Below are 230686 nucleotides of genomic sequence, written 5' to 3'. Positions count from 1 at the left end.
TAGAGATAATTTTTAAATGATTGATATTTATGAACTACGACTTTTCTTGTTGTCCACTTGTTCAACATTACCCTTCTCAAGTTTACTATCTACTTCTTTTGTGTGTTCATCATCTATACTAGTTTCATCTTTTATCTTACTAGGGTAATCTTCCTGCGATTTTTTATATGCTTCCATGTTGTCATATATAGGGTTACTGATGATTTCTATTTTTTCAGGTGTGAAAATCCTTGCTAAAAATCTCCTTATTATTGGTATTGACCTTAAGAGATCTCTTAGCTTTGAAGATTCTTGTCTTTTGTTTAGAGACTGTTGGTCTATTTTAGAGGTTTTTACACCATACTTTTTATCATCAAAATTTATTGTAGGCTTTCTTTTATTCGAAAGAACACTTTGGGCCTTTGATCCATTGGTTCCTTCAGGCCCTTGAGGTGTAGACATTGCAGGTTTAACCTTAGTTTCATCGTATTCCTTACTCATCTTTCATTTCATTATGTAATATTACTAATATTGCATAATAATAGCTAAATTACAATTAATTGCAAGGTAAAAATATTAAAACAATTGTAAATTTTGTCAGTAAAAATATAATAGAACTTTAAAATTAGAGGTTCATCTATATGAGATACAAAATTGCTGTTATTGGAGCAACCGGAAGAGTAGGGCGTGAGGTATTAAGCACGCTTGCTGAATTTCAAGATGAGGCGATAGATTGCGTTATTGCACTTGCATCGAAAAAATCAGAAGGGAAGAAGGTGAGCTTTGGTGACAAAGAGTTAACAGTTTTATGCCTTGAGGATTATGACTTCGTTGGAACTAATGTAGCCATTTTCTGTGCTGGATCTCATGTTTCTGAAGAGTATGTACCAATTGCAACACAGGCTGGATGCATCGTGATAGATAACAGTTCCCATTTTAGAATGAAAGAGGGTGTGCCACTCATTATTCCAGAGATTAATAAAGAAAAAATTATGGAATATAAAAACCACAACATAATATCCAATCCAAACTGTACTACAATACAGATGCTGCTAGTACTACATCTATTACACCAAAAAGCAAAAATAAAGAGAATCGTTGCTTCAACTTATCAATCAACTTCTGGTGCAGGCAAAGCAGCAATGGATGAGCTCTATGACCAGACAAAAAAAATCTTTATGAACGAAGCTAAAAAACCCAAGATATTCTCTAAGCAAATAGCATTCAATTGCATTCCCCATGTAGGAGAATTCATGGAAAATGGCTCTACAGAAGAGGAATGGAAAATGCAAGAGGAGACAAAAAAAATTTTAGAGGAAGATATAAAAGTTACTGCAACTTGTGTAAGGGTACCCGTCTTTATCGGTCACGCTATGGCAGTAAATGTGGAATTTGATCAACATATCACTGAAGAACAAGCTCGTGAAGTGCTAAGTGAAGCCGAAGATAGTGGAGTTTTAGTGTACAACAGGCGTGAAGATAGTGAATACATAACTCAAATTGATGTTGTACAGGAGAATGCTGTATATGTATCGCGTATTAGAAGAGACAATACTGTTGAGCACGGATTAAATATGTGGATAGTGGCTGACAACCTGCGCAAAGGCGCAGCATTAAATATAGTGCAGATTCTTGAGATTTTGATAAGAGAGCATTTGTCAATCAAGTGCATATAGAGCGCACGTACGTTGTAATTCGAAGGAAATTGTATATCACATGGCAGCGCGTGACGCTGGAATGGCTTTGTTGCATCGCTACTTATGAAAGGCTAACTATAGTATTTTCTAAAATGAATGATAAATTTCCATTATGGTATTACCAACCAAAAGTTGTAAGTCTGTATATTTATGCATTAAAGGTCTGAGGCGGCTTTTGATGGTATTCCAACAATGCTCTATAGGGTTCAAATCTGGTGAATATGTTGGTAGATAGAGCAAACGGCATCTAGCATTATCTATTAACTCCTTTGTTTTGGGAGTTTTATGGAATGTGGCATTGTCCATAACTATTGTAGTACCATGTGGCAATTTAGGTAATAACATCTTCTCTAACCATGTATTGAATACCTCTTTGTCACACCCACCTTTGAAAGTCATTGGTGCAATAAATCTCTTTCCAATCCACCCGCCTATTATACTGATTCTCTCTCGTTTTCTTCCTGGAATATCTGCATAAATTTTCTTTCCTATTGGAGCACGTCCATACTCTCGGTATAACCTATTATCAACTCCTGCTTCATCTATATATAAGATGCTGGAATGGTCTATTTTTGAGATTTTATCGGTAAATCGCTGCCTATCTTCTTGATTGCGCTCTTGATATAGTGTAACTTTTTTTTAAAGTAATTCTTAGCTGTTTCAGCCTATACCAAATTGAATTTATTCCAAATCCAAGATTTTGTTTCATCTCTGCCAGCGTATGATCTGGATTCTTTTTAACATATTCTTCGAGTATTTTTGGGTCTATTTTTCGAATAAAGCTGCCGTTTTTCGATGGCCTTAGGCTTTCACCAGCGGCTTTCTTTCTTAACCAGCGGTACAGAGTTGCTATTCCTATCTCCAAAAGCTCTGCCACCTCAACCTTTGACTTCCCTTTTTCTATCATCGATACTGCCCTTTCCCTTAAATCCACACTATACGCCATTATAACTCAAATAGCTTATTATACCTTTATCATTTACTTTGGGAAGTACTATATGAGGTTGTCCGGAAACTAGTAAATTCAAGCATATTCCCTCTTTAACATAACCCTACTCATAGCTAGGTATATGAAATTCTCAGTGGATGTTGTGAGTAAATCATACTCCTTCGATAGCCTTCTATTCCTATTAACCCAAGCAAAAGTCCTTTCTACAACCCATCTTCTTGGCTGTACTTTAAACCCTTGTTCTCTTGTTGGTAGTAGCTCAGGTGGCGTATCTTTGTGCACCCAAAATCTACATGGAGGCCTTTTAACAATTTCAATATCTATGTCATATTCTTCCTTTATGTGATTCTTTAAATTTCTTCCTTGGTATCCCATGTCAGCCCACATTTTTTTAACTTTAGTATATTTTGTTCTCATATTGTTTAATGCTATTTTAATACCATCTCTATCATTTTCGTTAGCAGCGCCTACGTAACAACCTAGTATAAAACCCTGAGTGTCTGTAATTATATGCCTTTTTCTACCCTTTACTTTTTTACTTCCATCATAGCCTTTGATCCCCCCTTTTCTGTAGTCTTTACAGATTGACTATCTACTATACAGGCACTCGGCTGCTCATTCCTTCCTATTTTTCTTCTACTATATTTTGTAATTTCATAATTCATTTTCTCAAAAATTCCCTGCTTCTTCCATTGCCTGAACTGCTCATACACAGTCTTCCATAGCGGAAAATCATTTGGTAAATACCGCCATTGACACCCTGTACGCAATACATAGAAAATTGCTTCTAATATTTCTTTTTTGCTATACTTTGGCGGCCTTCCTCCTTTCTTGTATGATACTCTGAAGTGTTTTTCTATTCTTGCCCATTCCCTTTCGCTTAGATCTGTTGGATACTTTTTTCTCATCTTTACCCCGTACTAAAATTTCAGATATTATAGCCTTTTACTTGTTTCCGGACAACCTCTATAATTAGGATTATAAGCAACTTATTGAAAATCTTGTTTTTTTTGCAATCAATCTGATCAAATTTAAGAATAGTAACTTGTTATTTATATTAATAAATTTAATTCTATTGAAAATAGCTAAAGCATTGAAATTCTTGAATTTTAGCCGGATTAGTGAGTGGTAGTGAAATTTCTTTTACTCAAATTTAGGTATTCACTGACCGTTCTTGTTATAAATACCAGAATAATAAGCTACTGATATTCTCCACCTTTTTTATCTTTAATCCATCATAGCTAGCGATGCAACAAAGCCGGCTGGATTCCAGTGTCAAGCACTGGAATGACACCATTTGCTGTGCAGTTTACCTTCAAAAATGAATGTTCGTACAGCTATGGAATAAATCGCGGTATGACGGTTCGCAGCGGTATAGTAACTCGTCACCCCGCTACTTGTTAGCGGCTGAGATACCGCGGCGGTATGACGTAGAAGCTATACTTTTATACTCACCAACTCAGTATCCAATCTGGATCCAAGTAGTCAAGCTATTCGGATGACACCCTCATAAAGTGAAATGAGATCCCGCTAACACGTAGCGGGATGACGGGAAAAGAGGTACTGGGAGACATCCTTCCTGGTAGACCCAAATCACAATGTTCGCACAGTTGTGCGTCACGCGCTGCCGAACACTGTATGGTTATACAAGAAAAATTAAGGCTTAAAAGGAAACTTAAGCAGCTAATAGGGCCTAAGCCTTCTTAATAAAACATAAAAAGCCCCTTTACCACCATGTTTTTTCGTAGCTTGTTGGTAGTATAGAACCATATGCTGGATTTTAGTGTCATTTAACCATTTATTTAAGTTACTCTTTATAGTGTCTGTTTTATTTGTTGCACTGCCGTATCCCGTAATTACCAATAAACATCTATTTCCTGCTCGATAATTTTTGATAATAAAATCTATCAATTTACAGTAAGCATCCTCTATACTATAGCCGTGCAAATCGAGCTTATCGCTTATAAAATATTTACCCCTATCAACTTTTGATTTTGTGTTTTTGTCAAGACAAAATGATGAGTTACCATTATTGGTATTAAGAAAATTCCTTTGTAAGTCGGAGGTACCTTTATCAACCATAGACTTTATATTTACTTTATGATCAACTTTCAAAGTAACTTTTCCACATTCTATTGGCTTAACATTTTTTTGCCAATCCAACTCATCGTCCGACATAAACGCATTAATCGAATTGTATAATTTTACAACAATATCCAAACATAGTAAAATGTTGCTTATTCTATAAAAACCCGATTTTCGATAATACGATGAAATCGTCAAAAACTAATGAGAATTTTTGGCTGTATGGAAAGCACACCTGCATGTCAGCACTGAAGAATAAAAATAGGCAGTGTATAGAACTGTTAGTAACAGAAAATTTCTATAGAGAACATGAAAAAGAAATTAGGCAATGTGTAAATAGTAAGGACATTAAAGTTCGATTAGTAGAAAACAAAATACTTAATGACGTTTTATCTAAAGGTGCTAACCATCAAGGAATTGCTTTAAATGTTGCCCCTATTCTTTATAACTTAAGCATCGAAGAAGTAGCTGAAAGCTCAAACGACAGCTCTACTATAGTCATTTTAGATCAAGTCACTGACACGCACAATATTGGGTCGATTTTAAGAACTTCAGCTTGTTTTAATGTCAACGCATTGGTTTTACCACATAACCATTCACCGAGTGAAAATGCATCTATTGCAAAAGCAGCAAGTGGGGCTTTAGATATTGTTCCGCTAATATACGTTACAAATATAGTAAAAACTATGCAGTATTTAAAAAAGGTCGGCTACTGGTGTTACGGGTTTGATTGCAATGCTAAAGAAAATATAGATGAAATAAAGAGTCTTGAGAAAAAAAGAGTAATTATTTTTGGTTCTGAAGAGAAAGGAATGCGGAGGTTAGTTAAAGAAAATTGTGATTATCTTTTAAAGATCCCAATATCAAACGTAATTGACAGCTTAAATGTTTCAAATGCAGCAGCAATAGGCCTATATTCTATTTATATTAAAACAAATGCCAGCGCATAGCTGTTTATAATAAAAACACTTGATAAAAATGTGGTTTTATATTATAATGTGTTAAATAATGGACAAAAGGAGTTATATTATGTCTTATATGAGAAATGAACAGGATATTCGCTCTCAAGGCGTTTACTATAGCGCTGGGCTTAGAAGTTACCTAACTAAAGTATACAATTACATGGCTTTAGCTTTGGGCGTCACAGGGCTTGTTGCATTTTTAACAGTATTTTCTGGTCTTTTTCAAGTAATTTATTCTAATCCCGTTCTATCGCTTGTGGTAATGTTATCTCCGGTTGCATTGGTGTTCTACATGTCTTATAGAATTCAACACCTAAGTGCTCAGTCTGCCGTTACTATATTTTTCTCGTTCTCAGTGTTAATGGGGCTTTCCTTATCTTATGTTTTTATAGTTTATACTGCAGAAAATATAGCAAGGGCGTTTTTCATTACATCAATCATGTTTGGCTCTATGGCTTTATATGGCAATACTACAAAAAGAGATCTTACAAGTATGGGCTCTTTCTTGATTATGGGAGTTTGGGGGTTAATCATTGCGTCTATAGTAAATTTATTTCTTGGAAGTAGTCCTCTCCACTTTGCAATATCGTTCATATCAGTAATAGTCTTTACCTTAATGACTGCGTATGATGCTCAAAGAATCAAGGACGTTTATTATAAACATAATGACGGATCAGAAGTTGCTACTACTAAATTGGCAATACTCGGTGCAACTAATCTTTATTTTGACTTTATTAATATGTTTCTCAATCTACTCAGGTTACTTAACTTGTTCAACAATAGGGATTAGATGTTTTCCTTTTTAAGGAAAGGCAGTAAGAATTCTATAGTTTTCTTTTTAGTATCTTTAGTTGTGTCGATGATATGTCTTGCATATGCATCGGTACCTCTATATAGCATTTTCTGTAAAGCTACTGGGTATGGTGGCACAATAAGAAAAGTAACTAACACAACAACAAATATAACTAACCAAAAGATCAGGGTCCATTTCAATGCTGATATAATGTCCGATCTACCTTGGGAGTTTAAATCAGAAACTAACTACGTTGACGTAAACATAGGAGAACAAAGTTTAGCGTTTTATTACGCAAAAAATCTATCTGATCAGCCTTCATTTGGAATGGCGGTGTATAACGTTACGCCTTTCAAAGCAGGTAAGTATTTCAATAAAATTGCATGCTTTTGTTTTGAAGAACAAATGTTGCTACCAAAACAAAAAGCAGCTATGCCCGTATCTTTTTATATAGATCCTGAGATAATGCTTGATAACAATACAAAAGATTTGAGCGAAATAACACTGTCATACACGTTTTTTAAGCTTAAGTAACAGAATGTTTGCAAACCATGTCATTTCAGTAATCAATAGGGTGTCATCCAAGTAGCTGACACTGGAATGACAGGAGGTAACGCAAGAAGTCTATTGATTGTGAAAACAATAACTTTGCAAAATATTAATTGTTAGATAACATAATCAAAGTTTTTGTCTTAATATTCATCATGGTTAGAGCTATACAAATTAAAAAAACTGGGGGACCAGAAGTATTAGAATTTGTAGATAAGAGCATAGGTGAGCCAAAAGGCGAGGAAGTCTTAGTGCGTCACACAACTATCGGCTTAAATCGTTATGATTTAGAGCACAGAAAAGGTACACGCAAAATTAAAAATTTACCATCAGTGCTTGGAGTGGAAGCAGTTGGGGTTATTGAAAAACTTGATAAAAAAATCAGTGATGGATTCAAAGTTGGAGACAGAGTTGGATATTGCACAGCTCCTCCAGGGGCATATTGTGAAAAGCGCATTATACACCAGAAATATCTGATAAAAATTCCAGATGACATATCTGATGAAGTTGCTGCTGCAGTGCTGTTTAAAGGTATGACAGCTCACTATTTAGTTAATCAATCTTATAAAATCAGGCCTGGTGCTTTCGTGCTAGTTTATGGAGCTAATGGTGGCTTAGGGCAAATAATATGTCAATGGGCAAAGGATAAAAAAGGTGTAGTGATAGGTTCTGTAAGCTCTGATGAAAAAATGAAGATAGCTTTACAAAGTGGCTGCACATACGCAATAAACTACAATGATAAAGACTTCGTTTCTAAAATTATGGAGATTACGCAAAACAGAGGAGTAGGTGCAGTGTATGACCCCATAGGTTACGCTACAAGTAAGCTCTCTTTTGAATCTTTAGGCAGGTTCGGCATATACGTTTCCTATGGGCAGATATCAGGTAACGCTCCTATTAGTTTTTCTTTACTTAGTTCACGTTCGTTATTTGCAACTGGAACCTCAATATACCATTATAAGCATGATAGATTCACATTAGTGCTTACCACAATGGAAATCTTCGAGATGATAAGAAAAAAACTTTTAACTGTACGGATCAATAAAAAATATAAATTTGATGAAATAATTCAAGCACATCGTGATATGGAAAATAGAAAAGCGAGTGGGCTAAATATCATCAAAGTCTCTTAAATAAATTAGTAATTTAAACTAACCATTCATTAAATTATATCAACTAGAATTTCACATATTTCATTCTCCTTTTGGGGGAATTAAAAGCATATAGCTAAACTGACTTAGATTTACCGACAACCGTCATCCCGCTACGTGTTAGCGGAATCTATACCGCGAATAGACTTCTTGCATAACCCAAACTAAGTAGAAAGAAGGTATCATCCGAGTAGCTGACACTGGTTCCTTTATGACGGTAGTAGCCCCCCTTCTCCTGTCATTCCAGTGCTCTCTTCTTGTCATCCCAGTGCCCAAACACTGGGATCCAGTTTCACCTTATGATGGTGTCATGAAAGTAGCTGACACTGGTTTCCATCCAAGACGGTGTCATTCCTTACTATTACCCACAAATATAAATGGACTAAAAAGTAAAATATTACAATATTAAAGTTTGCAAATATTGAGGGTGTAAAATGGCAAGTAAAAGTAGTGAATGGGCTAAAAATGAATTTGGAGATAAAAGGTTAACTGAGCGATTAGTAAAGATTGCTGATATGTTTGACAAAATTACCTGAAAGTTAGATTAATCAAGCATGTGAAAGTTGGTCAGAAGCAAAAACAGCATAACGTTTTTTTCAAAATGAGAATGTAAAAGAAAGTGATATTTTAGCTACACATATTAATAAGACGGTTGAGAGAACAAAAGCTCACAAGAGGGTTCTTGTCATTCAAGATACCAGTTACATTGTATATAATAACCATAAAAAAACAAGCGGATTAGCAAATTTGTCCAGTTATGATACTGCAAAAGGTATTATAATGCATACAGCTCTTGCCGTTAGTATAGAAGGTTTGGTACTAGGGATACTAGATCAAAAAGTTTATTCAAGACCTGAAGAAACTGAGAACCTTAAAAAAAAGAGCGATCGCATTGAAGATAAAGAAAGCGTAAAGTGGTTGGAAACTTTAAGAAAAACAAATAATATTATTGATCCAACTCAAACTGAGACTATAACTGTATGCGATAGAGAAGCAGATATATATGACTTTTTTGAGCTTGCACATAGTCTTAATTCGGCAGTGCTAGTTAGAGCATGCAGAGATAGAGCAGTAAATAGAAAATCTCGATATCCTGAAAAAGGTGAGCAGAAGTTATGGGCATTTATTAAATCCTCTCATTGTGCAGGTACGGTAGAAGTTGAAGTTCCTGTAAAAGATAATAAGCCAAAAAGAACAGCACGTTTGGAAGTTAGATTTGGAAAGTTTATGATGAATCCATCTAAGAATAATATTAGGCATAAGACGGAAGAACTACCTAAATTACCACTTTATGCAGTTTATGTTGTTGAGAAAACTCCCCTTCCCTTAAAAAAAAACCGCTAGAATGGATGCTATTAACGAATCTTTCAGTTAATACTTTCGATGAAGCTGTTGAAAAAATTAGTTGGTATCAACTATGTTTTTTAAAAATTTTTTTATTTGTGTAATTTTGCAAATTATATGGGCAATAAAAACCCGTTTGTCATAGAAATAGAATTTTATATCAAACAGCTACCACAGCAATTTCTGCTTAAGCTAATGAATATGTGCTTTAAGTCTGTGTGGACGCACATATTCATTAGCCAATTTCAGTTACCGTTGTGAAGATTTTTAAGTATGCAAATTAATTGCTTCTTTAAGTCTTGTATTAGCAATTACTATAATTTTACGCATTAGGGCTGTTATAGCCACCATCTTCTTCTTACCACTTTCAACAAGCTTAGAATAAAAGGCGCCAAGTATAGATTTTGACCTTGTAGCAGCCATAGCGGCTGTAAAGAGCTTTGAACGAACGTTACTTCTACCACCTGTAATCCTTCGGTAACCAACAGCTTTACCACTTTCTTTTGGATGCGGTGCAACTCCGGCAAGACTTGCTACTTCTTTTCTATTTAAGTAACCAAGCTCTGGCATTAAACACAAAAAATCTTGTGATAACTTTTTACCTATTCCAGGAACTGTTTTAAGAATTTTTTGGCGTTGTTGTAATTCGCGGCTTTCATCAATAATCTTTTGTATAGTATCATTGAGTTCGTTTATTTGACTATCGAAAAACTCAATGGTCTTTTGACAGCTTTCTTTTATATGATCATTTTCCGGTGCTTCAAGTCTGCATTTTTCTTGAGTTCTCATTTGCGTAATATCATCACGACGTTGACAAAGTGCAGCCAAAGTTGATTGTTCTGTAGAGGTAGGTACAAATAGAGAGATAGTTCTATGGCGTTCAAATCCATATTGAGCAAGAGCTCTTGCATCTAGACTTTGCTAAAGTTCCGTGAGATAAAATAAAGCTTTTTACTTTACGAGTATTAGCTCGATGCACGGCAATATTTTTGTCGGTAAGAAAATGTGATAAGCCAAGCTCATATTTCCCTGTATTTTCTAAAGTCACTAAAGCATTAGGTAGAATATCTGAAAACTCTTGAAATAATTGTTGCCAACCAGAAGCATTATTATCAAATTCGACAGCATTCTTCTGTTTGTGAATTGCAACGACATTTTTAAATTTTCCGATGTCAATGCCAATAAAATTTTGATAAGATGTAACCATAATAAACCTCGATAGTTTTAGTTAATTTAAGATTGTAAACGGGTGCATATATATGTCCCAAGCAACTATTCAAACGTATCGAGAGATAGGGCTAGCGTACCTTGATACCAACGGTTGTAATACCAATTTCCTTTCGGTCGCGCACGCCCGCTATTCCTAGTGAGCAGGGTTATCTTTCTCTCTTATCTCTTTTATATCACGTTTTTAACTTACAATTGCCTTAGATGGAAAATAGAGATATTACATAAAATTTTAAATCCGGTCTCAAAGTTGAAGAATGTAGGCTTGGAATAGCAGAAAGACTAATGAGATATCTAACAGTTATGAGTATTATTGCTTGGAGGATCTTCTTTATTACATCAATTGCAAGAGCTAACCCAACATTACCATGTACTACCTTATTAGCTGAAGAAGAATGGAAAGTTTTATACGTTAAAATACACAGAAAACCATGTCCAAGTGTAGTTCCCAACATAAAAGAAGCTGTTTCATGAACTTGGAGGCCATTTAGCAAGAAAAAATGACCCAAAACCAGGACCAATTACTCTTTGGAAAGGATATAAACGTCTCTTTGATTTAGCAGAAGGATGGCGACTTGCTCACGAACTTTATATTTGTGGGTAATAGTAAGTTGTTAGGGGGATCTGGAGATACCGCGGCGGTATGACGTAGGGAAATCTTACTTATTATAGCTATAGTTCTACATGAATTACAAAAGTAATATTTACTAGATCTTAATATTTTAGATCTATATTTTAATAAATAATGAGCTGTAATTAGTATGAATAATCCATTTAAAAGTGAGAACTATAAAAAAAATCTCGATTCTCTGATCAAAGCTGTAAAGCTAGGAAATGCAGAGAAACAATATAACAAAACGTTAAGGGATTTATCTCATGCATTAGAAGGTTTTACAGGTGAGGCAAAAGGTATAGCTGAGTTTGTTATATATACTGACTTGAACAATTATGTAGAACAGCCATTAGGTCTTTTTAAAACATTAATGAATAGAATTTTGGGAAAAAATTTTCCAACCAAGAACAGTAGTATAAGTAATTTTGTAAATGATGAGTTGTCAAGTTTCACTTTAGAAACAGCAGCTAAGTATACAAGAATTTTAAAAAAAATTGATCTCTTGGAACAATTAGAAAAAGATTTCAGAAAAAATAATATTTTAAAAGATTCTTTAAATTTAGAACAAAGTGAAAAGAGTCAAGGAAAAGATAGATCACACGAAGTGAGTTTGGAAGGTAGAAAGCAAAAGGAAGGTACTTTTGAGCTGCGAAAAGAAGAACAGCCGAAAGAAAAATTAGGTGGTAATCGCATGAGGCAAATAAAGCGACCAACAACAGCACCTCCGGCTGCTCCAGATTCGAGGAAGGTACGCTTTAAATCAGAAATATCCTCAGATGGAGAAAGCAAGGCAAAGTCTACATCTTCTTTACTAAAAGGAGCTAATAGTTTTAGTATGCCTGATGCTAAGGAAAATCCTTCTGAGGATTCAGGCTATGAAAGTTCATTAGATCAGGGGTCTGAATATGAAGACATATCAAATTATCAAGAGAAAAAGCAAAAGGAAAATCCTTTATATGAGCAGAGAGAAGATTCAGGCTATGGAAGTTCATTAAATGAAGAGTCTGTATACAAAGAGATATCAAATTATCAAGAGAAGAAGAGTAAAATTTTAATAGAAAATTCGCAGAGTTCAAAATCGCCCAAAGAAGAGCCAATTTATGCAACAGTTCCTAAAGAACATATAGAAGCAAAAAGAGAACGTAAGCAGAAACAACAACCTCAATCCCTCGTACCACCAAAACCACCGCAAGTGCCAAAAAAAATGTTTACTACTGGTCAAGAAGTTAGACAAGAATCGAAAGTGGTAATCAAAGATAAACCTGCAGTACCGCCAAAGCCTAAAAATCTAAGCCGTGCTAATCAAAAAGTAAGCACAGAGCCAAAAGTAGTAGGAGTAATTCTTAAAAAATCAGCTGAAAGAGTACCACTAAAATCTGAAAATCAAGACAATAGGAAATCAGCACAAAAAGCTGCTGGTAAGGCGATACCAAAAGTAGCAGCAGCTACTATGAAAGGAGGAGCTAATCGCGAGATGGGCAGTAAAGTAAAGGCATTAAAAGAAAAATTTGAGCAAAATCAAGCAAAAGGAAATGCTAATGTACAGCTTGCTGAAAGCAAAACCACTCCAGCAGCACAAGCGGATATCGGTGTGAAGAAAAAACAATCTCATTCATTTCTAACAGAGAATAAAAGATCTGCAACGAAACACGTAACAGCAAAATCTGATCCAAAATCTCATGTCAGCAAAAATTCCCTTCTCACGCATGCAAATGTAAAGGAAATGGTTGCACAAATTGAGAAAGGAAAAGGAGGAAGATAGTAACATTTGGGAAAAAAACATATGTGTCAAGTCAAGAGATTGTGAGCAAATTTAGGAAATTATAGCTAAACTGACTTAGATTTACCGACAATTTGAAAAACCGTCATTCCGCTAACTATAGTATTTTCAAAAGCGAATGATAAAGGTATAATATGTTTTTTTAAAGTAGGGAAAGCGATGGTATATAGTGTAGATTTAAGGGAAAAAGCAGTGTCTTTGGTAGAAAAAGGAAAGTCAAAGGTTGAAGTTGCAGAGGTTTTTGAGATAGGGATAGCAACACTATATAGATGGCTAAAAAAGAAAGCTACTGGCCAAGGTCTCAAAGCGGTAAAAAGTACTGGTTTTATTCGAAAAATAGATCCAGAAATACTCAAAGAATATGTCAAAAAACACCCAGATCACACACTAGCAGAAATGAAACAAAACCTTGGCTTTGGGATAAGTGCAATTTGGTATAGATTAAGACAGCTAAAAATAACCTTTAAAAAAAGTCACATTCTATCAAGAGCGCAATCAAGAAGATAGGCAGCAATTTATCGATAAAGTCTCAAAAATAGACCACTGTAGCATTTTATATATAGATGAAGCAGGAGTTGATAATAGACTATACCGAGAATATGCACGAGCTCCAAGAGGAGAAAAAATATATGCTGATGTTCCAGGAAAAAAGCGGGAAAGAGTGAGTATAATAGGTGGATGAGAAGTTTATTGCACCAATGACCTTCACAGGAGGGTGTAATAAAGATATATTTAATGTATGGTTAGAGCGAAGATTACTTCCACAATTACAGCGTGATACAACCATAGTTATGGATAATGCTACATTCCATAAAACTCCCAAAACAAAGTCATTAATAGAGTCTTTTGGCTGTCATTTGCTTTATCTTCCAACATATTCACCTGATCTAAATCCGATAGAGCATTGTTGGCACACCATCAAAAGTTGCCTCAGACCTCTAATGCATCAATGTACAGACTTACACCTTTTAGTTGGTAATACCATTTTAGACGTTTATCATTCGTTTTAGAAAATACTATAGTTGAAATAGCGCAGTTACTCACCCCATAAATTTGGTGCTCTCTTTCAATCAAAGGTGTCTTGCTGCTTGAAATGTTTTCTTTGTAAAAATTTGGCTTATCTTTATATCATCTCATTCAAACAGCATTAACATAACTTATGCCTTTTTTGGATGTAGAAATTTTCTAGGAATTGTCTTTTTGAATTCTATGGTATTTTGTTTAACATTGAAACAAGAGGCCAGTGTCACGCACTGGCATGACACCCATTTGTTCCTATAGTTGTCTTTTCTCGTCTACCTTATTTTGCCACTCTGCTGAACAGATACATAAAGAAAGTGGAAAATTGGACATTCTCAACTCGGCTCCTGCAGATTAAAAATTAAGTTGAATAAAAATTGGATTTGACGCAGTTTTTTCCCATAGTTTAAGAAATTAAAAGTTTAACGATTAGAATTATAATTACAAACCACAATAAAAAATAGACTTTTCCATTTGATTTATTTTTAATTTGGATGTTTTCTAATTTTTTATCAGCTATTAGGTTTAATTTTTCTATAAGGCTAAATATCCCTTGGATTGTTTTTACAGGATAAGAACTTCTAATTTTTTCCCTATACCCTATTTTATTTTCATGTTGACTGCTTATCCACGCTTCAACTACTTTCCACATATTGATTTCTGAGTAGATCTTTCTACATGTCCCTTCCAGTAAAATCATAGTTTTCTGCAGCAATAACAATTGTGTTTGAACTTTCATATCAAAATCACCAGTTATTTTTAATAGCTGAGCAAGTAAACTAGCAAATGAAATCTTCTGTATAGGCTGCCCAATAATGGGTTCACCTATTGCCCTGCAAGCTGTGACAAAATTTCTATGCTGTGATGAAACATAACCAGCCCTAAAGTGCATTTTTGCAACGTGATCATAATCCCGATTTAAAAAGCCTTTGAGTATCTCTATAACGTAATAGCATGTCTCACGATCTATTCTACCCATGATTCCACAATCCAGGGCAATAATATTGTTATTACTATCAACCATTAGATTTCCAGGATGCATATCAGCATGAAAAAAACAATCCCTGTATACTTGATTGCAAAACGATTCTATAAGATTGATAGCTATTTGCTTACGATTATTCAGTTTTTCAACTTCGTATATTGGCGTTGCTTCTATCCATTCTAATGTTAAAACCTTTTTCGAAGTTCTATTCCAATCTATTTCAGGTACGTAAAAACCTCTGTCATTTTTTGTGTTTTCCTTTAGTTCCGAAGAGTGAGCAGCTTCAAAACGTAGATCTAACTCTAATCGGCAAATTTCAGCAAAAGTTTTGACTAATTCAATTGGCCTCAGCCTTTTTGATTGTTCGCTAAATTTTTCTGCAATTTCTGCAAGCCAAGAAAGCATTTTTATATCCCTTGAGAATGTTTTCTCAATATTTGGCCTTAAAACCTTCACAGCAACTTCCTTACCCTCAGTTGTAACCGCTCTATGCACCTGAGAAATCGATGCTGCTGCAATTGGCTTTTCAGAAAAGCTTGAAAAAATGTCGCTCAATTTACAATTAAACTCACTTTCTATAGTTTTAACTGCTATTTTATGTGAAAATGATGGCAATCTATCACATATCAATAACAAGTTATTTGTTATATCCTCATTTAAAACATCAGTACGTGATGAGATAGACTGCCCAAACTTAATGAACACCGGACCTAATTTTTCAAGAGCACACTTTAGCTTGTGGCCTTGTATTTTATTTATTGATTTTTTTGATGGTGGAAGTAAATAAGGTAATATATTGTAACGCGTCAGCACCGTAGTTATGTGCAGAAGACGCAAAATATTTTGAATCATTTCGCTGCGTAACTGCTAAATATTTCATTTAGGGTTCTATTTTTCATAATCTCATCAGGCTTGCCTTGGCAATAGATAGTATTATTTATACAAATTATGTAATCTGAGGATGGTAGAGCAGAGTTAAGATCATGAGAAGTCATAAGAATCGATACCAATCGTTTTTTTGCTATTTTATTTATAATATCATAAAATTTAGCCCGCGCGTTAATATCCATTGCACTAACTGGTTCATCTAGAATGATCAAGTCAGGCTCTGCAATTAAACAACGTGCAAGCAGTAATAATTGTGTTTGCCCTGCAGAAATTTCTAACACTTGATTTTTCAAAATGTTACCGATACCAGCCAACTCTATCGTTTTTGTAATAATGGATTGATTTTTCTTTAGTCTTTTCAAGGAGCTATTTAAAAGAAAATATTCAACTGTTATTGGCATCAAATTACTAATACTAAAATTTTGCGGCATGTAGCTAATTTTTGTGTTCTCAGCTAACACAATATTTCCAGTATAATTTTTATTTATACCAGCAATTGCTTTCACTAAAGAGGTTTTACCTCCACCATTTGGACCAAGTATTGTAATTATGTCTCCTCTTTCCATGAACATATTGATATTGTCAAGGATTCTTTTACCATCATATGCGAGAGCAAGATTTTCTATTTTTAGAACACGATTATTGACATTATTCAATTTATTGACAAAATTTAACTTCTTCTCAACGTTTATATGAGACATTTACTGGTTTTTTTTCTATTACTTTCACTTACACTATACTATAATATTGCCTTTTCATCCAATTTAAAAGTTGTAGCTACAATCAAACCTATCCACTCACTTGTAGCTTCTGTTACAGAAGGGATTTTAGAACCGGAATTGCTTGGCTATGCAACATCTGCACATAATTATATATTAAAGCCATCTGATGCGAGTAATTTAGAATCAAGTGACGTTATATTTTATGTTGACGATAACTTAGAGACGTTTGTTCAAACTTTCGCCAAAAATAATAAAGAACTAGTGCAATTGTCAAAGGCAATCAACCTACTTCCTACTCGGCCACATTCATTTTCTAGAAAAATCACTCACATTCAAGATGAAAAAGATTTACACATGTGGCTGAGTCCCGAAAATGCAAAGAGCATGATACTTTCTATAAGTGCAACATTGTCTGACATAGATAAAGGAAATTCCCATCGATACAGTTCTAATGCAACAAAAGCTATAAAAAAAATAGACCAAGAAGTAAAAGAAATCATGAAAGAACTGAATGATTTTAAAAATCAAAAATACATCGTTACTCATGATGCTTATCAATATTTTGAAAAATATTTCGGTCTAAATCATCCAAGCGCTATTCTTTCCATAGAAGAGGATTCTTACATAGGTATGAAGAGTTTAATGAAGCTAAAAAAGATAATGAAGGAAGAAAACGTTAAATGTATATTTGCTCATTCACAGGAAGATAGCATAAAGCCTAACGCCCTTTCTAATGACGCAAAAATGGTAGTTCTTGATCCTATTGGATCAGACATAGAGCCTGGAAAAGATGCATATCTAGCTATAATCAATAGCATTGCACAAAATTTTAAGTCTTGTTTTGTTGAGTAATAAGTTCCCTTTTAGCTTACTGTTTTATTGTTCTACAAATCAAGAAGAAGTGAGTTTACAACAAATGGTGTCATTCCAGTCTGGAATCCAGCTTTTTCATAATCATCAAAACGTTGTATTTTAACATAAAATGGCTGCTTTTATGCTTACTAACTTAATAAAATTCCTGGATCCCAGTGGGCTTTGTTGCATCACACTTTATGAGATGGTGATTTATGGTAAATTCATGTAACTATCTCAAATTTAGCCATACCAATATCAGTGAATTTATTAAGCAAATAGCATTTAGTTCTTTTTCTCGATTTATCTCAGATTTATTCCTAAAACTAAATCCGAATATTTGCTTTAATCTTGAGAAAAACCCTTCAATATAAGATCTTTTCCCATAATTTACTTCTTTTTTCCATTCTTTCATGCCATCTTCACCGTATAATTTTATTAACCTAATAGCAGCATTCCTGTCAGACATATAATCTATTTCTGGATGTTCTGCCGCATTGTTTATTGGTGGAATTTTTGTCTTTATATCATATTCGTTACACAACTTATAAAACTTGTGCCTATCACATGCTCTATCTGCATATAGTGCTTTTATGGCATGCTGAAAATCAACTTCTTTTAGCAAATCACAAGCTCCATAGTGATCAGCCGTTACTGTATTTTACAGCTATGGCTTTTTTGTTGTTTATATTCAACATTACGTGCAATTTTCTCGTTTGCTGAGAGCCTGTCTTGAAAAGAAATGAGAAAGAGGATATGATGAGATAAGTAAAAAATAGTAGGTAAAAATGTATCCAAGTGATATAAGTGACAAAGAATGGGAAATTTTGGAGCCAAGTGTTGCACAAGGTGCAATAGGACGGCCAAGAAAGCACAATATTAGAACAATTATTAATGCAATAAGATACATAATGAAAGGTGGTTGCCAGTGGAGAATGCTGCCAAAAGATTTTCCGCCATGGAAAACGGTGTATGATTATTTTCTCAGGTGGCGTAATAGTGGCAAATTGGAAGAAATACACGATATGTTAGTAAAAAAGGTAAGAAAAATGGTTGGCAAAAATGAAATACCTTCGGTAGGAATAATTGATAGTCAATCAGTGAAAACCACTCAAAAAGGGGATCCAGAGGATATGATGCTGGCAAGAAAATAAAGGGTAGAAAACGTCACATCATTGTGGATACAATAGGCCTAATTATTACAGCTGATGTTCATAGTGCAGGCATTCAAGATCGTGATGGTGCTCTAAATCTTTTTACTCAAGCTAAACGAAAAGCTCCAACGCTACAAAGGTTTCTCGCTGATCAGGGATATATTGGTAAATTGCAAAATTACTGTTTATTGAAAACAGGATGTTTATTGACGATTACTAAAAAAGCAGCTGATGCTGTAGGATTTCAAGTTATTCCTAAACGGTGGATTGTTGAAAGAACTTTTGCTTGGCTTTCCAATTTTAGACGTATGAGCAAGGATTATGAGCATTCTCCTCTTACTTCAAAAACTAATATCTCCTTTAATATGATTACTATTATGCTTGCTAAATTAGCTGCTTAGTTCCTTTCAAGACAGGTTCTCATAGCCACGATATTTTCTGTCAGTGCTATTTTCCTTGCTGTGACCAGGAGTGTTGTTGTATATACTAATTCCTGTACTGTCTATAGCAATTTCGATATCTTCCATATTATTTTTATCAATTCTGCAATCATTTATCTTAATATTAAGTTTCTTAAACCTTCTTGATGCTTGTGAATAGCTGATAACTGCCAAATCTCTTCCTATTTGTTGCAAATACCCTTTTATAAACCCGACTGTTTGTCTTAAACCAATTCTAAAGAAACTGACGATTATATGCACCAAAATCACAACTTTATCACTATAAATATAGTTGCCGCCCTGCATTTTTGGACAATTCTCGTACCAATTTTCTATGGCGTCATTGATATAACAAAAAATGCTTCCTCTTTCTTGGAGAAATTTGTTATATTCATGGCAGTTACTGACTCTCATTTTTTGTGGCATATTTTTTCTTCAACAGTTAAATGGCTATTTATAATGAATTTTGTCAGTAACTGCCAGTTCTTTTCACTTGAGCGATGCAACAAAGCCATCCCAGTGTCAAGCACTGGGATGACATCGTAGGGGTGCTGGCCTGATAACCGTCATCCCGCTACTTGTTAGCGGGATCTAGAGATACCGCGAATGAATCGCGGTATGACGGTTCGCGGCGGCATGACGATAAGGTTTATACCTTGTCATCCCAGTGCTTGACACCGAGATTGATTTATCTTGTCTACCTTATTTTGCCACTCCGCTGAACGGATACCATATTATGCAGGTTTAGAATTATGCTTTATTCTTACGTTTATGTCTTGGCCCAATACAATCAATAAGTTAAGCAAGTATTCTAAGGAGAACCCTTCGATTTTTGACCTATTGATTTGAGATACTTTAGGTTGATCAATCTTTAGAGCGTTTGCTGCTTTTTTCTGTGTTGTGTACTTCTTACTTATTAATTGTGCAATGACCTTTATTAATTTCAGTTTTGTATCTTTCACATCCCCCAACTCTACTATTATAGGATAACTTAATTGTAAATTTTGCATAATAATAAAATTCCTTATAAAAAAATTACTTTAGTTTTTCTTCTTTAAATAACACATGCCTTCTGACTACTGGGTCATACTTCCTAAACTCCAGTTTTTTGGTGAGCTTTTTTGGATTACGCTTTTTTACATAAAAATAGCCAGTTGATTTTTCTTCACCAGTTTTTGTTATCTTGATTGCAGTGCTGACTAACTTAACGAGCAAAGAAGCATTTTTTTTCGCCATACTTATAATGATATAATAAATTCTATGCGAGTTTATTACGCAAAATACTAAAAGTCAATCGAATAATGCAGATTGCAAAATCCTTGACAATCAACAGTGCATTAAGTAGCATAAAGTTAACTTCAGAATAAAAAGCAAACGGTAAATAAGTGACAAATAGTGGTAAAAGGGTATTATTGATAGAAAATTCTATCTGTTCTAATGAGGTAAGAGTTGCCTTGTCAATTAATAACAAGGTTGTAGAATTTGAACAAGAATTCAAGGAAAAAAAACAATTAAGAGGTAATATATACGTTGCTTATATAAAGCGTATAGAGCCTTCTTTGCAAGCCGTATTTATTGAATATGGGAAAAATAAGCAAGGTTTTTTGTCTTTTTCCGAGATATCTCTAGATTACTTCAACATTCCAGAAAAAGAAAAGGAAACTATCTTTGAGGGCTACTCAAATGACGATTGTATAGAAGAAGCCTCAGCAAATGTTTCTTCAGATTCTGCAGCTAGTAAGAATGTCAACGGATCAGGTAGTGGTTTTGTAAGAGAGGTACCTTTATATAAAAAATACAAATTACAAGATGTTATTTCAGTAAATCAAAAAGTATTGGTCCAGCTAACTAAAGAGGAACGAGGCAATAAAGGAGCTTCATTTACAACATACATAACTTTAGTGGGTAGATACTGTGTTTTCATGCCAAATTCCATGAGCAAAGGTGGAGTGTCCCGCAGAATTGAAGATGCTAATGTCAGAAAGCAGTTAAAGGAGATACTGAGTTCAATAAACTTGCCAAAAAGATCAGGTTTAATAGTAAGAACTGTTGGTTCAGGAAAAAATAAGAAAGAAATTGAGCAGGATTACAATTACTTATCCTCATTATGGCAGAGCATTCAAAAAAATGCCTTCTCTGTAAACGTTCCATCATTAATTTACAATGAAGCAGATGTAATTATGAGATCTGTTCGTGATTTTTGTAGCGATGGTATAGAAGTTATAGTGTCTGGAAAGGAAGCTTTTGAGGCAGTTAGGCAATATGCTAACAATGCACTAAAAGGTAGTAAGTTGCGCTATAGATTGTATAGAGGTTATGCTCCGATCTTTACTTACTACGGAATCGAAGATCAAATTTCTGAGTTATATAGCAATAGAGTAGAATTGCCATCTGGTGGGTCTTTGATAATAACTTTAACTGAGGCGTTTGTTTCAATAGACGTAAATTCAGGAAAGATGACAGGAGAAGATAGCATAGAAGAAACAGCTTATAGAACCAACATGGAAGCAGTACCTGAAATATCAAGACAGGTGAATCTTAGGGGCCTATCAGGATTAATAGTAGTCGATTTTATTGATATGTTGAAATATCAGTATTGCAGAGCTGTTGAGTCTGCTATAAAGCAAGCGTTTAAAGATGATAAAGCTAAAGTTCAATTTAGCTACATAAATGACTTTGGTTTAATGGTATTTTCAAGACAAAGAATTAAACCAAACATACAAGAAATTAATACTACAGAGTGTTTACACTGCAAAGGTACTGGAAGAGTAAAATCAAACGAAGTAATTGTTTCATCAATACTAAGGGATTTACAACATATTGCTAACAAGAATCGAAATAAGTCTTTTGATTTAGTAGCACACAGTGCAGTTATAGCGCACATTTTTAATAACAAACGCAATACAGTTTCTACAATCGAAAAAGAGTTTAATATTACATTGAACGTTAGTATTGATAACAGTTTAGATGTAAATACATTTGTTTTAAAACAAGGAGATGATGTTAATTTAAACGGTTATAAGCCATTACAGAACTCTGGATACCAAATTGGGGATAGCAGCAATGAAGAAGCTGATAATTCAAATAAACTACGAGGCAATTTTTGGCTGACTAAGTGGCTTTCGCGCCTTTTAAGTTCTAATAACTAATTAGAAACCTAAATTGGGCTTGTAATTAATGAGCCCTATACTTATATATTCTTATATCAGATAATATTTACAATGGGGTACTCATTATGGGAAGAGCAATAGGCATAGATCTCGGAACAACAAATTCTTGTGTTGCAATAATGCAGGGCAAGGATACAAAGGTAATAGAAAATAAAGAAGGGGCAAGAACTACTCCATCTATAGTTGCATTGACTTCTTCAGGAGAAAGGTTGATTGGTGCTCCAGCAAAAAGGCAAGCAACCACCAATGCAAGTAATACCTTTTTTGCTACTAAGAGATTAATAGGCCGTCAATATAGTGATCCTGAGATGAAAAATCTAAGTGTACCATACAAAGTATTTGCAGCAAAAAGTGGTGATGCATGGGTTAAAACAACTGATAATAAAGAATATTCTCCTAGTCAAATTGGTGCATTTATACTACAAAACATGAAAGAGGCAGCAGAAGCTTATCTTGGAGAGGAAGTAAAAGATGCTGTGATAACAGTGCCAGCATACTTCAACGACTCTCAACGTCAAGCAACAAAAGATGCAGGAAAAATTGCCGGATTAAATGTACTCAGAATAGTAAATGAACCGACTGCTGCAGCACTTGCTTATGGTCTTGATAAGAAACATGGGCACACAATAGTAGTATATGACCTTGGTGGTGGTACATTTGACGTTTCAATACTTGAAATAGGTGATGGAGTTTTCGAAGTGAAAGCAACAAACGGTGATACCCATCTTGGAGGTGAAGACTTTGATAATGGAGTAGTGAGTTATTTACTAGATGAATTCAAGAAAAGTAATGGCATTGATTTGAAAAATGATCCAATGGCTATGCAAAGAATCAAAGAAGCTGCTGAAAAAGCGAAAATTGAATTATCAAGTGCAATGGAAACGGAAATAAATCTACCGTTTATTACAGCTGATGCAAGTGGTCCAAAACACTTAAATATGAAATTAACGAGAGCAAAACTTGAAAGCTTAGTGAATGATTTAATCGAAAGAACTATGGCTCCTTGTAAAAAAGCTCTTGAGGATGCTGGTTTATCTGCTAGTCAAATTGGCGAAGTGGTTCTTGTTGGTGGCATGACTCGTATGCCAAAAGTCATAGAGAAAGTTAAAGAATTCTTTGGCAAAGATCCACATAGAGGAGTTAACCCTGATGAAGTTGTAGCAATTGGAGCTGCAATACAGGCGGGGATCATTCAAGGTGATGTAAGAGATGTGTTACTACTTGATGTGACCCCACTTTCTCTTGGTATTGAAACTCTAGGAGGAGTATTCACTCCACTTATTGAGCGTAATACTACAATTCCTACTAAAAAATCTCAGGTGTTTTCAACTGCAGAAGATAACCAAACAGCTGTTACAATTAAGGTGCATCAGGGTGAAAGAAAACTGGCAGTTGATAATAAGCTACTCGGTCAGTTTAGTTTGGAAGGGATACCTCCTGCTCCGCGCGGAAGGCCACAAATTGAAGTGACATTTGATATAGATGCAAATGGAATAGCACACGTTTCTGCAAAAGATAAAGCTACTGGAAAAGAGCAAAAAATACGCATTCAATCTTCAGGTGGTTTATCTGATGATGAAATAAATCGCATGGTAAAAGAAGCTGAAGAAAAAGCGCAAGAAGATGAAAAGCGCAAAAAGTTTATTGAAGTGAAGAATCAAGCGGATAGCTTAGTCCATTCTACAGAAAAGTCTCTGACAGAGTATGGTGATAAAGTTTCACCAGAAGATAGATCTGCTATTGAAAATGCAGTTAACGAATTAAAAGAAGTTAGTAAATCTGATAACATTGATGACGCTGATTCAATACAGCAGAAAGTCACTAATCTTTCTCAATTATCTATGAAACTTGGAGAAGCTATGTATCAAGCATCTCAACAAAATAGTGCTGAAAATGGCTTTTCATCAGAAGGAAATCCAAATGATAAAGAGGAAAAAGTAGTAGATTCTGATTATCAAGACATAGATAATAAAGAAGAGAATAAGTAATTGCGATTGTCATCCAAGTAGCTGATACTGGGATGACAAGAGGAGCATATTGTTGCTTAAAGAAACCATTATGGATATTATTAAAACAATAGAAGAAAAGATACGCGATTCGATAGATGTAATTGATATCAACATTATCGATGAATCAGCAAAGCATGCTGATCATTATTTTGCTTCATCTTCAACATTACCTTCGCACATTAAATTAATATTAATATCTGACGGCTTTATTGGAATGAGCGTTCTAAAAAGACACAAGTTGATTTATGAGTTATTGAAGGGTGAGATAGAGCTAATACATGCAATTTCTCTTCACTTGTATACGCAAGATGAGTACAATTTAAAAAATAAATAATAAAAATGTGAAGGAAGAGTCTATATTAGTTAAAGCAGGAAGAAAATTTAATGACTATAAAGGTTCCATGAACCCGCCAGTTTATCATTCTTCTACCATATTATTCCCTACTTACAAGGACTACTTAAATGCAGCAAATGGAGAAAGTATATACGATGTAATCAATGATGGTGTTGCAAGGGATTATAGCTACAGTAATGTTGGTACTCCTACTGTTCATTATCTTTCAAATGCACTGGCTGAAATTGAAGGGAGTGGACAAGCGCTTATTTATCCTTCCGGACTATTTGCACTTACTTTTGCTATTCTAACTTTCGCTAAAGCAGGCTCGCACGTTTTAATTCAAGATAATAGTTATTATAGGCTTAGGAGGTTTGCAGAAAATGAGCTACCAAAAAGAGGAACAGAAGTAACTTTTTATGATCCAACACAGGATATAACTGATTTAATTCAGAGTAATACTTCATTGATAATGATCGAGACTCCTGGTTCTGTAACGTTTGAGATTTCAAATATAGAGCATATAGTAAAAGTTGCTAAGGAACATAAAATTGTGACCGTTTGTGACAATTCATGGGCCACTCCTTTGTTATTTAAGCCGCTTGATTATGGAGTTGATGTTGCACTATATGCGGTGACAAAGTATCTAGCCGGTCACTCAGATTTAGTGATGGGAGCTATGGTTGCTGAAGGTGAAACTTTTAAATTGCTTTATGAGAGCTATAAAAATTATGGAGTAACCATTCAATCGCACGACTGCTACCTTGCACATAGGGGACTAAGAACACTGCACACACGTATAAAAAGGCACCAAAATACAGCAATGGAAGTGGCAAAGTGGCTAGAAAAACATTTAAAAATCAAAAAAGTTTTGTACCCAGCACTTCCCTCCCATCCTCAACACGAATTATGGAAAAGTTACTTCAAAGGAGCAAGTAGCGTATTCAGTATAATACTGGATAGAGAATATTCATGTGAAGAACTAAGCTGCATGGTTGATCATATGAAAATTTTTAGTATTGGTGCTTCTTGGGGAGGGTGCGACAGTTTGATATTACCAATAGATCGTAGATCTATGTCAAGATCTGTAATGAATTCAGATTATGGTGGAAGTTTCATGCGGATATTTTGTGGACTAGAAGATTCTGAGGATTTGATCTCTGATTTAAATGCTGCACTAGCAAGACTGCCATGTTTGAATATCAAAGCTGGCAGATGAAACTGAGAGAATTACTGCATAACATTATTGATGTTAACTTTGATATTGAAATCAAGGGCGTTACATGTAATCCCAAGAGAGTCAAGGAAGGTTATCTTTTTGTTTGTGTGTCAGAAAGGAGTAAAGAATACGCAACATGCGATACTGGAATCCATATCCTTCCTACTGAATCACAGTGTTACGTACACAACTGTGTAGACGTTGTGATACAAGGGGCCAAGAAAGATGTCATCCCAGTGCTTGACTACTTGGATCCAGAAAATTTAATTGCAAATGAGCACACTAGGCAATTGTATAATAAAAACTGGATTCCAGTGTCACGCACTGGAATGACAGATACTTCGAGCTTTGCAGTGCTTGAACACCCAAACCCTCAAGAAATATACAGCGAAATAGTCAGCAGGTTTTATCAATTCAAACAGCCCAAATATGTTGCTGCTGTAACTGGTACAAATGGTAAAACTTCAGTAGTAGAATTTTGCCGCCAGATCTGGCAAAACTCTGGCTATAATGCTGCGTCTATTGGAACACTTGGAACATGCATCAATAATGGCAGAAAAGGTAATAGCAACAGCCTTACCACTCCAGGTGCAGAAGACCTTTACGCAACATTGCGTGGTATAAGTGTAGAACACTTAGTGTTGGAATCATCAAGTCATGGGATTGATCAATACAGAATCCATGGATTAAAGTTGAGTGCTGCAGCTTTTACTAATTTCTCGCAAGATCATTTAGATTACCATAAAAGTCTTGGTGGATATTTAGAAACTAAAAAAAGGTTATTTTACGAAGTATTACCAGAAGGAAAAACAGCGATTTTAAATGCGGATATAGATGAATACGGCGCATTGCTTAAAATAGCTGAAAAACGCAGTAATAAAGTTGTGACTTATGGAAAAAAAGGCTCTGATATTACTTTATTAGAGCAAACATCAACCCCTAATGGTCAACATCTTACAGTAAAAATTGATAACCAAATTTACAATACATTTTTCCCAGTTTTAGGAAAATTTCAAGCATATAATCTGCTATGTGCAATTGGTATATCTGGATTAAATTACAGAGAAATATGCGTAGAAAAACTCGTTTCTCCACCAGGAAGAATGGAAAAAGTGAAACCTTTTGCATTCGTGGATTACGCTCATACTCCAAGTGCGCTTAAACAAGCCCTATTGTCTTTAAAATGGCATATCAACAAAAAAATAATTCTAGTTTTTGGATGCGGTGGAAATCGCGATCAGACGAAACGTTCAGAAATGGGCAAAATAGCACAAATGTATGCAGATAAAGTAATAATTACAGATGATAATTCGCGTGATGAAGATCCGGCAAAAATTCGCCACGATATTTTGCTACATTGCCCTGATGCACTGGAGATAGGAGGTAGGAGAGAAGCTATAGAGAAAGGCGTAGATATTGCCTATAACGAGGGTATGATTCTGCTAGTTGCAGGAAAGGGAAATGAGAAATTTCAAATTATAGGCAACCAAACTTTTGAATTTAGCGATGTTGAGGTTATTAAAAATCATGCCTTAACATACTGATTTTCGCAATGGGCTTACCTCCGCTAATGTGCGAATATTGAAGCAAAAGTGATGTCATCCCAGTGCTTGACACTGGGATGGCTTTGTTGCATAGCAACTGAAAAAATCTGGTGGCTACTGACAAAATTCATTATAAAATAGCCATTTAACCTTGAAAGAAAAAATATGCCACAAAAAATGAGGGTCAGTAACCATAGCGAATATAACAAATTTCTAGAAAAAAGAGGAAATATTTTTCATTATATCAACGAAGCCATAGAAAAGTGGTACGAGAATGGTCCAAAAATACCAGGTGGCAACAATATTTATAGCGATAAAGTTGTAATTTTGGTGCACATAATAACTTGTTTATTTAGAATAGGCCTGAGGCAAACAGTTGGGTTTATAGCAGGATACCTTGAGCAAATTGGGAAAAATTTGCAAGTTATCAGCTATTCACAATCATCAAGAAGGTTTAAGAAACTCAATATTAAGATCAATGATTGCAGAAAATAATATGGAAGATATCGAAATTGCTATAGACAGTACAGGAATTAGTATATACAACAACACTCCTGGTCATAGCAAAGAAAATAGCGAAGATAGAAAGTATCGCAGCTATGAACAGACAAGAAAATTGCATGTAATGTTGAATACAAACAGCAAAAAAGCCATAGCTGTAAAATACAGTAACGGCTGATCACTATGGAGCTTGTGATTTGCTAAAAGAAGTCGATTTTCAGTATGTCATAAAAGTACTATATGCAGATAGGGCATATGACAGAGAAAAGCTCTATAAGCTGTGTAATCAATATGGTATAAAAACGAAAATTCCTCCGAAAAACAACGCAGCAGAGCATCCAAAGTTAGACTATATGGCTGAGAGAAATTCTGCAGTCAAGCTCATAAAGTCATATGATGAAGATAGTATAAAGAAGTGGAAAAAAGAGATGAGTTATGGAAAAAGATCTTATATAGAAAGTTTTTTCTCGCGACTGAAACAAACATTCGGGTTTAGTTTTAGGAATAAATCTGAGACAAATAGAGAGAAGGAACTACTTGTTAAATGCTATTTGCTCAATAAGTTCACTGATATTGGTATGGCTAAATTTGAGATAGCTTCATAAATTTATTGTGCGTTACCTACTATCCGAAGAGCGATGCAACAAAGCCATCCCAGTGTCAAGCACTGGGATGACACCCTCCTTGGCAAACAATGTTCGTACAGCTATGTGCGTGACGCTGGCGCTGGAATCTAGAAAAAAATAGATCCAAGTAGTCAAGCTACTTGGATGATACTGACTGCTAATTTTTTATGCAAGAGGTCCAATCATTCACCGTTCTTGCAAGTGATAGCACTCTCACTTCTTTTGCACCGGAGTTTAAAATTTCCTGAGAGCAAGATCTTACAGTTGCTCCGGTTGTTACCACATCATCAACTAATATCACGATTTTATTTTCGATAATTTTCTTGTTGCTTGTTTTAAAAGCCTTCTTTAAATTTTTTTCACGCTGTTTAAGTGAAAGACCAGCTTGAGGCGCAGTATGGCGAAGGCGTTTTATTGCAAATGGCGTATAGGATAAATTGGACAACTTACTCAATTCTTTTGCAAGCAGTGCTGCTTGATTATATTTACGTTTAAACAAGCGCATTTTATGTAACGGTATAGGGATTATGATCTCTGCGTTCTGAAATGTATCCTGATTAGCTTGGTGTATCCACTTTGCATAGATTTTTACGTAATTCAAATTATCAAAAAATTTGAAATTTATAATCATGTTTCTACTATGTTGATCATAAGCAAAAACTGATCTTAATACTTTAAACGGTGGAGGATTGATGATGCACTTACCACACGTATAAATATTGTCTAAGATTACTACGCCACAAACATTGCAGTAATGCTTAGTTAGAAAATTGATTTTTTTGTTACATTCACTACACAGATTAAGATTTTCATCAATGATACACTCGCAACTTACGCATACGTTTGGAAATATGAGATTTGTAGCTTTGTTTAGTAAGAGAAGGTTCACAATTCATTAAATATATTATAAAATTTATATAGTATAGCTAAAGTAACTTGTGCTTACACTCTTTCACTTTTTATTTCATCTCAATATAGTTCAAACTAAGCCACTGCTGAAAAAGCAGAACTTATAACTCAGTAGATAAACGCTGATATTTTTCTGGTTCCTGTATTTCACTCAACTTACTTTGCACTTTGTCACAAGCCCACACAAGTGGCGTTATGATTGACGCGGCAGCCCAAACGATAGCAGCACAAGCATAACTTACAATCTTGTTAAATACTCTAGCTACTGCATTAGCACAATCTTGCCCAGCACTTAAAAATGCATTTGAATGATCAACTAATGACTTTGTACTTGCTTTTAAACAATAGTCCCCTGTTATTTTTGACAATCACTTGACTGGAAAGTATGACAAACATGCCACTATCAAAAATAAAGGTTGCAATATTATGTTGGCTGCTAAAACAGCACCCAGTGTACACAATGAATACACTCCCTCTGCTCTGTGGCCCACGTATTCACATTTATCATTATCTTGATAATACTTGTTATAATTGTCTTTACTCTCAACTCCACAAATTACGTCTTTCACAGGTCCTAGCACATTATCAACGTAACGTACAGATTTATAGAAACTATTTTCTGGAACTAGTGTGTTATCTTCTGCTTTCTTAGCAGGTACAACTCCATATTCAACGTACCTTCTAAAGTATCGATATACTGACATTCTTATCTCCAAATCATAAATATGCAACCTAGCCTAATATAATTAAGAAATAGTTTATAATAAATACGTTTTAAGATACCTGCCTGTAACACTTTCTGGAATTTTTACCACTTCTTCTGGAGTTCCAGTAGCAATCACTTCTCCGCCTTTTATTCCTCCCTCTGGTCCGATGTCTATTATATAATCTGCAGTTTTTATAACGTGCAAATTGTGCTCGATAACTATAACAGTGTTTCCCAGATTGACTAATCTATGGAGTATTTTTAGTAAGTTATTTATATCTTCAAAGTGTAATCCAGTTGTTGGCTCATCAAGAATATACAATGTTCTTCCGGTAAATCGTTTTGATAGCTCTTTGGACAGCTTTATTCGTTGTGCTTCACCCCCAGACAACGTTGTTGACGACTGTCCGAGTTTTATATAGCCAAGCCCCACTTCCTGCAAAGAAATCAACTTTTCTTTTACCATTGGAAGGTTTTCAAAAAAATCACAAGCTTGATCTATCGTCATATCAAGGACATCAGAGATTGATTTTTCTTTATAAGTAACTTCCAATGTTTCCCGATTATACCTTCGCCCTTTACATTGCTCACACTTCACATAAACGTCCGGTAGAAAATGCATCTCTATCTTTAAGTGCCCATCACCTTTACAAGCCTCACACCTTCCCCCTCTGGTATTAAATGAAAACCGGCCTATATTATATCCCCTTGCTTTTGACTCCGAAAGACCTGCAAACCAATTTCTTATATGAGTGAACATACCAACATATGTTGCTGGATTTGACGCAGGAGTTCTACCAATTGGCGACTGATCAACTTCTATAACTTTATCTATATATTCAAGGCCTTCTATTCTATCACACTGACCATACCTTGCAGACGAATGATGTATCTTATGTGCTGAATATTTATATAACGTTTCTATGACTAAACTTGATTTTCCCCCTCCTGATATTCCAGTAACACAAATAAGATTCCCTATAGGAAATTTAACGTTCACATTTTTTAAGTTATTTTCACATGCATTTATTACTTTTATGAACTGAGTTGCTTGCTTTCTTCTCCTTGGAATTAAAATTTTTTTCTCTCCACTCAAATATTGCCCTGTTATGCTCCCCGAATTTCTTTGCACCTGGTCTGGTGTTCCTTCTGCAACAACTTTTCCACCATTTACGCCAGCTCCAGGACCAATATCAATCGCATAATCAGCAGCCATTATTGTATCTTCATCATGCTCAACAACGATTACAGTGTTACCCATGTCTCTTAAGTTTTTTAGTGTGGCAATTAACCGATCATTATCACATTGATGAAGGCCAATCGAGGGTTCATCAAGAACATATAAAACCCCCGTTAATCCTGAGCCAATTTGCGAAGCAAGTCTGATCCTCTGACTCTCGCCGCCAGAGAGAGTGCTAGATTCTCGATCAAGCGTTAGGTAATTCAACCCTACATTCTTTAAAAATGTTAGCCTCTTGATTATTTCACTTAGTATTTTATTTGAGATTTGCTTCTGTTGTTCTGTGAGCTTGTCTGGCAAATTTTCAAACCACTTAAGGGATTCATCGATACTAAGCCCTGATATTTCACCTATATGTTTGCTATCAATTTTTACTGTAAGCGCTTCTTTTCTCAATCTATAGCCAGTGCATTCTCTGCAGTGAGTAACAGAGCAATATCGCTCAACAAGCGTTTCATCATAATCCATCTGGTTTTCTAAGATACTGACCAAACCTTGAAATTTACCGAAGCCAAAGAGTATCATATCTTTTACTTCTTGATCTATGTTCTTCCACGGAACATCAAGGCTAAATTTACAATTTTCAGCCAGTGATAGAATTGCACTTTTTAAAAATCCATAACCTGTGTGCACTTGACGGAACATTGATCCCACTGGCTTTAAAGCGCCTTCAGATATTGAAAGAGTTTCATCTGGCACTATCAGCTTCACATCAATAGCCAGCTTTTTACCAAGCCCATTACACGAACCACATGCACCGTAAGGGCTGTTAAAAGAAAATAATCTTGGTTCTATTTCCTCAAGAGTGAAACCAGACTCGGGGCATGCAAAATTCTCTGAAAAAGTCAGAATTTGACCATTTTTATACTCGGAATTATGGTTGTCAGGTAGGTTTACTATTTCTACATACATTAGACCATTACCAAGTTTTAGTGCGGATTCTATACTACTTGGCAGTCGATTTCCTATATCGCCCAATATTGATATTCTATCTGCAACCACAAAAATGTCGTGTTTCTTGTTCTTATCGAGTTTAGGCAAGTCATCTACATTGTACACTTCACCATCTATTTTGAACCTTACGTAACCTTGTCTTTTAATTTCCAATATCTCTTTAAGATGTTCTCCCTTTCTACCACGCACAACAGGGGCAAGTATATATATCTTAGTTTCTAAAGGTAACGCAATTATAGTATCTACAATTTGAGACACCGTTTGTTTTGTTATTGGTAATCCAGTTGCAGGTGAATAAGGAACTCCTATTCGTGCATATACTAAGCGCAAGTAATCGTAAATTTCGGTAACAGTTCCAACTGTTGACCTTGGATTTTTTGAGATCGATTTCTGGTTGATAGATATTGCAGGAGAGAGACCTGTAATCGACTCAACATCTGGTTTATCCTGAATGTTGAGAAATTGACGCGCGTAAGCTGACAGGCTTTCAACGTACCGGCGTTGGCCTTCTGCATAAATCGTATCAAATGCAAGGCTAGACTTGCCAGAACCACTTAGCCCAGTTATAACAACTAGCTTATTTTTCGGTATATTGACGTCTACACCTTGCAGATTATGTTCCCTTGCGCCCTTAACTCTGATAAAATCGTCCATATTATACCATATAGCGTATTAACCATTATAGCCTCAAAATACGTGAATTTATAGTGATATATTGATTTTCTATTGATTTTTTCAACTGTTACGGAAAATTAAGCAGCGTTTGATAAATCGTCATTCCGCTACTTGTTAGCGGCTGAGATACCGCGACGGTATGACGGTTAAGTAGGCCAGTGCCCCTATGATGTCATCCCAGTGTCAAGCACATAGCTGTACGAACGTTGTAGTTTAGGAGCAATTCCCACCAGTGGGCCAGTGCCCAGACACTGGTTCTATGCAACTTAATTAAAAACGTTTGTTTTAGCGTAAGACAACTACCTTTAGCTCATCAGCTCAGTTATAAGCAAAATTTCTGGATTCCAGACTGGAATGACACCATTTGCTGTGCAATTTACCTTCAAAAATGAATGTTCGTACAGCTATGTGTCAAGCACTGGGATGACACCATTCTTTTTTCTGGATTCCAGTGTCTGGGCACTGGAATGACACCCCCCTGATAGGCTAAAATCATAGTGTTTGTACAGTTGTGGGTTTAGGCTACCTATAAATTCTAAACTGTTGTTACGTATTAGGACCACCAAATACACCCCCAGGACCCAAAGTCAGTTTAGCTATATCAGAAAACAGGTTATGTGGAAATCTTAAAATACTTCTTGTTCGCCAAGCAAAATAAATACATTCCTACAAACAAGCAGATGCTCAATACTGACACATAAGAAAACTTAAAAATTAAATCTCTAATGTATATTGATAAGCATTTACCTGCAGAAAATTTGTATAGTAATCCAACACATACAACGGCACTATCAACCACTGATGCTATAATTAAAGTAATGAAATTTGCCATATGAAAATTCAACTTGGACTTCAATTTTTCAAAAATAATTATGCTTGAGAGAAGAGATACTAAAATTGCAGTATATGAAATCAATATCATCAAATTAAAACTTTGCCATTTAAAAACACAACATAGCGCTGTACACACTATTAAGTTGTACGTAGCTTTGCTTCTGCCATAAAATTCAACCATTGAATTTACAACTAAAGCAGCTCCCACAAATAAGGCAGCACATATCATCAATTTATTTGAAGTGTTGAGTAAAGAAAGACTGATAAACAGGAGTATCGATAAAATAGACATAATTACCTACCCAAAATTAATAACATACATTCATTCTAAATAAACATTACATATAGTAAAAGAGTTATTTAGCATAATAAGAAAAATATTTTACATTAGCATGCCACATCTTTCAGATCTACTTTTAAAACATCCTTTATGTTTAGCACCTTTTTCTCTGTTACTTTGCCAATACATGAATAAACTGCACCTTCAAACAATTCTTCAAACCTCTTCTGATTTTGTGGTGCAATAGTAACCAAAATTCTACTTTGCGATTCAGAAAACATTATTATCTTGTTTATTATGTCTGTATTTTGTATTTTTCCTATTGGCACTAGTGAAAGATCGATTTCAGCACCAAGGTCTCCTGCAATTAGCGATTTTGCCAGAGCAATAACTAATCCGCCTAAGTTTGGTGCAATTGCAGAGGCAATTATGCCATCTTTTATTGCCTGGTTGTAACGCTCATACAACTTCCTAGCGCTCTTTGCATCAACTTTTGGTACGTTGTTATTACCTATTCCACTATATAACTGATATTCAGATCTACCAAGTTCATCAAGTGTTTCTCCAAGCACATATATCAAGTCCCCTGGCATTTTTACATCAAGCGATACCGCATTTTCAATATTTTCTATAATTCCAATTGCTGAGATGAGTAATGAAGGTGGTGCAGAGATTATCACTTTCTCGCCATTTTCATCATATCCCTTGAAGTCATTGAACATACTGTCTTTTCCGGATATGAATGGTGTTTTAAATGCAGTTGCGAAGTCGTAACAAGCCTCTGCAGCTTTCTTTAGTTGCCACAACCTTTCTGGATTATAAGCATCACACCAGCAAAAATTGTCGAGCAACGCTAGATGATTTATATTTCCTCCTGCGGCTACATAGTTGCGTATCGCGGTGTCAATTGCACATGCTGCCATGTGGTAGGTGTCAATTTCTCCATAACTTGAGCCAAATCCTTGCGATTTTACAACACCTTTATTTGAAGAAAGAACAGGCCTTGAGACAATAGCTTCGCTGCACATTCTTCCCTTGCCTTGCAGTGGTTTTAACACTGACGATCCTTGAACCTCATGATCATATTGCACCACTATGAACTCTTTACTGCAAATGTTTGGTCTGCTTAACATTTCTTTTAATTCAATTTCTAAAGAAGGCGAACTTGTTGTCATTCCAGCGCGTGGCGCTGGAAGCCCCTTAGACCACGGCTTTGTCTGTAAATGCATTTTAGGATTACCATCATGCAGAAATTCAGTTCCGATATCCATTATTACTGTCCCTTTAGGACATTTAACAACGGCTTTACCACTCTCATTAAACTCTCCAATCACACAAACCTCCACATCATGTTTTTTCATGATTTGCTTAAACATAGGGAGATTTTCTTCTGGCACTGCTAAGGTCATTCTCTCTTGTGATTCTGATATCCATATTTCCCACGGAGCCATACCATCGTTTTTAAGGAGAACCTTGCTCAAATCAACTTCAAATCCGTCTTTTCCCATTTCACCAATAGACGACGACAGCCCACCTGCTCCATTGTCCGTTATTGCATTATAAAGACCAAGATCTCTTGCTTTTATGACGGCATTGGATAGTTTTTTTTGTGTTATAGGGTCACCAATTTGCACAATCGTTGAAGGGCTGTTTCCCGACAAAGCCTCTGAAGAAAACGTTGCACCGTGAATTCCGTCTCTTCCAACTCTTCCGCCAATAATTACGATTTTATCGCTGTTTTTAGGCCCTTTGATGTGTGAAGGTGCGTTATTTATGTTGCGCGGAATAATTCCGACACTGCCAACAAAAACTAACGGCTTGCCACAAAATCTATCGTCGAAATATACCGATCCAAGTTGTGTTGGAATACCAGAGCAATTACCAGCAACATTAACACCGTGAATCACTTCTTTCATTATATATTTTGGCGGTAAGATCTCATCAGTGCGCTCTTTATCCCTATAAAATTTGCCTTTTGCTTCTTTGGCAAAGCAAAAGTAATAGGTATTCATTATAGGCTCTGCGCCTTTCCCGAAACCCACTATATCGCGATTAACTCCAAGCACTCCGGTCATTGCTCCACCAAATGGATCAAGAGCTGAAGGGCTATTGTGAGTTTCAACTTTATCTACAATCAAGTAATCGTCATCAAAAATTATTCCTCCTGCGTTGTCGGAGAAAACTGACACGCATATGTCAGAATTTATCTCACGCGTTGCACGCTTAATATAATGAGCATATAGACCGTCTTTTATTTCATCAATAGGGGAGCAAAAAATATTGTGTTTACAATGTTCAGACCAAGTCTGTGCCAGAGACTCAAGTTCAATATCATATGGATTTCTACCAAGTTTTTTAAAGTAATCCTTTATAGCTTTCATTGCTGCCAGCGAGAGCCCTAAAGTGCCATTACCATCGATTCCATCTCTGCTGATTTTCTCAAGTTCTTGGTCACTTACATTTAAATCAACAGATTTAGCCCCATTACTACTTGATATCACTCCAGTGCTCTCTTTTGTCATCCCAGCCTTTTTTTCTGTCATCCCAGTGCTTGACACTGGGATCCATTCTTTTTTTTCCTGGTCACGTGCTGGAATGACACCGGAGTGGGTATTTAATGACTTATATTTACCATAATATTTCCAGCTATAGTTATTATTTTCTTTACAGATAAGTGTGCAATACTCAGTGATGGGGTTGAACTCTTGTTTTATATCATCTTCGGTTGGTAAATCTCCTTGACTTAGAATCAATTTTGAACTTCTTGCTTTGATCTCAATTGGTGTCATTCCAGCGCGTGACGCTGGAATCTGCGTTTTCTCTTTCTGGATCCCAGTGTCAAGCACTGGGATGACAAAAGAAGGGGCTGGGATGACAGGCTGGTCGATATAGCCTTTGCTTATTAAATACTCTCTAACAATTTGTTTCACTGTGTTGCCTACATTATCGGTCATGCCAGGTAGGAAGCTTATTTCCAAGCCCCACTTTGCTTGTGGTTCTATGAAATCATACGGAACTTCTTCAAGGTTTTCATTGTAGGAATAATAACGGCAGTCTTGTATGACTTTATTATAAAATAGCCCGCAAATTTCTTCATATAATTTGGATGGTAATCCTTTGCGTATGTAAATCGAGTAAACGTTGACTAACCATCTGCGGCCAATTTGCTCGCATTTATTTAAAACTTCTATTCTAATGTTTGCCATGTAATGTTATAAAAAATTTTAATATATAATAGCATACAAGCACGTTTATATTTTGAATAATTTCTATACAATAAAATATTGTATTAATTGTTACTGTTAGTGGGAAGAGTTTTTACCGTTAATGTGGATGAATCTCTTTTTGATGTGCTGGTTCAGCACATATTTTCTGAATATGAAAGAGAAAAAATTCCTGAAGTAAAAATCATACTTCCTTGCAAGAGGGATGTGATAGCGCTGCTGAGTGCATTCAAGAATCATAACGCTAAAAAATGCATAATTTTGCCAGAGATAGTTTCGCTAGAGAATATTGATGAGGAAGATTTAATATTAAATCTTGATAGGGTTAAAGTTATCAAGCCAACAAAAAGGACACTGCTACTCATTCAATTCATATTGGAGTGGAATAGAAAAAATAATGATAATTTTCCAATTGATTTAGCTTATAGCCTGCCATCACTGCTTGATAAAATTCAATCTACCCAAACAACGGATTGTTATCAATTTGATGAACATTCAAAAAAAATAGAGAATTTCATAAGCTTACTCACTGAGACTTGGAGTAAAACTTTAAAAGATTTAGAAGTAGTAGATATATTAAAACATAAGAGTGATTACATAAACAATATGATAATCTCTTTACAAAAAGACCAATATATAATCTTTGTTGGAATTGGAAAGGATAAGTCGTTAATTAGGGCTATATATGATCTGCCATTTGGAAAAATAATTTTGCCTAACTTGAATTTGAAAATTAAAGAGAAAGACTGGAAATCGCTTGATAAAAAACATTATCAATATTGCCTGAAAGATCTGCTCGATTATTTAAAAGTGGATAGAAGGGATGTTAGTTTTCTGCCAGAAGCGTGTTCTCCAGTGCCCAGACACTGGGATCCAGAAAACTTAACTTTAAATGAGCGCACCAGGTGGCTGTATAATGAAAACTGGATCCCAGTGTCAGCTACTTGGATGACAGAAGAAAGGGCTGGGATAACAGGAAGTCCTGAGGAATATCTAGATTACGTCTTTGATACAACTGCCGATCTAAGCAAAGTTAGTAGTGGACATGTTGGCAATATTGAAGTCATCACTTGTGATTCCAGAGAGGAAGAAGCACAAGTGACATCATTAATTATAGAAAATGAAGGTTATGAAAACATTTCTTTGGTCGTCTTTGATAAATTACTTGCAGCTCGTATAGCATGTTTATCAAGGCAACACAGTGCCATACCGGAAAATTACCCTTATATAACGCTTCTGCTTTATAGTATCGAAGTTTTGACCTCAAATTGGAGCAGTGTGTCATTACTTTCGCTCCTTAAACATAGGCTAGTGACTTTTGGTTACACTCAAGAAGAGTACACTCGGATTTTATCTGAATTTGAAATAGAGATATTACGCAACTTTAGTACAAATGGTCTGAGCGATATTATAAATGCTATCAATGCCCATAAAAAGCTAAAATACAAAGAAGATATATTACTTATTATCAGTAAGTTAGAGGTTATATTTAATCCTTTACTTCGTTCTATAAATTGCTCTATTTTCGATGTGGTAGCAACTCATTTGCAGTGTATTAATATATTATCTGGTATAAATTTTTCAGAGCTAAATAGTGAAATAGGTAATTTTACCTGTAATTTCTCAAATGCATGTGAGGGTGTAGGAATTAAATGCTCCTTAGAGTTATATAGCCAAATTCTGACCTTATTTTTAGAGAAAGAGTTTTTCTTTGTAGCAAGTGACTTGAATAAATTCAGCTTATATCACAACAAAGTTGTAATACTTGCTGGATTTAATGAAGCGCCAAGCTTTCAAAGTCCGCTTTTGAATGCACTTACGAGAGAAAAATTTAATCTTCCTTCTGCGCAAGAAGAGCAGGGGTATTTTTTTTATACTTTACACAATTTGTTTTGTGCAAGTAAGGTTTATATTACAAGATCGCTAAGCCATAGAAAGCCAATTCTATTGCAGCGTTTGGAAATTCTACTCAAGGAGGGGAAGCAGCCGTATCGTGATTGGCTAAGGATATTAAATACGCCTGAATGTACTGTTCCATGTACTCAGCCTATGCCAAAACCTCAAACCGAAGTTAGAAAAGAAAAAATGCAGGTGATGTCTTGCAGTGCAATAGAAAAGCTAATTCGTAATCCTTATTCATTTTACGTTGAATATATACTGGGTCTTAAACAATTAAGAGACTTGAATTTCAAGCCATCGATATTGGAATTTGGCACTATGGTACACAACATTCTTGCAAGATATTTACGCAACAAAAAATCGCCAATGAGCATTGCACGAAAAGCATTCTCGACTAGTCAGTTTAATTTTTCAAATATGTGGTGGGTAAGACTGCAAAGGATAATTCAATCTTTTGTCGAATTTGATGAAACTCGAAGCAATTATGTTGAGTTGGAAAAGAACTTTTCCTGTCCGATATTTCATATTCCAGCGCGTGACACTGGTTCTTGTGATCAGTATGAAACTGCTTGGATGACAAATAAGCCACAAGAAATTTCACTGATAGCAAGATGTGATAGAGTTGAGTATCTACCAAGTGGGCAAGTGGCAATTATAGACTATAAGCTTGGTACACCACCTTCCAATGAAGAAGTAATGTCGGGATTTTTTCCGCAATTAATTTTACAAGCCTTAGCGGTAGAACATATAACAAAAAGAGAAGTCTCAGAACTTGCTTATTGGAAACTTGATTATGATAAAATAAAAGTTATTTCTATACAAAATTATAGATACAAAATGCAAGAATTAAAAAATGATCTGCCTGGTTTTTTATCTAACTATTTAAGTAATTCCACACCCTTTATTGCCTCTCCATATTTTGATAAATTCCTGAGATTTAACAGCTATAAACAGCTAGAAAGGGTAGGAGAGTGGTTGTAAATGGTGTCATCCGAGTACCTGACACTGGTTTCCATCCAAAAGGGTGTCATCCCAGTGCCCAGACACTGGGATGGCTTTGTTGCATCACACTTTATGAGATGGTGATTTATGGTAAATTCATGTAACTATCTCAAATTTAGCCATACCAATATCAGTGAATTTATTAAGCAAATAGCATTTAGTTCTTTTTCTCGATTTATCTCAGATTTATTCCTAAAACTAAATCTGAATATTTGCTTTAATCTTGAGAAAAACCCTTCAATATAAGATCTTTTCCCATAATTTACTTCTTTTTTCCATTCTTTCATGCCATCTTCACCGTATAATTTTATTAACCTAATAGCAGCATTCCTGTCAGACATATAATCTATTTCTGGATGTTCTGCCGCATTGTTTATTGGTGGAATTTTTGTCTTTATATCATATTCGTTACACAACTTATAAAACTTGTGCCTATCACATGCTCTATCTGCATATAGTGCTTTTATGGCATGCTGAAAATCAACTTCTTTTAGCAAATCACAAGCTCCATAGTGATCAGCCGTTACTGTATTTTACAGCTATGGCTTTTTTGTTGTTTATATTCAACATTACGTGCAATTTTCTCGTTTGCTCATAGCCACGATATTTTCTGTCAGTGCTATTTTCCTTGCTGTGACCAGGAGTGTTGTTGTATATACTAATTCCTGTACTGTCTATAGCAATTTCGATATCTTCCATATTAGAGGTTGTCCGGAAACAAGTAAAAGGCTATAAGAGGTTGTCCGGAAACAAGTAAAAGGCTATAATATCTGAAATTTTAGTACGGGGTAAAGATGAGAAAAAAGTATCCAACAGATCTAAGCGAAAGGGAATGGGCAAGAATAGAAAAACACTTCAGAGTATCATACAAGAAAGGAGGAAGGCCGCCAAAGTATAGCAAAAAAGAAATATTAGAAGCAATTTTCTATGTATTGCGTACAGGGTGTCAATGGCGGTATTTACCAAATGATTTTCCGCTATGGAAGACTGTGTATGAGCAGTTCAGGCAATGGAAGAAGCAGGGAATTTTTGAGAAAATGAATTATGAAATTACAAAATATAGTAGAAGAAAAATAGGAAGGAATGAGCAGCCGAGTGCCTGTATAGTAGATAGTCAATCTGTAAAGACTACAGAAAAGGGGGGATCAAAGGCTATGATGGAAGTAAAAAAGTAAAGGGTAGAAAAAGGCATATAATTACAGACACTCAGGGTTTTATACTAGGTTGTTACGTAGGCGCTGCTAACGAAAATGATAGAGATGGTATTAAAATAGCATTAAACAATATGAGAACAAAATATACTAAAGTTAAAAAAATGTGGGCTGACATGGGATACCAAGGAAGAAATTTAAAGAATCACATAAAGGAAGAATATGACATAGATATTGAAATTGTTAAAAGGCCTCCATGTAGATTTTGGGTGCACAAAGATACGCCACCTGAGCTACTACCAACAAGAGAACAAGGGTTTAAAGTACAGCCAAGAAGATGGGTTGTAGAAAGGACTTTTGCTTGGGTTAATAGGAATAGAAGGCTATCGAAGGAGTATGATTTACTCACAACATCCACTGAGAATTTCATATACCTAGCTATGAGTAGGGTTATGTTAAAGAGGGAATATGCTTGAATTTACTAGTTTCCGGACAACCTCTAATTCAGCGTTCTCTATCTTTAAAGCTTTATTTTCTGCTTTTAAGTTTTCTATCTCTGCTTCCAGTTTTTCTATTTTTTGCTGTAAATTTTTGCAAAGTTCTAAAAGGTTTACCACATTACCTCACTTTTGCTCTATGATTATCTTTATTATCTTGCTTTGTCTACCTTATTCTACCACTCCGCTGAACGGATACCTTGGGTTAGCTATAGCTAACACCACAATTGTACTAACATTGTGATTTGAGAACAACCTTCACCAGAAAGGGTGTCATTCCAGTGTCAAGCACTGGAATGACGAGAGGTAACGCAAGAAGTTTACTCTTAATAAAAACCTGATGATGAATCATTATTACCAAATTTCGGCCTATTTCTGTTGCTGAAACCAGAACGAGGACGAGGAGGCCTCTTATGGTGACTTCCTCCAGGTTTTCTACTAAATGAATTATTGTAATAATTATCCCTGTCATTTGGACCATCTTTCCTTTCCTCGTTGTAAAGCTCACCTTCAAAAAACTCTCCCGTCTCTTGATCAACCCGACGTCTTGACAACTTTGGACACCCACCTTTTTCGAAATCAATTACTAGTGCTTTGAAAGTATCATCTTGTTTAAGTACGCTCTCTATAGAATCTATATGTTCATTAGCTACTTCACTTATGTGCATTTTTCCTTTTCTGCCATTAAGAAATTCAAGCTCTACAATAGACTTCTCTATTCTTACAACCTTGACATCAACTATAGAACCTTGTTCTAGTTCTGTTATTGAATCAATCATCATACTCTTTGCAATTTCAGCTTCAGTGCCACTCGTAGCAAAAACAGAAACTTTACCATCATCTCCTATTTCAATTTTTGCATTACTTCTTTCACACACACTGCGTATATTTTTCCCCTTAGAACCTATAGCAGCAGAAATTTTGTCTTTATCTATGTAAAATGATAACATCCTTGGTGCATGGTCTTTGACATCATCACTGTGTTCTGAAATCACTGCATTCATTTTTTCTAAAATATGTAATCTTCCAGCTTTTGCCTGTTCTAAAGATTTTTCAACAATTTCAAAGCTTATACCAGAAATTTTCATGTCCATTTGTAGCGCCGTAACCCCTTCACTAGTTCCTGCTACTTTAAAGTCCATATCACCAAGATAATCTTCATCACCAAGTATATCGGAAAGTATTACATACTCGTCTTTATCTTTGATGAGACCCATAGCAATTCCAGCAACAGGGGCCTTTATTGGCACACCCGTATCCATTAAAGCAAGAGAAGTCCCACAAACTGTTGCCATAGAAGAAGAACCATCAGACTCCAAAATTTCGGACACTACTCTTATTGTATAAGGAAATTCAGACTTATCGGGTAAAACAGGATGAATTGCTTTCCAAGCAAGTTTGCCATGACCGATTTCTCTTCTTCCTGGTGCACGCGCAGCAGAAGTTTCTCCAACAGCAAATGAGGGAAAGTTATAATGCAACATGAAATGCTCACGTCTATCCCCTTCAATATCATCCACAATTTGCTCATCTTGAGTGGTGCCAAGAGCAGTAACAACCAGTGCCTGAGTATTGCCTCTTGTAAATAGTGCAGAACCGTGAGTTTTGGACAGAATATCAACTTCAACTTCTATCTGACGTATCTCATCATGCTTACGACCGTCTATCCTTACACTTTTCTTCCTAATTATTTCACGTACTAAAGATCTTTCAAAGTTTTTTACTGCATACGTAATTAACTTTTCGTCTTTTCCAGTTTCTTTAAGAGTATTCAATATATTCTCTCTGATCGCTTCTAGAGCTTGAACTCGCTCTTGTTTTACTGTTTGCGAATATGCTTTTTCAAAATCTTTACCGTATTTTTCGAGCTCTTGTGTTATATCTGATGCATCAATAGGGGCAAAGCTCTCAGGTTTATTGCCAATTGTATCAGCAAACTCTTTTATGAGCTTAATGACAGGCTTAAGGTGTTCATGGCCAAATTTTATTGCATTAAAAACATTTTCTTCAGAGAGCTCTTTCACTTCTGATTCAACCATTAAAATTGAATTTTCATCACCAGACAAAAACAGATCCAAGCTGCTTGCTTTCATCTCTTGAACAGAAGGGTTGAGTATATAGTTATTATTTTCATCACAACCAACCATCACTCCAGCTATAGTAAAGTGAAAGGGAACACCAGAAATTGCAAGAGCTGCAACAGCACCAATCAATGCTGGCACTTCAGGAGGATTGACTGTATCATAAGTTAATAGATTGCACACCACACTAATTTCATCATGAAATCCTTCTGGGAATAGTGGTCTTATACTTCTATCTATTACTCTTGAGATTAAAGTTTCTCTATCAGATGGCTTGCCTTCTCTTTTAAAAAACCCGCCAGGGATCTTACCCATGGCATAGCTTTTTGCGATAAACTGCACATTTAAAGGTAGGAAATCAACGCTTTCTTCCTTCTTTTTACGTACAACAGTTACTAAAACAGAAGTATCACCGTAATTTACAACTACTGAACCATGAGCTTGGCGTGCTATTTTTCCTGTTTCTAAAGATAAGGCACGACCACCCCACTCTATAGATTTTTTTATAATTTTAAACATATTAAATTCCTCGATTATTTTCTAATGCCTAACTTCTCTATTAATTCCTGATAGGCTTCATTACCAAATTTACGCTTTATATAATTTAAGTGCTTGCGTCTTCTACCTATCAATATAAGTAAACCACGCTTAGAGTGATGGTCATGCTTGTGCACTTTAAAATGCTCAGTTAAGTTACTGATCCTCTCGGTCAAAATTGCACATTGTACAAAAGATGAGCCTGTATCATCTTCTTTAATTGCATATATATTTATCAAACTCTTTTTCTTTTCGGATGTTATCGACATCTAAACCTCATTTTAAATATTAAAAACACGAATAGGTTTCACACAACCATAAATAAAACTGCAGATTGCAATAGGTACACTACCCACCACCGTACAACAAATATCATGATTCTTTAAATTACGCAAGTTATTTAATACAACTTCCTGACCTTTTCTGATTTTCCCCGCATCTTCTAGGGAAATTTCAACTTTGAACATCGATTTTAAAGCCGATTCAATGGGGATGACGAAACTTTTTGTATTACTCCCTGTCACTCCATCATCTTCTGTCATCCCACCCCCCTCTGTCATCCAAGTAGCTGACACTGGGATGGCTTTGTTGCATCGCTCTTCGGATAGTAGGTAACGCACAATAAATTTATGAAGCTATCTCAAATTTAGCCATACCAATATCAGTGAACTTATTGAGCAAATAGCATTTAACAAGTAGTTCCTTCTCTCTATTTGTCTCAGATTTATTCCTAAAACTAAACCCGAATGTTTGTTTCAGTTGCGAGAAAAAACTTTCTATATAAGATCTTTTTCCATAACTCATCTCTTTTTTCCACTTCTTTATACCATCTTCATCATATGACTTTATGAGCTTGACTGCAGAATTTCTCTCAGCCATATAGTCTAACTTTGGATGCTCTGCTGCGTTGTTTTTCGGAGGAATTTTCGTTTTTATACCATATTGATTACACAGCTTATAGAGCTTTTCTCTGTCATATGCCCTATCTGCATATAGTGCTTTTATGGCATGCTGAAAATCAACTTCTTTTAGCAAATCACAAGCTCCATAGTGATCAGCCGTTACTGTATTTTACAGCTATGGCTTTTTTGTTGTTTATATTCAACATTACGTGCAATTTTCTCGTTTGCTCATAGCCACGATATTTTCTGTCAGTGCTATTTTCCTTGCTGTGACCAGGAGTGTTGTTGTATATACTAATTCCTGTACTGTCTATAGCAATTTCGATATCTTCCATATTATTTTTATCAATTCTGCAATCATTTATCTTAATATTAAGTTTCTTAAACCTTCTTGATGCTTGTGAATAGCTGATAACTGCCAAATCTCTTCCTATTTGTTGCAAATACCCTTTTATAAACCCGACTGTTTGTCTTAAACCAATTCTAAAGAAACTGACGATTATATGCACCAAAATCACAACTTTATCACTATAAATATAGTTGCCGCCCTGCATTTTTGGACAATTCTCGTACCAATTTTCTATGGCGTCATTGATATAACAAAAAATGCTTCCTCTTTCTTGGAGAAATTTGTTATATTCATGGCAGTTACTGACTCTCATTTTTTGTGGCATATTTTTTCTTCAACAGTTAAATGGCTATTTATAATGAATTTTGTCAGTAACTGCCAGTTCTTTTCACTTGAGCGATGCAACAAAGCCCACTGGGATCCAGTTTCACCTTATGATGGTGTCATGAAAGTAGCTGACACTGGTTTCCATCCAAGACGGTGTCATTCCTTACTATTACCCACAAATATAAATGGACTAAAAAGTAAAATATTACAATATTAAAGTTTGCAAATATTGAGGGTGTAAAATGGCAAGTAAAAGTAGTGAATGGGCTAAAAATGAATTTGGAGATAAAAGGTTAACTGAGCGATTAGTAAAGATTGCTGATATGTTTGACAAAATTACCTGAAAGTTAGATTAATCAAGCATGTGAAAGTTGGTCAGAAGCAAAAACAGCATAACGTTTTTTTCAAAATGAGAATGTAAAAGAAAGTGATATTTTAGCTACACATATTAATAAGACGGTTGAGAGAACAAAAGCTCACAAGAGGGTTCTTGTCATTCAAGATACCAGTTACATTGTATATAATAACCATAAAAAAACAAGCGGATTAGCAAATTTGTCCAGTTATGATACTGCAAAAGGTATTATAATGCATACAGCTCTTGCCGTTAGTATAGAAGGTTTGGTACTAGGGATACTAGATCAAAAAGTTTATTCAAGACCTGAAGAAACTGAGAACCTTAAAAAAAAGAGCGATCGCATTGAAGATAAAGAAAGCGTAAAGTGGTTGGAAACTTTAAGAAAAACAAATAATATTATTGATCCAACTCAAACTGAGACTATAACTGTATGCGATAGAGAAGCAGATATATATGACTTTTTTGAGCTTGCACATAGTCTTAATTCGGCAGTGCTAGTTAGAGCATGCAGAGATAGAGCAGTAAATAGAAAATCTCGATATCCTGAAAAAGGTGAGCAGAAGTTATGGGCATTTATTAAATCCTCTCATTGTGCAGGTACGGTAGAAGTTGAAGTTCCTGTAAAAGATAATAAGCCAAAAAGAACAGCACGTTTGGAAGTTAGATTTGGAAAGTTTATGATGAATCCATCTAAGAATAATATTAGGCATAAGACGGAAGAACTACCTAAATTACCACTTTATGCAGTTTATGTTGTTGAGAAAACTCCCCTTCCCTTAAAAAAAAACCGCTAGAATGGATGCTATTAACGAATCTTTCAGTTAATACTTTCGATGAAGCTGTTGAAAAAATTAGTTGGTATCAACTATGTTTTTTAAAAATTTTTTTATTTGTGTAATTTTGCAAATTATATGGGCAATAAAAACCCGTTTGTCATAGAAATAGAATTTTATATCAAACAGCTACCACAGCAATTTCTGCTTAAGCTAATGAATATGTGCTTTAAGTCTGTGTGGACGCACATATTCATTAGCCAATTTCAGTTACCGTTGTGAAGATTTTTAAGTATGCAAATTAATTGCTTCTTTAAGTCTTGTATTAGCAATTACTATAATTTTACGCATTAGGGCTGTTATAGCCACCATCTTCTTCTTACCACTTTCAACAAGCTTAGAATAAAAGGCGCCAAGTATAGATTTTGACCTTGTAGCAGCCATAGCGGCTGTAAAGAGCTTTGAACGAACGTTACTTCTACCACCTGTAATCCTTCGGTAACCAACAGCTTTACCACTTTCTTTTGGATGCGGTGCAACTCCGGCAAGACTTGCTACTTCTTTTCTATTTAAGTAACCAAGCTCTGGCATTAAACACAAAAAATCTTGTGATAACTTTTTACCTATTCCAGGAACTGTTTTAAGAATTTTTTGGCGTTGTTGTAATTCGCGGCTTTCATCAATAATCTTTTGTATAGTATCATTGAGTTCGTTTATTTGACTATCGAAAAACTCAATGGTCTTTTGACAGCTTTCTTTTATATGATCATTTTCCGGTGCTTCAAGTCTGCATTTTTCTTGAGTTCTCATTTGCGTAATATCATCACGACGTTGACAAAGTGCAGCCAAAGTTGATTGTTCTGTAGAGGTAGGTACAAATAGAGAGATAGTTCTATGGCGTTCAAATCCATATTGAGCAAGAGCTCTTGCATCTAGACTTTGCTAAAGTTCCGTGAGATAAAATAAAGCTTTTTACTTTACGAGTATTAGCTCGATGCACGGCAATATTTTTGTCGGTAAGAAAATGTGATAAGCCAAGCTCATATTTCCCTGTATTTTCTAAAGTCACTAAAGCATTAGGTAGAATATCTGAAAACTCTTGAAATAATTGTTGCCAACCAGAAGCATTATTATCAAATTCGACAGCATTCTTCTGTTTGTGAATTGCAACGACATTTTTAAATTTTCCGATGTCAATGCCAATAAAATTTTGATAAGATGTAACCATAATAAACCTCGATAGTTTTAGTTAATTTAAGATTGTAAACGGGTGCATATATATGTCCCAAGCAACTATTCAAACGTATCGAGAGATAGGGCTAGCGTACCTTGATACCAACGGTTGTAATACCAATTTCCTTTCGGTCGCGCACGCCCGCTATTCCTAGTGAGCAGGGTTATCTTTCTCTCTTATCTCTTTTATATCACGTTTTTAACTTACAATTGCCTTAGATGGAAAATAGAGATATTACATAAAATTTTAAATCCGGTCTCAAAGTTGAAGAATGTAGGCTTGGAATAGCAGAAAGACTAATGAGATATCTAACAGTTATGAGTATTATTGCTTGGAGGATCTTCTTTATTACATCAATTGCAAGAGCTAACCCAACATTACCATGTACTACCTTATTAGCTGAAGAAGAATGGAAAGTTTTATACGTTAAAATACACAGAAAACCATGTCCAAGTGTAGTTCCCAACATAAAAGAAGCTGTTTCATGAACTTGGAGGCCATTTAGCAAGAAAAAATGACCCAAAACCAGGACCAATTACTCTTTGGAAAGGATATAAACGTCTCTTTGATTTAGCAGAAGGATGGCGACTTGCTCACGAACCTCATATTTGTGGGTAATAGTAAGATTTGATATGCTGCCAACACTTATGTTCAAATTAAAAATGTCATTTATGATACTAGCCACTTCACGCTTTGAGTTTTTGTAAAATCCGCTGAGTGCTGCAATTATAGACTTAACCCTTGGACCAAATGTATCTGGCGTAACACCTTCTGGTAACTTGCTACTTTTTCTTTTTCTGCATCTCCAACAACGACCATGTTCCAATTACTACATAAGGCCTAATTTCCGGAAGATCAACTTTTTGGTGAACATAAGGTTTTTCGCATATTACAAGCTCTCCTCCGCATTCGCAAATATTAGGCAACTCTATTTTTACTACTTTATCCGCTTCCATTGTGGCATGAAAATTTCCTTTATGCCCAACCTGATCGCCAACATTCCTTTCGCTTTTTGGCTTGTCCTTTTTTGTTTTGTACAATTCTTTAGAGCTCGGTAGAGATGAATTTTTCGAGTTTAAACCAAGCCTTTCCTTTAATTCAGCGTTCTCTATCTTTAAAGCTTTATTTTCTGCTTTTAAGTTTTCTATCTCTGCTTTCAGTTTTTCTATTTTTTGCTGTAAATTTTTGCAAAGTTCTAAAAGGTTTACCACATTACCTCACTTTTGCTCTATGATTATCTTTATTATCTTGCTTTGTCTACCTTATTTTGCCGCTCCCCTGAACGGACAATGGCGTCAACTTAAGAGCCTCCATTAGCAAACTCTCCTAAAGACATGATGGCGTTTGGGCTTATCTACCTTATCGCGGCTATACAATCGTCCTGGTCGGATTTTAACTTTAGCGCGTATACTTAAAAAGGGCTTGAAAGTTTTTTGGCGCAATAAGTACCTGATAGAGTTTCTGCCTCATTACACCAAATAAAACTGAAAAATTTAAACGATACTCAGCAATTTGATCTGGATTCCAAGGCCCTTGTGCATCACACATATGAAGCGACAATATATTACACATGACTAAGTTTGCCCAAAATTCTTGTAATACAGCCTCTAAATTTACGCCAGAAAAATTCTCTAATTCTGCACCTATTTTGAGTCGTTTATAGCACTCCTCTATATGCCACCTTAACACATAAGCTTTGCTGATATCTTCCAAAGTAAATTTTACTCGGTCAAAAAGTGAAGTAATCAATACCTCTGTTTCTCCGTTGGCTAATGTCAGCACTATAACTCTTACTTTCTGTCCTTTCATTTTATTTTTTAGCTTTTCATTTTCTAATATAAAATCGAAATCTAATTCGCCAGATGCAATTCGTTCCCATAGCTTGCTATAATTTCTTTTTTGCAAGCGAAAAATAAAATCTACTTCCAAATCATAATGCTGCTGAATGAATTTTACTGAAGGATAACCACGATCATAGATAAATAATTTGATTTAATGAACGCATTTGAGTGATAACTTCGGGTAATTGCTCTTCCGCCAACGTTTGTTCACCTATATTCCAAGCCGCAAGACGAGCACTACAAATCAGCGAAGTACACAAATCAACAAACAAATTGCCAATGGTGGCATTGTGCCTGTTGTTCCATTTGGTTTAAAGCGGCCAAACTCGGATACAATTTCCTCAGAGCTGGGTAATCTCATACCAGAACCATCTGCTGCAATAAGTCTATAGCCTCTCCAAGTTCCATACTCAGGTTCATCCTGATAGGCTGTTTGGATGCTTAAATTCTTGAAAGCCTGTATGGCAAATCTTATACCTTGCTTTAGAAAAAGCTTGCTTTGAGGGTGGAGTTTTACATGTCAATGGCTCCATAAGTTCACATTCTATTCCCAAACTTTTTTTAACTAACTTTACAATCATAGAAAATACTGTCGAAAAAGGAAGTTTTCTTGTTCGTGTAAAACTGTTTTTTCCAACACAATGGATTCTCTGAAAAGCTTTCGAGTATATTATATTTTTAATTTGTAGAATAAAATTTTTTCCTTTTTGCATGTTTCACCTAAAAAGGACACATTTTAAACTTCTTTGTTGAAATAAAATAGAAACAAAAGTGCTGTTTCCTGCGGCTTCTGGATAATTTAATGGTAAAAGTTTTAGAGAGAAATTTTATACACTATCGCTGATATTTTTCCTTAAGTTGACGCCATTGGCTGAACGGATACAATTTACTAAACAGAAAAAAAGGCAAAAGAAACCCTAGGGTAGCTAGTTATTCACTATCCATTTTTTAAGTTAGCGTTTTTTAATGTTTTAAATAGCGCATTTCAGCTTATATTAGGTAAAAACCTAGAAATTTTATAAAGACATAAGGTGCACATAGTGCAAAAAATTAAGCATGATTTACGCCAAATACATTAAGTTTTTTGTCATTAATCCACTGCAGAGATTGCGAAGATAAATAAATAGCTTCAGTGTTATAATAAGGGGGCTGGCGAAGCTTGTCAAGGAAGTTTTTATGATTTATCTAACGAACTTTACACTTGCTAAAGTTGTACCATCTTGGTAACTTTAACTGAAAGAAGTTATTTTTTATCCAATATGAAAAAAGCCTTTATATTCACATCCTTAATAGCAATTATATTGATAGTTATTACTTATTTATACAGAAACGACGGAACTAATGACTCACAAGTGGTAAATGTTTATTCATCGCGCAAAGAAGAATTAGTACGTACTTTGTTTGATGAATTCACGAAAAATACAGGTATTAAAGTACGTTACATCATTGATGATTATTCTCAGCTACTTTCACGAATGGAAAACGGTGGTGAAGCTGACTTATTTTTGACTGCTGATGCAATCAACTTAATTCTAGCAAAAAAAAGAGGACTTTTATCTCAAGTAGATTCAGAGGTTTTAAAAAGTGTTATACCTGCAAGATTTAGAGACAGTGAAGATTATTGGTTTGGTCTTACAAAAAGAGCTAGGATATTGGTTTACAATAAAGAGTCAGTAGACCCTAAGGACTTAAGTACTTATGAAGATTTAGCAAATGAAAAATGGAAAGGAAAAATATTAGTGCGTTCTTCTACAAGTCCATATAACAGATCGTTAATTGCTTTTATGATTGCAAATAATGGTTTTGAAAAGACGAAAGAATGGGTAAGCGGAATTGTGAGCAATATGGCAAGAAAACCAAGTGGTGGTGATACTGATCAAATTTACGCCGTAGCAGCGGGTGAGGGAGATGTTGCAATAGTAAACAGCTACTACTTTGCGAGAATTCTTTCATCAGAAAATAAAAAGAATGTTGCAGACAAGCTAGGGGCTTTTTTTCCTAATCGCAACGATCACGGTGTAATGGTAAACATCAGTGGTGCAGCAGTAACAAAAAACGCAAAAAACAGGGAAAATGCTATAGTCTTATTGGAATTTTTAGTAAGCAAGCAGGCTCAAGAGTTATACGCTAAAAAAAACCAAGAATATCCTATTATTGAAGGCGTTGAAACTTCCGATATACTAAAATCTTGGGGAAATTATTCACAAAGTGATTTGCCTCTAAGTGAACTTGAGAAGCATCTTTTTGAGGCTGTTATGATAGCGGATGAGTGTAAGTGGAAGTAATCCCCAGCGCCACTAAACATTGGGATGAAAGATTTATGCTAATATACCTTACTCTTGACTCGCTGAACTTTTTCTTCCTTCTAACTTAATTTTGACTTTACTATCTTTTTCCGTTCTTTCACCAAAACAATTGCTGCACAAGAAGTCTATTGAAAAAAGGTAATAAGAAAGTAGAATAGGTTCAAGTAGTTGAAAAGGAAACTATGAACAAGAGAAGGAATTTGTTAAACATCTCAGACCTTACAGTCGATGATGTAGAAAATATAACTAAGTTGGCCAACCAGTACCTTAAAAAAGAAGTTGCAAATAGTCATATCTTGGAAAATAAGACAGTAATAAATTTATTCTTTGAAGATTCAACGCGTACACTTGCGTCTTTTGAAATAGCAGCAAAAAGCCTTGGAGCAAATGTTGTAACTTTGCCAATAAGATCTTCTTCTATTAACAAGGGAGAAGATCTAAAAGACATGATCAAAACATTAAATGCAATGAATCCTGATTACATAATAATCAGGCATAAAAGTAGTGGTATCATTAATACACTGGCAAAGTATGTTAACTGCTCGCTAATCAATGCAGGCGATGGAAGTAGTGAACATCCAACTCAAGCTCTTGCAGACTATTTTGTAATCAGCAATCACAAAAAGCAAATAAAGGACCTCAAAGTTGTGATATGTGGAGATATTCTGCACAGTAGAGTTGCAAGATCAAATATAAGATTGCTAAAAATGTTTGGAGCAGAGATAAACTTGGTCGCACCACCAACTTTGATTTGTAAGCATTTTCCTGAAGTAGATTCAGTCCATTATTCATTAATTGAAGGTATAAAGGATGCTGACGTAATTATGCTTTTGAGATTGCAGAAAGAGCGCATGAATAATAGTTCTTCAGAGAAAGAATATTTTTATTTGTATGGACTTGATTCACAAAAGCTATCATACGCAAAACCAGATGCGATTGTTATGCACCCAGGGCCAATAAACAGAGGGATTGAGATTAGCAGCGATGTAGCAGATTGTGTTATTTTACAGCAAGTAGAATTTGGATTGGCAATACGTAAGGCAGTGTTGCACTATTATAGGCCTTGCTAATATTAAAAGATGCTACACAACTAATGCAAAAAGGGGGGGCATGAAATGACAAGGCTTGTAAATGGTTTGAGAATGGCCATTAAGATGTTAAGGCCGAGGATATGGTGTGGAAGTTTTTACGAAAGCCTGAAGTCAATCAACAACCTTGCAGAACGGCAAATTAGACGGCTATCGTAAAAACAGCTTTTTCACCTGGTCGGAACATGGAGAAAGATTTGTGGAAAGAATAGACCTCTTTCGAAACTCATATAGACAGCTCAAAATTGTGAATTCCTGCTATTAAATTGAATCTCAAGCCAAAACGTTTTCTCCGATTGCGGTATCTGTCTGCAATAATTTTGAATCTTTTTAACAGACCAATTACATTAGACCTCTTTCGAAACTCATATAGACAGCTCAAAATTGTGAATTCCTGCTATTAAATTGAATCTCAAGCCAAAACGTTTTCTCCGATTGCGGTATCTGTCTGCAATAATTTTGAATCTTTTTAACAGACCAATTACATTCTCAACTACTACTCTTTTGCTTGCTAGCTCCCGATTTTCTACCTTTTTTTCCTTAATTAAGGGACTCTTTTTCATCCTTCTGTGTGGCAACTCGACATTTTTGTGAATTTTCTGAAAACCTCTATAGCCAGCATCGGCTAAAACTTTTATACCTTCTGATACATGCACTTTTGACTCCTTGAAAAGCCGAAAGTCATGCTTTCTCCCGTTTGAAAATGACGTACAAATAATTTTCTTGCTCTTCTTTTCTGCAATTATTTGTGTTTTTAGCGTATGTTTTTTCTTCTTTCCTGAATAAAATCTTTTCTGCTTTTTTTTGGTCTCTCTACAGGTGTTTCCGTTGCATCAATCACCAAAATCTCATATTTCACGTCGCTTTTTAGGAGTTCTTTTCGTCCTGGCAATGCGAAATCTTGGTGTTGTATTAGAGTATCCTCTACCCATTTTACAGTTTTATATGCCGTACTTTCACTTACTCCATAACTTTGACTTATGTGAAAATATGTACGGTATTCTCGTAAGTATTCTAATACCATGAGCAGCATATTCTCCTCGTTTAGCTTATTTTTCCTTCCTCCTTTGGCTTTCTTTTTTTTATTTTCTTCACATAAAATCCCTACCATTTTGTTAAATGTTGATCTCTTTACTCCTGTTAGTCGACGAAACTCCCCTTTATCGAGCTCTTTCACTATTTCATACTTCATTTCTCCTTACCTCAAAATTACTATTTTTACTGCTTTATCCTAGTTTCGAAAGAAGTCTAATGTTGTCGATATTTTTGACATCACGTCTCAATGGCCAAAATCCCTTCCAAAAGTTACGACTGCTTAGTTCTTTATTCATTCTCACAATCCGTGAACGGTTACAACCTGGATTCCAGTGGGCTTTGTTGCATCGCTAGCTATGATGGATTAAAGATAAAAAAGATAGGGAATATCAGTAGCTTATTATTCTGGTATTTATAACAAGAACGGTCAATGAATACCTAAATTTGAGTAAAAGAAATTTCACTACCATTTACCAATCCGGCTAAAATTCAAGAATTTCAATGCTTTAGCTATTTTCAATAGAATTAAATTTATTAATATAAATAACAAATTACTATTCTTAAATTTGATCAGATTGATTGCAAAAAAACAAGATTTTCAATAGGTTGCTTATAATCCTAACTATAGTTAGCCTTTCATAAGTAGCGATGCAACAAAGCCATTCCAGTGTCAGCTACTTTCATAACACCATATTACCTTAACAAAAGCAAATGTTCGTACAGATGTGCATCAGCTACTTTCATCTGCCACCTGCAAATTGCAATGTTCGTACAGTTATGTGTCAGCTACTTGGATGACACCGTTGAAAGAAATGAACCGCCTTTTCAAAATCGTTTTGAATAGAGGAATAACATTCACAAGTAAAATTTCATATTACCATTTTTTAATTTATGTATTATAATAAGCTTAATTTATAAGAAAAACAAAGTTGGAAGAACTAAGCAAAAACTGGGTGGTAAGAACGGGAAGATTTTTATCTTCATTGTTTTTTTTACTGTTGATTGCGCTGTCAATACGTAGTTTTTTATTCGAGCCATTTCATATACCTTCTGGTTCAATGAAAAGCACCCTACTTGAAGGGGATTACATTTTTACTAGTAAATATTCATACGGTTACAGTAAACACTCATTTCCATTTTCTCCAAACATTTTTAGCGGCAGGATTTTTTATACCCCTCCAAAGCGTGGCGACATAGTAGTTTTCAAACCCACAAGAAATGACAGCATCAGGTTTGTTAAGCGAGTAATAGGAACACCAGGTGACAAAGTGCAAATGATAGAGGGAGAATTATACCTAAATGATCAGAAAGTAGAGCGAAGGCAAATTGAAAGTTTTTTTGATTATGAGTCAAATCGTAACATACCAAGATATATAGAAACGCTTTTAAGTGGCAAGGAACATGAGATTTTGGTAGATGACATTTCTAATAAGCTATCATATAACACTCCGGTTTATTATGTACCTAACGATCAATTTTTCGTTATGGGAGACAATAGAAATAATTCTTTAGATAGTAGGTTTCCTGAAGTTGGTTTTGTACCAATGGAAAATATCATTGGGCGTGTAAGCATAGTTGGTTTATCATTTAAATTAGGAAAGGTCGATTGGTTACCATTTAATTTCAGGTTACCTGTTGCTTTGAGATTAAATAGGGTATTGCACAAGGTTGTGTAAGCTTTTTCTACCTATTTGTTAATTCACACAACTCTAAAGAAGAATTTTCTAACTCGGCGATAGTGTTGTTAATTTCATTCAAGTCATTGCCTTGTAAAGCGTTTTTTGCATTTTGTAATAGGTTTTTCAACTTTTGATCAGTGGAAAGGTTATTATTGTTTTCAACCAAGTGTATGAGTTTATTTCCATTAATTTTAGCACCTGCAAGGGAACGAGCCTTCATATCTTCGTCAAAACTGTTTATTGACTGGTTAACCATATTTTGAACATCAGCTTCACTCAAGCCAAAACTTGAATTTACTTTAACTGTCTGCTCAATTCCAGTAGTTTTTTCTCTTGCAGTAACAGTCAAGATTCCGTCAACGTTAACTGTAAATTCTATTTCAACTCTTGCAGAACCTGCAGGCAGTGGCGGTATACCTTTTAGTTCAAACTGCGCTAGAGATTTGTTATCCTCTATCATTTCACGTTCTCCCTGACAAACATGAATTTTCATTGCTGTTTGCCCATCAATATAAGTTGTAAACTCTTTTATCTCTGAAACTGGTAGTGGTGTATTTCTTGGTATGATTTTTTCAACTATGCCTCCCATAGTTTCTATGCCAAGTGATAAAGGTAGAACATCCAGGAGAATATTCCTATCTTTTGAGCTCGAAGTTAAATCATGAGCCTGCAGAGCTGCCCCAATGGCAACTGCTTTATCTGGATCCACGTCATTTAGTACTTTATTTCCAAAGAGTTTGACTAGTGAATTTTGAACCAATGGTGTTCTAGTTGCACCACCAACTAAAATTACTCCTTTTATATTATCAATTTTAAGATCTATGTTGCTTATAGTACGAGTGACTATATTGATAGTCTTATTGACCAAAGAACTGATTGCCTGCTCGAATTCTTCTCTGGTAATTTCGCACTCAAATGGCTTGCCGTTAACATTAAATTCAAAGATACCTATAGTGTGATTGCTTAGGTACTCTTTCACAGAGCGTGATTCGATAAGTAAGGAATTTAGTTGCTTAGCCGTCTTTTCTCTATACTTATCAATCACAATTGAACTCAGCAAATGATCAAAATCATCACCGCCGAGTTTGGTGTCACCACCAACCGCAAGGACTTGAAACACTCCTTGGTGCAATTTCAATATCGAAATATCGAACGTTCCGCCACCAAGGTCATAAACTGCATATATTCCACTGCTATTGTTCTTTTCAATGGAGTAAGAAAGCGCTGCAGCGGTTGGCTCGTTAACGAGGCGAAGAACTTCTATTCCAGCTAATTTTGCCGCATATTTGGTTGCGTTACGTGCTGAATCGTCAAAGTAAGCTGGCACAGTAATCACTGCTTTTTTTACTTCCAGCCCCTTAGACTTTTTTACCCTCTCACATAAAGCTTTTAATATCTCAGCAGAAATCTCAATAGGAGTAAGATACTTTTCCTCTGCGCATTTTATTCTAATAACTTTTTCGCTTTCATGATCTATTTCAAAATTAACGCCTTCTTTATTTAATTCTTCAACACTTTTACCCATTAAACGCTTTATTGAGTAGATTGCATTTTGACCGACATCGTAGCCAGTTTTCAATGTATTATTTTCATATGAAAGAGCAGAAGGCAGCAGTTCTCTTCCTTGTTCATCTTTAAATATCTCCACGTTGCCAGCTTTATTTACCATAGCAATCAAAGAATTGGTGGTGCCAAGGTCTATACCAAAAACTACTTCATTTGAATTTGGTTCAGAAATTTGAATTGGTTGCATTCTTTTTCACCTCCTCAAATGACTTATATAAATATTTCAATCTTAAGACTTGTGTAGCAGCTCCATCAAAATTCTTTACAGCAAAAGTGTTAATTAGGTTTTTAATGCAACCTTTTATTTTTTCATCAATCATCCTGCTTGCAAATTGTAGATCGTCGCAGTCCAGCAAATACTCTCTTATTTCCATTGATTCACTTAATATTTCAGAATTTAAGTGGTCCTTTTGGCTTTTCACATCAAAAAAATCCAGCAAATGCTCAGCACGCTTTAGCGGTGACTTTAGTATCTGATAAGCTCTGTTAATATTTTCCATGTTTTGGGACTGTCTTTCATTTATATCAGTCCTGCTTAGCTCGATATATTTTTTCTCTAACTCATCAAAGCTGATATTGAAAGCTGGTTCAATTTCAAACAATGCAAAATAGTTGCTAGACATGAAAACTCTCTCCACAACCACATTTTCCTTTCTCATTAGGATTTTTGAAAACAAAACCCGATGAAAATTTTTCTTCTACATAATCCATTTCAGAGCCAAGAATAAACATGACGGATTTTGGGTCGATCAACACTTTAACTTTTTGGCCATCACTACAGTTTTCTTCAATTACCGACTCTAAAGGACGAGTATCATATGCATATTCAATATCATATTTTAAACCAGAACATCCTTTTTGCTTAATTAGCACTCTTATTCCTATTGCTTCTTCCGGTTTCTCAAGGTTAGTATGCTTCTTTTGGTCCAATAAATACCTTATCCTTTCTACTGCTTCCGCAGTTATAGTGATAAGTTTTTTATTCTTTTTTACAGTTTCACCTCCGCCTACTTCTTGATATTCACCCATGTTCGTAGCTTCTTAATTCTTTTGTTTACTTTGATAGTCATGAATAGCAGCCTTTATAGCATCTTCAGCAAGTACCGAACAGTGTATCTTCACTGGAGGTAAAGACAACTCTTCCACTATTTGAGTATTCTTTATCTGTGTAACGTCACTGATGGTTCTTCCCTTTATCATCTCTGTTAACAAGGAACTTGAAGCAATGGCAGAACCACAACCAAAAGTTTTAAATTTTGCATCTTCAATAACACCTTTGTCATTGACCTTTATCTGCAATTTCATTACATCACCGCACGATGGTGCACCAACTAGGCCAGTACCAACATTTGGATCATTTTTATCCAGAGAGCCAACATTCCTTGGATTTTCGTAATGATCTAAAATTTTCTCATTATAACTCATAAAATTACCTGTGAACCGCTATTCTACATTATAACATATTTAGGTTAAAAACTAAAGTAAAATACACTCAAAAAGTGTAATTTTTGTAAGGTAAAATTGTAGTTTTTGAGTGCATTTTACTTTACAAATTCACGTAGTGCATGTCATTCTTTATATTGTAATTAAGTTTATAATTTAAAAAGGAGTATCCCTTGAGTTTGTTTAGTAACCTTTATCAGGGCCTGTTAAAAACTTCTTCTCGCTTTAGCGACGGGGTGAAAAGTATTTTTTCTGGCAAAAAAAAATTAGATCAGTCGCTTTTAGATGAATTAGAAGAATTGCTAATTAGCATGGATATTGGTCATAAAACTTCCAAGTTGATTATCGATAGGCTCACAAGCATCAAATTTGACAAGGAAGTTGAGTATAATACCATCACACAGCAGCTAATGAGCGAAATAGAATCGATATTGAACCCTGCTGTGCAACCGCTAATTTTAAACAAAAAACCACATATAATAATGGTATGCGGAGTAAACGGTAACGGTAAAACCACAACTATAGGTAAGCTTGCATATAAATATAAGGAAATGGGAAAATCCGTTATGCTTGTTGCATGCGATACATTTAGAGCGGCTGCTAGTGAGCAATTAAACATTTGGGCAGAACGTTCTGATTGCTTAATTGTTACTGGAGAGTACGGTAGCGACTCTGCAAGTGTGGCATACAGAGCTGTAAGTCAAGCTATAAAAGATAACGTTGATGTTGTTCTAATTGACACAGCAGGAAGGCTGCAAAATAATGTGAACCTTATGGAGGAGTTATCAAAAATATATAGAACGATAAAGAAATTGGATGACACTGCCCCTCATGATGTTATTTTAGTTCTTGATGCAACTACCGGCCAAAATGCTTATAGCCAATTAGAAGCATTTAGCAAAATGGTTAATGTTACCGGGCTAATCGTAACAAAGCTAGATGGCACTGCTAAGGGTGGAGTGGTAATTGGACTTGCAGAAGCTTATAAGATAAAGTTACATGCTATAGGAATTGGCGAAAATATAGAGGACTTAAGGGAGTTTACTAGCAAAGAATTTGCTGAAGCGTTATTTAATTGTAATTAAAAATTTCTCTTAATTCCCTTACGTGACCAAGCTTAATTATCTCAATATCGTGAGAAGAGTAATTACCATTTTTAGGCATAATTGCTTTTTTGAATCCTAACTTTTGTGCTTCTTTTAGTCTGAGATCAGCATGCGAGACATTCCTAATTTCTCCTGAAAGTGCAACTTCACCGCAGATTATTGAAGAAGTTGGCAGCGGTAAATTTACTACACTTGAAATAAGGGAAGCAGCAACAGCAAGATCAGCCGATGGTTCCTGTATTTTGAGTCCCCCTGCAATGTTTAGGTATACCTCTTTATCATGCAAAAACATTTTGCAACGAGCATTTAGCACTGCGATGATCATAGCCAATCTATTAATATCCCACCCAACTACTGCCCTTCTTGGGGTTGCCATATTAGTTCCTGCTATTAATGCTTGCACTTCCATTAAAATTGGTCTTGAACCTTCAATTCCTGCAAATACGGCGCTGCCAACTACTTCTCTGTCATGGGCCATCAGAAACAATGATGATGGGTTATCAACAGGCACAAGTCCTGCTTCAGACATCTCAAAAACACCAATTTCATTTGCAGGGCCAAATCTATTTTTAATAGTGCGTAAAATGCGGTATTGATTGCTATTTTCACCTTCAAAATATAATACCGTATCCACCATATGCTCCAAAGTTTTAGGTCCAGCTATTTGTCCATCCTTAGTTATATGGCCAACTATTAAGAGGGAAATACCATATTGTTTCGCAAGAATGGTTAATTCATGTGCGCAAGTGCGGACCTGAGTTACAGTTCCTGGTGCTGATGTAATTCTGCTATCATACATTGTTTGTATAGAGTCAATTACTAAGAATTTAATACTTTTATTTTCCTTTATTGTTGCTACTACATCAGTTAAAGACACTGTAGATAAAAGCTTAATTTTAGGTTCATTTATCTTAAGACGCTTTGCTCTGAGACTCACTTGCTCTAAAGATTCCTCGCCAGATACATAAAGACATTCAAAAGAGGAAAGTTGCACAACATTAGCTGCAATTCTAAGCAAAAGGGTGGATTTCCCAATTCCAGGTTCGCCACCAATTAAAATGCTAGCACCTTGAACGATACCCCCACCAAAAACTCTATCTAATTCTTCTATTCCTGTTAAAAAACGACTTGGAGTGATAATTTCGCTACCCGATAACGTCTTTATTAAAATTGGTGCAGATATACTTCTTTTGCTCGTTTTTACTGCTATTTCCTCAACAACTGTATCCCAATTGTCACATGCAATACACTTCCCTACCCACCTGCCAGTGCTATGACCACAGGATTGACATACATATACAGTTTTCATCAAAGCCAAAATTATTTTGTTGTAATTGTAATAAAAATTAGCTGAATATGCGAAGTAAATCTATAGCTAACCCAAGAAAGGGTTCCCTATGTCATACCGCGATTCATTCGCGGTATCTCTAGATCCCGCTAACAAGTAGCGGGATGACGAGCTTATCGTCACGCCGCCGCGAACCTTCATACCGCGATTCATTCGCGGTATCTCAAAGCATAGATCCCGCTAACACGTAGCGGGATGACGAGGTCATGCCACCGCGCGAACCGTCATACCGTCACGGTATCTCTAGATCCCGCTAACACGTAGGGGAATGACGAGGTCATGCCGCCGCAAACCGTCATACCGCCGCGGTATCTCTTAGCCGCTAACACGTAGCGGGATGACGGTTGTCGTTTAGCTACAAACGTTAAGAAATTTACCAAATGAAAAAAAAGGCAAAAGAAGCCCTGGGGTTATTATCCGCTTTAAAATATTGGCGTTTTTTATGTTTTAAACGCTTGACAAGCAAGATTAAGCTGCTTTTAATTGCAACTAACTTACGCTGCAAATGTTTAAGAAGTTTACTAAGCAGAAAAAAAGACAAAGAATCCCCGAGTTAGCTAGTCTTTTACTATCTCTGTCGAGTATTGGCATTTTTTGATGTCTTGTAACGCTTTATAAGCGCGTTCAGCTTATTTAGATAAAAATCTAGATGTAGATGAAGTTTTGTAAAGACATACAGTATCTATGTACTGCAAAAAATTAAACATAAGACGCCGATACATTAAGTAATCCTTACCTTTTAATCTGCAGATTGGCGAAAGCAAATACAATAGCTTCAGTTTTATGATAAGGGGGCTGGCGAAGGGTGTCAAGCAAGTTTTTTGTTTCTATTCCCAATGTTATATGGTTATGCAAGAAGTCTAATAGCAAATTTTTAAGTTTCTCTTTAACCAGCGGGCTCGCATGAGGAGAGGAGAGTAAAGGTCCTCTTCCATAGATATCTTCACACTTTTTTCTTCTTCTGTAGTTGGCGGACGAGTAAGAAAGTGAATCTTTGGTGCGCCACTAATTATTGCCATTGGTGTTTGCTCCGCCCCTTCTCCCATAACTAAAACAGCAGACGTTGCCAACGCATCAAGAAGATTGACTTGTGTTACTTGCAGTGGTTGATCATAAAGATCTGGCTTGCCTATATAGGAATAAAATGGTTCAAATCCACACCAACCAAGAGCAACGCCCGTAACCCCAAGGCGCATAGGTGTTATGTTACTATCTGTAATCAAAATACCAAGATGTTTTATGCAGTGTTTTGTCTTGAGATAGTTCCATATTGATAGAGCTGTTTTCTGAACATCCTTTGGGTATAAAATATACATTTCATTACCATTTGATTCATCAATACCAGCAGATGGAATTAAGATATTGTCTTTGATTGTTAAATAGATGCCGTAAGAATTATGGTCTACATCAACAATTGCATCAGCTTCTCTTTTGATTAGCTCTTCTTTAGAACAAGCAGTTTTGCAAACCACTTGTTTTTGACAAATAGAAATGATTTTTGATGTGATAGCAAGAACAACTTCCTCTCCTAGCAACTCTGAAACATAGCGATCAAGAACCTGCTCTAATACTTCCCCACATTCAATGCGGTGGGTATAAATTGCTTTAACATGCATATTAACGTATTAGCCTACATATAGTATAATCTTTCGTTTTGGTGAGAATAGTTTTATGCCATCCATCAAGAAGTGTTAAGTTGAAATATACATCACCTTTATAGGGTTTGTGAATTTCTGTTATGATAAATTCTGAGATTAGATCATACTCCAAAAAAAGATGCGCTATTTGTGCTCCACCAATCATGAAGACTTTAGAATTACTTTGGATTGACAAAAACTCTTGCATAGAAGAAATAATAGTGCATTTTACTCCTCTGTTAAAACAAGAATTTAATTTGTTACGAGAAAAAACAACAGGGATACGATCCTTCAATATGTTTTGAGGCATAGTTTCAAATGTTTTTCTTCCCATAACAATAACTTGTTTGTCAGTCACCTGACGAAAATGATCTAACTCACTTGGATAATGCCAGGGCAATCCATTATTTATTCCAATTACCCCCTTGGGATCAACAGCCATAATTCCGATAACTATCATCCCTGTAAAGCAGCTTGAGCTACAAAGAATCGCATGTGATCACGCACATTATGCACTCGAAGGAAATCAACCTTGTTGTGCAATGCAGATGATAAAGCAATTGTTTCTAAATCTCGGTTAAAGACAGGTTCTGTAGAAAAAGAAGAAATAAATGACTTTCTAGAATGACCAACCAGAACTTTGCAGCCAAAATTTTGTAACGTTTCTATACTGCGTAAAATCTGGATATTCTGGTACATAGATTTGCCAAAACCAATACCAGGATCAATAATGATCGAGCTTTGATCAAAACCTAGGGCAAGTAACCTGTTAATGCTCTTTTCTGCCCAATTATTTATGGTATCAATTGGATCAATGTCACTTGGGATAATGTTGTCACTATGTGGTGGTATGGAGAGTGAATGCATAATAACGATACTACATCCACTGCTAGCAATCGCTTTTAAGGTATTATCATCTAGATCTCCCTTCTGATCGTTTACCCAGGCAATGTTGTAGTGTTCCAAAACATTTAAAATAACGTCTGACCAGAAGCTATCAATGCTGACTTTAATGTCACCAACTTTCATATATTGATTAAGGTCATCAAGCACTGGTTTTAAGCGTGCATATTCTGCTTTTGGAGTTTGTATTGAGGAGCCAGGTCTTGTTGATTGAGCACCAAGTTCAACTATGCTTGCACCATCTGATAACAGCCGCAGTGCCTGCTTGGTTGCTTGATCTGCATCATAATAAAGACCACCATCTGAAAATGAATCAGGAGTAATATTAACAATACCTACAAGCTCTGGTGAAAGCGTAAAACTCCTTAAAAAGCAATCCTTAATGTTAGGGTTAATAGTACCAAACGTTTTGTTAACTACTGCCATGGGACTCAGCATTGCCATCAAGTGAAGCAAAAATGGTCTGTTTATCAATTCTGGGTGAGGAATCTTAAGGTAGGGTGTATCAAGTGTCAGGTCATCCCATAACAAAATATCCAAATCAATAACGCGAGGTGCCCATTTTTCATAGACCTGCGGGCGGCCAATGTCACACTCAATTTGTTTAAGGCCCTTTAACAGCTCTTCAGGAGAAGAAGAACAACTTCCATACACAACCATATTTAGAAATGGCTTATTCCACTGAGGTGGAGCATCATTTGGTAAAATAGCCTTAGTTTCCAGAATAATTGAAGATTTTAAATTTTTAAAATAGCGTTCCTGCAGTAACTGAGCAGCCTTTTGTAAATGGGAAAAGCGATTCCCCATATTTGAGCCAATAGAAATGTAAATCATTCTTGCAACGCATTACGATAAGTAAAGAAAACACCTCCATGCACACTGGGGACAGGTGGTGCAACTTTGTGAATAGTTACGCCTATAGAAGAAATAATAAGCTTTTTTTGCATCACAAGGTTATTAATGGTCCTGTATATATCATGAGTTAAATGCTCGATTAAGTTGAATTGCTTGCTTTGAACGAGAGATTGAATACTCTGAACTACCTCCAAGTAGCATATAGTATCCTCAAGCCGGTCAGTTGTAAGTCCTAAAGGGGGGGATTTAAAGGTAAAATCAATATTAACACTAACTAATTGAGAATGATACTTCTCTTCTGCACTATAGCCTAAATGAACCCAAAGCCGTAAGTCAGATATAAGAAGATTACATGCAGACATTGCATTCCAACATCACTGAGTTTAAGCTACTTACAACTACTAACACACGCTAGCATTCATCATTCCATCAAGAAAACCCCACAAGAGCCTTGCTCCCTTTTGAGCACCCTGCATAACTTTATCTTGCTCTTTTTCATCTAGATCTTCAATAAGATTTGCACATTCCTCAGAATGCCATTCATCAGCATGCATATGGACCGTAAAAAATTGAAGAGAACGCTCATCACTTATTGAATAGTGTTTTTTTAAACCTTCAATTTTAGACTTGGAAACCTCTGGAGTTTGACGTTCGTAAGCGTACAAGGCTCCAAGACCTGCTGCAAAACCTGATCTTACAATGTCAAAGTAACCATCAATTAATTCTTGTGTCTCCTTAATCTGTGCACTTTCACGAAGATCAGATCGCGCAACGCCAAGCCCTTCAGCAAAACGTTTCCATAACTCTGGATGATTTTCATCACCTTGTTCCTCTTCTATTAAATTACCAAGTAAAACCTGTCGCATTTTTAGATCTGGGCACAGAAAATGTATACCACTGATGTAACGAGGAAACGCAGCAACGTGGTGATAATATTCTTTAGCATAGGTTTGTAAAGCTTGCAAGCTTAAGCTTCCTGTATTCCATGACTGGTAAAATGGATGATTTAGTAAGTGCAATTCATCTAACTTGTTATTTAGAGACTTAGTAAATTCCATCATTTCCCCCATTACATTAATATATAGTTCATATACTATAGTTTTCTCATTGTTACGATCATGCTAACAATGGTGGGATTGGTAGGACTCGAACCTACGGCCAATTCGTTATGAGCGAACTGCTCTAACCGACTGAGCTACAATCCCTTTTATCAATATTTATAATACACACAAAAGCAAATTTGTCTATTAGCTTATTTCACTATCAACCCAACTTAGCAGATCATTTGTTGCACCAATTTTGCGTGCAATTTCCTTACCATCTTGAAATATAATCAAAGTAGGTATAGATTGAACCCCATACTTACTTGGCACTTCAGTCCCTTCATCTATGTCGAATTTGCAGATCTTAATCTTGCCTTTTCTGTCTTTAGCCAATTGTTCGATACGTGGCATTAGACTTTTACATGGCCCACACCATTCTGCCCAAAAGTCTATCAGAACAAACCCTTTATAGTCAGTGACTTCAGATTTGAAATTTTGATCATTTACCGATGTAATATCATCACTCATAAAATACCTAAATTTTTGTAAAATATAGCGTATCTATTAGCAGTTAATCAACTAAATTCTTACCGCAGAGCTTGAAAAATTGCCCTAAAGTGTTTTGCACAAACAAAAAACTTCTATTACATCTGGTGGTTAAAGATATCCACGTTTTCCCAACCCATTAAGTCTAACTCAATACGAGTAGGAAGAAATTCAAAGCACTTTTGGGCCAATTCTTTTCTATTTTCACGTTCCAGCATTAAGTCTAGCTTTTCCTTTATCCTGTGGAGATACAAAACATCAGATGCAGCATAACTTTTTTGTTTGTCTGTTAAATTTTCATTTCCCCAATCAGAAGATTGCTGCTGCTTATTTAGTTTGGTATCAAGCAGCTCTAAGCACAACTCTTTTAAGCTATGATTATCTGTGTAAGTGCGAACTAAACGTGAAGCTATCTTTGTGCAATAGCACGGAAGTGCCCAAGTTTCCAAGTAATAACGTATTATGCTCACATCAAATCGCGCGAAGTGAAATATTTTAGTTATATTTTTATCCTCTAATATTTTTCTCAAATTTGGCGCTGTATAATCGTTCTTGAGTTGAACTAAGTGAGCGTTGCCATCATTAAAAGAGAGCTGCACAAGGCATAATCTATCTCTGCTATGAAGTAGCCCCATTGCCTCGGTATCAACAGCTATAGACCTTATATCATCTGGTATTGAACTAGCTGGCAAGTCGTCTTTATATAAAAATATTCCCATAAAATTAATACATTTTTTGGCACAATTGAAAACCTATGATAATCAAAAATGAGTCTTAAGTATACGAAAAGATCATAGAAGGAACCACGCAAATTTATGGGCTCTCACATTTTTCGTGTACACGGGGTTTACAAATCGCTGTATATGCCTATAATTAAGTAAATTTAGGTTAATTTAATTGCGGGAGTAGCTCAGTTGGTAGAGCGCAACCTTGCCAAGGTTGAGGTCGAGGGTTCGAACCCCTTCTCCCGCTCTTTGCTTTCAAAATCATTTCGTCAAAAATCCCTTGACAAACTCCGCCAGCCCCCTTATCATGAAACTGAAGCTATTTATTTATCTTCTCTGTACAGATTAAATGACAAAAAAACTCACGTATCTGGCGTCCCATGTTTAATTTTTTGCACTATGTGCACCTTATGTCTTTATAAAATTTCTAGGTTTTTACCTAATATAAGCAGAAATGCGCTTATAAAGCATTTAAAACATCAAAAAACGCCATACTTGAAAGTATAATGTAAGTAATTAGCCAACCACGGGGCTTCTTTTGCCTTTTTTTTCGTTTGGTAAATTCCTTAATATTTATAGCTAAGAGAGCCCAAGAGAGGTGTCATTCCAGCGCGTGACGCTGGAATCCCAAAAAAAGGATGATGTCATCCCAGTGCTTGACACTGGGATGGCTTTGTTGCATCGCTCAAGTGAAAAGAACTGGCAGTTACTGACAAAATTCATTATAAATAGCCATTTAACTGTTGAAGAAAAAATATGCCACAAAAAATGAGAGTCAGTAACTGCCATGAATATAACAAATTTCTCCAAGAAAGAGGAAGCATTTTTTGTTATATCAATGACGCCATAGAAAATTGGTACGAGAATTGTCCAAAAATGCAGGGCGGCAACTATATTTATAGTGATAAAGTTGTGATTTTGGTGCATATAATCGTCAGTTTCTTTAGAATTGGTTTAAGACAAACAGTCGGGTTTATAAAAGGGTATTTGCAACAAATAGGAAGAGATTTGGCAGTTATCAGCTATTCACAAGCATCAAGAAGGTTTAAGAAACTTAATATTAAGATAAATGATTGCAGAATTGATAAAAATATAGCTCTTTCCATAAAAGTCCGGATGTGATAGGATAAGGGTAGATGATGATAAGGAGGTTGAATGCCAGCAGCATATAGTTATGATTTAAGAAAAAAAGCAATGGAAGCGCTAGACGAAGGAGAAAGCAGAGAAACAGTGGCAGCAAGATTTAAGATTGGACGAACTACTTTATGGGAGTGGCAGCAAAGAAGAAAAGAAACAGGAGACTTTCAATCAAAAAAACTTGGAAATGGGGGTTACAATCACAAAATTACCGACTGGGATACCTTTGCCAAATTTGCCAGAGAACACGGAGGAAAGACTCTATCGGAAATGGCTAAACTTTGGAACAACGTTAGTATCCAAACGATCTATCGAGCCCTTAAAAAAATTGGATTTACGCGCAAAAAAAGACATATGGATACAAGGAAAGAAACGAAGAAAAACGTGCTGAATTTTTGAAAATTATAGCGACAAAAGAACCTAAAAACTTAGTGTATATAGATGAGTCTGGCATTGATAACACCGAACTACGGATATTGCCAGAAAGGACAGCGGTTTTATGCCTTAAAATCTGGAAAGAAAACTCAACGAATCAGTATGGTTGCAGCCTTAAGTGGAAGAAAGATAGTTGTTCCGTTAACCTTTGAAGGCCACTGTAATATGGATGTTTTTAATGGATGGTTTGAGCAATTTTTGACACCGATCTTGGAACCTGGACAGACTGACCTTACCCAGAAAAAGTGGAGAGAAAGAAAGGAGTTTTTTCGGGTAAAATAAAATTTTGGAGGATTAGAAATGGCAAGAGAATACACGGCAGAATTCAAATTGGAAGCTGTTAAGCTGGCAAATGAACAAAGAAAGGTAGGTCAACCAGTTGCAAAAGTAGCAAGAGATCTAGGAATAAGGGATAGTGTATTAGGAAAATGGATGAAGAAATATAACGAAAAAAAGTCAGCGGCAAATGCATTTCCAGATGTAGCACCTTATGACAAAGAGAGATTTGATTTACAGAAAGAGTTAGCAAAAGTAACAAGAGAAAGAGACATTTTAAAAAAAGCCCTGGCCAGTCAAAAAGAGTAAAATATTTTTTTATAAAAGAGCATAGTAACTGCTATAAAGTACAGGAATTATGTAGGATTTTCTGCTAGTGGCTACTATAAGTGGACCACAAGAAAAATAAGCAGTAGAGAATCAGCAAATAAAGAGTTATTAGCAGATATTCAAAAAATATATCAAGCTTCTAAATGTAGATATGGAGCTCCTAAAATTCATGCTGAATTAAAGGCTTTGGGTAAAAGTTGCAACTTAAAAACAGTGCAAAGTATTATGCAGGAAAATGGTATTCAGGCTATATTGAGAAGAAAATTTAAAATTAAGAAACAACAAACGGACAGTAGCTCCCAATATATTAGACCAAAACTTTATTGTCGATCAACCAAATAAAGTATGGGATTACTTATATAAAAACCAAAGAAGGATGGCTATATTTGGCAACAATAATCGATCTATATTCACGCATGGTAGTTAATGAGCAGTTCAATAAATAAACAATTGGTTATGGACTCTTTATTAATGGCCGTTAACAAGCGTAAACCTGCCAAAAATCTACTATTAAATAGTGATCAAGGTTCACAATATACTTCGCAAGGTTATCAATATCTCTTATCCATAAAAAACATAGATGAGTCATAAAGGTTGTTGTTACGACAATTCTGTTGTGGAAAGCTTCTTCAGTTCTCTAAAAAGGGAGTTACCAATAGACACCTCTCGGCACTCTAAACAGCATATCAAAACTGCTATATTTGAATATATAGAAATTTTTTATAACAAACAACGTCACTATTAACTATTGCATTTCTGAGCATTTTGATTCATCATTCTCTTTGTGAAAAACATTCCAAACTTTCTCTCCACTTTTTCTGGGTAAGGTCAGTCAGCTACTTGGATGACAGGGGAGGGAGGTGCTACCCTGACAATCGTCATCCCGCTACGTGTTAGCGGGATCTAGAGATACCGCGAATGAATCGCGGTATGACGGTCTGCGGCGGTATGACGTAGGGCTGCACTAGCTATATCATGCATTTTATTAACCGACACTATAAACAACATCCTTACAATTATGAGATTGAACCACAACTTGCTCAAGCGTTAAGCTGCTGCGTTTAGCGTCTTTACCGTGGTTTTCCCCAAGAACATTTGTTCTTTCGTGTTTTATTTCTTCAATGAATTTCTTGTTAACGCTTTCAGGGTCAATCTTTTCCTGCGAATATATAAGATTAGTGCAATTTGTTTTTCTATAATAATGTATGCCAAAACCCACAATGAGTAATGCAAGTATACCAGAACCTATAAGTAATGATAATCCTATGTTATTAGTCAAAGGGTTTTGGTAAAATTTTTGTACACCATTAACACCATGTGTTGCAAGTAGCCCTAGAGGAAACGCTATATTTGCAGCAACTACACCAGTAAATAATGCAGTAAATATTGGTCTGTCGTTAATTACTGATTTTATTTTATTAGTTCTAGTAATTACTTTTTCGTCAATGTTAGTGAAGCCTTGTTTAGCTTCCCAAGCATTAAGTACAAAATTTGAATGAGTGCCATTGCTATATTCCAGTCTTACAGATTTTATAGCTTTATCTTTTGGCTGGTGCTCCAACACCTCAGCTAAAATTTTATCCGCATCTTTTTTTTGAATGGAATGTTCTTCAGTATCTATAAATTGCCTTGTTGCAAAAAATATTGGACCAATTGCAAGCAATGCAGCAAGTGCGATAACTGGTATAGTGATATATTTTGGGCTGTTTGTAAAAAATGCAATAAATTTTGCTTTATCTTGTAAATATAATAAAGCTGCAGATATACTGAGTATAATAGCACTTGCAGTAAAAATTATAAAGCCCTTCTGCTGCATGGAATACTTTGCTCTTGGCAAGAATCTGTTTGTTTTTTTATTTGTTGTGCCACCTACATCAGAATTTAGTGACAAAGACTCTTCAGAGTCATCTGTCTTATATGATGGTGGAGAAGTTGAAGGTACATTGCTAAGTTTGTTACTTGATTCTCTGCTTAACCGTGTTAATGTTTTATCAAGATCATCAGGATCATCAAATACTGTCTCTTGAGAAGGGGATCTGCTTAGAGTTGAATTTTGTGGCACGTCAACATGAGTTTCTTCACCTTTTGTTTCTTCTAGGGAAGGAGGTGATACTTGAGTCTCAAGAGTTAACGGATCTCTTGAATTAGCATTGCTGTTTTTTTTCTCTTTAAATTCTTCCTCTAACAAAGCTTTTAAAGCTGTATTTTCATCATTTTTTTTCGGAGTACTTGTCCTAAGTGCTGGTATTGGTAAAATTCCTGGTGTTATCTCGCCATCTTCACTTATTGATGTGGAAGAAATTAATGTTACTGTTTGTTCTTCATTTACTGGTCCAGGCATATTCACTCCAAAATTAATTACTATGCTGCATTGATTACGCTATAGTTATTAAGATATAGTAAATACCAATTTACGGATAATTATTAGTATAGAAATTGTCTATCAAAGATTCTTTCATTCAGAGGGTAATCTTTGTCAAAAAGCAAAGTTATTGTGTTTTCGTGGTCTTTTTGTATTTTTATCTGTGATATATTATGAAACTCCTTGTAATCTGATACTACAAGTGCTGGACGGTTTTTTGTGTCGTTAATGTCAATTTGTACGATTGTATCGTTTGATATTAACGCTCCATTCCAATGCCTTGGGTAATAGCTATTGATAGAAGTGAGTGCAAGTAAATTTGAATTTAGCGGCAAGATTGGGCCACCGGCAGAGAAGTTGTATGCAGTGCTGCCTGTGGGGGTAGATAATATTACTCCGTCCCCTCTAAATTTTTCTACTTTTAGCTTATCATTAATAGTAATATTCATCTCTACTATTTGGTTCGCTTTTCTAAAAACGTATACTTCGTTTACTGCTATGTAATGATATCTCTTGCCACTTGTGTCTGTTGCTTCCATTTTTAGCAAAGTTAACTGAGTTGAAGTTGCATGCTCTATATGATCAATTAAATCTTCACTGCAGCTAAAGCATTTATTCATCAAAAACCCAACATTGCCAGTGTTTATCCCATACACATGCATGTTTTTATTTTCTATGACGTAATTGTGCAAAGTGCGTAGCATAAAGCCATCACCGCCAACAACTATCAATAGATCGATTTCGGACTTATTTTCTTCTGTTATATTGATAAAATTAAGTTTCTTTAATAGTTTAGATACTTCCTGCGATTTTGGTGATGGAGAAGCAACATAGCCTATATTTTTGTATTTATGCATGCTTCAGTAAACTCTCTAAAACTTAAAGAGGAGGAGAATTAGAAAATGCTTCCATATTTATCGTTAAACTTAGCTAATTTGCTAGTTTTACTTGCTAACCCGCTTGTCAAACTTCCAGTCCATGCAGGGTGAGTAAGAGGATCTCTATCAAGTTTTACCCTATCTCCCTCCTTTCCATAAGTGGAACGAGTTTCAAACTCTTGACCGTCTGTCATAACTATAATAATTTTATGATAATTCATTGTTGTTTATAAACTTTTAGTCAGTTAATATTCTAGTGAACTTAATTCACTAAGTCAATCATTATTCTAAAATATTGACAAAAAATAAATAAAGTAGTATATTTAATAAGGAATAAATAATAACTATCATGATTTTTGCTTTCCCCGGTCAGGGCTCTCAGTTTGTAGGAATGGGAAAGAGCTTATATAGTGAGTTTTCTGTTGCAAGACAAGTATTTAATGAAGTAGATAGCATATTGGATGGAAAGCTGTCTCATTTAATCTTCAACGGTCCTATTGAAGAATTAACCATTACAGAAAACGCTCAGCCAGCTATAATGGCAGTATCAATTGCAATGCTACGTGTTATGGAGCATGTGTTTGGCAAATCTCTTTTCACTGATCACAATGTTAAATATGTTTGTGGGCATTCAGTTGGCGAATATACAGCGCTGTGTGCTGCAGGAGCGTTAACGCTTGAGTCTGCAATCAAGCTGCTGAAAGTTCGCAGCGAAGCAATGCATGAAGCTTCACTGAAATGTAAAGGCGGAATGGTTGCGTTGCTTGGAGCAGAGATAAATGAAGTGGAAGATATATTGAAATCAGTTCAAATTGACGGAATTTGTGAAATTGCAAACGATAACGGTGGCGGACAAGTGGTTATAAGTGGCACTAGAGAAGCTCTTGAAATGTTACCCGATTTATTCAAAAACTCGAGTGTGAGGAAACTAATTAAATTACAGGTTAGTGGGCCTTTTCATTCATCTCTTATGAAACCTGCTGATGAAAAAGTTTTGGAGTTTTTGAAGGGTATTAAAATAACCCGTCCTATAGTTCCTTTGATATCAAATGTTACAGCTAAAGAGGAGAGTGATCCCAAAGTTATAAAAACTTTACTCGCCAAGCAAGTTGTAAGCAGAGTGAAATGGAGAGAAATGGTTTTGTATATGTCAAGCCGTGGCATTAACAAATTTGTTGAAATTGGCCCTAATAAAGTTTTATCTAATTTGGTCAAAAGAATTGACCAATCTATCAGTACAAAAAATATAGATAGTATTGGTGATATTGACAGCTTCTTTAATGAATCATTAGTACTAACAGCGAAAAATTTAAAAGTTGGATTAAGTTAAAACACATCTATTTGATGTCATTCCGGTGCATAACGCTGCCTAGCTGGAATGACAGAGGGTAATGCAAGAAATCAACGAACTGCCTGTCATTTCGTTTGGTTTTTTAATTCCAAGTAGCTGTAAAATAGTAGGGGCAATGTCAGATAACCTTCCGTCTCTTAGTTTTAGATTATCGCAAGACACAATAAATGGCACTTTATTTAGAGTGTGTGCTGTATGAGGTGTATTATTTTCTTCATCGAACATACATTCCACGTTACCATGGTCTGCAGTAACAATTAATGCGGTGTTGCTTGACTTTTTAACAGCATTCAGCACTTTCGCAAGACAATCATCTACAGCTAGCACAGCTTTCTCGGCTGCTTTTATATTACCTGTATGCCCTACCATATCAGGATTAGCGTAATTTACAACTATCAGTGCGAATTCTTGGGAGTGAATTTTTTCTACAAGCTTTTCTGTGAGCTCGAAGGCTGACATTTCGGGCTGCAAATCGTAAGTTTGAACTTTTGGTGAGGGAATGAGTATTCTTTCTTCACCAGAGAAAGGTTCTTCTTTTCCACAATTGAAAAAGAAAGTCACATGAGCGTATTTCTCGGTTTCGGCGATACGTAATTGTCGTAATTTATTGTCTTCTATTGTTTGTCCTAGAGTATCAGCGAAAGAAGTAGGAGGAAAAATATAAGGAATTTTGAGATCTTCTTTATACTTCATCATACTTAAAATTGAAGAGAATTTTGCTACCTTAGCGTAATCTGTTTTGCCAAGCAAAATACTTGCTAATTGTATCATTCGATCAGCACGAAAGTTAGCCAACAGCACTCCATCTTCTGGTTTTATACCTTGATAATCACCTATTACTGCGGGCCTGATAAACTCATCAGTTATGTTATTTTGATAGTTATTCTCAATCAACGATACTGCATTGTCATGACGAGGTGCCTTTGCAAGTGCGATAGCCTCATAAGCTTCAATTGTTCTCTCCCACCTGTTATCACGGTCCATAGCATAGTAACGCCCAGAAACAGTAGCAATTCTTATGTCATTATTTTTTATATTCTCTTCAAATTCTTGAATGCATTTTTTTCCTGAATTCGGCAATGTGTCTCTGCCATCTAAAAATGCATGTATCACCACTTTGATTCCATGCTGTGATATTTTATTTGCTAAAGTCGAAATATGCTTTTGATGCGAATGAACACCGCCATCTGACACCAATCCCACTAGATGGCATATACCATTCTTACTTTTTAGATCATTAATAAAACTTTGTAGATTTACATTGTTTTCTATTGTTCCAATCTCTTGATTAATGCGCTGAAGGCTTTGCATTACTACTCTACCACTGCCAATATTCATATGGCCAACTTCTGAATTACCTATTTGACCACCAGGTAACCCCACATCAGCTCCACAGGCGGATAAACTACATTTTGGATAATTAGAGCTAATGTATTGCCAACAAGGTGGATTTGCGTTGCTAATAGCGTTGTATTTATTATTCTCTATTCCATTTCCCCAGCCATCTAGTATACATAAAACCACTGATTTAATGTTCATATAAAATCAACACTAGAATTTCACAGAGAAAAGCTCCCCGGGCCGGATTCGAACCAGCGACCAATTGGTTAACAGCCAACTGCTCTACCACTGAGCTACCGAGGAATAAACCGCTTTTAATTTACCATGTTGAACGTTGGTTGTAAACGTTTTTTGTATAGACTTTAAGTCCAACTGGTCACAGAAACGAAAAAACTTACTTGACAAACTCCGCCAGCCCCCTTATTGTAGTATTAAGGGTATTTCTGACTCAAAACTTGTTTTTGATCCGCGCGGGTTCAATAACAAAAATTCAGTAAAAAACTTGGAGTATCTATTGGCGGATTACATAAAATTATAGCGGCTGCATGTCTTTTTAATTTTTTCTACATTCAGCCAAATCGCGCTTATTTTAAGCGTTAGCACATTATTACAGCGCCAATTTAAAGTATTAGAGGGTCAAAACTCGCACCACGGGGCTTCTTTGCCTTTTTTTTTATTTGGTAAATTTTTTAACGTTTGTGGCTAAGCGACAGCCGTCATCCCGCTGCTTGTTAGCGGGATCTCTTGTTAGCGGCTGAGATACCGCGAATGAATCGCGGTATGACGGTTCGTGGCAGCACGATAAGCTCGTCATCCCGCTACGTGTTAGCGGGATCTCTTGTTAGCGGCTGAGATACCGCGAATGAATCGCGGTATGACGGTTCGTGGCGGCGTGACGATAAGCTCGTCATCCCGCTACGTGTTAGCGGGATCTCTTGTTAGCGCCGCGGCGGTATATTTGTCATCCCGCTAGCGGGATCTATGTTGAGAGATACCGCGAATGAATCGCGGTATGACGGTTTGTGGCGGTATGACGATAAGACACAAAGCCTAATGGAAAAAACTGCGAACGCCAGTGAAAAACATAGCAATTTTATTTTCATTTGCAGCTTTTATCACATCTTGATCTTTCAGCGAGCCGCCGGGCTGAATTATAGCTGTAATTCCATGTTTTGCACTTTCTACTATGCTATCTGGGAATGGAAAAAATGCATCTGAAGCAAGCACTGCACCTTTACATTTTTCACCTGCTTTTTTCACTGCAATGTTCACACTATCTATTCTGCTTGTTTGCCCTGCGCCGATGCCAATAGCACAACCATCTTTTGCTATAACTATTGCGTTGGATTTCACATGTTTACATATTTTCCAGGCAAAAATAAGATCTTCCTTTTCTTTTTCTGTTGTAGTGCACTTTGTTACTTGTTCTGCTTTTATTGTGTGGTCATTATTTTCTTGCACCAAAAACCCACCAACAACATTTTTAATTTGGTATTTCACATTTTGTTGGAAAGATTTATGAATAATCACTCTTAAATTTTTCTTTCTTTGTAAAATTTTTAGTGCCTCATTGTTTACCGATGGTGCTATCACTACTTCCAAAAATATCTCGTTTAATTTTTCTGCTAGCTTTAAATCTATCTCCCGATTTAAGGCAACTATGCCACCAAAACTGCTTACTTCATCACATGATAGAGCCTTTTCATATGCCTCCAAAGCATTATTACTAACAGCAGCGCCACATGGGTTATTGTGCTTGATTATCACTGCTGCAGGCTCTTTAAACTCAGAAATTATGTTAAGTGCGGACTCTATATCTACTATATTATTATAACTCAACTCTTTTCCATGTAGTTTTTCCAACGGATATTCTGTAAATTGATTACTATAAAATGCAGCTTTTTGATGGGGATTTTCACCATACCTGAGTTCTTGTACTTTATGCCCATATAGTGCGAAAAACTCTGGCAACTCATTATTTTTACTCTGGGATAAAAACCAACTGTGAATATTAGAATCGTAGTGTGCAGTGAGAGCAAATGCTTTGGTTGCTAAGTGTTTTCTATATTCCAATGTTGTTTTATTGTTATTTTCTATCATCTCAGCTTTCAGTGCTTCATAGTCTTGAATGCTAGAAATAACTGAAGTAAAACGAAAGTTTTTTGCTGCAGCTCTAATTAACGCCACCCCGCCGATATCAATTTGTTCTATAATTTGCTCTTCATTTGAGCTGCTACTTACTGTCTCCCAAAATGGGTATAGGTTAGTTATAAGCAGGTCTATTGGCTCAATTTCTAGATCTTGCACTTCCTTTTTGTGCTTTTCTCGATCATAAAGTATTCCTCCATGAATTTTAGGGTGTAAAGTTTTCACTCTACCACCCAGTATCTCTGGAAATTGTGTGTAATCTGAGACCTCTTGTGTTTTTATTCCTGCACTAGATAGCACTTTATAAGTATTGCCCGTTGAAAGAATTTCTATTTGTTGCTGCGTTAAAAACGATGCAAGATCAATTATATTCGTTTTATCGTATACTGATATTAAAGCTCTTTTTATTTTCATTTTTATATGGAAAGTTTTTTAAGATTATATCTAAGAAAAGGAAATTTAGCTATTACATTTCTACACTAATTTAAAGCAGTCTATTCTATAAATTTTTTTACCATGCTTGATTTCAAGCCACGAATAAAATCTTCAATACTGCAAGGATTTCTTCCTTCCATTTGTACAACTTTAGGAATTAAAGTGCCACCTTTTAAACTTATGTGCATATTATCGTTAACAATCTCACCTTGTTCTGAAGCGAAAGCTTCAAAGTCAGCATCAAGTATCCTGATACGTTTATTCTCTATCTTGATAAACGCTTTTGGGTAAAACGCTTTAACCTTTCTATAAGCAACTTCACAGGCATCACTTGCATAAATTTTATAGTCTTCCACTTTGTCAGCGTAACATGCATCGTTATCGTTCTGTTTTAAGAGAAGCTGTTTTTCAATTTCGTTTAGCACTTCCAGCAGTAAATCACTGCCTAGCTTAGATAATTTATCATGCAATGTCTTGTAATTATCGTTCTTTTCGATAAGAAATTTTTCCTGTTTTAAAATAGGGCCGGAATCTAATCCTTCATCCAATTGCATAATGCTAACCCCGGTTTCTTGATCTCCTGCTAAAATTGTGTGCTGTATCGGGGCTGCACCACGCCACCTTGGTAGTAATGAAGGATGAATATTAATACAACCATATTTAGGAATATTCAAAATTTCTCTTGGAAGTATCAATCCATACGCGGCAACAACTGCAACGTCTGGTTTGAAATTTCTAAATTTTCCTTGCTCTGCCGAAAACTTTAGAGAGATAGGAGTACATACCTCTATGTTACTTTCTTCAGCGATAACATGTACTGGAGATTTCGTTGGCTTCTGTCCACGCCCTGAAGGTTTTGGAGCCTTGGTGTATACTGCCACCACTTCGCTCTTTGATTTCAGTAACAAGCTCAGAGAATTAACAGCAAATCCTGGTGATCCCATGAAAATAATTCTCATGGTGTTTTTGCTTTAAGAATTCTCCGCTAATTTACCACTTACAGTTTCTACTAATTTGGCAAAATCATCCTTATAATTAACTGCCATCTCAGCAAGAATTTTTCTATTTAAATCAATGCCGGCAAGTGTAAGACCATGCATAAACCTACCATAAGTAAGCCCATGCTCTCTTGCTGCTGCATTAATACGTATTATCCATAAGCTACGGAAATCACGTTTACGGGTTCTTCTGTCTCTGTAAGCATATTGCAGTGCTTTTTCAACTCTTTGTAATGCAATTCTATAACAGCTTTTTGCACGTCCTCTATAACCCTTTGCCAGTTTCAATATTTTTTTATGACGAGCGTGAGTAGTGACTCCACGTTTTACCCGAGCCATTTTATTTTACCTCCATTTTGTTAAATACCGTAAGGCATATGAAGCTTAACTATACGCGAGTCAGATTTACCAAGAATCGTTGTACCGCGCTGATTACGAATATTAGATTTACTTCTCTTTACCATGCCATGCCTTTTGCCTGACTGAGTAGAAATAACTTTACCCTTAGCTGTAAGGTGAAAGCGCTTTTTCACAGAAGATTTGGTTTTTAATTTTATTTTCTTCATATTCCAAATAAATTTACAAGCACTACTATTGAGTTCTTTAATAGTAATTAAGCATTAGTATAAATAATTTTATTAAAGAATCAAATTAAAATTGTATATTAAAGGAGTTTAAAAGTAATTACGCCCAATATGTGTGTTATACCTTCTTTATTCCCAAGTGGCAACAATACTTGCCTCATTTTAACACTTTCACTTTCTTCCTCTTCATTGATCGGGCATTTACTCTCTATTACAGTATCAAGTTTATCAATAACTGCATCTATTTTATATAGTCGCAAAAATGGTGCATCAATTGCATACTTATTATCAATGCGCGTCTTTTTCTCAAAACCATAGAATTCAACAGCCTTTTCTCCTGCATTTTCACAAATATAACCTTGATCCTTGACTTCAATGACAAAACAATGCTGCCATGATTCCATTATTTCTGCAGTGTCTATTTCATGCCTTTCTGGCCAATCTCTGTCTGATCCTTTTATGTCATTCCAGTGTTGAGTCACCACATTTGCTATTCTTTTTTCTTTGCCTACATAAATTTCCATTCCAATTTCCACATATAAAACACAGATATGAGGTAAATTTATCGTGAATATATTGATTTTTTCTTACCACAAGGTGCATGTCACTAGAAGTTCTGAGATCTAGAGAGTGGTATTGATTTTATTTCCATTACAACTTATTATTTATAGATAACCTCAGTAAAAACGATGAAGCTAAACGAAATCAGAGAAAGATTTATAAAATTTTTTGTAAGTAATGACCACGAGCAGGTTTCTTCTTCTCCTTTGATTCCAGAACATGACCCAACGCTCATGTTCACAAATGCTGGTATGGTGCAGTTTAAAAATATTTTTACTGGTGCTCAAAAAACTGAAATGAAGCGTGCTGTTTCAAGTCAAAAGTGCCTAAGAGCAGGCGGTAAACACAACGATCTTGAAAATGTTGGCTATACAACTCGGCATCACACATTTTTTGAAATGCTCGGAAATTTTAGCTTCGGTGATTACTTTAAGGAAACTGCGATAGAATTTGCGTGGGAATTTATCACTAAGGAGTTATCTCTTGATAAAAACAGACTATCCATAACCGTCTATCATACTGATGATGAGGCGTACGAGATTTGGCGTAAGATAAGTGGCTTTTCAAGTGATAAAATCATAAGAATTACAACGGATGATAACTTTTGGAGTATGGGAAGCACTGGTCCGTGCGGTCCATGTTCTGAAATTTTTTATGACCATGGGAGTCCTAATTTACAAGAGGGCGATAGAATTGTTGAAATCTGGAATCTGGTATTCATGGAGTTTAACAAAGATGAAGAAGGTAATTTACACAAATTGCCAAAAAAATGCATCGATACTGGAATGGGCCTTGAAAGAATAGCGGCTGTTATGCAAAACGTCCATGATAACTATGATATTGATCTATTTTCTGCTTTGATAAGTAAATCACAGGAGTACTGTGGAAATACGGAAAATAAAATAGCCCATAAGATCATTGCAGATCATCTTCGTGCAGCCGCATTTCTAATTGCAGAGGGGGTGCTCCCTGGAAATGAAGGCAGGAATTACGTATTACGCAGATTAATTAGGAGAGCCGCGCGTTATGTCCATCTGCTTGGATATAATGATTCCCTACTCCATCGTATTTTTCCAGTGTTGATAGATAGCACGAGTTCGGCTTATATGGGAGCTGAATTAGTCAGAGCTAAAAGCTTAATAGAAACGACGTTAAAATCAGAGGAAGAAAACTTTAAAGACACTTTGATGAAAGGTATCAATCTCCTGGAGAAATTCACTACAGATTTAAAATCGGGCGATACTTTGCCTGGAGAATCAGCGTTTAAGCTATATGACACCTACGGATTTCCTTTGGATATTACACTTGATATTTTAAAAGAGAAAAAAATAAATTTTGACCAGAAGGGTTTTGATGATGCAATGGGAGAACAAAAAGAGAGAGCACGTGCTAAATGGGCTGGATCTGGTGAAAAATCTGTTGAGCAAGTATGGTTTGATTTGATCGATAAATTTGGCAAAACAGAGTTTGTTGGTTATGAGTTCAATGAAGTAAGTGATGCGAAAATACTAGCTATAGTTTCCTCTAAAAATGAAATAATTGATTCTGCAAAGGAAGGAGAGAAGATAACCATTATACTTGATAAAACACCTTTTTATGGCGAGTCAGGTGGACAAGTGGGAGATACTGGCAGTCTGATCAAATCTGATAGAAGTATTATTATAGTCGAGAATACCAATAAGGTTAATGACCTATATTTGCACAGATGCATAGTTAAGTTCGGTTCAATTTGTAAAGGTAACACAGTTGCAGCAAGCATTGACAAGGAAAGAAGGCAAACCTTAAGAAGAAATCATTCAGCTACACATCTTCTGCACTTTACACTCAGAAAAATTCTAGGTGATCATGTCACTCAAAAAGGTTCCCTAGTTGCACCAGATAGACTGAGATTCGACTTCAGCCATAACACTCAAATGACTCAAGATCAGTTGTTTTGGGTAGAGGATATGGTAAACTCTCTAATCAGAGAAAATCTTTCCGCATCTACAAAAATTCAAAGCATGAATCAGGCAATAGACGAAGGAGCTATGGCGTTATTCGGCGAAAAATATAGCGATCAAGTAAGAGTAGTGAAGATTGGAGATTCAAGGGAACTGTGTGGTGGCACGCACGTTGAACATACTGGAGAAATCGGTTTATTTAAGATAGTAACAGAGAGTTCTGTTGCTTTTGGAGTGAGGAGAATTGAAGCTTTAACTGGTCAGGAAGCAATCAATTATGTACGTGATAATGAAATTAACTTAAAAAAAGTTGCAGAATTCGTAAAAGCGCCAGTGAGTGAAATAACAAGCAGATTAAGTATTTTAAGTCAAGAACACAAAAAATCCGAAACCAAAATAAAAAACCTATATAAAAAGCTTGTGAGTGCAGAGAATATAAAAAGCACCGAAATAAATGGAATAAATTTTATAAGCCACACTTTCACTGATATTCCAGCAAATGTAATAAGAGAGTTTGTTTTGCAGCAACAAAAACCAAAAACGGTAATAGCTTTTACGGCAACAGAAAAAGATAAAACAGTCTTGATTATTAAAGTAAGTAAAGACTTAATCAATAAGATTAGCGCAAAAGAACTAATATCCATAGCAGTTAAAAAGAACTGTGGTGGGAATGCTGAACTTGCACAAACAGGCTGTGATAGCAATAAAATAGATGATGCCATTACAGCCATTTATAGCAAAATAACAGCTTCTAAGCACTCTACGTCATACCACCACGAACCGTCATACCGCCGCGGCGCTAACAAGCAGCGGGATACTTAACCATCGTCTACACCGTCATACCGCGATTCATTCGCGGTATCTCTTAGCCGCTAACAAGAGATCCCGCTAACAAGCAGCGGGATGACGAATTACTATGCCGCCGCGAACCGTCATACCGTTGCAAACCGTCATACCGCGATTCATTCGCGGTATCTCTTAGCATAGATCCCGCTAACAGGTAGCGGGATGACGGTTGTCAGGCTAGCTGTCATCCAAGTAGCTCGACTACTTGGATCCAGGAAAAAGAATGGTGTCATGAAAGTAGCTGACACTGATTCCTTTATGATGGTGTCATCCCAGTGCCCAGACACTGGGATCCAGGAAACTTAATTGCAAGTAATGCATTGGATTTGGTGAGTATGGGTTTTGCGTTATAGAATGAAGCACTTTTGGTGAATTTATAAAGAAAGCTGGATCCCAGTGTCAAGCACTGGGATGACAAGGTATAAACCTTATCGTCATGCCGCCGCGAACCGTCATACCGCGATTCATTCGCGGTATCTCAGCCGCTAACAAGAGATCCCGCTAACAAGTAGCGGGATGACGGTTGTCGTTCAGCCACAAACATTAAGAAATTTACCAAATGAAAAAAAAGGCAAAAGAAGCCCCGTGGTTATTATCCGCTTTAAAATATTGGCGTTTTTTATGTTTTAAACGCTTGACAAGCGAAATTCAGCTGCTTTTAATTGCAACTAACTTACGCTGCAAACGTTTAAGAAATTTACTAAGCAGAAAAAAAGACAAAGAATCCCCGAGTTAGCTAGTCTTTTACTATCTCTGTCGAGTATTGGCATTTTTTGATGTCTTGTAACGCTTTATAAGCGCGTTCAGCTTATTTAGATAAAAATCTAGATGTAGATGAAGTTTTGTAAAGACATACAGTATCTATATACTGCAAAAAATTGAACATAAGACGCCGATACATTAAGTAATCCTTACCTTTTAATCTGCAGATTGGCGAAAGCAAATACAATAGCTTCAGTTTCATGATAAGGGGGCTAGCGGAGTTTGTCAAGGAATTCTTATTAAAACTAAAGAGCTCAAATGAAAGGAGGTAAACTCTAAAGTATACATTTAGTAGCGCTTTCTATGAGAGAAATCGTATTACCTATTCCGTAAAGCTTTATGAAAGATCCCATTCTTGGACCGGTTTTTTGGCCAAGTAACGTTTCATATAATAGCTGAAACCAGTCACGTAAGTTGGTGTAATCATATTTTTTTCCAATAGAAAATACCTGAGATTGAATTTCTTCAGCAGTAGCAGTTGTAGATAGAGAATGTAAAGTGTCCTTCAAATCTAGTAACGCTGCTTTTTCTTTTTCATTTGGAGTTTTATATGATTTTGTTGGCTTGATAAAATCGTGATAATACTTTACTGCAAAGTCTGAAAGTCTATCAAGCATTTTATTATTTTCTGGTGTAACGTTTGGTGCATAAGAGGATATAAAACCCCATAGGATCTCTTTGTTTTCAGCATTACAAGCTGCTGCTAGGTTTAAAAGTAGTGAGAAATTTATGCCTGAAGTTTCTATACTGGGAACATTGCCCTGGTGAATGTGCCAAGCAGGATTATTTATATCCTTTTCTTTGTTCTCATGATAACGCTTTACAAATTCTAAATATTCATCAGTTGATTTTGGTATCACATCAAAATATAAACGTTTAGCTTTTTTAGGACTCTGAAAAATGTACAATGCTAAGCTCTCTGTTGGTGCGTAAGTTAGCCACTCTTCAATTGAAATGCCATTTCCTTTTGATTTTGATATTTTCTTTCCTTCTTTATCAAGAAAAAGCTCGTAGCAAAACAGAAGTGGTGGCTTTTCTCCAAGTATTTCACATATTTGACTTGAAAGCACAGCAGATGGAGTTAAATCTTTTCCGTGAGCTTCGTAATTTACTCCAAATGCGGCCCACCTCATTCCCCAATCAGGTTTCCATTGCAGTTTACATTTTCCTTTTGTCACTGGAACTTCTATTTTTTCCCCGTTTGGGTCTTCATATGTGATTGTTCCTTTCTCTGTATTTGTTTCAATTACTGGAACTTGTAAAACTTGAGAAGTTTTTGGGCATATTGGCAAGAATGGACTATAAGTCTGCTGTCTTTCTTCCCAAAATGATGGAAGCATTACGTCCATCACTTTATCATAATTTTTCAGTAAGAGTAAAAGTTTTTCATCGTAAACGCCAGATTTATAACACTCTGTTGCACTCCTGAACTCGTATTCAAATTCAAACATATCAAGAAATTTACACAACAATGAATTCATATGATGACCATAACTCTGATGAGTGCCAAATGGATCAGGTATCATAGTCAATGGTTTATTTAAGTGCTCTCTTAGCATCTCTTGATTTGGCACATTATCTGGTATTTTTCGCAAACCATCCATATCATCTGAAACTGCAATGATTTTGGTTTTTATACCAGGAGCTATTTTTTTTAATGCATTTACAATAACTGTAGTGCGGAAAACCTCTCCAAAGGTTCCTATGTGGGGTAAACCAGAGGGTCCATAACCAGTTTCAAATATTATTTCTTTTTTATTAGGAAACTCTTGCAATATTTTTTCTGCTTCTTGAAATGGCCAATTTGTCATTATCGGGATTAAATAATGTATCTTAACTTAAAGTGCTACTAGTTTCAATGGATTTTTAATATAATGATATAGTATTAGTGTTAGAGCTATTATTAGAAGGTTAAAGATATGTCCACAGGTAGTATACAAACAGATCAATTATTTAAAGGTCTTACAAGACCTGCAATGCTCTTTGGTGTGAGTTATATGTTTGCAATATTAAACGTCCTGATTTGCATGCTAATTTTCATTAATTCAAATGATTTAAGAGTGATTCTCTTAATGTTACCAGGTATACATGGACTTGGTTATATAGCTTCTGCAAAAGAACCGTTGTTTATTGAATTATTTATGGTAAAATTGGGAAAGTGCTCGAAATGTTTAAATCGTTTTTACCATGGAGCCAATTCTTATGATATTGCTTAACGTTGTGTGATGCTGAGGTTTAGGGCTATTCAATCAAAGAATAAATCTACTCTGAACAGGGAAGTTCACGCTGCTGAATTTATTCCTTATTCTTGCTATTGGAATAGCACAACCTTGATGACAAAAGAAAATTGGTTGGTTAAGGTTATAAAATTAAGTGGTTTTGCATTTGAAACTGCCGATGACGAGGATTTAGTCATACAGAACAACATCAGGAATCAGATGCTAAGAAGCATTTCATCTCCGGCATTTAGTTTGTATTTTCATACTATCAGACGTAAGAAAAATATTTTTTCTGATGAATTTGCAAGTCAAGGTTTGCCGAATTTTTTCGCTAATCACGTAAATCTAAAATGGAGAGAAAAACACGCAACAAGGCAATCATTTATTAATGACCTATACATTACGATTATCCGTAGAGCGGACACAAAAGGAGTAGAATTTTTGTCACATCTACTAAAAAAATTCGGACATGTAACTTCAAAACATGCTTGGGAAAGTGATATACGTGCCACGTATGAAGATTTAGAGGAAACGACAAATCGTGTAGTGACAAGCCTTAGAAATTATTCGCCTAAAATTCTTGGAGTAAAAGAAACTCCAGATGGTTTGTTCTGCGAAATAATGGAGTTTCTATCTAGAATCGTAAATTGTGGCTTCGTTACAAATACGCTTTTTCCGCTAAGAACTGAAATATCAAGATACTTACCAGTACATAGGTTATTCTTTGGCCGTAAGATGATACAGGTTGTGACTCATAATGAGAGTAAATATGCTGGAATAATTAGTATCAAAGAATATGGAAATCATACTTCTGCAGGAATGCTTGATTCGTTTTTACAACTTCCTTACGAGTTTATAATTACGCAATCTTTTCAATTTATAAACAGGCAAATGGCGATTGGAAAAATGCAGATACAGCAAAATCGAATGATACAGTCTGCAGATAAAGCTATTTCTCAAATAGCAGAAATTTCTCAAGCGCTTGATGACGCAATGAGTGGTAAGATTGCGTTTGGTCAACATCACCTGACTATTTTATGTATAGAAAAAAGTCCTAAATCATTGGATAACGCTCTGTCGTTGGTAGAATCAGAGCTTTCTAATTGCGGTGTTTACCCTATACGTGAGAGAGTTAACCTTGAACCAGCATTTTGGGCGCAAATTCCTGGTAATTTCGATTATATAGTGAGAAAAGCTACAATAAGTAGTCTTAATTTGGCTGGATTTGCATCTCAACATAATTATCCTACTGGTAATAAATTCAATAACCACTGGGGAGATGCCGTTACAGTTTTTGACACGACATCTGGTACTCCATTTTTTTTCAACTTTCATATAAGGGATGTTGGACACACTATGATAATTGGCCCAACTGGTGCTGGTAAAACTGTTTTAATGAATTTCCTGTGTGCCCAAGCGATGAAGTTTTCTCCAAGGATATTCTTTTTTGATAAAGATCGCGGTGCAGAGATTTTCTTAAGAGCACTTAGTGGTATCTATACTGTAATAGAACCAAGAACTAAAACAAATTTTAATCCTTTACAACTTGATGATACCTCTGATAATAGAACATTTTTAATGGAGTGGATAAAGTCTTTAATTTCGGTATATAATGATAAATTTACTTCAGAAGATATTGCACGAATTAATGATGCAATTGAAGGAAATTTTAAATTAAGAAAAGAAGACAGATTCTTGAGAAACCTCGTACCGTTTTTAGGGCTTGCAGGTCCTGATACTCTAGCTGGGGCAATATCTATGTGGCATGATAATGGTTCTCATGCTGCAATATTTGACAATAAAGAAGATTTGCTAGATTTTTCACGAGCAAGAGTATTTGGTTTTGAGATGGCTAGCTTGCTCAAAGATCCTGTTGCTCTTGGACCGGTCTTGATTTATTTATTTCATAGGATTAGTATATCTCTTGATGGCACTCCATCTATTATCGTTCTTGATGAGGCATGGGCGTTAATAGATAATCCAGTTTTTGCACCCAAGATAAAAGACTGGTTGAAGGTACTGAGAAAACTAAATGCTTTTGTGATTTTTGCTACTCAGAGTGTTGAGGATGCAAGTAAAAGTACTATTAGCGATACGCTTGTACAACAAACAGCGACACAGATTTTTTTACCAAATCTGAAAGCTACTAGTGTCTATCGGGATGTTTTTATGTTAACTGAACGTGAATATATATTAATTAAGCACACAGATCCGAGTACTAGATTCTTTTTGGTGAAACAAGGAGTCAATGCTGTAGTAGCTAGAATAGACTTAAAAGGCCTGGATGATATAATCAACGTATTATCCGGACGTGCAGAAAGTGTTCTATTGTTACACGATATATTAAATGAAGTTGGGGACAACCCAAAAGTATGGTTGCCTATATTTTATCAGAAGGTAAAAAATGTTTAAGACTAAGCTGTCATTGCTATTAATTGCGATATTTTTACTAAATATAGACTTTTTACTCTCATATCCAGTGCTTGCAGATGGAGTAAGTGGTACTGACAAGACAGAATTTGTTAGCAGATTTAATTCCACTGGCAGTTTTAGTCGTGCCTCTAATCCTGATTGTGGAGCGTTTAAAACAGCTGCAGCACTTGCTGGAATAGCGATTGCTGTTGGCGCAATATTTACTGGCATTGTTTTGATCGTTTCTTCTGCTGGTTTGTTTACCGCTCTTGTTATTGTTGGAATGATAGCTGCAATTGTTGGAGTCTGGAAAGCGATAGGAGGGCTTGTTGTTTGTGAACATAGTTTTGTTAAACACCCAGTTGCACGTGATCATGATGGAAAATACAAAAATTTTAAATTAGAAGACACAGGTTATAGTGGCTGCACCAATGAAAATTACCAAACAGAAGAGGAATATTTTTCTTGTTTGCAAAATAAAGCTCGGGAAGACGTGAACAAAAAAGATTATGACGGGAAAAGAGCAGAAAAAGAAGCCTTAAATTCTAACGTTCAGGAGAGTACAGAGAGTTATTACTGGCCAAAAAATGGTGTGCAATACAGTGAATATATAGAAGTATGTCATCGAAACCCTTTAACTTTTGGTAATCTTTTTAATAAGGTAGACTTTAATTCCAGAGGAAAACCTGGATACATAGACTTTGATGTCAGGGAGAAAGACACTGGATACGTAGATGGGTCATGGTCCTCGAAGGTTGATGGTGGTCTGGAATGTAGAGTTCTCAAAGCAGGACAGAGCGAACCCATACATGGAGCTACATTCAAAGCAGTGAGAAAAACGGGCAGATTATGTGTGGAGTTAGCCAGTGTTAGCATGCTTGGTATCGAAATGACTCCTTGGCCGCAAGGGGTTGATATGGGGTGCACGGAATTGCCACCTGACCCACTTGCTCCTATGTGTGAAAAATCTGTGATGATATTCAAAAATAAAGATGGTACAGGAGAGGAAAAAGTTCCTATTGGTAATAATGATGACTATAAAACTATTATCAGATCTAAAGAAAAAAGACTCAACGGACAAGGGGGGAAAATTTTTGTAGGTTATGATAATGCTGGCTGTTTTAGCTCGTATGTTTCTGAAGCTTGTTATAACCAGGCAGGGAGTAAATCATTAGCTCCTATTCCCGTAACTTCTATGATAGTGCAATGCATTAAGGAATCGTTAGATAATTTAGTTGCAGGTAAAGGTGCACCAAATGGTGAGAGTTTTATATCTGTAGCACAGAAAAGGCTGAAAAACACTGTAACTGCTGTTTTAGTTTTAGCTTTAATACTGTTCTCTATAAAAGCCATGTCTGGTGGAGTTCAGAGGCCTCAAGAAATGTATATGTTGATCATAAAATTCGCTTTAGTGATTTACTTCACAACAGGCAGTACCATGTCTCATTATTATGGAGAATTAACTCGTCTCTCAAATGGTTTGTCAGAGATAGTGCTAAAAGCATCATCTGAAAGTAAAGGCATATGTAATTATAAAGCAGGTACAGATTATGAATATACTCGTGCAGGAAAGAGGGTATCTTACAGTTATCTTGCACCTTGGGATAGGCTTGATTGTAGAATTTTATTTTATTTAGGTGCCCCTTTAGATGGAATTGGTGGCAAAATTGGTACTGGAGGTGTTGCAACGTTAGCAGTCTTGCTTGGTGCTGCTCCTGTCTTATTAGTTGCAGGTTCGGTAATCGGTATTATTTTTGCTGGTGGACAGATTTTAATAGCTCTTGTTGCTATATTTATGGCCATTTTGCTGATGATGGTTATTTTGTGGCTGTGCTATGTATTTATTTTATCTCTAGTTGCTTTGAGTGTAATCATCATTTTATCACCTTTGTTCATCCCTATGGTTTTATTCCAACACACCAAAGGATATTTTGACGGCTGGGTAAGAGAATTGATCACCTATAGCTTATACCCGGTTATCCTTTTTGCGTTTTTGTCTTTTATGTTTATAGCATGTGATAAAATCTATTATAAAAATTTAAATTTTGAACCGGATAAGTCATATGAAAATAACCAAGCAAAACCCTCAGCTAGTAAGAAAAAACAGTGGTTTAAATTGAGAGATGGGGAATGTGATAACAATGAAACTACTCTTGCATGTATGATGCAAAATTATAGCTTTAAAAAGAGCAGCATACTTGGTCTATTTGATTTTACATACATGGAATTTGGCAGCTCTCTCATCGGAGAATTATTAAAATTGTGTTTAGTATTATTCCTCTTTTACCACTTTTTAAACATTCTTCCTGGCATGGCTGCTGAACTTGCTGGTAACCATAGAGCAGCACTTGGCTCAGGTCAGACACCTGGACAAATGGTGGGCAAAGCTTTATCTGCTGCCAAAGCTGCTGCTGGGGGTGTTGCTGGAGTTGCTGGTGCTGCTGCTAAGAAGTTGAGTGGTGGAGACAAGAGTAAATCTCGAGGTTCTGGTTCTAGTAGCTCCGAGAGTGTTAACAAAAGCACTGAATGAGTTGGATTTATGCTAAAATTTTTGCTGATAATACCGTTTTTTTTTCTGTCAGGCTGCGGGGAACATCACTGTATTAAGCCAGAAAATTTATCAGGTTTGCGTGAAAAACTAGATATAGTGTCAACAGAGCAGAAATGGGTTGATTCTGGTGTTAATATCTCAGATAGAATAAGAGTAACAGAGATTGATATAGTGCCTAGTAAGGTTAATTTTTGTCCTAAGCAGTATGCAGATTTTGCAATTGGGCCTGGGAGAAATGACGTTGCATTACCATTTGCACTTAAAAAAGGCGATACGATAAGCTTTAGTGTGATTGGAAGTAAAGTGTGTAAAGATAAAGAGAGTGAGACAAAAATCAGGTATTTGAAAATCGACGAAAAGTGTAGCGAGCAAGAAACAGAACATTTTGCACATGTTTTAAATCAAGAGAAATGCCAAGGTGGCAAGGATGGGATATGTCCTAATAAATATATAATAGGCGATGTGCAATGGTTGAGAGGAAGAGAGTACTGGGATTCAGATTTTTCGAAGTTAGATCAAGATGAAAGAAAAAAGGAAATTGAAAATATTATTAACTCTATAAAACAAGGAGAAAATATAGATTGCAGCAAGCTTTCAGAGAGCAGTGCAAGTAAGATAGATACGCACATTTTAAATTCACTCTGTAGACGTATATGTAAATTTTCTTCTGGTCGTAGAGGCGAGGATTGCGTGTATATTGAATATAATAATATAGAAATTGAGCTATTCAATGCTTTAAATTCTAGTGGTGAATCTGTTGTTGCTGAAATTATTAGTAACGTATTAAAGGGAAAACAGGTAAAAACTGACATTACACTATTACGTGCTTACATGGATAATGAGAATTTTGAACACATTCCAGAAGGTGGTTTATGCACTAATTGTGATCACAAGATAAGAGATAACTATCGAACACCAAGATTAATTTTTAGTCTATGTAGCAGAAATGACAAGAGCTGCTACAATACAAATGACAAAGGCGGGTTCAACATAAGAGTAACGAAGAACCATAGTCTGGAAAATAGCTTGTATATAAGTGTTTCCGATAAATTCCCTGAGCATAAGCCTGGTGAAAATCAAGCGGATATATCTGTAGATATCAGCAAAGTTCATGACATGGAAAACTTGAAAGGAAAATTAAAAGACAAAACAGGCACCATATATTACGGAATAAGAGACCATGGCTGCGATTACAAAAATGAAGGTCAATTTAGTATTAACCTAACAACTAAAGAGCTACCTACAAAAACTTTTAGTGCAATATATAATTTCTTTGATGAAAAAGTGAAAACTGCATTTTTCGGCTCTAATTATAAAGACCCTAACGCAATTCACTCTGATACTAGTCCTGTAAAGTCTCTTTACGAAAGTTTTATAAAATCAAGCAGAACAAATACCATTAGATCTACTATAATATCACTATTAGTACTATATATAATCTTATATACTCTTTATTACTTTTTTGGATTAACTCATATTTCTATATATGAGTTTTTAATTATATGCGTAAAGATAGGAATCATCGCCCAGCTATTGCAGGATAATAGCTGGGACTTTTTTTATAACAACGCATTCTCTATATTTATTAACACTCCAAAACAACTAATAGAAATAGCAAATTTTAGAGGCACTACTTCAAATGTTTTTGAGTTTCTTGATTTGCCGCTCAATAGGTTCTTGTCATCGCATTCAGTATTGTTAATAGTATCTCTTATATTTTCTGGCCCTTTGGGCATTGTATCTTTTTGCTTGGTGATTTGGGGTTTAATCACAGTGAGCTTATCTATTTTTAATGCCTTATTTTCTTTTATTACATCTATAGCAATAGTTGCGTTATTGCTTTCTTTAGCACCTATTTTTATTATTTGTCTTTTATTTGCGTATACTAGGCAGATGTTTCACAACTGGGTTAAAAATTTAGCAAGATTTGCGATTCATCCAGTAGTGCTTTTAATTTTTATATCACTGATAAGCCAGGTTATGGATTATATTGTGTATTCAGTATTTGATTTTGAGGTCTGCTCTACATGTATACTTAATATTAACTTAAAGATTTTTAACCCTTGTATTTTTTATGGTTATGCTTCCAAATATACACCTAATATTACCGCTATGATGGCTTTTGTTATTTTGGGACACGCTATGAAAGCTTTAGTTGAAGCTTCTTCGACAATATCTGACTCGTTGTTTGGTGCTTATGTAGCAAGCGAACCTGGAAGACAGTATCAACAAAGCTTAATGGGAACAGTAGGGTTAGATGAACAAAGCGTTCAAAGAAGAGAAAGAGGAGGTGCTTCTCAACAGTCAGGTACGTCAAGACCTCAAATACCACAAGGGACTCAAAGGTCAACGCCTCAGATACCACCACCAGGAAGACAGCAATGATAAGTAAAAGATCACTATTGTTGATACTGTGTCTTGCAATCACTGGTTGTAACATGGATTGTGTCGAACCTGGGTTGCAGAGCAGAAACACTAGTGTTAACGTGGATGTTCCAGTTCATAAAGCTGGTGAAGAAGTTAAAATTCATTGGGTTGATTCTGGTCAAGTAATTAGTAAGGGTGAGGAAATCAAATTCACCCTCGATGGATCAGTAAATTTTTGCCCTTTTAAAGAAGACAAAAATCCAAGGAAAGTACTTGTGCCAGCTAGCTTTTGTGCTGATGGCTCAGAACCAAATTATAGTAAAGCTGCAAATATTAACGATGTGCCTAATAATTATGGCGTTGATGAAAAAGGCGTAAATAAAAACGAATTGTGCGGTGGTAAAGGATTTGGCAGCAATAGACGTTATGTAGACACTGGAATTAAAGTAAATCCTGGTGATAAGTTAAGCTTTAGCTTAGTTCCCAGAAAAATAACAATTGATTATGACAATCCAGGAGGGAAAGGTATCAGCTTTGATGACAATTGTTATAGAGCTGAAGAAGGAGGTGAAAAAGTGTCAGCAAGTGAAATATTGAATGTTAGCAAGCAAGAGGGAGAGGAATTTTTTTGTGAGGGCAAGGATGGAAAGAGAAATAAAATAAAATTTTTACCTCTTGATAAAACAAAAGCAAAGGAAAGCAAAGTGCTAGTTGGCAATGGGTACACTCCATATGATAATAAGGTACATTTTAATAAAGGTTATGTTAAAAACAACGAACCATGGATACATGGCTCGCTGTTCGATTTACGCCGAGCTAAAATAGGATTGAATGAGTTATGTGATGGAAAAAACTGTAGTTTGGATGAGAAAAAAAAGTACAGTTCTTATGAGCTTAATTGTTACTATCAGAATATATGCTATACTAGAAAAGGTATATGGAGCTATGATTCAGGTCGAGCAGGAGAACGGAACTGTGTCTCCTCTATAAGGTATAAGAAGTACGATAAAGGAAATAAATGTGATATGTATTCTTATCTAGAAAAAATGGAAGGGAATGTTAAAGCAGGTAGTTTTACTGAAGATGATAAATCTTGGGCTGAGGCTCTTGTTGCAAAAATTGGTGATCTTGGTGATCAAGATACTGATAAAGGTATGCAATGTCTTCCAGATAATGAAGTAGGTGCAAGAAAGGATAATGTGTGTTCGCAAATTAGTGACAATTTCGAGGATTTTTCTCTGAAATTAAATAGTGACTATGCAGTAAATGACAATGTAAAATATGGTAGTAGTGTGATGCTTGCTATAGCAGATTATGGTTACTATGGAGCTAATAGGGGCGGGTACCATGTTAAAGTGACTAGATCGTGTGAATATATCAATGGTGAAAAACTGTATGTGTATTTGGGTGATAACCCGCCAGGGGATCCATCTGCTCCAAAGACTAATGATTTCAAAAAAGTAGAGCACTTAGATAAAACAAAGGATAAGGTATATTATATAATAGATGGAGGTCTTTTAACAGATGAATGCAAAGACAAAAAACCTATAACAGATGAATGCAAACCTAAGAAGATATATTTCGGCATCAATGTAAGCAACGTAGAGAAAGATGACATTACGGACAAAAATGGCAAATATTACGAAAACAATAAGTATAGTGTAACTTTATTTGTCAAAAGAAAAATTAATGATTTTATTTCATCGAATGTAAACGGGGTATTTAAATTTATAAAAGAAGAAGTAATTGGGGACAGCGTTAAAGATTCATACAAAGGATATGCAAGAGGTCTTCTTCAGGGGGTAAGAGCTTTACTTACTCTATACGTTATATTTACTGTCATTGGCTATATGCTTGGAACAATACAGCTAAGTAAATTTGATTTCATTGTAAGGATGTTCAAGATAGCATTTATAGCTTTTGCCTTTAGCGATAGAAGCTGGGAACTCTTTGGTACAACTTTATTCAGACTTTTTGTAGATGGTAGCACTTATTTAGTTGATAGCTTTTCTGGCTATATAGGGGAAGGGGGGAGAAAATTTGCATTCTTAGACTTGACAGCAGGAGTATTATTCACAACAGAAACTTGGCTAAAGTTTTTATCGTTGATGCTCTCTGGTCCTTTTGGCTTTATTGCATTTTTGGCAATACTCTATGCTACTTTTATGTTCTTAAAATGCATTATTAGCGCTACGTTTAAATATGTAATATCTACTGTTCTAGTGGCGTTTTTACTGTCATTAACACCTTTATTTATCGTATTTATTCTATTTCAAAAGACTAAACCCTTGTTTGATAATTGGATAAAAACGTTGGCTCATGTTTCATTAGAACCAGTCATTTTATTTTCATTTTTATCTCTTTTAAATCAGTTGATGTATTCAGTTTTATATAACCTCACAAATTTTTCTGCATGCTATCAATGTTTAATTAGCGTAAATTTCTTATCGTATGATCTGTGCTTGATGAAATCAATACTGCCTCTTGGATACAGTCCTGGCACTAGCGTTGATGTTGCACTCAGTACCGGAGAAAGGGCTGGTGGACACTTTGCAGCATTACCTATAGACCTAATCCAGGCGTTTATATACCTCATTATTGCCGGTGCAATGGAAGCTTTTGTTTCTATATCGGAAACTATGGTACAAACACTATTTAGCTCTGGTTATGGAGTTACTGGCGGTGTTGGTACAGTTGCTAAGAGCGCATCGCAAGCTATGCTGTCAACCGTTGGCCTTGATGATAAGACCCAAAGTATGATACAGAGTATCAAGCAGAAAATGAGTGAAGATCGGGGAAAAATTGAGGCTAAATTACCTAACACACCAAAGCAACCAGACAAAAAAGAAGATTCTAAAGGAAGTTCTGATAAAACAACGAGTGATAGACCTAAAACATTAAAACAATCAGATCAGCAAAAAAATTCTGATGAAACAATAAGAAGTGATCCTAGTGCTAAAGCTAAAAACAAGGAAGAAAATGGAGAGGAGTAAGATATAAATGATATTATGGAGTAACTAATTAAAAAGATATTTTAAGTAAAGTTTTAGAAATTTATTCTGTATTTGGAAAAAGTTTAGATATGCAATCACGTTTAGGCAAATGTTGGTTTAGGGTATTACTTCTTGCAGCTTATGTGCTGATCACAGGTTGTAGTAAAAACGATATGCCTTTTCCAAGGTGTATATCTGCTGACTATTTTGGTCCTAAACCTATTGCAGTAAGCGCTCATTTTTCAAGCGACCACGATGCGTTTATTCCAGGAGATGGAGAAGTTATTGATCCTGAAACTGGCGAAATTAATTATGGTTTTCACCATAACCAAGTGGTGAAGTGGGAGGATACCGGACTCGAAACCAATGGAGATAGTTTAAAAGTGCGAGTTAATGGTGCATGGACATCTTGGAGTAATAATAACAAGAAGGAATCTAAAAAAGGCAGTTATACCTTACAAAGCTTGGAGCAGTTAAAATATGCAACTAAATTTGAAGGTAAACAAAGTGATAATAGTTTACCTAATTTTCACTTAGTTTGTAATGATTATAAACCTAGCATACAAAAATTTTCAAGTAAGTCTGATACAAGTTGCACTGTAAATTGCAAGTGCATTAATGAAGATGATAGCGCAAATACAGTATCACGTGGTGCTCCATGTTGGTTTACCAATGGTCATGGTGCTTATCTTTTGTTTCAAACGGGGAAAGATGATCCTAACGAAAATCTAAAGTTAATGCGCGATCCTCAATATCCTACTGTACATCTAGGTTATAACTCCACAGCAGAGGGCGACAATGGATTTTTTACTTTAGACAGAGATAACACTAAATTAAAGGACAGAAATTGTAATGAGTTGAAGTTAAAAAAGGGATGGAAAATATATGTAAAAATATTAGATAGATATTACTTAGATAATGTAGGTGGCTACTCTTTTGAGTTCTTAAGTGGAGTGCAGCAGCCAAGTAGTTTTGGGTTTTTTGATTACATTTATAACTATCTAAAATGTGTATTATTGATTAACGAAAATTGCAAAGAACATTTTAATAGCAATGATCCTGCAGTTGCACAAGCTATGTTCGAAAATATAGCTGAAAAAAGTACGAGCTTTCACAATTTTGTTCTTTCCTTGCTTGTTCTATTTGTAATGATTTCATCGCTTCTTTATCTTTTTGGCATGATACGAGAAACTAAGCATGATATGCTCATCAGAATGATGAAAATCACTCTAGTAATAGTGCTTATATCTCCTGGAAGTTTTAGATTTTTCTATGATCATTTTCTTGTTTTATTCGTTAAAGGTCTTGAACAATTGATAAGTGTAATTACTAACTTTGCTCCCAACATGAACACCGGAAGTATTGCTCAAGGAGATGAAGCTAAGTTGTTTAGCTTCATGGAGGACATGTTCAATAAATTTTTTGCTTATTCTGTTTGGAAAAAGTTTGCAGCGTTTTTACATTACCAAATGTGGGCAAGCCTTCTTATGATACCGGCAATTTTCATAGGGATTGTACTATACTTCTTGTTGTGCTTGTATGCTTACATAATATTTCTCTCTGGCTTTATGGGTATAGCTTTTCTTATAGCTATCATGCCACTGTTTCTAATTTCTATTTTATTTTCACCGCTGAAAAGTCTATTTGAAGGTTGGATAAAATTCTGCATCAGTTTTTGTTTACAATCGATTATGATATTTACTCTCTTGTCATTGTTGGCTTCAATGATAATGAACACCTTTTATAGACAACTAGGTTTTACTGTATGCTACAATAAATGGTTCGAGGTAAAGTTATGTGCTCCAAAATGGGTGTTTGGCGGTTTTTGTATCGTTGATAAGCAGTACTTTGGTTGGACCCCAGGGCAAATTTTTGTACCTTACACTCTTGGAGAAGCTTCTTCTCTTAACATAGATAAAAGTATAGAAGGTATAGAAAAGATAAGCAGAGAAGGTGGTACAATAAAATTTACTGGTGGTGCTGGATATATCCCGCTTCCACCAGATTACCCTAAAGATAAAAATGGTGAACATATAAAAGGGTTTCGTTATATAGATTATCCTTTCTTTAATCCAATTCCTGGAACTAAAGATAATCCAGCAGACCACTATATTGCAGAAAGTGATATGGTAGTTAGTAATGGCTGTAGTGAAAAAGATCTAGTGCGCTTAACAAATAGTTTATCTCATGCATCAGAGAGGGCTGACATTATATTACTGATCAACAATATAGAGAAAAGGATAGGTGATGTTAGTGAAATAATAAAACGCTACTGTCAAGATATAAATAAATGCAATAGTTATAGGGAAATAATTAATGAAATAAGATCTTTAGTGCGGAGTGCGGTAGAAAAACAAGGTTGTAGAATACTGAAACTTCATGATTTATATAAGGATCCCAACAGTGAATACTGTCAGAAATGTAAAGATTGTGAGGATTGCAAAAATTATCAAGAAAATAGCGATTACCAAAGGGTGCAAGACATACAGAGAGGTTATTTAATCAATGCAGGGGAAATCTTTGTGTTATTCTTGCTTTCATTTTTAATGTTCTCCTTACGCGAGTTCGTACAACAAATGGGCTCAAGTATAGCTGGTGGTGGATTCAGCGTTTACAATATATCTAGAATGTATGAAGCATCGCCTTTGGTTGGCATAATGGAAGGATTAAAACAGCATTATTGGCAAGACGCAATTGGTGGAAAACTAGAATCTTTAGGTAATTGGGCTACTCATTTACCGGATAGATTAGCCGGAGGTACAGCTAATCTACTGGGTAGGATACCAAGAGTTGGAGGAGTGCTGAAATACGCTATTGATGTGCCACGTAAATTTGTAGGTGCTACTATTGAAGCAACGAAGTTTGCAACATCGCCTGAAAATGATGTTGATAAGCTCGAGGAAAAAATTTACAGGGCATTTGGAGTTGATAAGGAAGATATTACACACAGAAGGATCGGTAAATATTTAGATTATTATAAAGGATACGTAGGATCACATTTGGGCTATACAATAGAAGATGCTATGAAGTTTACTTGGGAGCATGGTCTTGACTCTATAGGAAAGCATGGCTATGATCATAACCTACTCTATAGAGCAAAAGAATATAGGCGAGATTTCTTAGAGAAGCTTCATGATTACACTATCGGCCGTAAGAGAGAACCAGAAAAAGACAATCCTGATCAATCAAATAAGGTAGAACGAGAGTTAGGCACGGAACTAGTAAGAGATAACCATGATCAGCCACTAGAAGAAGGCGACCCTCTTCGACTACGAGGGGGAGGTCAGCCAGATAAGGTAGTACGAGAACTAAGCACAGAACAAGAAGACAAGCCTAATCAACTACAGCATGATCAGCCAACAGAAGAAGATAAGCCTGATCAATCAAATGAAGTGACACGAAATTTAGGCACGGAACCAAAAGGTTCAGATGAAATTGATGATTTTGGATCTGCTTTTGAAGGTATGGAAAAACGTGCTGAAAGAGAAGGCAGAAGAAATCAAGATAAAGTTTACAACCTCTCACCACTTTTTGAAATGAACACTCCAGAAGCTGTAGAAAAACGTGCTGAAAGAGCTAGAAGAAAAGAAGAAAGAGATCGAAAAGACGAAGTTTATAATCTTAAGCCTTTATTTAAAGAACCAAAAAATCCAGAAGAGTACGTTAAGGCACTTTTTGAAATGAATACCCAGGAAGCTATAAAAAAACGTGCTGAAAGAGAGGAAAAAAGAAATCGAGAAGACAGTAAAAGGAAATTACCGGAACCAATGAGGAAACCAGATGCAAAAGGAGATGAGAAGAGGATTGAAGATGAAGACTAATAAAAATTTCAAAGGCCTTGATTATTATAAATTGCAGCAAGACAAAGATGGCAACATAAAGTTAAATGACTACGACGACATTTTAAATGCGCGTAGGGCAAGGGTAGACTTGTTGCGGGATAACACATCACTTGACAAGGATGTCAATTTTGCTAAATTGAATAAAGCTTTGAGTGAGAAATTTGTAGATAATCATAGTTTATTGTCTGAATTTGATAAGGAAGACAAAGAGATTGTACAAGAAAGGATTAAGGTGTTTAGTATTTTAGAAAGTCTTGAAGACCTTAAAAGCGTGAAAAGTGAAGATCTGTTAGAGGTTAGCTTACTGCTGTCAGATCTTAGCTTCATAGAGAGAAATGTTGTACTAAATACCGATCAGAATTCTGATCTAGCAGGATTTAAAAACCTATTTATTGAAAAAAAAGCATCTGGTGAAGAGTATAGTGAAGAAGAATGTAGAGGCTTTCTTGATAATATAGATAAAATCAATACTATAATTAAGTTAGAGTTAGAAAGCAGAATTGAAGGGCTAAATCATGATGAAAAAAATGATCATGATGATTTACAAGATGAGATTGGTCAAGCAATTAATGCAGCAGGCAAATCAGAAAAAGATAACTGATGAGTCTTGTGTTTGTGTTTTTCTTACAAGCGACTCGATAGCTTCTCTCTATTAAACTGCTAAAGCCATATTGACATTAATCATATAGTATAAATAATTAATTATTTTGGAGCTTATTTAATATGCTACGCATCATTGCAGGCAAATATCGCGGAAGAAAAATAACTACAGGTAAGCATTTAGCTGCACGGCCAACTATGAGTATTGTCCGAGAAGCAATATTTAATATGCTTTCCTCAAGAAAACCTATTTATAACTTGAATGTACTTGATTTATTCTGTGGTAGTGGTTCTTTTTCATTTGAAGCGCTTTCTCGCGGCGCTAAACATGCATTTATGGTAGATTCAGATTATTACAATTTGCAATTGCCTAAAAAAACAGCAAAAGATTTTGGAATTACGGACAATGTTACGCTAATTTGCTGCAGTGCTAACTGCTTACCACAACCTATTTCAAAATGTGACATAGTTTTTATAGACCCACCTTACAATAGCAATCTAGTTGAATCAACGTTGAATGGACTAGCTCACTCAGGCTGGTTAAGTGATGATGCATTGATAATTCTAGAGATTAGGAAAAACGAAGATTTTGAGTGCAATAAAAACTTCAGTATAATCTTGGAACGCACCTACGGTATAGCGAGAATAATTTTTCTTTCTCTATTAACTTGAACTTGCATATACTTTTCATTGATGAGTTCCAGTTCTATTTTCGTCAAGTTTCCGGAGAAATTACTTATTCTGTACTGCCCTAGATCAAAATTTTTATTAAATTCAGAGTCTATTAAATATTCATGTGCTTCTTCAATAAATTTATTTTCTTTTTCTTCGTAACTGGTGTATTTTGTTGTACCATTATTATCCTCACAATAAACTAAATGTTCTTTATGATCAGCATGAATATTTTTATTTTCACAAACCTTTTCAGGATCGTGCTCAAGTACTTTTCTACCAACAATCAATAGCTTATAAGAAATTTTCTATGATTCCTTTTAAGCGAGTTTTGAATTTTTGAAATGTCATGACATTGTTGATACGGTTATCAAGAAACGATAAAGTATCCACAAAATCTTCTGAATAATCATTGATAAAAAAAAGTATCGTACTTAAGTACACTCCAGCTAATATTGCTCTTTTTGTATAGTAGTTAAAATCTGTTGATTGGTCATGAATGCCATACCAAATCGCACTAATAGTTCTGTATAAAAGTTTACTAGAAAAATATGTATTTTTTGGTGATACGGAGAATGATAAAACATTTTTTAAAAGTTCTCTATAATTCGGTAGCTTAGCATAGTTTGAAAGGTGTATTTGAATAGCTAACTTTACTCGCTCTCGCACTTTCATATCTTCTAAATTAGAATTTCTTAATTCAGCTTCCATTGAGCTATTTAAGTCCTCTGCTATGTGCTCCAAAGCGCTATATATTCCATTCTGAAATTTGCAAAAGCTATTAGCTAGATTAAGGTCAGTGCACACCTTTAATAGGGTTTCATCGCTTATCCCTTCAAATGGAATAACCCTAATTAGCTTATCTATTATTAACTTTTGTTCCACGCAACATCATACTAAACAGCATGTGTGATTGTACCTGAGATTTTCAAACATTCTACAAAATGCTTCACCACGTTCCTCGAAATTTTTCCATTGATCAAAAGAAGCACACGCGGGAGAAAGTAATATTGTTACTTCTTCTGCGCTATTTAAGGCCTCTTCAAAAGCCAATCTGAATGCATCTTCTAGATTGCAACATTTAACATAATCTACTTTATTCTCCATAACATTTGCAAAAGCTTCGGTTGATTCTCCAATAAGAAAAGCTTTTCTAACCCTTGTAAAATGCTTGCTTAATGATTCTATTCCACCTTTTTTGCTTCTTCCACCAGCGATCCAATTTATGTTTTCATAAGATAAGATCGCCTTTTCGCTCGATTTTGCATTAGTTGCTTTGCTATCGTTCACGAAAAACACATTTCTTATTTTGCCAAGCAGTTCATTCCTATGCCTCAGTCCTGAAAAGGACTTGATTCCATTGATAATAGTGTTGCTATCTACTCCAAGTACCTTACATACGGCATATGTGGCTGCTATGTTTTCTGCGTTGGATATTAGGTTTATTTTCACGTCGCTTACTGATAAGCTATGATTCTCTAGTTTTAACGAGATCTTCTGGATCCCAGTGCCCCTTTTGTCATCCAAGTAGCTGACACTGGGATCCAGATAATTTCGATCTATACCAGTAATCTGTTCACTATAATCAAGCAAATTGTTACCTGCCAATGATATTAGATCTCTTGCACCACCCTCTGTCATCTGAGTAGTTGGCAATGGTTTTTCTTTTCTGGATTCCAGCGTCACGCGCTGGAATGACATCGGGGAATATGTTACTGAGATTGGAATTTTGTCTCCAGTGAATTTGTTGAATATATCAGCAGTAATCTCATTGTCACATCCTATTACGGCAACCTCACTACCGTTTATCAGTTTTAATTTAGTTGCTATGTAGTTCTCCATACTTCCATGCCTATCTATGTGATCTGGTGTAATATTGAGCAGTGCTGAAATGTCCACGTTAATTTCATTCATCAACTCCAATTGAAAAGAGGAGAGTTCGATTACATAAATTTCTGCATCTCTTTCTAGATCCAAAACAGGAACGCCTAAATTTCCACCAATAGCTACTTTTTTCCCTGCAGATTTTAATATGTGCCCTATTAGTGATGTAGTGGTTGATTTACCATTTGTTCCTGTGACGCCTATTACCTTCTGGTTCGTAGTTTTAGCTTCAAGAAATAGCTCAATGTCTGATTTTATTTTGCAATCAAATCTCCTTGCAAGTTTTACTATCCAATGTGGCTCTGTTGGCACTCCAGGGCTTAAAACCAATGCACTGATCTCATGCCAATTGTATTCCTTGGGATGAATAAAATTACATTTTTTATACATCATTTTTGCATTTGCTATTTGCTCTTCATGATCATCCCATGCATATATTCTTGCACCACTCTTTGTTAGAGCGTTAATGGCGGATAAACCAGTTTTACCAAGACCAAAAACCGCGACGTTTTGATTTTTGTATTTGTTTAGTTGCACTGCTAGATAACTTATGCGAACCATTTTATAAAGATATCGTACAAATTACAACAGACTTCTTTCGTAGGTTACAACTGTCATTCAATAGAAACGAAAAAACTTACTTGACACCCTCTGCCAGTCCCCTTATCATGAAACTGAAGCTATTGTATTTGCTTTCGCCAATCTGCAGATTAAAAGGTAAGGATTACTTAATGTATCGGCGTCTTATGTTCAATTTTTTGCAGTATATAGATACTGTATGTCTTTACAAAACTTCATCTACATCTAGATTTTTATCTAAATAAGCTGAACGCGCTTATAAAGCGTTACAAGACATCAAAAAATGCCAATACTCGACAGAGATAGTAAAAGACTAGCTAACTCGGGGATTCTTTGTCTTTTTTTCTGCTTGGTAAATTTCTTAAACATTTGCAGCGTAGGTTAGTTGCAATTAAAAGCAGCTGAATTTCGCTTGTCAAGCGTTTAAAACATAAAAAACGCCAATATTTTAAAGCAGATAATAACCACGGGGCTTCTTTTGCCTTTTTTTCATTTGGTAAATTTCTTAATATTTATGGCTAAACGACAATCGTCATCCCGCTGCTTGTTAGCGGGATCTCTTGTTAGCGGCTGAGATACCGCGAATGAATCGCGGTATGACGGTTCGCGACGGCGTGACGATAAGCTCGTTATCCCGCTGCTTGTTAGCGGCTGAGATACCGCGAATGAATCGCGGTATGACGGTTCGTGGCGGTATAGCAATTCGTCATCCCGCTACGTGTTAGCAGGATCTAGAGATACCGCGGCGGTATGACGTAGAGCTCGCGTTAGCTATACTTTTATGCTTACTAACTTAATAAAATTCCTGGATCCCAGTGTCTGGGCACTGGGATGACAAGAAGAGGGCACTGCCGTCTTGGATGGAAACCAGTGTCAGCTACTTGCATAACACCCTTTTTTCTGGAAACCAGTGTCGGCTACTTGGATAACAAGAAATATAGGTACTGGAATTGTAAAGAGTTTGCAAATATTAGTTATTACCTGTAGGATATAAAGAAATTAGTAAGGATTTTAATAGGAATAATATGCCATCTGTTACTTTTATTTTACCTGATGGGAGTAAGAAAAGCTATGAAGCTGCAGAGGGAGAAACTCTGCTCAATTTAGCCCACAGAAGTGATCCAGATCTGCTTGAAGGTGCATGTGAAGGTTCTCTTGCTTGCTCTACATGCCATGTAATTGTTGATCCAAAGTTTTATAATGCTGTAGAAATACATAACCCTATATCTGATGAGGAAAATGATATGTTAGACCTAGCTTTCGGCTTAACAGAGACGTCGAGGCTTGGATGCCAAATAAAAATCACAAAAGATATCGACGGCTTGTGTGTAACCATACCAAGGGGTACAAGAAACATATCATTAGATAAACAGGGGAATCATGCGTAAGATTTTTATCTATATTATCATCTCTTTACTTTTGTTTATTCCTGTAGCGTATAGTGGTTTTTGGTATTTTTCTGCATGTAAGGTAAAAAATCTTTTAGCTGAAACAATACTATACATTAACGACGAAAAATTTGATATTTCACATGATTTTAGTGGATTTCCTTCTAACCTAATTTTTCGTGTGACAAACCCAAAATTTTCCAATGAGCAATTAACCATCTCATCTGATGCTTTATTGATAAAAAATAGATTATTTGATAAATCAGTATATATTTATACACCAAGTAATGAAGTTGATATTACTGTTCATGGTGATGAGAAAAAGAATATAAAATGCCACACAAACGATAGCAGCCACTTTGTTGTTAGACTAAACGATTTACCATCTTCATTGCGATTCAACAAAAATAGTACCGTGATAGACTATATAGATACACTTCGTTACGAAGATTATGGATTAAAATGTGATGTTTTAGAAAATCAGCAAAGTGTTATAACTGAAGTGAATGATAAAAGCAATTACATTCAATTTCACCTCGATAAAGAACTGAGTGGAAATGCTAAGCTAGGATTTGATTTGTATACTTATCGGTATAAAAATACTGCAAGTCCTGAAAGTTACCTTAGTATCGACATTAAATTTGATTATGAATTTGTAAACGACATCTCGGCTTCCAGAATTAATTTCAATATAGAGAAATTTTTGATTCAAAGTAATAATTTTTCTTTTGCTGCAGATGGTGGGGTAAACAATTACAACTTAGTTACATATTCATTTAAAGACAAAATCAACGTGGCTATATCAAATTATAAAGAATTAATCTCGTTTATGATTGGTGACTCAAAAACTTCAGATGCGTTTGAAAAATTAATGTCTTCCTTATCAGAAAAAACAACTGATGATGGCATTCAATTTTCAATAAAGTACGATGATGATGTAGGGTCAAGCTTTATTGGAAAGTTATCCACCACTGATTTTATGAACCAGCTCAGTAAAATAACCCAATTAATCAAGGATGAGAGCAGTAGTTAGTTTACTTTTCATATTGATATTCCACTCAGGCGTAAACGCTTTTACTCTGGATAATAAACTCAGAGATAAAAGCATGGAAAAACGAGCAACAAGTTTATTTGAAATAATAAGGTGTCCAATATGTTCTGGCGAATCATTGTCTGAATCTGGATCTCAGATCGCGTATGATATGCGAGAAGCAATTCGTAAAAAAATCAATGATGGATACACTGATGAAGAGATAATCTCAGAGTTAAAAAATTCTTACGGCAATTCAATTATAATCGTACCACCTAGCACTTACATTTTGTGGTTTATTCCACTTACAACTCTGCTTATTGGGTGTTTTTTAATACAAAGATACATCAATACAACCACTTAAACCTTTTATATATAGCTAAAGTGACTTAGGTTCTCTAATTGCACATAAGTCAACAATAATTTTCACACAAATCAAAACAGCATATCTTCTCCATAATCCTTGGTAATTTTACATAAGTTAAAAGTAGCATATGGTTCTCTCCGCGGTCTGAGATGACAATAAATTTGTCAAGCCGCATTATACTTGTTAGGCGGAAGTGGACGGCAACATGTTTACCACGAAGTCTAACTAAGTTCTTGCTTGTCCCTTCCATCGGCATTGCTATCTTTATTTTCAATAAAATTATTGTCCTATGCTCTTTTGATGTTTATTGATAATAAAATTCTGTTTTATCAACCAACATCCTATGCATAATTACAGCTAATTTTCTTGCTACTGCTACAATTGCTTTTTTCATTCCTTTTTTCTTCGCAACCCCAGTTTTTTAATTTAAATGTCCTCTTGGTAACTGTAAGCATTGTTTGTGCAGCTTCATATAACATACTTCTACATTCCGCTGGTCCCATCTTTGATATGCTGCCATGCCGATCAACTTCTCCAGAAGAATATTGCCTTGGTGTCAACCCTATATACCCCCTTACTATTACCCACAAATATAAATGTTTGTTGCATAGCTCTTAATGGCATAACTTTTGCTTGAAATAACTGTTTATATGGTGCAATTTACAGCTTTTAGTTGCTAAAATTATAACTCTTAGTTTAATAATTTTAATCTAATAAGCTTTCAGGTTAATAAAATTAAATTATTTGAGTAAATACAATACTATGTTTTTATTTGTGGGTAATAGTAAGATATACCCCAGTTGCGGATTAGCCAACGAAGTAAAGCTTAGAAATGCAGCGGCTGCATGGAATATGAAACAAGCGTAGAAAAAATGTGTACCAAAAAATTTATCGGTGATCTGTGGCGAGTATGCTCAATCTCAAATTTGTTTTTCAGAGAGCCAAAAACTGTCTCAATAATCGATCTTTTTCTTAACAAAATCTTCTCATTTAGCACCATTAATGAGTTTTTCATACCCTTTTTATACTGGTTACAAGCTTTAACCCTCTATCGAATAATTCGTGAAAAAGATCTTTTTTGATATATCCTTTATCTCTAAACAATAATCCAGTCAATTTCTGAGTTAAATTTGGCACAGGTATCAACGTTGCCTTTTGTCACCGTAACCCCTTGAATTTCGCCAGTTTCGTTGATTACTAGATGTACCGAAAAACCACCCATAAGTAGTCTTTCCAATCTTTGCCAACCCTTTGAAAACTTTGTTTCTCGAGGTCCTTTTTGGATGGCAAACAGCGATAGATTATGTACGAAATCCCTGTCACTTTTGACTGTTCGCAAAACCATTGCATTAAGAGCGCTAAATACCATAAAACCCGCGATTTTAACCTGATAAACCTACTATAGGATGGCAATTTTGGAAACGCTGATTCGTATAATAATTTCAAATAATGCACATAGAAAATTTTAAAATTGTCGCACTTGATATAGCAATATTATGGTAAAAATCTCTGAATGCGTAATCTCTGGCGTCCTGGTTGGTTTTTTGCCACTTGGTAGAAGTTTTTCTGCAAAATTTTCATCGACTGTATTGCAAAAATCATCGACTATACAAAAGATTTCTGTTACTTTCTCTTTCATTGGTAACCTCCTATTTTAGGAATGAATATCAAATACCTTGGAGTTTACCCTATTTCCTTACCTTTTCTATTTTTTCTAATTTACAACTGGGGTTAGCAGTGCTGTGAGAATGGTTGAAAGCGCAAAAGAAAACCTCTCGGAAGTTAAAAATATACTGGTCGATGCAGGTTATACAGGAGAAAATTTTGCAACTCAAATAAAAACGATTATTGGAGCAACTGTAGAAGTAATAAAACGAAGTGAATTACATTCCTTTGCTGTATTGCCACAAAGATGGGTTGTAGAGCGATCTTTCGCTTGGTTAGAAAAATGCAGACGATTGTGGAAAAATTGCGAGCGAAAACTTAACACTAGCCTACAAATGGTCGTTCTTTCCTTCATTTCTCTTCTATTGAGAAGATTTTAAACAGGTTCTAAATCTTTATTTTAAAAATGTCATATTGACCACCGGTACCTGAAAATACTATTCCAATTGATCAGAGCTATCCATTTCCTTAATTTTTGTAACGTTGTCATAGGAGTACTATAATTTAGTATCAACTATGTTTTATTGTTTTTGCATCTAAAAAAATTTAGCTTATTCAAGCAGCATTTTGCCTTTTTTTGGATGTAGGGATTTTTTAGGAATTGTCTTCTTGAATTCTATGGTATTTTGTTTAACATTGAAACAAGATTCCAGTGTCAGCTACTTGCATGACATTGTTGGTTAATGTTTTATGGCTTTACGATAGCTATACAACTTATCTTAAAAGCAATATAGTGTTTACTATACAATGAATCAAAGATAGTAAGTAAAGTCTATGGAATTTCAAATCGCTACACATTTTCAACCGGCTGGGGATCAACCACAGGCAATCGATAGCTTAATTGCAGGGCTAAATAGCAATAAAAGAGATCAGGTTTTGCTTGGAGTTACTGGTTCTGGGAAAACTTTTACTATGGCAAATGTTATTGCAAGGACAAACAGGCCTGCATTAATTATGGCACACAATAAAACTTTAGCAGCACAGCTTTATGAGGAAATGAAAGGATTGTTTCCCCATAATGCTGTTGAATACTTCATTTCTTATTATGATTATTATCAACCTGAAGCCTATTTACCACAAACTGATACTTATATCGAAAAAGATTCTGCAATTAACGAAAGAATTGAGATGCTGCGTTATTCCACCGTCTGCTCCCTTTTGGAGCGCAGGGATACGATCGTAGTTGCCAGTGTTTCCTGCATATACGGTCTTGGTTCGCCTGAGAGCTACCGCAGCATGATCATACCGCTTAGTGTTGGAAATAAAATTCGTATTAATGATTTCCTGAGCAACTTAACTGATCTTCAATACAAGCGCTCTGATGCCAGGTTTGAGAGAGGATATTTCAGAGTGCGCGGCGATATTGTTGATATATTTCCTTCCCATTATGAAAATAAAGCTTGGCGTTTATCGTTATTTGGCGATGAAATAGAAGAAATTTCTGAAGTTGATGCTATAACGGGCAATGTTACCAAAGGCGTAAATAAAATCACCATTTTTCCAAATAGCTATTACATAACCCCACGTGAGGCTTTGTTGCAGGCAATTGAACTAGTCAAAAAAGAGCTGCATGAACGCTTGGATTATTACTACTCGCAAAACAAGATTGTTGAAGCAAAGCGCCTCGAGCAACGCACTAATTTTGATATCGAAATGATGAGAACAACAGGAATATGTAAAGGTATTGAAAATTATTCGCGTTATCTCTATGGAATGGAAGCTGGGGATCCACCGCCTACTTTGTTTGAATATTTACCCAAAGACGTAATTTTATTTGTTGATGAGAGTCATGTCACCGTTCCTCAGGTTGGTGCGATGTACAGTGGTAATGAGGCGCGTAAAAAGAAATTGATCGACTATGGCTTCAGGCTCCCTTCCGCTTTTGATAATCGTCCATTAAAATTTGAAGAGTGGGAGGGAGTTAGGCCGCAGACTATTTACATTTCAGCTACTCCCGGAAAGTATGAGTTAGCACAAACCAATAACGTATTTATAGAGCAAGTTATTCGTCCAACAGGGCTTACAGACCCAATCTGCATTGTAAAACCAATAGAGAGTCAAATTGATGATGTAATTCATGAGGCACAAGTGACAATAGGGAAGGGATTTTGTGTTTTAATCACTACATTGACGAAAAAAATGGCTGAAAATTTAGCTGAATATATGAGTGAATTGAATATGAGAGTGAGTTATTTGCATTCTGATATTGCTGCGCTGGAGAGAATAGAAATTATATACAAATTGAGATCTAAAGAAATCGATGTTTTAGTAGGTGTTAACTTGCTGAGGGAAGGTCTTGATATTCCAGAGTGTGGGTTGGTTGCAATTTTGGATGCTGATAAAGAAGGATTTTTGCGATCGGAAACTTCATTAATTCAAACGATTGGTCGTGCTGCGCGTAATGCTGAAGGTAGAGTAATTTTGTATGCAGATAAAATCACTGGTTCTCTGGATCGTGCGTTAAAAGAGACCGAAAGAAGAAGAAAAAAACAAGAAGAACATAATATATTGCACAATATTATCCCGAAGACTATAATAAAACCTATATCAAACACCTTACAGGAGAGGGCAATAGCAGAACCGAAAGTAAATACTAATAAGGATGATTTGAGAAAGCAAATGATAGAGCATGCTGAAAATTTAGAGTTCGAAGAAGCAGCAAGAATAAAAAAATTATTGCAAGGTTAAGTAATATATGATGCTATGGGCATAGTATAAAAATGTAAATAATTTTATTGATATCTTTATATTAATACTTTTTAAATATTTAGTACCGCGCAATATCTGCAATGGACAAGAAAAACTAACACCAGTGCTTTCAGGGTCAGGGATTTTGGCTCCAACCCTAATAAAACACTTGGGTGGATATCTAAAAACCTAAATTTCTTTCCCCAAAGCTTCTGACGTATGCTTTACCTGTTGCGGATGTTTAAGCTCTGAAGAGACACTTCCCTTATGTTGCGCAGCAGGAGAACCCGTAGAACAAAAACCACTATCTCTATCAACTGCTGTTTTAGAACTAGAGTTATCAGATCTATACTCTACAGGTAGTACCTCCCCTTTCCCCGAAATAGTACCTTGTGACGGGCCTGGATCACCATCTAGAGAACTTACAGGAGAAGTCACTTTTGAGGATGGATTACTTTTTGCTTTTATTCTAGTTGGGAATGAAAAAAATGGCTTAGACACAGATGATTTTTCAGTTACATGATACACAAGATCACTTTTACTTGAACACATCGTATCACGCTCTACGCTACGTCGCTTAAGAGGTGAGGACTTTGCTAGCGGCCCTTCTTTACAGAACAAACCACCCCCATGTTTCTTCGGAGATTTACTATCTTGTGACTTTGCTTCAGAATACTCATCACTACTTTTTCGATCACTTTTATCAGTAACTTGCTGTTTTTCAGGTTCCTCATTACAAATGTTCTCCGTATCTTTTAGAGAATCTTCAGAAACCCCAAGATTTATTGAATCATTCCATGCTGTAGGATAACTCATCTGCGTCGATGCTTTACTCGTTCCAGCTAGATTTACAGGATAATGCAGCGACTCTTCTTTTTCTGATCCTTGCCTGGGAGAATCCTTTGATGCTACACCCTGACTACACGTGGGAGACTCCAATTTGATATCTAACAGTTCAGTCGATGGTGATCGCGACAATGCTCGAAAACGAAGCTCAGGGTCAATGGACAATTCATGGTCTTTGTTGATTACAGAGTTTTTTATTATTTTGGTTATCACACAGTGAGAAATGTATGGATTGGAAAAGTCTATGCCATATACCTCACTGCTTCCATTCACTGATAATTTTGCTTGAGTTTTACTATTAAGATCACCAAGCACAACATTATTAAATGTATAATTTAGTTTAAGAGCTTCTTCGTGTGTTAATAATCTAGCTCCTTTATCATCTAGTATAACAGGCACAAGAACTGAGGCGTCTTTCCTACCTAAAGGAGGAGCAAGTATAAAACCATCTATCATCACTTTTGTCACCGAATAAGTAGATCTTATTATCATATTTTTAAATGACTTCACACTATGATCAACATCATTGCCAACTCCAAGGTCCATACCTGTAAGCCATGCCTTATACCGTGTTACACTATCAATAAAACGAGCGTTATCAAAAACATCTTTGATATATACACTATTGTCTTTATCATTAACCTCTAAAGGCTTCTTAGGAACATTTTTATATCTTTCTCTCATCCTTGATAAAAACTTACTCTTAAATTGCTGACTTAATTCTTTATTATCAAATTTAGAACAACACAAATATTTTTCCTTATTAAATGGTACAGTTGTGCTGCTAATTTGCATATCTTCTAGAACATCCTTTTCAAGTGAAGAAGCCAAATGAGACTTTAGATTGAAAATTACGCCATCATCTACAGGTGTTACAAACTTAATACTACCTTGTTTATCTACGAACCAATCTCCTTTATAGTTCTTAAGTGGAAAAGATTCAACATCTTTATAGTTTTCAAACGGAAAAGAATTAACATCAAAAATTAGCTTAGCTGTATCCAATATTTCTGCTTTATTACCTTTTTCAATGCCGTAGAATTCACGTATTATCTTCCTTTTTATACTGTCCAGATATCTTCTACACTGATACGTACCCATACTCTTATCAAATGAGACTACAATATAGTCCTCCTTGCCCTTGCTTTGCAGCTTAAAATTAGTTTTAACTGTATTACGAGCATAATTATGTACATTAAAAGCACTAACCAATGCGCTTACTGTTTCTCTTGTATTAGGCATAACACCCTCCCTATTTTTTTATTACGACAACTATCTTTTATTACTGCTACCAACCCCACTAGAGCTTGATCCACTAATAGAACTGCTAGGCTGATTAGACTGACGTAGCTTCTCTCGTACGTCCTTAAGTGCATCACGATGATCATCAAACCTTGCTCCTTCGATTCGCAGCAATCTCCCACCACCTGGACCTGGATTCTCACGTTTCCACTTTTCAGCATCAAAACCTTTTTTATCATTACCGCTATGCATATTGCCTCCTAAGTAAAAATATTATGTAACTAATATACTAAAAATAAAATTAAGTGCAAGCACTTTTTTATATTTTTTTTCAAAAAATTTCATTCACTCTTTTTCACAAAACACAAATTTCAAGATTCCAGCGTCACGCGCTGGAATGACAAGTCATTGGCAACCCTAAGTTCCCTACGTCATACCGCGATTCATTCGCGGTATCTCAAGCATAGATTCCGCTAACACGTAGCGGAATGACGAACTGTCGACATCTATCTATATGCCCCTGGATTCCAGTACTGGAATGACACCCTTTTTTGTCATCTAAGTATTAGCTATCCCCACTATGGTGTCTTTCCTACTGACTGACCTTCTGCACATTTCTCAACTTTTACATCATTAGTCAATCCTCCTGGTGGTCGAGCATTACTTACAGAACCTTCATTCTCAGCACCATTCCAAGTACCCATGTTAGTAAAATCAAATCCACAATCAGCAACAGAACTTTTAACGGATTGCTCTGAAGCCTTTCTGTCAGACATAGATTTTGGGATAGGTTGGTTCGAAGCTTTTTCGTTAGGAACAGAGCCTTGAGTAGGTTGGTTTGGAGCTTGCTTATTATTATTTTCATCGTGGTTTTTCCTTCTGTCCCACCTACTATCGCATCCATAAACCTTTTTTCTCCCCTGCTCCGTCGTACCCATTGCACCTTGAGCAGTTGTACGTCTATCTTTCTCCGGCTTCGCTTTTTTCTCTTCATTCACTTTTTCTGGTTTTTGTGAATTTTCATGAGATTTTCTTTCAAGCTCAGCAAGACGCAATAGATGTTTCAAAGGATCTGACGCAATTTCAAGTTCTGGTTTGCTCAGAACAACCGGTCTTACAAATCCGGGTGAAACTTCAAAAAGGAAAACTGGCACTTTAGGTTTTTCTCTTTCATCTACCTTTATTTCTACGTCTTTACGAACTTCTTTAATTGCTTCTAATGATGTTTTTTCTGCTTTTTTGTCTTCTTTTTCTGTAGATGCCTCTACCGCAGCCGCCAACTCAACTCCAAACATCTCTGCGAACATTGTAACAATCCATCCGACAACGGCCATTTGTAACCTGAGTTTCAGATCTTGCAATGCAGTTAATCTTTCTAACGCCCTTGCAAACTCTTCTTCTGATAACTCACCACTGCCTAATTTTTCCTGCAATTCTTTTATCTCTTTGTCCAACCTCTGATTGAAACTTAAATCGCGTGCAAAAATCTTCTTGATTAACTCCTTAAGCTTATCACGCAAAAACTTCATTATCGCAGCAATCAGGTTTTTTTCTTTCTTCTCCTTGAGCATTTGGTAGATTTTCGGATCATCTACATCTACTTCACCAGTGAAGTAATCCTCATCACCTCCTTCGGTATGTAGTTCTGCTTGAGATGATATTTCATCGATACAACTAGAAGCCTGACGCTCACACTCGAGCCTCCTGAGCAAATCTTGTCTGGTGAGCGCCTCTATGGCTGCTTTTAGTTCATTTAGCTTCTGCTCTGCAGAGAAATCTTGCTCCCTGATTTTTCCTTGGAAGATTGAGCTACCGTTTCCGTTATTATCTGAAAAATTTTCCATTATTTTTGCCTCCTCAATAAAATTACTGCCTTTGTTGTTACCTGAAAAGCTTTCCACCATTTTTACTTCCTTCATAAAACTTAATAATTTAATTCTACAGTACTAAATATTTAAGAACTATTAATGTAAAGATGTCAATAAAATTATTTACATTTTTACACTATATATATATTATATTATGTGCTATTTAACCTTTCAATAATATTTTTTATTTTTACTGCTTCTTCAAACTCTAGCATGCGCTTTTCTTAAATTATCCTTATTAATATTTGCTTTTGCCTCTATCACCACTTTTTCTTGTAAAGTATTTGATATAGATTTTATTATACTCTTTGGCATAACATTTGCAACATACTTTATCTATAAATGGAAATTATTATACTTGCAGCTAGACACAATTTGAAATAATTTACACTATAAAGTTAAGGAACGAGATCCCAGATACAAGTGTCTGGGCACTGGGATGACAGGAGGGGGGGTTGGAATGACACCAGTATGGTTATTAATTGAATAAATAACCTCCTTATTTTCAGAAATCATTGGCAAACAAATGTGATGCCATATGTTTTTTGGCTTAGATAAGAGGTGCCCAGTTAAGTCTTCCAGGTGGAGCCTATGCATCACAAGCACAATTACTCCTTTTTTTCTATCGTTGAGTCTCGTTACTAAAGTCTGATCGAACCAGTTTGTGGCACGTTTTCTAAATGTTTCACTCAAAGCTTGAGCAGGGTTAAGCGGATCATCCACAATAATAAAGTCACCACCTTCACCGGTTAATGTTCCTCCAACTGATGTTGCGATTCTAAATCCTCTCTGCACTGTTTGGAATTTATATTTAGTGTTCTGGTCTTTGGATAGTTCTACCTCTGGAAATAGTTCTTTATACCAATCAGATTGCATTATGCACCTGGTATCGAGCGAATGTTTTTCACTAAGCAACTTAGAATAACTTGCAACTATAGTACTTCCCAAAGTAAATGATAAAGGTATAATAAGCTATTTGAGTTATAATGGCGTATAGTGTGGATTTAAGGGAAAGGGCAGTATCGATGATAGAAAAAGGGAAGTCAAAGGTTGAGGTGGCAGAGCTTTTGGAGATAGGAATAGCAACTCTGTACCGCTGGTTAAGAAAGAAAGCCGCTGGTGAAAGCCTAAGGCCATCGAAAAACGGCAGCTTTATTCGAAAAATAGACCCAAAAATACTCGAAGAATATGTTAAAAAGAATCCAGATCATACGCTGGCAGAGATGAAACAAAATCTTGGATTTGGAATAAATTCAATTTGGTATAGGCTGAAACAGCTAAGAATTACTTTAAAAAAAAGTTACACTATATCAAGAGCGCAATCAAGAAGATAGGCAGCGATTTACCGATAAAATCTCAAAAATAGACCATTCCAGCATCTTATATATAGATGAAGCAGGAGTTGATAATAGGTTATACCGAGAGTATGGACGTGCTCCAATAGGAAAGAAAATTTATGCAGATATTCCAGGAAGAAAACGAGAGAGAATCAGTATAATAGGCGGGTGGATTGGAAAGAGATTTATTGCACCAATGACTTTCAAAGGTGGGTGTGACAAAGAGGTATTCAATACATGGTTAGAGAAGATGTTATTACCTAAATTGCCACATGGTACTACAATAGTTATGGACAATGCCACATTCCATAAAACTCCCAAAACAAAGGAGTTAATAGATAATGCTAGATGCCGTTTGCTCTATCTACCAACATATTCACCAGATTTGAACCCTATAGAGCATTGTTGGAATACCATCAAAAGCCGCCTCAGACCTTTAATGCATAAATATACAGACTTACAACTTTTGGTTGGTAATACCATAATGGAAATTTATCATTCATTTTAGAAAATACTATATTATTCTTGCAGTTGCCCAGTATCCATGCGGGCCACGCAACACTCATACATATGGACTTCATTGAACGCGGAGGCATATTGAATATTATGCGCCTTACTTCGCCAGCATTCGCTGCTTCCAGCCTGTCTGCTATGACTTTTATGTACTGATAATCATTATACTCACATCCCGGCACCACTGTTTGAAAGCACAGTTCAATGAATTTTAGAAAGTTCATGTTAGACCTCCTATAGTATCACCCAAGTAACCCCTATGGTGTTATCCAAGTGGCCGACACTGGTTCCTTTATGACGGCGTCATGCAAGTAGCTGACACTGGAATGACATCCTTTGGTTTTTTATATGGTTATGCAAGAAATCTAGTGTAGATTTTTATTTATTTTATAAGATTGAAGTGTTACAGTAGCGAGCTTACAACACTACTGTTTTGTAAATTTAGTGAATAAAATTACTTCTTTAATTTTATTGAAGCGAAAAATTGATTTCCATTGCGGTAAATGAGCAACATTATTGAATCTTTACCGTTTTTCTTTACTGCTAAATCAACTTGTTTTTGAAAATCGTTAGTATTTTCTATATCAGTTCCATCCAATTGGATAATGATGTCCCCTTTTTTAATACCACGCAGCGTGGCATTACTGTTACTATCTACATTGGTAACTATCACACCTTTTGTAGGTACATTATTTTTACTTTCTTTTGATTCTTTTGGCAGATTTGAAACAGTTAAACCGGTTACATAATCAGATGTTGATTTATTTTCTTCTTGATTGTTATCTTGGCCATCATTTGTAGATTCTCCGATCACAACTTTAATATTAACCTCTTTGCTCTTTCTAAGTAACTTAACTTGCACTTTTTTCTCAGGTCCAGCTCTTGAAACCATTTGAGGTAATTGTGTCATTCTATCGATTTTTTTACCGTCAAATTCTAATAATATATCACCTACTTTAATCCCACCTTTTTCTGCAGGACTATCCTTTACTATACTTGCAACCAATGCGCCTTTTATATCTTTTAAACCCAAGGACTCAGCAAATTCTTTCGTTATAGGCTGAACTTGCACACCAAGCCAACCATGTTTTATTTTTTTGCCACTTTTTAATGTGTCAATAATTGACATAGCTAAATTAGATGGTATGGCAAAACCTATACCCACGTTGCCGCCAGACTCAGATGGAGAATAGATAGCAGTATTAATACCTATAACTTTTCCATTTAAATCAAATAACGGTCCTCCAGAATTACCCCTATTAATTGCAGCATCAGTTTGAATAAATTCATTCATAGTGCCAATACTAATGTCCCTGGACCTTGCAGATATAATTCCTGTGCTTACAGAGCCACCCAAACCAAATGGGTTACCTATTGCCATAACCGTATCACCAACCCTTGCTTTATCAGAATCACCAAATGCAACAGAAGAAAGATCTTTATCAGAATTAATCTTAAGCACAGCAAGATCAGTTCTTGCATCATAGCCTAAAACTTCTGCTTTGAAATAAGTATTATCGTTCATAGTAACTGTGATATCTTTGGCGTTTTTAATAACGTGATAATTGGTTACTATAGTTCCACCTTTATCTATAATAAACCCAGAACCAAGCAACACCACCTCTTTGTTAACACTAGGGCCCCTATCCATAAAAAACTGATCAAAATGCTCAAAAAACTCTCTAAAATCATCAAAAAAATTATTTCCTGGCATAGATGGAACTCTAGTTCTGCTGTTATTTTCTTGTTTGATGATTTGTTCGCTTGAAATATTTACAACCGCAGGAATGAGTTCTTCCACTAAATCGGCAAGTCCTTGATTACAGTTGCATGCAGTAGTGCTAGCATCAACGACCTTTTTTGCATTCCAATCAAACATATTAGCATACGAAGAAAACGCAATTAGAAAATATGCAAATATAGATAAAATAAATGCCTTACTTTTCATAAATTATTTCCATCCTTTATTTAAAATATCTAAAAAATTATTATTTGGTGAAAGTACAAATTTAGTATTATTTTCGGCAAATGATTTACTGTAAGCGCTCATAGAGCGATAAAAGTTAAAGAACTCTTCATCAACCTTAAATGCCTCATTATAAATTCTAGTTGCTTCAGCATAACCACGGCCCCTTATTTCGTACGATTCTTTTACTGCACTGGAGATAATTTCCCTTTTTAATTTATCAGCTTTTGATCTAACTTCCTGCCCAGCTTGCTCTCCTTCTGCTCTAATTTCTTTTGCTTCTTTTTCCCTTTCAGTTTGCATACGGCGAAATATTGCAGAACTATTTTCTTCTGGTAAATCTGCTCTCTTAATTCTTACATCTATTATTTCTATGCCAAATTTTTCAGCTTCAGAATAAACTCCACGCTGAATCAATTGCATAACCTCTGATCTTTTTTCATTCAACAAGCTAATCAACGAAAATCTGCCTATATTTTCTCTTATGTGTGCTTCTATAACCGGATATAATCTTCTAACCAGACCTGATTCATTCCTCACAGCCTGGTAAAAAGTAATAGGATTCGTTATTTTATATTTTGCATACGCATCTACTATAATACGTTTTTGATCTGCAGTTATCACTTCTCTTGGAGTTTTGTCAGGACTTAAATCTAAAACTCTTTTATCAAGAAACTCTACACTATTTATGAATGGCAACTTAAAATATAAGCCACTTTCCCTAACATCCCTTACAACTTTACCCAGTTGTATAACTATTGCTTGCTTTGTTTCTTGCACAACAAATATTGAATTAGATAAAGCAATCAATAAAACAACAAATACAGAAACAAAAACAATTTTAATATTACTACTCATGGTTATTTTCCTAAATTTGTAAGAGGTAAATAAGAAAACATACCTTTCAGATCATCAGTTACAACAACTTTATCTACCTTACTGAAAATATTTTCCATAGTTTCAAGATAAATACGATTCTTAACGAGAGAAGGATTCTGTCTATATTCCTCATAAAGAGATAAAAAGCGATTTGCATTACCTTTTGCTTCATTTATTATTTCATTTTCATATGCTTGTGCATCTAATTTTATCTTTATCGCTTCACCCTTTGCTCGAGGTATAATATCATTATTATAAGCATATGCTTCGTTTATAGTACGCTCTTTGTCTGCACGAGCACTTTGTACATCTCTAAACGAACTGATTACTTTTTCTGGTGGATCAATTTTTTTCATTTGAACAGATAAAATCTCTATACCCATTTGGTATCCATCAAGAATCTGCTGCAATAGAATTCTAGTATCTCTAGAAATTTCTGGTCTGCCTTGACCAAGTGCAAAAGAGATCGTATTTTTACCTATTATTTCTCTCATGGCACTTTCAGCAGCATTTTTAACACTGAAACCGGGTTTGTAATCCCGCACTTTGAATAAATAGTCCTTAGCATCTCTAACGCGCCACTGAACCTCGAAGTTAACGTTGACTATATTTTCATCTCCAGTTAGCATCACGCCTTCACCGCGATCTGTATCTCGCCCATAAGAACTACTTACCCCAATTTCTTCACGATTTACTTCCTTAACGTTCACTTTAAAAACCTTGCCAATAGGGTAGGGGAAGTGATAACGCAAACCAGGTGTTTCTGTATTAGAATATTTACCAAAGGTAAGTTCTATACTTTCTTCACTAGGATGGACAATATAAAAGCCAGTGCAAGCATAGAACAGCAAAATAATGAAAATGATGAAATAAGGTTTTTTGCCCCTGTTTCTGGTTAATCCATTAAGAAAGAACCTTATATCAGATACAGCTTTACTTAAAATATCTTCATTATTAGGAGTTTTGTTCCCTACCGGTTTCTTTCCCAGATTCCAAGGATTATTATCATCAAACATAATGATTGATTCTATAATTAATACGCTAATATTACTTCTTTAATAAGAAAATGCAAACATAAATTGCTATTTTATTTACAAATTAATCATCAGGATGGAAAACATGATCGTACACTTCCTTTTCTCTATGTAATATGGTCGACTCTATGGAATTTTCTGGCTTTTTTTTGAATTCTTTGTTGTCACTCTTTAAGTGCACTACGTCTTTGTGAAAATGGGAATTATACCTAAATAGTAAAGCTATTATTATTAAAGTTATAACAGCCAAAAAGATGAGTGTTCTTTTTCTATACTTCATAAATGCTGCAGCTTCTTGACCTAATTTTCTATGTTACCACAAAACACGTCAAGCGAAATTATTTGAAGACAAATAAATACTGGCAATCAATTTAACACTAACTTAAGAATCAAGGAATACAATTATAATATATTTAATTAATAGTGAGGTTTAAAATGTTACATAATGAAAAAAATTCAAATTCTGTTGGAACTCAACAAAACCAACCAGAAGATAGTTTTGATTTGAATAAAACGATGCAAAATCTACCAAATTCAGATATTGCTAATGATCACAAGAAGCTAAAAGAAAGAATGACTGACCTGTTAAAAGGAGATACAGAATTCTCTAAGATGAAACAAGGAGATAAGATTCTTGTAGTAAGTGCAGCAAGTGGATTATTTACGGCAGTACTACCACTTTTGGCAGTTGGTGCAACACTTGCTATACCAGGTGCTATAGTTGGTCTTGCTTTATATTTCGCTGTAAAAGTCGCTGTAAAAACAGTTCAATCTGGATATAAAGGGCTCAAGTGGTCAGCAGAAAAAACAGTTGATGGGGCGAAATATACTGCTGGGAAAGTTAAGGACGCATCAACATACGCTGCCGGAAAAGTTAGAGATGGTGCTGTACATGTTAAAGATAAGGTGAAAGAAGGTTATGAACATTCAGTAGATTCACTGAAAAAAGGCGCTAGTTTTGTAGGCGAAGGAGTGGCAAATAAGTTCCATAAGGCATCTGGTGAGACGGACTATTTAGATAAGGTAAAAAGGTTTACTCCAGATGCAATTAAGAAATCTGACGAAATAAGAAATGATATGAAAGCAATTTTTGCTGATAAAGGAAATAATTCTGGGTTAGTGAAAAATGTACTTTCTGGAATATCGTCAGAAATTGATTTAAAAATGGCAGAGAAGGCAAAATCAGGGGAGATTGAACATACTTCTGGATGGCAAGTACAGAAAGAATTCATTAATAATTTAAATGAAAAAAGCTTGCATAACTTGTTAACACAAAGGTCATTACCTAAAGGTAGTTATTTCATCGACAGTGTTTTCTCTGAACATTACGATGAAATTAAGAAGGTTATTAAAGAATGTAGAGAAAATCATTTGTACTCAAGCGTAAGCAATATGTTTGACAGAGCAGAGAAAAAAGCTAACAGGCCTTCTGTCAAAAGTTTAACTAGGTCTGTGTCATCATCATTCTCTTCACTGGGAAGAAAAGGCTCTGAACAATCTAACAGCTTGTCAAAAAGCAATTCACTAAATTCTATAGGAACTGAAAGTACTGCTACTGTCTCTGATTCAGATTCTCAGAACTTTGCAACAGTCCGTAGAAGCAATTCATCTAGTAGCTTAACTCCTAAGCTTACTCCAGTTGCTCCACCAGAACTACCTAGAAGCGCCTCATTGACTAACTTAAATGGACAAAGTTCTTTCAGTGAAGATGTTCTCAGTGATCCTATTGTGGAGCAAAACCTGGATAGTTTGAGTAACAGAACTCTCACTCACAGTAATTCTACTGATAGTGGAATGGGTTCTGGTTCTTCTACGCTAACAAGAAAACAAGTTCTTCCTTTAAAAGAAGAATTTGACAGAGAACTCGAAGAAAAGTTGGCAAAACGACGCGCATCTCTAGATCAACCTAGTGCAGAACCTGTCAACTCAAGAGCTACAGCAACTCCAGGAACAGTGTAATAAGTAAAACTTCTACCTTCTCCAAAAGGATGTTACTCAATGAGTAACGTCCTTTTTTTGTTTTTAAACTATAGAAAAATCCTAGATCCCAGCGGTATGCGTACAACCGTATGAACATTGTGATTTCTCTGCTAGGAAAGGTGTCATCCGAGTAGCTGACACTGGGATCCAGGAAAGTTTGCTTGTTTACAAGCAAACTAGCATAGGAAGTGGTTACAACGTTTTCGATGAGATTATATGGAAAACTGGATTCCAGTGTCAAGCACTGGAATGACATCACAGGGGCACTGGGATGACACCTTTACGTTTGAGGCAAACTAGCTATAACACTTAACATACTACCTTTGCAAACAAATGTTCATACAGTACGCGCTGGCGTTATTTTCTCTTGATGAATAAATCTCGGTAGAGTATAGTAGCAATGCATTTATGTAGCTACTAATGAATAATTTAGTTTTGGTTTATACAACTTTTTCAAATTTTGAGGAGGCTAAAACTGTTTCTGAAGAATTGTTAAACGAGAAATTAATTGTATGTGTAAATATATTTCCCGAAGTGAATTCTCTGTATTTATGGGAAGGTAAAATTAGTAATAGTTGTGAAGTAGTGGCAATTATGAAGAGCAGGAATGATCAAGTTGATAAAATTGTAGAAAAAATCGAAGCAATGCATTCTTATGATCAGCCAGCTATTGCTGTGATGCCCATAGAAAAAGCAAATAAATCTTTTACTAATTGGGCTAATAGTGTTATTGATGTAAGTAGTATTGGGGTGTAGCCAAGTGGTAAGGCAGCGGTTTTTGATACCGCCACGCGAAGGTTCGAATCCTTCCACCCCAGCCATATTGAAGTGGGTGTGAAATGATATCACTTTTCTATAAATTAAGATTATTGAATTATATATTAGGTAGTCTAAAAGATATAATTGTGAAACTGTTTCTCTTCACAATGTATCTTTACACATTCAGCATTGTGCTCATGTTTCTCAGCAATGGTTTTTGGTATGCTGTAGAATTTTGCTCTTTCAAAAATGCGTTTTACCGTTTGTTTCAATATTGCAAGTGGTATTATGAAAATAGGGAAGATCTCGGTTACGGAATTTCTATTCGAATATTAGTGGCGTTTCTTACTCCGCATTTTCTCTATAAATTATTACTTGGCACAGGCTGGAAGTCCTTTTTAAAGGAAAAGATAATACAGATACTCAACACAAGAGGAAAAAAGGGTAGTGAGTTCAGTAACAGTAGCAAACCAAGTGGCAGTAGTTATAGTGATAAGAATAATTACAGCAATAACAGTGGTAACAATGAGCGTCAAGCTCAAGATGCAAAGCGAAAAGTAAACATGATAAAGCAGCTATTAATCAAAGATATAGAGGCAACTATAGATAGGAGATTGAATTATATTTTTTTCGGTAAAAGGAGTAAACCTCATTAAGTATATAAAAAGGCTTTATCTAGTAAGGCTTTTTAAGGTTGGCTGTATTTTATTTTTTACGTATACCGGATCACAATCAGCCAATATACATGTGTGCACAAAATCTTGACTAAAGTCTGATAACCAAGAAATTGCCTTACGTTTTTCTACCAAGCTTTCTGTTTTTTTGCAGTGACTTGCTGCATCAATCATTGCCTGCGCTATTACTGATTTCCACAGCAAATAATACCTTTGTATATCATCTGACGTACTATTTGTTTCATAGTGGTTAAAAAATTCTTTAAAATTGAAGTTGTTTGACATAATGATACCTCTTTGGATTGAAATTTGAAATGATTTGAGTTTATGTCGCCACAGCAGATTCCGCTAACAAGCAGCGGGATAACGAATTACTTAACCGTCATTACACCGTCATACCGCGATTCATTCGCGGTATCTCGCTAACAAGCAGCGGACCGTCATACCGCCGCGGCGCTAACAAGCAGCGGGATGACGGTTGTCAGGCCAGCGCCCCCATGATGTCATTCAAGTAGCTGACACTGGTTCCTTTATGACGGCAGTGCCCCTATGGTGTCATCCCAGTGTCCCTATGATGTCATCCCAGTGCCCAGACACTGGGATCCAGGAATTTTGATTGGACACTGGGTTGGTAAGCATAAAAGTGTTATGTAAAATACAACGTTCTTGATGGGATTGCATGAAATGCTGGATCCCAGTGTCTGGGCACTGGGATGACACCATAGGAGGCTGCTTGGATGACAAAAAAAGGAGCACTGGAATGACAGCAATCTACGTCATACCGCGATTCATTCGCGGTATCTCAGCCGCTAACAAGAGATCCCGCTAACAAGCAGCGGGATGACGGTTGTCGTTTAGCCATAAACATTAAGAAATTTACCAAATGAAAAAAAAGGCAAAAGAAGCCCCGTGGTTATTATCCGCTTTAAAATATTGGCGTTTTTTATGTTTTAAACGCTTGACAAGCGAAATTCAGCTGCTTTTAATTGCAACTAACTTACGCTGCAAACGTTTAAGAAATTTACTAAGCAGAAAAAAAGACAAAGAATCCCCGAGTTAGCTAGTCTTTTACTATCTCTGTCGAGTATTGGCATTTTTTGATGTCTTGTAACGCTTTATAAGCGCGTTCAGCTTATTTAGATAAAAATCTAGATGTAGATGAAGTTTTGTAAAGACATACAGTATCTATATACTGCAAAAAATTGAACATAAGACGCCGATACATTAAGTAATCCTTACCTTTTAATCTGCAGATTGGCGAAAGCAAATACAATAGCTTCAGTTTCATGATAAGGGGGCTGGCGGAGTTTGTCAAGGAAGTTTTTTCGTTTCTGTGGGCTACCTGGTTTTCCTACTGAAATTTTGAAAAATGTAATCTACTCCTATATTCAAATATATCAAGCAGTAATTCAAAATCAGCCATTGCGCCTTTTGCGTTATTATACGCGAGATTGAGCAGCTCTTTGTCCTGATATAAATCAGCAAATTTAAATTCCATACATCCTGATTGTTTTGTGCCTAAAATATCTCCACTGCCTCTTAGCATCATATCCCTTTCAGCAATGTAAAATCCATCTTGTGACTCACACATGATCTTTAACTTTGAAGATGAGCTTTTACTTAAATTATCGTATAATAATACACAAAAAGATGGCTTGTTTCCTCGCCCTACTCTGCCTCTTAACTGATGCAATTGTGATAACCCAAATTGCTCTGCATTTTCTATAATCATGATGGTTGCATCTGGCACATCTATACCAACTTCTATCACAGTGGTTGCAACAAGCAGAGAAAATTCATTCCTTTTGAAGGAAAACATAACTTGATCTTTCTGCTCCTGAGTCAATTTTCCGTGTATTATCCCGACTTTATCAAGAAATGTTTTTTGTAATTCCTGAAAACGCATCTCTGCTGCAGCAATATTGGTCTCTTCGTTTTCTTCTATATATGGACAAATCCAATATGCTTTTTCGCCCCTGTTTATAGCACCTTTTAGCTTTTCAATAACATCTGGCACCCTACTAATGTTCATAGTTACAGTTTTTATTGGCAATCTGGATTTTGGTTTTTCTTTCAAAATTGAACATTCAACATCACCATACATAGCTTGCTGCAAGGTTCTTGGAATGGGAGTTGCAGTAACGAAAAGTATATCGGCATTTTCTCCTTTTCCTACCAAGCGATTTCTCTGCATCACTCCAAATCGCTGTTGCTCGTCTATGACTGCAAGCCCTAAATTTTTAAATGTAACGTTAGCTTGAAATAGTGCATGAGTGCCAATCACTATATTTAAAACACCACTTGCAAGTTCGTTCATGATAATCTTTCTTTCCTTGCGCGAAGTTTTACCAGTAAGCAGCGCAACTTTTATATCGGTACAGGATAAAACTTCCTCAATCCAATTATAATGTTGCTCCGCCAAGATAGTAGTCGGTGCCATTAGAGCTGCCTGCATGTTGTTTTCTACCACATTTATCATTGCAAAAAGTGCAACTACGGTTTTGCCACTACCAACATCACCTTGCAGCAAGCTTATCATGCGATACTTGGATTTTTGCCTCTCTGAAATTTCATCTATTGCACGAATTTGATCGTTTGTTAATTGAAACGATAATTCATTTAAAACTTGCTCTTTATATTTACTCAATACTATAAATTCTCTTCCCCTTTCTTTTACATGATTCTCTCTTGCAAGTTTCAGTGCTAGCTGATACGCAAACAATTCATCATAAGCAAGCCTTTTTCTACAAACCTCGGCTTCCGCCAATGAGCTTGGCCTGTGCAACTTTATGATGCTTTCCCTCCAACTTAGCCATTTTTTTTGCTTGATTAATGTATCATCTATCCACTCTGGCAAATCAGGCAATTCTTTCAGGTTAGAGCTTATTATGTTTCCAATGCTCTTATTGGTAATGCCACGGCATAATTGGTAGACTGGCTCTATGCAAGCTATTTCTTTAAATTGGTTGATGTCAAGCGACACGTAATCTGGATGAGTAATTTGCCAATGTTCAGCAAACTTTTCGAGCTTGCCACTGATGATTACAGAAGCTCCAGTTGGAAATAGTTTATATAAATACTTAACTGAGTAATTAAAAAAGACTATGAACATATACTGACTCTCACTTTCAACGACTATTTTATATGGTCTACCTCTAAAAGTAGGCGACTGATGCTCATAAACTTTTGCAATAAAAGTTGTAAATTCTCCAACTTGAGCATCGGGCAGTGACTTACTTCTATCCACATAACTGAGTGGCCTATAAAATAGCAGGTCCACCACTTTGTCCCCACCACAAAGTTTAGGCAATATTGTGGAATGAAATTTAGGTATATTCTCCAGCCTGCTATTTAGAAAAATCTGATTGCTCATTGAGATTCATACATGTGTAAAACTGTTATAGAGCCTTTTTAAAATCTTGTCACCTTATGGTCAGGTATGCACTATAGCTAGCACAGCTCTCTAACGTTATACCGCGATTCATTCGCGGTATCTCAGCCGCTAACACGTAACGGAATGACGAATTTGTTGTTTTTAAAATCGTCGGTAAGCCTAAGTTACCCCTAACTATATTTGCTATCATAGGGCTTATAGTAGGTATTTTATTAACTTATTAATCATTTTTATGTGTTATTATACCATTAGCAGTCTATATCAAGGTATTAATGATGAACAGCTCTACACCAAAAGAAAAGGAAAATCCAATAGTTACACTAAGAGCTCAAGCAGAAAAGTTTGGTTTTAGCAGGTTGAGGGCTGGTAAAGATAATGCTGAAGCGAATTCTGGTGCAACTATGTACGTAGATCTTCCAAGAATGAAACTTGTTATTCAGAACAAAGTTATAACAAAAGAGCTTGTTGATGAATTATATAATAAACATACCAACCTCATTTCAAATGACAAAAATAAGTACCGCCAATTTGTAAAACAAGTTTTTACAGAGCTATTTGAATATGCTGAAGCAGAAGTTCCAAATGATTCTATTCTAGAAGAACTAATCACTAATTGTAACCAGGCTGCTTATGTGGGTGCATTGTATGGTAAAGGAGGACCTATCCTTCATTTAGCTGAAACATATGGGTTATTGTTTCAGTCTAATCATGTAACACATATTAATTGTAGTGATCCAAGTCATGCGGCAATCAGAATTGAAGAAAAAATTGCAGTTCGCACTTTTGCAGAACTGGAAGAAGAATTATGTAAATTGGATAGCTCGCTAGAATTCACACTTAAGTCTCAAGGTGATAAAAATGTAACATATGAAGATGGTAAATTGTCACTTGCTGTTCCTCGAAAATTGAGAGATTACAAAATTGATGGCAGAAATTTATTTGATGTCATTAAGGAGTATTTTTACGAATTCTGCGAGAAGCTAGGATTTAAGTTGAAAATAGAGCATGACTTGGATAAGCAACTGAAAGTGAACAGTGTAGAGTCACTTACCCACGATAAGGGTAGGACTTAGCCTTGATAATGATTAAGATATCTCAATCTCTGTAAGCTTATTTGCACAATCAATTACTTTAGAACTCGGAAATTGATTTTTAAACCAAGTATACTGACGTTTCGCGTAGTGTCTTGTATTGGTTTGAGCAATCTGTATCGCTTCGTCTAAAGTAATCTCACCTTTCAAGTACTTTATAATTTCTGGCACTCCGTGTGCTTTCATAGCTGGCAAATGTGGGGCTAGGTTCATGTTAAGTAGCTTTTTTACTTCATCAATTGCTCCATTTTCAATCATTTTGATAAAACGAGAATTTATTTTTTGGTATACATCCTCACGTTTAGGCAAAATTGTATATATCTTAAAATTATCGAATAAAGGAGGCTGTCTATTTTCTTGCCATACAAAGATTGTCTTACCAGTTTCAGTGATAACTTCAAGTGCTCTTGAAAGACGGTGCGAGTCATTAATACAGATTTTATCTTGAACTTTTGAGTCTTTGCTTAATACTAATTTATAGAACTCCTCTTTACTTAAATTTTTCCTGAGCTCACTTACGTTTTTTCTCACTTCCTGACTTATTTGTGGCATTGATGATAAGCCTTTGATGAAACTGCTGATGTAAAGCCCGCTTCCTCCAGTGATGATAGGTATTTGAGCATTTTCTAATGCGTGATTAACTTCTTTTTCTAAATCCTCTAACCATAGACCCACGGAATAATTTTCTTTTGCTGAAACATAACCATATAGTTTATAAAATACTTCTTGCTTTGGTGGTTGAGCAGTAATTATGGGAATTTCTTCATATACCTGCTTTGAATCACAATTTATTATACTAATATTTCCATATTTTTCTATCAGGTTATCGCATAATTCTGATTTACCTGAGGCCGTAATTCCTGTAATAATTACTATATTATTTTTCATTTATATTAATTTAATTAACATATGATAAAGTGTAGTAAAAGTTTGGATTCTACAATCTAAAGTTTGGAGATTTTTATGGCAGAAAACAACGACAATAATTCATTTACTAAGCGTTTCACAAACAGGACTCCTGGCGGTACAGGGGAAGGTTTTTCCAGTAAGTATTCGTCTCAAAACACCAAAGAACGGGCATTAGGGGAAAAAGGGAAAATTTCTGAATTAGCAGGCAAAAAAACCGAATCCAAGGAAGCTTTTTCTGAAAGTGGCGGCATAAAAAGTAAAAGCAGAACTGTCAATGAAAGATCTTTTGCTGATGCAACAAAAAGAAGTAGGTCAGATCTTATATACTTAGTCCGTGGTAAAGATCGTGGAAAATCAGCGTGGCATTATGTATTAGTTGATAAAGAGAAAAGAGAAATGTTTCTAGCAAAAAGCAGAACTGGCTCTATAGATGTTGCAGACTATGGAGAGATTTTGTATTCAGGATGGGGAGAGGATCCACCACAGGCAATAATTGATAAAGTCAATGAAGAGTTTGGGTTGTAGCAAATCTGCATAACAAATGGTAAGCTGCGTTGCATTACGTTTACAAAAACTAGCAGTTACTATATAAGATACAGTGCAACAAAACTGATCTAGTTGTTATGAATAAGTTTTTAGCTATATGGTATCTAAAATAATAAATGCAATACAGAACAATTTATTAGTGTGTTTTCCAACAGAAACAGTGTATGCTCTTGCTTGTAATGCACTAGATAATGAATCTATAGGAAAAATATATCAGATAAAGAAACGCTCTCAAAATAAACCACTGTCTATATTTGTTAGTGATATTTACAATTTGACAAAAATAGCAAAGGTAAAGGAAAGATATATTGATTTAATAAACCACTTTTCTCCTGGACCAATTACCTATATTTTACCACTTAAAAACAACAACATATTGCCAAACGAATTCTTTAAAGATAGTATAGGTATCAGAATTCCTGAGCATCCTATTGCAATTTCAATACTAAACAAACTGAAAGTTCCAATAGTTGCAACTAGTACAAATATTTCAGGAAAAGAAAGTGTATGTAAGGCAAACGATATACCACAATCCATTAAGCAACATTTATCTGTAGTGATTGAAGATGACGAACTAGTTTCTGGTATAGAATCTACTATTATTGACTTAACCGAAGATAAGATTAAGGTTTTAAGGGAAGGTGCAATTTCATTACAAACAGTAAACAACGCATTTTCAAACTAAAATCTATAGGAGAAAGAATGAAAAAAGTAATAGGCCACAACCAAGCCAAAAAAAAAATAATGAACAACTTATCTGTTCAGTCTTGGCTGATCTGTGGTAAAAAAGGTATAGGAAAAGCAACACTTGCAAAATCCTTCTCCAATTGGTTACTCATAAAAAACTATAATGAAGTAGCATTGGACTTACACATTGTTGAAGGTGATACTATCGGAATAGAAAAAGTCAGAGAAATGAAAAACTTTCTACACTTAAGTCCCATTCAATCAGAACACAAAATAGCTATAATAGATAGCTTAGAGGCAATGACTAATAACGCTAAAAACGCAATATTGAAAATATTAGAAGAGCCGCCAAAAAATTCTAAGATATTTATAATTAGCCATAAGCCATATGATATACAAACCACTATCTTGTGTAGGTGCTTTCAGCTAAATTTACTCCCATTAACTTATGATGAAACAAAGCAAGTTGCTTCATCTCAATGTAAATTTGATAATCAAACGTTTGACGAAATGATTACTTTATTTCCTGGAATGCCAGGAATGATAATAAATACAATAAGTAGTGATGCTTATGAAGCATACAAATGCTTTTATAAATTTCTTCATGATTTAAAGAATCCCAATATGATTAATAAAGTAATTAATAGCGAAATCGAACTAGAACTAGCATCATATATAATTCAGGCCTTCATTTTAGAAAGCATAAAGAGAGAGGTAAATGGTGTTGAAATTCTGCTAAGTCAGTGGAAAAAAATAGATGAACTTTTCGTTGCCGCAAAGCAACTCCACTTAGATAAAAAGCATGTTTTAGCTAATGTAGTTAATATCATGACATAAGTTTACAAAGTATAATACTTTTAACATAAATTCATGATAAAATTCTGTTAATTTAATACTCGAAGTATATAATTTGACTGATAATAAATTAACTGTATGGCAATCAATAGAAGTTTTGACGAAAGCCATATTGAACATGCAGAAAAAATTAAGCTTAATTAAGAATATAGCTTCAGATCAAGACATAACCCTAGAAAAAGGAAAGGAGTTGTTAAGTGGCATTTATGAAGCAAATTTTAAGCTAAACAAGACAATCAATATAGCTACTTTGCCAAAAATTGGCTATCATATGCTAAATGGTGAGCTTGTTGTACGTAATCATATTACGGAAGAGGAAGTAAAGATTCCTGGAGATTTTCATTACCTTAAAGTCGTAAAATCCGATCATGATAATTATAAATTAACGTTTTGTAATTTTTTAGGTAATGAGTTTTTTGAATATAAAAAGTATGATCCACAATATTCTGGTATTTCAGATGAATATAAATTTGTGGATTTTGGTAGTGTAAAAAAGACTCATAATCTAAAATTTAAGGAATACATTGGTCATGCACCTAAATTTTTTGCTGCAGAAGGGCCTATTGAGCCTGGATCCCAAAACCATGTAATTGATCTATTTGAGCTAGTCAAAAGTGGTAAAGGTAGAAAAGTGGGAACCTTTGCTGATGAATTTGGTTATTTTGATGATCAAAATAAATTACATTATTATAATTATCACAAAAGTGTAGAAAGTAATACTTATGATCCTGAAAATTTCAGTGTAAAAATGATAAATATAGATGTGAGCAAAATCGATAAATTCTACCTCATTGCAGAACAAGGTGATATAATCATTCATCCTATTTGGGAAAATTTAGACATATTTTAAAGTTTTTTTTAGAGTATCTAAGCTTATTGTTATTATAATGATCCGATTAGGTCTGGTAGTATTGTGTTATGGAAGATAAATTGCTTGAATCAGTAAAAAACAAAAGTTATTTCAGTAAAGCAGTCGAATGGTACTGCCATAGGTATCTGTTTTGTGTAGCAGAAAGATCTTGGATGGCATTAATAGTATCGCTTCTCCTAGTATGCTTATGTTTATTAACATTAAACATATACCTGTTATTTCCTATTAAAAAAGATTTAAATTTTGTGAAGTATATGAACCACACAGAAGATGAGTTCTCTGCAATGCATAAGCTTAGTTTCAGTAAAAAGGAAGATGAATACACTTCCACAGCGAGGTACTTAATAAGTAAATACATTGAAATATACGAGTCCATTAAGATCGTTGAACCGAAGTACCAAGAAAATTTTATAAGAAACAATTCTATACATAAAATCTATCAAGGCTTTCAGGAAAAAACGAATAATGAAGCTGGTAATTTGTCTTTATCTAAAAGAAAAATCGCCAACATAAATGTAATAACATTATCTATTGATCGATCGACCAAGGACTTAGTTACATTTGCTGGAAATGCTACTGTAGTTTTTACAACCGAGCAAAATAAGGAGGATACTGTGGAGATTAGCTTCACTTTGTCGAATATAAAAGCAACTCTGGCTGGTATAATACCATTTAAATTTATTGTTAATGGTTATAAATACAGATTTTAAAATATTACTTGGTAGCTAAAAAAAATAACCAAAGTGCACATAGCAGTAATAACTGGAGGTAAAACTAGAAGAATTGGTGTTTTTTTAATAAAGTAATTCTGAGAAGGTTTTAAGAAAAAGGCGTTGTAAATTATCGGTAAAAAGTACAGAGCGTTGAGTATAGTACTAACAATTAACACTAGAGTTACAAACACAGAAAGTATTACATTGCCAGAGTTGAAAACAGCTTGAAAAATGAGAAATTTACCCCAAAAAGTCGGAGCAGGCGGCACCCCTATCATAGACAATGCACCTATAGCAAATGCTGTCATGCTAATTGGCATACTGCGTCCTATACCGTAAATCTTATCTATATATTTCTCACCTGCTCTCGTTATTATTGCTCCGGCAACGAAAAACAAAGTGATTTTTGCAAATGCGTGGCAAACTAATTGAAAAATTGCAACCCTCATGCTGAGATCACTAAAAATTGAAGCGAATAATATAATATACGACAATTGAGAGATGGTAGAGTAAGCAAGCAATTTCTTTAATTCTTTTTGCTTTAGTGCAATCAATGATGCAGTAATAATAGTAAATCCAGCAGCGTACGGAAGCCACCCTCCAGCAAACCAATTTTGCTGCACAAAACGTTGCATATTATCGACGCCGAAAGTGTATAATATAACTTTTATGATGATGAAAACTCCGGATTTCACAACAGCAACAGCGTGCAGTAGTGCACTCACAGGAGTTGGTGCAACCATTGCTTTTGGTAACCAAAAATGCATTGGCATTAATGCAGCTTTTCCTATTCCGTAAATCAGCATAGCAAAACACACTGCAATGAAAGTGATGAGTGAAGTATCAAATTTGAATATTCCACCGCTTACAAAGTCTAAAGTATGAAATTCATGATATAAAAGGCCTATTGCAGGAAAAAATAATACCAAAGAAGAGAAAAATAGCACGCCAAAGTAATAGCGTCCTGCAATCATTGATTCATTTGTTGAGTTGTAAGTAACCAGAGGGTATGTACTAATAGTTAGAAGCTCATAAAAGACAAATGTAGTGAGCAAGTCTCCAGAAAAAGCAATAAACATTGCACAGCCAATCGATATTGAAAAAAAGCATAGAAAACTTGAGTGATTGCTATCAGCATAGTTATTCTGCATATAACATATTGCATATATACTGGTCAGCACCCATAAAAACGATATTAATAAACTGAATATTACTCCGGTAGACTCTAGCTTTAAACTAATGTGCAAATTATTACCAAAATCCATGAGAATAAATTGAGAATGATCACCATATACCCAATATAAAGTGCACAGACACGTATACGTAAACAGAAGTACAGAAGAAGTGACAGTAATACTATTGTTCACTCCGGGCCATTTACCAGTAAAAAAAATAACTAACGCACTTAAAAGTGGAATCAACGCAGTAATTAATAAATAATTCTCAGTAATTGAAAATGGTAAGGAAAGAGACGTTAAAACACAGTCCATTAAATAATTCATCTTTTTGTTTAGGTAAAGCTAGAATTATACTAAAATCATAGAAAAACCGCTATGTTTTTTTGGCAAACTAGTCGTTTGTGTATGCTATAGCTATACTGCGATTCATTCCACAACTGTACGAACATTTGTTTTTGTTAAACACAACAAAGATGTCATCCCAGTGCCCTGACTACTTGGATCCAGGAAAGTTTGCTTAGACTTCTTTCGAAACTAGGATAAAGCAGTAAAAATAGTAATTTTGAGGTAAGGAGAAATGAAGTATGAAATAGTGAAAGAGCTCGATAAAGGGGAGTTTCGTCGACTAACAGGAGTAAAGAGATCAACATTTAACAAAATGGTAGGGATTTTATGTGAAGAAAATAAAAAAAAGAAAGCCAAAGGAGGAAGGAAAAATAAGCTAAACGAGGAGAATATGCTGCTCATGGTATTAGAATACTTACGAGAATACCGTACATATTTTCACATAAGTCAAAGTTATGGAGTAAGTGAAAGTACGGCATATAAAACTGTAAAATGGGTAGAGGATACTCTAATACAACACCAAGATTTCGCATTGCCAGGACGAAAAGAACTCCTAAAAAGCGACGTGAAATATGAGATTTTGGTGATTGATGCAACGGAAACACCTGTAGAGAGACCAAAAAAAAGCAGAAAAGATTTTATTCAGGAAAGAAGAAAAAACATACGCTAAAAACACAAATAATTGCAGAAAAGAAGAGCAAGAAAATTATTTGTACGTCATTTTCAAACGGGAGAAAGCATGACTTTCGGCTTTTCAAGGAGTCAAAAGTGCATGTATCAGAAGGTATAAAAGTTTTAGCCGATGCTGGCTATAGAGGTTTTCAGAAAATTCACAAAAATGTCGAGTTGCCACACAGAAGGATGAAAAAGAGTCCCTTAATTAAGGAAAAAAAGGTAGAAAATCGGGAGCTAGCAAGCAAAAGAGTAGTAGTTGAGAATGTAATTGGTCTGTTAAAAAGATTCAAAATTATTGCAGACAGATACCGCAATCGGAGAAAACGTTTTGGCTTGAGATTCAATTTAATAGCAGGAATTCACAATTTTGAGCTGTCTATATGAGTTTCGAAAGAGGTCTCTTGTGAGCAAGCAAACTAGCATAGAAAAACGTTTTCGATGAGATTGCAGAAAACCAGTGTCTGGGCACTGGGATGACAAAGGAGGACAGTGTCAAGCACTGACCATTTGCTGTGCAGTTTACCTTTAAAAATGAATGTTCATACAGTAAGCCATAAGATGACAAAAGAGTAAACTTTATCTGTGTGAGCTATAGACGCAAATTACAACAAATGCAGTAGCGTAATCTCCATCGTCACTTAAAGAAAGATGAATTTTGGAGATAAAATCCTTGCTAACGGTAAGATATGGCTTGCCTCTCACATCATTGTATATTTCTATATCTTTCATTGTAATGCCCTGACTAAATCCAGTACCTCGTGCTTTAACAAAAGCTTCTTTTGCTGCAAAGCGTTTAGCAAAATACCTTGCTCGCATTTCTTGACTATTATACTTTCTACTTAGCTCTATTTCCTTTTCAGTGTAGATTCTATTGAGAAATTTTTCCCCGTATTTTTGTAATATTCTCAATACTCTTGGTATATATACTATGTCAGTGCCGATACCGTGTATCATTTTGTGCTAAAGTGATTTATTGCTTCTTCAATCTGCATTTCCTTTACCTCTCCAGTTGCTCTATTTTTTACTTCAACTATCTTTTCATCTATTGCCTTTTTTCCGACAATTATTTGCCACGGCAAGCCTATCAGATCCATTCTAGAAAATTTTACTCCTACACTTCCTTCCGTATCATCGTAAAGCACTTCATCGCTCTTCAAAGCTTTGTATATTTTATCTGCAGCCTCCGTTACTTTCGTTTGTAAATTGATTAAACCAATTCTGAAAGGAGCCACCGATTCTGGCCAGATAATTCCCTTATCATCATGAAAAGCTTCTATTATTGCACCAACAAGCCTTGAAACCCCAATGCCATAAGAACCCATATGTATATTGACATTTTTTCCATCTTGAGAAGTAACACTTGCCTTCATAGGCTTTGAGTATTTGTCGCCAAAATAAAAAATATGCCCTATTTCAATACCTTTACTAACATTTAACTGCTCTTGTGATATAGGGCAAGTCTCAGGATCATGCATATCATCTGCAACTGCGTATATACTCTTTAAACTTTCAATATCTTCACTCTCTAGTAGTTCAGAAAATTTGTTGTCGTAATATAAAGTGCTTTCACCAGTGTTTGCCAATATATGAAACTCGTGGCTCAAATTTCCTCCAATTGGCCCCGTATCAGCTCTCACTCCAATTGGGGTAAGTCCCATGCGTTTGAAGATTTTTATGTAAGTTTTGTACATCAAATTATATGAATTCAGTGCACCTTCGTAATCTACATCAAAACTGTACGCATCCTTCATCAAAAATTCCCTGCCCCTCATAACACCATAACGTGGTCTTACCTCATCACGAAACTTCCATTGAATTTGGTATAAACAAAGTGGCAAATCTTTGTAACTTTTTACCACATCTCTAATTAAATCAGTTGCTACCTCCTCGTACGTTGGACCAAAAAGCATATCTTCCTCATGCCTATCCTTTATACGCAACATTTCCTTACCGTAATCATCATAACGTCCCGATTCTCGCCAAAGATTTGCTGGTTGGACACAAGGCATCAACACTTCAATTGCACCAGATTTATTCACTTCATCTCTGATAATGTTTTCAATATTTTTAAGCACTAAGAGACCAAGTGGTAACCAAGAATAGATGCCAGATGCTACCTGTTTTACTAAACCTGCACGTAAAGAATATTGATGGGAGATAATTTTAGCATGAGCAGGCTTTTCCTTTAAAGTTGGTAAGTAATACTTGGATAAACGCATATAATAGATCTGATTGTATTAAGTAATCTTAATACAATCAGACCTGTAGGTAAACTTATTTTGAAAAGGAAGGGAAGTGCATGGCTGACCATTTCATAGTTATCATAGTCTTTGTACAACATTTTCCTTTTGGCATCGCAACGCTTCTCCACCAAACTTTGTTATGTGATCCTTAACAGAAAGAGTAGATGGATCTTTCATCTCACTGCTTACTGGACTCTCTTCTTTTACAGGAGGAGCTTCAGGTTTCGTTTGTAAACCAGCAGGCTTAGGCGGTATCGGTGGCTTCCCTGCCTCTGGTGCAGGATGTGACGGAGATGTGGGTTCAGGTTTTGCATCATCACCAGATACATGCCCACTGTCAGGACTCTTGCTTCTTTCTTTATGGAACGATTGGGGGTTTGAAGGCATAGATTTTTTCCTGTGTTTTGTCAGCATCTTTTGTTTCGGTCCTACTTCTTCCTGTTCGCCTTCATCAGACCAACCTGACTCTCTACTAGAACTCTCACTTTCACTATCTGAGCATTCCATGGCTACTCTCCTTGCAAGAATAACAGCTATATCACACTCTGTTTTTGGAGTACTCTTCTCAGGGCTTTGTTGATTTTTATTAACTGATTTCAATTTAAAACCTCCTCTTATTTCTGCAAGTAAAGCATTTTTGGAATCTGTTTGCTCACCTTCACTATTCTTTTCTCGTTTTTCCCTATTTTGTTTTAATTTTTCATCGCGTGCTTTTTTCTGTTCTTTGCTCATACCTGCCTTACCGCCAGCTTTTTTTATACTATTAAGTAAATCATTACTACCCTGTTGAGTTGATGAATTTTGAGGAGGAGGTGGTGGAGGTACTGCACCACTTGTTTGATTCAATTGCTCAGGAGTTGGCATAGGAGGAGGTGGTGGTGATGCACAGCTTGATAGAGGAGGAGGCGGCGGCTGTAGCATATTGGCACTTGGATTTGGTTGTGTTCCAAACGTTACTGGAGGTGATTGAGGAGTAGGTACATTTGATTTATTCTCCAGATTAGTACAATTTTTACACACAAATTTTTGTGGTTCTTCTTTCTTATTGTCAGCTCTAGAAACGGCCAGTCTAATGAGATATATTTTTGAAATCAATGCAACAGCCGTAGAAACAGCAAAAATTGCTAAAGGAACTGCTGCAATAGGACCAGAACCAGAAACTGCTATAATAACATAAGGAAGATATTGACCAGATATGAAACTAAATATAGATAATAATGAAACAGCAATTAAAGGTTTCCATATAGTCTGCTTAGTTTTAGTAAGCTCCTGACTATCTTTTAGCAATGAAGAATTATTGGATATCATCATTTCTTTGCCTCACTTGTTAACGATAATTTAATAATAACCCAATTAATAATTTCTGTCAATAATTAATCATGAAAAACAAAGTTGCAATTTGAATAGATAAGCTATAAGTAATATACGACCAGCAATAGCCATACAATAGACTTCTTGTATAACCCACACTAAGTAGAAAAAAGGTGTCATCCAAGTAGCTGACACTGCTCTCCTTTGTCATTCCAGTGCTTGACACTGGAATGACACCGAAGGGGCTACTGCCGTCTTGGATGGAAACCAGTGTCAGAACTAGTTAACCATGGGGCTTCTTTTGCCTTTTTTTCCATTTGGTAAATTTCTTAAATATTTATGGCTAACATGAAGCTAAGTACGAACTTTGTTAAACATAACAAATGGTGCCATTCCAGTGCTCCTTTTTTTGTCATCCCAGTGCTTGACACTGGGATCCAGTTTTCCATATAATCTCATCGAAAATGTTGTAACCACTTTCTGTGCTAGTTTGCTTGCTTACAAGCAAACTTTCCTGGATCCCAGTGTCTGGGCACTGGGATGACATCATAGGGACACTGGGATTACACCCTGACAATCGTCATCCAGCTACTTGTTAGCGGCTAAGAGATACCGCGAATGAATCGCGGTATGACGGTTCGTGGCGGCATGACGATAACCTCGTCTCACTGCCATTAAGTTAAGGAAAAAAGATAGATTTTATGGGATAATGATGTATACCAATAAGTTTAAAGGTAGTATGAGTAAAAAAGGCAGTAATAAAATTTATTCAAAATGAATTGGCAAGTCTAGAATTTATAGAATCCCATAAATCATCTTCAAAAGATTTTATGAGAAAGAGGAAGTTATCTTTTATTGACATATTTATCTTAATTTTAAGAAAAAGTGTAAAGTCGCTGCAAGTAATACTAAACGAATTTATTTTATATAGGAAAAAAGACTATACCGTTACTGCTAGTGCTTTTAGTCAAGCAAGAAAAAAAATGAAACACAGTGCATTTTCAGAAATTAACGAAGGTGTGGTTTCCTTGTACTACCAAGACCAAAAATTTAAAACTTGTTTTGGCTTTAGAGTGTTAGCTCTTGATGCCTCCAAAATCATTTTACCAACAAGCGTTGAAATAAAAAATGAATTTGGCTCAAGAAAAATACGTAACCAAAAACCAAAAGATTTAGGTGATTATGCAAGTGCAACCTTTGCGGTTTGTTAAGATGTGCTAAATAATGTTGCCATAAGGTCAGTGTTAGATAGAGGTAACACTCATGAAATTAACTTAGCAGATGAAATGCTTAAAGTTGTAAATACTAATGACTTACTGATTTGTATATTTATCTTATAAATTTCTTTCTAGCCTTACAAAAAGAAAAATTGCTTATGTCATTCGATGTCCCAGATCATCTTTTAATGAAGTGAATGCTATGTTTGAAGAAAAAAGCCCATCTAGTGTTGAGGTTACCATATGTGCTCAGCGTAAGATAAAACAAGAAAATAGTGGAATAACGCTTCAAAGTGGTACTGCCATCTGGTGAAATTGAAGTGTTAGCTACATCATTAATGGATGAACAAAAGTTTCAAACTGGAGGATTTAAGGAGTTATATTTTTTACGCTGGGGAGTTGAGACATTTTTTGCAAAACTCAAAGGAAGACTAAGTCTAGAAAATTTTACAGGAAAAAGTGTTGAGTCTGTTAAACAGGATTTTTGGTCAGCTATCTTTATTAGCAACCTAGAAAGTGTTATGACAGAAGATGTAGAAGAAGCGTTGAATATGGACTTAACCGATGATAAGCTTAAGAGGAGCATTAACAAATCTGTCTCATTTAACGCGATCAAAAACTTGGCTTTCGACATTTTTGCTACGGAATCAGATACTGACTGCATTATGGATCAATTATCAAAGCTATTTTTGATGAACACTTTGGCGGTAAGAAAGGGAAGGAAAGTTGATCGTCATAAGGTACCTTATCTTCGTTCGTTCAATTACCAAAAAAGGGTTAGAAAACACATATTTTGACTAGAGGTAGTATTCATATCTTCTGATAATAACTGGGTAGCTTATTGCCATAGCTCCTGTAAAATGACTTCTAAACAAACTATTTCTTAAGTAATTTACACTTCAGAGTTTATCTGCTTTAAAGTTTACTCTATTCTGTTTCAGTATTTGTCATAAATCCTTAATTATTTCTGACTTTTTAGTTCAGTTTTTAACCATTCTTTCCTTAACTTAATGGCAGTGAACCTCGTCATCCCGCTACTTGTTAGCGGGATCTCTTGTTAGCGGCTGAGATACCGCGAATGAATCGCGGTATGACGGTTCGCGGCGGTATGGACGTAGGAAAACCTTTCTTGGGTCAGCTATAGAGACTCTCATCTTTAGCGAGCTTCAAGGTAATTGGTTGCTATTTGCGAAAATATTCGCATAATTTAAGTAACATTACTTAATAAAAATTAACTATGGAGCTTAATAAGATTGCAGCATCGATTTTACTTTCTGGGCTAATCATTATGATAGTTAGTAATGTAGTTGATATGCTTTACAGTCCAGAAGAATATAAGATTGAACACCAAACGATAGTAGCTGCTGGCAGCAATGAGTTCCAGCAAAAAATCGAGCAAGTGGCGCTTGATATTGGAGCGCTCATGCAGAATGCTAGCTTTGAGAAAGGTAAATCAGCAGCAAAAAAATGTATAGCCTGCCATAGTTTTGAGAAAGGTGGAATGAATAAAGTAGGACCAAACTTATGGAACATAGTTGGAAATAAAAAGGCCCATCTTGGTAACTCATTCAATTACTCAAAAGCAGTGCTTGAAAGAGGTGGAAAATGGGGGTATGAGGAGCTATTTGCCTTTTTAAAGAACCCAAAAGCCTATATAAAAGGTACACGTATGGCATTTGCAGGTATTTCCAATCCACAAGAAATTGCAGATCTAGTTAGTTATTTGCATCAATTGAGTGATAGCCCGGTTGCTTTGCCAAAGTAGTATGGATTATTGTAAATTGTTTGATGGAAATAATGGTCACATAGCATATCGAAAGCTACAAGGAAAGAAAGCTTCTGTAGTTTTTTTCGGTGGATTTGCATCCAATATGGATGGAACTAAAGCAACTGCTATTTACAAATTTTGCCAAGAAAATGACGTAGCACTTGTGCTATTTGATTATTTTGGTCACGGTCATTCAAGTGGTAATTTTATTGATTACACGATAAGTGATTGGCAAAAAAATTGTGCTAAAGTAATGAGTGAATTAACTAGCGATAAACAAATAATTATAGGTTCAAGTATGGGAGGATGGCTGATGTTGCTCACTGCCCTTCAATTTCCAGAAAAAATTGCAGCACTAATTGGTATATCGTCTGCTCCCGATTTTACTGAAGATTTGATATTCAAGCAATTGTCAGGCAAGCAAAAAGAAGAACTAGATTCTAAAGGTGTAATAGATTTTACTTCAGAGCATTGTACATACAAAATAACTAAAAATTTGATCGAAGATGGCAGAAAGAACCTTCTTTTAAACAAAAAGACAATAGATATAAACTGTCCTGTGCGCTTGCTGCATAGCATTAATGATAAAGATGTTCCTTATCAAACTTCATTGAATTTAGCTGAAAAAATTAAGTCAACCGATGTTGAAGTACACTTAATAAAATCAGCAGAGCACAATATGTCTGACAATCATTCACTGGAAGTTTTATTTAAGACCATTAGAGAATTTTGTAACCAGACTGCATTCTGTGATTTTTAGCAAAACACGATTTTTCATTTGAGCTTTCTTCAACTTAAAATAAATACAGAAAATTGCTGCCTATAGCTAAACTGACTTAGATTTACCGACAATTTGAAAAACCGTCATCCCGCTACGTGTTAGCGGCTGAGATACCGCGGCGGTATGACGGTTCGCACCATCACACTTTGGAACCTTACAGATATTGAGCAAATCCAATAATATCCTTGATTTCTTTTATATTATGGGTTGCAATTTCTGCTGCTTTCTTTGTGCCTTTTTTTAATATTTCATGTAAATGGAATTGGTCTTTTAAAAGATCATTCATTTTCTCACGTATGGGTGATATAACACTGATAATTAAATCAGCTAACTCTTTTTTGAAGTGCTTCATGTCATGTTTGTTCACTTCTTCACATACTTTTTCTGCATTTACATTACTAAGCACTGAATAAATGTTTATCAAATTGCTTATTTCTGGTCGGCACTTTAAAGTAGCAAAGCCTAGAATTGAATCTGTTTTTGCTTTTTCTATTTTTTTGACAATTAAGTCATCCGTATCATCAAGGTTAATGCACGAATGTTCTGAAGGATCAGATTTACTCATCTTGCTTGTGCCATCCCTTAAGCTCATTATCCTTGATGTGCAATCCAAAGTTAAGATTTCAGGTACGATGAAATAATCCAGCTTATAATGATTGTTAAAAGCTGATGCAATATCACGTGCAAGCTCCAAATGCTGTTTTTGATCATCACCAACAGGAACGTATTTAGTTTGATACAACAATATATCTGCAGCCATAAGTACTGGATAACTATATAATCCAAGAGAGGCTTTTTGTTTATCGCTGCCAGCTTTATCTTTAAATTGAGTCATGCGATTAAGCCAACCAATTGGTGTATAGCATCCAAGCAGCCAGCCCAGTTCTGCATGACCACTAACTGTGGACTGACTAAAAATAATGGACTTTTCTGTATCTATTCCGCATGCAATATAAGCTGCTGCTGTTTTGAAAATATTACTTTTTAATTCACTTGCGGGAAGCTTATTTGCTGTGATTGCGTGTAGGTCGACAATACAAAAAAGAGATTTGTATTTATCCTGTAAGTCTATCCACTGTTTGATTGCACCAAGATAATTACCTAAATGTAGTACGCCACTTGGCTGGATACCTGAAAAGACAATACTTGTCATTATACATTTACCTCATGCTAATCGCTTCCACAATCAGCAGATTTCTTAGAAAGAATAACCATTGCAGGACGGAGCAACCTATTTTTGATAGTATAACCAGTTTGTAGTACTTCTACAATGGTGCCAGGCTTTTTTTCATTGTCTTCTCTTTCCACAACAGCTTGGTGTAAATTACTATCAAAAAGCTCACCAAGTGGATCTACTTCCTCTATTCCATGTTTTTTTAGATCATTTATAATTTTTTGATAAGCTACTTTAATCCCCTCATGAACAGGATCACCGTCTTTCAAAATTTCCATTACTCTTTTTAAATTGTCGCACGAGTCGATCATATCACGTGCAAGTTTTGTGACTGCGTAGTCACTTGCATCGCTAATTTGCTTTTGCATTATACGTTTGACGTTTTCATTATCTGCAACAGCACGGCGTAAATGATCTTCAAGCTGAACTGCACGTTCTTTTAATGTATTGAGATCTTCATTTAAATCATCAGTTTGCTTATGGTTATCACTTTGTTGGTCGTCACCTTTCTGCCTACTTACCATATCAGCAAACTTCTTCTTTTTCTCCTTACTGCTATCTGACATATCATTACCCTTAAGAATCTAATAAATATATAACAATTAATCTGAAAATATCAAGCGCCAGCTACATTCGTCTTTCTATGCTCGCATTTAAAAAGTTAATTAAAGTAGTTTTATAAAAAGAATCAGAAAAAGTACTAATATCATTTTGTGCCATATTAATGTAGTGTCTAGCTTTTTCCATAGAAAGCTGAATGGCATTATGGTGATTAATATAGTGTAATGCTTGGTCAAAATTGTGTCTAGCTGAAGAAAAGCATTTTTCCCAGAATTTTTGCTCTGCTGGACTGCCCTTTTCGTATGCTATAATAGCAGGTAAGGTGACTTTACCTTCGAAAAAGTCTTTTCCGACTTGCTTTCCAGAAGTGCCTTGATTAGCAGTATAATCGAGCATATCATCAACTATTTGAAATGCCATACCAAAATTAAAACCAAAATTCTTTAGCCTCTCTGTTTCGTCATTTGTTGCACCAGATACTGTTGATGCAGCTTCACAGCATGCAGAAAATAAAGATGCTGTCTTTTCTCCAATGATATCAAAATAATTTTCCCTGACTGTGTGGGGGTCAAAGCGTGCTGTCATCTGCTTTATTTCACCCTTCACAAGTAAATGCGATGCTTTAGATAAAATAGAGAGAATATTTAAATTTCCACACTCTATAAGCCATCTAAATGCTAGAGTCAACAATAGATCACCAACTAAAATGCTTGATTTATTTCCCCAAATCTTATTCGCTGTTTTAACTCCATGGCGTGCCTCACTTTCATCGAGCACATCATCATGAAGTAAAGTAGCATTGTGTATAAACTCTACCGATGCAGCAACGTTGATCCTATTCTCCCCAGAATAGTTTAGCATTTTACATATAATAAAAACTAGTTTAGGCCTTATTTTTTTTCCACCTGACCTAACAAGATGAGATATAATATCAGTAGCAAGCTTAGCATCTTCATCATTGACATTTTTGAAGACAAAGTCATTCATAGCTGACAAATCAGAAGATACGATATCGTCTAATTTATCGCTGTTTGTTAAATCAGTATTTAGCATTTTAAGAGACTTATGCCTCTTGCCCTTGTGCTTTCTCGTTCTCTACTTTCTTCTTTTCTGTTTTCTTTGGTTCTGTTTCTAAAGTTACTATGCCTTTTTTGATAAACCACAGTACTCTTTCAGTTGCCTGCGCGCCTACACTTAGCCAATGTTTTAATCTATCAGCTTTCACCACAACACGATTTTTATTGTCTTTTGGTAACATTGGATCATATTGTCCTATTTTCTCAATAAAACGCCCATCTCTTGGTGCTCGTGAATCAGCTACAACTATCCTATAAAAAGGGCGTTTCTTTGCGCCAAACCTCGCCAACCTTATTTTAACTGCCATGTTAACCTTTATTCATATATTAGCCACAATTTTATACAATGAGCCGTTTTAAGTCAAATGAATTATACAGCTTTTGCACCTTATAATATAATTACCAATAATGTAGGGCAGTGCCGGGCGCACAGCTATACGAACATTCATTTTTGAAGGTAAATTGCACAGCAAATGGTGTCATTCCAGTGCTTGACACTGGAATCCAGCCTTTTTTTAATCATTAAAACGTTGTATTTTAACATAAAACGGCTACTTTTATGCTTACCAACTTAATAAAATTCCTGGATCCCAGTGTCTGGGCACTGGGATGACATCCTTTCTAGTGAAGATTGCTCTCAAATCGCAATGTTCGTACAGTTGTGTGTCTGGGCACTGGATGCGTTTGAAGCAGCTTATAAGATTTTTGATTATATATCATCAAGTATAGCGTGATTAACTTCGACTTTATACTTTGATTCCAGATAGCTAATTAATTGCTCTTTTAGCGATATCATCACACGTTTTCCGGTGTCAAGCGTGTTTAATTTGCCATTTGATGAATGCATTTCTTTTAGAACACCTATTATAATTTCATTATTGTATTGAATAGGATCTGTCACTGAACCAGTTGTTTTCATATTGAAAATCTCTTCTACAAAAGAAAAGGGGTAGTTTTGTTGATCCACTTTATTGCGGTGCATCTGCTGACCTTTAACTAATTCCACACCTTGAATTTCTTCCAAATCTGTTTTTTCTCTTAGTTGAACTGCAACCTCTTGCCCGAATTTAAACATTCTTTCTTTTATAAACTCACTACGCCAAAGCTCTACCGCTAATGCCTTGCCTTCTTCAAAACTTTGCAATTTGGGTGGAAAGATATCGACGATTTTTACACTAACAACGGCGTCCCCAACGCCCTTAAAATAACCTTTCTGATCCTTTTCTCGCGAAAAAATGAAAGAAATCAAATCACCAGAATCTCCTACGTTATTACCGCTTTGATCTTTTCCACTCGCATCTACTGGACCAATAGTTTGTATAGGTAAATTATATTCACTCAATATTTCTTCAATTTCTGAACCATTGTATATCTTATAGTTCACTTGGTTTATGAAATCATTGACTCTTTCAAAAGACTTTTGGTTAGTTAGAACTGACTTTATGTCTTTTTTTAAATCAACTAAGTCTTCATCAGAGATTTGATGCGCACTTTCCACTTTTACTATGTGCCAACCAAAACTGCTTGCTAAAACTTCACTTACTTCACCTACTTTAAGAGCAAATACCTTCTCTCTCACGTCTTCTGGTAAAAAATCCTTAGTTATATTATTTACTCTAGTTTCCTCAAGTTTTGCTTTGCCAAACTCTTCTACTATCTGTTCAAAGCTTGTTTTACCCTCCTCAAATGCTCTTCTTGCTGTCTCAGCTTCTTCTTTGGTAGAAAATATTGCATTGAATATATCTCTTTGATTTTTAAGTTCTTGTTGTTCTATTATACCATCAACTTCTTCATCTGAGATCTTGATTTGATCTTCAAAATACTTTTGGCCTAGGGAAATATATTGCGCAGTTCGATACTCAGGATAATAAAAATGGGATTTATTTCTTTCGTACAAATCAAGTAAGGCTTGATCATCTGGTTCAGGAATGTTTGTAACTGCATCTTCAGTTATTTTAACAATATCAACTACTCTAGTTTGGTAGCGACTTTTGTATATCTGCTCATCAATTTTCTCGCCAAAAGTTACTGGATAATTATCTTTAAATAATGAAGTCATGAACATCATTGCAGGCAGGACTTTCTCTAGCTTTGCTATATACTCTTTCTCTGTCATATGCAGGTCATTTAGCGTTTCATAGAATTTATTTTTGTCAAATTCACCTTTATCATTTTGAAAGTATTTGGTGTTTTTAATATGGTTTTTTATAGATTCTTCTCCAACTGTCAACCCCAGCTCACTAGTTAGGTTAAACAATAGTTTTTGCTCTATAAGTGCGTTAAGCAAATCATATTTCAGCTTTTTTACTTGTTCTCTACTCGCATCAGATCCAGAAATTTGTTTTCCATAATTTTGATATAGCGACTTATACTCATCTGACGTTATAACTTCTTTTCCAACCCTAGCTACCTCTTCTTTTTCATCATCACCTGATAAAAGGTTGCCAATTCCCATGAAGATTAACAAGCAAGCTAAAAGGACAACGGTTACTTTAGTGAAAAAATTTTTAACATTCATTTTAAACCCAGTTAATTAATGATTAATTATAGAATAGTGATAATTTAATGCTTGTAAACCTGTTGCTTTATTAGCTAATATATATAATATTACAATATATTAACTTAAAATTTAACTCTCTAATCTTAAATAGGAACATATGTTTAACTGAGTTATACTATACCTTAGGAAGGGGAAATATTTTGTTTGAAATATGCTTAAAGGTAAGCGCATTTAATTAACTTAAGAGGTGGGAAGTGACAAACAAAAAGTTATTGAATGACAAAATTAATGCTTTTTTAGTTTTAATAGTTTATATTTTAGCTCTGTATAACAGTAAGGGATACTTTAAATGGGAGATGCTTTTTTGATGTCAATGGAATCTTCTAAGGGCAATAACGATAGAAATAAACAGTTTCTAGTGCAAATAGCTGCTTGGTTAGTAGACAACACTGGTTTAACTTTTAATCAAATAGCACAATGTTGCAGATTGGCCCTTGAAGAAGTACAAGACATAGCTGATGAGGAAATAGAAGTAGAAAAATATAACCCTATTATTTCTGGAATAATTACTGAAAAAGAAATCGATGATTGCAAAAAAAATCCAAATCGTGTACCAAATTTGATTATAAAAAATATAAAAAAAAGGAGTAAAGCGATTAGTAGCATTCTTGGCTTTGCCTCTACGGCAAGACGTAGAGATAAACCTGATGCGATTTATTATTTAGTAAAAAAATTTCCTATCTTGGACAATAACGTTATAGCTAAATTAATTAGTACAACAAATTACACAGTTGAGCAGGTAAGAGATGGATCTCATCATAACATGCAAAATATAAAACCCCAAGATCCTGTACTACTCGGCTTATGTAGTCAAGAAAATTTAGAAGCAGAAGTGGAAAAAGCAAAAGTAGAAGAGGAGAAGCAAGAAAGGTTAAAAAAATATAAAGAATAGCTATTGAAAATCCTCAAATTTTTGTGTTTTGTTAACATTAAATTAACTTGACTTGCTAGTGTTTATTAGTATAATGTAAGTAAAGTACGGGGTTTAATGATAATTAAGCTTAATACGCACTGAAACTAACTCAGCCTAATTTATTATCTTATAGTCACATTTTAGGTTAGTAAGCATCAATTAAAATTTTTGGAGGATTATGACAACAATCAATGAAGATGTTTTGGCAAAAGGAAAGGTTACAGCTCAACCTGAAAAAAGTGAGCAAATTTACAATAACGATACAGTAAAACAGATGGTCAATGAAGGTACTGAGAAAAACAGAAAAACATTAGATCTGAGCGAATTAAAAGAGAAAACAGCAGAAGAATTGTTACAGTTAGCTGAAGAAAGAAAAATTTCAACTAACGGTAAAAGCAATGGTAGAATGCTAAAGCAGGAAATAATATTCAGCTTAATGAAAAAAATGAGTGAAGAAGGAGGCATAACCACAGGGAGTGGAATAGTGGAAATATTGCCTGATGGTTTTGGTTTCTTACGTTCAGCAAGTGCAAATTATGCCCCAAGTACCGATGATGTTTATATTTCTAACGGGCAAATAAAGAAGTTTAATTTACGTACAGGAGATATGGCATATGGAGAAATAAGGCCACCTGGTGATAAAGAGAGATATTTTACTTTAACTAAGGTTCAAAGTATAAACTCTACTGAAGTAAGTGAATTAAGAAAGTACGTCCATTTTGATAATTTGCTTCCTCTTTATCCTGAGGAAAGCATAGTACTTGAGTGTAATAATGGTGATGATAAAAAAGGCTTAAGCATGCGTGCTATAGATATAGTAGCTCCTCTTGGAAAAGGGCAAAGAGCGTTAGTAGTTGCTCCACCTCGCACAGGAAAAACTGTATTGCTTCAGCAAATGGCTAACTCTATAGCTATAAATCACCCTGAAGTAGAATTAATAGTGTTACTTATAGATGAAAGACCTGAAGAAGTAACAGATATGATACGTTCTGTAAAAGGTGAGGTAGTAAGTTCTACATTCGATGAGCCTGCTTACCGTCACGTACAGCTTGCTGAAATAGTAATAGAAAAAGCTAAAAGAATGGTTGAGCATAAAAAAGATGTGGTAATTCTACTTGACAATATTACTAGACTTGCACGTGCTTATAATGCGGTTATTCCTTCGTCTGGGAAAGTTCTAACTGGTGGTGTAGATTCAAACGCACTGCAGAGACCAAAACGCTTTTTTGGAGCAGCTCGTAATATTGAGAATGGGGGTTCTTTAACTATAATCGCCACAGCTCTTATAGAGACTGGTTCAAAAATGGATGAAGTTATTTTTGAAGAGTTTAAAGGTACAGGAAATGCTGAGATCATACTTGATAGAAAACTTTCTGATAAACGTATATTTCCAGCTATTGATATTACAAAATCCGGAACAAGGAAGGAAGAGCTATTAGTTGATAAGGCTATACTAAATAAAATATGGGTGGTGCGTAGGATACTCAATCCTATGGGACCCGTTGAAGCAATGGAATTTTTACGTGACAAACTACTTTTAACAAAGAGCAATGCTGACTTTTTTAACTCCATGAATCACTAAAAGTAAGCCAGTTATGATGGATATGCTGAGCAAAAAGTAAAACGCTCTTATAGCTAAAATAATTTGGATTTACCAAAATATATTTATAGTTAAGTTGGCAATTTACCTTAAGTTAGCGCGTGACACTGGAATGACACCCTTGGTGGCAGACAGCTAAAGGAAAATATCAACTAGGTTTATAATCTATCACTACCGTGTTTGCAATTTTGTCGTGAAAAGCTTGTTTATGTTCATCACCTACTGCACATACTAAAACTAAGATTAGTATAGCTAAGAATAAAATGGGATTACAAAGTGATATGCAATAAATTATAAAAAGAGCTATAGTCCTTTTCATTGCTTGCATTGTAGTGATTGACTCAAATGTATCTTTGTCTTTTACACGCATGCTAAATAACAAGTGTCCTGGAGTGCCGCCAAATTTTACTAGCATGAATATATGAAATATACATGGTATCATTAAAAATAAAGAAAATACAATCGTGGTGATTACAATTATTGCACCCATGATCCCTTGTATTGCGTGTGTAAGTGAGAAATCCACCGCCATTAAACCAAATGGTATTGCGATAAATAAAATACAATCAACTATAAATGCTAGAGTACGTCTTGTCATCGTTGAGTAGTTTACTTTTTTATCCATGTACTACCTATAAAGAAAAATATCAACTAGATTTATAGTCTATCACTACTGTTTTTGCAATTTTATCGTAAAAAGTCTGTTTGCGTTGATCAAATACTGCAAACAAAAATAAAATTAGCACAATTAAAAGATATAGAAAAGTATAACCATGATAATGCAGATGAAGCAAAAAGCGAAAAATAATCCAGATGCTTCCCTTAGAAATACATCTTATTGTTGCTTGCATAAGGGTAACATTTGTAAATAGACCTCTTTCGAAACTCATATAGACAGCTCAAAATTGTGAATTCCTGCTATTAAATTGAATCTCAAGCCAAAACGTTTTCTCCGATTGCGGTATCTGTCTGCAATAATTTTGAATCTTTTTAACAGACCAATTACATTCTCAACTACTACTCTTTTGCTTGCTAGCTCCCGATTTTCTACCTTTTTTTCCTTAATTAAGGGACTCTTTTTCATCCTTCTGTGTGGCAACTCGACATTTTTGTGAATTTTCTGAAAACCTCTATAGCCAGCATCGGCTAAAACTTTTATACCTTCTGATACATGCACTTTTGACTCCTTGAAAAGCCGAAAGTCATGCTTTCTCCCGTTTGAAAATGACGTACAAATAATTTTCTTGCTCTTCTTTTCTGCAATTATTTGTGTTTTTAGCGTATGTTTTTTCTTCTTTCCTGAATAAAATCTTTTCTGCTTTTTTTTGGTCTCTCTACAGGTGTTTCCGTTGCATCAATCACCAAAATCTCATATTTCACGTCGCTTTTTAGGAGTTCTTTTCGTCCTGGCAATGCGAAATCTTGGTGTTGTATTAGAGTATCCTCTACCCATTTTACAGTTTTATATGCCGTACTTTCACTTACTCCATAACTTTGACTTATGTGAAAATATGTACGGTATTCTCGTAAGTATTCTAATACCATGAGCAGCATATTCTCCTCGTTTAGCTTATTTTTCCTTCCTCCTTTGGCTTTCTTTTTTTTATTTTCTTCACATAAAATCCCTACCATTTTGTTAAATGTTGATCTCTTTACTCCTGTTAGTCGACGAAACTCCCCTTTATCGAGCTCTTTCACTATTTCATACTTCATTTCTCCTTACCTCAAAATTACTATTTTTACTGCTTTATCCTAGTTTCGAAAGAAGTCTAATGTATTAGCATCTTTAATATGCATACCACACAATAGTTTTCCTGGGGTACCACCAAGTTTTGTTACCATTAATATTTTGGATATTGTTAGTACTAATGTTGCGACCACTGTAGAAACTATAAATGGTATTTCTGTTGCTAGTTGTGCAAGTTCCTGAAAAGAGTCTTTATCTTTATCTTGATCTTGTAATGATACGATGAATACACCATAGATAAAACCGAAGATAAAATGAGGGGAAAATATGATGAGGTCAAGTATTTCTGCTACAATACGCCTTGTAAATCCTACATAATTTACTTTAACATTTATTTCAGTATTCATAACCCCACCTATATTTCATAATATCATCATATGATATAAAAATACGTTATTAAATAACCGTAAATATACTAACTTGGGTAATATTAGCTACTTGTGCCACTCTATTATTTAAATTAATATTAAATCATTTATAACTAGGGAAGTTATGTCAACACTAATCACAGTTGCATATGGCGACGGTATCGGACCAGAAATCATGGAAGCGGTGCTGTCGATATTGCGCGAAGCAGAAGCGGAAATCTCAATAGATATTATTGAAATAGGGGAGCGTGTTTACAGTAAAGAATGGTCTCACGGAATTTCTCCAAGTGGTTGGGAATCAATTGAAAGGACAAAAATATTATTAAAATCTCCGACAACAACTCCTCAAGGTAAAGGGCACAAAAGCTTAAACGTTGCACTCAGAAAAAATCTAGGGTTGTATGCAAATATCAGACCATGCATTTCATATCATCCTGTTATAGAAAATAAATTCGATAAGTTTGATATCGTAGTGATACGTGAAAATGAAGAGGACGTTTACACCGGAATAGAGCATAGGCTCACTGGTGACTCTTACCAATGCACTAAAATTATTACTAGATCTGGCTCAGAGAAAATATGCAGGTACGCTTTTGAATACGCGAAAAAACACAACAGAAAAAAAGTAACTTGCCTGACTAAAGATAATATAATGAAAATGACTGACGGAACTTTCCATGCCGCGTTTGATCGCATTGCAAAGGAATACCCAGATATAAAGGCAGAACATTATATAGTTGATATTGGAATGGCGCGTGTTGCAACAGAACCGGAGAATTTTGATGTTATAGTAACCGAGAACTTATATGGCGACATATTATCAGATATAGTCGCACAAACCTCTGGATCTGTGGGGCTTGCCGGAAGTAGCAACATCGGGAATGAATACGCAATGTTTGAAGCAGTGCACGGTTCTGCCCCTGATATTGCAGGAAAAAACATAGCCAATCCTTCTGGTCTTTTAAATGCTGCAGTGCATATGCTAATTTACATAGGTCAAGTGGGTACTGCAAAACTAATCTACGATGCATGGCTCAAGACTTTGGAGGATGGAATACACACTGCCGATTTATATAAGGAGAAAAGAAGTAAACAGAAAGTTGGTACAAAAGAATTTGCAGGAGCTATTATAGGGAATCTAGGAAAGAAGCCTGCAATATTATCTGAGCTTACAGTCGGTAGCAGTACAAATAGCAAAATAAGTGAAATACAAAATAGCTACGAACAGGATTACAAAGTTAGAAAGCTAGTTGGTAGCGATATAACGCTTGCCTGGAGTAAGCCGGCTGATTTTGACCAAATAGTGAAGTTGTTTGAAACAAGTAATCCGCAGATTATAGCAATATATTCAAAAGGCCTTGCGATTTGGCCAGGAAGTTCAAAGTCTTCAAGTGACCAAATAACCTGCAGGTTCATTGCAAATAATGAAATTACAAATAGTGATGTGAATAACTTGCTAATCAAATTTGAGGAACATAATTTTGATGTGGTGAGAATGGATAAGTTGTATTTGTATGATGGGAAAGAGGGTTTCTTCTCTTAGTGGTTGCTTGATATTTTTATGCTTGTGTGAAACATTAAATATATTATACTAATAGTATCGTGTATTTATGTGAGGTGTAGTAATGAGTCAACATTTTAAGTTAACTGGTCAGGAGTTTTATGATAATAATGATCTGTTTAACGTACTAGAGATAAAAGCTGAACAAATTGTAGGTAAGGATTATCAAGCTCTTAGCAAGTTTCTGAAAAAACAATATAATAAATTGATACTTGTAAACCATCCTGACAAAGGTGGAGACAAAAATAGATTTGATCAGATTTATAAAGCTTATCAAGAGCTAAAAAAGTACATTGAACCTTTAGAGTCAGGAAATCCTTGTGTTAAAGTCAGTGTTGGTGCTGAAAGTAATGGACGTTTAACAGAACGTGAATTTCATTATAGGAAGAAGCTGTTCGATACACTAGGGATTGGTGAAGAAGCTATAGGTAAAGATTTTGATGAATTGACTTCTATATTAAAAAAGAATGATCGTTCGTTTGAAGAGGATTTCAAATACTGTTTTTCAAGAGATGCTTTGAGCAATCTTTCTAGATCGTTGAACCCTGGCGAGCTTGATAAACGCTTATCAAAACCTAGTATGCGGCTATTTCTTTATATTTTTCCTCTAAAGGAAAAAAAGGACCTAGTAGATGAGGATAAAAAAGAATTAGCGTTAAGATTTATAGAACGTAAAAATGCCTTACTACTTATTCGGGCTCTTAGTGTTCTACCCTTAAGCCTGTTAACTACAGTTACTATAGGTTGCTATTTTTCATGGTGGATCATAGCATTTAACATCGCTATTAGTAGAGCCTTTGGTTTATTAGTGAATTATTATATGGAAAAGTATAAAAATTCAGAAATTTCCACTGATGAATTCATAAGTAAAATGAACTATATCGCGCTAGGCAGTAAGCTTCTTATCAACTATCCTTTAGCTGCTTTTTCTGTTTATCTACTTACAACAAATTTCATTGCTAATAGATTAACTATTGGCGGAGGTATACTTGGCTCTCTACTTACATTAGCAATATTAATTGAAGTTCTAGCTTCTGTCTTTTCAAAAGGTTGTGAAATATATGCCGAGAAGCACGCAAAAGATTTACTCGAAGAAGATCCAAGGGATAGAGTGCAAAAGGAAACTGATCTGTTAGGACGGTATGACCCGCGAAAACTATTAATGCCGATAATTATGCCTCTTGTTAGAAAGTGTTTCGCAGAGGTGGCTAACGAATTTGCTGAGAGGAATTTCGATGAAGTGAACACTAATATGTCTGATGTTAACGCTAAACAGCCGTCTGGACCTCAAAAGCAAATTCTTGCACAATAAGAGGTTGGCAGTATAGTATAAGCTTTTAGCTCTATGCATGGACTCAAAAAAAGTAGAACTGATATTTGAAAAATTCAAGCAATCAAATCCTGCACCAAAAATAGAGCTGAATTATACCAATGATTTTACGTTATTAGTTGCGATAGTTCTATCAGCGCGAACAACTGATATAAGCGTTAATAAAATTACAAAGGAGCTATTTAGTATCACTGATACGCCAGAAAAAATGCTGAGTTTTGGGCAGAGTGAGCTAAGAAAATGCATAAGCAGTATTGGTTTATATAATTCCAAAGCAAAAAATATAATCGGGCTTAGTAAAATATTGGTAGAACGATACGACAGCAAAGTACCTACTAATTTCGATGATTTGGTATCTTTACCAGGGGTTGGGAGAAAGAGCGCTAATGTGTTCTTAAATTCGGGGCTTGGCATTCCAACGTTGGCAGTTGACACTCATGTTTTTAGAGTGAGCAATAGAGTTGGGCTTGTGAAAGAAAAAGATGTGTTTAAAACAGAGCAATCTCTTTTAAATGTAGTTCCAAAAGAATACCTGCTTTATGCTCATCACTGGCTAGTTTTGCATGGTAGATATGTTTGCAAAGCACAAAAACCTTCGTGTGAAGCGTGTATAATTCATGATTTATGTGAGTTTGAGTGCAAAAGGTATAAGGTCTAGTATTTCTTCTTTTGTCATTCAAGTAGCTCCTATGATGTCATTCCAGTCTGGAATCCAGATTGGACACTGGGTTATAAAAGTATAGCTTCTACGTCATACCGCCGCGGTATCTCTAGATCCCGCTAACATGTAGCGGGATAACGGTTGTCGTTTAGCTATAAATATTAAGAAATTTACCAAATGAAAAAAAAGGCAAAAGAAGCCCTGGTCATTGTCTATTTTCAGTATTGGCGTTTTTTAAGTCTTAAACACTGCAATTTAGCTGCTTTTAAATGCAACTCACCTTAGTTTAAATGTTTAAGAAATTTACTAAGCAGAAAAAAAGGCAAAAGAAATCCCGTGTTAGCTAGTTGTCACTCTCTAATCCTGCAAATTGGCGTACTATACTGTCTTAAACGACTTATAAGCGCGTTTCAGCTTATATAGGTAAAAACCCAGAAATGTTGTGAAGACATAAGGTGCACATAGTGCAAAAAATTAAAAATAAGACGCCAACTACGTTGTTTTCTTGCTGTTTAATCTGCACAGATGAAGATAACTGAATACCTTCAGTATCATGATAAGAGGGCTGGCGAGGTTTGTCAAGTAAGTTTTTCGTTTCTCAACACGCTGCCAAAAGTTTATTATGCAAGAGATCTGATTATATCTAAGCTAACAATGGACCACTAGATATATTACTAACCACGTTGACCTGATTCAATATTTTATTAGTGGGATTGAAATAATTTTCTATAAATTCCTTATATATAGCTGTTAACTTGTGTATATCGTTTACTGATACGCATTCGTTTATCTGATGTGCGGTTTTGTTGATTATACCAAATTCAATCACTGGACAAACATCTTTGATAAACGCAGCGTCAGATGTGCCACCACTTGTGCTAAGTATAGCATCAATGTTGGTAACCTTACTTATTGCATCAAGCATAATATCAGTATTTCTATCGGGAGTAGAGAGGAAAACGTCCCTGCTGCTATGCATAGAAAGTTTATAATCGTTAGTTACACTGGAGCATATTTCATCAATCAGCTTATATAAGCCACCCGGTGTTTGTTCATTGTTATATCGAATGTTAAAACGTGTAGTTGCTGAGCCAGGTATTAGATTGCTAGTATTATTTCCAACATCGATAGTAGTAACTTCGCAATGTGAAGGCTGAAAATATTTATTACCATGATCAAAAGTAGTATTTTTTACCTTACTCAATATCGATATTACCTTATATATTGGATTGTCTGCTAGGTCTGGGTAGGCAACGTGCCCTTGTTTTCCATGGCAAATTAATTCAAATGTTACAGAACCTCTTCTGCCTATTTTTATGGTATCACCTAATTTCTCACTACTGGTTGGTTCGCCAACCACACAAAAATCTATCTTTTTCTGCTTATTTTTCATCCATTCCAAAACTGCCTTTGTTCCATATTCTTCCATGCTTTCTTCAGCACTGGTAATCAATGCACTTATTGAACCATTGAACTGAAACTTCTCTGCAATCAAATTTACCATAGCAGCAATAAATGCAGCTACTCCGCTTTTCATATCAGCGGCCCCTCTTCCATATAGCATTCCATCCCTCACTTCTGGTTTAAATGGACCAAATGCCCAATCTTTTAACTGACCCGGTGGTACAACATCAACGTGCCCAGCAAAGCACAAATTTGGTACTCCATTTATATATTTCGCATAAAGATTTTTAACTTTATCACCAAATTCTAAAATCTCACAATCAAAGCCGCTCTTCTTGAAGATTGTTGCTATATACTCTATTGCCCCGCTGTCTTCTGGTGTTATACTCTCAAAAGAGATCAATTTCCTAGTTAGCTCTACAGGGTCAATTTTCATGTCAATCTTAAAATACTTATACTGCTATATTGTAAACACTCTATGCACTATTTAAAACAAATATTACATCAAACCGAACAAACTTTTCTAAGGGAAGTAATAACAGATTACCACCTTGCTGATGATATCTATGAAATATGCACACAACACGGAAATGACATCTTTCTAGTTGCAGATGAAAATACAGCAAAACTTTTAAACAAAAACGTATTTAATAAAATTTCTCATTTAATTATTCCAACCCCACCTGCCATTCCAGTGTCACGCGCTGGGATGACATCAAGTAGAGAAATGACACCAAGCAGAGCTGCCTCTCTTGAAACCGTAAATCTAGTGAGAAACAAAGTAAAAGACAGTGACTTAATAGTTGCATTTGGTAGCGGCACCGTTAACGATATCTGCAAATATGCAAGCTACCTCGAGAAAAAAGATTATATATCCTTTCCAACAGCCGCTTCTATGAATGGATATACATCCGCAAATGCTTCAATATTAGTAAATGGATATAAAAAATCGTTCAAAGCACATCTTCCAAGAGCAATATATATAGATATAGACATACTTGCCAATGCGCCACTGCGCCTCACATTAAGCGGATTTGCAGATTTCATTTGTCGTTCAACAGTTCAGGCTGACTGGCTACTATCTCATTTGTTGCTTAGCACAGAATACAATGAATTACCTTTTACACTTGTTCACGATTTGGAGCAAATTTTGCTAAGAGAATATACGGCGCTTACTAAAAGAAGTGGAAAAGAGGTCCTATTACTTATGGAAGTTCTACTAATTTCAGGACTTGGAATGGTGATGTCAAAAGGCAGCTATTCTGCAAGCCAAGGAGAGCATATGATAGCTCACGCAATGGAAATGGTAACAAAAGATTATTCCTCACTACATGGTGAAAAAATTGCTGTCACAACGATTACTATGGCTAATTTACAGGAAAAGATATTATCAATACAAAACCCGATTATCAAACCGACCACTTTAGATGTAAAACATATAACTCAGTACTTTGATAATATCGAATTTGTAAGAACTTTTGAACAGAAGCAAATTATGCAGCAAAAAATCCAAGAGATTATTTGTAAAGAATGGCATAATATTTCCAGTTTAATTAAGCAAAATTTACTACCTGCAAAACACCTGCAAAAAATATTTGAAGATCTATCAATTCCACACTTACCAGAGCACCTCAGTTGGAATAAAGAACAATATTGTAAAGTGGTCGATCTTGCGTTTACAACAAGAGATAGATTCACCTTTCTTGACTTAGCTAACTGCATAGAAGAAAGTTAAGTTTTGTAGTGAAATTCTGTCATTTAAAGAGATCATAGGCCAAAAGCTAAACCCTTTTCACAATCTCTTATCCATTGTCTCCTCACCTGAGTGGATATACAACTCATTCCAAGTAACTGACACTGGGTTTCACCAATAGCACTGTTTTGCTAAACATAGTTTAGTTCGAGTGGCTGAGGAGGGACTTGAACCCCCGACCAAGAGATTATGATCCTCCTGCTCTACCAACTGAGCTACTCAGCCTAATTAAAAACCTTATTATACACACGATCTATATGTTTCGTATAATACTTCAAATCAAACAAAGATTCAAGTTTTTCCGAGTTAATAACCTTAAGTAAGGGTTTATCTTGTTTCAATTCGGCCAGAAAATCACTGTTGTTTTGTTTCACTTTCATTGTATTGCTCTGAACAATTTTATACGCCTCTTCCCTCGCCAAACCACTATTTACTAACTCAAGCAATACACGCTGTGAGAAAACTAAACCTTTTGAAGAATTTAAGTTCTTTTCAATGTTTTCCTTATTGATCACCAATTTATCTATCAAATCTGTTAATCGCACTAAAGCAAAATCCATTGTTATACAAGCATCAGGAGCAATGCATCTTTCCACAGACGAGTGTGATATATCACGTTCGTGCCACAATGCAACATTTTCTAACGCAGGAAAAACATAACTGCGTATTAAACGTGAGAGTCCAGTCAGATTTTCACTTAAAATAGGATTACATTTGTGTGGCATAGCAGAGCTTCCCTTCTGCCCAGTGGAAAAATGCTCAGAAATTTCGCCGATTTCAGTTCTTTGCAAATGACGAATTTCAACAGCAACATTTTCTATTGAACTTGCAATTACTCCCAAAACTGAAAAGAACATGGCATGTCTATCACGAGGAATGATTTGAGATGATATGGTTTCAGGTATGAGTCCCATTTCTTTCGCTACATATTCTTCAACAAACGGATCAACATTTGCAAAATTGCCTACTGCACCTGATATTTTACAAATTGAGATCTCTTTTTGCGCGCTAATTAATCTCTGATAATTGCGTTTAAATTCAGCATAAAATCTGGCAAATTTTATTCCAAGAGTTGTTGGTTCTGCATGCATTCCGTGACTGCGTCCAACACAAACAATATCTTTATAGTCCTCAGCTTTTTTTTTCAATGCTGCAAGTAAATTTTTTAGATTCTCGAGCAAAATATCACAGGACTCTTTCAGTTGCACCGCAAGGCATGTATCCAAAACATCAGAACTTGTCATTCCATAATGAAGATAACGAACATCAACTCCCGCTTTTTTAGCAATATATGTCAGAAAAGCTATAACATCATGTTTTACAATGGATTCAATTTCGTTGATACATTCAACATCAAATTCAATAGCACCAGAGAGGTTCTCAGCAATATTATTCGGAATCACTCCTAACTTTGCTTGAGCTTCACACGCTAATTTTTCTATTTTAAGCCATATATTAAATTTATTATTTTCCTCCCAAATGGAAGACATTTCTTTTCTGCTATAGCGGGGAATCATTTTTGATTTATTCCAATAATGGTGTCATTCCAGTGCGTGACACTGGAATCCAGATATAAAAGTATTTGCAAATTATTCAATGGACAACGGATTCTAGAAGCATAAAATAATGTCCATGATGAAATAAACTGGATCCCAGTGTCACGCACTGGGATGACATGAGGGAAGCACTGGGATGACACCAGCTTAGCCATGGCAGACATTTCTTTACGACTATAACAAGGGATCATCTTTGATCAGCTATCATCACCATCAGTAGCTTCTTTATTCGCATCTTGCTCTGCCTCTTGTTGCTCAGACTTCTGATTTTGCAATTTTACTTGCCTTAGCTCATTTGCATCTGTTTCGGATTTCACGACGTATATAGTAATTGGTACTACTACTTCACTATGTAATTCTACGTTTACTTGGTATTCACCCAAGTTTTTGATGCTTACTCCACCAAAAGATAAACTACGGTGATCTATCACATGTCCTTCTTGTAGTAAAATTTTCGCAATTTCACGTGTTGTTACAGAACCAAAAATTTTACCATCCTCTGAAGCTTGCTTTATTAATACCACAAACTTATCATGTAGTGACAACGCAAGCTCTTTTGCTACATTTAATCTTTTTATATTCTCTTCTTCCAGTAATAAACGTTGCTCCTCTAGCTTTGTTAAATTTTCCTTGGTAGCTTTCACCGCTTTTCTTTGTGGAAAAAGAAAATTACGTGCATAACCTGGTTTAACTTTGACAACTTCACCAAGCTTACCTAAAGTCCTTATATTTTCCTTTAAAATTATCAACATAAATTACCTAAACTTTTTTAGTACAGTAAGGAATAAGAGCTAAAAAACGTGCCCTTATGATCGCTAAGCGTAACTTCCTTTGTTTTTTTGCACATACGCCTGTTAATCTTCTAGGTAATATCCTACCATAGTCAGAGGTAAACTTGGATAATAAATCTATATTCTTATAATCTATGTCTTCATCTTTAGACGCAGCAAGAGGGCAAACTTTAGAACGCCTAAAGCCAGTCCTATTATTTACAGATACGTAAGAATTATTAAAACTATTTCGTCTTTTCATCATTATGCGCTTTGCTCCTCAATTTGTTTATTCATCATATGAGATTTACCTTCAAAAATTTTATCAACCTGCACAGGAAAGTGGCGAATAACGTTCTCATTAAGTTTCATTCTACGCATAAATTCATCCAGAATGCTTGCAGTAGAACTTATGCACATTATACAATAATGACCGCTCTTCATTTTATTTTTGTGATATGCAAAATCCAAAAGACCCCAATGTTCATACTTGATTAATCCTGATGCTTCAATGTTTTTCAAAAGCATTTCCAACGCTTTGCTCGATTGAGTTGGACCGTTTATTCTAAAATCTTTCAAAATATCTTGAAAAATCTTTATTAGATGTTCTGAAATATTTCTCTTCAAAGCATTTACTGCGTTATGGATAAACGCACTTTTAGTACTGCCTCCTAGAAATTTTGTAAAATCTTGCGTTATTCCTAAATCTTTTAGGTCATCTTTCAACTCTTTATCGATTTTTGACTTCACTTCTTTCAAATTTGAAAGATCTTCTTCTAATTCAACCCATAAAATTTTTGTAAGATCTTCCAAGAAGTCAGAGTAAGCAACTAGACTTTCTTTAATGTCCTCAGCACGCACTTCTAACTCTTGTTTTGTAAGCTTGTCATTTCCTTTTTTCAGAATATCCCTGATTTGCTGGAACATAATATCTGCTTTAATATTTTTCAATGAAACAGCTAGCTCTTGGACCATCTCCTCTACTTCTTGCTGTAACAATCCTTGTTGTGCTATAAAAGTAAATTCATAAAGATTCACTATATCTTCCTTTAATACCGATTAAATATTTCATTATATAAAGCTTTTTTATATAAGCAAGTTATTTGTATTAATTTCTACGCCTTTAATCCAGCTTAAATTAGATATTTCATAAATTACTTGAGGAGCAATTGAGTATGCACCTGGTAATAAGATGCTCACTTTATGTTTTTCGAGAAGAAGTTTTAGCATTATTTTGGTTCTGCCTTCATCTTTCAATATTGTGTTTAATTCCATAGCGGCTTTTTGCGAATCCGTGCACTCAGTGGTGAGAACTAATTCTTTTATTGTAGAAGTGACTCTTTTTGTAAACTCAGATATATCCTTGCCTGCTAATCTTGTTGTATTTTCCGAAGCTTCAAGATCAATTATCACAAACGTTCCTGGTGAAAATAAATCTCTTTTTTCTTCTATTATTTCATTATTATAGAATGCTATTTCAGAAACGTTATGGGGATCAGAAAGTGTGAGGATAACAAACCTTCCACGCTCTGAAGTTCTCATACGTGCATTTAATATTACCCCAGCAGTTTTTGCTGTTCTATTTTCTCCGATAAACCCAATATTTAACTTTTCCAGAAGAGTTCTAAATTTTTCAAGCGGATGATTAGTTAAATAAAATCCTAGTGAAAATAACTCATGTTCTAATTTTTCCTCTTCATCAAAATCTTCCACATTCTCAAGTTTCGGTTTGAGGACATCAAGACTACCAAACAAAGCAGCTTGACTTGATTCTCTATCCTGTTTGTTTTTATTTGCAAAGTAAATCAGCGTGTCCATTGACTCATATAGCTGCTTTCTGTTCTTATGCACGCTATCGAATGCTCCGGATTTAATCAGGCTTTCTAGCGCTCTCTTATTTATTATATGACCTGAATTTTGAATGAATTCCCATATGTCCTTACAAGCGCTTGAACGTACGTTCACTATTCCTTCCGCTATAGAAAAACCAACATTCCTCAAGGCAGCAATACCATAACGTATGCGTTCATCCTCTATTGAGAATTCAGCTTGAGACTTGTTTATATCAGGTGAAAGAACGGTAACGCCACTAAACTTTGCTGCATGATAAAATAAATTCAGTTTATCTCTATCATCAATATTCAGATTCATTAGTGCTGTAAAAAATTCTAATGGATAATTAGCTTTAAGGTAAGCCGTTTGATAAGATATCACCGCATATGCTGCAGCATGAGATTTATTGAACCCATAACCAGCAAATTTTGCAACAAGGTCAAAGATATAACTTGCCCTGTCGTAATCAACGCCATTCTTCGTTGCCCCTTGGATGAAAAGTTCACGTTGTTTATCCATCTCTTCCTTGATTTTCTTACCCATAGCACGTCTCAGCAAATCTGCTTCCGCTAAGCTATACCCGGAAAGAATACGGGCTATTTCCATCACTTGTTCTTGGTAAATTATTACCCCAAATGTCTCTTTTAATACTTCCTCAAGTAACGGATGAATATAATCTGGCTTTTCAAGTCCATGTTTTCTTGCAACATAAGTTGGAATGTTATCCATAGGTCCTGGACGATAAAGGGAAATTAAAGCGATAATATCTTCAATGCAGTCCGGTTTTAGTTTAATTAAAGCTTCTCTCATTCCCGAACTTTCAAGCTGAAACACTCCAATTGAATCACCGCTTGAGAGTATCTCATAGGTTTTTTGATCATTCAAAGAAACTGAAGAAATATCAATCTTTTTTCCATCACGATTAATTAAACGACATACATGATCTATTAGCGTTAGCGTACCAAGCCCAAGAAAATCAAATTTTATTAGCCCAGCTTTCTCCACATATTTCATGCTGTATTGAGTGATTGGCAAAGCTGAATTTGGATCATAATACACAGGAACAAAATTTTCCAACTTTTGATCACATATTACAATTCCAGCAGCATGAGTTGAAACGTGACGATATATTCCTTCAAGCTTAAGAGATATATCAAGAAGCTTTGCAATTACCTCATCACTATCCCGCTCTTTCTGCAGGTTTTGATCAAACTCTATCGCTTGTGATAAAGTTACAGGATTTACTGGATTAAATGGAACCATTTTAGATATTTTATCCACTTGAGAGTAAGGCATTTGCAATACTCTACCAACATCACGCAATACTGCCCTTGCCTGCAATTTACCAAAAGTGATTATTTGAGCAACATAACCGTACTTTTTCTGAACATAATCAATAACCAGGTCCCTTTTCTCTTGGCAGAAATCGATATCAAAGTCAGGCATCGATACACGATCAGGATTCAAAAATCTTTCAAATATTAGGCCAAACTTTATTGGATCAAGGTCTGTAATCTGCAAGCCCCAAGCAACAATTGATCCAGCACCAGAGCCTCTTCCTGGACCAACTGGAATGCCATTTGCTTTGCTCCAACGAATGAAATCAGAAACTATCAAAAAGTAGCCAGCGTAGTTCATCGAAGTTATCACACTCAGTTCGTAATTCAGCCGATCGTAGTATTGTTTAAGGTCTATGTCTGTCTCATTCGCAATACGGAATTCTAATCCTGCAACTGCCTGCTCCCTCAGTTCTTCATTCTCAGTTTTATTTTCTCGACAAGGAAATTTAGGCAAAATAGGCTGCCTGCTTCTTGGCATGTAAGAGCACCGCTTAGCTATCACTAAAGTGTTATGAATTGCTTCGGGAATGTCGCTGAACAGCTCCTCCATTTCTGCCACAGACTTGAAGTAATGCTCGGTAGTTAACTTCTTTCTGTTATTCTCCAGGGCATAACTCCCCTCCGATATACACGTTAATATATCATAAGCCTCATAGTCAGACCTATTTGGAAAAAACACATCGTTCGTTGCAACTAGTGGTATATTGCGCTGATAAGCAAAGTCTATCAAAGCTTCTTCAAGCTCTAGCTCTTTATTCAGCCCATGACGCTGCAATTCAACATATAAATGACCATTGAATGCTGAAAGCAGTTTTTCAACCGTTTCTTTATCTTGCCCCAACAATGGTTGAGCCAAACATCCACCGGTTAAAGCGATCAGACCCGTACTTAAATTCAATAGCTCATCAAAATCAACGTAAGGAATATCGCTGTTATTCTTGCGCTTTCTAAAAGACTCACTCACCAAAGTGACTAAATTAGTGTACCCTTGCTCATTTTTTGCAAGCAATAATATAGGTAAATTTTGTTCTGAATGTTTAACTATAATATTGCATCCTATTATTAGCTGTATTCCCCTACTTGCCGCATATTCTGCAAACTCAAGTGAACCAAATAAATTACCTGAATCAGTAATTGCAACCGCTGGCATTTTATTTCGCAAACAAAGGCCGATCAGCTCCTCAATTTTAACCGAGCTTTCAAGCAGCGAATAAACACTATGAACACGTAAGTGTATGAACATAAGAAACTTTAGATCAACAAAAAAGGATAACATTAATTTACTCATGAGAACATAATTTTCATGAGAACAAAAGCCTATAAAATTCTAAAATTAAAATACAAAAACTTACTTGACAAACTCCGCCAGCTCCCTTATCATGATAAGTATAACAATGTTACAAAAAATAATATCATAGAATTCAGTAGGATAATTCCTAGAAAACCCCTACATACTAAAAAAAGCAAAATGCTGTTAAAATGAGCTTAAGAATAAATAGCAAACATCTAACATAACGAGTCTATTTGTAAATCAGGTGAGGCTTATCCTATAGAAAGCTTTCGAACTACGCAAGCGTATCTTTTGCCTTTAGTATTTCTTTATTGTTTAAGATAACTGTCTGAGCTCCTCTGCCTTAGCATTATATCTCCACTTTCTGCAAGTTATTCCATTAAGTAGTAAAAATATTAGACTTGCCGCAAAACTAAGAAAAAAAGACCAAAGATAGAGCAGATTGAACTTACAGTAAAAATAGAACAAAAAAACTCCAACAATAAATTATACAAACTTCATCAGGTTAACTTTAACTTAAGAAAACATAAATCAAATTTTCTTGCTCAAAGACCTTGCTTTTTCTCCAACCTTACTCAACCGTACTCTAGCTTAATGCATAATTTTACCCATAAACAACCTTATCTTTGGTACTTTTATTAGTTACAAGTCATCTAGAAAACCCAGATGCTCTACGAAGCCCACCAATCAATATCAGATCCTGCTCTTGTCCTACAGCATTTAATATAGCGTATAACAAAACCATCGCATCTCCCCCAGTAATACGCTTGCATCCTCCACAAAATTCGTATTCACTTAACTGTCGATTTGCCTCCACCCTTTTTCGTTCAACTTGTTCTGCGGTGTTAGCATACTTCAACTCTATTCCAATTGGATGAGTATCATCATTTTCCGCAGATTTTGATAATACTAGGTCTATTTTCCTTCCTCTCTGTAGCTGGAACTCAATAATTACCTTGGCAGGATTATCGCAACTTTGAAATATCCCACGCAACAAAGCCTGAAATTTAGCTTCATTGTTCACGAGTAGACGGTTTCCATTTAATAACGGAGACAACAGACGAGAAATCTCATTAAATAAAACTTCATACCTAGCCCTGTACTCACCATTAACATTACTATCATTACTAAAATTAGGCTCAGCACTCATCAACTGATCTGCAAGTTGATGTAAATTCCTAACATTACCCATTTGTTCTGAAAACCTTCCCTCGAAATAACCTTCACTATGAGAACGTGAGTAAGCACGTAGTGATTCGAATTTCTTTGCAGAAGCCACTTCCAGATGACCCTGGACATCTACTTCACAAAGTACTTGACGCACCTTAGCATCATCTGTGGCTTGAGGCAGTAACGACAGGTTCAATGCCTTGTCTGGTAAAGTCTGCCACTTTAAACGACGAAAAATGTGAAGCACAAAAAAAACAATATTTGATAAAAATAGAGCTAAAGTTAACGCATGGCTTACAATATCTGCTGCATCTCCCCTACCACCTGTACGTTTCATTTTCTCTCCCTGAGAGTGGTTAAATAGATACTTGGTAACCCTTACCTCCCGCCCATCATTTGTTTCTAAGTCCCTCCTTGTAGATAAAACATTTCCAAAAACAAACGATGATGTACAGGAAAAAGTGTTACAATGAGGCGATTGAGTGAACTCTGATGCTATGGGTTGTAAAAAACGTTTTACATTTCCCCTAACTCCATTTCCATGAGGATGTAGTAAACCCGGTATTAAGGAAAGACCACCTTCTGAAAAGGCCTGCACAGAAGTTCGGAGACCAGCACCTCCACGTAATTGAAAATTTAACGCTACACAAACAGCACTTGGTGATGAGGTATGAATAGGCAAAGACGAAACAGAACAACTTTTAGCATAATCTTTAGCTTGCTCTAATCCTTCCTCATCACCAACCTTCAACTCAATTATAATTGGAACCGAATCATTTGTCTGATCAACACCACGAACAAGCAAAACAACATCTGCATAACCTTTTCCTATAAGTAGCTCTGGGTAGAAATCAGCCACAGCTCGGTATCTAAAATTTACTAAAAACCCACACAGAAAACCGTGGTAATCAGACTCTGCACGAAACACTAAGCTATCTTCATGTTCATCATGGATATCAATAACATATTCCAAAATTCTTTTAACATTAGTACGCACTTCTCCTGTATCGTCATTTGCCAACTCACTCATCAGGTCTAACAATTCACCTTGTTCTCTGATTGGGTTAATTTCATGAAAAATTGGAGCTCCAGGTTCATCACGTTGAGGAAATCTATCTATTTCATGAATAAACCTACATTCTTCTCCAAACCGAAATATTTTATACTCTTCCCAATCCAGATCCTCATCTTCCTGTAATTCTTGTGGAAGATTCTCTTCTACCTGCTGCTTCTCTTCTGCACTAAACCTTGACCCAGGGCTGTTCTCATTATCAGCAACAGTATAACACCTGACTATTCTTCTATTTTCTTTATTAGTGAGAACAGCAACTTTTAGATTTCCATAATTGTCAAAACGAAAATAGACTCTTTCATCTTCAACTAATATACCTGCATCATGTGCAGTAGAAAACATACCAAAAAAGAATGTAGGAAAAAAGCCAGGCTTATTAGCCGAATGCAAAAAAGATGGACAGTTGTTTAAAAAACCTACAAATTGTCTACTAAACTCATCACAACCTCCACTTAATAAAGCCCTAACTAATTCACGATCTTCATTATTACCATGCATAAATACTCCTATTTGTTAACAACTGCAGCAGGCGAAATACTAACATTAGTACCCACTAACGTAGATTGAGGACCTTCAGTGCTAGCAGAGAATAAATTCAAATTTCTCGCTGACTTACACAACTCTTCTATTAAATTGCAGGAGCTAGTTGCATCTATCATCTTAGAATTCCTTGTTTTATCTAAACTATTTGCTATCCTCTCTTTTAATGATTTAAAGCTTTTGTCTGAACAACAATCTTTAGCAAACTTTAAAATACTCAAGACCAAATCAACTTTTTCACCATCGCCAGCACTTTGAGTATCCTTGCTGTTCTCCTGATCTACAATCAAATTTGAAATTGCATTTTCCATTGCAACAAAAGCAATCCTATCTTTAAAAGGATCGACAACATTTATTTTATTTTGGTTAAATACACTAGATTCCCAAAGACTGCTAATAGCTGACCTTGCTTCATTCCTGTTATCCAAGTCATAATCTTTAGAAACTACAACAAATGAAAGCGATGAGAGAAGATGTGCATATCCTCTAGGTGAAAGCATTTTCTCTGCTTCAGATCTTGAACATCCCTCGCTCAAGTACTGGATAACATACTTAGTTGTGCAAAGAAAACCGTGCTCTACTAAGTAACTAAGAGGACGATAGATCACACCCCTATCTTTCTTATTCGGTAGCCCAAGTAGTGACTTATGATCTACTTTTGCGCTTATGACTTTACCTAGAAGGGAATTTAAGGTAGAAGCAAGTTTATAGCTAGATTGCAATGGAGATAATTTTGCAATAGCAGAAACTAGCAATTTTTCTCTCTCTTCTTTCACTAATTTTTCTTCAGAACACAGACGATTATAGAAGTGTTCCACTCCCTTACTCCACTTGAAATCTACAGCCTTATTAAATCCATCTTCTGCTTCTATATTTTCTCTAAGGTTACCTGATTCTTGATCAATCCAGAAATTGAAAACAGGATCACGTCTTCCCATGGAACTTAACAATTCAACTCTTGCAAGCTTATCACTGCAAGCTAAATTCCTATCTTCCTCACATGCACCTTTATGAGATAAGTCAGATCTAAAAGACTCTAACGCCTTGTCAAATAATTGCTTAATTTCACTCTCTACACACTCAATACATGCTATTTTATATATAGCAAATGGATTCAACACACCTGATTTAGCTAATTCTCCTACCAATTTAGCAACATCTAGTGTCGCACCTGACCAACAGGATTCATCACGAAACGCATTACATAAGAGGTCCGATTGCTCAACGGTTAGACCCTCTACTGTTACAGGGTGAGACTTGACCCATTCCTCAATAGCTGAAGTTCTATCACCTTTAACAACATCCTTCAGCTTACTTATTACTTTGCTAGAGATAATCTCTTTATTTTTTTTAGGATCAGAACTGAGACGAGATCTTTTGCTTGGGCCTGCATTACCCTTCAAATCTTCCGTTCCACGTTTAGTTTTACTTTTTGGCATCTAATTACCTCAAAATCAAATATTCAATGAAGGTATTATACAAGCATTAGAATAATATATAAATCGAAAAATTAGTGTGCACCTAAATTTAAGCAGTAATTATAGACCTGCTGCAAAAGAGGAGATATTTAAAGAGAGATGTAGCAAGAGGGAATGAGCTTAAATTATCAAATCAACGTTATTCTACTTTACCTCACTAGCATTTTCCTTACCTTGAGCCTTACTATTACTCACAAATATAAACGTTCGTTACATAGCTCTTAATATGTCTAAAGAGACGAAATTTCCCGAATTATTTATAATGAACCCTTACGATCACATTCTGGGGACGTACATCAGAAAACTTTTATATTATTAGTTTTGTAGTAAAATTATATGAGTACATCGTATCTATTAAATCAGAAGCTTTATGGATTACAGATTGAGAGCTTATTTGTTTGGGGTTATCTGGTTTATACTTAGCTTACTTAGTAGTGTAGCTAATGATACTATATCAAAATATCTAAGTTTACATCTTCAGAGTTTTGAAATAATTTTTTTCCGCTTTCTGTTTACCACTATTACCCTTGTACCTTTTATGTTTTACTATGGAATAGAAACTTTTAAAACAAGTCAAATATCTACTCAAATAACCAGGGGTGGGTTGTTGTTTTGTGGAATGACCTTATGGACTTACGGGTTGACTGTTTTCCCCATAGTAACTGCAACGATTATAAGTTTTTCTATACCATTATTTGTTATACTTCTTGCAATCCCTTTGCTAAACGAAAATATAATTTGGCAAAGATGGATAGTAACTGTTATTGGCTTTGTTGGTATTGCTATTACTACCAAAGCTCATAGTGAAGATTTTAATCCTAAAATTCTTATTTTTATTGTATCTGCATTAATCTTTGCTATATTAGACATACTTAATAAGAAACTTGTAATAAAAGAGTCAGTAATAAGTATGTTATTTTATTCAGCTCTAACGACAACTATTTTTTCTACTCCACCTTTGTTATTTTATTGGCATATGCCTTCCTTGTTGGAGTTAGTATTACTGCTGATTTTAGGAATAAGTTCAAACCTAATTCTGTTCTTCATGTTAAAAGCTTTTGCTCTTACTGATGCTACTGCACTTGCACCGTATAGATACATAGAGCTAATAATTTCTGCAATAGTAACATACGTTATATTTAATGAATTACCTGATAAAAGTGCTTTATATGGTACTTTGATATTAATACCATCAACCTTATTTATAGCTTATTCGGAAGGTAAGGCAATTAAGAAAAATAATCTAACAACAAAAGTTTATAATTGTTAATGGTATTTATTTTAGATGCTAAGCTATATTTTTAAGGTGATAATAAAATGCACGTAACTATTATAGGAGTAGGGTATGTAGGATTAGTATCTGGTACAATGTTATCGGAGCAGGGCCATAAAGTTGATTGCATTGACATAAATACTGAGAAGATTGAACTTTTGAAATCAGGGAAAATTCCTCTATATGAACCTGGATTAGCAGATTATTTAGAGAATAATATAAAGTCACAAAGAATAAGATTTTTCGATTCGTATTTTCAAATAAATCCCAATACAGAAGTAGTATTTATAACTGTAGATACTCCATCAGACTCCCTAGGAAATGCAAATTTAAAGAATGTATATAATGCAGTAAGTGAAGTTTATGAGAGAGTTAATCAAGATTGCTTAATAGTGATAAAGTCAACTGTTCCTCCTGGTACTGCAGAAAATATACATAATTATTTATCTAATAAGGGCTATAACTTTGATTTAGGAGTTAATCCAGAGTTTCTCAAGCAAGGCTCTGCAGTATCAGATTTTTTATACCCAGATAGGATAATAATAGGAGTAAAAACTAAGCTAGCTAGGGCAAAACTAGAAGTTATATATAGATCATTTATAGATAAGAATATTCCGTTAATAGTCACTGATACAGTTACTGCTGAAATGATTAAATATGCTTCTAATGCCTTTCTAGCAACAAAGGTTGCTTTTATCAATGAGATGGCAGGTTTATGTGAGCTATTAGGAGCAGACATTGACCTTTTAGCTAACAGTATGGGAATGGACCATAGAATAGGTAAGGAATTTCTCAAAGCTGGTCCAGGATTTGGAGGATCATGTTTTCCTAAAGATTTGTCAGCTTTAATAAGGCTTGCTGAAGACCACAATGTTAAGCTACAAATTTTAAATTCAGTTAAGGAATCTAACTATAATCATATAACAAACATTGCTAAAAAGGTAGAATATGTATTAAATGGAGTCCAAAATAAAAAAATAGCAATATGGGGGCTAACTTTTAAGTCTGGTACTGATGATGTAAGAAATAGCCCAGCTATAGATATTGCAAAATTGTTAGTGAATAACAAGGCTAAAATTACTGCATATGATCCAATGGGGATGGATAATGCTAGGCAAGTTCTAAAGGATATAGAGTACGCAGACAATGCTATAGGGGCTGCAAGAGACGCGGAAGCCTTATTATTATTAACGGAGTGGAAAGAATTTAAAAATCAAGATTTTGCAAGTTTAAAGAGTATTATGGCTGCACCTAATGTTTTTGATTTCCGTAATTTATTAGATAGCGAGCTATTACTAAGATATGGTTACCATGTTTATTCCTTGGGTAAAAAATCTATCTACAAAGTTTAACTGTTGAGAAATTTTTTTTACACCGCTTTACTTAGTTTTTTTAGATCTTTGCTTGATAGTATGGAAAAGCAAACGAGTGCAACAACAGAGCAAATGGAAAAAAATGAAAACATAATACTGTTACCATAGTGCTTAACAAGTACTCCTAAAACCACGCATGAAAATATTGAACTTGCAATATACCCAAATAATCCTGTTAAGCTTACAATTGCACATACATTATTTTGTGGAGCAATTTCTATAGCTATAACACCTGTCAGTACTTGCACTCCAAATATAAAGAATCCTGATAAGATTGCACCAAGGTTCATAAGAATTATGTTTTGACCAAAGTTCATTGCAATAAAAGTGAGTGCTATACCCAACATGTAAAGTAATGCCAGCAAGCTTCTATTTTGAAAGAAGTACATATCACTAATTCTTCCTGTGATTAAAGTTCCAAGGATTCCACCTAAATCATATACACCTGTTATTAGTGAGGATTGTACAAGAGAAATTTGTAATTTATCCCTTAAAATTATAGGAAACCAAAAGAAGATTCCCATTTTTATAATATAAGCACAAAAAGTAGCACAACATAGAAACCATATGGAACTTGTTACCTTGATACCTATTTGAGATTTATGCACCTTATAATAGGTAGTAAAGTTGGCACTTTCTTTGTAATATGCTTTTAATATTATATAAATTCCAAAAAGTAAGCATAAGAGACCAGAGTACAAAAATGCACTTTTTGCATCATATATTTTAATTATACTTGGTAATACAATTAAAGTAATACAAGAACCAAGTTGCTGAGATGAGCTCATAACTCCCCATGATGATGCAATTGAAGAGATGCTAGAGTTTGTAACCATAAACTTGGTAATAGCTGGCCAACCTAACCCTTGTGTCCAAGCTAATAATATTAATGTTAACAGTAATAAAGTTAGATTATTATATGATAAAGTTATACCAATGGTTAATAATCCAGTTGCAATATTGCATAGCCCAAACATAAATAATGGATTATTTTTGGAGTCCATTATTATTCCATTAACAAATTTTGATACTCCATAAAAAAAAGAAAAGCAGGCAAAAAAATAGCTTAATTTTACATGGTCAGTATCTATTAACAGTGGTAGAGCAATTGGTATACTTTGTCTTGATAAATAAAGCAGCATATATCCACAGAAGAATAGTAAATATTGAAAGAAGACAAAGTTCACACCTATTCCCAAATAGCTCTATGCAGATGCTAGCATAATACTATATTGGTATAATATTGTTTGACAAGAAGTTTGCAAACAATTAGTGCAAAAAATTACTTACTTAGTATCTTTCTTATAGCAGATACAGTAGTATTAATATCTTCATAGCTTATATCTCTATGTGTTATAGCTCTGATTTTACCTTTGATGTTAGCCATTCTAATTCCATAATTTGTCATTAGTACGTTTATTAATTCTTGAGTAGATATACAATTAGTACGTAATGAAAAATACGCTATATTAGTTTTATACAGGTCGATATCAATTATAACTTGATCTATGGAGTCTAGGCCTTCTATAAGGTGCTGCATTTTTTTATGATCCTCTTCTAAAGAATTTACATTATTATGTAGAGCATATAAACATGCAGCTGAAATAATGCCAGCTTGGTGCATACCTCCGCCAATTTGAAACTTATAGTACCAAGCTTTTTCAATAAACTCTTCACTTCCAAGCAATATTGCGCCCATTGGAGCACCTAATCCTTTACTAAAATCAATGAATACCGAATCAAAATAACTTGCATACTCCTTTGGAGATATTTTAGTATGAGCACAAGCGTTGAACAGTCTTGCTCCATCTAAATGAGTGAATACGTCATTCTCTTTGCAGAGACTTGAGATCTCTTGAATATATTCTAAAGGCCACACAGCTCCACCACCAAAATTTGTCGTTTGTTCGATAGAAACAAGCCCAACTCTCGGAATATTTCTTAAACTAGGACGAGTAATAAACTCAACAATTTGTTCTCCAGTAAATATTCCTCTCGTACCTTTGATGGGCAAAGGAGTAGCATGTGCCTGGGCCGCAATCAAGCCAGATTGTACTATGAGCGGATGTGAAGTTTCATCAAGCAGCAAGTAATCACCAGGTCTTTGAATGTGTACTTTATAAGCAATTACATTGGACATCGTTCCTGAAATCAAAAAGATTCCTGCAGGTTTACCTAATATTTTACATGCGGTTGCCACTAATTCGTTCACAGTTGGATCTTCACATGCAGCTTCGTTTCCAACTTTTGCTTTAGCCATCGCTTCCCTCATTTTAGCTGAAGGGTCAGTGTTTGAATCGCTAAAGAAATCTATTTTTATTCTCATATTAAATTTAACACAACCTCCTTTATAATTTCAGCAGCTTTCATGATGTCTGTTTTCTTTGTGCCAAGATGGGTAACTGCTCTTATATGAGACTCGAGCCAAGGAAAAAGCAATAAACCATAAGCTTGGCACTTACTCAAGAAAACCTCATTAGTTACATTTAGTGCTTTTATACTAAAGCTTACTATATTAGTTTCTGGATAAGGTAGTACCAGTTTTATGTGTGGAATTTCTTTAATCTTATCTGCAAGTAATTTAGCGAGCTTATTATCTTCTTTAAGCCTAGAGATATTATTCTGTAGTACGTATTTTGCTGCATTAGCACAATACCCTATCTGATGATAACCACTACCTAGCCAAACCTGTAGCTTTTTAGCCCTTTCAATTATCTCTCTTTTACCCATAAGCATTGAACCAAAAGGAGCTCCAAGTCCTTTAGTAAAAGAAAAGCTCATTGTATCCACGTATTTAGCATAATCTGCTAAAGCAATATTCGTTTCGATATGAGCATTAAATATTCTTGCACCGTCTAAATGAAGATTTACATTGTGAGCTTTTAAAAAGTTATATAACTCAACTTGTTTTTCAAAAGGATAAATTTTACCATTAAACCCATTTATACTATTTTCTATAGAAACAAGACTCACCTGAGCAAAAATTTTATACCTCGGCTTAGAATTAATAGCATATTCTACTTCATCAACATCTAAGATTCCGCTATTATTTCTAATGCAATTAAATACGATATTATTTACTTTTGCATTGCCTGCGCTATCGAAAAAATTAACGTGATAATTATAATGAGTTATGAGTTCATCACCAGGACTTGTTTGACTGGCAATGGCTAATCTATTTGCAAGCATACCGCTGGTTACAAATAATGCTTCTTCTACTTTGAATAGTTGTTTGCAATATTCTGATAAGTCATTACAGCTTTTGTCTTCACCATAAGCAAAATCTCCAACAGTTGCATTACTTATTGCATGTATAACGTTGAAGCTCTGCAGAGTTGTAGTGTCACTTCTCAGATCAATAATTTTTTCCATCTTATTTCTTGCCATTCAAACAACCAATTTGAGCATTCCAAAGTTCTTTATAAAGACCGTGCTTAGAAACTAGTTCAGCGTGTTTACCATCTTGGACAATTTTTCCTTTGTTAAATACTAGAATTCGGTCCATGTGTAAAAGTGTAGAAATACGGTGTGCTATAGTAATCGTAGTTTTATTTTGCATCAGTTTAAATAAACTCATTTGAATTGTTTTTTCTGTTATAGAATCTAATTGACTAGTTGGTTCATCAAGAAATAATATTGGAGCGTTTTTTAAAAATGCCCTTGCTATTATTATTCTTTGTCTTTCTCCTCCAGATAGCTTGATACCTTTTTCTCCGACTATAGTTCCATATTGATCTGGTAGAGTCATAATGAAATCGTGAATACCAGCCAGCTTTGCAGCTCTCATTATTTCTTCGATAGTAGATTGAAGTTTACCATATATGATGTTTGCTAAAATAGTATCATGAAATAACAATGGGTCTTGAGGTATTACAGATATTTGTTGCCTCAAAGAACTCTGTGTAACTTCTGATACTATTTGATTATCAATCTGTATATTACCTTTTTTAACATCAAATAGCCTTAGAATTAAGTTTATAAAAGTAGATTTACCACCTCCAGAATAACCAACTAGACCTACCTTTTCGCAAGGATTAATGGTAACTGAGAAATCTTGAAATAATGGCTCCTGACCTTCATAAGAAAAAGAAACATTATTAAACGTTATTCTTCCACTTAATAAATTTAATTCTTTAGCATTTTCCTTATCTTGAATTTCTGGTACGGTAGTCAAGATTGGCAATGCATCTGAAACTTTGCCGAAATGAGTAGAAAATTGGGTAAGATTCCTAGTTAGATGGTTAAGAAACTCTATAATCGATATATTAATTCCAAGTACAAGAGCAATATCTCCTATTGCAACCTTGTTCAATTGATAATCATGAATTAAAAAATACAAGTTTACTGCTTGAAGTATATCGAATGAATATCCATATATAAACCAAAGACAAAAGTATGCCCATTGTAATTTTCTCTCTGCAATAGTTCTTTTCTTGCATATTTGAAAAAATTTGTGTCTCTCATGTGCTTGCTGAGAAAATAACCTTACTGATATAACATTTAAAATACTATCTGCTATACTAGCTATTACTTGTGAGTTTTGTTTAGAGTAATTATCAGCTAGTTCAGTAAGTACACGAAAGCTGAAAATCGATACTAAAATAAAAATGCTTACCCAAGTGAATGTGGCGATTGCAAATTTTATGTTTACTAATGATAAGGTATAAATAGCTAAGACTAATGCTATGCTGTAACCGAAAAAACAATCTATAAGCAATCTTATTAACTCTATCACACTATCCATTAAGTTACTGACCTTATGTACTAAGCTTCCAGATAAATTGTTCTGATAATAGGAATGGTCTTGCTGGAGTAGCCTACAAAAAGACATATCAGCTATCTTTTGACGCATTAAGGTAAACATTCGAATGTCAACAAAATAGCCATAGAATCTAAAAGCAGTAGTGATAAGTAATGCCATACCAAGATAAGCGCTTACAGGTAATAAAAGATTCTCAATTACATTACCTTCCTGATATTTTACAGCTGTATCTAGAATATTTTTTACTAAATACTTTCTAAAAGACAAATCAACAGCTACCACCAGGGCAACTAAAGACATTACAAGCACATTAAGCTTGAATTTAGATACTATATTCAAGATGAACATCAATACACATTTGAAGCTATCAACTCTACTTCTGTTCATTTACAATGCTAGCTCCACTACGTTGACTTTTTTATTGAGAAATACAAGTAGTGAAAACCATAAATTTTTGTATATTTTTCCTGAGATGTCTCCAGCATCATGTAGTGCTGATGCTTGATTCAGAATAAGTAGCTTATATAAATCTCGCTTAGCCTCAGTAGTGTCGATCTCAGAAATATTTGTAGTTGTGTCTGTAATAAAGGCTAACCAGCTCTTAATAAGTTCTTTCATGTTTTTTGCTTTTATACTTTCTTGGTAGCCAAATAATGACAAGCATTCTCTCAGTATAGATTCTGTTAACTCACCACAATTGAGTATACCAAAAACTGAAGGCTGAGGTTTTGGCACATAGGGAAGGTCTTGATCTTTTACAATCCACCTTGTTACATAAGCAAATCTATCTTTAGCATCTGTATTCTTATCACTACCATGCCATAACCGTGAATCAAAAACTATCGCATCTCCTGCTGAAATAGGTAGTGACTTAATTTTATAATTTTCTCGGTTATTTGAGTACTGATCAAAAAAATATGGGTACCAAAAATCAACTAAAGGCTGTATTTCCCATTTATGACTGTTTTCTATAATTTGCAGTGCACCTGAAGTTTCACTTACATTATTCAAAGCTAACCAAACGGAAAAGTGGTAAGGATCATTGAAACTATAGGAGATGTCTTGATGGAAGGGAACTGCATCTATTAAATCAGCAGTTTTACATATAACATTTGATTTTTTCTGCAGTATCTGACACTGAAGTGACTTTTCAAGGTAATTTTTAATAATTTTATCTAATGCTTGAGAGATAATTCTAGTTACTCGAGATGACGTGCCCCATCTACCGGTACAGTTTAAGTAGTCAGAAGTTGAAACACTTAGTTCTTGGGATAGCTCTGATATCTTATTTGTTATATCACTTAAAGACTGAGTTATTAGCTTTAAAGGAACCAGATTTTTGATAATAAAAAAACCATTTTTTTGTAGTATTTCCATATGATTAACACCTGACATCAATGACTGATAAGTAATCTGTTAAAGGTACAACAGAAGAAATTTTGAATCCTTTTACTTGTTTGAGTATTTTTTCCCAATCGCTTAATGTTCTTAGTTTACCTCCTGTTTCAACCATTACATTAATATCTACAGAGCCTCCAGCTGGAGAGCGGTAATCTAAAATAGTTTCTATCAATAAAATACGAGATATTCCTTTGACCAATTTTAAATAAGACAATACTTTATCATCATCATAATGCTGTAGAAAGCGGCAAAAGACACCTAATTCATAATTTGTAGCTGATAGTTTTTCCTGAGTTATAAGTTTGACTTTTAAATTTTCTACTAACTGTCTTGGCACTTTATGTTCGTTATATAGGCCTATAGAACCTTTATTGTGTATATCAGAATAAGCAAGAAATAAAGAGTGTACACCAAATAGCAATATATTCTTAGCACCATCTATATTAATCCTAGAATTAAACTCTTTAGTATCAAATCTAGAATATCCTAGCAATGCTTGGTAAAACGCTATTTTCTTATCTTCTGATGCTTCTCTTTCCTTAAAAGATTCAAATGAAGAGATTGACTTCTGTTTTAGTATATCGGCAATCTTTAACCAATTCTTTTCAGCGGCAACTCTTGCCCACATTGTTGCTGCTTTTGGCAAAAATGGTATTTCCTTAAAACACTTACCTTTTGATGATAGTTTCCATAAGTCCTCGTCCTTATCGTAATCAATAAACCCTATTTCCCACAACGCCCTTAACAGCCTTTCTAGATTTGGTACGATAATGTTTAACTTTTTAGATAAAAACGGCACAGTTGCAGGTAAAATATTTAACAAATCAAGTTCAATAGCAACGCTTGTTAGGTAAGTTTTCCAAAAGGCTGAAAGTTCTGCAGAAATCCTATGCACTTGAGATTCTTTACCTAAATCAAAAATACTAAACTTTACATTTCCGGTAATATCGATTTGTCCTAACACACCTTCAAAAGTTTCAACTTTTGCCATGCCATTATAGAATGCTTCTACCATTTTAAATCTCTGCTGGTAAACAGGATCACCATTAATATCTATATGAAACCAACCATGTTGATCTTCTGCAATAGAATACCCTTTATGAAAAACATTAAGTTTTTTATACCATTTATTATGTACTAACTTTCCATGATGATTAATATGTGTAGCTTTGCCATCCTTATAGACTACAGCGATACCATCCTTAAAATCTCCAACATAATCATATTCCTCCTGATAAATCCTGTTGCCATTTAAATTAATATGAAAACATTTATCATGTCTTCTAACTACACAAGCATCTTCCTGATAATTTCCAATCCATTGATACGACTGTTTGTATACTCTACATCCAGATGAATCAATATGGTAACACCCTGTATCATCTTCTACGGCTGCTCTATTGAAGTAGAATCCAAAAGTTTTCAGAAATCTATGATGATAAACTGCTTCTCCTCTCACATTGATATGATAAGCACCTGTCTGATCATAAACCGGTGCAAGACCGGGCTCATGAAATTTACCAACCTTTATAAACCTATTTTCATACAAAGGATTTCCTAGTAATTCGTGAAAACTCTCACACGGTGAAATTTTAATAGATTTAAGATTATCTTTGATTAATTGATCAAAGGTTTTCTCATGTTGCATGTTTTGCATAATTTGTAATTTAAATAATTCTTTTGTAAGCTTAGGTACTCACTACTCTGCCATATTTCCTCGAGTTTAACCTCATTAACATTACCAAAATTTCCTAATGTCTTACGGAGTTCATCTGGAGCACAGCAAGGACTAAACTTTCCTTCATTGTTTATCCATGCTTCTTTACCTAAAAATGGGCATTGACCACCTGGAGCCAAATCCTTAATACCTTCTTGAGAAAGGATTGTGAAATTTTCTAATTTTATCTTTTTACCATTTGGCAATAGAATATTATCTCTAAGTTCGTATAACCTTCTCACCTCCGTGTTCCATCTACTAATTGCTAACTCATCTCTTCTCATAGATAGATCCTTAATTTCCTCAAAATGTGCCCAAAGATGATGTCCTTTAACTCTATCTATGCCGTTTTTTATGGCCATCTTAACTATGTCATAGAGTTCATGTAAATTACTTTCCAAAAATGTTAATTGTAAAGTAACGGTACACCTTTCACCTGTATCGCTAAAGTATTTATCTCTAACTTCAAGGAAAGTTTTTAAATTTTCTGTCACTACTTCCCATTTTGAACCTTTCATGATTCTTTCATGAGTTTCTTTAGTTGCCCCATTCCAGGAAATCTTAACATCAGATAAAATTGGTACCAATAGTTCAGCCCATTTTCTAGCTCCTTTAATAGGAAAAGAACCATTGGTTGTGAGGTTAAGCTTAAGGCTGAACTCATGGCACAAATTGATTATTTCATCAAAGCTTTTATACATTAAAGGCTCACCCATAGTAGAAGGAATGATTTCCCTTAAAGGTGTTCCAGCTGATTCCTTAATTACTTTTCTGATAGTTTCTATCGACAGTATCTTAGGTTTTATTCTTTTAGCTTTCTTTTCTTCTTTAACTTTACTGTATGGTGAAAAACATTCGCACATTATACAAGCAAAATTGCAGTAATCTGGATTAGTATCAAAAGTAATTCTCCAAGGACCGGGTTTAACAGCTACTGATTTGCCTTTCTTTTCAATAGCATTACGGTAAATCTTGTTAAGTTTTTCAGTATGCTCACTTATAGAAGGTATATTTCCATTTTCAGTATAAGGATAGCCTTTTTGGGTAAGTTTATTGTATAACTCCTGATTTGTAGATAGGACTTGCATTTTTTCTGATAAACTACTTGCATCTCTGTGCTTAAACAATAGTCCATCTCTTACATATTCTGCCATACCACCATAATCGGCTGTTATAAGTGGTATTCTAAGTTGCTGTGCTTCATGTATTACTAATGGTGAATTTTCACCCCAAATTGAAGGAACGACTATTGCATCAACTTTATTAAATACGTCAGTAACTATATTCTTATTATCATAACTTCCCATCCACTCTATTCTTTCTTTAACAACAGGTGAAAACTGATCGGCAATCGCTTTTAAAGCTTTAGTTTCTTCTCTTGCTGCTCCCCAAATTCTAAGTTTTGCTTTAGATGATAAGTGAGAAAAAGCCTTTAGTAATAGGTCAACACCTTTTTCGGGAGTATGAGTACCAATATAACCGAAAATAAACTCTTTTTCTTGTGCTCTATTTCTATTCTTAAGACGATTGAGATCAAAACCATAATCAAGATAAGAAATTTTGTTTATCGGAACATTGAAATCCTGAGTAAATTTATCCATCAAGAATTTTGATGGGGAAATAAAGTAATCTATATAGTCTATTATTTTCCTTGTGTGCTTCATTCTAGTTGCAACCCATTGTTCCCAATAATTTATGTCTAAATTCAGGAATTCTTCATCTCCTGTAAAATATCCTTTGTAACATTGGGTTGCACATTTTTGATCCTTTTGTCCATCACAAAGCCGCAACAAATCTTCAGAATTGCGTTGAATAAACCTTCCTCTTGGACACATTAACCAAAAGTCATGTAGCGTAAAAATTGTAGGTATATTTTCTTTAAAAGCAATTTCTGGTAAAGTAATTGATAGATGATTAAGATGACCAAAATGTATAAGATCTGGCTGAAAGTTATCTATTACTCTTTTAAATTTTATATCTACTTCTTCATTAATAAATTTATAACGATATTTAGTTATGGGTATATTAATTAAATGCAGTAAGATTCGTGAATCACTACGATCTAGGACTGTAGTATAATAAAAATCAGGTAAAAAGCTATTTTCATACCTAGTAAATACTTGTACCTCATTGTTATTTGCTAGTTCATGAGCAAGAGTTTGGCTATAAACCTCTGAACCAGCACTATAATAAGGAGGGTAACCATGAATAACTTTTAATATTTTCATATATTACCATATCTATATTGTCAGGATATTCTTGTGTATTGTTTTGTAGACTTTTTATAAAATTACTTAATCCTACTTCTAATGAATGTTTTGGAGACCAACCAAGTAGCTCTTTAGCTCTAGTAAAATCACCATGGAACTTAGTTACATCAAAATTTCTTGGAGGATAAAAATCAATTCTAGAATCACTTTTCGTGACTTTTAATATTGTTTTTGCTAAGTTTTCTAAAGTACATGGGCTATTAGTAGTAAGATGAATAGCAGGAAGAGAAGATTTTTCGCTTTGTAAATATTTAACAGTTAAGCATATACCCTCTATAACATCATCCAAATAGGTAAAATCAAAAACACATTCTTTACCTTCTATTTTAATTGGATCACCTCTTAATGCATTAATACAGAGTGCAGGAATTACTCTACTGTTATGATCTAGTAAACCACCGTATACATTTGAAAAGCGTAATATTGCTACATTAAAATCTTTTAAGCTTGTTATTTGTTTCTCAATAAATGCTTTACCTTTGGCATAATTATTTATTGGATTGATACTAGCAGATTCTGTAACCGGCAGTTCCTTCTGCTCTCCATAGACTTCCCTACTACTTGCATATATAAACCATGGTTTATTTGAAAGTGACTTACATAACCCTAAAAACTGCATTGTACCATCAACATTAATTTTTTTACACAGTTCAGGATAAAGTTCACCATGTATAACCCGAGAAATTGCAGCCAGATGAATAATTCCTGTACACTTAGCAAGTAGTGGTACTATATCTTCTGAAAAAAAACTGAGTGGATTGTTGTGAAACCTAATATCACAGCTTATTACTTCATGGCCCTGGTTTTCTAACTTTTTCACCAAGGTTGACCCTATCAAACCTGCAGCACCTGTTATTAATATCCCCATGTATACCCTCTCACTACAACTAGGAAAATTTGTCGTACCAATTATCTTACAAGTAAGAATCAAAAGGTATTATAAAACCAGTATAAAATAAATGTCAACTTAAATTAGTGAATAAAAAATGTGATTATGAAAGAAGAGTTGTTGCTTGAAAATAGTGTTCAGCTTTAACCAAATTCTCTTTATTATTTACTCCCATTGCTTCTCTTTCATCAGTAACTACACAACCTACACTCAAGTTATTGGTTGCTGCAATGGGTACTATATCATTAAGACAATATTCATTGGTCGAATTATTAAATTTTATTTCTTTTACTAAGGTAGAGAGATCTTTAGCATATGAAGCTATTATTCCAGAGTTTGCAAGAAGCATTTTATCTCCATTTTTTAGGATTTTTTGAACATTGCCGTAATTATCAATTACTAATCTTCCATATTGTTCATCTTGACTATTGAATCCAAGAAGAACTAAATTATTATACTTTAAACAATCAGTCATTTTCATAACTGTATCACTAGATATAAAAGGAGTGTCTCCATACTGTATTAAAACTATGTCTTGATCAGATAACTCCTCCAGATTTTCTAGAGCAATTTTAACTGCAGTGCCAGTACCTGTAATATCTTCTTGAATTATTAGTTTTATATTGTATTGATCGATTATACTTTTTAGAGTATCAAAGTTTTCTAAATCTTTTAGAAGGGAGTTGTTAACAACAATTGATAAGCTTTTTAGACTCAGCAATTTTGCATTAGAAATTATATGTTCTAAAAGAGTAAGATTTCCCACTTGGTGCAACGCTTTTGAATATTCAGAATTCATTCTACTGCTCTTTCCTGCTGCTAATATTATCAAAATGTTACTCATACATGACTTAGGGATTGATTAGATAGTAAGTTAATTTATAATTAATAAGATGTAAAGCCCACTATAATTTTCTAAATGATCTAGATCTTGGCACCCTCATTAGAGTTTCATTTAAGAGAACTATAACTTTAAACTCTTTACTCGATTTTCTACGCTGACATCTTGTAAACTCTGATCTGGACTTTTTAATATTTCTAATAATCTACTTGCAAGGTTTGAGTGTTTATTGATTACTGCAACCTGGACTAATGACTTGCCTTGATCATCACGAGCATTTGTTACAGCTACGCGCTCATCGGGTTTTATTGCTCTCAGCTTACTGATAATTTCAACATTACCATTTTTTGCATTTTCAAATAGCTCTTCTACTAATTTCAATAGGTTAGTAATATTCTGGTCTCGAGAAAGATCAAGTGGTGTTTTACCTTCTTTATTCTTGATGTTATAAATTGCACCATGTTTCAACAAAGATTTTACAGCTTCGAAAAAGCTATTTTCAGTAGCAACATGCAACGATGTAGTGCCTTTAACTATTGTTTTAGCATTAATAAAATCACTCAATTTATTGTGGCTTACACGTTGTAACAAAGCTTCAATAATTTCTTTATGACCTTTGGAAGCAGCAGTGTGTAATGGTGTATTACCCTTGTTAGTAACTTGAGTAGCATCAGCTCCATTTGCTAGCAAGATATTTACAACTTTTATGTGCCCATTATTAACAGCATAATGTAATGGCGTTCTTCCATCCACGTTCTTCGAATCAATGATTGCTCCATCTCTAATGGAACTCTCAATTCCTAAATAATTATTATCTTCTATAGCCTTAAATAACTTCTCAACCAATTTTAGTAATTTTATTACTTCTGGGTTTCCTCTTCTTTCCGCAAAGTGTAATGGTAAAACATATCTACCTCCTTCAGCTCTAGCATTAAAGTATGCTCCGCTCATAAGTAGAGACCTAACTATATCTAAATTACCAATTTGTGCCCCTAAGAACCTGTCTTGAAAGGAACTAAGCAGCTAATTTAGCAAGCATAATAGTAATCATATTAAAGGAGATATTAGTTTTTGAAGTAAGAGGAGAATGCTCATAATCCTTGCTCATACGTCTAAAATTGGAAAGCCAAGCAAAAGTTCTTTCAACAATCCACCGTTTAGGAATAACTTGAAATCCTACAGCATCAGCTGCTTTTTTAGTAATCGTCAATAAACATCCTGTTTTCAATAAACAGTAATTTTGCAATTTACCAATATATCCCTGATCAGCGAGAAACCTTTGTAGCGTTGGAGCTTTTCGTTTAGCTTGAGTAAAAAGATTTAGAGCACCATCACGATCTTGAATGCCTGCACTATGAACATCAGCTGTAATAATTAGGCCTATTGTATCCACAATGATGTGACGTTTTCTACCCTTTATTTTCTTGCCAGCATCATATCCTCTGGATCCCCTTTTTGAGTGGTTTTCACTGATTGACTATCAATTATTCCTACCGAAGGTATTTCATTTTTGCCAACCATTTTTCTTACCTTTTTTACTAACATATCGTGTATTTCTTCCAATTTGCCACTATTACGCCACCTGAGAAAATAATCATACACCGTTTTCCATGGCGGAAAATCTTTTGGCAGCATTCTCCACTGGCAACCACCTTTCATTATGTATCTTATTGCATTAATAATTGTTCTAATATTGTGCTTTCTTGGCCGTCCTATTGCACCTTGTGCAACACTTGGCTCCAAAATTTCCCATTCTTTGTCACTTATATCACTTGGATACATTTTTACCTACTATTTTTTACTTATCTCATCATATCCTCTTTCTCATTTCTTTTCAAGACAGGCTCTAAGTGTAAAGGCGTAGCATTTTTATCCATTTTTGCATTAACATCCGCTCCATTTATAATAAGAGTTTTAACTACCTTAGGATGACCATATTGAGCTGCAAGATGTAGGGCTGTGCCTTTATTTTGATTTTCTTTTACATTTACATCAGCACCATGTTTCAATAGAACGGTTGCTATCTGATCATAACCTTTTTCTGCTGCAAAATGTAAAGGAGTCCAATTTGTGTGATCTAAAGCATTAATATCTGCTTCCTTTTCTAAGAGCAATTCAACCACCTCTAAATGATCATGGTCTACTGCAAAGTGTAGAGGTGTAGTACTTTTAACTGTTTTAGCATTAATGTCTGCTCCTTTATCAAGCAAAGATTTAGCAACTTCTAAATTACCATCATATGCTGCACAATGTAGAGGAGTCCAACTTCTGTTATCTAGAGCATTAATATCTGCTCCATTTTCAATCAAGAAATTCATTATTTCCAAGTGATTATGTTCTGCTGCCAAATGTAGAGCTCTTCTACCATCATCCATCTTTGCATTTATATTTGCTCCTTTTGCAATTAAGCTCTCTACTATTTTTAAAGAAAAACCATTATATGCTGCATTATGTAAAGGAGTCCAATTCTGATCATCCACGGTGTTGATGTTTGCTCCATTTTTAATTAAAAAATCACTCACCTCGAAATGACTTTGCTGAATTGCTAGATGCAAAGGTGTAAAACCTTCGTTTTTTTTAGCATTAACATTGGCTTTTTTCTCTATTAGTAGCTTCACTACTTCTAGGTGACCATTCTGAGATCCTATATGTAAAGCTGTGGAATTATCGTGGCCTTTAGCATTAACATCAATTCCCTTTACGAGAAGAAGAGACTTAACTACTCCAAAGTGATTACGTTCTGCTGCTAAATGTAGTGGTGTAAGATTCTCATAATCCTTAGCATTAACATTAGATTTTGCTTTTAGTAAAATGTCTACTAACTCTAAAAAGCCATTTTGAGACGCTAAATGTAGAGGTGTAATCTTATCATCTGTTTTTGCATTAACGTTTGCTCCCGCTTCAAGCAGAACCTTAACTATATCTAACCTACCAGTTTGTGTTCCCAGATGTAAGGGTGTAATGTTTGCATCAACTTTATGATTACCTATGCCTGAAGATCCAGCGTTAATATCAGACCCTTGTGAAATAAGAGCTTTAACTACTTCGAGGTTACCATTTTGTACTGCAGAATGTAAAGGTCTTGCTCGATCATTATTTACAGCATTAACATCTAACCCCTTTTCAATAAAAACATTTACTATATCTAGATGACCATTCTCTGCTGCTAGGTGTAAAGGTGTATTAAGTTTATCTGTTTTAGTACTAAGATCTGCTCCATTTGCAATCAAGGTGTTGACTATATCTAAATATCCTTGCTGGGATGCAAAACTTAAAGGTGTAAAGCCTAGAATGGCCCTATGGTTTACATCTGCTCCATGAGCAATAAGAAAGTTAACCATCTCTAAGCGATTTTTTGCAATTGCAAAATACAGTGGCGTAAAGCCATCGTACTTAATCTCTGAGTTAATATCTAAACCCTCTCCTAATAAAGTGTTGACTAAATCCAACTGACCATTTCCTGCTGCTAAATGTAGTGGTGTAAGACTAAGATGTTTCTGAGTTTCATAATTTTCATTTAAAAACTCTACAAAAAATTGTAGCTGATCCAGATTATTAGATATTCTATTAGTAAACATAAAGGCCTCGCATGAAGAATTTATGTAAAATATAGTATCTACAAGTTTTTAAGCAAGATAAATCTTCTTCTTAAAAAAGATACTGTAATCCAATCTGTGTGCTTATAACTTTTTTATTTGATCATGAGTGATCAGCTGTCTCAGCTGCAATAGAGACACCTTTCTTAAGTAGTTACATCAAATTTCTCTGTTTTTTGCCCTTTTTTTTCGCTGATGATGATGTCTTCATTCTTCTCAGTAGCCAACATTCTTTTTAAAGTATAATCGTTACGTGCACCAAGGAACTTAGAAAGAACAATAGGAAATCCACTTAAAAAGCATTAATAATTATACATAATTCTAATGATCTTCATGAAAGGGCTTAGAATAGAATTTAATAGACAATCTGATTTTAATTGATATTAAACTGATCAGACTGAGAGTTGAAAATATGGCAATAATTCTTTTAGACACAAAAACTATAAATCGTATAGCAGCAGGAGAGGTAATAGAAAGGCCAGCGAGTGTAGTAAAGGAATTAGTAGAAAATGCAATAGATGCTGGAAGTTCAGAGATAGAGATCAAAATAGAAAGTGGTGGACGTAACCTTATAACTGTGACAGATGATGGAAATGGAATAGAAAAGGACGACTTAGAACTAGCATTTATGAGGCATGCCACTTCAAAATTAAGCGATAGTGAGTTAATAGAAATCAAGCACCTTGGGTTTAGGGGAGAAGCTTTACCTTCAATTGCAGCAGTAAGCAGAATGAAATTATCGTCTAAGGCAAGTGGAGCAAAGGAAGCATGGTCTATAAGGTATGAGGGAGGAGAAAAAATAAGAGAGATTACCCCTTGTTCTTTGTTGCAAGGTACATATATTGAAGTTCGTGACTTATTTTTTGCTACACCAAATAGACTAAAGTTTCTAAAAACCGAAAGGGCAGAAACACAAAGTATTGTTGATATTGTGAATAACTTAGCGATGATTAATTATAGTATTGGGTTTACTCTCACTTCTGGTAATAAAAAGCTCTTAAAATATGTTAAGCAAACTTCGCTGTTCAACAGATTATGTGAAATAGAAGAAGAATTTCAAAGCAATTCACTGGAAGTTAAAGAGGAAGAAGAAGGCATCAAACTTAAGGGACACATCTGTAAACCTAATGTCAATCGTGGCAACTCAACTCAGATTTGTACGTTTGTTAATGGAAGGCCAATAAAAGACAATCTACTTGTTGGTGCAATTAGATATGCGTATCACGATTTTATTCCAAACAATAGGTATCCTTTTGCAGTGTTGCATTTAGAAGTACCATATGACCAAGTAGATGTAAATGTGCATCCAAATAAATCGGAAGTAAGATTTCAGAATAAAAGGCTAATATATGAAATAGTGAGAAGAGGGATAATAAAAACACTATCAACGAGATTTGCAGCGGGTGATCAAGGTATTGAAGAGGAGCTAATTTTTAATGATAGTAAAAGCCAAGAGCAGGTTGATAGTCAAGAGAAAAAAGATCAAAAAGAGTTTTATGAAAAGAGACCAAGTCTTTTAGAAAATCGTCTAATGAAAGAATTCAATGCACCAGATGAAAGAAGGCAAAGCTTACCAGAAACGTTTAAATATGGAGAATCTCCACCCCAAAAGGGAACGATGGTTTTAGAAAGGAAGCAAATTGATTTAATAGAGGATTATCCTCTGGGATATGCACGCTGTCAGGTCTACAATACTTACATTGTTGCTGAGGCTAAAGACAAATTAATTATAGTAGACCAGCACGCAGCTCATGAGAGGTTGATCTATGAGTGCTTAAAACAAAAATCAAGCATAAAAAGGCAAAAGCTTCTTCTTCCTGAAATAGTCGAGATTAAAAACCAAGCTGGAATGGAGATGGTTGAAATGTATAAAGATAAGCTTTTCGAAATGGGTTTTGGTATTGAAATAGAATCAGAAGATAAAGTAAGGGTGAAAGAAATACCTGCAATTTTAGGAACAATAAATGTGAAAGAGATGGTGATGAATATAGTTGATAGATTAATGGAGATAGGAGATACGCTACCTATAGAAGAAAAAGTGTTAGCTACCATTGTGTGCCATAGAGCTGGAAGGGAAATGAAGTTGGAAGAGATGAATGAGATACTAAGACAAATTGAGAAAACTCCATATTCTGGTCATGAAAGACCAATTTATATAGAAATGAAACTAAGTGATATAGAAAAATTGTTTGAAAGGAGATGAGTTCAGTTTGTCAAAAAGGTTCCCAATTAGGTATACGTGATAGCTCTTCTGGTTATGGAGTATAAAATGTGAAAAAAGAGAATAAATGCTCTAATTTTTTAGATTACAAAGTAATAGGACAGGAAGTAAGAAATCGTAGATTAGCAAAGGGATATACTCAAAAAGATTTAGCAAAAAAAATCGGAACAACATATCAGGTAATACTGCAATATGAAAAAGGAACGCGCAGAATTTCAATTAAGAAGTTATATGAATTAGCAGAAGCATTATCAACAACTGTTAGAGATCTAGCTTGCGGACAAGAAGTATCAAATGAGAAAGGGTATGAGGGAGAGGAGGTACTAAATCTAGTAAGAAGACATAAAGAGATTAAGAACCAAGAATTACGTGAAACGTTTTATTTATTAACTAAATTCATCCGTATTGGTGAGGAAGAAAGTGGAAAGGTAGTAAAAATAGAGGTGGCAAAGGGTTTAGTTAAGGAAGGAGTTTCTGCTCATGTTATCTCTCAAACGACCAGTTTATCTATTGATGAATATGATAATGATGAGAAAAAAATTTCTATTCCGTATAAAGTAGGTCAAAGAATAAAAGAATGGAGGTTGAGAAGAGGATACACTCAGGAAGATTTAGCAAGTAAAGTGGGCATAATAAATCAAAGAATATATGAATATGAACAAGGACGAGCTGCTGTTTCACTTGAAATGTTAGATGAAATAGCAAAGGTACTATTAATTAATATTACAGATCTGCTTCCAGAAACAAGAGAAAATGAGAATAGTGAAGCAGAGCTATCAAAGTTAATAGAAGAATACAAAAAGATCAAGAGCCAAGAACTACGGCATGTACTAATAAAATCTCTGTTTGAAAGCATACAAGTTTGCAAAGAGAAAGTGAAGAGAGTAGAAAAGATGAAAATTGCAAAGAATTTAGTTAAGGAAGGAATTTCTATCAATATTATTTTAAAAACAGTGGGCATCTCTTTAGACGAAATTCAACAAATTTGAAATAAAAAATCAGTATCTATTAATATCTTTACTTTTTGATGAAAAAATAAGTAAAAAAGATTGAGAAATTGATTTGACTTCACTCAAAAGCTATGGCTTTATGCCAATGCTGACAAAAAAACAGCAGTAAATATATAAAAACATTTTGTTATTAGTGAAGGGTAATTTTTATGAATAATAAGAAAGATCGTAGAGAAGAAATAGAGTTCAGAGCATTAGAAAGCAACGGTAAAGCTCTACTTGATCGTGAAGTAATAGAAACGTTTCTAAGTGCAGTGCATGACAGGGAAGAAGCTCGAGTTATTGCTAGAAAGCTAATAGATAGTTTTGGAATAGGAGGAATTTTAGGTCAGGAAATAGATGACTTGAAAACTATAGAAGGGATAACTGACTCTACAGTAGCAGTAATTTTATGTCTAAAGGAAGCTGCAAAGAGAGTACCAAGAGAAGAGTTAAAGAAAGGACCTGTAATGGATAACTTGGAAACCATAGTAAAATATTTAAGGGTTAGTATTGGCTATTCAGAGGAGGAAAAGATGAAAATAATATATTTTGATCAAAAGTGCCGTTTAAAGTGGGAAGAAGTGTTCACTGGTACAGTGGATAAGGTACCTTTTTACATAAGAGAAGTAACAAGAAAGGCATTAATAAGAAAAGCGACGTCAATAATAATATCGCATAACCACCCAGAAGGAAGGTTAAAGCCATCTGATGAGGATGAAGCTGTAACTAAAGACTTGGCTAAAGCTTGTCAGACTATAGGGATTAGGTTACTGGATCACATTATCATCACAAGTGTTGGGTATTTTAGCTTTAAAGAGCAAGGACTGTTATAAAGCAGATATTTGAAGATTTTCATGAGTTGTTTAACTACTTGAATGAAGAAAGTATTTGCAAGCACATTAATTGTTACTTATAATTAATGAGAAAGTATATATTAAGTTAATAATAAAGTAATAAAGTCGGTTGTAGACTTAGTAAAGTATATTTAATAGCGGAGGCTAATATGAGTAATAAAATAATTGTACCTTTTGATGATCAAGAAGGAGGTACTTACGAGTTAAACATTGATCTTGATAGATTATCAAAAGGTGAGGTGTTAAATGCTATTGTAGGAATAGGTCGTACTAAGGAGCAATCCACCTTTGTAAGCAAAATTAATAAGGCTAAAAAGCCTGAGGAAATAGCACCTTTCCCTGGTAGAGAAGTTCGCGAAAACAAAATCAACTGTGGGAAAGGATTTGACTATGTTTATGGCACAAAACCTGCAAGTGATCAAGAAGATAAAAATCCATTTACCTCCGCCTTGCAAAAAATAAAGCCAAGTATAAGCGAAAGTGAAAAGTTGAGCTGGTTTAAGAGTGGAGTGGTAAAAGCAAAAACCCCAAAAGAGATGAACAAAGTTATAGATGAAGTAATAGGTGATGGAACAAGGCTAAATGCATGTAATGATGGGGAATGGAGTTTCTCAGAGTATGTAGTATTAGGTACACATTTTCATAAATTTGATAAGGTTGATCGTAAAAAGGTAATACGTAAATTAATGTTAAGCGGTGCAGAGTTTCATGATACTCTACTACAGAATAAACTGATAGGTGAAATCTATGATGAGCTACAACCAGAAGTTCAGCTACAGATAGATAAGCAACTAGAAGAACTAGAAAAAGCTGGCGAAAGTGCTGTTCAAGAAGGATCCTTAATAGATCTCGAGATAGACAATACAACATCATATATAGAATTTTCTGATAATAGCAAGGTAGAGGTAGCCAAAATACTGGAAGCAAACAGAAAGTTAGGAAGTAATATTTTAAAAATTGGTAATGATGCAGTTGAGGTTAAAAGCGAGAAGGGAGGTATAAGAAACTATATCGATATGTCAGATGAAAGCTCTATTATATTACAATTTCCTACAAGCATTGGTCAGCTAAATATTATATTGTACCACGATGTAAAAAAATATGATCAAGTACAAGTCAGAGTAGAAAACAAGGAAATGTGGGCTGAGTTACAAAAAAGAGGCGAAGAAATAGGAAAAAACTGCCTTTTTGGGGGAGTGAAACTTCAAGAAGCAGTAGAGAAAGGTAATTTCACTAGATGTGGCATATGGAATGAAAAGTATGCTATAAAAGAGATTGGCAATGATGAAGTATTGTCTTCATGGGTAAATAGGGTATGTGGAGGTAGTAAAGAAACCTTTAGGGAACTTTAATTCATTTATTTTAAGGTTCCAGAGTTTACTGGAGCCTTTGAGCTATAGTAGAAAATATTATATGTATGGTTCTTTGTATGGAAAAAAGTCTAGACTGTGAGGTAGGGCAAAAAGTGAAAAGTTGGAGGTTAGAGAGAGGGTATACTCAGAAGGATTTAGCGGAGAAGGTTGGTGTAAAGTACTGGGCAATACTGCAATATGAAAAAGGGAGTCGTAAAATTCCAATTAAGAAATTATATGCTATAGCAGAAGCATTATCAGTAAATGTTAAAGGTTTAGTTTGTGGAGAGACGCTAACAAATGAAAAAAGATATTTTGAAGATGAAGAAATATTAAATTTAGTAAAGGGGTATAAGGATAAAGAATTAAGCGAGGTATTTTATTTATTAACCAAATTTATTCGTTTGAGTGAGGAAAGAAGCAGAAAAGCGGTAAAAATAGAAGTAGCAAGGGGTTTGATGAAAGTAGGAGTTTCTGCTCATGTTATCTCTCGAACAACTAACTTATCTATTGGTGAGTATGAGGAGAACAAAATTTCGGTTCCATACAAAGTAGGGCAAAGGATAAAAGAGTGGAGATTGATACGAGGATATACACAAAAAGATTTAGCGAATAAAGTTGGCATAACAAATCAAGGAATATACGAGTATGAACAAGGGAGAGCTGCTGTCTCACTTGAAATGTTAGATGAAATAGCAAAGGTATTATCAATCAGCATCATAGATCTGCTTCCCGAATCAGATGAAGAAGCGGAAGAAAAGCTATCAAATTTGATAGGAGAATACAAAAAGATTGAGAGCCGGGAATTACGCGATATGCTAATCAAGTCTTTATTTGAAGGTATACATGTTTGTAGAGAAAAGGTCAGAGAGGAAAAGAAGATTGAAGTTGCAAGGAATTTAGTGAAAGAAGGAATTTCTGTTGATATTATCTTGCAAACGACAGGCTTATCAAATTATATGATTGAGAAATTTTTGTGATTTCATAAAAACTTAGCCAATAGTGGATTTTTTTGTGATAGAATATATGTTTGCTTCTGTAGGAAAAACAGCTTTTAGAGGATTTATCTATGATAATTCAGAGCATATTGGCTCAGCAAGCTACGAGCTGGGGAAAAAAATAGAAGGTTGTAGGATAGTACAAGGGTATACTCAGGCAAAATTAGCAAGCAAAATTGGTTTAACACATAAGGAAATACATAACTTTGAACTAGGGTGCAAGGCTATTACAATCAAAGAATCGTATATAATAGCAGGAGCATTGTCAGTCAATGTTATAGATCTACTTCCAGGACCAACAGTACTAAGAGAAAACAGTTGGTATGAAGATGAGGATAAAGAAATAGTCTATCTAACAAAAATACATAGAGAAATTAAGGATCAGGAATTACGCAAGAAGCTGTATCCATTAGTAAGGTTTGTATATATTAGCGAGAAAATTAGCCAAGAAGAAGCGAAAATAGAAGTAGCAAAGAATCTAGTGAAAGAAGGAGTTTCAGTTGATATTATTTCCCAAGTGACTCGCTTATCTACTTATGAATATGATGATATAGAGAAAGAAATTTGTACTGATTCTATACTCTACAAAGTGGGGAAAAGGATAAAAGAGCAGAGATTAATACGGGAATACACTCAGGAGGACTTGGCAAATAAAATTGGTTCAACACCTAAAGAAATACACGACTATGAACGAGGATATACAGACATTCCAATTGAAATATTATATAAGATAGCAAAGACATTATCAGTTAACATTAAAGCTCTTGGACTAACAGAATATGAAAATGAGCCAGTTTTTGGGTTTATAGGTAAATGCGAAAAAATTGAGGATCAAGAATTACTGAATACGGTAGCCAGATCTTTATCTGAAGGAATGCAAACTGGTAAAGAAAAGGTTAAAAAAGCAGAGAAAATCAAGATTGCAAAAGATCTAGTTAAGGAAGGTGTTGCTATTGATATTATTGTGCGAGCAAGTGGCCTAACTGCTGATGAGTTGGGTGAGTGTGAAAATTGAATGTGTTTAAGATATAAGTAAAATTAGTTAATGATTTAACCAACAGAATTTGCTAACCAACTTTTTTGGCTCAGTTGAATTTTGCTTGGTATAAATTAAGATATGAAATCGCAAAGTTTATCTATTAATTTCTGATTGTCCTCTATCATTGCCTTTGCCTCTTGTTGAAGAGATTTGATATTTTTTGATGTAATGTTATCCATGTCAGCCGACGCTAGCTTCAATTGCGATTGTATTCTTACGTATCTATTGCCTATTACTTGATTCATCTGATAATTTACGCAGTCCAATCCAGAGGAAAACATCACATTTAACAAAGGTTTTATCCAGCCTATTTTTCCAAATCTCTTTGAATTGGCATACTCTATGCTTCTATCTGTTCTTCCAGTACCTATCGATAACAGTAGAATATCATCATTTGGAAATAACCTCTTACCACTTGCATATGCACAAGCCGCTGGATTATTTGCAAATACCCCGCCATCCACTAATACCATTTCCTTGTGGTTGATTTTAAGATATTTAGGTGCAAAGTAAGTAGGTGCAGCCGTTGCAGCTCTGAGTGCATCTTTCAGCTTAATATTACCTTCTTTCCAGCTTTTGAAGAAAAATGGGCAATTATTCTGAATGTCGTAACTGGTAAGCAGTACATTATTTAAAGTGTTTTGTAGAGTATCATCACCAAAATATTTGTCCAATACAAATTCAATATTTTTATATGGGTATTGTGCACAGTTAAACCAAGATAATATTGATCGCCTAAAAAATGAAGACTTGAAAATATATGGTCCATATTCCCGATAGAACTCGACTAAATCATTAGCAGAATATTGAGGTTTATCTTTTTTACATAATCCAGCTACAACAATTCCACCGGTTGAGGTCCCTGCCATAAGATCAAAGATTTCAGCTATCGGTTTTCTTGTCCTTTGCTCTATTTCTGCTAGAATAATGGCTGGTATGATGCCTCTAATGCCACCTCCATCAACGGATAAAATATATTTAATCATTGTGAATTTGGGTAAAGGTATTAAGATTTAATTTTTCCGCTTAGAACGTGTAATTTAAACTCATCCAATTCCTCAGAAAGATTTTTTACCCTTTCCTCAAGTACTAACACTTTTTCCATTAAACCATATTCAATAAGTTTATCGTGAAATTGTACCCTTGAGTCTAGCTTGGATAACCACCATATAAATGCTACTGTTTGTATTAATAACGTGATAATTACTGTAATTGGGATTTTTTGATTTTGCATGTTTCTCCTAACTGTGTAATCTTTCAACTACTTCTTGTTTCCGGTTACGAAATATTACTGCTCAGATTCGTGTTCTTTTTCAGCATTATAGAGCAAGTGTATAATTTCATCGTATGGTTTATCTTTATTGTGCCGTGATCTTAGCACAGCTACATCTCTTGGGTTTTTTCCATCTATATCTCTAATATTAGGATTTGCGCCTTTCTCCAATAAAAACTTAATAACTTCTAGGTGTCCTTCACCTGCAGCGTGATGTAAAGCTATTCTTTTAAATGCATTTCTATCAAGTGCGTTTATATTTACTTTTTCCTCTTCTATTAAAAATCTGATAATGTCTAAACATCCTTTTCTTGCTGCACAATGTAACGTTGTTCCACTCAAGTTTGGAGCCATATCCTTTACTAAAAGTTTTACTATTTCTAAGTTGCAATTACTAGTAGCCACTTGTAATGTTTTGTTATAATTATCTGTAGCTTTAGATTTTTGATAGCAATAAGTAATAACAATGCATACTATTAATAGTATGAACCATACGAAATGTAGTTTATCTCTTTCATTATACTTTATTTTTTTCATATTTGGCACACAGTTTCTTCATATTAAATAGATCATTACTCATTTTTTTCTTAACATTACTTACTCAAAGATGCTGACAACATAGTAAGGTAACCCGAGCTATTTAAAGTATGCTCCGCTCTATTAATTATCCATTCACCATCTAACGCTTGATTAAAACCTAGAAGATTAAGTTTAGCTTCTGCAAAAATTTGAGGATTACCAGGCATAGTTACATCTAAAGTTTCATTGTTACGCTTCAATTGTTTCAACTTGGCATTTGCTGCACTTAGTGCTGACTCTGCATTTGAGTAAAGTTCCAGCATAATATAACTTGGCTCACCGCTACCAACTGTTTCTTTAATAGTTTCGCCCTTTTCATAGCTATGCCACTTTGCCACTACTGAATTATACTTATCACGTATGGTAAAATGCACTTTCCAATTAATTGTGTCTTGAGGTCTAATAGTCGTTGTTCCTAAAGCTTTTCCTGTGGCTGATTTTGCCATATTCTTTGAAATAAACAATATATACCCACCAGCTAATTTGGCCATTGCTTCGCGTTCTGTCGCTATTTTAGTTAACAAGCTGATATCACTTTCATCTATTTGGTTGATGTGGGGTATCAATATATCCTTAAATTCCTCAGCAACTTTATGTCCATATCCATGTTTTTGAGCTATTTCTTTCACTAAGTTTTCTATGGTAATTTGGTGCCATTCTTTTGATACTTTTGCCTTTAAAGATATTCTTAAATTTGTTGCATGAGCTTTTATTAGTAGGGTCTTAGGTGGGCCTTGTATCGTAACTTCATTGACTGTATATACACCCATTGGAAAGATTCCCGTTTCCTTATAACCTAGTGCTATGTTCAATTCATTTGGAACTTCTACATTTTCATTGCCATAATCAACACATACCTCTGCGATATCATCTATAGTACCAGATTCATCAGTAAGATACACCGATATTACATGATCTTTTATTCCTTCGATGCTAAATTCAGGTTTCATTTATTCCCACACTTTTAACTTCGATTTTTTCAACTGCTCTTGTATTGTAGGTAACTTGATTTTTAATCCTGCAGGCAAAAAACTTCCATAATCTGCAAGTCCAGGATTTTCTTCCAATACTATTTCTACTGCTCCAGAGCTATGTCCATAGTGTTTAAAGCATATATAATCCAACATTTCATTTTCTTGTGCTATATAATGTACTGTCATACATAACGCCTTAAACTTAAGCTAAATTCAACCTTTTTTGCTAATCCACAGGGAAAATACGACGTTTGCTTTTCTTCTAATCGTGTAATTACAAACTGCCCTAAAACATTACCCGTATTATCCACTAAAGGATAGGATACTTGATTTTCTATTGATTCCTTTAAATTTTTTAGTTGGTTTAAGCCATTAGAGTTATTAAGATAAATGACTCCTTCTAAATCTATATTTTCTACTCCCTGGCCAATATTTTGCAACAATGGAGCTTTGTGAATACACTCTATGGTATTCCAACGATTCTCTTTACTGCACCTTAACCCTGTTGGAGAAATTTTATATGGACCAAGTGAAAACATTAGTAAATAGGTTCTATTGAATCAAATAAAACATCTCGCGATTTTTCTCTTATTCTTTTTATTACTGTATCAGCAAGACTACGTACATCTTGGTTAGGTTCTGCTTTAATACTTATATTAAATGTAAAAGTTTGATTGAAAATTTTTTGTTCACACTTTTCACAGTCTTTTAAAACTTTCTCTGAATTATCTGCTACAGAACCTTTTTCTGTAATCACGCTAGCACTTTCAATATTCGTTCTACTATTCGAAATTCCACTAAAAGCATTATTATTTAATAAAGGATTTCCTTTACTAAAAACATTTCTATTTTCACTAGTTGCACTGCCTATTTTTGCTTCTACTGTTTTCTCTAATGCTTTTATTGGATTATCATTAAACAATTTTCCTATACCAATCCAATTTTCTATAGGTTTTGTAATTGATTTCCAGATACTTGAGAAAAAGTCCTTTACCTTTTGCCAATTAGCGATTACAAGTGCTGCACCAACTGATAGTCCAGCAATAGCAGCTCCTATAGGATTGGTTAGCGTTAAAGCTTTCAGTTCCATGATTACTGCTGGAATTACTCGTGCTGATAACGAAGTTAATACTGGCAAAAGTGTTCCCTGCAAAATAGCATTAAAAGTTAATAGTCCACCTCCAGCCAATGCAAATGCATAACCAAAACCTACCACTGCAATCTTGCCAATAATAAGAGCTGAAATTATGCTCATAACTCCTGTAGTCAAAATTGGACACTTCTCTGCGAACCAAGCTATACCTGTAGATATAGACCTCAAAATCTTACTTATCCAATTTAAAGTAGGTAGCATAACTGACCCTAAGTTCATTCCTAGCTCTGCTATTGTATTTTTAAGTAGCTGCAAGTTATTTGCTGTAGTGCTTGCACGGTTATTAAATTCCTTTTGCATAGATTTGTTATACTTTTCTTTATCAGCCACAAAATCTATTGCTTTTTTATATTCTTCCAAACTCCCAACTATCAATGCAATATCATCTTGATATTCTTGACCAAAGAGATTGAGAAGGATTTGTGAACGTTCCTGTCTATCTACTTTTTCTAAAGTTTCAAAAAAATGAAGTAGAGCGTTTTGCCCGTTTTCAGCAACCTTTTGTGACATTTCCTCTGCAGTGATACCTATCGATTCCAATGCTGCTTTGAACTCTTTTCCTTGCCCTTCAGCAGTTTGAAGTTTAGAAAGCAGAGCATTGACAGCAGTTGCTGCTTTTTCAGGTTGTTTACCTAAACTAATGAAGGCATTTACTAAACTACTTGTCTGATTAATATCTAAACCAAATTGTTTTGCATTACCACCCACTCTAGCAAGTGCTTCAATCATATCGTTTGCCTTAGCTGCAGTATTATCTGATAGGTAATTTATAACATCACCAACTCCTTCCATCTTCTCTACTGCAATTCCATAAATGTTAGCGAGTTTAGCTATGGAATCACCAGCTTGTTCGGCAGACATATCAAATGCTGTGGCCATTTTAGCTACTGTTGTGGTAAATTCAAGTAGCTTACCTTTGTTGATACCAAGCTGTCCACCACTTGCAGCTATTTGTGCTAACTCTGCAGCTGCTAATGGTATTTCACGGGATAATTTCTTCAATTTTTGAGCAAATTCTTCAGCTTCGTTTGTACCAGAAGTAAAGTCTACGACCTTTTTAATATCAGCCATGGCACTTTCAAAGTCAATCGCAACTTTAATTGGAGCTGCAAGTGAAAGACCTAGTCCTATAGTCTCCATTACTTGTGACCTATAATGCGCTTTTTTTGCCAAAGCATTTTGCTGTTTTTGTATTACAGATCCTAATTTACTGTATTTCCCTTTGAGTACTTCAACAGATGAACCAAGTTTAGTTTGATCCCTCACTAAAGATTTAATATCCTTTCCACTTTTCCTTATTTCTTCATTTAATGTGTGAAGTGCATCTCTCTTTTTAATATAAGCCTCTTTTGCCTTTGATGCCGATGCTTTCAATTTTTCGAATTCATTTCTCAGTGCTTTGCTTGGTTCTTTTTTTTCCTTCTTCTCTTTAGCGATTGCTGTAGCTGATTCTTTTGCTTTCTTCTCCGCTTCCTTCCAATTCTTCATGGCTTCAAGAGCATCATGATTTAATTGCTTAAATTTGGAGACTGATTTCATTGACGAATCAAGCTGCTTTATACTATCACCCAACTTAGAAAGCTTTGCTGCACTACCTGTCATTGCACTATTAAAACTGCCATCTAATGTTGCACCGATCTTTATTGAAAGCATTGACATTTTTTTGCCACTCCTTTACTTATTTCTATCCAGGATAAAAATTCATTTACATCCATATTAGTAATCTGCTCAATTCCACTTCCTGAAATAGAACTGAGTAGTAATACATTATACTTTAAGTTCTCTGTTCCAGCGGCGACAAAAAATCTTTTAGTACCTTTTGTATTTCTACATAATCCTTAATACATAAATCTTCAACTACTTCTTTTGGCACAGATGCTAGATTAGCAATTAAAGCTACCTCTTTCAAAGCTTCGCCTTCTATGCGTTCTATAGCAAGTAAATCTCTTACTTTAGGTTCACGCATCGATAACTCTGAGACAGAAATTCCATCAACTGTAATTGGGTTGTTTAGTGTTATAGTGTGCATTATTGCCTCCTTAAAATAAAATTTCGAAATCTTTTCATATGCCTAAAACCGTTTGTAGCAAAGCCATCTGATCCACACCATTTATCTTTCTAATCATATTTTCAGCATCGATTTCTATTAACTCATTACCACCTATAGTAAGTTTATAGTAATGAGCAGCTACAGTACACTTCAGCGTTGCTTTTTCAGCAGGTTTCCAGTTACCAAAATCAAACTCTTTAAAAATGCCTCTTAAATTGATTATTACTGCTTCAATATCATTACTACCACTCCCTTGCATTCCACCTCTGAGTGTCAAAGAAACTGAATTCCCATTTATTAGACCAAATAGCCTAAAGAGTTCTGTATCGTATTCAGAAAAAGTGAAATCTGCTTCAAGCTTTTCCATGCCCATATCAATATTTATTGGAATATCCATACCACCAGCTCTGTACTCTTCGGTTTTTATGGTAAGCTTCGGCAAGGTTATTTCATCTATTTTTCCTGCATAACCACGACCATCTACAAATACGTTAAAATTTCTCAGTATTTTGGGTAACACTTCGCTTTCTCCTAACTTATTACACTATTATTTACAAGATGGGATCTGAATATTATTTGCTCAGCTGGATATGGCGGTGTAAACTCAAAATCAAAAGACACTTTTCCGCTTGCAATATTTGCCGGTGTATTGAGTTCGGGAGTTGCATAACATTTTCCACTGATAATTGCTCCTTGCGCTTTTAAACTTGCAAGGTAAGAATTCACCCCCTCAATCACATCATCTATATAAGTTTTTGTGATATTGCGATCAACTGCCCAGAGATGAGCTCGAAGTAGACTATCATTGATTAAATCTGCAGTCCTTCTCACTGACAGAAAAGCCCATTTTGAGTCATTTGAACATGTTCTATTTCCCCAAAGCCTATAGCCGTTTTGATGAATTATCGTTGTTACTTCATTTTCATTTAAGTGGTTTGCTCTGCAATTTGCATAACCTAAGCTAAAATCAATAGGCCTGCTTGTGCCAACAATACCATTTATCTCTTTATTTGAAGGTGAATGCCAGAAGCCTTGTTCGCTGTCTATTTTAGCTATTAAACCAGCTACAAATGGGCTTGCTGGCAAGGTTCCTTCTTTTCCTTCAATAAATACCTTAACCCAAGGGTCAACTACGTAAACTCTTGAGCTGCGCACACTTTTTCTCCATTTTATTGCTTCTTCATCATTAGTATTTGGTCCATCTGCAACAATAATTGCTCTTAATTTTTCTGCTATGGAAATTAAAGCACTCACTACTGGATTTACTCCATCTATTTCAGGTAACTGATGAGTAAACTGAGGTGCAATTAATATTCTTGGAGCAATATGAACTATGCTTTCACTACTGAGGAATGCCTCTATCCCTTGATACTCTCCAGTCTCTTTATCAACACCGCCAATTATATTTTGGATAGTTTCACTTTCTTTGAGCTTTAAATCGCTGTTTTCACTTTCTTTAACTCGAATAACTACTACTGTTGCACCAATCTGGGAAAATATTCCGTTTGTTGCAGAAGGTAAACTGCCACTCTTTCCAAGTCTTGCTGCTTCTTTTAAGCTTCCTGCAATTAACACTGGTTTATTTAGCGGAAACTTTTGCTCATCAGCTTCAGGTGCAGTACCAATTACACCTATCACTGATGATTTAGCTGTACGTACTGTCTTTGCTCCTGAGGTTACCTCAATAACATTTACTCCGTGTAAAAATTCTTCAGCCATTTCTTTGTATCTTTTGTTTAAAATCGTTTAGTAAGTTCTCTAGCTCATTTTTACTTTTGGCTTCTGCAATTTTCTTCTTGGTAATGTCTTCCAACTCTTCACATTTAATTATTTCTTTTACTGCTTTTTTTGCTTTTTCTTCAATTATTCTTGCCATTTCAATAACTGTAATACCACGGACTTTTGCTAATGGTTCTATAATTTCTGTATCCTTTTTACTTATAGACTCTGGTGCTGCTAGAATGCTTTTTGCGGCTTTTTCTTGTATTTGATACGATTTAGCTTTTTGGTGAGAATTTCCAGCGTATTCGTTAGTATAGTTATTAAAATAAAAACGAAGTGCAGAAAGTTTCGCATTTTCCAATAATTCCAGCTCAATATCTTCCTTATTCCTTTCAACAATTTTCTCTCCTTCTGTTAAACAATAACTTTTTTGCCAGTCAAAATTCTTTGGTGCTTCATACCAATCATTTCCAGTTGGCTTGTTTTCAAGTGTTGTTGTTTCAATCTGCTTGTGGTTTTCAAAACGTATATAAATAGTCACAAATTCCTCCTCATTGCCATATTTGATCAGTTCGTTCTAACCCTGGACATTGCCAACCCCTGAGCGTCCTTTCCACATCTACCTCAAGCCCTGTGGTGAGAAAATTGCTACGTATGTTATAAATCCCCCACTGAATAAATTGACCATAGTTGTGTACATAATTTGATGCAAGCATACCTTGACTAACTTGTGTTCTGGAATACAGATAAGATGATGTGTAAAGTAATATTGCAACTGTTTTTCCTGCTGGAATCTCCACATTACCAGATCCGGCTAACTTGCTATCAGAACTCATGTATTGGTAAACATTTTTCCATACTATTTTTGAAATACTTGATTTATTAGAATTAGTGTTATCAGGAATTCCCACAAATAATCCTGCTCCCCCATACTCCGTACTCGAATACGATGATCCAACAAATTCCATTGTCTTATTTATGTTCACATTGGTTGTATTTTTTACAAATACTACTCCAAGTGCAGCATACGGGTAATAGTATATCTCATCATAACTACCCGAAAAACTTTTTGTGCATAACTCTCCGTAAATAAATGTTCCTTTACTTCCCTCTATAAAACTTAGTTGTCTTGGCCGATAAAAACTAACGTAATCTGTATTGTACGTATGGCTACCTGCTAGTAGTTGTAACATATAGTCAGTTTTTGTTATATCACTACTCCACTTTCCAAGCTCTGTCGTAAAAGTTCCGTGGCCAAAATAATTATTTTTTCTGCCAAGTACACCAAATAAGAAAGGTAATGACCCTGGTTCAACCATGTTGCGCTTTCTTATTTCATTTATAAGAGACGCTTTTAACTGTTCATCCCGAGTTTTTACCTCATTCAGGATGTTTTCAATTCGAGTTTCTATTTCCCTAATAATTGATGAGCCACTTGGCACATCATTAACAGTACGGAAGTTATTCACTAAACCTTTAAGACCATCTTTATGACTGTTACTAATGCTATTTATTGCTGCAATATTGGCATTCTTTCTCGTATCAAGTAGCGATAAATTTGTTGTTCCTTTTTCATCAATTCTCTTTAATAACTGCTTCTCTGATTCAGAGATCACTGCTAAAGAACTAGCTTTTTTATTATCCAGATCAGTTAAGTGTTTTTTTGCACTATCAAGAAGTTCTTTTAGCTTACCATCAGTCATCTGTACAATTTCAGAAACTGCACTTTTGTCGACTATTGATTCCAACGCTTTAGCAAGATATGCTAATTGATCTGGAGTACTGTTTTCTGCTAAATCCTTAAGTCTTTTTTGTAGTGCATCAATTATTCCTTTTACTTCAGTCATCTGCACAACGTTGGAAATAGCTTTTTTATCTGCTATCAATTCCAGCGATTTTGCAAGATATGCCAGTTGATCAGGTGTGCTATTTGCTGCTAAATCCTTTATCCTTTGATGTAACGCTTCTATTGCTTCTTTCATTCCCAAAAATTCAAAAAAGTTTCAAATCTAAATCGTTTAAAATTATTTTTTAGTTCATCTTCTCTTTCGGTAATATCTTCATCTATTTTTTCTATAGCTCTTCGAATACGTACCACATCTTGAACTGCAATATTTTCTGGATGAGGCAGTGGATATCCTCGTTTGGTTTGGTCAACAGTCATTATGTGACAATCACTCTGAGATTTTTTACCTTAGGGCGATAAACAACCGTTCCACTTAAAACTAATTTTATCCTTGTTTCATTGCCATTAAAGTTTGTCAGCACATGAGTTCTCTCTACCCAATTTTCCCCAATAGGTTTTCCTGATGTTAAATTTACTAATTGCCAATCCACGTTTTTTTGCACATATGCTTTAACATCTGCAGTGCCAGGTATTAGCGCATCATAGGTAATTGTTATCTTAGTGTTAGCTCCTGCTGTAATGCTCCTAGTTACATAATCTCCTTTTTCCCCTATATTACCCATAACTAGCTGTAACCCAGGATATAGCACTGGACTTTTTTCTCGCCCTCCTTTTAGGCTTGCTTTTACCGTTAATTCTCCATTTATTCTTTCGCGCAGTGCAAGCGGCAAATTATCAGACAAAAAGTTTTCTCTTCCCTCTTCATCTGTTAAGATAAATTCTACATTGGTATCAAATGCTACTTTTTCAACGTTCGTCAAAACTATCAAATCCGATACATTATTCGCATTGACTTTGCCAAGATTAAAAAGGTGAAAAAGTTCGCTAAATTTTGCAGCTAGTAATCGAAACGTTAAATCTAAATTTTGATGTGGAGTCCAGGTACTTGCATTGCTCGATGAAAGTAATACTCCTACTTGATATGGCTGACTTGTTACCCAACGGCTATTTACTGCATCATACTTGCCAAGCTCTGCTATTTTTACTGCAGTATCTGCATCATCAGTAAGTAGTACTATCGCATACTCCTCTCCTGCATGGCAAAACATTGGTGACCATTCTATACGTGTTGCTGTGCCATCTATCTTTATATCTTTTGGCTCAATATAACTTTCAGCAATGACAGTCTGCGAGGGCATTCCCACTGCTGTTTCTCTAATCTGCACAACAACACGTTTTTTACCTTTATTTATAAACCATAACTCTAGACCTCCTATGTGTCTGCTCTCATTTAAAGTAAATGTTTGCGCTAAAGGATCAACTCTTCTTGCTGCGATAACTCTTCTTCTCTCTTCTATGGTAATAGTTTTTTTACCAGTGTACGTTGCTTCTCCATAGCTTCCTTTATCACCATAAAACTGTACTAATTTAGTACCTGCTGGAATATTTGCTGGGATTTTTATTTTTCCACTTATTTGTCCTTGATTGTTAACTATTAACATATTTTTATGCTATAGGTTGAATAATTATTCCGTCAAATTTTATCTCTTTAAGCTTCTCACTTGGCTCAAAACCTTCAATTTCAAAATTCTGTACTGCTTCTCTCATAAATTCAGTTTCGTATGAGGTACTTGACAGCAGCTCTGTTGTTTCTTTAACATTAAATACTCTGGTTACTGGACTTTTCCAATTCGTGGTAACCTCTGTCCAGTGGTCAATGTTTTTATTTAGAGTAATTTGTGCCGGAACTGGATCAAAAGCTTGATATGGATTGATCTTTTCTCCTTTAGTCTGTAAAAGCTGCTCCAGTACCGGTTCAAGTTTATAAGGTAAAAGATAAGGTTCTTTACCTCTTTCAACATCAATAATTTCCACATCTATAGGTAAAATTAATTCTTTGTTTACTATTGCTGCAGACTGCGAAATTCCTTGATCACGCATATCATCATCAAAGAACGGATCTACAAATACTCCTTTTTTGCTGGTAGGTTCTCTTGAATTTGCATCATTGCGTAGACGTTCCTCTGCAACCAGCGCATAAAGATCATTTATTCCTTTTTTCATTGCTTCAAGCTCATTCATCGGTACAGCATGAATAGCATTATTCACTATTTTTACCCCTTCTTTTTCTCCGTTTTTCCACGTCTGATGAATGTGGCAGAGCAAAAGTTGTCCACTAGGTGCTTTAGGAATCGATGGTCTCCAAGAATGGGAAATTCCTTTTATTCTTCTTACCACCCCTTTGCTATCGATAGTAATTAAATCATAGCGGGGCATTTTCCAGGTGTAATCAATCAAAACCAAGCTGTTATCAACTGCTCCTTTTACTTTGCATCCCTGTTCACTTATATCTTCAGGACTTACATGAGTACGACAGCGGTAAGTGATTTGATAACTACTTCCAGGAGCTGGTTCTTTACCTGGTAATGACCAATCAACGTTTCCTGCATTTAACTTATAGTCTGTACTATTTTCATAAATAACATTGCCTTGTTTAACTTGAATAATTTCAAGTACTGCAGAGTCAGGTATCGGATCAATGGCTCCTGAATATGAACCGTGAGTAACAGTAATGGTTTTTTGAATAGTGATATCTACTTTTTTGATTTCACTTATTGGAAAATCATTAACCTTCAGTTCCATTACTCTTTGGCTATTTGGCTGAAAAGTATGTGGTTCTGATTCAACTGATTTTATATCCGGATCTTCATCAAAAGAAACACGAATACTGTGAGGTAACTCAATTTCATAGCCATCAACATGAGCTTTGCCCTCATTAATCACAAATATTTTTTTTCCTCCTTCTCCCTCTTCCTTTTGCAGGAACATTACTTCAAGACCATTTACGACGTAGGAACCATTTGCTTCTTTGTCATAACGAGCAAGAGCAGTAGTTACTATATTTGCTTGTGGTGGCGGTGAATGTTCTATCAATACTCCATTTTCAATATTGTAAATTGGGTAAAATTCGCCATTTGTAGAGTTAACAGTAACACTTTCTACTTGGTATCCCCAAATGGTGGAAACTTTAAGCCTTGCAGCTCCTACTTCCTGATAGTTTCTTGTACCAACTGCAGGATCACGAAGATTTTCATCCTCAAGCTCTGTAATTGTAGATTCTAGATAATAAACACCGATACGAACTATAGTATTAAGAGGAATAACAAACTCTTCTTTTTCGACTTTTCTAACTGCACCACGAAGATAGATTTTTCCTCCCTCAAGTGTAGCTTTACCAGTTTCTCTATCTATAATACAATTGCTTCCTGTTATAACATCACCATCACGAAATATTGCATCACCTATGCCTTTAAGCTTAGAGAGAGCATACTCCTGAGTTTCGTTTAATTCTGCAGACTGTAGACCTCTTCCAGCAAGAAATAAGCTTTTCTCATATTCTTTGTCAGGATTAAAGCGGTTATAATAGGCGTTTAAAGTCATTTAATGCTAGAAAAATTCAAAAAGTTACAACAAATGAAAAAGTTTCCCTGGTTGCTGCAGTTCTGATAAGTGGTACGGTGTGTTCTAAAACTAACAAAATTCCAGGATTTTCCACGTCTTTTGGCTCGAAATATCTCTGTCCTTCAGGTAATTCTTCTTTTATTTTAGTACCAACAATAACCCCTAGCTCTCTGATTACTTGATTTGCTGCATCCGTGAAATCGAAAGTAAATTTGAGATAGAGATTATTAGTTGGTACATTTGAGGGCCTAAACCTTCCAGATGGAGTTATAAGTTCACCGTTTTCATCACCTGTGCAGAATAGCACTTCGTCTGCAGTACGTCTGCCAAGTTCATTGAGCAGTTTTTCAGAAGTTATCAGCTCTGGTGGTGTGCTTTCACTATACTCTACAGTAACTTTATCACTTACTGGAATAGAGCTATTTTCCGTAAGTTTTATTACACCAGTACTGCCATTAACTGTATAGTCAATACTTGGCTGATAAGTTGTTTGCCCTGTAAAAACCTTCACATCTTTAATAGGTTGACGATCAAAAATAGGTTGATGATCAAATTTTATTTCACCCTTAACGAAAGTTTTTTCTACTTTGTGGCTACTTTCCCAACTTGAATCACCTGTTCCCCAAGCAAGATGGATAGATTGCTTTTTGATGCTGGCTGCTATTGCTGCTCTTCCTGACTGTGTGAGTATTGACATTTTTCCCCCTATATTATATATGTACGGTGAGTTCAAAATTCGTCCGCAAAAATCAAAATATTTTTTTATATCAGAAAAATTTTTTAGGAGAATAGCTCAGCTCCACAGCTAAACTTTCCAACGCCGCGAGCAAATGGTCCGCTAGGAATGTCAAGCCATTTATCTTCTTTTGAACCAGTAGCCATTCCTTTAACCAACTTCCGTGCTTGTAACAGCTCTTGAACTATACGCTCCATTCTATCTCTTCCTATACTGTGAAACTCCTCAGGTAGTCTATGCCGCTGTTTATACACTCCTGTACTTCCTGTATGGGTAAATGGATGTCCAGAAATTGCTGCTCGTGTAATTGCAGTTATAAGATGCTGCTTTGAATCTTTTTCGTTCATATTTTTTATTCTTAATCTTTCAGTTATGTCCTCTAACAATCCTGTTTCTTCATTTCTTAAATAAGTGCGTAAAGTGCGATCAGCCAAACCGTTTGCTTTAACAATTGCTCCATAAAATAATGCGTTCTGTCTTACAGATTCTCCTATTGATTTAAAAATTGTCGGTTTAGCTGTATCTTCCACAGACCAAAAAGCGTATGAACACCTAACACCATTAACAAGAGCAGATGTACCTCTAATGGCATCACGTGCTTGCTCAACAGTCGATATAGGTTTTTCACTTTTTGGCTTTCTCATATGATGAGCAGTAATTATTGATGCTCCAGTGCTACCTGCTAAATCAGATAATAAAGACATCAAATAATCGCCTACGGCTGGGTCAGTATTTAAATCAGCGTGCACAAATGATGCAAGTGGATCAAATACGATTAATTTTAAGTTTTTTATTTTATTAAGTTGTTTTGTTATCAATTCAAATTCAGGAGAAGTCTCTATAACTTTACCTGAAACACTCTTTATGATTGTAAGTGATCCACTAACATTTGGTAATGGTACAATAAAGAGCCTATCCTTATATTTTAATCTCTCGCATTGCGAATCAAGACGCTCTAAACGACGATGTATTTCACTCATATCATCTTCTGCAGAGAATATTACCACAGATCCATGCTCAGTAACAAGTGGGCCAAAACCACATGGCTGATCTTTTCTACTCGCAACTTTCAGTGCTAAATCAAGTAGAAGCATACCTTTACCAGTGTCTCCCATTGCAGCTAGAATAGATGTCACTCCTAAAGGAAATAACCCTTCAACAAGAAACTTTTGCTCCGGTACTGGACCTATAAAACGTTCTACGCTCCATTCTTGAATATTAAGCAATTGCTTAACGATGATTTTTTTCGAGTTATTTTCAATGAATTCAGGAATATTCATCTTTTCTTCTATACCATCAGCTGAATCCCATCCCTTTGGTTTATTCTCCGGTATTTCAAGAAGAGTAAGTGATAAAACACCAAGAAAAGTAAGCTTTTTCACAACTTTCTCAGCATATTGTTTACCTGGTTCATCATTGTCTGGCCAAATAATAACATGCTTGCCCTTAAGTGGTGACCAGTCTGTTTTTTCTATTGGTGCACTTGCTCCTAACATTGCAGTTGTGGCAGTCATACCTTGCTCTATCAGAGCATCTGCACACTTTTCACCTTCAACTAAAATCACCTTATCAGATTTCATGATACCTGGAATATTATATAAAGGCCTGGTCTCTGGTAGAGTAAAACTAGACCTTTTTACATCAAAAGGAAGATATCTTTTTCCTGAATCAGTGTTATAACGATAAACTGTAACAATCACTTGATCACTTTCATCGTAATAGTTCCATGATGCCGTTGGTTGCCCCAGAGTGTTATTTTTTTCCGAATAACCAATCCACTTAGCAATATCTTCTATCGTATCAGTAAATTGATTTTTTCCAGTAACAGCAGCCCAAAGATCAAAAATATCTCCTCCTTCTTCGGTGGAAAAATCATGCCATAATCCGGCTTTACTGCCAGTTAACTCCACTATCATACTTTGTCCTTTATTGCCTTGTAGATCACCTACATAGAACTTATCACCACGAAAAGTTCCTCTTGGCAGTAAATAAGAAAGACATGACCTTATATTTGATAGGAGTTGAGTTCTTAACTGTTCTTTCTTCCCTAATAATTTATAATGTCCATTTCTTTGTGAACAATAAATATCCATACCTACCTGAAGAATTTTTATGTTCTAGCTATAACGTTAGCAGTTTTCCAACATCCATTAATCTTATTGATGAATTTTGTTGGTATAGATCTACCGTTTCTAAGTTCATATACTACTTGCAAGATATTTGTACGTTTATTGGGTTGAAATATTACTATTCCAGATGTATAAAAACTTCTTAAAGCGTTAGCACCAACGAGAGCTTGAAATGGATTCTTTTCCAATATAGAGGTAGATACTTTTTTGGTGTGATTTGTGATGATTATTCCAGCCATAGGATTAATCTTGGAACGTAGTTTTTCTATTGCATGCTGCAGACCATAGTTAACGTAATTATAAGGAGAATCAATCACAACTAAATCAAACTTTTCCTCTACCATATTTTTTATTTTTTCTATACTTTCTTCATTTAAGGTCAAATTCATCTTGTTCGTCACAACTAAGTTTTCTGTTGCTAAATGAGGAAGTTTGTTGAGTTGTTGTATACGTTCTCTAATGTAATCATATTCCATTTCGTTTTGTAGATAGAATATTTTTAGCGGTCTTGTAGGCTTCATGCCAAGAAATGATCTTCCTGCTGCCAGATGTACTAATAGAGAAAGAAGAAAATGACTTTTGCCAATCTTTGGAGTACCACCTATGACCAAAAGACCACCTGGTGTCAAAATTCTTGGGCCTATTATATCTTGTGGCATTGGTGATTTGTCATTTAAGTAATGATTTACAGAAAATGCTTTTCCTTCGTTTTGTTTTTCTTGTAATATGGAACTTCTTTCATCTTTACCGTTCAACCATGTTTCAGCAGAATCTATATTACCTTTAACTAAAGTCCAAAGGTCTATTATATTTCCTTTCTTTTCTTCGATCAGGTTGTACCAATTTCCTGCATTTTCTCCTTCCATTTCAACTATTATCTTATTTCCATTTCTACTTCCAATATAGAATTTATCTTGGTAAGATTTGCCATCAGGCAACAAATAAGATAAACAATCCTTGATGTTATTAATTAATAATGATTTTATTTTCAAAACATTTTTAGATAAAAAATCCATAAAATTCTCCTTGTTTATTCCAAATTTGTTCAACATATTTTTTAGACGTTTAAAGTCAAGATTAGCCAGCTCACAAACAGTTTCAAAAGATCGTGAGCGAATCCATTGACAAGCCTCTTTTTTAAGTTTAGGGTTTTTTCCTACTGCATCCTGAATAGCTCTAGTAATAACGGCAGCCCACAACTTTCCTTCGTCATACTTCAAAATGGCAACCAATCATCTTGAAAACTTTTTTGTAATTCTGGAGTAATAACTGTAGTAATCCTATTCTTATCTCCGTACGTATTATTAGTTTCAACGCCTACTTTTGCTGTAAACTCTAAATCGTTGAAATCAGCTATAGAGTTGATTTTTCTAGCAGTAACTGCTTTCTCTGAAGTGTAATTTGCATGAATATTTCTGGATGATTCCAAAATACTACGCAGCATAGAACGTCCAGATTCTCCCCAGATGTCTTCTTCACCTTCTGCTTTGCCATTTTTGATACCTATAATCTGAAAAATCTTGCGTTTTGCATATGGACCTTCAGTGACAGTAAATTCAGTGTTTAAATAGATGCTGCCAGTAGTGTAGTTTTTAGTGAACCAATTTTCATAACCTCCAGGCTTTATTGCCATTTTTACCTTGACTATTGTACCTTTCGGTATCAAACTGCTTCGCAGTTTCGCGTTATTAAAATCAGTTAAAAAATCTTGTAGCATACGCTCTCCTATAAGTTGACTTCAAAGTGAAAATTAGCTATTCCATTAGCTGCTAATGACCATTTATCTTATCGACAAGTTTGTTTGGCACGCGTTCACCATTGCGAAGCTCAAATACTATCTGGCGTGCACTGCTTTCTTCATCATGAGCAAACATCACCATACCAGTACTGTAAAATCCACGTAAAGATCCAGCACCACTTAGGCCTTGAAATGGATCTTCTTCGAGCATCTTTTTCGATAATTTTTTTGTATGATGAGTAAGTACAATACAAGCATCTGGATTGACAGCACTGCGTAGCTTTTCAAGAGTCTTTTGCAGAAAAAACAGCATAGCACTATTGTCATTTTCATTTCCATATTCACTGCTAAAGATGTTACGTAATGGATCTATGGCCAAAACATCAGGTTTAAAGCGTTCATTTACAATCTCCTTAATTTCACTTATTTCATCATGATTAAATGATAAGTGCACCTTTGGCGTAATGATTAAGTTGTTAGCAGCTACATTCAAAAGTTCGTTATCAAGTTGTTGCAACCGTTCTTTCATATATTCATATTCAATTTCAGTTTGCATGTAGAAGATTTTCAAAGGTCTATTTGGTGTCATACCGAGAAATGATCTACCAGCAGCCATGTAAACAAGCCAAGAGATCAAAAAGTCGCTTTTGCCAATCTTAGGAGGGCCACCAAATACTAACAAACCTCTTTTAGTTAGAATTCTTGGTGAGATTATATCCTCTGGTATTGGCGATCGATCGTCCAAGTATTCTTTCACACTGAAAAAAGGAATTTTTTGACCAATAGTTAAAAAGTTTTGTAGCATATAATAACCTCCTATATGTTGGGCGTGATAGGTTGAATTGCAAAAGCTTTAGTTTTAATTTTTGTAAGAAGTTTTCCTAGATGCGGTTCTTCAACCATATTAAGGCAACCACTTCGATCTTTAGCAGGATATCCCCAAGAATTAATCGTCTGACAGACAAATGAACGAATTTCTGTACCATCATCTTTCTTGATTCCAACCATGCTAATTACTTCATCAACAATGCCAGGAATTTCACTTGCGGTTTTAGTACCTTCACATTGAGGTAGCCAAGTCGAGCGATTGAAATCATCAAGGTATTGCCCAAGAGTTCCAACTATAATGATGTCTTTATTTGGAATATGTTGAAACTGATTGAGCCAAGCCATCATTTCTTGAGCAAGTAACCCGTAAGCAGCTCTCATATCTTGTTTTCCTGATCTTTCAGAAAAAGCTTCAGGTTGCATTTTTGCCCACAATAGACATAAACGCGAGGCTACTGTAATACTATCGATAAAAATACATCGATACTTGAGAAACTCTGAAGCAAGCTCTTTGTATTTACTGGATACATGCTCATAGTGTTTTTGGCTATATGCTGAGTCAGATTTTAACGCAGGATTAGGACCACCTATGAGACATGCAATATCTCTTGCCTCATTCCAAGTACGAATACTTACAGAATCCCCTTGCCAATCTTGAACAGCAAGTAAACCTGCCTCAAAATCAAGACAAAGTGTTGGTTCATTTATGGTCTTTAAGAGACTAGTTTTACCTATACCATAAGGACCAAAGATGACCATTTTTATACCTGTTTGAACTTTTAGCCGTTCATTGCTGTTCATTATTTTCATTTTTCTCCCAGTACCTAAATATATATGTACGATGACCTAGGCAATTCGTCCGCAATTTGCAAAAAAAAATTTTGAGCAAATATAATCGAGAGCTTATAACTTCTCTAAAACTGAGAATTTATTGCGTATTCGTTCTAGTGTGCGATAGATAGTTGTCTTCGGTATTTTGGTTATTACAGAAACTTCAGTAATAGTAAATACCTTAAGTAATTGACATAAATTACTATCTTTTTCAGACAAAGTTGAAATTATATTATTTATGTCAGTGCGAATTATCGCTTCGATTTCCGAGTTCCTATGATCTGGAATATCGTCGTTTATATCATCAAAAGTTATATTACGTTTTAGACATAACTGATTGCGTAACATATTGCGAGCACAATAATTAGCTAATCTAGCAACGAAAGTACTAAAACTACTTCTTTTCTCATCGTGCTGGTTAAGATATTGCCAAACCTGACAAAAAAGCTCTTGTTCTATATCTTCGAGACTTTCGTTAATAAAACAGCTTTTGGATTTAAGGCGCGAAGCTTGAAATCTCACATGTTTAACAATTGTAGAATCGATTCCTTGATAAGAATTCTTCATAAAAACTCCAAAAGTTTCATGAATAGAGATTTTTACCAAGACTTTGTATGACTAATTTATTATAAAAAAGTAGTAATAATTTTTTTATCTAAAAGAATAAAATCTTTAAAAATTAAAATAAGATTTAAACGTTTTGATACACTACTGAAGCTACTTTTTCATAGGTAAAAAACTACCAATTTCGTACCTAATTTCTGAGTTACTAATTAGTATTTCAGAAAGCAGTAATCGTTAAGTTATTGATAATATTGTCTTTTTTATGTTCTATTCCTAAAAGCCGTTTCTAAAGTTAAGTGGCTAAAATCGGCCAGTAAAGAGGGTTTACGGATTACTGAAGTCTTATATATATTATATATATATTTAAATACAGGTAAAATATAATATATGATAATATAATAATATAAATATTGGCGTAATATAAGTTATGTAAAATAGTTATTAAGATAAGTAAAGATGAAAAAAACTCAAATGGCAGGAAAAGAGATATGGAAATTTTTTTAATTTTTTTTCAAAATTGCGGACGAATTTGCGAGTCATCGTACATATATATTATACAGGGCATTGAACTTTAATTACACAAAGGAGTTTTTGTACGTCAATCTTAACGCTAGATCTCGGCAAGCAAATGGGCTGGGCAATTCTAACAGATGGAGTAATTAAAAGTGGAAGCAAAAGTTTTCATGGTAGTCGTTTCAGCGGAGGTGGCATGCATTTTTTGAGCTTTCGTAATTGGCTTAATTCTTTGAAGGACATTTCTGCAGTGTATTTTGAGGAAGTAAGAAGACATCTAGGAACTGATGCAGCGCATTGCTACGGTGGTTTTCTTGCCGTTCTTTCTGCTTGGTGTGAAGAACATCACGTACCATACAAAGGTGTTCCTGTAAAGACTATAAAGCGCTTTATAGCAGGCAAAGGTAATGCAAGTAAGAGTGAAGTTATTGAAGCGATACGTGAAAAAAGTTTTTCACCTAGAGATGATAATGAGGCGGATGCTTTGGCATTAATGTTCTACGTTATGGATTTTAGTAAAGATATTAATAAGACGAAAAATCCATAAAAAGCGGGTCCTTTCAGCCAGAATGGCGGGTTTGGTTGGTCAGACCCCAGGCCTTCTTTAGCGTCAGAGATATTTTGAATATTAACTTTTTAATTATTAAAGATTTAAATTATATGAATTTAGCAATCCACTATTATCCTACTCGAAACCTAGTTGAATATGAGCGTAATCCACGTAAAAATGACGATGTGGTCAACAGAATGTGTGCTTCAATCAGGGAATTCGGCTTTCGTATACCAATAGTTGCAAAAAGTGATGGCACTGTGGTTGATGGTCATTTAAGACTTAAAGCAGCAAGAAAACTTGGTATAGAAAGTATTCCTGTGGTTTTAAGTGATAATTTAAATGGACCACAAACTAAAGCTTTTCGATTACTGGCAAATCAATCAGCTAATTGGGCAAAGTGGGATGATGAGCTTTTGAAAGTAGAAATTCAAGAGTTAGAAGATTTACAGTTTGATCTTAAAATGACAGGATTTGAATTAGAAAAAGTTCAACATTTCCTTGATGATTTAGATAGTGAAAAAGAAGATCTTTCTGACTTAGCTATTGATGACAAACAAGTAACAAAACCAGGTGATCTATGGATTTTAGGTGATCATAGAATCTATTGTGGTGATAGCTCTGTAGTTGAATCATATAAAGCGCTGTTAGATGATAAAATGGCAGACATTACTGTTTGTGATCCTCCATATAACGTTGATTACGGTAGCAGTCAGGAAAGAGAAGATAAAAAAATACTAAACGATAATCAAGGTGAAAGGTACGAACTTTTTCTCTATGATATTTGCACTCATATTTTAGCATACACCAAAGGTGCAATTTACATCTGCGTATCATCATCAGAGTTTTCAACGTTGCAAAAAGCATTTGAAGAAGCAGGAGGAAAATGGTCAACATTTATCATTTGGGCAAAGAATCACTTTACGCTAGGCAGGTCTGATTATCAAAGACAATACGAAGCAATGCTCTATGGATGGAAGAGTGGCAATAAACGTGAGTGGCATGGCGGTAGAAATCAAAGTGACCTCTGGTTTTATGATAAGCCAACGCACAATACACTACATCCAACGATGAAGCCAGTAGAGCTAATGGAGAGAGCAATAGTCAACAGCAGCAGATCAGGAGACATAGTACTTGATCCATTTAGCGGTTCTGGCAGTACACTGATTGCATGTGAGAGAACAGGAAGAATTTGTAGGACAATAGAGCTAGATTCAAAATTTGTAGATGTAACCATAAAACGTTGGCAAGTGTACACAGGTAGGGAAGCAATTCTTTCTGGTGCTGGTAAAACTTTTTCAGAGATTCAAGAAGAAAAACAGTAAGAAAAAAGTGGAAAAGATAACGCAAACAGAAATTTAGTAAGCCTTGGTAGTTGTAATATTAATTTACTGGTATATACCGTATTTTAATGAGTTTAGCGTAACAAATAACTTTGGATTAAATGTGGTGTACTCAATGAATCAAGAAAAGACGTTAGCTGGAGTAGTAACGTCGCAAACAAATAATGAAGCATCGTTTTCTGAAGAAGTAGAAAATAATGTTTCAAATTCTACACTATCTGTTAAGGAGAGAATTGAATTGTTTGAAAAAGGTACGAAGCAAGAACCTGACCTGAACACTGAATGCAAACTAGCTTCTTTAAATGTGATTAGCAATAGTAGCGATAGCAGTATTACAGCAAAAATAGACGAAGCAGGTGCTGATTTTTCAGTGAGTTGTTCTTCTTTAGTATTTGATGATGGTAAAGACATAGAGGACGAATTTAATGCAGTTTGTGAGGCAAATGGAATAGAATATAACCGTCCGTATTCTCTTGATCAGCTTGAGGCAGCATCCAACACATCTTCCAACCCCAAAATAGACAATACAAAAGAAATGCAAAAAGAGGAAGAGGATAAAGAATTAGGAGATAAACCAAAGCCGTTACCTAGGAATGGAATGTTGGAGAAGGACAATATTAGAAATGTAGCTCCACCTTCACCTAGAACAGCAGAAAATCATCGGTTGAGTATTATTCAGGATATTGCACCACCAAAGCTACCACATTCTTCTTTCCAATTAAATGGAGAAAAATGTGATGAGCAAGAAGCTATAGGAGAACCTATGTATGCAACTATAGACAAAAATAAAAAATTCTCGAAAAGAGGTTTAGATGGTGAAATAAACGATCAAAGTCCGGAGATGGAAAAGTCAAATTCTGAAGAAACATCAATTAAGAAAGGATCAATTGATGAACCTGTAGATCTGAATACAAAATTTTTAAAAAAGAGTTTGGAAGGAAGTGATAGTGGAATAGACAATAGAAGTGCAGAGATGACAAGATCAAATTCTCAAGTAACAGAAATGAGTGAGTCTTGTGGCAATCAAGGATGGGAGAATATGTCATTAAATCATGATAGTCCAGTTACACTTTCAACTAGCTCATCAGAAAAAAGTAATAATGAAGAAACCCCGTTAATTAAAAAAGAAAAGAAAACAAATAGAATTTTGCCAAGAGTAAAATATGCAGTGCAGCAGAAGGAATTTATAATTTTCGGTATAGCTGCTGTTGCACTTAGCGCTTCTGCAGCTTTGGTATATCTACAGGATAAAGGACAATTTATTGCATTTTTTGCAAACAGTACCATCTATGTGACTATACCAATTCTAGCTGTTGCATTATTGGTTGCAATTAGTCCGATATTTTGTGGAATAAAGCAATTTAGAGATACTGAAGAGTGTCAAATAGGAGGAAAGAATGCGAATGAAACTTTGAATCAGGTGCTAAAGTATCAACCAAAAGATAAAGTAATAAAATCATTCAAACTTGAATACAGCAATGGTACTCATTCACATTTTACACTTAACGCTTGGAAGGGTAAGAACAACTTCATTAATATTGACGACAAAGTCATTAGTAGAAGAAATAAAGTAGAATCAGTAATCAAAGATAGGCCATTATTTACAGCATTATTAAGCAGTTTGGTTGCTGCAAATATAGTATGGCCTTTATTACTGTATGTAGAAGGTGGTATTAATAGTGTACAGAAGTTTTACCAGAACGCTTTGATTAATAACGTAGGGTTATCACTACTTATAGGCTCGAGTATACTTGCACTATCAGTGATATTCCTTGGAGTACATTACTACAGAAAAACAAATTGCACAAATCTTGTATATTGTGAGGAAAGAATTGAACCAGAAAAAGTGAATGGAAAGTTCATTGAGGAAACAAAGGAAGCAAGGACAAAAGTGCTTGAAGAAAACCATAGTAAAGATGCTAAATGCAGCAGTTTAACGCTAGAGCAAGTAGTGGTTGAATCTCATAACTACAAAGATGTAATTTATAGTATTAGTTGAAAATAGCCAAATTTCACTATGTAAAAAGAAAGCAGCTATAAACCGGAGTATTTTGCTTTGTGTTAGTAAAATATCTCTAAAATATTGGCAAGTATAAACAGGTAGGGAATTGCTGATACTGGCAAAACCTTTTCAGAGACTCAAGAAGAAAACTCGTAAAAAATAGGCAAAAAAAAGTGAAAATCACGCAAACAGAATGGGCAAGAGAGATAGGAGTATCAAAGCAATACGTCTGTTATTTAGTAAAAAAAGGAATAGTTAAGTTGGAGGATGGTTTGATCAATAGAGAACAAGCAAATGAAGCGGTGGCAGCAATAAGAGATCCAAGTCAGCCACTTAGGAGGAAAAATCCAGAAAACGAAAATACAAGTAACCTTTCCACGATGTTGCTAAAAACTAGAATAAAAAATGAAATGGAACGAGGTAAACTGCTTGAGGCAAAGGCAAAAGCTGAGATTGGTGAACTTGTAGCAGTAGAGGAGGTAAAAAACGAAGCATTTAATGTAGCAAGAGTTGTCCGTAATAATTTGCTTAATATTCCAAATAGAGTTTCAGCACTGCTTGCATCACTGAGTGACACTGAAAAGATTCATATGGCGCTAACCGAAGAGATTACAAACTCGCTTGAAGAATTATCTAACACTAAATTTTAAATATATTTTAAATATAAAATGTCTGCTCACTTAAGTTTAGAATTAATAAAGTGTCTCATTAATCAGCCTGGATTAGATGTTAATGTTAGAGGATTAAATGGAAAGACACCACTACATTGCGCTATAGAGTTTGATGAATTAAGCATGGTAGATCTGCTGCTTACGAAAAAGAATATTAATCCTTTTGTGGAAGATAATGATGGTAAAACATCCCTTGATTATGCCAAAGAAGGGAAAAAAGCAGAAATATTAAAAGCGCTAATTAATAATAAATACGGGTCAGAACAAGATAGCTTACTTCATTTAGCTGCAATGGTGGGTGAGGTAAATGCTGTAAGGTACCTAATAAATAGAGGCATTGATGTTAATTCGCGCAATGCAATATTTCATACACCATTACATTTGGCAGCTGGTATTGGACATGTAGAAGTTGTAAAGATTTTAGTAAGAGAAGGAAATGCTGAAATCGAGGTTTTTGATGCACGAAATCAGACACCGATGCACTATGCAGTTAACAACAAAAAATTAGAGATAGTAAAGTTATTACTGGAGCTAGGAGCAGATGTAAATAGCGCACGTGTAGGACAAAATTCAATGAAATTATCACCAGTGCATATAGCTGTAAGTAACACTAATTACGATGAAAGAGATTTGTGTCTTGATATTCTCAAATGCTTAATAAAGGAGCCTAATGCTCAAGTTAATTTACAGGATTACGAAAATAAAACACCACTACATTATGCTGAAAGACTTAAAACAATAGAGGTTTTACTAACGCGAGAAGATATAGATCCTCTGGTAAAAGACGATAGTGGCAAAACACCATTTGATTACGCTAAACCTGAGATAAAGAAGGCTTTGATAAGTAATAAATACGGTTCTGAGAAGAATAGTCTACTCCATTTAGCTTCACAAATGGGAGAAGTTGAGCTTGTAGAGTCTATTTTAAAAGAAGAAATTGATATTGATATTTCAAACAATAAAGGTCTATCACCGATTTACCTTGCTGCGGAAAAAGGGCATTTACATGTAGTAAAGTTATTGCTGAAAAAAGGAGCAAACTATACACCTGTTCTGCACTTAGCAATCAAGTCAAATAATTTAGAATTGCTAAAAACTTTATTTAAAGAAAAGAGCATCAAATTACCAGATGAGATAGGCAGATCTGTACCAATTTATTATAGGTGTATAGAGCATAGAGATGCAAAAGTAAGAAAATACAATAGTGTGATCTGTGTTTTTACCTCAGTAAGTGCAGTAGCAATGGCAGCATATATAGGTTTAACAGCAGCCACAATAAGCAGTGCGATCATTTTTGCAACAATAACAGGAGTATTTGCGCTTGTTATAGCAATAATGCTAAGTGAGATGAGCAAAAGATATATAGAAAAGGAATTTCAGAAAAAGATGTTTATGGAGGAGTGTAGTTCTACTGTTAATGATATTCAGATAGAACCAATTATGAGTAGATGCAGACAATGATATACGCCACATCTTTTTCTGAAGGTTTAAAACCAGATCCAGAGCTTAAAGTATCAGAGTGGGCAAATGAGTATCGAGTTTTAGCAGCAACTGCAGCATCAGAACCTGGTAAATGGAGAACAGAAAGAACGCCTTATTTAAAAGAGATAATGGACTCTCTATCACCATCTTCACCAATTGAAAAAGTAGTGTTTATGAAAGGGGCACAAATTGGAGGAACAGAGGCTGGAAATAATTGGATAGGCTATATTATCGATCAAACACCAGGGCCAATGCTAGTAGTACAGCCAACAGTTGAAATGGGAAAGCGTTGGTCAAAAGGAAGATTTGCGCCACTGATTGAAAGTACACCATGTTTAAAAAGTAAAGTAAAAGACCCAAGATCAAGAGATTCAGGGAATACTGTACAAAGCAAGGAATTTCCAGGTGGAATAGTAGTAATAACCGGAGCAAATAGCAGTGTAGGTCTCAGGTCCATGCCAGTAAAATATCTCTTTCTTGATGAAATAGATGCCTATCCAGGAGATTCAGGTGGTGAAGGAGATCCAGTGCTGCTCAGTATTGCTCGAACTAATACATTTGCACGACGAAAGATTTTTTTAGTATCAACACCAACGATTCATGGAATAAGCAGAATTGAGAAAGAATTTGAAGCAACAGATAAGAGATATTTTTTTGTACCATGTCCATATTGTAATTACTATCAAGTTCTAAAATGGTCACAAATAAAATGGGAAAATAACGACTCAAGAACAGCACATTATGTCTGCACTGAATGTAGCGGCAAAATAGAAAATCATCAAAAAACAGAGATGCTTGAACGTGGAGAATGGAGACCTACTAATAGAGTAAAAGGTGAGAAAAAAGGATTTCATCTTTCAAGTCTTTATAGTCCAGTAGGCTGTTATAGCTGGACTCAAGCAGTAGAAGATTTTCTTCATGCAAAAGAAAGTGAACAATTACTAAAAGTATGGATAAATACTACGCTTGGAGAAACCTGGGTAGACAAAGGAGAAGTACCAGATTGGAAGCAATTATTTAACAGGAGAGAATTTTTTCCCGTAGGCACAGTACCTAGGAGAGAAGTGGTGCTTACTGCAGGAGTAGATGTCCAAAAAGATCGTTTAGAAGTAGAAGTTGTAGCCTGGAGAAAAGGCAGAGAAAGTTGGTCAATAGACTAACGAGTATTTGAAGGAGATACAGTAGGTAGGGAAGTATGGGGAAAACTCTCTGAGCTTTTAAATCATCATTTTATTGGTAAAAATGGGCTTGAATATATGATAAGCATGATGGCGGTTGATGCTGGGTATGCGACACAAGAAGTATACAATTGGGTAAGAGGTTATCAAGGCTCTGGAAGAGTAATGGCAGTGAAAGGTGTAAATAAAGCTCTAGTACCACTTAGCAGCCCAAGTAGAGTAGATATAACAGTTGGTGGTCAAAAGCTAAAAAGAGGAATAAAGCTCTGGCCAGTGGGAGTATCGATTTTAAAGTCAGAACTTTTTCAATTACTTAATGTTTTAAAGGACGGTGAAGAAGCTCCAGCAGGATACTGTCATTTTCCCGAGTATGCGCCTGAATATTTTAAGCAGTTAACGGCAGAGCAATTATAGTATTTTCTAAAATGAATGATAAATTTCCATTATGGTATTACCAACCAAAAGTTGTAAGTCTGTATATTTATGCATTAAAGGTCTGAGGCGGCTTTTGATGGTATTCCAACAATGCTCTATAGGGTTCAAATCTGGTGAATATGTTGGTAGATAGAGCAAACGGCATCTAGCATTATCTATTAACTCCTTTGTTTTGGGAGTTTTATGGAATGTGGCATTGTCCATAACTATTGTAGTACCATGTGGCAATTTAGGTAATAACATCTTCTCTAACCATGTATTGAATACCTCTTTGTCACACCCACCTTTGAAAGTCATTGGTGCAATAAATCTCTTTCCAATCCACCCGCCTATTATACTGATTCTCTCTCGTTTTCTTCCTGGAATATCTGCATAAATTTTCTTTCCTATTGGAGCACGTCCATACTCTCGGTATAACCTATTATCAACTCCTGCTTCATCTATATATAAGATGCTGGAATGGTCTATTTTTGAGATTTTATCGGTAAATCGCTGCCTATCTTCTTGATTGCGCTCTTGATATAGTGTAACTTTTTTTTAAAGTAATTCTTAGCTGTTTCAGCCTATACCAAATTGAATTTATTCCAAATCCAAGATTTTGTTTCATCTCTGCCAGCGTATGATCTGGATTCTTTTTAACATATTCTTCGAGTATTTTTGGGTCTATTTTTCGAATAAAGCTGCCGTTTTTCGATGGCCTTAGGCTTTCACCAGCGGCTTTCTTTCTTAACCAGCGGTACAGAGTTGCTATTCCTATCTCCAAAAGCTCTGCCACCTCAACCTTTGACTTCCCTTTTTCTATCATCGATACTGCCCTTTCCCTTAAATCCACACTATACGCCATTATAACTCAAATAGCTTATTATACCTTTATCATTTACTTTGGGAAGTACTATAGTCAGCAAGGTAGTGAAAGGATACACCAAACAAGAGTGGCAGAAGGTAAGAGAAAGAAATGAAGTACTGGATTGCCGAATTTATGCGAGAGCAGCATCTATTGCGCTTGGAATTGATCGTTGGCCAGAGAGTAAATGGAATAGTTTGAGTGGAAAAATGGAAAGCAAAAAGCCTAAAAAAGTAAGACAGAGTAAGTGGCTTGGTAATCAAAATGTACAGTGAAGGATATTTAACTCAAGTTGAGAAAGCAATTCAAAAACTGCAAAGCGGAGAAAGAGTTGTCTCAATTGCATATGGTGACCATGTTGTGCGGTACGGGGAAGTTCAAATAAAGGATTTATTGGAGCTCAGGCAACGAATAAAAGCGGGGTTAAAAGTTGCAGGTATGAGGCCAAAGAGGAAAATTGTTTTTTCAACGAGTAAAGGAATTTTATAAATGCTGCTAAAAACCTTCAAGCAATTGTTTAACAAACCAAAAATCAAAAGTTCTGCTTGGGATGCAGCAGGCTCAGGAAGAAAATTTTTTCACTTTCAACCAGAGTTAGGAAGTATAAACAATTTGCTGTCTCAAAACCTTGAAACTTTACGTAGTCGATCACGTGACATGGTGAGAAAAAATCCATATGCAGCAAATATAATTGATACGATAGTAAGTAACTCTATTGGAACAGGAATAAAACCACAATCAAAAGCAAGAGATGGAGAATTTCGAAAGAAGGTGCAAGAATTATGGCTAAAATGGACAGATGAAGCAGATAGCTGTGGAATAAGTGATTTTTATGGATTACAAGCTCTAGTATGCAGAAGTATGATAGAGGGAGGAGAATGTTTTGTACGCCTCCGACATCGTAAACTCGAAGATGGATTTTCTGTACCATTGCAACTTCAAGTATTGGAATCAGAGCATTTGGACAATAAGAGCAATCAAACACTAGCCAATGGTAATGTAATAAGAAACGGGATTGAGTTTAACAGGCTTGGGCAAAGAGAGGCATATTACTTATTTAGAGAACATCCAGGAGAAGGCTCATTTGGAGAATCAGTGAGAGTACCAGCAAATGATGTTTTACATATTTATAGACCTTTAAGACCTGGGCAAATTAGAGGAGAGCCTTGGCTTTCTAATATACTGCTGAAGCTCTATGAACTTGATCAATATGATGATGCAGAATTAGTCAGAAAAAAGACAGCAGCGATGTTTGCAGGGTTTATTACAAGGCTCGATCCTGAAGCAAATATCATGGGAGAAGGTGAAGCAAGTGAGCAAGGAGTAGCACTATCTGGCCTAGAACCTGGAACAATGCAGCTTTTAGACCCAGGAGAAGACATCAAATTTTCGGAACCATCTGATGTTGGGGGAAGCTATGAAGCATTCATGAGACAGCAACTCAGGGCAATAGCAATAGGCATAGGAATAACATATGAGCAGCTAACAGGAGATTTAACCGGTGTTAATTATTCATCCATTCGAGCAGGGCTGATAGAGTTTCGCAGAAGGTGTTCAATGTTGCAGCATAACGTGATAGTGTTCCAGTTTTGTAGACCTATTTGGAATAGATGGCTAGAGTTAGCAGTACTTTGTGGAGAACTCTGTATAGATGAAAAAGTAGTAAAAGCAGCGAAAGAAGAAGTAAAATGGATACCACAGGGATTTGATTGGGTGGATCCACTGAAAGACCAGCAAGCACAGCAAATGGCAGTAAGGAATGGATTTAAGAGTCGATCGGAAGTAGTATCAGAAATGGGTTACGATGTAGAAGAAATTGACCAAGAAATAGCAGAAGATCAAAAGCGTGCTGATTCTCTCAACCTTTTCTTTGATTCTGATGTCAGGACACAAACAAAATAAGTCTCGTTTACTTTATGGAAATTTTACAAACCAACTGGCTATGTAGGCCGATGATGATAGAGCAAAAAAGCTTTGACCTGTTGTCACTATATAACGGAAAACAACCTATCTTGAAAAATATAAAACATGCAGTAAATCAGAATATAGAAAAAACAGCAGTAATAGCAATACATGGAATTTTGACCAAAAAACCAGGGGCTTTTGACGATTTTCTGGGAATGACATCATATGAGAAAATTCAAGAAGAAATAGAAGAAGCATTATCAAACAAAGATATAGAAACTATTCTGCTTGATATAGATAGCCCAGGAGGAGAGGTAAACGGTATATTTGACCTAGCTGACTTTATTTATGAATCAAGAGCAAAAAAGAGGATAATAGCGATAGCAAATGATGATGCATACTCTGCTGCATATGCTATAGCCTCTAGCGCTGAGAAGGTATTTGTGAGCAGAACTTCTGGTGTTGGCAGTATAGGAGTAATAGCAAGTCATATAGATCAAAGTGGGTTTGATGAAAAACAGGGAATAAAATATACCACAGTATTTGCAGGAAGTAGAAAAAATGATTTAAATCCACATGAGCCAATGACGTCTGAAAGTCTGGAAAGCTTACAAAAAGAAGTAGACCGACTATATGAAATGTTTGTGCAGCTAATAGCGAGGAACAGAGGTCTTTCAATTGAAAAGATTCGATCAACAGAGGCAGGGCTATATTTTGGGGAGAAAGCAGTAGAAATAGGCCTTGCAGACGGAATGACAATTCTTTCATCTATTAATAAAAACAGGAGTATTACTATGAATGAACAAACTACAACTGACCTAGAAACTGATAATTTAACTAATAAAATCAAAAATGACAGTTATCATGCTGAAGTTCTTGAATTAATACGTTTATGCAACTTATCACGAATGCCAGAGAAAATAGGAGAATTTATAGAGCAGAATGTTAGCAGCAAACAAGCACAAGAAATATTAATGTCGATACTTGCAGAACGAACAATGAAGACTGAAATTTTAAGCACATTACCACAGAATTCGTCAGAAGATTTAATGATGCAGGTAGCAAGAAGTCGTGCACAATCTGGCATTTAGAATATTCGTAGTATAACAAAAGTAAAAAATAAAGGGGAAAAGCAGAATGAGTACTATAACAGAACAAAATAACCTTGGGGATCTTCTGAAATACGAAGTTTCAAATCTATATTCAAGAGACCAAATAACAGTAGCTAAAGGTCAAAATCTTAAGCTTGGTGCAGTAGTTGCCAAAAAGACGGAAGATGGTTTTATTAGAGTCCTTAATCCCACTGGAACAGACGGCACACAAACAGCAATAGGTGCAATAGTAAGTGATGTAAATGCGACAGAAAATGCCAAAGCAGTAATTATTACTCGTGGTGCAATACTAGCAGATCATGCAGTTGTGTGGCCAGCAAATATCACTGAAGAACAGAAAGCTGAAGCAATAAAGCAACTTGAAGGACGAGGGATCATTATCCGCAAGGGAGCTTAAAAAAACTATTAAAAATACAAAAGGGGGAAAAGAAAAAATGCAAAATCCATTTACAAATACAGCATTTAGCATGACGGCACTAACAAATGCGATGAATATATTGCCGATAAATTATGGACGAGTTGAAAATCTAAATTTGTTTCCAAGTAGGTCAGTAAGATTTAGACATATTACAATAGAAGAACATAATGGAGTTTTAAGTCTACTACCAACGCAAGTACCAGGGGCACCAGCAACAGTAGGAAAACGTGGTAAAAGAAAGGTAAGGACATTTACCATTCCTCATATTCCTCATGATGATGTGGTGTTACCAGAAGAAGTGCAAGGAATAAGGGCATTTGGATCAGAGAGTGAACTGAAAGCGCTGGCAGATGTAATAACTGACCATTTGCAGCTAATGAGAAATAAACATGCAATAACGTTGGAGCATTTGCGTATGGGAGCGCTGAAAGGAATAATTTTAGATGCTGATGGGTCAGAATTATTAAATCTGTACAACGAATTTAAAATAACACCAAAAGTAGTAAATTTTGCCCTTGGAACAGCAACAACAGATGTAAAACGTAAGTGTCTGGAAGTATTGCGGCATATTGAAGACAACTTAAGTGGTGAATATATGACCGGGATTCATGCTTTAGTAAGCCCTGAGTTTTTTGATGCACTTACTTCTCATACTAAAGTAAAAGAAGCATATGAAAGATGGCAAGAAGGAGCAGCGCTTCGGAATGATATGAGGTCAGGGTTTACGTTCTGTGGAATCACATTTGAGGAATATAGAGGGCAAGCAACTGATCCTGAAGGAACCGTGAGAAGATTTATAGAAAGAGATACAGGGCACTGTTTTCCAGTAGGAACAGCAAGTACATTTACAACATATTTTGCACCAGCAGACTTTAATGAGACAGTAAATACCCTTGGACAGCCACTATATGCAAAACAAGAGCCAAGGAGGTTTGATAGAGGAACTGATTTACATACACAGTCAAATCCTCTACCAGTGTGCCACAGACCAGGAACATTAGTAAAAGTCGTTGCAGCATAACAATACTGGTAGAGTAACTACAAGTTGGTGAGGCACAAGAGGACTCTACTAGTATATACCTTATTAGCATACTTATGAAAGAATGCAAGAGAATATTAAGAGATTACTAAAAGATTGTTTTGCCCATTTAGGAGAAGTGGCTTTGTATAAATCAAAGGATAAGTCATACATGGTACAAGTATTAAAGCAACAGCCAGATAAATTATACGAGATTGGTGAAGGACAATTTGTGGGAGAGATGCTTTTTCTTGAGGTAAGCATTTTTGATATACTGAGGCCAATTGTAGGAGATATTTTTGTTATAGGTGATTGCAAATACAAAATACACACACCACCACTTAGAGATAAATCTGGAATGGTCTGGCGAATCGAAGCGTATGGGGTGTAAAATGTCTGTTCATATAGAAGTTGAGGTAATAGAAAATGTAAATGCTAAAAGAAGAAAAGTAGAATTAGCAACGGTAAAGGCATTAAACAAAACGGCACTATGGTTAAAAGCGCAAGCAGCTAAGGAAATCAGTGAAGAAAAGCAGATAAAATTAAGTTTGATAAGAAAGAGATTAAGAATTTTTAAGGCGAAAACTAGCAGATTAGAAGTGTTAATTAGAGCAAATCTCTATGACATTAGAGCATCGACAATTGGCAAAATACAAAAAACAAGAAGAGGATCGAAAGTAGGAAAGCATGAGTTTATAGGAGGATTTGCAGCAGTTATGCCAAAAGGAAATAGCGGTATGTTTAAACGTGAAGGAAGAGCAGCATTGCCAATAAAGGAAGTTAAGTTGCCACTAGAACCTGAGGCTTCAAGGATAATAGGGAATCTTGTTAATTATGAAGTTGAAAAGGTATTTGAAAAATATTTTATACATTACATGAGTTAAATTATATGCATGACAAAGTTCTGGCAAGATTTACATCAAGAAATTTGCACTAAGTTAAAGGAAGAAATATCAGCAATACAGACATGTGAAATTTATCCAGCAATAAGAAAAGAATTAGTAGCACCGGCAGTATTTGTGGAA

Annotated in this window: 217 protein-coding genes, 5 tRNA genes and 18 pseudogenes (1 of these 240 running past the window's edge); 103 read left to right on the top strand and 137 right to left on the bottom strand. The window is 35.2% G+C overall.

Annotation, left to right across the window (positions count from 1 at the left end; genetic code table 11):
• Positions 1–27: 27 nt before the first annotated feature.
• Positions 28–480, bottom strand: a complete 453-nt coding sequence (locus ACICQD_RS06720; protein ID WP_015589289.1) for a hypothetical protein — start codon at positions 478–480, stop codon at positions 28–30.
• 140 nt (positions 481–620) lie between these two features.
• Here ACICQD_RS06720 and ACICQD_RS06715 point away from each other — a divergent pair, with 140 nt between their 5' ends.
• Positions 621–1655 (top strand): aspartate-semialdehyde dehydrogenase, encoded by a 1035-nt coding sequence (locus tag ACICQD_RS06715; RefSeq protein ID WP_010962945.1) that lies wholly within the window; start codon positions 621–623, stop codon positions 1653–1655.
• A gap of 108 nt (positions 1656–1763) precedes the next feature.
• On the opposite strand, the gene ACICQD_RS06710 is transcribed toward ACICQD_RS06715, so the two are convergent.
• From ACICQD_RS06710 to ACICQD_RS06695, 4 genes and pseudogenes are all read right to left on the bottom strand, one after another.
• The gene (locus tag ACICQD_RS06710) at positions 1764–2246 is read right to left on the bottom strand and encodes an IS630 family transposase (RefSeq protein WP_231115908.1); all 483 of its coding nucleotides are present in this window, start codon (positions 2244–2246) and stop codon (positions 1764–1766) included.
• A gap of 28 nt (positions 2247–2274) precedes the next feature.
• The gene (locus ACICQD_RS06705; protein WP_155968342.1) at positions 2275–2622 is read right to left on the bottom strand and encodes an IS630 transposase-related protein; all 348 of its coding nucleotides are present in this window, start codon (positions 2620–2622) and stop codon (positions 2275–2277) included.
• Positions 2623–2700: 78 nt separating this feature from the next.
• A pseudogene (locus ACICQD_RS06700) lies at positions 2701–3533 on the bottom strand (IS5 family transposase).
• A 775-nt stretch (positions 3534–4308) separates the two neighbouring features.
• The gene (locus ACICQD_RS06695) at positions 4309–4803 is read right to left on the bottom strand and encodes a Smr/MutS family protein (protein WP_264707379.1); all 495 of its coding nucleotides are present in this window, start codon (positions 4801–4803) and stop codon (positions 4309–4311) included.
• Positions 4804–4895: 92 nt separating this feature from the next.
• Between ACICQD_RS06695 and rlmB the strand changes: the two genes are divergently transcribed.
• From rlmB to ACICQD_RS06665, 6 genes and pseudogenes are all read left to right on the top strand, one after another.
• Positions 4896–5660, top strand: coding sequence for a 23S rRNA (guanosine(2251)-2'-O)-methyltransferase RlmB (rlmB, locus tag ACICQD_RS06690; RefSeq protein WP_253303421.1), 765 nt, complete (start codon positions 4896–4898; stop codon positions 5658–5660).
• A gap of 79 nt (positions 5661–5739) precedes the next feature.
• Positions 5740–6462 carry a Bax inhibitor-1/YccA family protein gene (locus ACICQD_RS06685; RefSeq protein WP_155969329.1) on the top strand — a complete coding sequence of 241 codons (723 nt, stop codon included), beginning with the start codon at positions 5740–5742 and terminating at the stop codon, positions 6460–6462.
• Positions 6463–6999: a cytochrome c oxidase assembly protein gene (locus tag ACICQD_RS06680; RefSeq protein ID WP_006279376.1), complete on the top strand. Its 537-nt coding sequence runs from the start codon at positions 6463–6465 to the stop codon at positions 6997–6999.
• Between the two features lie 170 nt (positions 7000–7169).
• Positions 7170–8147 (top strand): quinone oxidoreductase family protein, encoded by a 978-nt coding sequence (locus ACICQD_RS06675; RefSeq protein WP_395461777.1) that lies wholly within the window; start codon positions 7170–7172, stop codon positions 8145–8147.
• A 229-nt stretch (positions 8148–8376) separates the two neighbouring features.
• Positions 8377–8574, top strand: a complete 198-nt coding sequence (locus ACICQD_RS06670) for a hypothetical protein (protein ID WP_265014090.1) — start codon at positions 8377–8379, stop codon at positions 8572–8574.
• A 25-nt stretch (positions 8575–8599) separates the two neighbouring features.
• A pseudogene (locus tag ACICQD_RS06665) lies at positions 8600–9583 on the top strand (IS4 family transposase); the annotation flags it as partial.
• 193 nt (positions 9584–9776) lie between these two features.
• On the opposite strand, the pseudogene ACICQD_RS06660 reads toward ACICQD_RS06665, so the two are convergent.
• A pseudogene (locus ACICQD_RS06660) lies at positions 9777–10716 on the bottom strand (IS110 family transposase).
• 216 nt (positions 10717–10932) lie between these two features.
• Between ACICQD_RS06660 and ACICQD_RS06655 the strand changes: the two are divergent.
• The 4 genes and pseudogenes from ACICQD_RS06655 to ACICQD_RS06640 all read left to right on the top strand — a co-directional run.
• Positions 10933–11340 (top strand): annotated as a pseudogene (locus ACICQD_RS06655) (IS4 family transposase); the annotation flags it as partial.
• 157 nt (positions 11341–11497) lie between these two features.
• Positions 11498–13111 carry a hypothetical protein gene (locus tag ACICQD_RS06650; protein WP_010962938.1) on the top strand — a complete coding sequence of 538 codons (1614 nt, stop codon included), beginning with the start codon at positions 11498–11500 and terminating at the stop codon, positions 13109–13111.
• 177 nt (positions 13112–13288) lie between these two features.
• Positions 13289–13636 (top strand): IS630 transposase-related protein, encoded by a 348-nt coding sequence (locus ACICQD_RS06645; protein ID WP_022626382.1) that lies wholly within the window; start codon positions 13289–13291, stop codon positions 13634–13636.
• Between the two features lie 167 nt (positions 13637–13803).
• Positions 13804–14139, top strand: a complete 336-nt coding sequence (locus ACICQD_RS06640) for a transposase (RefSeq protein WP_049973597.1) — start codon at positions 13804–13806, stop codon at positions 14137–14139.
• A gap of 416 nt (positions 14140–14555) precedes the next feature.
• Here ACICQD_RS06640 and ubiB read toward each other — a convergent pair whose 3' ends face one another.
• Together ubiB and ACICQD_RS06630 are read right to left on the bottom strand one after the other, a co-directional pair.
• The gene (ubiB, locus tag ACICQD_RS06635; RefSeq protein ID WP_070356945.1) at positions 14556–15986 is read right to left on the bottom strand and encodes a 2-polyprenylphenol 6-hydroxylase; all 1431 of its coding nucleotides are present in this window, start codon (positions 15984–15986) and stop codon (positions 14556–14558) included.
• Positions 15983–16723: a metal ABC transporter ATP-binding protein gene (locus ACICQD_RS06630; RefSeq protein WP_395461776.1), complete on the bottom strand. Its 741-nt coding sequence runs from the start codon at positions 16721–16723 to the stop codon at positions 15983–15985. Before ACICQD_RS06630 ends, ubiB begins: the two co-directional genes overlap by 4 nt.
• Here ACICQD_RS06630 and ACICQD_RS06625 point away from each other — a divergent pair.
• Positions 16715–17596, top strand: a complete 882-nt coding sequence (locus tag ACICQD_RS06625; RefSeq protein WP_395461775.1) for a zinc ABC transporter substrate-binding protein — start codon at positions 16715–16717, stop codon at positions 17594–17596. The two genes, ACICQD_RS06630 and ACICQD_RS06625, sit on opposite strands and share 9 nt — an antisense overlap.
• A gap of 232 nt (positions 17597–17828) precedes the next feature.
• On the opposite strand, the gene ACICQD_RS06620 is transcribed toward ACICQD_RS06625, so the two are convergent.
• A complete protein-coding gene (locus ACICQD_RS06620; protein ID WP_223823060.1) occupies positions 17829–18221 on the bottom strand; it encodes a transposase in 393 nt (130 codons plus the stop codon).
• Positions 18222–18384: 163 nt separating this feature from the next.
• On the opposite strand from ACICQD_RS06620, the gene ACICQD_RS06615 reads away from it, so the two are divergent.
• A protein-coding gene (locus tag ACICQD_RS06615; protein WP_395461506.1) for an IS5 family transposase occupies positions 18385–19151 on the top strand; the annotation gives its coding sequence in 2 pieces (ribosomal slippage) (positions 18385–18712 and positions 18712–19151; 768 coding nt in all).
• Positions 19152–19157: 6 nt separating this feature from the next.
• Here ACICQD_RS06615 and ACICQD_RS06610 read toward each other — a convergent pair.
• The 3 genes from ACICQD_RS06610 to rpmG all read right to left on the bottom strand — a co-directional run bounded on the left by ACICQD_RS06610 (position 19158) and on the right by rpmG (position 20426).
• A complete protein-coding gene (locus tag ACICQD_RS06610; protein WP_395461774.1) occupies positions 19158–19616 on the bottom strand; it encodes a transposase in 459 nt (152 codons plus the stop codon).
• Between the two features lie 308 nt (positions 19617–19924).
• Complete coding sequence (locus ACICQD_RS06605) at positions 19925–20200, bottom strand: helix-turn-helix domain-containing protein (protein ID WP_010082632.1); 276 nt, start codon at positions 20198–20200, stop codon at positions 19925–19927.
• Positions 20201–20225: 25 nt separating this feature from the next.
• Entirely contained in the window at positions 20226–20426 is a 201-nt protein-coding gene (rpmG, locus tag ACICQD_RS06600) for a 50S ribosomal protein L33 (protein ID WP_010082633.1), read from the bottom strand.
• Positions 20427–20575: 149 nt separating this feature from the next.
• Here rpmG and ACICQD_RS06595 point away from each other — a divergent pair, with 149 nt between their 5' ends.
• The 9 genes and pseudogenes from ACICQD_RS06595 (at position 20576) to ACICQD_RS06555 (ending at position 28714) form a co-directional block, all read left to right on the top strand.
• Positions 20576–22339 (top strand): ribonuclease E/G, encoded by a 1764-nt coding sequence (locus ACICQD_RS06595; protein WP_095742804.1) that lies wholly within the window; start codon positions 20576–20578, stop codon positions 22337–22339.
• Positions 22340–22425: 86 nt separating this feature from the next.
• Complete coding sequence (dnaK, locus tag ACICQD_RS06590) at positions 22426–24348, top strand: molecular chaperone DnaK (RefSeq protein WP_012673300.1); 1923 nt, start codon at positions 22426–22428, stop codon at positions 24346–24348.
• 70 nt (positions 24349–24418) lie between these two features.
• Positions 24419–24703: a BolA family protein gene (locus ACICQD_RS06585; RefSeq protein WP_077188332.1), complete on the top strand. Its 285-nt coding sequence runs from the start codon at positions 24419–24421 to the stop codon at positions 24701–24703.
• Positions 24704–24710: 7 nt separating this feature from the next.
• Positions 24711–25944 (top strand): annotated as a pseudogene (gene metC / locus ACICQD_RS06580) (cystathionine beta-lyase).
• The gene (locus ACICQD_RS06575; protein WP_264329829.1) at positions 25919–27466 is read left to right on the top strand and encodes a UDP-N-acetylmuramoyl-L-alanyl-D-glutamate--2,6-diaminopimelate ligase; all 1548 of its coding nucleotides are present in this window, start codon (positions 25919–25921) and stop codon (positions 27464–27466) included. Before metC ends, ACICQD_RS06575 begins: the two are co-directional and overlap by 26 nt.
• A gap of 165 nt (positions 27467–27631) precedes the next feature.
• Positions 27632–27961: a transposase gene (locus tag ACICQD_RS06570; protein WP_007548762.1), complete on the top strand. Its 330-nt coding sequence runs from the start codon at positions 27632–27634 to the stop codon at positions 27959–27961.
• 1 nt (position 27962) lies between these two features.
• The gene (locus ACICQD_RS06565) at positions 27963–28145 is read left to right on the top strand and encodes a transposase (protein ID WP_167347183.1); all 183 of its coding nucleotides are present in this window, start codon (positions 27963–27965) and stop codon (positions 28143–28145) included.
• Between the two features lie 19 nt (positions 28146–28164).
• Positions 28165–28572, top strand: coding sequence for a transposase (locus tag ACICQD_RS06560; RefSeq protein ID WP_264329436.1), 408 nt, complete (start codon positions 28165–28167; stop codon positions 28570–28572).
• A gap of 7 nt (positions 28573–28579) precedes the next feature.
• Positions 28580–28714, top strand: a complete 135-nt coding sequence (locus ACICQD_RS06555) for a hypothetical protein (RefSeq protein ID WP_256437791.1) — start codon at positions 28580–28582, stop codon at positions 28712–28714.
• A gap of 36 nt (positions 28715–28750) precedes the next feature.
• Here ACICQD_RS06555 and ACICQD_RS06550 read toward each other — a convergent pair whose 3' ends face one another.
• The 7 genes from ACICQD_RS06550 to ACICQD_RS06520 all read right to left on the bottom strand — a co-directional run bounded on the left by ACICQD_RS06550 (position 28751) and on the right by ACICQD_RS06520 (position 37397).
• Entirely contained in the window at positions 28751–29482 is a 732-nt protein-coding gene (locus ACICQD_RS06550) for a ComF family protein (protein WP_264329435.1), read from the bottom strand.
• A gap of 121 nt (positions 29483–29603) precedes the next feature.
• Positions 29604–29870, bottom strand: a complete 267-nt coding sequence (locus ACICQD_RS06545; protein WP_244663111.1) for a hypothetical protein — start codon at positions 29868–29870, stop codon at positions 29604–29606.
• Positions 29871–30206 (bottom strand): hypothetical protein, encoded by a 336-nt coding sequence (locus ACICQD_RS06540; RefSeq protein ID WP_264373774.1) that lies wholly within the window; start codon positions 30204–30206, stop codon positions 29871–29873. It abuts the gene before it with no gap.
• 54 nt (positions 30207–30260) lie between these two features.
• Positions 30261–33056: an excinuclease ABC subunit UvrA gene (gene uvrA / locus ACICQD_RS06535; RefSeq protein WP_395461773.1), complete on the bottom strand. Its 2796-nt coding sequence runs from the start codon at positions 33054–33056 to the stop codon at positions 30261–30263.
• 425 nt (positions 33057–33481) lie between these two features.
• Positions 33482–33643, bottom strand: a complete 162-nt coding sequence (locus ACICQD_RS06530; RefSeq protein ID WP_264711432.1) for a hypothetical protein — start codon at positions 33641–33643, stop codon at positions 33482–33484.
• A 47-nt stretch (positions 33644–33690) separates the two neighbouring features.
• Positions 33691–34203 (bottom strand): hypothetical protein, encoded by a 513-nt coding sequence (locus ACICQD_RS06525; RefSeq protein ID WP_006279733.1) that lies wholly within the window; start codon positions 34201–34203, stop codon positions 33691–33693.
• A 95-nt stretch (positions 34204–34298) separates the two neighbouring features.
• Positions 34299–37397, bottom strand: coding sequence for an AIR synthase-related protein (locus ACICQD_RS06520; protein WP_395461772.1), 3099 nt, complete (start codon positions 37395–37397; stop codon positions 34299–34301).
• A gap of 99 nt (positions 37398–37496) precedes the next feature.
• On the opposite strand from ACICQD_RS06520, the gene ACICQD_RS06515 reads away from it, so the two are divergent.
• Positions 37497–40295: a WPE palindromic element domain-containing protein gene (locus tag ACICQD_RS06515; protein ID WP_264329429.1), complete on the top strand. Its 2799-nt coding sequence runs from the start codon at positions 37497–37499 to the stop codon at positions 40293–40295.
• Between the two features lie 125 nt (positions 40296–40420).
• Here ACICQD_RS06515 and ACICQD_RS06510 read toward each other — a convergent pair whose 3' ends face one another.
• Together ACICQD_RS06510 and ACICQD_RS06505 are read right to left on the bottom strand one after the other, a co-directional pair.
• Positions 40421–40813 (bottom strand): transposase, encoded by a 393-nt coding sequence (locus ACICQD_RS06510; RefSeq protein WP_395461771.1) that lies wholly within the window; start codon positions 40811–40813, stop codon positions 40421–40423.
• A 19-nt stretch (positions 40814–40832) separates the two neighbouring features.
• Positions 40833–41015, bottom strand: coding sequence for a hypothetical protein (locus ACICQD_RS06505; RefSeq protein ID WP_265038401.1), 183 nt, complete (start codon positions 41013–41015; stop codon positions 40833–40835).
• Between the two features lie 95 nt (positions 41016–41110).
• On the opposite strand from ACICQD_RS06505, the gene ACICQD_RS06500 reads away from it, so the two are divergent.
• Positions 41111–41943, top strand: a protein-coding gene (locus ACICQD_RS06500) for an IS5-like element ISWpi1 family transposase (RefSeq protein WP_209472412.1) whose coding sequence is annotated in 2 segments (ribosomal slippage) — positions 41111–41480 and positions 41480–41943 — 834 coding nt in all. Because the reading frame shifts where the segments join, the coding sequence is not laid out codon by codon here.
• On the opposite strand, the gene ACICQD_RS06495 is transcribed toward ACICQD_RS06500, so the two are convergent.
• From ACICQD_RS06495 to ACICQD_RS06470, 6 genes are all read right to left on the bottom strand, one after another.
• Complete coding sequence (locus tag ACICQD_RS06495) at positions 41923–42084, bottom strand: hypothetical protein (protein ID WP_395461836.1); 162 nt, start codon at positions 42082–42084, stop codon at positions 41923–41925. The two genes, ACICQD_RS06500 and ACICQD_RS06495, sit on opposite strands and share 21 nt — an antisense overlap.
• 206 nt (positions 42085–42290) lie before the next feature.
• The gene (gene pnp, locus ACICQD_RS06490; RefSeq protein ID WP_095742791.1) at positions 42291–44564 is read right to left on the bottom strand and encodes a polyribonucleotide nucleotidyltransferase; all 2274 of its coding nucleotides are present in this window, start codon (positions 44562–44564) and stop codon (positions 42291–42293) included.
• Positions 44565–44578: 14 nt separating this feature from the next.
• Positions 44579–44851: a 30S ribosomal protein S15 gene (gene rpsO / locus ACICQD_RS06485; protein WP_006279944.1), complete on the bottom strand. Its 273-nt coding sequence runs from the start codon at positions 44849–44851 to the stop codon at positions 44579–44581.
• 12 nt (positions 44852–44863) lie between these two features.
• Entirely contained in the window at positions 44864–45202 is a 339-nt protein-coding gene (locus ACICQD_RS06480; RefSeq protein ID WP_231115842.1) for a hypothetical protein, read from the bottom strand.
• 7 nt (positions 45203–45209) lie between these two features.
• Positions 45210–45617 (bottom strand): transposase, encoded by a 408-nt coding sequence (locus ACICQD_RS06475; protein WP_395461770.1) that lies wholly within the window; start codon positions 45615–45617, stop codon positions 45210–45212.
• A gap of 19 nt (positions 45618–45636) precedes the next feature.
• On the bottom strand, positions 45637–46158 hold the full coding sequence (locus ACICQD_RS06470; protein WP_265023248.1) for a transposase: 522 nt from the start codon (positions 46156–46158) through the stop codon (positions 45637–45639).
• 244 nt (positions 46159–46402) lie between these two features.
• Between ACICQD_RS06470 and ACICQD_RS06465 the strand changes: the two are divergent.
• Positions 46403–47386 (top strand): annotated as a pseudogene (locus tag ACICQD_RS06465) (IS4 family transposase); the annotation flags it as partial.
• Positions 47387–47579: 193 nt separating this feature from the next.
• Here the strand turns inward: ACICQD_RS06465 and ACICQD_RS06460 are convergent.
• Positions 47580–48519 (bottom strand): annotated as a pseudogene (locus tag ACICQD_RS06460) (IS110 family transposase).
• A 216-nt stretch (positions 48520–48735) separates the two neighbouring features.
• Between ACICQD_RS06460 and ACICQD_RS06455 the strand changes: the two are divergent.
• Positions 48736–49143: pseudogene (locus tag ACICQD_RS06455) on the top strand (IS4 family transposase); the annotation flags it as partial.
• A 7-nt stretch (positions 49144–49150) separates the two neighbouring features.
• Here the strand turns inward: ACICQD_RS06455 and ACICQD_RS06450 are convergent.
• Positions 49151–49736 (bottom strand): annotated as a pseudogene (locus ACICQD_RS06450) (DUF6444 domain-containing protein); the annotation flags it as partial.
• Between the two features lie 102 nt (positions 49737–49838).
• Positions 49839–51079 (bottom strand): annotated as a pseudogene (locus ACICQD_RS06445) (IS4 family transposase).
• Positions 51080–51625: 546 nt separating this feature from the next.
• On the opposite strand from ACICQD_RS06445, the gene ACICQD_RS06440 reads away from it, so the two are divergent.
• From ACICQD_RS06440 to ACICQD_RS06430, 3 genes are all read left to right on the top strand, one after another.
• Positions 51626–52651 (top strand): Fe(3+) ABC transporter substrate-binding protein, encoded by a 1026-nt coding sequence (locus ACICQD_RS06440; protein WP_010082338.1) that lies wholly within the window; start codon positions 51626–51628, stop codon positions 52649–52651.
• Positions 52652–52854: 203 nt separating this feature from the next.
• On the top strand, positions 52855–53742 hold the full coding sequence (locus ACICQD_RS06435) for an aspartate carbamoyltransferase catalytic subunit (protein WP_038199193.1): 888 nt from the start codon (positions 52855–52857) through the stop codon (positions 53740–53742).
• A gap of 45 nt (positions 53743–53787) precedes the next feature.
• Entirely contained in the window at positions 53788–53919 is a 132-nt protein-coding gene (locus tag ACICQD_RS06430) for a hypothetical protein (RefSeq protein WP_255317428.1), read from the top strand.
• 67 nt (positions 53920–53986) lie between these two features.
• Here ACICQD_RS06430 and ACICQD_RS06425 read toward each other — a convergent pair.
• Together ACICQD_RS06425 and ACICQD_RS06420 are read right to left on the bottom strand one after the other, a co-directional pair.
• Positions 53987–54109, bottom strand: a pseudogene (locus tag ACICQD_RS06425) (IS5/IS1182 family transposase); the annotation flags it as partial.
• A gap of 16 nt (positions 54110–54125) precedes the next feature.
• A protein-coding gene (locus tag ACICQD_RS06420; protein ID WP_395461446.1) for an IS5 family transposase occupies positions 54126–54952 on the bottom strand; the annotation gives its coding sequence in 2 pieces (ribosomal slippage) (positions 54126–54565 and positions 54565–54952; 828 coding nt in all).
• Positions 54953–55724: 772 nt separating this feature from the next.
• Between ACICQD_RS06420 and lepB the strand changes: the two genes are divergently transcribed.
• On the top strand, positions 55725–56471 hold the full coding sequence (gene lepB, locus ACICQD_RS06415) for a signal peptidase I (RefSeq protein WP_395461769.1): 747 nt from the start codon (positions 55725–55727) through the stop codon (positions 56469–56471).
• Positions 56472–56478: 7 nt separating this feature from the next.
• Here lepB and hscA read toward each other — a convergent pair whose 3' ends face one another.
• Genes hscA through iscU form a run of 4 tightly spaced genes read right to left on the bottom strand, consistent with a single transcriptional unit; the run spans position 56479 to position 59465 of the window.
• The gene (gene hscA / locus ACICQD_RS06410; protein ID WP_395461768.1) at positions 56479–58227 is read right to left on the bottom strand and encodes a Fe-S protein assembly chaperone HscA; all 1749 of its coding nucleotides are present in this window, start codon (positions 58225–58227) and stop codon (positions 56479–56481) included.
• Positions 58205–58663 carry an iron-sulfur cluster co-chaperone HscB C-terminal domain-containing protein gene (locus ACICQD_RS06405; protein ID WP_395461833.1) on the bottom strand — a complete coding sequence of 153 codons (459 nt, stop codon included), beginning with the start codon at positions 58661–58663 and terminating at the stop codon, positions 58205–58207. Before ACICQD_RS06405 ends, hscA begins: the two co-directional genes overlap by 23 nt.
• Positions 58656–59069 carry a HesB/IscA family protein gene (locus ACICQD_RS06400; RefSeq protein WP_038199190.1) on the bottom strand — a complete coding sequence of 138 codons (414 nt, stop codon included), beginning with the start codon at positions 59067–59069 and terminating at the stop codon, positions 58656–58658. Before ACICQD_RS06400 ends, ACICQD_RS06405 begins: the two co-directional genes overlap by 8 nt.
• 12 nt (positions 59070–59081) lie before the next feature.
• Complete coding sequence (gene iscU / locus ACICQD_RS06395; RefSeq protein ID WP_007548853.1) at positions 59082–59465, bottom strand: Fe-S cluster assembly scaffold IscU; 384 nt, start codon at positions 59463–59465, stop codon at positions 59082–59084.
• Between the two features lie 191 nt (positions 59466–59656).
• Here iscU and ftsY point away from each other — a divergent pair, with 191 nt between their 5' ends.
• On the top strand, positions 59657–60568 hold the full coding sequence (gene ftsY / locus ACICQD_RS06390) for a signal recognition particle-docking protein FtsY (protein WP_010962907.1): 912 nt from the start codon (positions 59657–59659) through the stop codon (positions 60566–60568).
• Here ftsY and radA read toward each other — a convergent pair.
• From radA to ACICQD_RS06345, 9 genes are all read right to left on the bottom strand, one after another.
• Complete coding sequence (gene radA, locus ACICQD_RS06385) at positions 60555–61898, bottom strand: DNA repair protein RadA (RefSeq protein WP_264723993.1); 1344 nt, start codon at positions 61896–61898, stop codon at positions 60555–60557. The genes ftsY and radA overlap by 14 nt on opposite strands.
• Before the next feature lie 899 nt (positions 61899–62797).
• Positions 62798–63553 carry a putative folate metabolism gamma-glutamate ligase gene (locus tag ACICQD_RS06380; protein WP_264329633.1) on the bottom strand — a complete coding sequence of 252 codons (756 nt, stop codon included), beginning with the start codon at positions 63551–63553 and terminating at the stop codon, positions 62798–62800.
• A 1-nt stretch (position 63554) separates the two neighbouring features.
• Entirely contained in the window at positions 63555–64034 is a 480-nt protein-coding gene (locus ACICQD_RS06375) for a dihydrofolate reductase (protein WP_341820507.1), read from the bottom strand.
• Complete coding sequence (folP, locus tag ACICQD_RS06370; RefSeq protein WP_209472574.1) at positions 64031–65311, bottom strand: dihydropteroate synthase; 1281 nt, start codon at positions 65309–65311, stop codon at positions 64031–64033. The genes ACICQD_RS06375 and folP overlap by 4 nt, the downstream gene beginning before the upstream one ends.
• Positions 65308–65694, bottom strand: a complete 387-nt coding sequence (locus tag ACICQD_RS06365) for a dihydroneopterin aldolase (protein ID WP_007548841.1) — start codon at positions 65692–65694, stop codon at positions 65308–65310. The genes folP and ACICQD_RS06365 overlap by 4 nt, the downstream gene beginning before the upstream one ends.
• A 39-nt stretch (positions 65695–65733) precedes the next feature.
• Positions 65734–66390 carry a CADD family putative folate metabolism protein gene (locus tag ACICQD_RS06360; RefSeq protein WP_022626367.1) on the bottom strand — a complete coding sequence of 219 codons (657 nt, stop codon included), beginning with the start codon at positions 66388–66390 and terminating at the stop codon, positions 65734–65736.
• 70 nt (positions 66391–66460) lie between these two features.
• Positions 66461–66537: transfer RNA gene (locus ACICQD_RS06355), tRNA-Ile, on the bottom strand.
• Between the two features lie 42 nt (positions 66538–66579).
• Positions 66580–66903 (bottom strand): thioredoxin, encoded by a 324-nt coding sequence (gene trxA / locus ACICQD_RS06350; RefSeq protein ID WP_209472576.1) that lies wholly within the window; start codon positions 66901–66903, stop codon positions 66580–66582.
• 116 nt (positions 66904–67019) lie between these two features.
• A complete protein-coding gene (locus ACICQD_RS06345; RefSeq protein WP_010962900.1) occupies positions 67020–67640 on the bottom strand; it encodes a ribonuclease D in 621 nt (206 codons plus the stop codon).
• Between the two features lie 180 nt (positions 67641–67820).
• On the opposite strand from ACICQD_RS06345, the gene ACICQD_RS06340 reads away from it, so the two are divergent.
• The 10 genes from ACICQD_RS06340 to ACICQD_RS06295 all read left to right on the top strand — a co-directional run bounded on the left by ACICQD_RS06340 (position 67821) and on the right by ACICQD_RS06295 (position 70569).
• Positions 67821–67893, top strand: a tRNA-Gly gene (locus tag ACICQD_RS06340).
• Between the two features lie 366 nt (positions 67894–68259).
• Positions 68260–68418 carry a hypothetical protein gene (locus ACICQD_RS06335; RefSeq protein ID WP_265017762.1) on the top strand — a complete coding sequence of 53 codons (159 nt, stop codon included), beginning with the start codon at positions 68260–68262 and terminating at the stop codon, positions 68416–68418.
• Positions 68403–68768: a transposase gene (locus tag ACICQD_RS06330; protein WP_155969141.1), complete on the top strand. Its 366-nt coding sequence runs from the start codon at positions 68403–68405 to the stop codon at positions 68766–68768. The genes ACICQD_RS06335 and ACICQD_RS06330 overlap by 16 nt, the downstream gene beginning before the upstream one ends.
• 33 nt (positions 68769–68801) lie before the next feature.
• Positions 68802–69182, top strand: coding sequence for a helix-turn-helix domain-containing protein (locus ACICQD_RS06325; protein ID WP_007549224.1), 381 nt, complete (start codon positions 68802–68804; stop codon positions 69180–69182).
• A 42-nt stretch (positions 69183–69224) separates the two neighbouring features.
• A complete protein-coding gene (locus ACICQD_RS06320) occupies positions 69225–69500 on the top strand; it encodes a transposase (protein WP_010082387.1) in 276 nt (91 codons plus the stop codon).
• 18 nt (positions 69501–69518) lie between these two features.
• Positions 69519–69803: a transposase gene (locus ACICQD_RS06315; RefSeq protein ID WP_038198869.1), complete on the top strand. Its 285-nt coding sequence runs from the start codon at positions 69519–69521 to the stop codon at positions 69801–69803.
• 21 nt (positions 69804–69824) lie between these two features.
• The gene (locus ACICQD_RS06310) at positions 69825–70166 is read left to right on the top strand and encodes an IS3 family transposase (RefSeq protein WP_395461832.1); all 342 of its coding nucleotides are present in this window, start codon (positions 69825–69827) and stop codon (positions 70164–70166) included.
• Positions 70148–70270 carry a hypothetical protein gene (locus ACICQD_RS06305; protein ID WP_285534504.1) on the top strand — a complete coding sequence of 41 codons (123 nt, stop codon included), beginning with the start codon at positions 70148–70150 and terminating at the stop codon, positions 70268–70270. The genes ACICQD_RS06310 and ACICQD_RS06305 overlap by 19 nt, the downstream gene beginning before the upstream one ends.
• Positions 70251–70415: a DDE-type integrase/transposase/recombinase gene (locus tag ACICQD_RS06300; RefSeq protein ID WP_395461767.1), complete on the top strand. Its 165-nt coding sequence runs from the start codon at positions 70251–70253 to the stop codon at positions 70413–70415. The genes ACICQD_RS06305 and ACICQD_RS06300 overlap by 20 nt, the downstream gene beginning before the upstream one ends.
• The gene (locus ACICQD_RS06295; protein WP_081600772.1) at positions 70405–70569 is read left to right on the top strand and encodes an IS3 family transposase; all 165 of its coding nucleotides are present in this window, start codon (positions 70405–70407) and stop codon (positions 70567–70569) included. The genes ACICQD_RS06300 and ACICQD_RS06295 overlap by 11 nt, the downstream gene beginning before the upstream one ends.
• A 240-nt stretch (positions 70570–70809) precedes the next feature.
• On the opposite strand, the gene ACICQD_RS06290 is transcribed toward ACICQD_RS06295, so the two are convergent.
• From ACICQD_RS06290 to rpmE, 3 genes are all read right to left on the bottom strand, one after another.
• Positions 70810–72165: a hypothetical protein gene (locus ACICQD_RS06290; RefSeq protein ID WP_341820503.1), complete on the bottom strand. Its 1356-nt coding sequence runs from the start codon at positions 72163–72165 to the stop codon at positions 70810–70812.
• 83 nt (positions 72166–72248) lie between these two features.
• Complete coding sequence (locus tag ACICQD_RS06285) at positions 72249–73043, bottom strand: NAD kinase (protein WP_070356930.1); 795 nt, start codon at positions 73041–73043, stop codon at positions 72249–72251.
• A gap of 38 nt (positions 73044–73081) precedes the next feature.
• The gene (gene rpmE, locus ACICQD_RS06280) at positions 73082–73285 is read right to left on the bottom strand and encodes a 50S ribosomal protein L31 (protein WP_007548602.1); all 204 of its coding nucleotides are present in this window, start codon (positions 73283–73285) and stop codon (positions 73082–73084) included.
• A 128-nt stretch (positions 73286–73413) separates the two neighbouring features.
• Here rpmE and fabD point away from each other — a divergent pair, with 128 nt between their 5' ends.
• Positions 73414–74394 carry an ACP S-malonyltransferase gene (gene fabD, locus ACICQD_RS06275; RefSeq protein ID WP_038199165.1) on the top strand — a complete coding sequence of 327 codons (981 nt, stop codon included), beginning with the start codon at positions 73414–73416 and terminating at the stop codon, positions 74392–74394.
• A gap of 39 nt (positions 74395–74433) precedes the next feature.
• Here fabD and gpmI read toward each other — a convergent pair whose 3' ends face one another.
• The 7 genes from gpmI to ACICQD_RS06240 form a co-directional block, all read right to left on the bottom strand.
• Positions 74434–75954 (bottom strand): 2,3-bisphosphoglycerate-independent phosphoglycerate mutase, encoded by a 1521-nt coding sequence (gene gpmI / locus ACICQD_RS06270; protein ID WP_395461766.1) that lies wholly within the window; start codon positions 75952–75954, stop codon positions 74434–74436.
• Between the two features lie 33 nt (positions 75955–75987).
• A tRNA-Asn gene (locus ACICQD_RS06265) sits at positions 75988–76059 on the bottom strand.
• Positions 76060–76806: 747 nt separating this feature from the next.
• Entirely contained in the window at positions 76807–78318 is a 1512-nt protein-coding gene (gene purH / locus ACICQD_RS06260) for a bifunctional phosphoribosylaminoimidazolecarboxamide formyltransferase/IMP cyclohydrolase (RefSeq protein WP_341820501.1), read from the bottom strand.
• Between the two features lie 80 nt (positions 78319–78398).
• The gene (fmt, locus tag ACICQD_RS06255) at positions 78399–79298 is read right to left on the bottom strand and encodes a methionyl-tRNA formyltransferase (protein ID WP_264329642.1); all 900 of its coding nucleotides are present in this window, start codon (positions 79296–79298) and stop codon (positions 78399–78401) included.
• Between the two features lie 12 nt (positions 79299–79310).
• The gene (gene rplT, locus ACICQD_RS06250; RefSeq protein ID WP_006279340.1) at positions 79311–79676 is read right to left on the bottom strand and encodes a 50S ribosomal protein L20; all 366 of its coding nucleotides are present in this window, start codon (positions 79674–79676) and stop codon (positions 79311–79313) included.
• A 20-nt stretch (positions 79677–79696) separates the two neighbouring features.
• Positions 79697–79903, bottom strand: coding sequence for a 50S ribosomal protein L35 (rpmI, locus tag ACICQD_RS06245; protein ID WP_007548610.1), 207 nt, complete (start codon positions 79901–79903; stop codon positions 79697–79699).
• Between the two features lie 98 nt (positions 79904–80001).
• The gene (locus ACICQD_RS06240) at positions 80002–80445 is read right to left on the bottom strand and encodes a PAS domain-containing protein (protein WP_010962890.1); all 444 of its coding nucleotides are present in this window, start codon (positions 80443–80445) and stop codon (positions 80002–80004) included.
• A 165-nt stretch (positions 80446–80610) separates the two neighbouring features.
• Here ACICQD_RS06240 and alaS point away from each other — a divergent pair, with 165 nt between their 5' ends.
• Together alaS and ACICQD_RS06230 are read left to right on the top strand one after the other, a co-directional pair.
• Positions 80611–83244 (top strand): alanine--tRNA ligase, encoded by a 2634-nt coding sequence (alaS, locus tag ACICQD_RS06235; protein ID WP_395461765.1) that lies wholly within the window; start codon positions 80611–80613, stop codon positions 83242–83244.
• A gap of 186 nt (positions 83245–83430) precedes the next feature.
• A complete protein-coding gene (locus ACICQD_RS06230) occupies positions 83431–83574 on the top strand; it encodes a hypothetical protein (RefSeq protein ID WP_153801319.1) in 144 nt (47 codons plus the stop codon).
• Between the two features lie 731 nt (positions 83575–84305).
• On the opposite strand, the gene ACICQD_RS06220 is transcribed toward ACICQD_RS06230, so the two are convergent.
• Positions 84306–85841 (bottom strand): lysine--tRNA ligase, encoded by a 1536-nt coding sequence (locus ACICQD_RS06220; RefSeq protein ID WP_395461764.1) that lies wholly within the window; start codon positions 85839–85841, stop codon positions 84306–84308.
• 108 nt (positions 85842–85949) lie between these two features.
• Here ACICQD_RS06220 and ACICQD_RS06215 point away from each other — a divergent pair, with 108 nt between their 5' ends.
• From ACICQD_RS06215 to rsmD, 8 genes are all read left to right on the top strand, one after another.
• Positions 85950–86246, top strand: coding sequence for a type IV secretion system protein VirB3 (locus ACICQD_RS06215; protein WP_007548615.1), 297 nt, complete (start codon positions 85950–85952; stop codon positions 86244–86246).
• A gap of 9 nt (positions 86247–86255) precedes the next feature.
• Positions 86256–88661, top strand: a complete 2406-nt coding sequence (locus ACICQD_RS06210) for a VirB4 family type IV secretion/conjugal transfer ATPase (RefSeq protein WP_010962886.1) — start codon at positions 86256–86258, stop codon at positions 88659–88661.
• A complete protein-coding gene (locus ACICQD_RS06205) occupies positions 88654–91191 on the top strand; it encodes a type IV secretion system protein (protein ID WP_264373754.1) in 2538 nt (845 codons plus the stop codon). Before ACICQD_RS06210 ends, ACICQD_RS06205 begins: the two co-directional genes overlap by 8 nt.
• A gap of 9 nt (positions 91192–91200) precedes the next feature.
• Positions 91201–93597, top strand: a complete 2397-nt coding sequence (locus ACICQD_RS06200) for a type IV secretion system protein (protein WP_395461763.1) — start codon at positions 91201–91203, stop codon at positions 93595–93597.
• On the top strand, positions 93594–96572 hold the full coding sequence (locus tag ACICQD_RS06195; RefSeq protein ID WP_395461762.1) for a type IV secretion system protein: 2979 nt from the start codon (positions 93594–93596) through the stop codon (positions 96570–96572). The genes ACICQD_RS06200 and ACICQD_RS06195 overlap by 4 nt, the downstream gene beginning before the upstream one ends.
• A gap of 89 nt (positions 96573–96661) precedes the next feature.
• The gene (locus ACICQD_RS06190; RefSeq protein WP_395461761.1) at positions 96662–100393 is read left to right on the top strand and encodes a type IV secretion system protein; all 3732 of its coding nucleotides are present in this window, start codon (positions 96662–96664) and stop codon (positions 100391–100393) included.
• Entirely contained in the window at positions 100383–101015 is a 633-nt protein-coding gene (locus tag ACICQD_RS06185) for a hypothetical protein (protein ID WP_010082417.1), read from the top strand. Before ACICQD_RS06190 ends, ACICQD_RS06185 begins: the two co-directional genes overlap by 11 nt.
• A 122-nt stretch (positions 101016–101137) precedes the next feature.
• The gene (gene rsmD / locus ACICQD_RS06180) at positions 101138–101686 is read left to right on the top strand and encodes a 16S rRNA (guanine(966)-N(2))-methyltransferase RsmD (RefSeq protein ID WP_006280837.1); all 549 of its coding nucleotides are present in this window, start codon (positions 101138–101140) and stop codon (positions 101684–101686) included.
• Here rsmD and ACICQD_RS06175 read toward each other — a convergent pair.
• The 3 genes from ACICQD_RS06175 to ACICQD_RS06165 are packed head-to-tail and all read right to left on the bottom strand — an operon-like array spanning position 101644 to position 104131.
• Positions 101644–101976, bottom strand: coding sequence for a hypothetical protein (locus ACICQD_RS06175; protein ID WP_213863055.1), 333 nt, complete (start codon positions 101974–101976; stop codon positions 101644–101646). The two genes, rsmD and ACICQD_RS06175, sit on opposite strands and share 43 nt — an antisense overlap.
• Before the next feature lie 4 nt (positions 101977–101980).
• Positions 101981–102571, bottom strand: coding sequence for a COQ9 family protein (locus ACICQD_RS06170; protein ID WP_264373704.1), 591 nt, complete (start codon positions 102569–102571; stop codon positions 101981–101983).
• Between the two features lie 6 nt (positions 102572–102577).
• Positions 102578–104131, bottom strand: a complete 1554-nt coding sequence (locus ACICQD_RS06165; protein WP_007549232.1) for a Mur ligase family protein — start codon at positions 104129–104131, stop codon at positions 102578–102580.
• A gap of 1043 nt (positions 104132–105174) precedes the next feature.
• On the opposite strand from ACICQD_RS06165, the gene ACICQD_RS06160 reads away from it, so the two are divergent.
• Genes ACICQD_RS06160 through ACICQD_RS06150 form a run of 3 tightly spaced genes read left to right on the top strand, consistent with a single transcriptional unit; the run spans position 105175 to position 106931 of the window.
• The gene (locus tag ACICQD_RS06160; RefSeq protein WP_077188202.1) at positions 105175–105537 is read left to right on the top strand and encodes a ferredoxin family 2Fe-2S iron-sulfur cluster binding protein; all 363 of its coding nucleotides are present in this window, start codon (positions 105175–105177) and stop codon (positions 105535–105537) included.
• Positions 105530–106570 carry a hypothetical protein gene (locus tag ACICQD_RS06155; protein WP_395461760.1) on the top strand — a complete coding sequence of 347 codons (1041 nt, stop codon included), beginning with the start codon at positions 105530–105532 and terminating at the stop codon, positions 106568–106570. The genes ACICQD_RS06160 and ACICQD_RS06155 overlap by 8 nt, the downstream gene beginning before the upstream one ends.
• Positions 106554–106931, top strand: a complete 378-nt coding sequence (locus tag ACICQD_RS06150; RefSeq protein ID WP_182321044.1) for a cytochrome c-type biogenesis protein CcmH — start codon at positions 106554–106556, stop codon at positions 106929–106931. Before ACICQD_RS06155 ends, ACICQD_RS06150 begins: the two co-directional genes overlap by 17 nt.
• A 344-nt stretch (positions 106932–107275) precedes the next feature.
• Here ACICQD_RS06150 and ACICQD_RS06145 read toward each other — a convergent pair whose 3' ends face one another.
• The 5 genes and pseudogenes from ACICQD_RS06145 to ACICQD_RS06125 form a co-directional block, all read right to left on the bottom strand.
• A complete protein-coding gene (locus ACICQD_RS06145) occupies positions 107276–107494 on the bottom strand; it encodes a transposase (protein WP_065095234.1) in 219 nt (72 codons plus the stop codon).
• Between the two features lie 266 nt (positions 107495–107760).
• Positions 107761–107913, bottom strand: coding sequence for a transposase (locus ACICQD_RS06140; protein ID WP_369408987.1), 153 nt, complete (start codon positions 107911–107913; stop codon positions 107761–107763).
• Positions 107890–108071, bottom strand: a pseudogene (locus ACICQD_RS06135) (transposase); the annotation flags it as partial. The pseudogene ACICQD_RS06135 and the gene ACICQD_RS06140, both read right to left, overlap by 24 nt.
• A 5-nt stretch (positions 108072–108076) precedes the next feature.
• Positions 108077–108232, bottom strand: coding sequence for a transposase (locus ACICQD_RS06130; RefSeq protein ID WP_369408983.1), 156 nt, complete (start codon positions 108230–108232; stop codon positions 108077–108079).
• 167 nt (positions 108233–108399) lie between these two features.
• Positions 108400–108573 carry a hypothetical protein gene (locus ACICQD_RS06125; RefSeq protein WP_010082315.1) on the bottom strand — a complete coding sequence of 58 codons (174 nt, stop codon included), beginning with the start codon at positions 108571–108573 and terminating at the stop codon, positions 108400–108402.
• Positions 108574–108658: 85 nt separating this feature from the next.
• Here ACICQD_RS06125 and ACICQD_RS06120 point away from each other — a divergent pair.
• Both ACICQD_RS06120 and uvrB read left to right on the top strand, forming a co-directional pair.
• A pseudogene (locus tag ACICQD_RS06120) lies at positions 108659–108979 on the top strand (transposase); the annotation flags it as partial.
• 394 nt (positions 108980–109373) lie between these two features.
• Positions 109374–111287 (top strand): excinuclease ABC subunit UvrB, encoded by a 1914-nt coding sequence (uvrB, locus tag ACICQD_RS06115; RefSeq protein WP_341821830.1) that lies wholly within the window; start codon positions 109374–109376, stop codon positions 111285–111287.
• A 189-nt stretch (positions 111288–111476) separates the two neighbouring features.
• On the opposite strand, the gene ACICQD_RS06110 is transcribed toward uvrB, so the two are convergent.
• From ACICQD_RS06110 to ACICQD_RS06095, 4 genes and pseudogenes are all read right to left on the bottom strand, one after another.
• Positions 111477–113375 carry a hypothetical protein gene (locus ACICQD_RS06110; protein WP_395461759.1) on the bottom strand — a complete coding sequence of 633 codons (1899 nt, stop codon included), beginning with the start codon at positions 113373–113375 and terminating at the stop codon, positions 111477–111479.
• A gap of 30 nt (positions 113376–113405) precedes the next feature.
• Entirely contained in the window at positions 113406–113627 is a 222-nt protein-coding gene (locus ACICQD_RS06105) for a hypothetical protein (RefSeq protein ID WP_264329650.1), read from the bottom strand.
• 326 nt (positions 113628–113953) lie between these two features.
• Positions 113954–115279 (bottom strand): hypothetical protein, encoded by a 1326-nt coding sequence (locus ACICQD_RS06100; RefSeq protein WP_395461758.1) that lies wholly within the window; start codon positions 115277–115279, stop codon positions 113954–113956.
• A 435-nt stretch (positions 115280–115714) separates the two neighbouring features.
• Positions 115715–116179, bottom strand: a pseudogene (locus tag ACICQD_RS06095) (hypothetical protein); the annotation flags it as partial.
• A gap of 50 nt (positions 116180–116229) precedes the next feature.
• On the opposite strand from ACICQD_RS06095, the gene ACICQD_RS06090 reads away from it, so the two are divergent.
• Entirely contained in the window at positions 116230–116577 is a 348-nt protein-coding gene (locus tag ACICQD_RS06090) for an IS630 transposase-related protein (RefSeq protein WP_155968342.1), read from the top strand.
• A gap of 19 nt (positions 116578–116596) precedes the next feature.
• Positions 116597–117088, top strand: coding sequence for an IS630 family transposase (locus ACICQD_RS06085; protein WP_155968340.1), 492 nt, complete (start codon positions 116597–116599; stop codon positions 117086–117088).
• A gap of 22 nt (positions 117089–117110) precedes the next feature.
• Here the strand turns inward: ACICQD_RS06085 and ACICQD_RS06080 are convergent.
• From ACICQD_RS06080 to ACICQD_RS06060, 5 genes and pseudogenes are all read right to left on the bottom strand, one after another.
• Positions 117111–117317 (bottom strand): annotated as a pseudogene (locus ACICQD_RS06080) (hypothetical protein); the annotation flags it as partial.
• Positions 117318–117547: 230 nt separating this feature from the next.
• Positions 117548–119041 carry a DegQ family serine endoprotease gene (locus tag ACICQD_RS06075; protein ID WP_077188355.1) on the bottom strand — a complete coding sequence of 498 codons (1494 nt, stop codon included), beginning with the start codon at positions 119039–119041 and terminating at the stop codon, positions 117548–117550.
• A 3-nt stretch (positions 119042–119044) separates the two neighbouring features.
• On the bottom strand, positions 119045–119917 hold the full coding sequence (hflC, locus tag ACICQD_RS06070; RefSeq protein WP_015589224.1) for a protease modulator HflC: 873 nt from the start codon (positions 119915–119917) through the stop codon (positions 119045–119047).
• 2 nt (positions 119918–119919) lie between these two features.
• Entirely contained in the window at positions 119920–120954 is a 1035-nt protein-coding gene (hflK, locus tag ACICQD_RS06065) for an FtsH protease activity modulator HflK (protein ID WP_010962866.1), read from the bottom strand.
• Positions 120955–121036: 82 nt separating this feature from the next.
• Positions 121037–121252, bottom strand: coding sequence for a hypothetical protein (locus tag ACICQD_RS06060; protein WP_006279848.1), 216 nt, complete (start codon positions 121250–121252; stop codon positions 121037–121039).
• Positions 121253–121407: 155 nt separating this feature from the next.
• Here ACICQD_RS06060 and walE1 point away from each other — a divergent pair, with 155 nt between their 5' ends.
• The 4 genes from walE1 to ACICQD_RS06040 all read left to right on the top strand — a co-directional run bounded on the left by walE1 (position 121408) and on the right by ACICQD_RS06040 (position 124367).
• Positions 121408–122931 (top strand): actin bundler, encoded by a 1524-nt coding sequence (gene walE1 / locus ACICQD_RS06055; RefSeq protein WP_395461757.1) that lies wholly within the window; start codon positions 121408–121410, stop codon positions 122929–122931.
• Positions 122932–123372: 441 nt separating this feature from the next.
• Positions 123373–123708 carry a divalent-cation tolerance protein CutA gene (gene cutA, locus ACICQD_RS06050; RefSeq protein WP_006279213.1) on the top strand — a complete coding sequence of 112 codons (336 nt, stop codon included), beginning with the start codon at positions 123373–123375 and terminating at the stop codon, positions 123706–123708.
• Positions 123699–123773, top strand: a tRNA-Gln gene (locus tag ACICQD_RS06045). Before cutA ends, ACICQD_RS06045 begins: the two co-directional genes overlap by 10 nt.
• 135 nt (positions 123774–123908) lie before the next feature.
• Entirely contained in the window at positions 123909–124367 is a 459-nt protein-coding gene (locus ACICQD_RS06040) for a hypothetical protein (RefSeq protein ID WP_395461756.1), read from the top strand.
• A gap of 15 nt (positions 124368–124382) precedes the next feature.
• Here the strand turns inward: ACICQD_RS06040 and ACICQD_RS06035 are convergent, their stop codons facing one another.
• The 3 genes from ACICQD_RS06035 to recG all read right to left on the bottom strand — a co-directional run bounded on the left by ACICQD_RS06035 (position 124383) and on the right by recG (position 127758).
• On the bottom strand, positions 124383–124670 hold the full coding sequence (locus ACICQD_RS06035; protein WP_007549783.1) for a hypothetical protein: 288 nt from the start codon (positions 124668–124670) through the stop codon (positions 124383–124385).
• Between the two features lie 270 nt (positions 124671–124940).
• Positions 124941–125141, bottom strand: a complete 201-nt coding sequence (locus ACICQD_RS06030) for a hypothetical protein (protein WP_213863044.1) — start codon at positions 125139–125141, stop codon at positions 124941–124943.
• A gap of 595 nt (positions 125142–125736) precedes the next feature.
• Positions 125737–127758: an ATP-dependent DNA helicase RecG gene (recG, locus tag ACICQD_RS06025; protein ID WP_395461755.1), complete on the bottom strand. Its 2022-nt coding sequence runs from the start codon at positions 127756–127758 to the stop codon at positions 125737–125739.
• Positions 127759–128054: 296 nt separating this feature from the next.
• Between recG and ACICQD_RS06020 the strand changes: the two genes are divergently transcribed.
• Positions 128055–128852 carry a hypothetical protein gene (locus ACICQD_RS06020; protein ID WP_395461831.1) on the top strand — a complete coding sequence of 266 codons (798 nt, stop codon included), beginning with the start codon at positions 128055–128057 and terminating at the stop codon, positions 128850–128852.
• A 12-nt stretch (positions 128853–128864) separates the two neighbouring features.
• Here ACICQD_RS06020 and miaA read toward each other — a convergent pair whose 3' ends face one another.
• Positions 128865–129758: a tRNA (adenosine(37)-N6)-dimethylallyltransferase MiaA gene (gene miaA / locus ACICQD_RS06015; protein WP_395461754.1), complete on the bottom strand. Its 894-nt coding sequence runs from the start codon at positions 129756–129758 to the stop codon at positions 128865–128867.
• A gap of 75 nt (positions 129759–129833) precedes the next feature.
• On the opposite strand from miaA, the gene ACICQD_RS06010 reads away from it, so the two are divergent.
• The 5 genes from ACICQD_RS06010 (at position 129834) to ACICQD_RS05990 (ending at position 133448) form a co-directional block, all read left to right on the top strand.
• The gene (locus ACICQD_RS06010) at positions 129834–130304 is read left to right on the top strand and encodes a hypothetical protein (protein WP_010082479.1); all 471 of its coding nucleotides are present in this window, start codon (positions 129834–129836) and stop codon (positions 130302–130304) included.
• Between the two features lie 118 nt (positions 130305–130422).
• Positions 130423–131010 carry an L-threonylcarbamoyladenylate synthase gene (locus ACICQD_RS06005; RefSeq protein WP_006280292.1) on the top strand — a complete coding sequence of 196 codons (588 nt, stop codon included), beginning with the start codon at positions 130423–130425 and terminating at the stop codon, positions 131008–131010.
• Between the two features lie 17 nt (positions 131011–131027).
• Positions 131028–131849 (top strand): AAA family ATPase, encoded by an 822-nt coding sequence (locus ACICQD_RS06000; RefSeq protein WP_151807995.1) that lies wholly within the window; start codon positions 131028–131030, stop codon positions 131847–131849.
• A gap of 73 nt (positions 131850–131922) precedes the next feature.
• Positions 131923–132717: a hypothetical protein gene (locus tag ACICQD_RS05995; protein WP_022626354.1), complete on the top strand. Its 795-nt coding sequence runs from the start codon at positions 131923–131925 to the stop codon at positions 132715–132717.
• Positions 132718–132785: 68 nt separating this feature from the next.
• Positions 132786–133448 (top strand): hypothetical protein, encoded by a 663-nt coding sequence (locus tag ACICQD_RS05990; RefSeq protein ID WP_010082435.1) that lies wholly within the window; start codon positions 132786–132788, stop codon positions 133446–133448.
• Here the strand turns inward: ACICQD_RS05990 and ACICQD_RS05985 are convergent.
• Positions 133445–134941 (bottom strand): proton-conducting transporter membrane subunit, encoded by a 1497-nt coding sequence (locus ACICQD_RS05985; RefSeq protein WP_010962853.1) that lies wholly within the window; start codon positions 134939–134941, stop codon positions 133445–133447. The genes ACICQD_RS05990 and ACICQD_RS05985 overlap by 4 nt on opposite strands.
• Before the next feature lie 265 nt (positions 134942–135206).
• On the opposite strand from ACICQD_RS05985, the gene ACICQD_RS05980 reads away from it, so the two are divergent.
• Positions 135207–136033 (top strand): IS5 family transposase gene (locus tag ACICQD_RS05980; protein ID WP_395461446.1). Its coding sequence is split into 2 segments (ribosomal slippage): positions 135207–135594 and positions 135594–136033, totalling 828 coding nucleotides; the frame shifts between segments, so codons are not numbered across the junction.
• Here ACICQD_RS05980 and ACICQD_RS05975 read toward each other — a convergent pair.
• The 5 genes from ACICQD_RS05975 to ACICQD_RS05955 all read right to left on the bottom strand — a co-directional run bounded on the left by ACICQD_RS05975 (position 136026) and on the right by ACICQD_RS05955 (position 139780).
• Entirely contained in the window at positions 136026–136214 is a 189-nt protein-coding gene (locus tag ACICQD_RS05975; protein ID WP_395461753.1) for a hypothetical protein, read from the bottom strand. The two genes, ACICQD_RS05980 and ACICQD_RS05975, sit on opposite strands and share 8 nt — an antisense overlap.
• A gap of 11 nt (positions 136215–136225) precedes the next feature.
• A complete protein-coding gene (locus ACICQD_RS05970) occupies positions 136226–136603 on the bottom strand; it encodes a holo-[acyl-carrier-protein] synthase (RefSeq protein ID WP_341820479.1) in 378 nt (125 codons plus the stop codon).
• A complete protein-coding gene (gene proS / locus ACICQD_RS05965; protein ID WP_353282120.1) occupies positions 136600–137868 on the bottom strand; it encodes a proline--tRNA ligase in 1269 nt (422 codons plus the stop codon). Before proS ends, ACICQD_RS05970 begins: the two co-directional genes overlap by 4 nt.
• Before the next feature lie 102 nt (positions 137869–137970).
• Positions 137971–139203: a WH2 domain-containing protein gene (locus ACICQD_RS05960; RefSeq protein WP_395461752.1), complete on the bottom strand. Its 1233-nt coding sequence runs from the start codon at positions 139201–139203 to the stop codon at positions 137971–137973.
• A gap of 412 nt (positions 139204–139615) precedes the next feature.
• Complete coding sequence (locus tag ACICQD_RS05955; protein ID WP_162829040.1) at positions 139616–139780, bottom strand: hypothetical protein; 165 nt, start codon at positions 139778–139780, stop codon at positions 139616–139618.
• Between the two features lie 181 nt (positions 139781–139961).
• Between ACICQD_RS05955 and ACICQD_RS05950 the strand changes: the two are divergent.
• The 3 genes and pseudogenes from ACICQD_RS05950 (at position 139962) to ACICQD_RS05940 (ending at position 142948) form a co-directional block, all read left to right on the top strand.
• Positions 139962–141217 (top strand): annotated as a pseudogene (locus tag ACICQD_RS05950) (IS4 family transposase).
• Positions 141218–141657: 440 nt separating this feature from the next.
• On the top strand, positions 141658–142185 hold the full coding sequence (locus ACICQD_RS05945; protein ID WP_010082469.1) for a c-type cytochrome: 528 nt from the start codon (positions 141658–141660) through the stop codon (positions 142183–142185).
• Between the two features lies 1 nt (position 142186).
• Positions 142187–142948, top strand: a complete 762-nt coding sequence (locus ACICQD_RS05940) for an alpha/beta hydrolase (RefSeq protein ID WP_012673268.1) — start codon at positions 142187–142189, stop codon at positions 142946–142948.
• A gap of 175 nt (positions 142949–143123) precedes the next feature.
• Here ACICQD_RS05940 and trpS read toward each other — a convergent pair whose 3' ends face one another.
• From trpS to ACICQD_RS05915, 5 genes are all read right to left on the bottom strand, one after another.
• Positions 143124–144122, bottom strand: a complete 999-nt coding sequence (gene trpS / locus ACICQD_RS05935) for a tryptophan--tRNA ligase (protein WP_006280207.1) — start codon at positions 144120–144122, stop codon at positions 143124–143126.
• A 17-nt stretch (positions 144123–144139) separates the two neighbouring features.
• A complete protein-coding gene (locus ACICQD_RS05930; protein WP_012673267.1) occupies positions 144140–144709 on the bottom strand; it encodes a nucleotide exchange factor GrpE in 570 nt (189 codons plus the stop codon).
• A gap of 61 nt (positions 144710–144770) precedes the next feature.
• Entirely contained in the window at positions 144771–145757 is a 987-nt protein-coding gene (locus tag ACICQD_RS05925) for a polyprenyl synthetase family protein (protein ID WP_010962840.1), read from the bottom strand.
• A 10-nt stretch (positions 145758–145767) separates the two neighbouring features.
• A complete protein-coding gene (gene rpsP / locus ACICQD_RS05920) occupies positions 145768–146088 on the bottom strand; it encodes a 30S ribosomal protein S16 (protein WP_006279266.1) in 321 nt (106 codons plus the stop codon).
• Between the two features lie 401 nt (positions 146089–146489).
• The gene (locus ACICQD_RS05915) at positions 146490–148298 is read right to left on the bottom strand and encodes a peptidylprolyl isomerase (protein WP_095742751.1); all 1809 of its coding nucleotides are present in this window, start codon (positions 148296–148298) and stop codon (positions 146490–146492) included.
• A gap of 331 nt (positions 148299–148629) precedes the next feature.
• On the opposite strand from ACICQD_RS05915, the gene ACICQD_RS05910 reads away from it, so the two are divergent.
• Both ACICQD_RS05910 and rho read left to right on the top strand, forming a co-directional pair.
• Positions 148630–149232 carry a cell cycle transcriptional regulator TrcR gene (locus tag ACICQD_RS05910; RefSeq protein ID WP_395461751.1) on the top strand — a complete coding sequence of 201 codons (603 nt, stop codon included), beginning with the start codon at positions 148630–148632 and terminating at the stop codon, positions 149230–149232.
• A 199-nt stretch (positions 149233–149431) separates the two neighbouring features.
• A complete protein-coding gene (gene rho / locus ACICQD_RS05905) occupies positions 149432–150835 on the top strand; it encodes a transcription termination factor Rho (RefSeq protein WP_395461750.1) in 1404 nt (467 codons plus the stop codon).
• A 166-nt stretch (positions 150836–151001) separates the two neighbouring features.
• On the opposite strand, the gene ACICQD_RS05900 is transcribed toward rho, so the two are convergent.
• Complete coding sequence (locus ACICQD_RS05900) at positions 151002–151478, bottom strand: RDD family protein (RefSeq protein WP_010082496.1); 477 nt, start codon at positions 151476–151478, stop codon at positions 151002–151004.
• A 54-nt stretch (positions 151479–151532) separates the two neighbouring features.
• Between ACICQD_RS05900 and ACICQD_RS05895 the strand changes: the two genes are divergently transcribed.
• Positions 151533–151661, top strand: coding sequence for a hypothetical protein (locus ACICQD_RS05895; protein ID WP_256359310.1), 129 nt, complete (start codon positions 151533–151535; stop codon positions 151659–151661).
• 78 nt (positions 151662–151739) lie between these two features.
• Here the strand turns inward: ACICQD_RS05895 and ACICQD_RS05890 are convergent.
• Both ACICQD_RS05890 and ACICQD_RS05885 read right to left on the bottom strand, forming a co-directional pair.
• Positions 151740–152566, bottom strand: a protein-coding gene (locus tag ACICQD_RS05890) for an IS5 family transposase (RefSeq protein ID WP_395461446.1) whose coding sequence is annotated in 2 segments (ribosomal slippage) — positions 151740–152179 and positions 152179–152566 — 828 coding nt in all. Because the reading frame shifts where the segments join, the coding sequence is not laid out codon by codon here.
• Positions 152567–152605: 39 nt separating this feature from the next.
• Entirely contained in the window at positions 152606–152947 is a 342-nt protein-coding gene (locus ACICQD_RS05885; protein ID WP_395461749.1) for an RDD family protein, read from the bottom strand.
• A 145-nt stretch (positions 152948–153092) separates the two neighbouring features.
• Here ACICQD_RS05885 and icd point away from each other — a divergent pair, with 145 nt between their 5' ends.
• From icd to nth, 3 genes are all read left to right on the top strand, one after another.
• On the top strand, positions 153093–154511 hold the full coding sequence (gene icd / locus ACICQD_RS05880; RefSeq protein ID WP_264374215.1) for an isocitrate dehydrogenase: 1419 nt from the start codon (positions 153093–153095) through the stop codon (positions 154509–154511).
• A gap of 82 nt (positions 154512–154593) precedes the next feature.
• Complete coding sequence (locus tag ACICQD_RS05875) at positions 154594–155841, top strand: molecular chaperone DnaJ (protein ID WP_264373693.1); 1248 nt, start codon at positions 154594–154596, stop codon at positions 155839–155841.
• A gap of 37 nt (positions 155842–155878) precedes the next feature.
• Complete coding sequence (gene nth / locus ACICQD_RS05870) at positions 155879–156517, top strand: endonuclease III (protein WP_065106881.1); 639 nt, start codon at positions 155879–155881, stop codon at positions 156515–156517.
• A 646-nt stretch (positions 156518–157163) separates the two neighbouring features.
• Here nth and dapE read toward each other — a convergent pair.
• The gene (dapE, locus tag ACICQD_RS05865; protein ID WP_010082500.1) at positions 157164–158360 is read right to left on the bottom strand and encodes a succinyl-diaminopimelate desuccinylase; all 1197 of its coding nucleotides are present in this window, start codon (positions 158358–158360) and stop codon (positions 157164–157166) included.
• 42 nt (positions 158361–158402) lie between these two features.
• Between dapE and ACICQD_RS05860 the strand changes: the two genes are divergently transcribed.
• Complete coding sequence (locus tag ACICQD_RS05860; protein ID WP_010082501.1) at positions 158403–159659, top strand: iron-containing alcohol dehydrogenase; 1257 nt, start codon at positions 158403–158405, stop codon at positions 159657–159659.
• Positions 159660–159829: 170 nt separating this feature from the next.
• Here the strand turns inward: ACICQD_RS05860 and ACICQD_RS05855 are convergent.
• The 9 genes from ACICQD_RS05855 to ACICQD_RS05815 form a co-directional block, all read right to left on the bottom strand.
• A tRNA-Met gene (locus ACICQD_RS05855) sits at positions 159830–159902 on the bottom strand.
• Positions 159902–161194, bottom strand: coding sequence for an adenylosuccinate lyase (gene purB, locus ACICQD_RS05850; RefSeq protein WP_395461748.1), 1293 nt, complete (start codon positions 161192–161194; stop codon positions 159902–159904). Before purB ends, ACICQD_RS05855 begins: the two co-directional genes overlap by 1 nt.
• The gene (locus ACICQD_RS05845; protein WP_077188215.1) at positions 161191–161424 is read right to left on the bottom strand and encodes a hypothetical protein; all 234 of its coding nucleotides are present in this window, start codon (positions 161422–161424) and stop codon (positions 161191–161193) included. The genes purB and ACICQD_RS05845 overlap by 4 nt, the downstream gene beginning before the upstream one ends.
• A gap of 6 nt (positions 161425–161430) precedes the next feature.
• The gene (gene rplI / locus ACICQD_RS05840) at positions 161431–161985 is read right to left on the bottom strand and encodes a 50S ribosomal protein L9 (RefSeq protein ID WP_006279792.1); all 555 of its coding nucleotides are present in this window, start codon (positions 161983–161985) and stop codon (positions 161431–161433) included.
• A 7-nt stretch (positions 161986–161992) separates the two neighbouring features.
• Complete coding sequence (rpsR, locus tag ACICQD_RS05835) at positions 161993–162268, bottom strand: 30S ribosomal protein S18 (protein ID WP_007548890.1); 276 nt, start codon at positions 162266–162268, stop codon at positions 161993–161995.
• Positions 162268–163041 (bottom strand): 30S ribosomal protein S6, encoded by a 774-nt coding sequence (locus tag ACICQD_RS05830; protein ID WP_010082465.1) that lies wholly within the window; start codon positions 163039–163041, stop codon positions 162268–162270. Before ACICQD_RS05830 ends, rpsR begins: the two co-directional genes overlap by 1 nt.
• A gap of 48 nt (positions 163042–163089) precedes the next feature.
• Positions 163090–166419, bottom strand: coding sequence for a DNA polymerase III subunit alpha (gene dnaE, locus ACICQD_RS05825; RefSeq protein ID WP_395461830.1), 3330 nt, complete (start codon positions 166417–166419; stop codon positions 163090–163092).
• Between the two features lie 697 nt (positions 166420–167116).
• Positions 167117–169207: a hypothetical protein gene (locus ACICQD_RS05820; RefSeq protein WP_395461747.1), complete on the bottom strand. Its 2091-nt coding sequence runs from the start codon at positions 169205–169207 to the stop codon at positions 167117–167119.
• An 8-nt stretch (positions 169208–169215) separates the two neighbouring features.
• Positions 169216–170688, bottom strand: coding sequence for a hypothetical protein (locus ACICQD_RS05815; RefSeq protein WP_395461746.1), 1473 nt, complete (start codon positions 170686–170688; stop codon positions 169216–169218).
• A gap of 409 nt (positions 170689–171097) precedes the next feature.
• On the opposite strand from ACICQD_RS05815, the gene ACICQD_RS05810 reads away from it, so the two are divergent.
• Complete coding sequence (locus tag ACICQD_RS05810; RefSeq protein ID WP_149168726.1) at positions 171098–171997, top strand: DMT family transporter; 900 nt, start codon at positions 171098–171100, stop codon at positions 171995–171997.
• A gap of 47 nt (positions 171998–172044) precedes the next feature.
• Positions 172045–173352: a UDP-glucose dehydrogenase family protein gene (locus tag ACICQD_RS05805; RefSeq protein ID WP_149168727.1), complete on the top strand. Its 1308-nt coding sequence runs from the start codon at positions 172045–172047 to the stop codon at positions 173350–173352.
• Positions 173353–173369: 17 nt separating this feature from the next.
• Here the strand turns inward: ACICQD_RS05805 and ACICQD_RS05800 are convergent, their stop codons facing one another.
• The 12 genes from ACICQD_RS05800 to ACICQD_RS05745 form a co-directional block, all read right to left on the bottom strand.
• A complete protein-coding gene (locus ACICQD_RS05800; RefSeq protein ID WP_395461745.1) occupies positions 173370–174515 on the bottom strand; it encodes an MFS transporter in 1146 nt (381 codons plus the stop codon).
• 140 nt (positions 174516–174655) lie between these two features.
• Positions 174656–175699, bottom strand: coding sequence for a threonine aldolase family protein (locus ACICQD_RS05795; protein ID WP_149168729.1), 1044 nt, complete (start codon positions 175697–175699; stop codon positions 174656–174658).
• Entirely contained in the window at positions 175696–176745 is a 1050-nt protein-coding gene (locus ACICQD_RS05790; RefSeq protein WP_149168730.1) for a threonine aldolase family protein, read from the bottom strand. The genes ACICQD_RS05795 and ACICQD_RS05790 overlap by 4 nt, the downstream gene beginning before the upstream one ends.
• Before the next feature lies 1 nt (position 176746).
• Positions 176747–178522: an ABC transporter ATP-binding protein gene (locus ACICQD_RS05785; protein WP_264730541.1), complete on the bottom strand. Its 1776-nt coding sequence runs from the start codon at positions 178520–178522 to the stop codon at positions 176747–176749.
• A complete protein-coding gene (locus ACICQD_RS05780; protein WP_395461744.1) occupies positions 178523–179512 on the bottom strand; it encodes a phytanoyl-CoA dioxygenase family protein in 990 nt (329 codons plus the stop codon). It lies immediately after the preceding gene.
• A gap of 4 nt (positions 179513–179516) precedes the next feature.
• On the bottom strand, positions 179517–181193 hold the full coding sequence (locus ACICQD_RS05775) for a WG repeat-containing protein (RefSeq protein WP_264730537.1): 1677 nt from the start codon (positions 181191–181193) through the stop codon (positions 179517–179519).
• Positions 181154–183481, bottom strand: coding sequence for a glycosyltransferase (locus tag ACICQD_RS05770; RefSeq protein WP_395461743.1), 2328 nt, complete (start codon positions 183479–183481; stop codon positions 181154–181156). Before ACICQD_RS05770 ends, ACICQD_RS05775 begins: the two co-directional genes overlap by 40 nt.
• Positions 183438–184391: an NAD-dependent epimerase/dehydratase family protein gene (locus ACICQD_RS05765; protein WP_149168735.1), complete on the bottom strand. Its 954-nt coding sequence runs from the start codon at positions 184389–184391 to the stop codon at positions 183438–183440. The genes ACICQD_RS05770 and ACICQD_RS05765 overlap by 44 nt, the downstream gene beginning before the upstream one ends.
• A 124-nt stretch (positions 184392–184515) precedes the next feature.
• On the bottom strand, positions 184516–185256 hold the full coding sequence (locus tag ACICQD_RS05760; protein WP_395461742.1) for an NTP transferase domain-containing protein: 741 nt from the start codon (positions 185254–185256) through the stop codon (positions 184516–184518).
• A gap of 120 nt (positions 185257–185376) precedes the next feature.
• Complete coding sequence (locus tag ACICQD_RS05755; RefSeq protein ID WP_395461741.1) at positions 185377–186204, bottom strand: ankyrin repeat domain-containing protein; 828 nt, start codon at positions 186202–186204, stop codon at positions 185377–185379.
• Between the two features lie 64 nt (positions 186205–186268).
• A protein-coding gene (locus ACICQD_RS05750) for an IS5 family transposase (protein ID WP_395461506.1) occupies positions 186269–187035 on the bottom strand; the annotation gives its coding sequence in 2 pieces (ribosomal slippage) (positions 186269–186708 and positions 186708–187035; 768 coding nt in all).
• Positions 187036–187055: 20 nt separating this feature from the next.
• A complete protein-coding gene (locus ACICQD_RS05745) occupies positions 187056–188831 on the bottom strand; it encodes an ankyrin repeat domain-containing protein (RefSeq protein WP_395461740.1) in 1776 nt (591 codons plus the stop codon).
• Positions 188832–189261: 430 nt separating this feature from the next.
• Between ACICQD_RS05745 and mutL the strand changes: the two genes are divergently transcribed.
• The 6 genes from mutL (at position 189262) to ACICQD_RS05715 (ending at position 196281) form a co-directional block, all read left to right on the top strand.
• Positions 189262–191052, top strand: coding sequence for a DNA mismatch repair endonuclease MutL (mutL, locus tag ACICQD_RS05740; RefSeq protein WP_015587819.1), 1791 nt, complete (start codon positions 189262–189264; stop codon positions 191050–191052).
• A 68-nt stretch (positions 191053–191120) separates the two neighbouring features.
• A complete protein-coding gene (locus tag ACICQD_RS05735; protein WP_015587820.1) occupies positions 191121–192059 on the top strand; it encodes a helix-turn-helix domain-containing protein in 939 nt (312 codons plus the stop codon).
• Between the two features lie 170 nt (positions 192060–192229).
• Complete coding sequence (locus ACICQD_RS05730; protein ID WP_015587821.1) at positions 192230–192895, top strand: RadC family protein; 666 nt, start codon at positions 192230–192232, stop codon at positions 192893–192895.
• A gap of 170 nt (positions 192896–193065) precedes the next feature.
• Entirely contained in the window at positions 193066–194268 is a 1203-nt protein-coding gene (locus ACICQD_RS05725; protein WP_108783953.1) for a hypothetical protein, read from the top strand.
• A 77-nt stretch (positions 194269–194345) separates the two neighbouring features.
• The gene (locus ACICQD_RS05720) at positions 194346–195248 is read left to right on the top strand and encodes a helix-turn-helix domain-containing protein (protein WP_264337055.1); all 903 of its coding nucleotides are present in this window, start codon (positions 194346–194348) and stop codon (positions 195246–195248) included.
• Positions 195249–195294: 46 nt separating this feature from the next.
• The gene (locus ACICQD_RS05715; protein ID WP_236515186.1) at positions 195295–196281 is read left to right on the top strand and encodes a helix-turn-helix domain-containing protein; all 987 of its coding nucleotides are present in this window, start codon (positions 195295–195297) and stop codon (positions 196279–196281) included.
• 95 nt (positions 196282–196376) lie between these two features.
• Here ACICQD_RS05715 and ACICQD_RS05710 read toward each other — a convergent pair whose 3' ends face one another.
• The 22 genes from ACICQD_RS05710 to ACICQD_RS05605 all read right to left on the bottom strand — a co-directional run bounded on the left by ACICQD_RS05710 (position 196377) and on the right by ACICQD_RS05605 (position 216193).
• Complete coding sequence (locus ACICQD_RS05710; protein WP_395461739.1) at positions 196377–197291, bottom strand: patatin-like phospholipase family protein; 915 nt, start codon at positions 197289–197291, stop codon at positions 196377–196379.
• A gap of 20 nt (positions 197292–197311) precedes the next feature.
• Positions 197312–197539 (bottom strand): hypothetical protein, encoded by a 228-nt coding sequence (locus ACICQD_RS05705; protein ID WP_007302999.1) that lies wholly within the window; start codon positions 197537–197539, stop codon positions 197312–197314.
• 54 nt (positions 197540–197593) lie between these two features.
• Complete coding sequence (locus tag ACICQD_RS05700) at positions 197594–198115, bottom strand: ankyrin repeat domain-containing protein (protein ID WP_264730524.1); 522 nt, start codon at positions 198113–198115, stop codon at positions 197594–197596.
• A 56-nt stretch (positions 198116–198171) separates the two neighbouring features.
• The gene (locus tag ACICQD_RS05695; protein WP_395461738.1) at positions 198172–199107 is read right to left on the bottom strand and encodes a phage tail protein; all 936 of its coding nucleotides are present in this window, start codon (positions 199105–199107) and stop codon (positions 198172–198174) included.
• Entirely contained in the window at positions 199108–199317 is a 210-nt protein-coding gene (locus ACICQD_RS05690; RefSeq protein ID WP_264685702.1) for a tail protein X, read from the bottom strand.
• Positions 199314–199670 carry a phage tail protein gene (locus ACICQD_RS05685; RefSeq protein WP_236514916.1) on the bottom strand — a complete coding sequence of 119 codons (357 nt, stop codon included), beginning with the start codon at positions 199668–199670 and terminating at the stop codon, positions 199314–199316. The genes ACICQD_RS05690 and ACICQD_RS05685 overlap by 4 nt, the downstream gene beginning before the upstream one ends.
• Entirely contained in the window at positions 199670–201943 is a 2274-nt protein-coding gene (locus ACICQD_RS05680) for a phage tail tape measure protein (protein ID WP_395461737.1), read from the bottom strand. The genes ACICQD_RS05685 and ACICQD_RS05680 overlap by 1 nt, the downstream gene beginning before the upstream one ends.
• 115 nt (positions 201944–202058) lie before the next feature.
• Complete coding sequence (locus ACICQD_RS05675; protein WP_141456746.1) at positions 202059–202313, bottom strand: phage tail assembly protein; 255 nt, start codon at positions 202311–202313, stop codon at positions 202059–202061.
• A gap of 34 nt (positions 202314–202347) precedes the next feature.
• Positions 202348–202854, bottom strand: coding sequence for a phage major tail tube protein (locus tag ACICQD_RS05670; RefSeq protein ID WP_264706158.1), 507 nt, complete (start codon positions 202852–202854; stop codon positions 202348–202350).
• 11 nt (positions 202855–202865) lie between these two features.
• A complete protein-coding gene (locus tag ACICQD_RS05665) occupies positions 202866–204053 on the bottom strand; it encodes a phage tail sheath subtilisin-like domain-containing protein (protein ID WP_353279399.1) in 1188 nt (395 codons plus the stop codon).
• Positions 204046–204597, bottom strand: a complete 552-nt coding sequence (locus ACICQD_RS05660) for a hypothetical protein (RefSeq protein ID WP_264685697.1) — start codon at positions 204595–204597, stop codon at positions 204046–204048. Before ACICQD_RS05660 ends, ACICQD_RS05665 begins: the two co-directional genes overlap by 8 nt.
• A 10-nt stretch (positions 204598–204607) precedes the next feature.
• The gene (locus tag ACICQD_RS05655; protein ID WP_264685696.1) at positions 204608–206038 is read right to left on the bottom strand and encodes a hypothetical protein; all 1431 of its coding nucleotides are present in this window, start codon (positions 206036–206038) and stop codon (positions 204608–204610) included.
• Entirely contained in the window at positions 206035–206220 is a 186-nt protein-coding gene (locus ACICQD_RS05650) for a hypothetical protein (RefSeq protein ID WP_264685695.1), read from the bottom strand. The genes ACICQD_RS05655 and ACICQD_RS05650 overlap by 4 nt, the downstream gene beginning before the upstream one ends.
• A complete protein-coding gene (locus ACICQD_RS05645) occupies positions 206220–207404 on the bottom strand; it encodes a hypothetical protein (protein WP_264685694.1) in 1185 nt (394 codons plus the stop codon). Before ACICQD_RS05645 ends, ACICQD_RS05650 begins: the two co-directional genes overlap by 1 nt.
• Positions 207405–207408: 4 nt before the next feature.
• On the bottom strand, positions 207409–209343 hold the full coding sequence (locus ACICQD_RS05640) for a DUF4815 domain-containing protein (protein WP_353279401.1): 1935 nt from the start codon (positions 209341–209343) through the stop codon (positions 207409–207411).
• Between the two features lie 16 nt (positions 209344–209359).
• Positions 209360–210061: a hypothetical protein gene (locus ACICQD_RS05635; RefSeq protein ID WP_285535012.1), complete on the bottom strand. Its 702-nt coding sequence runs from the start codon at positions 210059–210061 to the stop codon at positions 209360–209362.
• 83 nt (positions 210062–210144) lie between these two features.
• A complete protein-coding gene (locus tag ACICQD_RS05630; protein ID WP_353279403.1) occupies positions 210145–212193 on the bottom strand; it encodes an AAA family ATPase in 2049 nt (682 codons plus the stop codon).
• 17 nt (positions 212194–212210) lie between these two features.
• Positions 212211–213449: an AAA family ATPase gene (locus ACICQD_RS05625; protein ID WP_395461736.1), complete on the bottom strand. Its 1239-nt coding sequence runs from the start codon at positions 213447–213449 to the stop codon at positions 212211–212213.
• A complete protein-coding gene (locus tag ACICQD_RS05620) occupies positions 213446–213946 on the bottom strand; it encodes a hypothetical protein (RefSeq protein WP_395461735.1) in 501 nt (166 codons plus the stop codon). The genes ACICQD_RS05625 and ACICQD_RS05620 overlap by 4 nt, the downstream gene beginning before the upstream one ends.
• 52 nt (positions 213947–213998) lie before the next feature.
• Positions 213999–214772, bottom strand: coding sequence for an AAA family ATPase (locus tag ACICQD_RS05615; RefSeq protein ID WP_395461734.1), 774 nt, complete (start codon positions 214770–214772; stop codon positions 213999–214001).
• Positions 214773–214783: 11 nt separating this feature from the next.
• Positions 214784–215605, bottom strand: coding sequence for an ATP-binding protein (locus ACICQD_RS05610; RefSeq protein ID WP_264686979.1), 822 nt, complete (start codon positions 215603–215605; stop codon positions 214784–214786).
• Between the two features lie 93 nt (positions 215606–215698).
• Positions 215699–216193 carry a sigma-70 family RNA polymerase sigma factor gene (locus ACICQD_RS05605; RefSeq protein WP_010962699.1) on the bottom strand — a complete coding sequence of 165 codons (495 nt, stop codon included), beginning with the start codon at positions 216191–216193 and terminating at the stop codon, positions 215699–215701.
• A gap of 625 nt (positions 216194–216818) precedes the next feature.
• Here ACICQD_RS05605 and ACICQD_RS05600 point away from each other — a divergent pair.
• The 6 genes and pseudogenes from ACICQD_RS05600 to ACICQD_RS05575 form a co-directional block, all read left to right on the top strand.
• Positions 216819–217250: a crossover junction endodeoxyribonuclease RuvC gene (locus tag ACICQD_RS05600; RefSeq protein WP_395461733.1), complete on the top strand. Its 432-nt coding sequence runs from the start codon at positions 216819–216821 to the stop codon at positions 217248–217250.
• A gap of 113 nt (positions 217251–217363) precedes the next feature.
• On the top strand, positions 217364–218578 hold the full coding sequence (locus ACICQD_RS05595) for a DNA modification methylase (protein WP_395461732.1): 1215 nt from the start codon (positions 217364–217366) through the stop codon (positions 218576–218578).
• Positions 218579–218711: 133 nt separating this feature from the next.
• Entirely contained in the window at positions 218712–220595 is a 1884-nt protein-coding gene (locus ACICQD_RS05590) for a hypothetical protein (RefSeq protein ID WP_395461731.1), read from the top strand.
• A 176-nt stretch (positions 220596–220771) separates the two neighbouring features.
• Complete coding sequence (locus ACICQD_RS05585; protein WP_395461730.1) at positions 220772–221248, top strand: hypothetical protein; 477 nt, start codon at positions 220772–220774, stop codon at positions 221246–221248.
• 18 nt (positions 221249–221266) lie between these two features.
• Entirely contained in the window at positions 221267–222730 is a 1464-nt protein-coding gene (locus tag ACICQD_RS05580) for an ankyrin repeat domain-containing protein (RefSeq protein WP_395461729.1), read from the top strand.
• Positions 222727–224340: pseudogene (locus tag ACICQD_RS05575) on the top strand (phage terminase large subunit family protein); the annotation flags it as partial. The gene ACICQD_RS05580 and the pseudogene ACICQD_RS05575, both read left to right, overlap by 4 nt.
• Positions 224341–224349: 9 nt before the next feature.
• Here ACICQD_RS05575 and ACICQD_RS05570 read toward each other — a convergent pair.
• Positions 224350–224832, bottom strand: coding sequence for an IS630 family transposase (locus ACICQD_RS05570; protein ID WP_231115908.1), 483 nt, complete (start codon positions 224830–224832; stop codon positions 224350–224352).
• Between the two features lie 28 nt (positions 224833–224860).
• Positions 224861–225208 carry an IS630 transposase-related protein gene (locus ACICQD_RS05565; RefSeq protein WP_155968342.1) on the bottom strand — a complete coding sequence of 116 codons (348 nt, stop codon included), beginning with the start codon at positions 225206–225208 and terminating at the stop codon, positions 224861–224863.
• A gap of 50 nt (positions 225209–225258) precedes the next feature.
• On the opposite strand from ACICQD_RS05565, the pseudogene ACICQD_RS05560 reads away from it, so the two are divergent.
• The 9 genes and pseudogenes from ACICQD_RS05560 to ACICQD_RS05520 form a co-directional block, all read left to right on the top strand.
• Positions 225259–225483, top strand: a pseudogene (locus tag ACICQD_RS05560) (terminase gpA endonuclease subunit); the annotation flags it as partial.
• Positions 225473–225697, top strand: coding sequence for a gpW family head-tail joining protein (locus ACICQD_RS05555; RefSeq protein ID WP_047759508.1), 225 nt, complete (start codon positions 225473–225475; stop codon positions 225695–225697). The pseudogene ACICQD_RS05560 and the gene ACICQD_RS05555, both read left to right, overlap by 11 nt.
• Positions 225698–227110 (top strand): phage portal protein, encoded by a 1413-nt coding sequence (locus ACICQD_RS05550; RefSeq protein WP_395461727.1) that lies wholly within the window; start codon positions 225698–225700, stop codon positions 227108–227110.
• A gap of 14 nt (positions 227111–227124) precedes the next feature.
• Complete coding sequence (locus ACICQD_RS05545; RefSeq protein ID WP_395461726.1) at positions 227125–228204, top strand: S49 family peptidase; 1080 nt, start codon at positions 227125–227127, stop codon at positions 228202–228204.
• A 46-nt stretch (positions 228205–228250) separates the two neighbouring features.
• Positions 228251–228622 carry a head decoration protein gene (locus ACICQD_RS05540; RefSeq protein WP_395461725.1) on the top strand — a complete coding sequence of 124 codons (372 nt, stop codon included), beginning with the start codon at positions 228251–228253 and terminating at the stop codon, positions 228620–228622.
• A 37-nt stretch (positions 228623–228659) separates the two neighbouring features.
• Positions 228660–229664, top strand: coding sequence for a major capsid protein (locus ACICQD_RS05535; protein WP_214303341.1), 1005 nt, complete (start codon positions 228660–228662; stop codon positions 229662–229664).
• 82 nt (positions 229665–229746) lie between these two features.
• Positions 229747–230052 carry a hypothetical protein gene (locus ACICQD_RS05530; protein ID WP_265024147.1) on the top strand — a complete coding sequence of 102 codons (306 nt, stop codon included), beginning with the start codon at positions 229747–229749 and terminating at the stop codon, positions 230050–230052.
• Position 230053: 1 nt separating this feature from the next.
• On the top strand, positions 230054–230545 hold the full coding sequence (locus ACICQD_RS05525) for a phage tail protein (protein WP_395461724.1): 492 nt from the start codon (positions 230054–230056) through the stop codon (positions 230543–230545).
• 9 nt (positions 230546–230554) lie between these two features.
• Positions 230555–230686, top strand: the 5' end (the start) of a protein-coding gene (locus ACICQD_RS05520; protein WP_395461723.1) for a hypothetical protein. 351 nt of this gene lie beyond the right edge of the window; the window shows 132 of its 483 coding nt (coding positions 1–132); it begins with the start codon at positions 230555–230557; the stop codon falls past the right edge of the window.

Origin of the sequence: Wolbachia endosymbiont (group A) of Therophilus tumidulus (assembly GCF_964277345.1) — a bacterium.
Lineage (GTDB): Bacteria > Pseudomonadota > Alphaproteobacteria > Rickettsiales > Anaplasmataceae > Wolbachia > Wolbachia pipientis.
Note: the sequence above shows the minus strand (reverse complement) of the source record. Positions and strands in the feature narration are given on the sequence as shown.

Excerpts from the sequence above, each read along its gene's own strand:
- ACICQD_RS06720 (WP_015589289.1), bottom strand. The coding sequence starts at position 480 with ATGAGTAAGGAATACGATGAAACTAAGGTTAAACCTGCAATGTCTACA.
- ACICQD_RS06715 (WP_010962945.1), top strand. The coding sequence starts at position 621 with ATGAGATACAAAATTGCTGTTATTGGAGCAACCGGAAGAGTAGGGCGT.
- ACICQD_RS06705 (WP_155968342.1), bottom strand. The coding sequence starts at position 2,622 with ATGGCGTATAGTGTGGATTTAAGGGAAAGGGCAGTATCGATGATAGAA.
- ACICQD_RS06695 (WP_264707379.1), bottom strand. The coding sequence starts at position 4,803 with ATGTCGGACGATGAGTTGGATTGGCAAAAAAATGTTAAGCCAATAGAA.
- rlmB (WP_253303421.1), top strand. The coding sequence starts at position 4,896 with ATGAAATCGTCAAAAACTAATGAGAATTTTTGGCTGTATGGAAAGCAC.
- ACICQD_RS06685 (WP_155969329.1), top strand. The coding sequence starts at position 5,740 with ATGTCTTATATGAGAAATGAACAGGATATTCGCTCTCAAGGCGTTTAC.
- ACICQD_RS06680 (WP_006279376.1), top strand. The coding sequence starts at position 6,463 with ATGTTTTCCTTTTTAAGGAAAGGCAGTAAGAATTCTATAGTTTTCTTT.
- ACICQD_RS06675 (WP_395461777.1), top strand. The coding sequence starts at position 7,170 with ATGGTTAGAGCTATACAAATTAAAAAAACTGGGGGACCAGAAGTATTA.
- ACICQD_RS06670 (WP_265014090.1), top strand. The coding sequence starts at position 8,377 with ATGACGGTAGTAGCCCCCCTTCTCCTGTCATTCCAGTGCTCTCTTCTT.
- ACICQD_RS06650 (WP_010962938.1), top strand. The coding sequence starts at position 11,498 with ATGAATAATCCATTTAAAAGTGAGAACTATAAAAAAAATCTCGATTCT.
- ACICQD_RS06645 (WP_022626382.1), top strand. The coding sequence starts at position 13,289 with ATGGTATATAGTGTAGATTTAAGGGAAAAAGCAGTGTCTTTGGTAGAA.
- ubiB (WP_070356945.1), bottom strand. The coding sequence starts at position 15,986 with ATGATTCAAAATATTTTGCGTCTTCTGCACATAACTACGGTGCTGACG.
- ACICQD_RS06625 (WP_395461775.1), top strand. The coding sequence starts at position 16,715 with ATGAGACATTTACTGGTTTTTTTTCTATTACTTTCACTTACACTATAC.
- ACICQD_RS06630 (WP_395461776.1), bottom strand. The coding sequence starts at position 16,723 with ATGTCTCATATAAACGTTGAGAAGAAGTTAAATTTTGTCAATAAATTG.
- ACICQD_RS06610 (WP_395461774.1), bottom strand. The coding sequence starts at position 19,616 with ATGCCACAAAAAATGAGAGTCAGTAACTGCCATGAATATAACAAATTT.
- ACICQD_RS06605 (WP_010082632.1), bottom strand. The coding sequence starts at position 20,200 with ATGCAAAATTTACAATTAAGTTATCCTATAATAGTAGAGTTGGGGGAT.
- rpmG (WP_010082633.1), bottom strand. The coding sequence starts at position 20,426 with ATGGCGAAAAAAAATGCTTCTTTGCTCGTTAAGTTAGTCAGCACTGCA.
- dnaK (WP_012673300.1), top strand. The coding sequence starts at position 22,426 with ATGGGAAGAGCAATAGGCATAGATCTCGGAACAACAAATTCTTGTGTT.
- ACICQD_RS06585 (WP_077188332.1), top strand. The coding sequence starts at position 24,419 with ATGGATATTATTAAAACAATAGAAGAAAAGATACGCGATTCGATAGAT.
- ACICQD_RS06575 (WP_264329829.1), top strand. The coding sequence starts at position 25,919 with ATGAAACTGAGAGAATTACTGCATAACATTATTGATGTTAACTTTGAT.
- ACICQD_RS06570 (WP_007548762.1), top strand. The coding sequence starts at position 27,632 with ATGCCACAAAAAATGAGGGTCAGTAACCATAGCGAATATAACAAATTT.
- ACICQD_RS06565 (WP_167347183.1), top strand. The coding sequence starts at position 27,963 with ATGGAAGATATCGAAATTGCTATAGACAGTACAGGAATTAGTATATAC.
- ACICQD_RS06540 (WP_264373774.1), bottom strand. The coding sequence starts at position 30,206 with ATGTCAGTATATCGATACTTTAGAAGGTACGTTGAATATGGAGTTGTA.
- uvrA (WP_395461773.1), bottom strand. The coding sequence starts at position 33,056 with ATGGACGATTTTATCAGAGTTAAGGGCGCAAGGGAACATAATCTGCAA.
- ACICQD_RS06525 (WP_006279733.1), bottom strand. The coding sequence starts at position 34,203 with ATGTCTATTTTATCGATACTCCTGTTTATCAGTCTTTCTTTACTCAAC.
- ACICQD_RS06520 (WP_395461772.1), bottom strand. The coding sequence starts at position 37,397 with ATGGCAAACATTAGAATAGAAGTTTTAAATAAATGCGAGCAAATTGGC.
- ACICQD_RS06505 (WP_265038401.1), bottom strand. The coding sequence starts at position 41,015 with ATGGAAGATATCGAAATTGCTATAGACAGTACAGGAATTAGTATATAC.
- pnp (WP_095742791.1), bottom strand. The coding sequence starts at position 44,564 with ATGTTTAAAATTATAAAAAAATCTATAGAGTGGGGTGGTCGTGCCTTA.
- rpsO (WP_006279944.1), bottom strand. The coding sequence starts at position 44,851 with ATGTCGATAACATCCGAAAAGAAAAAGAGTTTGATAAATATATATGCA.
- ACICQD_RS06470 (WP_265023248.1), bottom strand. The coding sequence starts at position 46,158 with ATGCCACAAAAAATGAGAGTCAGTAACTGCCATGAATATAACAAATTT.
- ACICQD_RS06440 (WP_010082338.1), top strand. The coding sequence starts at position 51,626 with ATGAAAAAAGCCTTTATATTCACATCCTTAATAGCAATTATATTGATA.
- ACICQD_RS06435 (WP_038199193.1), top strand. The coding sequence starts at position 52,855 with ATGAACAAGAGAAGGAATTTGTTAAACATCTCAGACCTTACAGTCGAT.
- ACICQD_RS06430 (WP_255317428.1), top strand. The coding sequence starts at position 53,788 with ATGACAAGGCTTGTAAATGGTTTGAGAATGGCCATTAAGATGTTAAGG.
- hscA (WP_395461768.1), bottom strand. The coding sequence starts at position 58,227 with ATGCAACCAATTCAAATTTCTGAACCAAATTCAAATGAAGTAGTTTTT.
- ACICQD_RS06405 (WP_395461833.1), bottom strand. The coding sequence starts at position 58,663 with ATGTCTAGCAACTATTTTGCATTGTTTGAAATTGAACCAGCTTTCAAT.
- ACICQD_RS06400 (WP_038199190.1), bottom strand. The coding sequence starts at position 59,069 with ATGGGTGAATATCAAGAAGTAGGCGGAGGTGAAACTGTAAAAAAGAAT.
- iscU (WP_007548853.1), bottom strand. The coding sequence starts at position 59,465 with ATGAGTTATAATGAGAAAATTTTAGATCATTACGAAAATCCAAGGAAT.
- radA (WP_264723993.1), bottom strand. The coding sequence starts at position 61,898 with ATGAAAACTGTATATGTATGTCAATCCTGTGGTCATAGCACTGGCAGG.
- ACICQD_RS06380 (WP_264329633.1), bottom strand. The coding sequence starts at position 63,553 with ATGCATGTTAAAGCAATTTATACCCACCGCATTGAATGTGGGGAAGTA.
- ACICQD_RS06375 (WP_341820507.1), bottom strand. The coding sequence starts at position 64,034 with ATGATAGTTATCGGAATTATGGCTGTTGATCCCAAGGGGGTAATTGGA.
- folP (WP_209472574.1), bottom strand. The coding sequence starts at position 65,311 with ATGATTTACATTTCTATTGGCTCAAATATGGGGAATCGCTTTTCCCAT.
- ACICQD_RS06365 (WP_007548841.1), bottom strand. The coding sequence starts at position 65,694 with ATGTCTGCATGTAATCTTCTTATATCTGACTTACGGCTTTGGGTTCAT.
- ACICQD_RS06360 (WP_022626367.1), bottom strand. The coding sequence starts at position 66,390 with ATGGAATTTACTAAGTCTCTAAATAACAAGTTAGATGAATTGCACTTA.
- trxA (WP_209472576.1), bottom strand. The coding sequence starts at position 66,903 with ATGAGTGATGATATTACATCGGTAAATGATCAAAATTTCAAATCTGAA.
- ACICQD_RS06345 (WP_010962900.1), bottom strand. The coding sequence starts at position 67,640 with ATGGGAATATTTTTATATAAAGACGACTTGCCAGCTAGTTCAATACCA.
- ACICQD_RS06330 (WP_155969141.1), top strand. The coding sequence starts at position 68,403 with ATGCCACAAAAAATGAGAGTCAGTAACTGCCATGAATATAACAAATTT.
- ACICQD_RS06325 (WP_007549224.1), top strand. The coding sequence starts at position 68,802 with ATGCCAGCAGCATATAGTTATGATTTAAGAAAAAAAGCAATGGAAGCG.
- ACICQD_RS06320 (WP_010082387.1), top strand. The coding sequence starts at position 69,225 with ATGAGTCTGGCATTGATAACACCGAACTACGGATATTGCCAGAAAGGA.
- ACICQD_RS06315 (WP_038198869.1), top strand. The coding sequence starts at position 69,519 with ATGGCAAGAGAATACACGGCAGAATTCAAATTGGAAGCTGTTAAGCTG.
- ACICQD_RS06300 (WP_395461767.1), top strand. The coding sequence starts at position 70,251 with ATGAGCAGTTCAATAAATAAACAATTGGTTATGGACTCTTTATTAATG.
- ACICQD_RS06295 (WP_081600772.1), top strand. The coding sequence starts at position 70,405 with ATGAGTCATAAAGGTTGTTGTTACGACAATTCTGTTGTGGAAAGCTTC.
- ACICQD_RS06290 (WP_341820503.1), bottom strand. The coding sequence starts at position 72,165 with ATGCCTGGACCAGTAAATGAAGAACAAACAGTAACATTAATTTCTTCC.
- ACICQD_RS06285 (WP_070356930.1), bottom strand. The coding sequence starts at position 73,043 with ATGCATAAATACAAAAATATAGGCTATGTTGCTTCTCCATCACCAAAA.
- rpmE (WP_007548602.1), bottom strand. The coding sequence starts at position 73,285 with ATGAATTATCATAAAATTATTATAGTTATGACAGACGGTCAAGAGTTT.
- fabD (WP_038199165.1), top strand. The coding sequence starts at position 73,414 with ATGATTTTTGCTTTCCCCGGTCAGGGCTCTCAGTTTGTAGGAATGGGA.
- gpmI (WP_395461766.1), bottom strand. The coding sequence starts at position 75,954 with ATGAACATTAAATCAGTGGTTTTATGTATACTAGATGGCTGGGGAAAT.
- purH (WP_341820501.1), bottom strand. The coding sequence starts at position 78,318 with ATGAAAATAAAAAGAGCTTTAATATCAGTATACGATAAAACGAATATA.
- fmt (WP_264329642.1), bottom strand. The coding sequence starts at position 79,298 with ATGAGAATTATTTTCATGGGATCACCAGGATTTGCTGTTAATTCTCTG.
- rplT (WP_006279340.1), bottom strand. The coding sequence starts at position 79,676 with ATGGCTCGGGTAAAACGTGGAGTCACTACTCACGCTCGTCATAAAAAA.
- rpmI (WP_007548610.1), bottom strand. The coding sequence starts at position 79,903 with ATGAAGAAAATAAAATTAAAAACCAAATCTTCTGTGAAAAAGCGCTTT.
- ACICQD_RS06240 (WP_010962890.1), bottom strand. The coding sequence starts at position 80,445 with ATGGAAATTTATGTAGGCAAAGAAAAAAGAATAGCAAATGTGGTGACT.
- alaS (WP_395461765.1), top strand. The coding sequence starts at position 80,611 with ATGAAGCTAAACGAAATCAGAGAAAGATTTATAAAATTTTTTGTAAGT.
- ACICQD_RS06230 (WP_153801319.1), top strand. The coding sequence starts at position 83,431 with ATGACGGTTGTCAGGCTAGCTGTCATCCAAGTAGCTCGACTACTTGGA.
- ACICQD_RS06220 (WP_395461764.1), bottom strand. The coding sequence starts at position 85,841 with ATGACAAATTGGCCATTTCAAGAAGCAGAAAAAATATTGCAAGAGTTT.
- ACICQD_RS06215 (WP_007548615.1), top strand. The coding sequence starts at position 85,950 with ATGTCCACAGGTAGTATACAAACAGATCAATTATTTAAAGGTCTTACA.
- ACICQD_RS06210 (WP_010962886.1), top strand. The coding sequence starts at position 86,256 with ATGCTGAGGTTTAGGGCTATTCAATCAAAGAATAAATCTACTCTGAAC.
- ACICQD_RS06205 (WP_264373754.1), top strand. The coding sequence starts at position 88,654 with ATGTTTAAGACTAAGCTGTCATTGCTATTAATTGCGATATTTTTACTA.
- ACICQD_RS06200 (WP_395461763.1), top strand. The coding sequence starts at position 91,201 with ATGCTAAAATTTTTGCTGATAATACCGTTTTTTTTTCTGTCAGGCTGC.
- ACICQD_RS06195 (WP_395461762.1), top strand. The coding sequence starts at position 93,594 with ATGATAAGTAAAAGATCACTATTGTTGATACTGTGTCTTGCAATCACT.
- ACICQD_RS06190 (WP_395461761.1), top strand. The coding sequence starts at position 96,662 with ATGCAATCACGTTTAGGCAAATGTTGGTTTAGGGTATTACTTCTTGCA.
- ACICQD_RS06185 (WP_010082417.1), top strand. The coding sequence starts at position 100,383 with ATGAAGACTAATAAAAATTTCAAAGGCCTTGATTATTATAAATTGCAG.
- rsmD (WP_006280837.1), top strand. The coding sequence starts at position 101,138 with ATGCTACGCATCATTGCAGGCAAATATCGCGGAAGAAAAATAACTACA.
- ACICQD_RS06165 (WP_007549232.1), bottom strand. The coding sequence starts at position 104,131 with ATGGTTCGCATAAGTTATCTAGCAGTGCAACTAAACAAATACAAAAAT.
- ACICQD_RS06160 (WP_077188202.1), top strand. The coding sequence starts at position 105,175 with ATGCCATCTGTTACTTTTATTTTACCTGATGGGAGTAAGAAAAGCTAT.
- ACICQD_RS06155 (WP_395461760.1), top strand. The coding sequence starts at position 105,530 with ATGCGTAAGATTTTTATCTATATTATCATCTCTTTACTTTTGTTTATT.
- ACICQD_RS06150 (WP_182321044.1), top strand. The coding sequence starts at position 106,554 with ATGAGAGCAGTAGTTAGTTTACTTTTCATATTGATATTCCACTCAGGC.
- ACICQD_RS06125 (WP_010082315.1), bottom strand. The coding sequence starts at position 108,573 with ATGAAAGAGAAAGTAACAGAAATCTTTTGTATAGTCGATGATTTTTGC.
- uvrB (WP_341821830.1), top strand. The coding sequence starts at position 109,374 with ATGGAATTTCAAATCGCTACACATTTTCAACCGGCTGGGGATCAACCA.
- ACICQD_RS06110 (WP_395461759.1), bottom strand. The coding sequence starts at position 113,375 with ATGCCTAATACAAGAGAAACAGTAAGCGCATTGGTTAGTGCTTTTAAT.
- ACICQD_RS06105 (WP_264329650.1), bottom strand. The coding sequence starts at position 113,627 with ATGCATAGCGGTAATGATAAAAAAGGTTTTGATGCTGAAAAGTGGAAA.
- ACICQD_RS06100 (WP_395461758.1), bottom strand. The coding sequence starts at position 115,279 with ATGGTGGAAAGCTTTTCAGGTAACAACAAAGGCAGTAATTTTATTGAG.
- ACICQD_RS06090 (WP_155968342.1), top strand. The coding sequence starts at position 116,230 with ATGGCGTATAGTGTGGATTTAAGGGAAAGGGCAGTATCGATGATAGAA.
- ACICQD_RS06075 (WP_077188355.1), bottom strand. The coding sequence starts at position 119,041 with ATGAAAAGTAAGGCATTTATTTTATCTATATTTGCATATTTTCTAATT.
- hflC (WP_015589224.1), bottom strand. The coding sequence starts at position 119,917 with ATGAGTAGTAATATTAAAATTGTTTTTGTTTCTGTATTTGTTGTTTTA.
- hflK (WP_010962866.1), bottom strand. The coding sequence starts at position 120,954 with ATGTTTGATGATAATAATCCTTGGAATCTGGGAAAGAAACCGGTAGGG.
- ACICQD_RS06060 (WP_006279848.1), bottom strand. The coding sequence starts at position 121,252 with ATGAAGTATAGAAAAAGAACACTCATCTTTTTGGCTGTTATAACTTTA.
- walE1 (WP_395461757.1), top strand. The coding sequence starts at position 121,408 with ATGTTACATAATGAAAAAAATTCAAATTCTGTTGGAACTCAACAAAAC.
- cutA (WP_006279213.1), top strand. The coding sequence starts at position 123,373 with ATGAATAATTTAGTTTTGGTTTATACAACTTTTTCAAATTTTGAGGAG.
- ACICQD_RS06040 (WP_395461756.1), top strand. The coding sequence starts at position 123,909 with ATGTTTCTCAGCAATGGTTTTTGGTATGCTGTAGAATTTTGCTCTTTC.
- ACICQD_RS06035 (WP_007549783.1), bottom strand. The coding sequence starts at position 124,670 with ATGTCAAACAACTTCAATTTTAAAGAATTTTTTAACCACTATGAAACA.
- recG (WP_395461755.1), bottom strand. The coding sequence starts at position 127,758 with ATGAGCAATCAGATTTTTCTAAATAGCAGGCTGGAGAATATACCTAAA.
- ACICQD_RS06020 (WP_395461831.1), top strand. The coding sequence starts at position 128,055 with ATGAACAGCTCTACACCAAAAGAAAAGGAAAATCCAATAGTTACACTA.
- miaA (WP_395461754.1), bottom strand. The coding sequence starts at position 129,758 with ATGAAAAATAATATAGTAATTATTACAGGAATTACGGCCTCAGGTAAA.
- ACICQD_RS06010 (WP_010082479.1), top strand. The coding sequence starts at position 129,834 with ATGGCAGAAAACAACGACAATAATTCATTTACTAAGCGTTTCACAAAC.
- ACICQD_RS06005 (WP_006280292.1), top strand. The coding sequence starts at position 130,423 with ATGGTATCTAAAATAATAAATGCAATACAGAACAATTTATTAGTGTGT.
- ACICQD_RS06000 (WP_151807995.1), top strand. The coding sequence starts at position 131,028 with ATGAAAAAAGTAATAGGCCACAACCAAGCCAAAAAAAAAATAATGAAC.
- ACICQD_RS05990 (WP_010082435.1), top strand. The coding sequence starts at position 132,786 with ATGGAAGATAAATTGCTTGAATCAGTAAAAAACAAAAGTTATTTCAGT.
- ACICQD_RS05985 (WP_010962853.1), bottom strand. The coding sequence starts at position 134,941 with ATGGACTGTGTTTTAACGTCTCTTTCCTTACCATTTTCAATTACTGAG.
- ACICQD_RS05970 (WP_341820479.1), bottom strand. The coding sequence starts at position 136,603 with ATGATACACGGTATCGGCACTGACATAGTATATATACCAAGAGTATTG.
- proS (WP_353282120.1), bottom strand. The coding sequence starts at position 137,868 with ATGCGTTTATCCAAGTATTACTTACCAACTTTAAAGGAAAAGCCTGCT.
- ACICQD_RS05960 (WP_395461752.1), bottom strand. The coding sequence starts at position 139,203 with ATGATGATATCCAATAATTCTTCATTGCTAAAAGATAGTCAGGAGCTT.
- ACICQD_RS05945 (WP_010082469.1), top strand. The coding sequence starts at position 141,658 with ATGGAGCTTAATAAGATTGCAGCATCGATTTTACTTTCTGGGCTAATC.
- ACICQD_RS05940 (WP_012673268.1), top strand. The coding sequence starts at position 142,187 with ATGGATTATTGTAAATTGTTTGATGGAAATAATGGTCACATAGCATAT.
- trpS (WP_006280207.1), bottom strand. The coding sequence starts at position 144,122 with ATGACAAGTATTGTCTTTTCAGGTATCCAGCCAAGTGGCGTACTACAT.
- ACICQD_RS05930 (WP_012673267.1), bottom strand. The coding sequence starts at position 144,709 with ATGTCAGATAGCAGTAAGGAGAAAAAGAAGAAGTTTGCTGATATGGTA.
- ACICQD_RS05925 (WP_010962840.1), bottom strand. The coding sequence starts at position 145,757 with ATGCTAAATACTGATTTAACAAACAGCGATAAATTAGACGATATCGTA.
- rpsP (WP_006279266.1), bottom strand. The coding sequence starts at position 146,088 with ATGGCAGTTAAAATAAGGTTGGCGAGGTTTGGCGCAAAGAAACGCCCT.
- ACICQD_RS05915 (WP_095742751.1), bottom strand. The coding sequence starts at position 148,298 with ATGAATGTTAAAAATTTTTTCACTAAAGTAACCGTTGTCCTTTTAGCT.
- ACICQD_RS05910 (WP_395461751.1), top strand. The coding sequence starts at position 148,630 with ATGGGAGATGCTTTTTTGATGTCAATGGAATCTTCTAAGGGCAATAAC.
- rho (WP_395461750.1), top strand. The coding sequence starts at position 149,432 with ATGACAACAATCAATGAAGATGTTTTGGCAAAAGGAAAGGTTACAGCT.
- ACICQD_RS05900 (WP_010082496.1), bottom strand. The coding sequence starts at position 151,478 with ATGGATAAAAAAGTAAACTACTCAACGATGACAAGACGTACTCTAGCA.
- ACICQD_RS05885 (WP_395461749.1), bottom strand. The coding sequence starts at position 152,947 with ATGAATACTGAAATAAATGTTAAAGTAAATTATGTAGGATTTACAAGG.
- icd (WP_264374215.1), top strand. The coding sequence starts at position 153,093 with ATGTCAACACTAATCACAGTTGCATATGGCGACGGTATCGGACCAGAA.
- ACICQD_RS05875 (WP_264373693.1), top strand. The coding sequence starts at position 154,594 with ATGAGTCAACATTTTAAGTTAACTGGTCAGGAGTTTTATGATAATAAT.
- nth (WP_065106881.1), top strand. The coding sequence starts at position 155,879 with ATGGACTCAAAAAAAGTAGAACTGATATTTGAAAAATTCAAGCAATCA.
- dapE (WP_010082500.1), bottom strand. The coding sequence starts at position 158,360 with ATGAAAATTGACCCTGTAGAGCTAACTAGGAAATTGATCTCTTTTGAG.
- ACICQD_RS05860 (WP_010082501.1), top strand. The coding sequence starts at position 158,403 with ATGCACTATTTAAAACAAATATTACATCAAACCGAACAAACTTTTCTA.
- purB (WP_395461748.1), bottom strand. The coding sequence starts at position 161,194 with ATGATTCCCCGCTATAGCAGAAAAGAAATGTCTTCCATTTGGGAGGAA.
- ACICQD_RS05845 (WP_077188215.1), bottom strand. The coding sequence starts at position 161,424 with ATGATCCCTTGTTATAGTCGTAAAGAAATGTCTGCCATGGCTAAGCTG.
- rplI (WP_006279792.1), bottom strand. The coding sequence starts at position 161,985 with ATGTTGATAATTTTAAAGGAAAATATAAGGACTTTAGGTAAGCTTGGT.
- rpsR (WP_007548890.1), bottom strand. The coding sequence starts at position 162,268 with ATGATGAAAAGACGAAATAGTTTTAATAATTCTTACGTATCTGTAAAT.
- dnaE (WP_395461830.1), bottom strand. The coding sequence starts at position 166,419 with ATGTTCATACACTTACGTGTTCATAGTGTTTATTCGCTGCTTGAAAGC.
- ACICQD_RS05820 (WP_395461747.1), bottom strand. The coding sequence starts at position 169,207 with ATGCATGGTAATAATGAAGATCGTGAATTAGTTAGGGCTTTATTAAGT.
- ACICQD_RS05815 (WP_395461746.1), bottom strand. The coding sequence starts at position 170,688 with ATGCCAAAAAGTAAAACTAAACGTGGAACGGAAGATTTGAAGGGTAAT.
- ACICQD_RS05810 (WP_149168726.1), top strand. The coding sequence starts at position 171,098 with ATGGATTACAGATTGAGAGCTTATTTGTTTGGGGTTATCTGGTTTATA.
- ACICQD_RS05805 (WP_149168727.1), top strand. The coding sequence starts at position 172,045 with ATGCACGTAACTATTATAGGAGTAGGGTATGTAGGATTAGTATCTGGT.
- ACICQD_RS05800 (WP_395461745.1), bottom strand. The coding sequence starts at position 174,515 with ATGCTGCTTTATTTATCAAGACAAAGTATACCAATTGCTCTACCACTG.
- ACICQD_RS05795 (WP_149168729.1), bottom strand. The coding sequence starts at position 175,699 with ATGAGAATAAAAATAGATTTCTTTAGCGATTCAAACACTGACCCTTCA.
- ACICQD_RS05790 (WP_149168730.1), bottom strand. The coding sequence starts at position 176,745 with ATGGAAAAAATTATTGATCTGAGAAGTGACACTACAACTCTGCAGAGC.
- ACICQD_RS05785 (WP_264730541.1), bottom strand. The coding sequence starts at position 178,522 with ATGAACAGAAGTAGAGTTGATAGCTTCAAATGTGTATTGATGTTCATC.
- ACICQD_RS05780 (WP_395461744.1), bottom strand. The coding sequence starts at position 179,512 with ATGGAAATACTACAAAAAAATGGTTTTTTTATTATCAAAAATCTGGTT.
- ACICQD_RS05775 (WP_264730537.1), bottom strand. The coding sequence starts at position 181,193 with ATGCAAAACATGCAACATGAGAAAACCTTTGATCAATTAATCAAAGAT.
- ACICQD_RS05770 (WP_395461743.1), bottom strand. The coding sequence starts at position 183,481 with ATGAAAATATTAAAAGTTATTCATGGTTACCCTCCTTATTATAGTGCT.
- ACICQD_RS05765 (WP_149168735.1), bottom strand. The coding sequence starts at position 184,391 with ATGGGGATATTAATAACAGGTGCTGCAGGTTTGATAGGGTCAACCTTG.
- ACICQD_RS05760 (WP_395461742.1), bottom strand. The coding sequence starts at position 185,256 with ATGAGTAACATTTTGATAATATTAGCAGCAGGAAAGAGCAGTAGAATG.
- ACICQD_RS05755 (WP_395461741.1), bottom strand. The coding sequence starts at position 186,204 with ATGAGCGGAGCATACTTTAATGCTAGAGCTGAAGGAGGTAGATATGTT.
- ACICQD_RS05745 (WP_395461740.1), bottom strand. The coding sequence starts at position 188,831 with ATGTTTACTAATAGAATATCTAATAATCTGGATCAGCTACAATTTTTT.
- mutL (WP_015587819.1), top strand. The coding sequence starts at position 189,262 with ATGGCAATAATTCTTTTAGACACAAAAACTATAAATCGTATAGCAGCA.
- ACICQD_RS05730 (WP_015587821.1), top strand. The coding sequence starts at position 192,230 with ATGAATAATAAGAAAGATCGTAGAGAAGAAATAGAGTTCAGAGCATTA.
- ACICQD_RS05725 (WP_108783953.1), top strand. The coding sequence starts at position 193,066 with ATGAGTAATAAAATAATTGTACCTTTTGATGATCAAGAAGGAGGTACT.
- ACICQD_RS05720 (WP_264337055.1), top strand. The coding sequence starts at position 194,346 with ATGGAAAAAAGTCTAGACTGTGAGGTAGGGCAAAAAGTGAAAAGTTGG.
- ACICQD_RS05715 (WP_236515186.1), top strand. The coding sequence starts at position 195,295 with ATGTTTGCTTCTGTAGGAAAAACAGCTTTTAGAGGATTTATCTATGAT.
- ACICQD_RS05710 (WP_395461739.1), bottom strand. The coding sequence starts at position 197,291 with ATGATTAAATATATTTTATCCGTTGATGGAGGTGGCATTAGAGGCATC.
- ACICQD_RS05705 (WP_007302999.1), bottom strand. The coding sequence starts at position 197,539 with ATGCAAAATCAAAAAATCCCAATTACAGTAATTATCACGTTATTAATA.
- ACICQD_RS05700 (WP_264730524.1), bottom strand. The coding sequence starts at position 198,115 with ATGAAAAAAATAAAGTATAATGAAAGAGATAAACTACATTTCGTATGG.
- ACICQD_RS05695 (WP_395461738.1), bottom strand. The coding sequence starts at position 199,107 with ATGAAACCTGAATTTAGCATCGAAGGAATAAAAGATCATGTAATATCG.
- ACICQD_RS05690 (WP_264685702.1), bottom strand. The coding sequence starts at position 199,317 with ATGACAGTACATTATATAGCACAAGAAAATGAAATGTTGGATTATATA.
- ACICQD_RS05685 (WP_236514916.1), bottom strand. The coding sequence starts at position 199,670 with ATGTTTTCACTTGGTCCATATAAAATTTCTCCAACAGGGTTAAGGTGC.
- ACICQD_RS05680 (WP_395461737.1), bottom strand. The coding sequence starts at position 201,943 with ATGTCAATGCTTTCAATAAAGATCGGTGCAACATTAGATGGCAGTTTT.
- ACICQD_RS05675 (WP_141456746.1), bottom strand. The coding sequence starts at position 202,313 with ATGCACACTATAACACTAAACAACCCAATTACAGTTGATGGAATTTCT.
- ACICQD_RS05665 (WP_353279399.1), bottom strand. The coding sequence starts at position 204,053 with ATGGCTGAAGAATTTTTACACGGAGTAAATGTTATTGAGGTAACCTCA.
- ACICQD_RS05655 (WP_264685696.1), bottom strand. The coding sequence starts at position 206,038 with ATGAAAGAAGCAATAGAAGCGTTACATCAAAGGATAAAGGATTTAGCA.
- ACICQD_RS05650 (WP_264685695.1), bottom strand. The coding sequence starts at position 206,220 with ATGACTGTTGACCAAACCAAACGAGGATATCCACTGCCTCATCCAGAA.
- ACICQD_RS05645 (WP_264685694.1), bottom strand. The coding sequence starts at position 207,404 with ATGTTAATAGTTAACAATCAAGGACAAATAAGTGGAAAAATAAAAATC.
- ACICQD_RS05640 (WP_353279401.1), bottom strand. The coding sequence starts at position 209,343 with ATGACTTTAAACGCCTATTATAACCGCTTTAATCCTGACAAAGAATAT.
- ACICQD_RS05635 (WP_285535012.1), bottom strand. The coding sequence starts at position 210,061 with ATGTCAATACTCACACAGTCAGGAAGAGCAGCAATAGCAGCCAGCATC.
- ACICQD_RS05630 (WP_353279403.1), bottom strand. The coding sequence starts at position 212,193 with ATGGATATTTATTGTTCACAAAGAAATGGACATTATAAATTATTAGGG.
- ACICQD_RS05620 (WP_395461735.1), bottom strand. The coding sequence starts at position 213,946 with ATGCTACAAGATTTTTTAACTGATTTTAATAACGCGAAACTGCGAAGC.
- ACICQD_RS05615 (WP_395461734.1), bottom strand. The coding sequence starts at position 214,772 with ATGCTACAAAACTTTTTAACTATTGGTCAAAAAATTCCTTTTTTCAGT.
- ACICQD_RS05610 (WP_264686979.1), bottom strand. The coding sequence starts at position 215,605 with ATGAAAATAATGAACAGCAATGAACGGCTAAAAGTTCAAACAGGTATA.
- ACICQD_RS05605 (WP_010962699.1), bottom strand. The coding sequence starts at position 216,193 with ATGAAGAATTCTTATCAAGGAATCGATTCTACAATTGTTAAACATGTG.
- ACICQD_RS05600 (WP_395461733.1), top strand. The coding sequence starts at position 216,819 with ATGGGCTGGGCAATTCTAACAGATGGAGTAATTAAAAGTGGAAGCAAA.
- ACICQD_RS05595 (WP_395461732.1), top strand. The coding sequence starts at position 217,364 with ATGAATTTAGCAATCCACTATTATCCTACTCGAAACCTAGTTGAATAT.
- ACICQD_RS05590 (WP_395461731.1), top strand. The coding sequence starts at position 218,712 with ATGAATCAAGAAAAGACGTTAGCTGGAGTAGTAACGTCGCAAACAAAT.
- ACICQD_RS05580 (WP_395461729.1), top strand. The coding sequence starts at position 221,267 with ATGTCTGCTCACTTAAGTTTAGAATTAATAAAGTGTCTCATTAATCAG.
- ACICQD_RS05565 (WP_155968342.1), bottom strand. The coding sequence starts at position 225,208 with ATGGCGTATAGTGTGGATTTAAGGGAAAGGGCAGTATCGATGATAGAA.
- ACICQD_RS05555 (WP_047759508.1), top strand. The coding sequence starts at position 225,473 with ATGTACAGTGAAGGATATTTAACTCAAGTTGAGAAAGCAATTCAAAAA.
- ACICQD_RS05550 (WP_395461727.1), top strand. The coding sequence starts at position 225,698 with ATGCTGCTAAAAACCTTCAAGCAATTGTTTAACAAACCAAAAATCAAA.
- ACICQD_RS05545 (WP_395461726.1), top strand. The coding sequence starts at position 227,125 with ATGGAAATTTTACAAACCAACTGGCTATGTAGGCCGATGATGATAGAG.
- ACICQD_RS05540 (WP_395461725.1), top strand. The coding sequence starts at position 228,251 with ATGAGTACTATAACAGAACAAAATAACCTTGGGGATCTTCTGAAATAC.
- ACICQD_RS05535 (WP_214303341.1), top strand. The coding sequence starts at position 228,660 with ATGCAAAATCCATTTACAAATACAGCATTTAGCATGACGGCACTAACA.
- ACICQD_RS05530 (WP_265024147.1), top strand. The coding sequence starts at position 229,747 with ATGCAAGAGAATATTAAGAGATTACTAAAAGATTGTTTTGCCCATTTA.
- ACICQD_RS05525 (WP_395461724.1), top strand. The coding sequence starts at position 230,054 with ATGTCTGTTCATATAGAAGTTGAGGTAATAGAAAATGTAAATGCTAAA.